Origin of the sequence: Qipengyuania gelatinilytica (genome assembly GCF_019711315.1) — a bacterium.
GTDB lineage: Bacteria > Pseudomonadota > Alphaproteobacteria > Sphingomonadales > Sphingomonadaceae > Qipengyuania > Qipengyuania gelatinilytica.
In genome coordinates this window covers 54805-281941 of the sequence record NZ_CP081294.1, presented here as the reverse complement: position 1 = coordinate 281941, position 227137 = coordinate 54805, and the positions used below count along the sequence as shown (strand labels likewise).

218 protein-coding genes, 2 tRNA genes and 2 pseudogenes (2 of these 222 running past the window's edge) are annotated in these 227137 nt (G+C 62.1%); 83 read left to right on the top strand and 139 right to left on the bottom strand.

All coding sequences use genetic code 11. The annotated features are described in order from the left end of the window. Window positions 1–257: the start of a two-component system sensor histidine kinase NtrB gene (locus K3136_RS01410; protein WP_221431154.1), read on the bottom strand. It extends 814 nt beyond the left edge of the window; only the first 257 of its 1071 coding nucleotides appear in the window; it begins with the start codon at window positions 255–257; the stop codon falls past the left edge of the window. Further along, window positions 254–1273: a tRNA dihydrouridine synthase DusB gene (dusB, locus tag K3136_RS01405; protein WP_221431153.1), complete on the bottom strand. Its 1020-nt coding sequence runs from the start codon at window positions 1271–1273 to the stop codon at window positions 254–256. The genes K3136_RS01410 and dusB overlap by 4 nt, the downstream gene beginning before the upstream one ends. An 81-nt stretch (window positions 1274–1354) precedes the next feature. On the opposite strand from dusB, the gene K3136_RS01400 reads away from it, so the two are divergent. The 3 genes from K3136_RS01400 to K3136_RS01390 are packed head-to-tail and all read left to right on the top strand — an operon-like array spanning window position 1355 to window position 3552. Beyond that, a complete protein-coding gene (locus tag K3136_RS01400; protein ID WP_221431152.1) occupies window positions 1355–2500 on the top strand; it encodes a bifunctional 2-C-methyl-D-erythritol 4-phosphate cytidylyltransferase/2-C-methyl-D-erythritol 2,4-cyclodiphosphate synthase in 1146 nt (381 codons plus the stop codon). 12 nt (window positions 2501–2512) lie between these two features. Next, window positions 2513–3049, top strand: a complete 537-nt coding sequence (locus K3136_RS01395) for a hypothetical protein (protein ID WP_221431151.1) — start codon at window positions 2513–2515, stop codon at window positions 3047–3049. Further along, window positions 3046–3552 (top strand): CinA family protein, encoded by a 507-nt coding sequence (locus tag K3136_RS01390; protein WP_221431150.1) that lies wholly within the window; start codon window positions 3046–3048, stop codon window positions 3550–3552. Before K3136_RS01395 ends, K3136_RS01390 begins: the two co-directional genes overlap by 4 nt. Here the strand turns inward: K3136_RS01390 and K3136_RS01385 are convergent. Beyond that, window positions 3549–4004: a type II toxin-antitoxin system RatA family toxin gene (locus K3136_RS01385; protein WP_221431149.1), complete on the bottom strand. Its 456-nt coding sequence runs from the start codon at window positions 4002–4004 to the stop codon at window positions 3549–3551. The genes K3136_RS01390 and K3136_RS01385 overlap by 4 nt on opposite strands. Next, window positions 4004–4957 carry a lipoyl synthase gene (gene lipA / locus K3136_RS01380; RefSeq protein WP_221431148.1) on the bottom strand — a complete coding sequence of 318 codons (954 nt, stop codon included), beginning with the start codon at window positions 4955–4957 and terminating at the stop codon, window positions 4004–4006. The genes K3136_RS01385 and lipA overlap by 1 nt, the downstream gene beginning before the upstream one ends. Before the next feature lie 112 nt (window positions 4958–5069). Here lipA and K3136_RS01375 point away from each other — a divergent pair, with 112 nt between their 5' ends. Both K3136_RS01375 and K3136_RS01370 read left to right on the top strand, forming a co-directional pair. Next, window positions 5070–5708, top strand: coding sequence for a carbonic anhydrase (locus K3136_RS01375; protein ID WP_221431147.1), 639 nt, complete (start codon window positions 5070–5072; stop codon window positions 5706–5708). 37 nt (window positions 5709–5745) lie between these two features. Then, entirely contained in the window at window positions 5746–6471 is a 726-nt protein-coding gene (locus tag K3136_RS01370; protein ID WP_221431146.1) for an NYN domain-containing protein, read from the top strand. Between the two features lie 62 nt (window positions 6472–6533). On the opposite strand, the gene K3136_RS01365 is transcribed toward K3136_RS01370, so the two are convergent. Continuing rightward, window positions 6534–7874, bottom strand: a complete 1341-nt coding sequence (locus K3136_RS01365) for a tetratricopeptide repeat protein (RefSeq protein WP_221431145.1) — start codon at window positions 7872–7874, stop codon at window positions 6534–6536. A gap of 304 nt (window positions 7875–8178) precedes the next feature. Here K3136_RS01365 and gyrA point away from each other — a divergent pair, with 304 nt between their 5' ends. Both gyrA and K3136_RS01355 read left to right on the top strand, forming a co-directional pair. Then, window positions 8179–11019, top strand: a complete 2841-nt coding sequence (gyrA, locus tag K3136_RS01360) for a DNA gyrase subunit A (protein WP_221431144.1) — start codon at window positions 8179–8181, stop codon at window positions 11017–11019. Beyond that, window positions 11016–11858: a TauD/TfdA dioxygenase family protein gene (locus tag K3136_RS01355; protein ID WP_221431143.1), complete on the top strand. Its 843-nt coding sequence runs from the start codon at window positions 11016–11018 to the stop codon at window positions 11856–11858. Before gyrA ends, K3136_RS01355 begins: the two co-directional genes overlap by 4 nt. On the opposite strand, the gene K3136_RS01350 is transcribed toward K3136_RS01355, so the two are convergent. After that, on the bottom strand, window positions 11855–12103 hold the full coding sequence (locus K3136_RS01350; protein WP_221431142.1) for a hypothetical protein: 249 nt from the start codon (window positions 12101–12103) through the stop codon (window positions 11855–11857). The genes K3136_RS01355 and K3136_RS01350 overlap by 4 nt on opposite strands. Window positions 12104–12167: 64 nt before the next feature. Next, window positions 12168–12842 carry a lysoplasmalogenase family protein gene (locus K3136_RS01345; RefSeq protein WP_221431141.1) on the bottom strand — a complete coding sequence of 225 codons (675 nt, stop codon included), beginning with the start codon at window positions 12840–12842 and terminating at the stop codon, window positions 12168–12170. A gap of 86 nt (window positions 12843–12928) precedes the next feature. Here K3136_RS01345 and trmFO point away from each other — a divergent pair, with 86 nt between their 5' ends. After that, window positions 12929–14296: a methylenetetrahydrofolate--tRNA-(uracil(54)-C(5))-methyltransferase (FADH(2)-oxidizing) TrmFO gene (gene trmFO, locus K3136_RS01340; RefSeq protein WP_221431140.1), complete on the top strand. Its 1368-nt coding sequence runs from the start codon at window positions 12929–12931 to the stop codon at window positions 14294–14296. On the opposite strand, the gene K3136_RS01335 is transcribed toward trmFO, so the two are convergent. Together K3136_RS01335 and K3136_RS01330 are read right to left on the bottom strand one after the other, a co-directional pair. After that, window positions 14297–14764 (bottom strand): EF-hand domain-containing protein, encoded by a 468-nt coding sequence (locus K3136_RS01335; RefSeq protein WP_221431139.1) that lies wholly within the window; start codon window positions 14762–14764, stop codon window positions 14297–14299. Window positions 14765–14801: 37 nt separating this feature from the next. Next, on the bottom strand, window positions 14802–15464 hold the full coding sequence (locus K3136_RS01330) for a squalene/phytoene synthase family protein (RefSeq protein ID WP_221431138.1): 663 nt from the start codon (window positions 15462–15464) through the stop codon (window positions 14802–14804). 152 nt (window positions 15465–15616) lie between these two features. On the opposite strand from K3136_RS01330, the gene K3136_RS01325 reads away from it, so the two are divergent. The 3 genes from K3136_RS01325 to K3136_RS01315 are packed head-to-tail and all read left to right on the top strand — an operon-like array spanning window position 15617 to window position 18098. After that, window positions 15617–17212, top strand: a complete 1596-nt coding sequence (locus tag K3136_RS01325) for a TadE/TadG family type IV pilus assembly protein (RefSeq protein WP_221431137.1) — start codon at window positions 15617–15619, stop codon at window positions 17210–17212. Next, a complete protein-coding gene (locus K3136_RS01320) occupies window positions 17209–17670 on the top strand; it encodes a TadE/TadG family type IV pilus assembly protein (protein ID WP_221431136.1) in 462 nt (153 codons plus the stop codon). The genes K3136_RS01325 and K3136_RS01320 overlap by 4 nt, the downstream gene beginning before the upstream one ends. Then, a complete protein-coding gene (locus K3136_RS01315) occupies window positions 17667–18098 on the top strand; it encodes a TadE/TadG family type IV pilus assembly protein (protein WP_221431135.1) in 432 nt (143 codons plus the stop codon). Before K3136_RS01320 ends, K3136_RS01315 begins: the two co-directional genes overlap by 4 nt. A gap of 77 nt (window positions 18099–18175) precedes the next feature. Here the strand turns inward: K3136_RS01315 and K3136_RS01310 are convergent, their stop codons facing one another. From K3136_RS01310 to K3136_RS01300, 3 genes are all read right to left on the bottom strand, one after another. After that, a complete protein-coding gene (locus K3136_RS01310) occupies window positions 18176–19567 on the bottom strand; it encodes a pyruvate dehydrogenase complex E1 component subunit beta (RefSeq protein WP_221431134.1) in 1392 nt (463 codons plus the stop codon). A 3-nt stretch (window positions 19568–19570) separates the two neighbouring features. Continuing rightward, window positions 19571–20641 carry a pyruvate dehydrogenase (acetyl-transferring) E1 component subunit alpha gene (pdhA, locus tag K3136_RS01305; RefSeq protein WP_221431133.1) on the bottom strand — a complete coding sequence of 357 codons (1071 nt, stop codon included), beginning with the start codon at window positions 20639–20641 and terminating at the stop codon, window positions 19571–19573. Between the two features lie 129 nt (window positions 20642–20770). Further along, window positions 20771–21085, bottom strand: a complete 315-nt coding sequence (locus K3136_RS01300) for an FtsB family cell division protein (RefSeq protein ID WP_221431132.1) — start codon at window positions 21083–21085, stop codon at window positions 20771–20773. 162 nt (window positions 21086–21247) lie between these two features. Between K3136_RS01300 and hppD the strand changes: the two genes are divergently transcribed. The 5 genes from hppD to K3136_RS01275 all read left to right on the top strand — a co-directional run bounded on the left by hppD (window position 21248) and on the right by K3136_RS01275 (window position 26037). Continuing rightward, complete coding sequence (gene hppD, locus K3136_RS01295) at window positions 21248–22354, top strand: 4-hydroxyphenylpyruvate dioxygenase (protein WP_221431131.1); 1107 nt, start codon at window positions 21248–21250, stop codon at window positions 22352–22354. Beyond that, on the top strand, window positions 22351–22923 hold the full coding sequence (locus tag K3136_RS01290) for a VOC family protein (RefSeq protein ID WP_221431130.1): 573 nt from the start codon (window positions 22351–22353) through the stop codon (window positions 22921–22923). Before hppD ends, K3136_RS01290 begins: the two co-directional genes overlap by 4 nt. A 76-nt stretch (window positions 22924–22999) precedes the next feature. Further along, a complete protein-coding gene (locus tag K3136_RS01285) occupies window positions 23000–23878 on the top strand; it encodes a mechanosensitive ion channel family protein (RefSeq protein WP_247711394.1) in 879 nt (292 codons plus the stop codon). Between the two features lie 72 nt (window positions 23879–23950). Further along, window positions 23951–24865, top strand: a complete 915-nt coding sequence (locus tag K3136_RS01280) for a haloalkane dehalogenase (RefSeq protein WP_221431129.1) — start codon at window positions 23951–23953, stop codon at window positions 24863–24865. Beyond that, complete coding sequence (locus tag K3136_RS01275; RefSeq protein WP_221431128.1) at window positions 24862–26037, top strand: MFS transporter; 1176 nt, start codon at window positions 24862–24864, stop codon at window positions 26035–26037. Before K3136_RS01280 ends, K3136_RS01275 begins: the two co-directional genes overlap by 4 nt. Before the next feature lie 6 nt (window positions 26038–26043). Here K3136_RS01275 and K3136_RS01270 read toward each other — a convergent pair. The 4 genes from K3136_RS01270 to grxC form a co-directional block, all read right to left on the bottom strand. Beyond that, window positions 26044–26120: transfer RNA gene (locus K3136_RS01270), tRNA-Arg, on the bottom strand. 39 nt (window positions 26121–26159) lie between these two features. Then, window positions 26160–26624, bottom strand: a complete 465-nt coding sequence (locus K3136_RS01265; protein WP_221431127.1) for a DUF1178 family protein — start codon at window positions 26622–26624, stop codon at window positions 26160–26162. 6 nt (window positions 26625–26630) lie between these two features. Next, the gene (locus K3136_RS01260) at window positions 26631–27449 is read right to left on the bottom strand and encodes a carbon-nitrogen hydrolase family protein (RefSeq protein ID WP_221431126.1); all 819 of its coding nucleotides are present in this window, start codon (window positions 27447–27449) and stop codon (window positions 26631–26633) included. Further along, the gene (grxC, locus tag K3136_RS01255) at window positions 27450–27713 is read right to left on the bottom strand and encodes a glutaredoxin 3 (RefSeq protein WP_221431125.1); all 264 of its coding nucleotides are present in this window, start codon (window positions 27711–27713) and stop codon (window positions 27450–27452) included. A 153-nt stretch (window positions 27714–27866) separates the two neighbouring features. Here grxC and K3136_RS01250 point away from each other — a divergent pair, with 153 nt between their 5' ends. Then, window positions 27867–28343 carry an Hsp20 family protein gene (locus K3136_RS01250; protein ID WP_221431124.1) on the top strand — a complete coding sequence of 159 codons (477 nt, stop codon included), beginning with the start codon at window positions 27867–27869 and terminating at the stop codon, window positions 28341–28343. A 343-nt stretch (window positions 28344–28686) separates the two neighbouring features. On the opposite strand, the gene pyrG is transcribed toward K3136_RS01250, so the two are convergent. The 3 genes from pyrG to tpiA all read right to left on the bottom strand — a co-directional run bounded on the left by pyrG (window position 28687) and on the right by tpiA (window position 31621). Continuing rightward, window positions 28687–30321 (bottom strand): CTP synthase, encoded by a 1635-nt coding sequence (gene pyrG, locus K3136_RS01245; protein ID WP_221431123.1) that lies wholly within the window; start codon window positions 30319–30321, stop codon window positions 28687–28689. A gap of 104 nt (window positions 30322–30425) precedes the next feature. After that, the gene (gene secG, locus K3136_RS01240; protein WP_221431122.1) at window positions 30426–30791 is read right to left on the bottom strand and encodes a preprotein translocase subunit SecG; all 366 of its coding nucleotides are present in this window, start codon (window positions 30789–30791) and stop codon (window positions 30426–30428) included. Window positions 30792–30859: 68 nt separating this feature from the next. Further along, the gene (gene tpiA, locus K3136_RS01235) at window positions 30860–31621 is read right to left on the bottom strand and encodes a triose-phosphate isomerase (RefSeq protein WP_221431121.1); all 762 of its coding nucleotides are present in this window, start codon (window positions 31619–31621) and stop codon (window positions 30860–30862) included. 216 nt (window positions 31622–31837) lie between these two features. Between tpiA and K3136_RS01230 the strand changes: the two genes are divergently transcribed. The 9 genes from K3136_RS01230 to lexA all read left to right on the top strand — a co-directional run bounded on the left by K3136_RS01230 (window position 31838) and on the right by lexA (window position 40834). Further along, window positions 31838–33781, top strand: a complete 1944-nt coding sequence (locus K3136_RS01230) for a SurA N-terminal domain-containing protein (protein WP_221431120.1) — start codon at window positions 31838–31840, stop codon at window positions 33779–33781. 98 nt (window positions 33782–33879) lie between these two features. Continuing rightward, entirely contained in the window at window positions 33880–35304 is a 1425-nt protein-coding gene (trpE, locus tag K3136_RS01225; protein WP_247711496.1) for an anthranilate synthase component I, read from the top strand. Further along, window positions 35301–36149 (top strand): phosphodiester glycosidase family protein, encoded by an 849-nt coding sequence (locus K3136_RS01220; protein ID WP_221431118.1) that lies wholly within the window; start codon window positions 35301–35303, stop codon window positions 36147–36149. The genes trpE and K3136_RS01220 overlap by 4 nt, the downstream gene beginning before the upstream one ends. Then, complete coding sequence (gene pip, locus K3136_RS01215) at window positions 36142–37104, top strand: prolyl aminopeptidase (protein WP_221431117.1); 963 nt, start codon at window positions 36142–36144, stop codon at window positions 37102–37104. The genes K3136_RS01220 and pip overlap by 8 nt, the downstream gene beginning before the upstream one ends. Before the next feature lie 60 nt (window positions 37105–37164). After that, entirely contained in the window at window positions 37165–37779 is a 615-nt protein-coding gene (locus K3136_RS01210) for an anthranilate synthase component II (protein ID WP_221431116.1), read from the top strand. Next, entirely contained in the window at window positions 37776–38768 is a 993-nt protein-coding gene (trpD, locus tag K3136_RS01205) for an anthranilate phosphoribosyltransferase (protein ID WP_221431115.1), read from the top strand. Before K3136_RS01210 ends, trpD begins: the two co-directional genes overlap by 4 nt. Continuing rightward, window positions 38765–39550, top strand: a complete 786-nt coding sequence (trpC, locus tag K3136_RS01200) for an indole-3-glycerol phosphate synthase TrpC (protein ID WP_221431114.1) — start codon at window positions 38765–38767, stop codon at window positions 39548–39550. Before trpD ends, trpC begins: the two co-directional genes overlap by 4 nt. Continuing rightward, window positions 39543–40016, top strand: a complete 474-nt coding sequence (gene moaC, locus K3136_RS01195) for a cyclic pyranopterin monophosphate synthase MoaC (RefSeq protein ID WP_221431113.1) — start codon at window positions 39543–39545, stop codon at window positions 40014–40016. The genes trpC and moaC overlap by 8 nt, the downstream gene beginning before the upstream one ends. A 125-nt stretch (window positions 40017–40141) precedes the next feature. Beyond that, window positions 40142–40834 carry a transcriptional repressor LexA gene (lexA, locus tag K3136_RS01190; RefSeq protein ID WP_221431112.1) on the top strand — a complete coding sequence of 231 codons (693 nt, stop codon included), beginning with the start codon at window positions 40142–40144 and terminating at the stop codon, window positions 40832–40834. A 68-nt stretch (window positions 40835–40902) separates the two neighbouring features. Here the strand turns inward: lexA and K3136_RS01185 are convergent, their stop codons facing one another. Next, complete coding sequence (locus K3136_RS01185; RefSeq protein WP_221431111.1) at window positions 40903–43089, bottom strand: ComEC/Rec2 family competence protein; 2187 nt, start codon at window positions 43087–43089, stop codon at window positions 40903–40905. A 28-nt stretch (window positions 43090–43117) separates the two neighbouring features. On the opposite strand from K3136_RS01185, the gene gltX reads away from it, so the two are divergent. Then, window positions 43118–44548, top strand: a complete 1431-nt coding sequence (gene gltX, locus K3136_RS01180; protein WP_221431110.1) for a glutamate--tRNA ligase — start codon at window positions 43118–43120, stop codon at window positions 44546–44548. A gap of 20 nt (window positions 44549–44568) precedes the next feature. Continuing rightward, window positions 44569–45855 (top strand): citrate synthase, encoded by a 1287-nt coding sequence (locus tag K3136_RS01175; RefSeq protein WP_221431109.1) that lies wholly within the window; start codon window positions 44569–44571, stop codon window positions 45853–45855. A 48-nt stretch (window positions 45856–45903) separates the two neighbouring features. Here K3136_RS01175 and K3136_RS01170 read toward each other — a convergent pair whose 3' ends face one another. Genes K3136_RS01170 through K3136_RS01160 form a run of 3 tightly spaced genes read right to left on the bottom strand, consistent with a single transcriptional unit; the run spans window position 45904 to window position 49450 of the window. Continuing rightward, window positions 45904–47286: a sensor histidine kinase gene (locus K3136_RS01170; protein ID WP_221431108.1), complete on the bottom strand. Its 1383-nt coding sequence runs from the start codon at window positions 47284–47286 to the stop codon at window positions 45904–45906. After that, window positions 47283–48248: a hypothetical protein gene (locus K3136_RS01165; protein ID WP_221431107.1), complete on the bottom strand. Its 966-nt coding sequence runs from the start codon at window positions 48246–48248 to the stop codon at window positions 47283–47285. The genes K3136_RS01170 and K3136_RS01165 overlap by 4 nt, the downstream gene beginning before the upstream one ends. A gap of 35 nt (window positions 48249–48283) precedes the next feature. Next, entirely contained in the window at window positions 48284–49450 is a 1167-nt protein-coding gene (locus K3136_RS01160) for a hypothetical protein (protein ID WP_221431106.1), read from the bottom strand. A gap of 193 nt (window positions 49451–49643) precedes the next feature. Between K3136_RS01160 and K3136_RS01155 the strand changes: the two genes are divergently transcribed. After that, complete coding sequence (locus tag K3136_RS01155) at window positions 49644–52262, top strand: coiled-coil domain-containing protein (protein ID WP_221431105.1); 2619 nt, start codon at window positions 49644–49646, stop codon at window positions 52260–52262. 4 nt (window positions 52263–52266) lie between these two features. Here K3136_RS01155 and K3136_RS01150 read toward each other — a convergent pair whose 3' ends face one another. From K3136_RS01150 to ndhC, 23 genes are read right to left on the bottom strand one after another with little or no spacing between them, the layout of a single operon-like run. Continuing rightward, window positions 52267–52539, bottom strand: coding sequence for a DUF1467 family protein (locus tag K3136_RS01150; RefSeq protein ID WP_221431104.1), 273 nt, complete (start codon window positions 52537–52539; stop codon window positions 52267–52269). 17 nt (window positions 52540–52556) lie between these two features. After that, the gene (locus K3136_RS01145) at window positions 52557–54212 is read right to left on the bottom strand and encodes a ribonuclease J (RefSeq protein ID WP_221431103.1); all 1656 of its coding nucleotides are present in this window, start codon (window positions 54210–54212) and stop codon (window positions 52557–52559) included. Continuing rightward, window positions 54209–54985, bottom strand: a complete 777-nt coding sequence (locus tag K3136_RS01140; RefSeq protein WP_221431102.1) for a type III pantothenate kinase — start codon at window positions 54983–54985, stop codon at window positions 54209–54211. The genes K3136_RS01145 and K3136_RS01140 overlap by 4 nt, the downstream gene beginning before the upstream one ends. A 3-nt stretch (window positions 54986–54988) precedes the next feature. Beyond that, entirely contained in the window at window positions 54989–55711 is a 723-nt protein-coding gene (locus K3136_RS01135; protein WP_221431101.1) for a biotin--[acetyl-CoA-carboxylase] ligase, read from the bottom strand. Further along, window positions 55708–57162, bottom strand: a complete 1455-nt coding sequence (gene nuoN, locus K3136_RS01130; protein WP_221431100.1) for an NADH-quinone oxidoreductase subunit NuoN — start codon at window positions 57160–57162, stop codon at window positions 55708–55710. The genes K3136_RS01135 and nuoN overlap by 4 nt, the downstream gene beginning before the upstream one ends. Further along, window positions 57162–58706 carry an NADH-quinone oxidoreductase subunit M gene (locus K3136_RS01125; protein ID WP_221431099.1) on the bottom strand — a complete coding sequence of 515 codons (1545 nt, stop codon included), beginning with the start codon at window positions 58704–58706 and terminating at the stop codon, window positions 57162–57164. Before K3136_RS01125 ends, nuoN begins: the two co-directional genes overlap by 1 nt. Beyond that, window positions 58706–60700 (bottom strand): NADH-quinone oxidoreductase subunit L, encoded by a 1995-nt coding sequence (nuoL, locus tag K3136_RS01120; protein ID WP_221431098.1) that lies wholly within the window; start codon window positions 60698–60700, stop codon window positions 58706–58708. Before nuoL ends, K3136_RS01125 begins: the two co-directional genes overlap by 1 nt. A gap of 6 nt (window positions 60701–60706) precedes the next feature. Further along, window positions 60707–61012: an NADH-quinone oxidoreductase subunit NuoK gene (gene nuoK / locus K3136_RS01115; RefSeq protein ID WP_221431097.1), complete on the bottom strand. Its 306-nt coding sequence runs from the start codon at window positions 61010–61012 to the stop codon at window positions 60707–60709. Beyond that, window positions 61009–61629: an NADH-quinone oxidoreductase subunit J gene (locus tag K3136_RS01110; RefSeq protein ID WP_221431096.1), complete on the bottom strand. Its 621-nt coding sequence runs from the start codon at window positions 61627–61629 to the stop codon at window positions 61009–61011. The genes nuoK and K3136_RS01110 overlap by 4 nt, the downstream gene beginning before the upstream one ends. A 27-nt stretch (window positions 61630–61656) precedes the next feature. Continuing rightward, window positions 61657–62142 carry an NADH-quinone oxidoreductase subunit NuoI gene (nuoI, locus tag K3136_RS01105; protein WP_221428374.1) on the bottom strand — a complete coding sequence of 162 codons (486 nt, stop codon included), beginning with the start codon at window positions 62140–62142 and terminating at the stop codon, window positions 61657–61659. After that, window positions 62139–63194, bottom strand: a complete 1056-nt coding sequence (gene nuoH, locus K3136_RS01100) for an NADH-quinone oxidoreductase subunit NuoH (protein ID WP_221431095.1) — start codon at window positions 63192–63194, stop codon at window positions 62139–62141. The genes nuoI and nuoH overlap by 4 nt, the downstream gene beginning before the upstream one ends. Further along, complete coding sequence (gene nuoG, locus K3136_RS01095; RefSeq protein WP_221431094.1) at window positions 63191–65179, bottom strand: NADH-quinone oxidoreductase subunit NuoG; 1989 nt, start codon at window positions 65177–65179, stop codon at window positions 63191–63193. Before nuoG ends, nuoH begins: the two co-directional genes overlap by 4 nt. Then, the gene (locus K3136_RS01090) at window positions 65172–65954 is read right to left on the bottom strand and encodes a hypothetical protein (RefSeq protein WP_221431093.1); all 783 of its coding nucleotides are present in this window, start codon (window positions 65952–65954) and stop codon (window positions 65172–65174) included. The genes nuoG and K3136_RS01090 overlap by 8 nt, the downstream gene beginning before the upstream one ends. Beyond that, window positions 65951–66589: a hypothetical protein gene (locus tag K3136_RS01085; RefSeq protein WP_221431092.1), complete on the bottom strand. Its 639-nt coding sequence runs from the start codon at window positions 66587–66589 to the stop codon at window positions 65951–65953. The genes K3136_RS01090 and K3136_RS01085 overlap by 4 nt, the downstream gene beginning before the upstream one ends. Continuing rightward, window positions 66586–67878, bottom strand: a complete 1293-nt coding sequence (gene nuoF / locus K3136_RS01080) for an NADH-quinone oxidoreductase subunit NuoF (protein ID WP_221431091.1) — start codon at window positions 67876–67878, stop codon at window positions 66586–66588. The genes K3136_RS01085 and nuoF overlap by 4 nt, the downstream gene beginning before the upstream one ends. Continuing rightward, entirely contained in the window at window positions 67868–68044 is a 177-nt protein-coding gene (locus K3136_RS01075; protein ID WP_221431090.1) for a hypothetical protein, read from the bottom strand. The genes nuoF and K3136_RS01075 overlap by 11 nt, the downstream gene beginning before the upstream one ends. Before the next feature lie 20 nt (window positions 68045–68064). Continuing rightward, the gene (locus tag K3136_RS01070; protein ID WP_221431089.1) at window positions 68065–68208 is read right to left on the bottom strand and encodes a hypothetical protein; all 144 of its coding nucleotides are present in this window, start codon (window positions 68206–68208) and stop codon (window positions 68065–68067) included. Next, window positions 68208–68876, bottom strand: coding sequence for a complex I 24 kDa subunit family protein (locus K3136_RS01065; RefSeq protein WP_221431088.1), 669 nt, complete (start codon window positions 68874–68876; stop codon window positions 68208–68210). Before K3136_RS01065 ends, K3136_RS01070 begins: the two co-directional genes overlap by 1 nt. Then, a complete protein-coding gene (locus tag K3136_RS01060) occupies window positions 68876–70093 on the bottom strand; it encodes an NADH-quinone oxidoreductase subunit D (protein WP_221431087.1) in 1218 nt (405 codons plus the stop codon). Before K3136_RS01060 ends, K3136_RS01065 begins: the two co-directional genes overlap by 1 nt. Next, on the bottom strand, window positions 70090–70641 hold the full coding sequence (locus tag K3136_RS01055) for a hypothetical protein (protein ID WP_221431086.1): 552 nt from the start codon (window positions 70639–70641) through the stop codon (window positions 70090–70092). Before K3136_RS01055 ends, K3136_RS01060 begins: the two co-directional genes overlap by 4 nt. Next, complete coding sequence (locus K3136_RS01050; protein ID WP_221431085.1) at window positions 70638–71486, bottom strand: NADH-quinone oxidoreductase subunit C; 849 nt, start codon at window positions 71484–71486, stop codon at window positions 70638–70640. Before K3136_RS01050 ends, K3136_RS01055 begins: the two co-directional genes overlap by 4 nt. 10 nt (window positions 71487–71496) lie before the next feature. Then, entirely contained in the window at window positions 71497–72063 is a 567-nt protein-coding gene (locus tag K3136_RS01045; RefSeq protein ID WP_247711393.1) for a NuoB/complex I 20 kDa subunit family protein, read from the bottom strand. Between the two features lie 13 nt (window positions 72064–72076). Further along, window positions 72077–72451 (bottom strand): NADH-quinone oxidoreductase subunit A, encoded by a 375-nt coding sequence (ndhC, locus tag K3136_RS01040; RefSeq protein ID WP_221431084.1) that lies wholly within the window; start codon window positions 72449–72451, stop codon window positions 72077–72079. A 171-nt stretch (window positions 72452–72622) separates the two neighbouring features. On the opposite strand from ndhC, the gene K3136_RS01035 reads away from it, so the two are divergent. Further along, complete coding sequence (locus K3136_RS01035; RefSeq protein ID WP_221431083.1) at window positions 72623–73105, top strand: YbjN domain-containing protein; 483 nt, start codon at window positions 72623–72625, stop codon at window positions 73103–73105. 6 nt (window positions 73106–73111) lie between these two features. Here the strand turns inward: K3136_RS01035 and K3136_RS01030 are convergent, their stop codons facing one another. Both K3136_RS01030 and K3136_RS01025 read right to left on the bottom strand, forming a co-directional pair. Next, window positions 73112–74374, bottom strand: coding sequence for an SMP-30/gluconolactonase/LRE family protein (locus K3136_RS01030; RefSeq protein ID WP_221431082.1), 1263 nt, complete (start codon window positions 74372–74374; stop codon window positions 73112–73114). Next, window positions 74374–75897 (bottom strand): coniferyl aldehyde dehydrogenase, encoded by a 1524-nt coding sequence (locus K3136_RS01025; protein WP_486659990.1) that lies wholly within the window; start codon window positions 75895–75897, stop codon window positions 74374–74376. The genes K3136_RS01030 and K3136_RS01025 overlap by 1 nt, the downstream gene beginning before the upstream one ends. On the opposite strand from K3136_RS01025, the gene K3136_RS01020 reads away from it, so the two are divergent. Together K3136_RS01020 and K3136_RS01015 are read left to right on the top strand one after the other, a co-directional pair. Continuing rightward, window positions 75896–77092: a thiolase family protein gene (locus K3136_RS01020; protein WP_221431080.1), complete on the top strand. Its 1197-nt coding sequence runs from the start codon at window positions 75896–75898 to the stop codon at window positions 77090–77092. The two genes, K3136_RS01025 and K3136_RS01020, sit on opposite strands and share 2 nt — an antisense overlap. Before the next feature lie 56 nt (window positions 77093–77148). Further along, window positions 77149–77544 carry a hypothetical protein gene (locus tag K3136_RS01015; protein WP_221431079.1) on the top strand — a complete coding sequence of 132 codons (396 nt, stop codon included), beginning with the start codon at window positions 77149–77151 and terminating at the stop codon, window positions 77542–77544. 56 nt (window positions 77545–77600) lie between these two features. Here the strand turns inward: K3136_RS01015 and K3136_RS01010 are convergent, their stop codons facing one another. Next, window positions 77601–78068: an SH3 domain-containing protein gene (locus K3136_RS01010; RefSeq protein WP_221431078.1), complete on the bottom strand. Its 468-nt coding sequence runs from the start codon at window positions 78066–78068 to the stop codon at window positions 77601–77603. A gap of 85 nt (window positions 78069–78153) precedes the next feature. Here K3136_RS01010 and K3136_RS01005 point away from each other — a divergent pair, with 85 nt between their 5' ends. Continuing rightward, window positions 78154–79179, top strand: coding sequence for a 2-hydroxyacid dehydrogenase (locus K3136_RS01005; protein ID WP_221431077.1), 1026 nt, complete (start codon window positions 78154–78156; stop codon window positions 79177–79179). Between the two features lie 43 nt (window positions 79180–79222). Then, window positions 79223–79651 carry a nuclear transport factor 2 family protein gene (locus K3136_RS01000; RefSeq protein ID WP_221431076.1) on the top strand — a complete coding sequence of 143 codons (429 nt, stop codon included), beginning with the start codon at window positions 79223–79225 and terminating at the stop codon, window positions 79649–79651. On the opposite strand, the gene K3136_RS00995 is transcribed toward K3136_RS01000, so the two are convergent. The 6 genes from K3136_RS00995 to K3136_RS00970 form a co-directional block, all read right to left on the bottom strand. Continuing rightward, complete coding sequence (locus tag K3136_RS00995; protein ID WP_247711392.1) at window positions 79648–80211, bottom strand: esterase/lipase family protein; 564 nt, start codon at window positions 80209–80211, stop codon at window positions 79648–79650. The genes K3136_RS01000 and K3136_RS00995 overlap by 4 nt on opposite strands. Window positions 80212–80371: 160 nt before the next feature. Beyond that, entirely contained in the window at window positions 80372–81778 is a 1407-nt protein-coding gene (locus K3136_RS00990; RefSeq protein ID WP_221431074.1) for an NAD(P)H-dependent flavin oxidoreductase, read from the bottom strand. 37 nt (window positions 81779–81815) lie between these two features. Then, window positions 81816–82538: a class I SAM-dependent methyltransferase gene (locus tag K3136_RS00985; protein WP_221431073.1), complete on the bottom strand. Its 723-nt coding sequence runs from the start codon at window positions 82536–82538 to the stop codon at window positions 81816–81818. After that, window positions 82535–83662, bottom strand: a complete 1128-nt coding sequence (gene prfB / locus K3136_RS00980; protein WP_221431072.1) for a peptide chain release factor 2 — start codon at window positions 83660–83662, stop codon at window positions 82535–82537. The genes K3136_RS00985 and prfB overlap by 4 nt, the downstream gene beginning before the upstream one ends. A 68-nt stretch (window positions 83663–83730) precedes the next feature. Further along, window positions 83731–86256, bottom strand: coding sequence for a penicillin-binding protein 1A (locus K3136_RS00975; protein ID WP_425594356.1), 2526 nt, complete (start codon window positions 86254–86256; stop codon window positions 83731–83733). Between the two features lie 64 nt (window positions 86257–86320). Further along, a complete protein-coding gene (locus K3136_RS00970) occupies window positions 86321–87184 on the bottom strand; it encodes an N-acetylmuramoyl-L-alanine amidase family protein (RefSeq protein WP_221431071.1) in 864 nt (287 codons plus the stop codon). 435 nt (window positions 87185–87619) lie between these two features. Between K3136_RS00970 and K3136_RS00965 the strand changes: the two genes are divergently transcribed. Further along, window positions 87620–90340, top strand: a complete 2721-nt coding sequence (locus tag K3136_RS00965; RefSeq protein WP_221431070.1) for an Rne/Rng family ribonuclease — start codon at window positions 87620–87622, stop codon at window positions 90338–90340. 51 nt (window positions 90341–90391) lie between these two features. Here the strand turns inward: K3136_RS00965 and K3136_RS00960 are convergent, their stop codons facing one another. The 3 genes from K3136_RS00960 to K3136_RS00950 are packed head-to-tail and all read right to left on the bottom strand — an operon-like array spanning window position 90392 to window position 93188. Next, complete coding sequence (locus tag K3136_RS00960; RefSeq protein WP_221431069.1) at window positions 90392–91027, bottom strand: class I SAM-dependent methyltransferase; 636 nt, start codon at window positions 91025–91027, stop codon at window positions 90392–90394. Window positions 91028–91065: 38 nt separating this feature from the next. Continuing rightward, the gene (locus K3136_RS00955) at window positions 91066–91860 is read right to left on the bottom strand and encodes a nucleotidyltransferase family protein (protein ID WP_247711391.1); all 795 of its coding nucleotides are present in this window, start codon (window positions 91858–91860) and stop codon (window positions 91066–91068) included. Next, window positions 91857–93188, bottom strand: a complete 1332-nt coding sequence (locus K3136_RS00950) for a lipopolysaccharide biosynthesis protein (RefSeq protein WP_221431068.1) — start codon at window positions 93186–93188, stop codon at window positions 91857–91859. Before K3136_RS00950 ends, K3136_RS00955 begins: the two co-directional genes overlap by 4 nt. Window positions 93189–93347: 159 nt before the next feature. Here K3136_RS00950 and K3136_RS00945 point away from each other — a divergent pair, with 159 nt between their 5' ends. Further along, a complete protein-coding gene (locus tag K3136_RS00945; protein WP_221431067.1) occupies window positions 93348–94520 on the top strand; it encodes a hypothetical protein in 1173 nt (390 codons plus the stop codon). A gap of 4 nt (window positions 94521–94524) precedes the next feature. Then, a complete protein-coding gene (locus K3136_RS00940; RefSeq protein ID WP_221431066.1) occupies window positions 94525–95607 on the top strand; it encodes a glycosyltransferase family 4 protein in 1083 nt (360 codons plus the stop codon). Here the strand turns inward: K3136_RS00940 and K3136_RS00935 are convergent. Further along, entirely contained in the window at window positions 95604–96281 is a 678-nt protein-coding gene (locus K3136_RS00935; RefSeq protein ID WP_221431065.1) for an HAD-IB family phosphatase, read from the bottom strand. The genes K3136_RS00940 and K3136_RS00935 overlap by 4 nt on opposite strands. An 88-nt stretch (window positions 96282–96369) precedes the next feature. On the opposite strand from K3136_RS00935, the gene K3136_RS00930 reads away from it, so the two are divergent. The 3 genes from K3136_RS00930 to zapE are packed head-to-tail and all read left to right on the top strand — an operon-like array spanning window position 96370 to window position 98729. Further along, window positions 96370–97152: a succinate dehydrogenase iron-sulfur subunit gene (locus tag K3136_RS00930; RefSeq protein WP_221431064.1), complete on the top strand. Its 783-nt coding sequence runs from the start codon at window positions 96370–96372 to the stop codon at window positions 97150–97152. A 3-nt stretch (window positions 97153–97155) separates the two neighbouring features. Further along, window positions 97156–97617 (top strand): PaaI family thioesterase, encoded by a 462-nt coding sequence (locus tag K3136_RS00925; protein WP_221431063.1) that lies wholly within the window; start codon window positions 97156–97158, stop codon window positions 97615–97617. Beyond that, on the top strand, window positions 97614–98729 hold the full coding sequence (gene zapE / locus K3136_RS00920) for a cell division protein ZapE (RefSeq protein ID WP_221431062.1): 1116 nt from the start codon (window positions 97614–97616) through the stop codon (window positions 98727–98729). Before K3136_RS00925 ends, zapE begins: the two co-directional genes overlap by 4 nt. Here zapE and K3136_RS00915 read toward each other — a convergent pair. From K3136_RS00915 to K3136_RS00905, 3 genes are all read right to left on the bottom strand, one after another. Beyond that, window positions 98726–99910 carry an ExeA family protein gene (locus K3136_RS00915; RefSeq protein ID WP_221431061.1) on the bottom strand — a complete coding sequence of 395 codons (1185 nt, stop codon included), beginning with the start codon at window positions 99908–99910 and terminating at the stop codon, window positions 98726–98728. The genes zapE and K3136_RS00915 overlap by 4 nt on opposite strands. 83 nt (window positions 99911–99993) lie before the next feature. Beyond that, window positions 99994–101220, bottom strand: a complete 1227-nt coding sequence (locus tag K3136_RS00910) for a pyridoxal-dependent decarboxylase, exosortase A system-associated (RefSeq protein ID WP_221431060.1) — start codon at window positions 101218–101220, stop codon at window positions 99994–99996. Then, window positions 101217–102749: an acyl-CoA ligase (AMP-forming), exosortase A system-associated gene (locus K3136_RS00905; protein ID WP_221431059.1), complete on the bottom strand. Its 1533-nt coding sequence runs from the start codon at window positions 102747–102749 to the stop codon at window positions 101217–101219. Before K3136_RS00905 ends, K3136_RS00910 begins: the two co-directional genes overlap by 4 nt. 177 nt (window positions 102750–102926) lie before the next feature. On the opposite strand from K3136_RS00905, the gene K3136_RS00900 reads away from it, so the two are divergent. After that, window positions 102927–103184, top strand: a complete 258-nt coding sequence (locus tag K3136_RS00900) for an acyl carrier protein (RefSeq protein WP_247711495.1) — start codon at window positions 102927–102929, stop codon at window positions 103182–103184. Window positions 103185–103187: 3 nt separating this feature from the next. On the opposite strand, the gene K3136_RS00895 is transcribed toward K3136_RS00900, so the two are convergent. The 6 genes from K3136_RS00895 to K3136_RS00870 all read right to left on the bottom strand — a co-directional run bounded on the left by K3136_RS00895 (window position 103188) and on the right by K3136_RS00870 (window position 110964). Further along, entirely contained in the window at window positions 103188–104381 is a 1194-nt protein-coding gene (locus K3136_RS00895; RefSeq protein ID WP_221431057.1) for a class I SAM-dependent RNA methyltransferase, read from the bottom strand. Further along, a complete protein-coding gene (locus tag K3136_RS00890) occupies window positions 104378–105787 on the bottom strand; it encodes an NAD(P)H-hydrate epimerase (RefSeq protein ID WP_221431056.1) in 1410 nt (469 codons plus the stop codon). Before K3136_RS00890 ends, K3136_RS00895 begins: the two co-directional genes overlap by 4 nt. A 38-nt stretch (window positions 105788–105825) precedes the next feature. Next, window positions 105826–107682, bottom strand: coding sequence for a dihydroxy-acid dehydratase (ilvD, locus tag K3136_RS00885; RefSeq protein WP_221431055.1), 1857 nt, complete (start codon window positions 107680–107682; stop codon window positions 105826–105828). Between the two features lie 88 nt (window positions 107683–107770). After that, window positions 107771–108496, bottom strand: a complete 726-nt coding sequence (locus K3136_RS00880) for an N-formylglutamate amidohydrolase (RefSeq protein WP_221432168.1) — start codon at window positions 108494–108496, stop codon at window positions 107771–107773. Then, entirely contained in the window at window positions 108496–109308 is an 813-nt protein-coding gene (locus K3136_RS00875; RefSeq protein ID WP_221431054.1) for a 4-(cytidine 5'-diphospho)-2-C-methyl-D-erythritol kinase, read from the bottom strand. The genes K3136_RS00880 and K3136_RS00875 overlap by 1 nt, the downstream gene beginning before the upstream one ends. A 9-nt stretch (window positions 109309–109317) precedes the next feature. After that, the gene (locus tag K3136_RS00870) at window positions 109318–110964 is read right to left on the bottom strand and encodes an electron transfer flavoprotein-ubiquinone oxidoreductase (protein ID WP_221431053.1); all 1647 of its coding nucleotides are present in this window, start codon (window positions 110962–110964) and stop codon (window positions 109318–109320) included. On the opposite strand from K3136_RS00870, the gene K3136_RS00865 reads away from it, so the two are divergent. From K3136_RS00865 to K3136_RS00845, 5 genes are read left to right on the top strand one after another with little or no spacing between them, the layout of a single operon-like run. Continuing rightward, window positions 110924–111832, top strand: coding sequence for a hypothetical protein (locus K3136_RS00865; RefSeq protein WP_221431052.1), 909 nt, complete (start codon window positions 110924–110926; stop codon window positions 111830–111832). The two genes, K3136_RS00870 and K3136_RS00865, sit on opposite strands and share 41 nt — an antisense overlap. After that, window positions 111829–113541: a lytic transglycosylase domain-containing protein gene (locus K3136_RS00860; RefSeq protein ID WP_221431051.1), complete on the top strand. Its 1713-nt coding sequence runs from the start codon at window positions 111829–111831 to the stop codon at window positions 113539–113541. Before K3136_RS00865 ends, K3136_RS00860 begins: the two co-directional genes overlap by 4 nt. Before the next feature lie 10 nt (window positions 113542–113551). Continuing rightward, window positions 113552–114079: a molybdenum cofactor biosynthesis protein B gene (gene moaB / locus K3136_RS00855; protein WP_221431050.1), complete on the top strand. Its 528-nt coding sequence runs from the start codon at window positions 113552–113554 to the stop codon at window positions 114077–114079. 42 nt (window positions 114080–114121) lie between these two features. Then, entirely contained in the window at window positions 114122–115207 is a 1086-nt protein-coding gene (locus K3136_RS00850) for a PA0069 family radical SAM protein (RefSeq protein ID WP_221431049.1), read from the top strand. Window positions 115208–115256: 49 nt separating this feature from the next. Further along, entirely contained in the window at window positions 115257–115568 is a 312-nt protein-coding gene (locus K3136_RS00845; RefSeq protein ID WP_247711390.1) for a hypothetical protein, read from the top strand. A 16-nt stretch (window positions 115569–115584) separates the two neighbouring features. Here the strand turns inward: K3136_RS00845 and K3136_RS00840 are convergent, their stop codons facing one another. The 10 genes from K3136_RS00840 to K3136_RS00795 form a co-directional block, all read right to left on the bottom strand. After that, complete coding sequence (locus tag K3136_RS00840; RefSeq protein WP_221431048.1) at window positions 115585–116019, bottom strand: DUF1330 domain-containing protein; 435 nt, start codon at window positions 116017–116019, stop codon at window positions 115585–115587. A 10-nt stretch (window positions 116020–116029) separates the two neighbouring features. After that, window positions 116030–116575 (bottom strand): pseudouridine synthase, encoded by a 546-nt coding sequence (locus tag K3136_RS00835; protein ID WP_221431047.1) that lies wholly within the window; start codon window positions 116573–116575, stop codon window positions 116030–116032. A 3-nt stretch (window positions 116576–116578) separates the two neighbouring features. Beyond that, complete coding sequence (locus K3136_RS00830; protein WP_221431046.1) at window positions 116579–118183, bottom strand: long-chain fatty acid--CoA ligase; 1605 nt, start codon at window positions 118181–118183, stop codon at window positions 116579–116581. Between the two features lie 45 nt (window positions 118184–118228). Continuing rightward, window positions 118229–121702 carry a DNA polymerase III subunit alpha gene (dnaE, locus tag K3136_RS00825; RefSeq protein ID WP_221431045.1) on the bottom strand — a complete coding sequence of 1158 codons (3474 nt, stop codon included), beginning with the start codon at window positions 121700–121702 and terminating at the stop codon, window positions 118229–118231. A 76-nt stretch (window positions 121703–121778) separates the two neighbouring features. Then, window positions 121779–122108 carry a hypothetical protein gene (locus K3136_RS00820; protein WP_221431044.1) on the bottom strand — a complete coding sequence of 110 codons (330 nt, stop codon included), beginning with the start codon at window positions 122106–122108 and terminating at the stop codon, window positions 121779–121781. Window positions 122109–122139: 31 nt separating this feature from the next. Next, window positions 122140–122619 carry a glutathione peroxidase gene (locus tag K3136_RS00815; RefSeq protein ID WP_221431043.1) on the bottom strand — a complete coding sequence of 160 codons (480 nt, stop codon included), beginning with the start codon at window positions 122617–122619 and terminating at the stop codon, window positions 122140–122142. Further along, window positions 122616–123149: a hypothetical protein gene (locus tag K3136_RS00810; RefSeq protein WP_247711389.1), complete on the bottom strand. Its 534-nt coding sequence runs from the start codon at window positions 123147–123149 to the stop codon at window positions 122616–122618. The genes K3136_RS00815 and K3136_RS00810 overlap by 4 nt, the downstream gene beginning before the upstream one ends. 77 nt (window positions 123150–123226) lie before the next feature. Continuing rightward, window positions 123227–123505, bottom strand: a complete 279-nt coding sequence (locus K3136_RS00805; protein ID WP_221431042.1) for a hypothetical protein — start codon at window positions 123503–123505, stop codon at window positions 123227–123229. Between the two features lie 50 nt (window positions 123506–123555). Beyond that, window positions 123556–124242 carry an ABC transporter ATP-binding protein gene (locus tag K3136_RS00800; protein WP_221431041.1) on the bottom strand — a complete coding sequence of 229 codons (687 nt, stop codon included), beginning with the start codon at window positions 124240–124242 and terminating at the stop codon, window positions 123556–123558. Continuing rightward, window positions 124235–125476, bottom strand: a complete 1242-nt coding sequence (locus K3136_RS00795) for a lipoprotein-releasing ABC transporter permease subunit (RefSeq protein WP_221431040.1) — start codon at window positions 125474–125476, stop codon at window positions 124235–124237. Before K3136_RS00795 ends, K3136_RS00800 begins: the two co-directional genes overlap by 8 nt. A gap of 170 nt (window positions 125477–125646) precedes the next feature. On the opposite strand from K3136_RS00795, the gene purF reads away from it, so the two are divergent. From purF to K3136_RS00780, 3 genes are all read left to right on the top strand, one after another. After that, window positions 125647–127134: an amidophosphoribosyltransferase gene (gene purF, locus K3136_RS00790; RefSeq protein ID WP_221431039.1), complete on the top strand. Its 1488-nt coding sequence runs from the start codon at window positions 125647–125649 to the stop codon at window positions 127132–127134. A gap of 1 nt (window position 127135) precedes the next feature. Beyond that, window positions 127136–127846 (top strand): SDR family NAD(P)-dependent oxidoreductase, encoded by a 711-nt coding sequence (locus K3136_RS00785; RefSeq protein WP_221431038.1) that lies wholly within the window; start codon window positions 127136–127138, stop codon window positions 127844–127846. A gap of 117 nt (window positions 127847–127963) precedes the next feature. Then, entirely contained in the window at window positions 127964–128311 is a 348-nt protein-coding gene (locus tag K3136_RS00780) for a PilZ domain-containing protein (protein ID WP_221431037.1), read from the top strand. Window positions 128312–128446: 135 nt separating this feature from the next. Here K3136_RS00780 and K3136_RS00775 read toward each other — a convergent pair whose 3' ends face one another. Genes K3136_RS00775 through K3136_RS00765 form a run of 3 tightly spaced genes read right to left on the bottom strand, consistent with a single transcriptional unit; the run spans window position 128447 to window position 132320 of the window. Continuing rightward, window positions 128447–129637, bottom strand: a complete 1191-nt coding sequence (locus tag K3136_RS00775; protein WP_221431036.1) for a serine hydrolase domain-containing protein — start codon at window positions 129635–129637, stop codon at window positions 128447–128449. A 5-nt stretch (window positions 129638–129642) separates the two neighbouring features. Continuing rightward, a complete protein-coding gene (locus K3136_RS00770) occupies window positions 129643–130884 on the bottom strand; it encodes an SAM-dependent methyltransferase (protein WP_221431035.1) in 1242 nt (413 codons plus the stop codon). 41 nt (window positions 130885–130925) lie between these two features. Continuing rightward, window positions 130926–132320 (bottom strand): cryptochrome/photolyase family protein, encoded by a 1395-nt coding sequence (locus K3136_RS00765; RefSeq protein WP_221431034.1) that lies wholly within the window; start codon window positions 132318–132320, stop codon window positions 130926–130928. Window positions 132321–132361: 41 nt separating this feature from the next. Between K3136_RS00765 and K3136_RS14025 the strand changes: the two are divergent. Next, window positions 132362–133006, top strand: a pseudogene (locus K3136_RS14025) (phosphatase PAP2 family protein); the annotation flags it as partial. A 4-nt stretch (window positions 133007–133010) separates the two neighbouring features. Here the strand turns inward: K3136_RS14025 and K3136_RS14165 are convergent. Beyond that, window positions 133011–134078, bottom strand: coding sequence for a metal-dependent hydrolase (locus K3136_RS14165; RefSeq protein ID WP_221431033.1), 1068 nt, complete (start codon window positions 134076–134078; stop codon window positions 133011–133013). A gap of 50 nt (window positions 134079–134128) precedes the next feature. Between K3136_RS14165 and K3136_RS00755 the strand changes: the two genes are divergently transcribed. Next, on the top strand, window positions 134129–134881 hold the full coding sequence (locus K3136_RS00755) for a phosphatase PAP2 family protein (protein WP_221431032.1): 753 nt from the start codon (window positions 134129–134131) through the stop codon (window positions 134879–134881). Here K3136_RS00755 and K3136_RS00750 read toward each other — a convergent pair. Beyond that, on the bottom strand, window positions 134878–135912 hold the full coding sequence (locus K3136_RS00750) for a 2-oxoacid:ferredoxin oxidoreductase subunit beta (RefSeq protein ID WP_221431031.1): 1035 nt from the start codon (window positions 135910–135912) through the stop codon (window positions 134878–134880). The genes K3136_RS00755 and K3136_RS00750 overlap by 4 nt on opposite strands. Further along, a complete protein-coding gene (locus K3136_RS00745) occupies window positions 135909–137843 on the bottom strand; it encodes a 2-oxoacid:acceptor oxidoreductase subunit alpha (RefSeq protein ID WP_221431030.1) in 1935 nt (644 codons plus the stop codon). Before K3136_RS00745 ends, K3136_RS00750 begins: the two co-directional genes overlap by 4 nt. A 168-nt stretch (window positions 137844–138011) precedes the next feature. On the opposite strand from K3136_RS00745, the gene K3136_RS00740 reads away from it, so the two are divergent. Together K3136_RS00740 and K3136_RS00735 are read left to right on the top strand one after the other, a co-directional pair. Further along, a complete protein-coding gene (locus K3136_RS00740) occupies window positions 138012–138962 on the top strand; it encodes an alpha/beta hydrolase (protein WP_221431029.1) in 951 nt (316 codons plus the stop codon). Next, on the top strand, window positions 138959–139432 hold the full coding sequence (locus tag K3136_RS00735; RefSeq protein WP_221431028.1) for an RNA pyrophosphohydrolase: 474 nt from the start codon (window positions 138959–138961) through the stop codon (window positions 139430–139432). Before K3136_RS00740 ends, K3136_RS00735 begins: the two co-directional genes overlap by 4 nt. Window positions 139433–139438: 6 nt before the next feature. Here the strand turns inward: K3136_RS00735 and K3136_RS00730 are convergent, their stop codons facing one another. From K3136_RS00730 to K3136_RS00715, 4 genes are all read right to left on the bottom strand, one after another. Next, a complete protein-coding gene (locus K3136_RS00730) occupies window positions 139439–139945 on the bottom strand; it encodes a tetratricopeptide repeat protein (protein WP_221431027.1) in 507 nt (168 codons plus the stop codon). 61 nt (window positions 139946–140006) lie between these two features. Then, complete coding sequence (locus K3136_RS00725; protein ID WP_221431026.1) at window positions 140007–141185, bottom strand: RsmB/NOP family class I SAM-dependent RNA methyltransferase; 1179 nt, start codon at window positions 141183–141185, stop codon at window positions 140007–140009. Window positions 141186–141200: 15 nt separating this feature from the next. After that, entirely contained in the window at window positions 141201–142703 is a 1503-nt protein-coding gene (gene guaB, locus K3136_RS00720; RefSeq protein WP_221431025.1) for an IMP dehydrogenase, read from the bottom strand. Window positions 142704–142758: 55 nt separating this feature from the next. Beyond that, a complete protein-coding gene (locus tag K3136_RS00715; protein WP_221431024.1) occupies window positions 142759–143514 on the bottom strand; it encodes a 3-hydroxybutyrate dehydrogenase in 756 nt (251 codons plus the stop codon). An 88-nt stretch (window positions 143515–143602) separates the two neighbouring features. On the opposite strand from K3136_RS00715, the gene ypfJ reads away from it, so the two are divergent. Then, window positions 143603–144463, top strand: coding sequence for a KPN_02809 family neutral zinc metallopeptidase (gene ypfJ / locus K3136_RS00710; protein WP_221431023.1), 861 nt, complete (start codon window positions 143603–143605; stop codon window positions 144461–144463). 69 nt (window positions 144464–144532) lie between these two features. Here the strand turns inward: ypfJ and creD are convergent, their stop codons facing one another. The 3 genes from creD to K3136_RS00695 all read right to left on the bottom strand — a co-directional run bounded on the left by creD (window position 144533) and on the right by K3136_RS00695 (window position 148118). Then, window positions 144533–145921: a cell envelope integrity protein CreD gene (creD, locus tag K3136_RS00705; RefSeq protein ID WP_221431022.1), complete on the bottom strand. Its 1389-nt coding sequence runs from the start codon at window positions 145919–145921 to the stop codon at window positions 144533–144535. Between the two features lie 146 nt (window positions 145922–146067). Further along, entirely contained in the window at window positions 146068–147732 is a 1665-nt protein-coding gene (locus K3136_RS00700; RefSeq protein ID WP_221431021.1) for a M56 family metallopeptidase, read from the bottom strand. Next, on the bottom strand, window positions 147729–148118 hold the full coding sequence (locus K3136_RS00695) for a BlaI/MecI/CopY family transcriptional regulator (RefSeq protein ID WP_221431020.1): 390 nt from the start codon (window positions 148116–148118) through the stop codon (window positions 147729–147731). Before K3136_RS00695 ends, K3136_RS00700 begins: the two co-directional genes overlap by 4 nt. Before the next feature lie 188 nt (window positions 148119–148306). Between K3136_RS00695 and K3136_RS00690 the strand changes: the two genes are divergently transcribed. Then, window positions 148307–148957, top strand: coding sequence for a peptidylprolyl isomerase (locus K3136_RS00690; RefSeq protein ID WP_221431019.1), 651 nt, complete (start codon window positions 148307–148309; stop codon window positions 148955–148957). Here the strand turns inward: K3136_RS00690 and K3136_RS00685 are convergent. From K3136_RS00685 to sdhC, 5 genes are all read right to left on the bottom strand, one after another. Further along, window positions 148954–149559 (bottom strand): hypothetical protein, encoded by a 606-nt coding sequence (locus K3136_RS00685; RefSeq protein WP_221431018.1) that lies wholly within the window; start codon window positions 149557–149559, stop codon window positions 148954–148956. The genes K3136_RS00690 and K3136_RS00685 overlap by 4 nt on opposite strands. 73 nt (window positions 149560–149632) lie before the next feature. Further along, window positions 149633–150349 (bottom strand): glycoside hydrolase, encoded by a 717-nt coding sequence (locus tag K3136_RS00680; RefSeq protein WP_247711387.1) that lies wholly within the window; start codon window positions 150347–150349, stop codon window positions 149633–149635. Between the two features lie 149 nt (window positions 150350–150498). Further along, window positions 150499–152340: a succinate dehydrogenase flavoprotein subunit gene (sdhA, locus tag K3136_RS00675; RefSeq protein WP_221431016.1), complete on the bottom strand. Its 1842-nt coding sequence runs from the start codon at window positions 152338–152340 to the stop codon at window positions 150499–150501. Next, on the bottom strand, window positions 152340–152726 hold the full coding sequence (sdhD, locus tag K3136_RS00670; protein WP_221431015.1) for a succinate dehydrogenase, hydrophobic membrane anchor protein: 387 nt from the start codon (window positions 152724–152726) through the stop codon (window positions 152340–152342). Before sdhD ends, sdhA begins: the two co-directional genes overlap by 1 nt. Window positions 152727–152738: 12 nt before the next feature. Beyond that, complete coding sequence (sdhC, locus tag K3136_RS00665; protein ID WP_221431014.1) at window positions 152739–153119, bottom strand: succinate dehydrogenase, cytochrome b556 subunit; 381 nt, start codon at window positions 153117–153119, stop codon at window positions 152739–152741. Between the two features lie 109 nt (window positions 153120–153228). Between sdhC and K3136_RS00660 the strand changes: the two genes are divergently transcribed. From K3136_RS00660 to K3136_RS00645, 4 genes are read left to right on the top strand one after another with little or no spacing between them, the layout of a single operon-like run. After that, window positions 153229–153939, top strand: a complete 711-nt coding sequence (locus K3136_RS00660) for an SDR family NAD(P)-dependent oxidoreductase (protein WP_221431013.1) — start codon at window positions 153229–153231, stop codon at window positions 153937–153939. Beyond that, window positions 153929–154864, top strand: a complete 936-nt coding sequence (bla, locus tag K3136_RS00655; protein WP_221431012.1) for a subclass B3 metallo-beta-lactamase — start codon at window positions 153929–153931, stop codon at window positions 154862–154864. Before K3136_RS00660 ends, bla begins: the two co-directional genes overlap by 11 nt. Continuing rightward, entirely contained in the window at window positions 154861–155763 is a 903-nt protein-coding gene (locus tag K3136_RS00650; RefSeq protein ID WP_247711386.1) for a 50S ribosomal protein L11 methyltransferase, read from the top strand. Before bla ends, K3136_RS00650 begins: the two co-directional genes overlap by 4 nt. A 35-nt stretch (window positions 155764–155798) precedes the next feature. Further along, the gene (locus K3136_RS00645) at window positions 155799–156458 is read left to right on the top strand and encodes a DUF2459 domain-containing protein (protein WP_247711385.1); all 660 of its coding nucleotides are present in this window, start codon (window positions 155799–155801) and stop codon (window positions 156456–156458) included. Here the strand turns inward: K3136_RS00645 and K3136_RS00640 are convergent. From K3136_RS00640 to proB, 10 genes are all read right to left on the bottom strand, one after another. Continuing rightward, window positions 156455–157561, bottom strand: coding sequence for a serine hydrolase (locus K3136_RS00640; RefSeq protein ID WP_221431010.1), 1107 nt, complete (start codon window positions 157559–157561; stop codon window positions 156455–156457). The two genes, K3136_RS00645 and K3136_RS00640, sit on opposite strands and share 4 nt — an antisense overlap. A gap of 41 nt (window positions 157562–157602) precedes the next feature. After that, a complete protein-coding gene (locus tag K3136_RS00635) occupies window positions 157603–157770 on the bottom strand; it encodes a glycine zipper domain-containing protein (protein ID WP_221431009.1) in 168 nt (55 codons plus the stop codon). A 6-nt stretch (window positions 157771–157776) separates the two neighbouring features. Further along, window positions 157777–159795, bottom strand: a complete 2019-nt coding sequence (gene ligA, locus K3136_RS00630; RefSeq protein ID WP_221432164.1) for an NAD-dependent DNA ligase LigA — start codon at window positions 159793–159795, stop codon at window positions 157777–157779. 38 nt (window positions 159796–159833) lie between these two features. Further along, entirely contained in the window at window positions 159834–160163 is a 330-nt protein-coding gene (locus K3136_RS00625; protein ID WP_221431008.1) for a hypothetical protein, read from the bottom strand. Beyond that, a complete protein-coding gene (gene recN / locus K3136_RS00620; protein ID WP_221431007.1) occupies window positions 160163–161827 on the bottom strand; it encodes a DNA repair protein RecN in 1665 nt (554 codons plus the stop codon). The genes K3136_RS00625 and recN overlap by 1 nt, the downstream gene beginning before the upstream one ends. A 54-nt stretch (window positions 161828–161881) precedes the next feature. Beyond that, the gene (locus tag K3136_RS00615; RefSeq protein ID WP_221432163.1) at window positions 161882–162904 is read right to left on the bottom strand and encodes a TerC family protein; all 1023 of its coding nucleotides are present in this window, start codon (window positions 162902–162904) and stop codon (window positions 161882–161884) included. After that, the gene (gene nhaA / locus K3136_RS00610) at window positions 162904–164100 is read right to left on the bottom strand and encodes a Na+/H+ antiporter NhaA (RefSeq protein WP_221431006.1); all 1197 of its coding nucleotides are present in this window, start codon (window positions 164098–164100) and stop codon (window positions 162904–162906) included. The genes K3136_RS00615 and nhaA overlap by 1 nt, the downstream gene beginning before the upstream one ends. Before the next feature lie 43 nt (window positions 164101–164143). Then, complete coding sequence (locus K3136_RS00605) at window positions 164144–164317, bottom strand: DUF465 domain-containing protein (protein WP_221431005.1); 174 nt, start codon at window positions 164315–164317, stop codon at window positions 164144–164146. 239 nt (window positions 164318–164556) lie between these two features. Beyond that, complete coding sequence (locus tag K3136_RS00600; protein ID WP_221431004.1) at window positions 164557–165357, bottom strand: outer membrane protein assembly factor BamD; 801 nt, start codon at window positions 165355–165357, stop codon at window positions 164557–164559. Window positions 165358–165426: 69 nt separating this feature from the next. Beyond that, window positions 165427–166575, bottom strand: coding sequence for a glutamate 5-kinase (gene proB, locus K3136_RS00595; RefSeq protein WP_221431003.1), 1149 nt, complete (start codon window positions 166573–166575; stop codon window positions 165427–165429). 51 nt (window positions 166576–166626) lie between these two features. Between proB and K3136_RS00590 the strand changes: the two genes are divergently transcribed. From K3136_RS00590 to K3136_RS00565, 6 genes are all read left to right on the top strand, one after another. Continuing rightward, window positions 166627–167571: a pyrroline-5-carboxylate reductase family protein gene (locus K3136_RS00590; RefSeq protein WP_221431002.1), complete on the top strand. Its 945-nt coding sequence runs from the start codon at window positions 166627–166629 to the stop codon at window positions 167569–167571. A gap of 46 nt (window positions 167572–167617) precedes the next feature. Next, on the top strand, window positions 167618–168883 hold the full coding sequence (locus K3136_RS00585) for a glutamate-5-semialdehyde dehydrogenase (RefSeq protein WP_221431001.1): 1266 nt from the start codon (window positions 167618–167620) through the stop codon (window positions 168881–168883). A gap of 82 nt (window positions 168884–168965) precedes the next feature. After that, window positions 168966–170303 carry a methyl-accepting chemotaxis protein gene (locus K3136_RS00580; protein WP_221431000.1) on the top strand — a complete coding sequence of 446 codons (1338 nt, stop codon included), beginning with the start codon at window positions 168966–168968 and terminating at the stop codon, window positions 170301–170303. A 37-nt stretch (window positions 170304–170340) separates the two neighbouring features. Further along, window positions 170341–171183, top strand: coding sequence for a hypothetical protein (locus K3136_RS00575; RefSeq protein ID WP_221430999.1), 843 nt, complete (start codon window positions 170341–170343; stop codon window positions 171181–171183). 378 nt (window positions 171184–171561) lie between these two features. Further along, window positions 171562–172785 carry an adenine-specific methyltransferase EcoRI family protein gene (locus K3136_RS00570; RefSeq protein WP_221430998.1) on the top strand — a complete coding sequence of 408 codons (1224 nt, stop codon included), beginning with the start codon at window positions 171562–171564 and terminating at the stop codon, window positions 172783–172785. Beyond that, a complete protein-coding gene (locus K3136_RS00565; RefSeq protein ID WP_221430997.1) occupies window positions 172775–173881 on the top strand; it encodes a GmrSD restriction endonuclease domain-containing protein in 1107 nt (368 codons plus the stop codon). Before K3136_RS00570 ends, K3136_RS00565 begins: the two co-directional genes overlap by 11 nt. Before the next feature lie 164 nt (window positions 173882–174045). Here the strand turns inward: K3136_RS00565 and lepA are convergent, their stop codons facing one another. The 3 genes from lepA to K3136_RS00550 form a co-directional block, all read right to left on the bottom strand. Beyond that, complete coding sequence (lepA, locus tag K3136_RS00560) at window positions 174046–175863, bottom strand: translation elongation factor 4 (protein ID WP_221430996.1); 1818 nt, start codon at window positions 175861–175863, stop codon at window positions 174046–174048. A 55-nt stretch (window positions 175864–175918) separates the two neighbouring features. Further along, window positions 175919–178060, bottom strand: a complete 2142-nt coding sequence (locus tag K3136_RS00555; protein ID WP_247711383.1) for a putative bifunctional diguanylate cyclase/phosphodiesterase — start codon at window positions 178058–178060, stop codon at window positions 175919–175921. Window positions 178061–178239: 179 nt separating this feature from the next. Beyond that, complete coding sequence (locus K3136_RS00550) at window positions 178240–180453, bottom strand: putative bifunctional diguanylate cyclase/phosphodiesterase (protein ID WP_247711382.1); 2214 nt, start codon at window positions 180451–180453, stop codon at window positions 178240–178242. Window positions 180454–180631: 178 nt separating this feature from the next. On the opposite strand from K3136_RS00550, the gene K3136_RS00545 reads away from it, so the two are divergent. The 6 genes from K3136_RS00545 to K3136_RS00520 all read left to right on the top strand — a co-directional run bounded on the left by K3136_RS00545 (window position 180632) and on the right by K3136_RS00520 (window position 188899). Then, window positions 180632–181939 (top strand): FAD-dependent oxidoreductase, encoded by a 1308-nt coding sequence (locus K3136_RS00545; RefSeq protein ID WP_221430994.1) that lies wholly within the window; start codon window positions 180632–180634, stop codon window positions 181937–181939. A gap of 70 nt (window positions 181940–182009) precedes the next feature. Continuing rightward, the gene (locus K3136_RS00540) at window positions 182010–183698 is read left to right on the top strand and encodes a PHA/PHB synthase family protein (protein ID WP_221430993.1); all 1689 of its coding nucleotides are present in this window, start codon (window positions 182010–182012) and stop codon (window positions 183696–183698) included. A 63-nt stretch (window positions 183699–183761) separates the two neighbouring features. Further along, window positions 183762–184580, top strand: coding sequence for an alpha/beta fold hydrolase (locus K3136_RS00535; RefSeq protein ID WP_221432161.1), 819 nt, complete (start codon window positions 183762–183764; stop codon window positions 184578–184580). Window positions 184581–184598: 18 nt separating this feature from the next. Beyond that, window positions 184599–186080 carry an MFS transporter gene (locus tag K3136_RS00530; protein WP_221430992.1) on the top strand — a complete coding sequence of 494 codons (1482 nt, stop codon included), beginning with the start codon at window positions 184599–184601 and terminating at the stop codon, window positions 186078–186080. Between the two features lie 60 nt (window positions 186081–186140). Next, a complete protein-coding gene (locus tag K3136_RS00525; protein WP_221430991.1) occupies window positions 186141–187892 on the top strand; it encodes an N-acyl-D-amino-acid deacylase family protein in 1752 nt (583 codons plus the stop codon). After that, window positions 187889–188899 carry a zinc-dependent alcohol dehydrogenase family protein gene (locus K3136_RS00520; RefSeq protein WP_221430990.1) on the top strand — a complete coding sequence of 337 codons (1011 nt, stop codon included), beginning with the start codon at window positions 187889–187891 and terminating at the stop codon, window positions 188897–188899. Before K3136_RS00525 ends, K3136_RS00520 begins: the two co-directional genes overlap by 4 nt. On the opposite strand, the gene K3136_RS00515 is transcribed toward K3136_RS00520, so the two are convergent. The 7 genes from K3136_RS00515 to K3136_RS00485 form a co-directional block, all read right to left on the bottom strand. Further along, window positions 188896–189987: a DUF2855 family protein gene (locus K3136_RS00515; protein WP_221430989.1), complete on the bottom strand. Its 1092-nt coding sequence runs from the start codon at window positions 189985–189987 to the stop codon at window positions 188896–188898. The genes K3136_RS00520 and K3136_RS00515 overlap by 4 nt on opposite strands. 66 nt (window positions 189988–190053) lie before the next feature. Beyond that, complete coding sequence (locus K3136_RS00510; protein WP_221430988.1) at window positions 190054–190461, bottom strand: hypothetical protein; 408 nt, start codon at window positions 190459–190461, stop codon at window positions 190054–190056. 5 nt (window positions 190462–190466) lie between these two features. After that, window positions 190467–191591, bottom strand: coding sequence for a DNA polymerase III subunit beta (gene dnaN, locus K3136_RS00505; protein WP_221430987.1), 1125 nt, complete (start codon window positions 191589–191591; stop codon window positions 190467–190469). Between the two features lie 157 nt (window positions 191592–191748). Continuing rightward, window positions 191749–192273, bottom strand: coding sequence for a hypothetical protein (locus K3136_RS00500; protein ID WP_221430986.1), 525 nt, complete (start codon window positions 192271–192273; stop codon window positions 191749–191751). Between the two features lie 9 nt (window positions 192274–192282). Continuing rightward, window positions 192283–193035, bottom strand: a complete 753-nt coding sequence (gene fabG / locus K3136_RS00495) for a 3-oxoacyl-[acyl-carrier-protein] reductase (RefSeq protein ID WP_221430985.1) — start codon at window positions 193033–193035, stop codon at window positions 192283–192285. Next, window positions 193035–193973, bottom strand: coding sequence for an ACP S-malonyltransferase (gene fabD, locus K3136_RS00490; RefSeq protein ID WP_221430984.1), 939 nt, complete (start codon window positions 193971–193973; stop codon window positions 193035–193037). The genes fabG and fabD overlap by 1 nt, the downstream gene beginning before the upstream one ends. A gap of 40 nt (window positions 193974–194013) precedes the next feature. After that, window positions 194014–194850 (bottom strand): LD-carboxypeptidase, encoded by an 837-nt coding sequence (locus K3136_RS00485; protein WP_247711381.1) that lies wholly within the window; start codon window positions 194848–194850, stop codon window positions 194014–194016. A 42-nt stretch (window positions 194851–194892) separates the two neighbouring features. Between K3136_RS00485 and K3136_RS00480 the strand changes: the two genes are divergently transcribed. Then, window positions 194893–196320: a glutamate ligase domain-containing protein gene (locus K3136_RS00480; protein WP_221430983.1), complete on the top strand. Its 1428-nt coding sequence runs from the start codon at window positions 194893–194895 to the stop codon at window positions 196318–196320. On the opposite strand, the gene K3136_RS00475 is transcribed toward K3136_RS00480, so the two are convergent. From K3136_RS00475 to K3136_RS00465, 3 genes are all read right to left on the bottom strand, one after another. Further along, window positions 196312–197982 carry a sensor domain-containing diguanylate cyclase gene (locus K3136_RS00475; protein WP_221430982.1) on the bottom strand — a complete coding sequence of 557 codons (1671 nt, stop codon included), beginning with the start codon at window positions 197980–197982 and terminating at the stop codon, window positions 196312–196314. The two genes, K3136_RS00480 and K3136_RS00475, sit on opposite strands and share 9 nt — an antisense overlap. 121 nt (window positions 197983–198103) lie before the next feature. After that, the gene (locus K3136_RS00470; RefSeq protein ID WP_221430981.1) at window positions 198104–199048 is read right to left on the bottom strand and encodes a DUF808 domain-containing protein; all 945 of its coding nucleotides are present in this window, start codon (window positions 199046–199048) and stop codon (window positions 198104–198106) included. Window positions 199049–199165: 117 nt separating this feature from the next. Beyond that, a complete protein-coding gene (locus K3136_RS00465) occupies window positions 199166–200359 on the bottom strand; it encodes a peroxidase family protein (RefSeq protein ID WP_221430980.1) in 1194 nt (397 codons plus the stop codon). A 655-nt stretch (window positions 200360–201014) separates the two neighbouring features. Here K3136_RS00465 and rpsF point away from each other — a divergent pair. The 5 genes and pseudogenes from rpsF (at window position 201015) to K3136_RS00440 (ending at window position 204573) form a co-directional block, all read left to right on the top strand. Continuing rightward, on the top strand, window positions 201015–201380 hold the full coding sequence (rpsF, locus tag K3136_RS00460; protein ID WP_221430979.1) for a 30S ribosomal protein S6: 366 nt from the start codon (window positions 201015–201017) through the stop codon (window positions 201378–201380). Continuing rightward, the gene (gene rpsR, locus K3136_RS00455; RefSeq protein WP_006832330.1) at window positions 201380–201604 is read left to right on the top strand and encodes a 30S ribosomal protein S18; all 225 of its coding nucleotides are present in this window, start codon (window positions 201380–201382) and stop codon (window positions 201602–201604) included. The genes rpsF and rpsR overlap by 1 nt, the downstream gene beginning before the upstream one ends. A 12-nt stretch (window positions 201605–201616) precedes the next feature. Then, on the top strand, window positions 201617–202285 hold the full coding sequence (rplI, locus tag K3136_RS00450) for a 50S ribosomal protein L9 (RefSeq protein WP_221430978.1): 669 nt from the start codon (window positions 201617–201619) through the stop codon (window positions 202283–202285). An 88-nt stretch (window positions 202286–202373) separates the two neighbouring features. Continuing rightward, window positions 202374–203849, top strand: a pseudogene (locus tag K3136_RS00445) (AMP nucleosidase); the annotation flags it as partial. Window positions 203850–203913: 64 nt separating this feature from the next. Further along, on the top strand, window positions 203914–204573 hold the full coding sequence (locus K3136_RS00440) for a tetratricopeptide repeat protein (RefSeq protein WP_221430976.1): 660 nt from the start codon (window positions 203914–203916) through the stop codon (window positions 204571–204573). Between the two features lie 3 nt (window positions 204574–204576). Here K3136_RS00440 and rimK read toward each other — a convergent pair whose 3' ends face one another. The 15 genes from rimK to K3136_RS00365 form a co-directional block, all read right to left on the bottom strand. Beyond that, window positions 204577–205482, bottom strand: coding sequence for a 30S ribosomal protein S6--L-glutamate ligase (rimK, locus tag K3136_RS00435; RefSeq protein WP_221430975.1), 906 nt, complete (start codon window positions 205480–205482; stop codon window positions 204577–204579). Beyond that, window positions 205479–205943, bottom strand: coding sequence for an ATP-dependent zinc protease family protein (locus tag K3136_RS00430; RefSeq protein ID WP_221430974.1), 465 nt, complete (start codon window positions 205941–205943; stop codon window positions 205479–205481). The genes rimK and K3136_RS00430 overlap by 4 nt, the downstream gene beginning before the upstream one ends. Continuing rightward, complete coding sequence (locus tag K3136_RS00425; RefSeq protein WP_221430973.1) at window positions 205940–206953, bottom strand: beta-propeller fold lactonase family protein; 1014 nt, start codon at window positions 206951–206953, stop codon at window positions 205940–205942. Before K3136_RS00425 ends, K3136_RS00430 begins: the two co-directional genes overlap by 4 nt. After that, entirely contained in the window at window positions 206947–208809 is a 1863-nt protein-coding gene (locus tag K3136_RS00420) for a M2 family metallopeptidase (RefSeq protein WP_221430972.1), read from the bottom strand. Before K3136_RS00420 ends, K3136_RS00425 begins: the two co-directional genes overlap by 7 nt. Window positions 208810–208876: 67 nt before the next feature. Then, entirely contained in the window at window positions 208877–209395 is a 519-nt protein-coding gene (locus K3136_RS00415) for a hypothetical protein (protein WP_221430971.1), read from the bottom strand. Then, window positions 209392–210147 (bottom strand): alpha/beta fold hydrolase, encoded by a 756-nt coding sequence (locus tag K3136_RS00410; RefSeq protein WP_221430970.1) that lies wholly within the window; start codon window positions 210145–210147, stop codon window positions 209392–209394. The genes K3136_RS00415 and K3136_RS00410 overlap by 4 nt, the downstream gene beginning before the upstream one ends. Beyond that, window positions 210144–210593 (bottom strand): GFA family protein, encoded by a 450-nt coding sequence (locus K3136_RS00405; RefSeq protein WP_221430969.1) that lies wholly within the window; start codon window positions 210591–210593, stop codon window positions 210144–210146. Before K3136_RS00405 ends, K3136_RS00410 begins: the two co-directional genes overlap by 4 nt. Next, entirely contained in the window at window positions 210590–211237 is a 648-nt protein-coding gene (locus K3136_RS00400) for a 2-hydroxychromene-2-carboxylate isomerase (protein ID WP_221430968.1), read from the bottom strand. Before K3136_RS00400 ends, K3136_RS00405 begins: the two co-directional genes overlap by 4 nt. A gap of 26 nt (window positions 211238–211263) precedes the next feature. After that, complete coding sequence (locus tag K3136_RS00395; protein WP_221430967.1) at window positions 211264–211827, bottom strand: hypothetical protein; 564 nt, start codon at window positions 211825–211827, stop codon at window positions 211264–211266. After that, entirely contained in the window at window positions 211824–212849 is a 1026-nt protein-coding gene (locus tag K3136_RS00390; protein ID WP_221430966.1) for an aspartate-semialdehyde dehydrogenase, read from the bottom strand. The genes K3136_RS00395 and K3136_RS00390 overlap by 4 nt, the downstream gene beginning before the upstream one ends. Before the next feature lie 84 nt (window positions 212850–212933). Beyond that, complete coding sequence (locus K3136_RS00385) at window positions 212934–215183, bottom strand: S9 family peptidase (protein ID WP_221430965.1); 2250 nt, start codon at window positions 215181–215183, stop codon at window positions 212934–212936. Window positions 215184–215559: 376 nt separating this feature from the next. Beyond that, entirely contained in the window at window positions 215560–215928 is a 369-nt protein-coding gene (rplS, locus tag K3136_RS00380; RefSeq protein WP_247713840.1) for a 50S ribosomal protein L19, read from the bottom strand. A gap of 13 nt (window positions 215929–215941) precedes the next feature. Then, window positions 215942–216667 (bottom strand): tRNA (guanosine(37)-N1)-methyltransferase TrmD, encoded by a 726-nt coding sequence (trmD, locus tag K3136_RS00375; RefSeq protein WP_221430964.1) that lies wholly within the window; start codon window positions 216665–216667, stop codon window positions 215942–215944. 205 nt (window positions 216668–216872) lie between these two features. After that, window positions 216873–217859: a carbon-nitrogen hydrolase family protein gene (locus K3136_RS00370; RefSeq protein ID WP_221430963.1), complete on the bottom strand. Its 987-nt coding sequence runs from the start codon at window positions 217857–217859 to the stop codon at window positions 216873–216875. A gap of 57 nt (window positions 217860–217916) precedes the next feature. Next, window positions 217917–218219 (bottom strand): hypothetical protein, encoded by a 303-nt coding sequence (locus K3136_RS00365; RefSeq protein ID WP_221430962.1) that lies wholly within the window; start codon window positions 218217–218219, stop codon window positions 217917–217919. A 150-nt stretch (window positions 218220–218369) separates the two neighbouring features. On the opposite strand from K3136_RS00365, the gene K3136_RS00360 reads away from it, so the two are divergent. Further along, on the top strand, window positions 218370–219284 hold the full coding sequence (locus tag K3136_RS00360) for an NAD(P)/FAD-dependent oxidoreductase (protein ID WP_221430961.1): 915 nt from the start codon (window positions 218370–218372) through the stop codon (window positions 219282–219284). Here K3136_RS00360 and rimM read toward each other — a convergent pair. The 5 genes from rimM to K3136_RS00335 form a co-directional block, all read right to left on the bottom strand. Beyond that, window positions 219281–219766 carry a ribosome maturation factor RimM gene (rimM, locus tag K3136_RS00355; RefSeq protein ID WP_221430960.1) on the bottom strand — a complete coding sequence of 162 codons (486 nt, stop codon included), beginning with the start codon at window positions 219764–219766 and terminating at the stop codon, window positions 219281–219283. The two genes, K3136_RS00360 and rimM, sit on opposite strands and share 4 nt — an antisense overlap. 8 nt (window positions 219767–219774) lie before the next feature. Further along, a complete protein-coding gene (gene rpsP / locus K3136_RS00350) occupies window positions 219775–220248 on the bottom strand; it encodes a 30S ribosomal protein S16 (RefSeq protein ID WP_221430959.1) in 474 nt (157 codons plus the stop codon). Window positions 220249–220287: 39 nt separating this feature from the next. After that, entirely contained in the window at window positions 220288–221784 is a 1497-nt protein-coding gene (gene ffh / locus K3136_RS00345) for a signal recognition particle protein (protein ID WP_221430958.1), read from the bottom strand. A 240-nt stretch (window positions 221785–222024) separates the two neighbouring features. Then, window positions 222025–222100 (bottom strand) — tRNA-Ala (locus tag K3136_RS00340). Window positions 222101–222203: 103 nt separating this feature from the next. Further along, window positions 222204–222548 (bottom strand): FYDLN acid domain-containing protein, encoded by a 345-nt coding sequence (locus K3136_RS00335; RefSeq protein ID WP_221430957.1) that lies wholly within the window; start codon window positions 222546–222548, stop codon window positions 222204–222206. Window positions 222549–222670: 122 nt separating this feature from the next. Between K3136_RS00335 and aroA the strand changes: the two genes are divergently transcribed. From aroA to rpsA, 5 genes are all read left to right on the top strand, one after another. Beyond that, entirely contained in the window at window positions 222671–224020 is a 1350-nt protein-coding gene (gene aroA / locus K3136_RS00330) for a 3-phosphoshikimate 1-carboxyvinyltransferase (RefSeq protein WP_221430956.1), read from the top strand. A gap of 20 nt (window positions 224021–224040) precedes the next feature. Continuing rightward, entirely contained in the window at window positions 224041–224274 is a 234-nt protein-coding gene (locus tag K3136_RS00325; RefSeq protein ID WP_221432159.1) for a CBU_0592 family membrane protein, read from the top strand. Then, the gene (locus tag K3136_RS00320; protein WP_221430955.1) at window positions 224271–224897 is read left to right on the top strand and encodes a (d)CMP kinase; all 627 of its coding nucleotides are present in this window, start codon (window positions 224271–224273) and stop codon (window positions 224895–224897) included. Before K3136_RS00325 ends, K3136_RS00320 begins: the two co-directional genes overlap by 4 nt. An 86-nt stretch (window positions 224898–224983) precedes the next feature. Continuing rightward, the gene (locus K3136_RS00315; protein ID WP_221430954.1) at window positions 224984–225595 is read left to right on the top strand and encodes a YSC84-related protein; all 612 of its coding nucleotides are present in this window, start codon (window positions 224984–224986) and stop codon (window positions 225593–225595) included. 390 nt (window positions 225596–225985) lie between these two features. Then, window positions 225986–227137, top strand: the 5' portion of a protein-coding gene (gene rpsA, locus K3136_RS00310) for a 30S ribosomal protein S1 (RefSeq protein ID WP_221430953.1). It continues 552 nt past the right edge of the window; only the first 1152 of its 1704 coding nucleotides appear in the window; its start codon is at window positions 225986–225988; its stop codon lies off the right edge, out of view.

The window sequence follows — 227137 nt, the reverse complement described above, 5'->3', positions numbered from 1 at the left end:
TGTCCCGTATCGACGGCAATCCCACGAGCGATGACCTGCACTTCGCATTGCTGGATGCTGTCGCGCAGCCGATCATTTTCGAAATCGATAATCTCGCCCAGTGCCTTGCCGAGCAATCGGCGGGCACTGCGACCCAGCAATTCCTCCGCAGCGGCATTGGCTTCGACAATCCGGTCTTCCTGGTCGAGCAGGAGCACGGCAAAAATCAGCCCGGATATCTGGGCCGCCGCATCAGGCGCGGCAGACGGCTCATTCACGCCGCACGCCGATGGAGGAAGGGCTCGTAGAAACGCTCAAGTTCCTCAAGAACTTCAGGAGCATTGTCGACGAAGTTCACCCGGTTCCGAAACTCGGCCGAGCCGTGCATGCCCTTCGTATACCAGCCAAGGTGCTTGCGAGCGATCTTGACGCCGACCTGCTCGCCATAAAGTTCGAGCATGTCGCGGTAGTGTTCGACAACAACCTCGTACTGTTCATCGAAGCTCGGGCTCTCAAGCTTTTCGCCCGTGCGCCACCAGTGCATTACCTGCGCGAGCAGCCAGGGCTTGCCATAGGCACCGCGTCCGATCATCAGGCCGTCCGCACCCGATTGCTCCAGCGCCTTGCCGGCATCCTCGATCGTGCAGATATCGCCATTGACGATGACGGGTATGGAGACTGCGTCCTTCACCTTGCGGATGAATTCCCAATCCGCGCTGCCCTTGTACATCTGGTTGCGCGTGCGGCCGTGCACGGTGACCATCTTGACGCCAAGGTCCTCGGCAATCCGGGCGAGTTCGGGCGCGTTGAGATCGGCGTGATCCCAGCCCATGCGCATCTTGACCGTCACGGGCACGTCGACGGCCTTGACCGTCGCTTCCATCAGTTTGGTGGCGAGACCGACTTCCTTCATAAGCGCCGACCCGGCAAGCTGGCCGACGACCTTGCGCACCGGGCAGCCGAAGTTGATGTCGATGATGTCGGCACCATTACCCTGCTGGAGTTTGGCGGCTTCGGCCATGCTGTGCGGGTCGCAGCCGACCAACTGCATCGAGACCGGTTCTTCGATCGGGTCCCACGCGGCCTTCTGCACCGATTGGCGCGTCTCGCGAATGGCCGCTTCGCTGGCGATCATCTCGGTGACATTGAGGCCCGAGCCGTATTTGCGCACCAGCTTGCGGAAGGGCAGATCGGTCACGCCCGTCATCGGCGCCAGGATGACCGGCGTGTCGATGGCCACATTGCCGATGTGGATGGGCTGCGGCGGGGCCGGAGGGGATGCTTGCTCGATCATGACTTGAGGTGTGCCTAAATATTGGGCAGGCACATAGTGCGTTGCAGCGCAAACGGCAAGCGGCTAGCGGGCGGCATAGCTATGCAGGACTCCTCCCCCCTCCCCCCGTTTTCTGCGGTCGTAGTCGCTGCCGGCAAGGGTATGCGGGCAGGCCAGCCACTTCCCAAGCAATTCGCGACCTGGCGCGGCAAGCCAGTCCTGCGCCATTCGGTCGAGGCACTGCTGGATGCCGGTGCTGCTCCATTAGTCGTCGTTATTCCCAAAAACGGCGAGGAAGCCACTGCCGAGGCGCTGTCCGGCCTCCACGGGTGGACAAGCGTCGTCGGTGGCGAGGCACGGCAGCAATCGGTTGCCAACGGTCTTGAAGCGCTCGGCTCTTCCGATCGTGTCCTGATCCACGACGCGGCGCGCCCCATATTGCCGCGCGCCGTAGTTTCCCGGCTTTTGCATGCGCTGGACGATCACCCCGGCGCAATTCCGGTCCTGCCTGTCGTCGATAGCCTCGCGCTCGACGAGGGAGGAATAATGGCCGGCAGCGCGCAGCGGGACGCGCTCCGGCGCGTGCAGACCCCACAAGCGTTTCGCTTCGCGGATATCACGACCGCCCATCGCGCATGGCAAGGTGATGCGCTCGCCGGGGACGATGCACAGGTGCTGGCCGCCGCAGGCGGAAGCATCGCCCTTGTCGAAGGTGACGAGCGCCTCAAGAAACTCACTTATGCGGAGGACTTCGTGTCGGAACTGCCCCCTGTCCGGATCGGGTCCGGCTATGACGTTCACAAGCTGGTCGCTGGCGAGGAGCTTTGGCTGGGTGGTATCAGGATCGAGCATGACAAGGGGCTCTCGGGCCACAGCGATGCCGACGTCGCCCTGCACGCCATTGTCGATGCGCTGCTAGGTGCGATCGGCAATGGAGACATTGGCAGCCACTTCCCGCCGTCGGACCCGCAATGGAAGGGAGCGAGCAGCGACCGGTTCTTGGTGCATGCTGCGAAACTGGTCGGCGAGGCCGGGTATCGCACGGGCAATGTCGACCTCACGATCATCTGTGAAGCGCCCAAGATCGGCCCTCACCGCGAGGCCATGAGGCAGCGGGTTGCCGAACTGCTCGGCGTTGACTCGGGCGCGATATCGGTGAAGGCGACGACCACTGAAAGGCTTGGCTTTACCGGCCGAGGCGAAGGTATAGCCGCACAGGCCGCAGCGACTGTCATTCGCAACGATTGAAGGGGAATCGCAATGAAGAAATTCGCGGTATTTCTGGGTGCTTTGGCCTTGGGCAGCAGCGCAATGGCGATCGCGCAGGAAACGGCACCTTCGCCGAAGCCTGACCAGGAAGTCATCGTTGGCGGTGTTCGCTACTTTATGCCGATTTTCGTCGAAACAATTTCGAAAAAATGCGCCGGCTCGCTTGCTCCCGACGGCTATCTCGCGACCAACATGAACGCACTGACGGCCAAGTTCGCCGAAGGGGCAGAAGCAAATTGGCCGCATGCGCGGGCCTTGGTTGCCGCGATCGTGAACGATGGAAAGAACGGTCCGAGAGGCAGCAACGAGTTCGACGACCTGCCCGATGAGGTTATCAAGCCGATGATCGAGATCATGCTTCCCGAAAAGCTCGCTGAGGATATCGAGGAAAAGCACTGCGCCCCCATCGAAGAGGTCATGGAATCGCTCGACCCCTTGCCCGCAGATAACTTTGCGACCTTCGTCGGGACGGTTATCAAGCTGGCTTGGGACGACAAGGGCCGTAAACGCGAGAATACCGAGGGATGACCACTCCAGGCGAGCTTCTTCCGCATGAAATCGATGACCTCGCGGCCAAGGTCATCGAGGCCAACAGATCTGCGGGACGCAAGGTGGTGCTCGCCGAAAGCTGCACCGGCGGTCTCGTCTCGGCTGCCCTTACCGAAATTCCCGGTTCCTCTGCCGTGTTCGACCGTGGTTACGTGACCTATTCGAACGAGGCCAAGATGGAAGCACTCGATGTGCCGCTCGACATCATCGAAACCTTCGGCGCGGTGTCGATTGCCTGCGCCTGGGCCATGGCAAAAGGTGCCCTCGCCAAGAGTAAGGCGGATGTGGCCGTGGCGATCAGCGGTGTCGCAGGTCCGGATGGCGGCACCAAGCTCAAACCCGTAGGCACGGTGGTCTTCGCGCGCGTCGTACGCGGACAGGAGGGCGAACCGGAAGGCGAACTTAAGAAGTTCGAGCCGACGTCGCGCGCCGATATCCGGCGGCAGGCGACTGTCTGCGCACTCGAGCTGTTGCTGCCCTAGAGGTTGGCGGCGGCGTTCTCGCGGCCGTAGAGTTCGTCGGCGCGCTTTTCGAAAGCCTCGACCATTTTCCTGAAGGCCCGGTCGAAATACTGGCCGGCAAGCGCTTCGAAGACAGCGTTGCGGAAACTGAATTCGACGCAGAAGTCGATCTCGCACCCGCCGTCGGGAAGGCAGGTAAAGTTCCAGTTGTTGTCGAGGTCCTTCAATGGTCCGTCGATATAGGAGACCTCGATGCGCTCGGGCTTGCGTTTGATGACCTTGGAGGTGAATTTTTCGCGGATCGCTTTAAAACCGACCAGCATGTCTGCGGTCATTTCGGTCTCGCTGTCACTGCGGACCCGGGTTGCGACGACCCAGGGAAGGAACTTGGGATAGCTGTCCACGTCCGCAACGAGGTCAAACATCTGCTCGCAGCTATAGGGAAGCCGCCGTGTTTCGCGGATGCCGGGCATCAGGCGTTACGCCTCGCCTGCTCCTTCGCCAGCTTTTCTTCGCGGGCAGCTTTCATCACCGCGAAATCGTCACCTGCGTGATAGCTTGACCGCGTGAGCGGACTTGAGGCGACCTGCAGGAAGCCCTTGGCGCGCGCGATCGAACCATAGGCCGCGAAGGCCTTGGGCGTCACGAAATCCTCGACCTTGGCGTGCTTCGGCGTCGGCTGGAGATACTGACCCATGGTGATGAAATCGACATCGGCGCTGCGCATGTCGTCCATGACCTGGTGCACTTCGAGCCGCTGTTCACCGAGGCCGAGCATGATGCCCGACTTGGTGAAGATCAGCGGATCGTGTGCCTTCACTTCCTCGAGCAGGCGCAGCGAGGCGTAATAGCGCGCGCCCGGACGGATCGTGGGATAGAGACGCGGCACGGTCTCGAGGTTGTGGTTGTAGACGTCGGGACCCGCTTCGCAGATCTTCTCGACCGCGGCGCGCATCTTGCCGCGAAAATCGGGCGTGAGGATTTCGATGGTGGTCTCGGGCGTCTCGCGGCGGAGGGCCTTGATGACTTTCACGAACTGGTCGGCACCGCCATCGGGAAGATCGTCACGGTCGACGCTGGTGATGACGATGTGGTTGAGGCCCATCTGTCCTGCCGCAATGGCGACGTTTTCCGGCTCCATCGGATCGACCATGCGCGGCATGCCGGTCTTCACGTTGCAGAATGCACAAGCGCGGGTGCAGACATCGCCGAGGATCATCACCGTCGCGTGCTTCTTGTCCCAGCATTCGCCGATATTGGGGCAAGCCGCTTCCTCGCACACCGTGTTGAGCGAGAGATCGCGCATCAGCTTGCGTGTCTCGTGATAGCCCTTGCTGACCGGCGCCTTGACGCGAATCCAGTCGGGCTTGCGCTGCCGCTTGGGCTGTTCGCCTTCGGGCTTCGGAGGGGAGGAAAGGTCGTTCATCGCGCGGCCCATCTAGGCGCGAAGGACGCAAGTCGCAACCTCGCATCGCGATGACGCGCGTCGGCGATTCGAGGGCTTGCGTCCTTGTCCTTTTCGGGGCAGCAGCGGCGCCATGAAGACATTCGAACAGATGATCGACGGCTACCGCAACTTCCGTGCAGGCGACTGGCACGAGGAGCGCGAGCGCTGGGCAGAGCTTGCCGAGGGCCAATCGCCACAGGTCATGGTGATTTCCTGTTCGGACAGCCGAGTCGATCCGGCACAAATTCTCGATGTTGCCCCGGGCGAGATTTTCGTCGTGCGCAATGTCGCCGCTCTGGTTCCGCCCTTCGAGACCACGCCCGGTCGCCACGGTGTGTCGGCCGCGGTGGAGTTCGCCGTCCAATTCCTCAAGGTGAAGGAAATCCTGGTCATGGGTCACGGCCTGTGCGGCGGTTGCAAGGCTGCGCTAACGCAAGACCTCCATGGCAACGAGATCGGCGAAGGTGGCTTCGTTGCGCATTGGGTCGACATGCTCGACGAAGCGCGCGAGCCGATTGCTGCCCAGCTTGGTACCGATGGCCGCGAGGCGGAATTGGCGATGGAACTCGAGGCAGTGAAGGTCAGCCTCGCGAATCTGATGACCTTCCCCTACGTGGCGGATAAGGTCGAAAGCGGCGAGCTATCGCTGCACGGAGGGCATTTCGCCATCGCCGACGGAATTTTGCGGGTGCTTGACGAGACAAGCGGCGAGTTCAAACCGGCAGACTGACTTGCGCTCCTGACGCGCGCAGCCCATGTGAGCGCGCATGTCTGATAAAGAACTGAAAAACATCGCCCTGCTGATCGACGCGGACAACACCACGCCGCGCGGCATTGATCCCGTGCTGACCGTCATGGCCGAGCTGGGTCAGGTCAATATCAAGCGGGCCTACGGAAACTTCACCAAGAAGAACCTGTCCGGTTGGGACCAGTATAGCCACAAGTTCGGTATCCTGCCCTATCAGCAATTCGACATGACGACGGGCAAGAACGCCACCGACATGGCGATGACGATCGATGCGATCGACCTGCTCTATCAAGGTAAGGTGGACGGCTTCGGCATCATGAGCTCCGACAGCGATTTCACCCCCCTCGCTACGCGGCTGAGGCAGGATGGCCTGATCGTTTATGGCTTCGGAAGCAAAAGCAAGACACCGGAGGCCTTCAAGAGCGCCTGCACGCGGTTCATCGACATCGATGCCCTGATCGCAGGAGCATCCGATGATTCCACGCCTTCCAAGGATAAGAAATCCAAGGGCAACGGCCAGGTCGACGAAGAACTCGTCGAACTTCTGGGTACAGCCTGGAAGGCTGCCAACCGTGATGAAGATGGGTACGCCCAGCTGGGTGAAGTCGGCAGCCTGGCCGGCAACCGGTCAAGCTTCGATGTCCGAAATTACGGCTACAAGCGCCTTTCGGACCTCTTTCAGGCCATGGACCAATTCAAGGTCGAGCGCCGCGACAACACGCTTTACGTGAAGCGCCTGCGCTAAAGACAAGAACGGCGCGGTTCCCGAAGGAGCCGCGCCGTCTTGTTGTCCGAAATCCTCAGAGCTTACATCGCGCCCTTCTGAGCTGCGTGGATCGCCCAGAGGTTGGCGAGGTCACGACGCGCACCTTCGACCTTGCCGAAGGTTTCGACAGCTTCGGCGTACTTGCCCTGATCATACTGGGCGATGCCGAGACGGGTCAGAACCATCGGAGTTTCGACACCCGTCATGGTCAGCGCCTTGGTGTAGAACTCTTCCGCTTCGGCCGGCTGGTCGTAGCTGAGGAAGGTGTCACCGGCGACCACGAGGGTCTTGACGTCCGCGCTCGGCGAACGCGCTTCGCGTGCAAGGTTGGGCAGGTCGGCCTTGTCACCCGCGATACGGCCAGCAGCTTCGCTACGCGTCTCGATCAGGTAAGGATCGGTCTTGTCGGCAACGCCACTGGCGAAACCTTCGTCGATGACGGCAACGACTTCACCCGGATAACGGCGAGGGTCGAGGACCTCGACATATTCCGAAAGCACGCGCTGGTCGTTGTAGACACCGGTACGGCGCGAAAGGCGCAGCAGGTCGAGCACCTCGGGGTTCTGGTAGTTGTTGCCGTTGAGCGTGATGATAACGGCATCACCCCAGGCGACATCGGTCGGGTATGATTCAACGAGGAAAGCCGCGTACTTGATGGCGTCCCTGGTCAGGTTGTTTTCATACGCCTGTCCCAGTCCCTGGCGCACCCACATCTCGGGAACCACGCCGCCTTCAGCCTTGCGGGCCTCGATCAGGTCCGAAAGGTAGTTGAGGCCTTCGGCATAGTTGCCCTGATCGAAATACAGGTCCGAGATCAGCCAGCGCATGCGGTCGGGGCCGAACTGCTGGGTGCTGCCATCGGTCATAGTCGCGGTGAAGCTGTAGTTCGCAGCGATCGCGTTCTCGAGCGATGCGCGCGCGTTGGCGACATCGTTCATGTCCCGATAGGTCTGGTAAGCCGCGAAGGACAGCTGGCCCTGCGTTGCCGCATCCAGCTTGCCGCTCTCGATCATCATCGCGATGCCCTGCAGCTGCAGTTCGTCATCGCCCATGTCGTTGGCGAGGTTGAACATCAGGCCGCCGGCAGCATTCTTCTCATCATCAGACTTGACGGTCGCGAGCATAGCGGGAATGAGCGACTTCGCCTGGGCGTAGTCCGGCGCCTCTGCCTTCTGGATTTCGCTGATCGGCGTGTAGGCAGCGAGAAACTCCTTCGAGTACTCGGCCTTCTGTTCCTTTTCCTTCTTCTTTTTCTTGTCGCGCTGTGCATGGGCAGGCGCTTCGATTGCGGTCGCGGTCAGCATGCCACCTGCGGCAAGCGCGATGGCCATTGCGAGGGCGGACGTGGGGCGCGAAGCCCTGTTGAGACGGGTGAAAATCATTTATGAAGCTCCCAAGAGTGGATGGGGTAAAAAACGCATGAGACGTTCGAAAACGGCATAAACGGCGCCATTGCCGTGTCTGCGTTCTCATTGCAAATTCTTGTAGCCGAAAGCCGCTGAATGGCGATTGAATGCGGGTCTTTCCCGCGGTTCAGGCTTGGTAGCCGGAAAAGAGCCATCGACATGTGGAAAAAGCGCATGAAAGGGGCCTGTGGTTCCCGCTTCGAGTGGCGCGACACCTGCCTTTCGCCTAGGGTGCATCCCTTGAAAACCAGAAAACACCAACAGACGGGAATACCGCGTTTTGGCTGACGAAACCGACCTGATCGACACCCCTCCCCCCGGCGGCGAAGAACATACTCGCATCGACATCGTCGACGAGATGAAAACGAGCTATCTCGATTACGCGATGAGCGTGATCGTCAGCCGCGCGCTGCCCGATGTACGTGACGGCCTCAAGCCCGTTCACCGGCGTATTCTTTTCGCGAGTAACGAGGGCGGCTTCGTCGCCGGACGTCCGTTCCGCAAGAGCGCCAAGATCGTCGGTGACGTGATGGGTAACTACCATCCCCACGGCGACGCCGCGATTTACGATGCACTTGCCCGCATGACGCAGGACTGGTCGCTCCGTGTTCCGCTCATCGATGGTCAGGGTAACTTCGGTTCGATGGATCCCGATCCGCCGGCATCGATGCGTTACACCGAAGCGCGTCTTGCCCGCGTTGCGAACTCGCTGCTCGACGACCTCGACAAGGATACTGTCGATTTCGCCGACAACTATGACGGTTCGCGTCGTGAACCGACGGTCCTGCCTGCCCGCTTCCCTAACCTGCTGGTCAATGGTGCCGGCGGCATCGCGGTGGGTATGGCAACAAACATCCCGCCGCATAACCTGGGCGAAGTGATCGACGGTTGCTTCGCTTATATGGATAACCCGGCGATCACGAGCGAGGAATTGTTCGAGATCATCCCGGGGCCCGACTTCCCCACTGCGCCGCTGATCCTGGGCAAATCGGGTGCACGCGCCGCCTATACCACAGGTCGCGGCTCGATCCTGATGCGCGCCCGCCACGAGATCGAAGAGAGGCGCGGTGATCGCAAGTCGATCGTCCTGACCTCGATCCCGTTCCAGGTCGGCAAGAGCGGTCTCGTCGAAAAGATTGCCGAAGCGGCCAAGGACAAGCGGATCGAGGGAATTTCCGATATCCGCGACGAATCCAGTCGTCAGGGTGTCCGTGTCGTCGTCGATCTCAAGCGCGATGCCTCGCCAGAAGTCGTTCTCAACCAGATCTGGCGTTACACCCCCGCCCAGTCGAGCTTCCCGGCCAACATGCTGGCAATCAGCGGCGGGCGCCCCGAAGTCCTGACCCTGCGCGAATTCATCCAGGCCTTCATCACCTTCCGCGAGGAAGTGATCACCCGGCGCACCAAGTACGAGCTCAACAAGGCCCGCGACCGTGCGCATATCTTGCTCGGCCTCGTCGTAGCTGTTTCCAACCTCGACGAAGTGGTCGCCATGATCCGCAGCGCTCCGACGCCTTCAGAAGCACGCGCGCGCCTGCTCGCCAAGGAATGGCCGATCGGCGATATCGCGAAATATATCGCGCTCGTCGAAGCGATCGAGCCGAACGCGGAACAGGAAGGCGGCACCTACCGCCTGTCGGAACGGCAGGTGAAAGCCATTCTCGACCTGCGCCTGCACCGCCTCACGGCGCTCGGCCGCGACGAGATCGGTGACGAGCTGAAGGAGCTGTCGCTCTCGATCGAGGAATATCTCTCGATCCTCGCGGACCGGGTAAAGCTCTATGGCGTGATGCGCGGCGAGCTGGAAGAAATCCGCGCGGCCTATGCCACCCCTCGTGTCTCCGAAATTGCGCCCGCATGGGACGGTATCGAAGACGAGGACCTGATCGAGCGCGAGGAAATGGTCGTGACTGTCACCCATGGCGGTTACATCAAGCGCACTCCGCTCGACACTTTCCGCGCCCAGGCGCGCGGCGGCAAGGGCCGCAGCGGCATGGCGACGAAGGACGAAGATGCCGTCGTCGAAATGTTCGTAACTTCGACCCATAACCCGGTGTTGTTCTTCACCAATACGGGTCGCGTGTATCGCATGAAGGTATGGAAGCTGCCCGAAGGTGGCCCGCAGACCAAGGGCCGCCCGATGGTCAACCTCCTGCCGCTCGGCGACGATGAGCGGGTCACCAATGTCCTTGCCCTCCCCGAGGACGAGAACGAGTGGGCCAACCTCAACATCGTTTTCGCGACCGAACAGGGCATGGTGCGCCGCAACTCGATGGACGCATTCACGAATGTGCCCAGCAACGGCAAATACGCCATGGGTTTCGTGGAAGGCAGCGGCGACCGTCTGATCGGCGTCGAATTGCTGAACGAACAGCAGGAAATCTTCCTCGCGTCGGATTCCGGCAAGGCCATCCGCTTCTCGGCAACCGATGCGCGTGAGACCAAGAGCCGTACCGGCATCGGTGTTCGCGGCATGAAGCTGAAAGATGGCCAGAAGGTCGTTTCGATGGCGGTCCTCGATGCGGGCGAGCGCGATACCGAAGTCCGCGACGCATACCTGCGTGCCGCTGATTGGAAGAACAACGAAAACGAGCACACTCTCGATGCCGAGAAGGTCGCCGAAATGGAGGAAGGCGAGGAGTTCATCCTGACCCTCACCGCGAACGGCTACGGCAAGATTTCCTCGGCCTATGAATACCGGACCATCGGGCGTGGCGGCATGGGTCTCACCAACATCGGTGAGCCGTCGAGCAATCCCGACCGCAACGGTCCCGTCGTTGCCAGCTTCCCCGTGAAGCATGGTTCGCAGCTCATGCTCGTGACGGACCAGGCAAAGCTCATTCGCTTGCCGATCCACTTCCGCCATATGGTCGAAGGTGGGTTCGAAAACCACGAGGGCTATTCGATCTCCGGTCGCGGTTCTTCCGGTGTTCGTATCTTCAATGTGGCGAAGGGCGAACAGATCGTCGGCGCCGCATTGATCGACGAGACCGAAGAACCGGAGAACGAAGCCGAAGAGCTTGTTCAGGACGAAATCGCCGCGCGCGGTGGTCTCAATCAGACCACTCCGCACACCACGGCTCATTCGGACAAGAACATCGACGGCGAGCCCGGCGGATGACGCTGAGGGTCGAGCCTAGCGATCAGGCGTGCGGCGCACGCGTGACCGGGCTCGACCTTTCGCAAGCTATCTCGGCAGGACTGGCGGCAGAAATCCGCAAGGCCTGGCTGGAGAACAAGGTTCTGGCCTTTCCCGACCAGCACCTGGATGATGATGCGCTCGAGCGCTTCACCCTGTCCATGGGCGGGTTCGGTGAAGATCCGTTTTTCGCCCCCATCGCAGGTCGTCGGCACATTGCTGCAATCCTGCGGGAGGCGGAGGAGACCAGCCCGCTCTTTGCAGAGAACTGGCACAGCGACTGGAGTTTCCTCGAGCGCCCGCCTGCAGGCACCTGCCTGATAGCGATCGATATCCCTCCGCACGGCGGGGACACGCTGTTTGCAGATCAGCAAGCGGCCTTTGCGGCCCTTCCCGATCACCGCAAGGAAGAGCTTCGCCAACTCACGGCCATCCACAGCGCGCAACTCGCTTACGCCCCCGAAGGGACCTATGGCGAGAAGGACGAGGGACGCTCAATGGCGATCCGCCCGAGCGAAGCCGCCCGAGATTGCCGCACCCACCCCTTGATTAGCAAGCACCCCGAAACCGGGATCGAAGGCTTCTTTTCGACGCTCGGTTATATCATCGGGATCGAGGGCATGGAGCAGGCAGAGGCTATCGCCCTCCTATCGGAACTGGCTCAATGGCAGTCGCGTGACGAGTTCGTCTATCGCCACCAGTGGGCAGACGGCATGCTGGTCATGTGGGACAATCGTGCGGTCCTGCACAAGGCGACCGGCGGCTACGAAGGCCACAGGCGCGAGTTGCACAGGACCACGATTGCTGCCTGGAATGGCTAGCCGCGGCAGAATTCGCCGGGGTTGAACCACCTGGGTTGCAGACCGAACAGGCGGAAGACCGCAGCGAAGGTCTGCGTAAAGCCGAGACCATCGCTGTAATCCTCGTTCAATCCGGAATAGGAGCATTCGGACGCTCCGTTCGCGCCGCCCGGGACATAATTGCCATTACCGCCGACTTCGCCTGCCGAAAGCGGGGAAGCGGCCAGTACTGCTGCACCGGCGAGAGCGATTGCTACCTTTTTCATGATCATCTCCTTCGTGTGTTCAAAGAACGCGGCCCGAAGGATGGCTGGTGGCAGCGTAATTACACTAGTCAGCCGAGTTCGACAAATGTGCCCTGTGACGGATTGTCTGCACGACACCCGTCGCGATCAGGAATTGTCCGCCATAATACATCGGCCAGACCAGCCATTCGGCTATGTCGCGGGACAGGTGACCTGCCTCGCGCGCGAAGATGACAAGGTCGCTCACCACGAAAAGGATGGCGCCGATCCCGACGCGATACCTCGGGAAGCTGCTGGTCCAGGCCGATGCCCCCATCGCCCCCACGACCAGCGCGTAGATTGCCACAAGATGCCAGTTGTCCAGCGGATAGGTGAGCATCGCGGCAATCAATGGCGTTCCCACCAGGAGGGCGAAACCCGCCGCCTTCTGGCTTCCCGTTGTCCTTTCCCGGCGGTTACCCAGGTAGAGTGCTATGGCCACGAGATGGGCGACGGCAAACAGGGCGCCTCCCAACAGGAAGCTGAATTCCAGCACAACATCGGCTAGCGCGCAGAGAAGCAGGAAAACCGCGATCAGCAGGCCGTCACGCCCGACCCCGCGATGGGCTGCATAGATTGCGAGAAACCCGACCCCCGCCCCCTTCCAGATCGACAGGAAGGCACCGCCGACTTTTCCGTCCATCGCGAAGAAATAGGTCACCGCGAAAAGCAGGCTGAGCAGCAGATAAGGTCGGTGCTCGACAAGAGCGCGCTTGGGCATTTCGGATTTCCCTCCTGATCCGCTTCGCATTGCGCAATTGCGCCAGCGTTGCAAGCTGCCTGCCTCGGGACTAGATGGCGCCCCTAATGACACATGACATCCAGATCATCGGTGGCGGCCTTGCCGGAAGCGAGGCTGCTTGGCAGCTTGCGCGGCGCGGCTTCAAGGTCCGCCTGTCCGAAATGCGTGGCAGCGGCGAAACCACCCCTGCCCACCAGACCGACGGCTTGGCCGAACTCGTCTGCTCGAACAGTTTCCGTTCGGACGATAGCGACAAGAACGCCGTGGGCTTGCTGCACGATGAAATGCGGCGGCTGGACAGCATCGTTATGCGGGCGGGCGAAGTCGCGAGGGTTCCGGCCGGAAGCGCAATGGCCGTCGACCGCGATGTCTTCTCGGCCGAAGTTCAGCGAATGCTAGAAGAGCATCCGAACGTTACCGTGGTTCGCGAGAAGGTGGATGCCCTTCCCGCCTCCGGGCCCACCATCGTCGCCACCGGTCCGCTGACTGCCCAATCGCTTGCGGAAAGCATCGTGAGCGCGACCGGGCAGGACCGCCTTGCGTTTTTCGACGCCATTGCGCCCATCGTGCACCGCGACAGCATCGACATGTCGAAGTGCTGGATCCAGAGCCGCTGGAACAAGCGTACCGAGGCATCCAACGAAGACGGCGACTACATCAATTGCCCCATGACGAAGGAACAGTACCTCGCCTTCCACCAGGGATTGATGGACGGAGAGAAAACCGAGTTCCGCGAATGGGAAGCCGACACCCCCTATTTCGACGGCTGCATGCCGATCGAGGTGATGGCATCGCGTGGTGTCGAAACGCTTCGATACGGCCCGATGAAGGGGGTCGGTCTCGACAATCCCTACGACACGACCGAGGAACATCCACAGGGCCGCTGGCCCTATGCCGTCGTCCAGCTGCGGCAGGACAACAAGCTCGGCACGCTGTGGAACATGGTCGGCTTCCAGACGAAGCTGAAATACGCCGCGCAGATCGAGCTTTTCCGGACCATCCCGGGCTTGGAGAATGCCGAATTCGCGCGACTGGGCGGCCTGCACCGGAATACATTCATTAACTCGCCGCTCGTCCTCGATCGCCAGCTGCGTTTGCGCGGCGGCGAGCATATCCGCTTTGCCGGTCAGATCACCGGGTGCGAAGGCTATGTGGAGAGCTCGGCTGTCGGGCTGATGGCCGGCATGATGGCAGCCAGCGAACTGGCAGGTCGCGACTGGACAGCTCCGCCGCGCACCACCGCTTTCGGCGCCCTCCTCTCACACATCACTGGCGATGCCGAAGCCGACACGTTCCAGCCCATGAACGTCAATTTCGGCCTGTTCCCGCCGCTTCACGACGTGAAGAAGAAGCAGCGCAAGGAAGCCTATACCTCGCGCGCCAAGCAGGAATTCGGCGACTGGCTGGAGCAGCTCGAACCGGTGCCTGCCTGATCAGCAGGCGCAGCGCCGGGACTTGGATGGCTTGGGTTTCGTGGTGGCAAATTCGCCGGGCGAAAGCTCACGGTCGCCATTCGCATCCGCGCCTTCGAACTTTTCGACCGTAGTGACAGCCCACTCTTCGAAGGTGAGCAGGTTGTTACCGTCCTTGTCGAGCTTGCGGAAAGCGTCGCTACGTGTGGACAGCATCTCGCTGCGTGTAATGCGCCAGTCGCGATTGCGATCATAGCGGAAGAAACGACGCTGCTCCTTGGTTAGCTCGCTTGCTTCGGGTGGTGCCGGGCCTTCCATGTCGCCGGGATCCGTAATCGGCAGCGATGCCGGATCTGGTGCGTCCGCCGCAAGAGCAAGGACCGAGGGTGGCGGCGCTGCCGCTTCCACCTCGGCCGGCCCCTGCCACCAGAACATGCCGACCCCGGCAAAAAGCAGCGCGATAACGGCACCCAGAACGATACGGCTCATCGGCAAGTTCCCCTCTTGCTGGACGCAAGCAGTAGAACTAACTTCCTATTATTCCAAGCCTTAGCGCAGCGAAGGGACTGAAGCGATCGCCGAACAGCGGCTTTCCGCCTCTTAAAAGGGCCCGTCTGGACAGCCCCCCGATGACGGCGAGCGCACGCAAATCGCGCGGCAAGGACGGTAGCGAAGATGTTGTCTCAAGCCCTTGCTCAAGCGCTTGCGGTCCTTGCCCACCTGACAATTGTGCGAGCTCCGCATAGGCCCATGCAGCGCCGTGCGTTGCAGCCGGCGCTGCTGATTTCCCTTGGCCAGCCAGCGTCGCCAGTTTCGAGAACACCTCGCCGCGACCCTTGGCCAGAGCGCCGGGAGCGCCTGACGGATCCTCGTCCGACGGCAGCTGTGCTTCCCAGCCATCGATCAGGAGATTCAGCTGTTCGCCATCCTCGCCCCATGTCTGCGCAAGTGCGGCCAACAGCGGGTCGGGCGGATTGTTCTGATTACCGCTGGCAACCTTTGCGAGCTCTTCGCGCCACCAGGCCAATTTGAGCTGCCCCAGCGCGGGTTCGGTCGCGGTAAGGACAATTCTCGATAGCCGGCGGTCGAGCAACAGCGCATCGCGCAGCGGAGCACGCAACTTTTCGCCGGCATGGCTGAGTGCCAGGTCCTGCCAATCGGCCAGCCTCTCCTGATTGCCGTTATCCATGGTATCCCTGTTTTCTGCTGGCCTTGGCGTTCCTCAAGCGGTGGACGCTTTAAGGGTGGATGGAAACCCGAAGTTAACTCTTCACCGCCATGTTGTGGAAGGTTCTCCGTATTAATTGCGGAGGATACGACTGAGTTTACCTCGGGGGCAATATGGCACTGAAGCAGTTTTCCAAGATGATGCGTCGGCTCAAGGCCGATACCAGCGGCAATGCAATGCTGCTGGTAGCATTGGGCACGCCCGTCCTGTTCGGATCGGCAGGGCTTGGTGTCGATATGGCGCAGTACTACCTTTGGAAGCGTGAAGCGCAGTACGCGGTCGACCAGGGCGCCCTCGCCGGCGCATGGGCACGCGGAAACGGTGACACTGGTACCGCATACAAGACGCGCGCCCGGCAGGAATTCTACATCAACCTGTCGGCCACCAAGGACTACCTCCTGACCCACAACATCGAACTTGAGGATTGGGACGGCACGAACAACAACAGCGTCTACATGGAAGCGACCGTCTCGGCCCAGCTTCCTTTTACCAAGATCGTCATCGACGAGGGCATGACCATCGCCGTCGAAGCACAGGCGACCTGGGAAACGACCCAGCAGTTCACCGCCTGCCTCTACTCGCTCGATCCGAGCTCCTATCGCACGATGTGGTTCAACGGTGGTCCGACGGTTGACGCTGCATGCGGCGTCGGAGCACGGTCGACCCATTCCGAAGCGATTGTCACGAACGGCAGCAGTGGCCCCCAGAACATTAACTGGGTCGTAGCGGGTGGCGGCATCACCGACGGCATGGACGCCTTCGACAATGCCCTGATGGTCGAAAACTACGAGGATATGATCGATCCCTGGGAAGGACTGACCCCGCCTGATAACCCCACCCCGCGGACCGTAAGCTGCGGCGATGCGACGGCGAACTGGCAGGCCGACGAACGGCAGATCGACGCCATCACTTTCAAATACTATCGCGGGAAGAACAGGAACGAAGCAGAAGCTGCGGGCGAAATCGCGTATAACGGCGCGGGGTCGGAGTCGCCCTTCGACATCGAATTCGCCATCAACCAAGGTGCGCTGTTCACCGCCGAGCCGGTGGACTACACGCAGTCGCCAGTTAAGGACAATCTGACCCAGATTGCAGGTAGTGGCCCTGACAAGATCTATATCGAGCGCATCACGACGTCTCGTTTCAGTTACAGCAATAAGGTCCAGCTTTCCGGGAATAACGATCTGCAGCCGGGCACCTACACCAGCTTCGACATCGCTTGCGACGTCAACCTGGCTGGTGGTGTCTATGTGATCGATGGCGGCACCCTCAAGATCAACGGCGGCGTGAACATCACCGGCACCGGTGTTATGTTCGTCCTGAAGAACGGCGCATCCGTGGATATCAATGGCGGTGGCGGAGTTTACCTCACCCCGATGACCAAGACCGAACTGATCGCGGTTGGCGTGTCTGCCGATGATGCCGACAAAATGGAGAATATGCTGATCTTCGAAGATCCCAATTCTCCGGGTTCCACGGGAAGCAAGATCACCGGAAACGCTAACTTCGACCTCAACGGCGTCGTCTACATGCCGAACAGCGATTTGACGATGGCCGGCACCATGAGTGCATCGGCAGAATGCCTGATGGTCGCATCAAAGACGCTGCAGATCAGCGGTACCGCCGATCTCACGACCCTGTGCCCTGCCGGCAAGACCCATGACATCGTCGTCGGTGAAGGCCGGACCCGCGTGAGGCTCGTCCTGTGAGCGGTCTCCTTCGCAAACTCGGATCGTTCCGCGAGAACGAGGCTGGCTCGGTCGTCATCGAGACCGCGATCGTGGTGCCGGTGCTCGCGGTCATGGCTTTCGGCAGTTTCGAAGCGAGCCGTATCGTCTCGCGCCATAATGAATTGCAGGTCGCCGTGGCAGAAGCAGCTGCAATCGTGCTTGCAAGCACGCCCGACGAGCAGAGCGAAATCGATACCGTCGAACAGGTCATCGAAACCTCGACCGGCCTGCCTGCGGGTAAGGTGCGCCTCGAACTTCGCTACCGCTGCAATTCCGACGCTTCGCTCGTGACCGATATCACGCTGTGCCCGACCGGCGCCGTTATTTCCGAGTTTATTCATATCAATATCTGGGATACCTACGATCCGATCTGGAAGGATTTCGGGATCGGAGACACGGTTTCCTACGATATTCGTCGAAGGGTCCAGATCTCATGAGCGCCCTGCTGAAACAGCTCCGCCGTGACGACCAGGGTTCGACGATCATCGAATTCGCCCTGCTCGCACCTGTCATCATCGGCATGTTCATCGGCGTGATCCAGGTCGGGATCAGCATGCAGGCCTACAACTCCATGCGAGGCATCGCATCGGACACTGCGCGCTATGCGGTCGTTGAATATATGAACGAGCGAACCGTGACCGATGACGCGATCAAGACCAAGGCTCTCGATATCGCTAAATCGGCGCCATACAGCCTGCAGGATACCGTCCAGGTGACCGTCGTCCCCGTTGCTACGCCTCGCGTACACGGCACTTTCGAGAAGACGATCACGATCACCTACACGCCGCCCGACATCCTTCCGCTGGTGGATTTCGCCAGCAAGCAATTGACCTTCTCGCGGCCGATCTTCGTTATCGACGAATAGGATCGGGAAGCAGGAATAGAAAAAGGGCCGGGGCTGCGATTGCAACTCCGGCCCTTTTTTTAGCGTATGCCCGCGTCTCAGTCGCGGTAGCACACCTTCTTGACCGCCTTCACGATCTTCGGCGTATCGATCAGCGCGAGCTTCTCGAGGTTCGCTGCATAAGGCAGGGGCACGTCCTCGTCACACACGCGGGTGACCGGCGCATCGAGGTGGTCGAAACCTTCCTCCATGCAGATCGCGACGATTTCCGACGCGATCGAGCAAGTCGGCCAGCCTTCTTCGGCGATAACCATGCGGTTGGTCTTCTTGAGGCTTTCGAGCACCGCTTCTTTGTCGAGCGGACGCAAGGTGCGCAGGTCGATGACTTCTGCATCGATGCCTTCTTCGGCAAGCTGCTCCGCCGCTTCGAGCGCAAGGCCCACCGCGATCGAATAGGCAACGATGGTCACGTCCGAGCCTTCGCGCATGATCCGCGCCTTGCCGATCGGCAGGACATGGTCGTCGAGTTCGGGTAGTTCGAAGCTGCGACCGTAGACCAGTTCGTTCTCGAGGAAGACGACGGGGTCCTCGCACCGGATAGCGGCCTTCATAAGACCCTTGGCATCCGAAGCGTCGTACGGCGCGATCACGATCAGGCCGGGGACGCTGGCGTACCATGGACCGTAGTTCTGGCTGTGCTGCGCGCCGACGCGGCTTGCTGCAGCATTGGGGCCGCGGAACACGACCGGGCAGCGCATCTGGCCGCCCGACATGTAGTTCGTCTTGGCAGCCGAGTTGATGATGTGGTCGATCGCCTGCATGGCGAAGTTGAAGGTCATGAACTCGACGATCGGGCGAAGACCGCCCATCGCCGCGCCCGTACCGATGCCGGCAAAACCGTATTCGGTGATCGGCGTGTCGATCACGCGCTTGGGACCGAATTCGTCTAGCAGGCCCTGCGTGACCTTGTAGGCGCCCTGGTATTGGGCGACTTCCTCGCCCATCACGAAGACGCGTTCGTCGCGGCGCATTTCCTCGGCCATGCCGTCGCGAAGAGCTTCGCGGACGGTGACGGTGGCCATGTTGGTGCCGTGCGGGATTTCGGGGTCTTTCACGCCCGACTTCTTGGCCGGCTTGGCGATTTCCGCCTCGCTGCCCTCGCCCGAAGTGTCGGGACGGCCAACATCCTTGCCTTCTCCCGGAACGGGGTCTGCAGGAGCGGCGTCGGCCATGTTGGCAACGTCTTCACCCTCGCCCGCCAGCATGGCGATAACCGTGCCGACTGCAACGTTCTCGGTGCCTTCTGCGACAAGGATTTTTCCGAGCGTGCCTTCATCGACCGCCTCGAATTCCATCGTCGCCTTGTCGGTCTCGATCTCGGCGATGATGTCGCCGATCTCGATAGCGTCACCTTCCTGCTTCAGCCACTTGGCGAGCGTGCCCTCTTCCATGGTGGGGGACAGCGCGGGCATCTTGAGTTCGATAGCCATGGCTCAATACTCCTCCACCAGAACATCGGTGTAGAGTTCGCGCGGATCCGGCTCGGGCGAGTTTTCGGCGAAGTCCGCCGCTTCGCTCACCACCTTGCGGATGTCCTTGTCGATGGCTTTCAAGTCTTCCTCGCTGCTGCCCTGTTCGATGAGGGCCTTCTTCAGGCCCTCGATGGGATCCTTGTGTTCCTTGACGTCCTGCACTTCCTCGCGCGTGCGGTATTTGGCGGGGTCGGACATCGAGTGGCCGCGGTAGCGGTAGGTCTCGCATTCCATCAGCACCGGTCCCCTGCCCTCGCGCACATGCTTGAACGCGATTTCAGCGGCCTGGCGCACTTCGAGTACGTCCATGCCGTTGACCTTCATTCCCGGAATGCGGAAGGCGGTGCCGCGGCGGTAGAATTCGGTTTCCGCGCTGGAGCGGCCGACAGCGGTACCCATTGCGTACTGGTTGTTCTCGACCACGAAAACGATGGGCAGCTTCCAGAGCGACGCCATGTTGAAGGTCTCGTAGACCTGGCCCTGGTTGGCAGCACCGTCCCCAAAGTAAGCAAGGCAAAGCCCACCATCGTCATTGTACTGATGCGCGAGCGCCAGACCGCCGCCAAGCGCGACCTGCGCGCCGACGATGCCGTGACCGCCGTAGAACTTATGCTCGGTCGAGAACATGTGCATCGACCCGCCCTTGCCCTTGGAGATGCCAGCTTCGCGGCCCGTGAGCTCGGCCATGATGACCTTGGGATCGATACCATAGGCGAGCATGTGTCCGTGGTCGCGATAGCCGGTGATCACGCTGTCGAGACCTTCGCTCAAGGCAGACTGCAGACCGACGGCAACTGCTTCCTGGCCAATGTAGAGGTGGCAAAAGCCGCCGATGAGGCCGAGACCATACAATTGGCCGGCGCGTTCCTCGAAACGGCGGATGAGCAGCATCTGTTCGTAGAACGACTGCATCTGTTCGGTAGAGGCGTCGAACCGCTTGTTCTTCTCGAACTCCTCCTGGAGCGAGTGGAGCGCGAATTCGGGGTTTTCTGCGGGGCTGCGAGGAGCCTTCTTGTTCGGGGCCTTGGCCAAGATGTCTTGTCCCTTTTCCTTACGGGGAATTCTCTCTGACCGCGCCTATAGGCACAGCCTAGCAGGCAGCGCAACGGGGCGTGCCATCTGCATACGAAAACCTTACGGAAAAGCGGGGGTTCCGCCCGATTAGTCGTCGAGCCTGATGACGACTTCGTCGGGGTGGACGACATTGAGCTGGCTGCGAAGCAGTTCGCCTACCATGTCCGGATCGGCATGGTCGGGATGCAGCAGCTTAACCTTGTTTTTCAGCGCAGCCTCTTCCTTCTGCAGCGCCGCCAGCTGGGCCTCACGCTGGTCGAGCAACCTCAGGTTCTCGCTCCATGCGAGCAATCCCGAGGGGCCGGCAATGCCAAACCCGCCAAGAAAGAGCAGCACGACGAGCGCAGCATTCTGCGTCGTCTTCGCTTTCCGTCCGAGATCGAGTCTGCCCCTGCGCGCCATAAACCCTACAGAATCACAGTTAACTCCCGTGCGCAAGGGGAAAACTCCGGCCTGGCGTGCGTGCGGGACCGCTTGCCCTTCCCGCCCGTTGAAACCTTGACACAGCGCGACCCTTCCCATATTTGGTTTCTATTGAAACTATATTGAACCCAGAGGAACCCAATGCCTGATCTCTTCGAAAACCCCATCGGTCTCGACGGCTTTGAATTCGTCGAATTTTGTGCCCCCGAAAAAGGCAAGATCGAACCGGTATTCGAAGCCATGGGCTTCACGCATGTTGCCACGCATCGCTCGAAAGACGTCCACCTCTGGCGCCAGGGCGGCATCAACCTGATCCTCAACTACGAACCGCGCAGCGCCGCATGGTTCTTCGCCCGCGAGCATGGTCCCTCTGCCTGCGGAATGGGCTTCCGGGTGCGTGACGCGAAACAGGCTTACGAAGAGCTTCTCAGGCGCGGTGCAGAACCCGTGTCGGTGGAAACCGGCCCGATGGAACTGCGCATCCCGGCCATCCGCGGCATCGGCGGCGCAATCGTCTACCTCATCGATCGTTATGCCGAGAAGGGCGAGGACAACCTGTCGATCTACGACATTGACTTCGAATATCTCGATGGCGTCGAAAAATGGCCAAAGGGTGCCGGCTTCAACGTGATCGATCACCTGACCCACAACGTCTACAACGGCCGCATGAAGTATTGGGCGGATTACTACGAGACGCTTTTCAACTTCCGCGAAATCCGCTTCTTCGACATCAAGGGCGAATATACCGGCCTCACCTCGAAGGCGCTGACCGCGCCCGACGGCAAGATCCGCATCCCGCTCAACGAGGAAGGCGATGGCGGCAAGGGCCAGATCGAGGAGTTCCTGCGCGAATTCAACGGCGAAGGCATCCAGCATATCGCGCTGATCTGTGATGACCTCGTGCAGTGCTGGGACAACCTCAAGCAGCTGGGCGTCCCGTTCATGACCGCCCCGCCCGAAACCTATTACGAGATGCTCGACGAGCGCCTGCCCGACCACGGCGAACCTGTTGACGAGCTCAAGATGCGCGGCATCCTGCTCGACGGCACCACCGAAGGCGGCCACCCCCGCCTTCTCCTGCAGATCTTCGCAGAAGCGCAGGTCGGCCCGGTCTTCTTCGAATTCATCCAGCGCAAGGGTGACGAAGGCTTCGGCGAAGGCAACTTCAAGGCACTGTTCGAAAGCATGGAACGCGACCAGATCAAGCGCGGCGTGCTCGAAGTCGCAGAGAAGGAACCTGCCGAATGAGCAAAGTTGCCGAACACCCCGTGAAACTGGGCGGCGTCCACCACGCCGCCTACCGCTGCAAGGACGCCAAGGAGACCGTCGAATGGTACGGCAAGGTCCTTGGCATGGAATACACGACCGCCTTTGCAGAGGACCACGTGCCTTCGACCGGGGAGTACGATCCCTACATGCACGTCTTCCTCGACGCGGGTAACGGCAACATCCTCGCCTTCTTCGAGCTGCCCAACCAAAAGGACATGGGCCGCGACGAGAACACGCCCGCATGGGTCCAGCACCTCGCTTTCAAGGTCGGCAGCGAAGAGGAACTGGTCGCAGCCAAGGAGCATATCGAAAGCCTCGGCATCGATGTGCTCGGCCCGACGCACCACGGCATCTTCAAGTCGATCTATTTCTTCGACCCGAACGGCCACCGTGTCGAGCTCGCCGCCGACATCGGCACTGACGAACAGTATGCCGAACTCAAGCGCGTTGCACCGGTGATGCTCGAGGAATGGAGCGAGACCAAGACGGCCCCGCGCCACGCCGATTGGCTGCACGAACTCGCCCGTAAGGAACACGGTCTCGGTTAATCCCCGCTAGGGGTGTTTTTCAGCGCTTAAGGAACCTGCTGCGGTGCACAACGTTGCCCCGCAAAGGGAGTTTTGCGTGAATTACATCGATACACTGCGCGGCCAGCTGCAGGAAATGGGTGAAGGGTTTGTCGAGACCCTGCCCAGCCTCGCCATCGCACTGTTCATCGTCCTGATCACCTGGATTGCAGCGCGCTTTGCCGTGCGCATTTCGGATATGATCGTCGGGCGGACAGAAATCCGGACCAGCCTGAAGCATTTGGTCGACACACTCGTACGGCTGACGATATGGATCATCGGCCTGTTCGTTGCAGCCATCGTGGTCATGCCCGACCTCACGCTGGCAAGCCTCCTGGCCGGCCTCGGTATCGGTGCCGTCGCGATCGGGTTCGCCTTCCAGGATATCTTCGAGAATTTCTTCGCCGGCATCCTCATCATGCTGCGCGAGAAAATGCGCATTGGTGACATCATCGAATGCGAGGGGATCACCGGCAAGGTGGAGCATATCACCCTGCGCGAAACGCATGTCCGCAAGCTTTCCGGCGAATTGACCGTCGTGCCCAACTCGATCCTCTTCAAGAACCCGGTCGAAATCCTGACCGATGTGGACCAGCGCCGTCACGACGTGGTGATCGGCGTATCCTACGATACGAACCTCGATCATGCCGCCGACGTCATTCGCCGCGCGGTCGAAAATTGCGAAGGCGTCCTCGCCACCAAGGGCATCGATATCTTCGCGCAGGAGTTCAATTCCAGCTCGGTCGATTTCATGGTCCGCTGGTGGGCCGGTTCAACGCCTCGCGCCAAGTGGGAAACACGCGACAAGGTCGTGCGTGCAATCAAGGCCGCACTCGATGAAGCAGGGATCGAAATCCCGTTCCCCTATGTCACGCACACGTTCAAGGAAACGGTGCCTGTCAGCACCCTAGGTGACAGCAGCAAGCCTACGCCCTAAAGGTTGCAAACAGAAACGGAGGCACAGGGGCTTGCCCCTGCCCTTCCCGATCTGCGCAGAGGGAGAGAAGGCATGGAAATTCTGCAGACACCACCGGAACGCTTCAAGGACATTCCGGACTATCCCTTTGCTGAAAACTGGATCGAGATCGATCTTGGCAACGGGCAGACGGCGCGCCAGCACTACGTCGACGAGGGGGACAAATCCGCGCCGCCGGTCTTGCTCTTCCATGGCGAACCGAGCTGGTCGTTTCTCTACCGCAAGATGATCCCGATCCTTGCCGATGCCGGTTTCCGCGTCCTCGCCCCGGACCTCATCGGCTTTGGCAAGAGCGACAAGCCCGACGACATCGAGTTCTTTACCTATGCCCGCCATGTCGACTGGCTGAAACAATGGCGAACAGCGGTCGAACCGCGTCCGGCAGCACTGTTTTGCCAGGACTGGGGCGGTTTGCTGGGCTTGCGCATGGTCGCCCATGATCCAGACCTCTTCGCGTGCGTGGTGGCGAGCAATACCTTCCTCCCTGCTGGCGGAGCGCCCTCGCCCGCTTTTCTCGCTTGGCGCGAATTCGCCAAGACATCTCCCGACTTCAAGATCGGCCCCCTCCTCGACCGCGCAACCCAGACGCCTCTGACCGAGGCAGAGATTGCCGCCTATGACGCCCCCTTCCCGGATGAGCCTTCCAAAGCCGCCGCACGGGCCTTTCCGGCTCTTGTGCCGGCGGAAGACGGAATGCCCGGTGTCGAGGACAACAAGGCCGCCTGGCCCGCGCTGGCAGCCTATGACAAGCCGTTCCTGACACTGTTCGGCGACGAGGATCCTATCACCAGGGGCAGCGAGAAATTCCTGATCGATCGGATTGCCGGAGCAGCAGGCCTCGATCACAGGACGCTGAGCCCGTGCGGCCACTTCTGCCAGGAAGACCAGGCCCAAACGCTCTCGCAAGGCGTGATCGACCTGGCCCGCAAGGCCGGTCACCTGAAGTGATCGAGCACGGGCGGCTGAGCCGCACACAGGAATATCTCCTTGCTGTTGCGGCCGCGGTCGTCACCGCGAATGCCTATTACATCCATCCGATCATCGGAGATGTTGCCGAGCATTTCGGCGTGAGCGACACCCGGATCGGCCTCGTCCCTGCCCTCAACCAGCTGGCACTCGCGGTGGGCATCCTGCTGCTCCTGCCCTTGGGCGATCGCTATTCCAACAAGCGGCTGACCATAATTTTCGCGACCGGGCAGACAGCGTCGCTGGCCCTGATGACGGTGGCTCCGGGCTTTGCGGGATTTACCGCCGGCTCGACCCTGCTCGGCTTCTTCACCATCGCGCCATACCTGTTGCCTGCTTACGCGTCGAAACGCGTCGCGCCCGAGAGGCTTGGACAAGTCACGGCACTCCTCACCGCCGGGGTCATCCTCGGCATCCTTGTTGCCCGTGTCGGGGCAGGATGGATCGCAGAGCACTACGGCTGGCGAACCGTCTACTGGATTGCGACCAGCCTGATGATTGCCGTTACCCTGGCGCTGCCACGGCTGATGGAAGGCGGTGAACGCGAATCCGCCCGCGTACCCTATTGGCCACTGGTCTTTTCCGTGTTCGGCATCGCAAGGAAGCACCCGGAGGTGCTCCTTTCGGGAGCGATCCAGGCATTGAATTTCGCCCAATTCATCGCGCTGTGGCTCGCCCTCGCCCTCTACCTGACTGCGCCGCCGATGAATTATGGGACCGATGTAGTGGGCTATCTGGCCGCCCTTGCCGCGGTCAGTATCCTTTCGACCCCGAGGTTGGGCCGCTGGGCCGACAAGGTCGGGCCGCGAAGGGCTCGCTTCATTCTCGCCTTGGTGCAGCTCGCAGGAATTTCACTGTTCTATCCGCTCGGGGGTTCCCTCTGGGGACTCGTGGTCCCGCTGGTCCTCGTCAATCTCGTCGGGCCGGGCGTCGACGTTACCGGCAGGATGACGTTCCTGTTGCTGGCCCCCGATCTCAGGACCCGTCTGACGACCGCCTACGTCGTGATCATGTTTATCGGCGGGGGCATCGGGAGCTTCCTCGGCACAGCGGTGTACGACATGGCCGGATGGGCCGGCGTCTGTGCCCTGCTCGTGATGTCCACAACGGTCCTTTCCAGCCTCTGCTGGCTGGGGACAAGGCTCGGCAAATAGGGAAAATGGTGCGCCCGACAGGATTCGAACCTGTGGCCCCCAGATTAGGAATCTGGTGCTCTATCCGACTGAGCTACGGGCGCCCCGGTCGCACGCTATAACGGCTCGCGCCGCAGAAACAATCAGTTGAGTTTGTCAGGCTCTGCAATGGGGAAAAGGATCGGCGCCACCGAAATTCCCTCGGAGGCCAGTTCCTCGGCTTCCTTCTTGGTCGCCTTGCCGTGGATCGGAGCCTCTTCCTTCTCGCCATAGTGTTGCGAGCGGGCTTCGTCGGCGAACTTTTCGCCTACCCATGTGCTGCTCTCGAGCGCTTTTGCCTGCGCCTTGGCGAGCTGCTTCAATGCCTCTTCGACCTGCGGCGGCATCGGGGCGTTTGAAAGCTGCGCTTCCTTACCGGCTTTCGGCGTTTCCTGCGTATTGCCTTTCGCACCCACGGCAGGGGCCATAGGCGCCTTGCCTACCGTCTTGCTGCCGCATTCCGGGCAATCGACCAGCCCCCGTTCGCGCTGGCTTTCATAGTCAGCGGACGAGCCGAACCAGCCTTCGAATCGATGGCCATTGTCGCAGTGGAGGTCGAACACGATCATGACGGGCTATTTGGCGATTTTCCGGCGGTTCGCAAGGCTCGGCACCTGGCTGCGCACCTCCGAAATCCGGGAAAGATCTATATCCGCAAATGCCAATCCGGGCTCATCCCCGCCCATATCGAGGAAAACGTCTCCCCAAGGGTCGATGACGAGGCTGTGGCCGTAGGTTCGACGTCCATCTTCATGCTCGCCCACCTGAGCCGCCGCGACCACGAAAGCGCTCGCCTCAATTGCGCGGGCACGCAACAAGGTATGCCAATGCGCCTTACCTGTCGGCACGGTGAAAGCGGCAGGGATGGCGATCGTATCGCAGCGCCTCGCGCCCAATTCTTCGAACAGGGCCGGGAAACGCATGTCGTAACAGATGGCGAGGCCAAGTCTGCCGACAGGGGTGTCCTCTAGCGTCACGGCGCCATTGCCAGCCTCGTAAGCGTTCGATTCACGCCAGCTTTCGCCCGTATCCAGATCGACATCGAACATGTGGATCTTGTCATATGTCGTCGGCCTTGCACCCTCTTGAGGTGGAAAGACGAATGAGCGGTTGGCCCATTTCCCGTTCGACAGTGCGACGGCCATTGAACCGATGGCCAGATGCAACCGCGTGTCGATCGCAAGCCTGGCAAGACGGCCGGCAAAATCCGCTTCGGTATGCTCCACCTTTGGAGCAGCGCGCTTTCGATCGCGATCGAGGAGGAGGGACATTTCGGGGGTAAAGAGCATGTGCGCCCCGCCCTCGCTCGCCCGCCTTGCGGCATCTTCGATGGTCGCGAAATTCTGCTCGGGATCAATGCCCGATGTCATTTGCAGAACGGCAATGCGGGTCATTCAGCCCTCGAGGAGCGGGTCGAGCTTGCCCTCTCGCTCCAGTGCGGCAAGCTCATCCGAGCCACCCACATAGGTGTCCCCGATGAAGATCTGCGGAACGGTGCGGGCATTGGGCGCGCGCTCGAGCATTTCATCACGCTTGGGGCCGCCCATGGTGATGTCATGTTCTTCGTAAAGCGCGCCCTTCTGGTCGAGCAGCGCCTTGGCACGATAGCAAAATCCGCAGCCGAACTTGGTGTAGATGTCGATGTGCGGTTGGCTCATGGAATTCCCTTTGGTCTGGACCGTGTCTGGAGCGCTTGAATGCCTATGGCAAGCGCCTATCTTGGTTCTGTCGCCGCATGGTGCGGTGATGCGGGAGCGCCGCTTACGGGCTCCCATTACATACTCAAATTGCTCACAGGAGGATTTGTTTCGATGAACCGTTTTGACACTACCCCCTATCGTCGTTCGACCGTCGGCTTCGATCGCCTTTTCGACCTGATGGAACGCCAGGCGCGCAACGCCGGCGGCGACAATTACCCCCCTTTCAACATCGAGCGTCGTGACGAAGACCAGTACCGCATCACGCTTGCGGTTGCCGGTTTCCGTGCGGAAGACCTCGATATCACCGCGCAGCAGAACCTGCTGACGATCCAGGGCCGCAAGCGCGACGACCAGCCCGATGGCGAGATGCTGCATGTCGGCATCGCCAATCGCGGGTTCGAGCGCCGCTTCGACCTTGCGGATTATGTCCGCGTCGAGAACGCAGACTTGCGCGATGGCATGCTGGTGATCGACCTCGTCCGCGAAGTCCCCGATGCCATGAAGCCCAAGAAGATCATGATCGGCGACCAGAAGCCGCTCGAAGTGATCGAGGGCGACAAGAAGGATGGGGAAAGCGCCGTCGCCTAAGCAGGCCCGACGCCAACCACAGCTGACAACGTAAAGAGGGCGGACCTCCAAGGAGATCCGCCCTCGCGACGACTAGCGCCGCCAAGCCCCGAATTCGGTCGTCCGGGTCGCAGAAGACAACCGGGTTCGAGACAAGCCCCACCGCTGGCGTGCGCAGCGAAAAATATTACGCGACTCAAGGACTTCGGTGTCCCCGAGCCAGTTGCGTTCTGCAACAGATATAACAAAAGATAAAGGGACGGCGCGGGTGGGTGCGCGCCGGTCCTGTCGCACCATTACAAAGTGCGAAAAACCGATGTAACAATTACAATCGTTTACGGTCCGGCGCTTTGTCGAAATTTTTTTAGACGAGACGCGCCTGCTCGAGTGCAGCACCGATGAATCCGGCAAAAAGCGGGTGCGGATCAAAGGGTTTGGACTTCAGTTCCGGGTGGAACTGCACGCCGACGAACCAGGGGTGATCCGGACGCTCCACGATCTCGGGCAGCAGGCCGTCCGGCGACATGCCGGAGAAGATCAGGCCCTGCTTTTCGAGCGGTTCGATGTATTTGCCGTTCACCTCGTAGCGATGGCGATGGCGCTCCTCGATCTCGGTCACGCCGCCATAGATCTGCGAAACATGGCTGTTGGCAGCCAGCTTCGCATCATAGGCACCAAGACGCATCGTACCGCCAAGGTCACCGCCAGCTTCGCGCTTCTGCAGGCCTTCTTCGGTCATCCATTCGGTGATGATGCCGACGACCGGCTCGCTTGTAGCTCCGAACTCGGTCGAGCTTGCCTTGTCGAAACCGGCATTCCTGGCACCCTCGATGCAGGCCATCTGCATACCGAGACAGATACCCAGGAACGGGACCTTGCGTTCACGGGCAAAGCGGACGCTGGCGATCTTGCCTTCGCTGCCGCGCTCGCCGAAACCGCCGGGCACGAGGATACCATGCATCGGTTCGAGCTGGGCGGCGATATCGCTATCGTCCTGCTCGAATACCTCGGCGTCGATCCACTTGATGTTGACCTTCACACGATGCGCCATGCCGCCATGGACAAGCGCTTCGTTGAGCGACTTGTAGGCGTCCTGCAGGCCGACATACTTGCCCACCACGCCGATCGTGACTTCGCCTTCCGGATTGGAGTGGCGATCCACGACATCGTACCAGCGTGACAGGTCGGGCTCGGGTGCATCGGTGATGCCGAAACCGCGAAGCACCTCGGTATCGAGTCCTTCCGCGTGATACTGGAGCGGGACCGAATAGATCGAAGGCGCATCGAGTGCCGGAATGACGGCTTCCTTGCGCACGTTGCAGAAGTTGGCGATCTTCTGGCGCTCGCCATCGGGAATGGGATGCTCGGCGCGGCACAGCAGCACATCGGGCTTGATACCAAGGCTCGCGAGTTCGCGGACCGAGTGCTGGGTCGGCTTCGTCTTCAGCTCGCCCGCGGCAGCGATATAAGGCACCAGCGTCACGTGGACGCTGAGCGACTGCATCGGCTCGAGCTCGTTACGCAGCTGGCGGATTGCTTCCATGAACGGAAGGCTTTCGATGTCGCCGACAGTGCCGCCGATCTCGCACAGGATGAAATCGTGATCGTCCTGACCTGCGAGCGCGAATTCCTTGATCGCGTCGGTGACGTGCGGAACGACCTGCACAGTCGCACCGAGATAGTCGCCGCGGCGCTCCTTGGCGATGATCTGCTGGTAGACGCGGCCGCTGGTGATGTTGTCGCCCTGATGCGCCGAGACGCCGGTGAAGCGCTCGTAGTGGCCGAGATCGAGGTCGGTTTCCGCCCCGTCATCAGTCACATAGACCTCGCCATGCTGATACGGGGACATCGTACCCGGATCGACATTGAGGTAGGGATCGAACTTACGAATGCGGACCTTGTAGCCACGCGCCTGGAGGAGGGCAGCAAGCGATGCTGCCATGAGACCTTTGCCAAGCGAGGAGACCACGCCGCCGGTGATGAAAATATACCGCGCCATGGGAGTCGGGCCTTAAGCGTGGGGGTTGAGTCGGCGCAAGGGAAAAGGCGCGCAAAAAAGCACGCCATCCACAGGGCGCTTGCGAATGTGTCTGTCCGGGAGGCCTAGTTGGCCAGCGGATCGTCCGACGGAGTGGCCGGTTCTGCGCCGCCAGCAGGTGCAGCAGGCGCGCCGCCAAGCGGATCGTAATCCGCAGCCGGAGCAGCTTCCGTGTCACCCCCGAGCGTGGTCTCGACCGTACCGCCGGCACCTTCGACTGCCATCGCGGCGAGTACGATCGAAAGCACTACGAATGCCACGGCCAGCCACTTGGTCGAACGGGTCAGGAAATCGGCCGCACCACGTGCGCTCATCATGCCGTTGGGGCTGCCACCGATGCCAAGGCCACCGCCTTCGCTACGCTGCATCAGGATTACCGCCACGAGTGCGGCAGCGACGATCGCCTGGAGGACGGTGAAAAAGAGGAACATGGGTGCAAACTCAATCGTGTTACTGTGTGCACCGCGCATCTAGGCGCGATGTGTCAAAACGGCAAGGTTCAGGCCTCTTCGGTTTCCGAGGCTGCGACCACGATGCCGAGGAAGCTTTCCGCGCTGAGGCTGGCACCGCCCACGAGGGCTCCGCCAACTTCTTCGGTCGAGAGGATTTCGCGGGCGTTCTCGGGATTGACCGAACCGCCGTAAAGGATGCGAACCTGGGCTGATGCCTCTTCACCGTAGGTCTCGTCGAGCAGGCCGCGGATGGCTTTGTGCATCGCCGCGATATCCTTGGTCGTGGCGGTGCGGCCCGTACCGATCGCCCAGATCGGCTCGTACGCAACCGTGAGGCGCTCTGCGGCATCGTCGATCTTCGGCAGGCTTGCCTTGAGCTGCTTGAGAACGAAGGCCTCGGCCTCGCCTGCATCACGCGTCTCGAGGCTTTCACCGCAGCACAGGATGATGCGCAGGCCGGCTTCGAGGGCGCTTTCGATCTTCTCGTTGATCAGCTTGTTAGTTTCGCGGTGGTCTCCGCGACGCTCGCTATGCCCGAGGATCACGAACTTCGCGCCGGCGTCGGCCAGCATCGCTGCCGAAATGTCGCCGGTGTGCGGTCCGTCTGCACCCGGATGACAATCCTGCGCGCCGACCCCGATCTGCTCCGCCTCGCGGTGCACGGCGTGGATAAGCGTATAGGGCGGCGCCACGGCAACTTCTGCCTTCATGTAGCGCTGGGCGGCGCGATCGATCGCGCGCGCTTCGGACAGCATTGCCCGCGTTCCGTGCATTTTCCAATTGCCTACGATGTAGGGCCGGTCGGACATAAAGCTTCCTGTTCGTGAATCTCAATTCGGCGGAGGGCGCTATATAGGGGCTAAGAGCGCGACCGCCAGTCGTGTTTGTTTCTGCACCAAAACCGGACGGGACCTGTTGCGGGGAGGTCGCAGGGCGGATAAAGCGCGCTGCTCAATCGCAAACGTGCAGCCTTCCATCCGGAAAGTCGTGCGCCCCTAAGCACCGAAAAGGCCTCTCCGCAAGCCATGCTCACATTCTTCCGCAATTTCTTCAAATCGAAGATCGGCCTCGCCATCACTCTGGCTTTTCTCGGCCTGATCGGATTCGCTTTTGCCAGCATGGACGTTTCCAATACCGGGGCGTTCGGCGGTGTGGCAGGCGGTGACAGTGTGGCCGTGGTCGGTGACAAGAAAATCGGCACTGCCGAGTTCCAGCAGGCGGTGAACGACGCGCTTGCAGAAGCACGCCGCGAAAATCCCGAAATCACGATGGAGCAGCTCCTCGCGAACGGCGGCATCGACCGAATCCTCGACGACCTCATCGATCGCTACACCCTGATTGCTTGGGGCGAGGAAAACGGGTTCAGCGCAGGTGACAACCTGGTGAACTACCTCATCCGCGATCTCCCGGGCGTGCGCGGACCGGAGGGCGAATTCGACCAGGCAGCCTACGCTGCCCTCCTCCAGCAGGCTCAGCTGACAGACGCGGAAGTTCGCAGCCAGATCCGCACCAGCCTTTTCGAACAGCAGGCAATCGGCGCTTCGGTCTCGGGTGCGAAACTGCCCGAGAAACTCGCACTCGCCTATGCGCGCACATTCAAGGAGCGCCGCAGCGGGGCAATCGCGACCATTCCGGCCGGTCTCTTCATCCCGACCGAGACACCGAGCGACGAAGTCCTCGCAGAATTCTACAATGACCAGAAGTCGCGATTCGTGCGGCCCGAACGCCGCGTGCTGCGCTATGCCACTTTCGGCAGCGAGGCGCTCGGCGACAGCATTCTCCCCACGGACGAAGAGATCGCTGCCTATTATGAAAGCAATCAGGACCAGTACGCGGCGGGCGAAGATCGCACATTCACCCAGTTGATCGTTGCCACCCGTGAGGGTGCCGAAGCGATTGCAGCCCGCGTGAATGCTGGCGAGACCATTGCACAGGCCGCCGCAAGCGCCGGCTTCGCCACCACGCAAATCGAAGGCGTGACGCGCGAGGCACTTCTTGAACAGGTTGCCGGTTCGGGCAATGTGGTCGAAGCCTATTTCAGCGCGCCCCAGGGATCGCTGACCACGCCGGCGCGCAGCTCGCTCGGCTGGCATATTGCCCGCGTCGACAACGTTACCCAGATCCCGGCACGCAGCCTGGCGCAAGCCCGTGACGAAATCGCCGAAACCCTTGGCCAGGAGAAGCGCGAACGCGGCATCGCCGAGCTGGCCGTTTCGACCGAAGACCGCCTTGCCGATGGTGCCTCGCTGGTATCGATCGCGGAAGAGTTCGGGCTCGATCTCCAGACCACCGCTCCGATCACGGCTCGCGGTGTAGTCTACGGGACGCCGCAGCGCGTCGATCCGGTCCTCGCGCCAGCCCTGACCCTCGCCTTCCAGATTGGCGAAGGTCAGCCGGAAATCGGTGCCCTGCCCGACGGTGAGACATTCATCCTTTACGAGGTGGCCGATATCGCCCCGTCTGCGGCAGCCCCGCTTTCCGAAATCCGCGACGAAGTGACGGCGGAATGGCGCCGTGTCCGCGGCAACGAACTGGCAGAAGCAGCAGCAGCTCGCATCGTGAAGCGCGTCGAAGAAGGACGTACCCTCGCGCAAGCCGTGGCAGCCGAGGAGGCAGCAATCCCTGCTCCCGATCAGGTCGAGTACACGCGCGAGCAGCTGGCACGCCTGCAGGGACAGAACGTGCCCACGCCGGTGGCTTTGATGTTCGGCATGGCAGAAGGCTCAACCAAGAAGCTGGACGGCACCAACGACCAGGGTTGGTTTGTGGTCGATCTGGAATCGATCAGCTTCGATGAACTGGTGGAAGACGATCCGCTTATCGAAATCGCCAGGGCGCAGGTTGGCCAGAACTGGAGCGGTGAATATGCCGCCCAGCTTCGTACGGCGATGCGCGAATCGATCGGTGTCGAACGCAATCCGGATGCAATCGCAGCCGTTCGCCGCCAGCTCCTCGGCGAAAACAACTGAGGCCGCGCTTGGCTGGCCAACTCGAAGGCCGCGCAAGGGCGCTAGAGGCACTCGCTAGCGGGCGCCCCGCCCTCGTATGGCGGCGGCTGGTTGCAGATATGGTGACCCCGGTCGGCACCGCCGCGCAGCTGATAGAAGAGGGTCGTGGCGACTTCCTGCTCGAATCCGTCGAGGGCGGCGAAGTCCGCGGGCGGTACAGCCTGCTCGGTCTCGATCCCGACCTCGTCTTTCGCGCGCAGGGCGACACGGCTGAAGTCAATCGCCAGTGGCAATACGATCGGGATGCGTTCGAAACGCAGGAGTATCCAACCCTCCAGGCGTTACGCTCCTTGCTTGCGGACTGCCGGATCGATGTCCCAGAAGGTCTCCCGCCTGCACTTGCCTGCCTGGTGGGATATTTCGGCTACGAAACGATCGGGCTGGTCGAGAAACTGCCGCGTGCAGGGACACAGGCACTCGACGTGCCCGACATGCTCTTCACGCGCCCGACGGTTCTTCTCGTCTTCGATAGCCTGAGCGACGAACTATATTGCATCGCGCCTGTATGGGCAGGCCGTGAGGATGCCGAAGCGCAGCTGACCCGTGCCGAGGAAAGGATCGACAGCACCCTATCGCGCCTGACTTCCCATCAGGCGGCACTGTCTGCGCATGACGAAAACTACAGTGATCCCGACCCGCAGCCGGTCATGGCCTCTGAAGACTATGCCGCGATGGTTATGCGGGCCAAGGAATATATCGCTGCGGGCGACATCTTCCAGGTCGTTCTGTCGCAGCGTTTCACTGCCCCCTTCGCCCTGCCTCCGATCGAGCTGTATCGCGCCCTTCGCCGCGTGAACCCCTCGCCGTTTCTCTATTTCCTCGACCTACTTGGATTTGCCGTGGTGGGTTCAAGCCCGGAAATCCTCGTTCGCGTTCGCGATGGTGAAGTCACCGTCCGGCCGATTGCCGGCACCCGTCCCCGTGGTCAATCGCCCGAAGAGGACAGGGCTGCGGAAGCCTCGCTTCTCGCAGACCCGAAGGAACGGGCCGAGCACCTCATGCTGCTCGATCTGGGACGCAACGATGTGGGCCGTGTTGCGAAGAGCGGAACGGTCACCGTCACGGACAGCTTCACCGTGGAAAGATACAGCCATGTCATGCACATCGTGAGCAATGTGGTGGGCAAGCTCGATCCTTCCCACGACGCGCTTGATGCACTGTTCGCAGGATTTCCCGCCGGAACTGTCAGCGGTGCCCCCAAAGTGCGGGCGTGCGAAATCGTTGCCGAGCTGGAGCCTGCAACGCGCGGCCCCTATGCGGGCGGCGTCGGTTACTTCGCACCGGACGGTTCGCTCGATAGCTGCATCGTCCTGCGCACCGCTGTCGTGAAGGACGGGACCATGCATGTGCAGGCCGGCGCGGGGATCGTCGCCGACAGCGATCCTGCCTATGAACAAAGAGAATGCGAAGCCAAGGCCGGTGCGCTATTCGCCGCAGCACGCGAGGCCGTCCGCCTCGCAAGGGAACCCGGTTACGGACAATGAAATACGCTTTTCTGGCATTGCCACTTCTTGCACTTACGGCATGCGAACCCGCTCCCGAAGGCGAGCCGGTTACCCGGACCCGTATCGACGGCAAAGCAGATCCTGCGCCTATGGCGACACCCTCGCCCGAAGCGACACAGGGCGGGAACATGCAGGTCGAAAGTGCCTGCCGCTCGATCATCTTCGAGGACACGCCGCTTACCCACTGCCTCGCGGTTCCCTCTCGTCACACGATCGCGACCGATCTGTCCCCTCCCGACGGGTCGCCCTACCGCAGCCTGTCCGCCTTCTCGCGCAATGAAGATGGCAAGACCATCGCCTTCGCGATGAATGCAGGCATGTATGACGACGAAGGCAATCCGATCGGCTATTTCGTCGAGAATTCGCAGCGCCTGCAGACGCTCAACACGAACGAGGGCTCGGGCAATTTCCACATGGATCCGAACGGTGTCTTCTACGGGTCGGACGGCGAGTGGGAGGTGCGCACGACTGCGGACTTCCTCGCCAATGTGACGGAACGCCCGCAATTCGGAACCCAGTCGGGTCCGATGCTGGTCATCGACGGAAAGCTGCACCCTGAATTTTCGCAGGATGGCGAATCGCGCCTGATCCGCAATGGCGTCGGCGTCGATGATCGCGGCCGTGCTCACTTCGTGATTTCGAACGGGCCGATCAGCTTCGGCAAGCTTGCCCGGTTCTTCCGCGACGTGCTCGAGGTGCAGAACGCACTCTACCTCGACGGAAACGTATCGGCCTTGTGGAACCCCGCCACCGAACGCCTCGATACCGGCGCACCGATCGGCCCCATCCTGGTGGTCAGGAAAAAGGACACGCCCGATGATTGATTACGAGCGCAGTTTGTACCCCGAGATAGAGCCTTACGAAACAGGCATGCTCGACGTGGGCGAAGGACATTCGCTCTATTACGAGCGCGTTGGCACTCCCGGAGCCAAGCCCGCGGTCTTCATGCATGGCGGCCCCGGTGGCGGCATGTCGCCCGCCCATCGCCGCCAATGGGATCCCGAACTTTACGACGTCCTGCTGTTCGACCAGCGGGGCTGCGGCAAGTCGCTCCCCTTCGCGGAGATCGAACATAACGATACCTGGCGCATCGTCGAGGACGTGGAAAAGCTGCGCGAGATGTGTGGCCACGAGAAATGGCAGGCCTTCGGTGGCAGCTGGGGCGCGACACTCGCCCTCGCCTACGCGCAGGCGCATCCCGATCGCGTTTCCGAAATCGTATTGCGCGGTGTGTTCCTCGCTCGGCAAAAGGAAAAGGACTGGCTCTACACCTATGGTGCGAGCGAGATCATGGCCGAACAATGGGACGATTTCTCGGGCCTGATCCCCGAGGACGAACGGGGCAACCTCGTGAAAGCTTATTACGAAAGGCTCACGAGCGACGACGAGCAGATCAGGCTCGCGGCAGCCAGGGAATGGTCCCTGTGGGAAGGCAATGTGGCCACCTTGCTACCCGACGAAGATCTGCTGGACAGCTTTGCCGATCCATCCAAGGCTGTCCCTTTTGCCCGGATTTGCGCGAAATTTTTCCTGGAAGACTTCTTCCTCGAGGAAGCGCAGCTGCTCAAGAACGTCGATCGCATCAAGCACATCCCGGGCATCATCGTTCAGGGTCGTCACGACATCTGCACCCCGCCGACCTCGGCCTGGGAACTGAAGAAGGCATGGCCCGAAGCGGAGCTGTGGATCGTCCACGATGCAGGTCATTCCGCGGGAGAGCCCGGCATCATCGACGGCCTTGTCCGGGCGACCGACAAGCTAGCCGGCAAGCAGGCGTGACCAGACTGGCAGCAATCCTTGCTTGAACCCTGCCGATACTGACGCCACACAGCCGCTCGAATGACTGACAGCCGATCCATCCTCGTAATCGACAATTACGACAGCTTTACCTTCAACCTCGTCCACTACCTGATGGAACTGGGGGCAGAGGTCGAGGTCGTGCGCAATGACGCCATTACGGCGCAAGAGGCGATCGACCGCGATGTGGCTGGCTACCTCATTTCACCCGGCCCCTGCACACCCAACGAGGCCGGGGTCAGCCTCGATCTGGTCGCTGCCTGTGAAGCGGCGAACAAACCGCTCCTCGGTGTCTGCCTCGGACATCAGGCGATTGGCCAGCATTTCGGTGGCAGCGTGGTGCGTGGCGGCCTGATGCATGGCAAGACCAGCGCCCTCGTACATGATGGAACAGGTGTGTTCGCCGGGCTGCCATCGCCTTACGAAGCCACGCGGTATCATTCGCTCGTTGTAGAGAATATTCCGGACTGCCTCGTCGTCAACGCGACCAGCGAGACGCCGGGTCTGGACGGCGCCAGCGTCATGGGCTTTCGCCACGCGGAACTTCCTATCCACGGCGTGCAATTCCATCCCGAGAGCATCGCGACCGAACACGGTCACGCCCTGCTCGCCAACTTCCTGAAAATCTGCGGTATCGAAGCCAAGGAGCCTGCGTGAAGACATTACCCTCTGCCGACACCCATCTTTCCGAGAGTGACGCGCATGAAGTCTTCGGCTGGATTCTCGATGGTGAAACCAGCGACGAGGCAATCGGTCGCTTTCTCGTCGAGATGTCCGCGCGTAGCGAAACCTCCGAGGAAATCGCCGGCGCCGCACGCGCCCTTCGCGAACGCCTTATCCCGATCGAGGCCCCAGAGGGGACTGTCGATTGCTGCGGTACGGGCGGTGACGGGCATCATACGCTCAATGTCTCGACGGCAGTCAGTCTCGTGGTGGCTGCCTGCGGTGTGCCTGTAGCAAAGCACGGCAATCGCGCCGCGAGCAGCAAATCGGGTGCGGCCGACACGCTCGAGGCGCTCGGGCTGGACATGGAAGCTGTAGGAAGAACCGCCGAAAAGACCTTGGCAGAGCTGGGAATTTGCTTTCTCTTCGCGAAGAATCACCATCCTGCAATGGGGCGGATCCAGCCAATTCGCCAGAAGCTCGGCGTCCGCACCATTTTCAACCTTATGGGCCCACTCTCGAACCCTGCGGGCGTGCAGCGGCAACTGATCGGGATCGCCCGTCCGGCCTATGTGCCGATCTATGCCGCAGCCAAAGCCAAGCTCGGAACCGAACGGACCTTCATTGCATCGGGAGACGAAGGGCTGGACGAGTTGAGCCTTGCCGGCGGCAACGAGCTCGCCGATGTGGCCGGTAACGATTTCGAGATGCGCCGCGTCAATGCGGTGCAGGCCAACCTTCCGCATTCCCCCGTCGAAGCGATCCGGGGCGGTGACCCGGCGCATAACGCAAAGGCCCTCGAGGCCCTGCTTTCGGGAACCCCCGGTCCCTATCGTGAAGCAGTCCAGTTCAACGCAGCGGCGACCTTGATCGTTGCCGGCAAGACCGACGATTGGGCCATCGGCGCCGAAATGGCAGGAGAAGCCATAGATTCCGGCAAGGCAAGGCAGCTGCTTGCCGACTGGATTGCGCTGGCGAAATGAACAAGCTCGAACAGATCTGCGCAACCAAGCGCGATGAAATTAAGTCGCGAAAGGCCGAACGCTCCCTTGCCGATCTCGAGGCACTTGCCGCAGAGCAAAGTGCACCGCGCGGCTTCAAGGCTGCCTTGGCCAAGGCGCAGGCAGAGGGCTTCGGCCTGATCGCCGAGATCAAGAAGGCCTCGCCCTCGAAAGGCCTGATCCGCGAGGATTTTCAACCCGCCGATCACGCACGGGCCTATGAGGCCGGCGGCGCGTCGTGCCTTTCCGTCCTGACCGATGCGCCATATTTCCAGGGCCACGAAGATTACCTGGTGAAGGCACGGGCAGCTTGCGCCCTGCCGGTCCTTCGGAAGGACTTCATGGTCGATCCGTGGCAGGTCGCCGAAGCACGGGCCATCGGTGCAGATGCAATCCTCATCATCGTCGCTGCTCTTGAAGACGGGGCAATGCGGGACATCGAAGCGGCCGCGCTCGAGTTCGGCATGGACGTCCTGGTCGAAGTGCACGATCGGAGCGAACTTGACCGGGTTCAGGCACTGACGTCACGGCTGATCGGTGTAAACAACCGCAATCTCAAGACCTTCGAAACCGATCTTGCCACGACGGAGGAGCTTGCGCAGCACGCTCCGGACGATGCCTTGCTGGTCGGAGAAAGCGGGATTTTCACCCATGCCGACTGTGTCCGCTTGAGCCAATCGGGCGTGCGTACTTTCCTCGTCGGCGAAAGCCTGATGCGCCAGGATGACGTCGCAGCGGCAACCCGGAGATTGCTCCATGGCTAAGCTCACCCATCTCGACGACAAGGGGGCAGCCCGCATGGTGGATGTCGGGGCGAAAGCAGTCACTGCCCGCACCGCGCTGGCGGAGGGCTACATCCGCATGAACGCGAAGGCGCTCAAGGCTCTCACCGACGGAACCCACCCGAAGGGCGACGCCATCGCCGCCGCCCGCATTGCCGGAATCATGGCCGCGAAGAAGACCGGCGAGCTTATTCCGCTCTGTCACCCCCTCGCCCTGGAAAGCGTAACCGTCGATTTCACAACCGAATCGGACGGGATCAGGGTTCGCAGCGAAGCTTCCCTGACCGGCAAGACTGGTGTCGAAATGGAGGCTATGACGGCAACGAGCATGGCACTCCTCACGCTATACGATATGGGCAAGTCGCTGGATAAAGGGATGCGCATCGAGGCCATCCGCCTCCTTGAGAAGACCGGAGGCAAGTCCGGAACCTGGCGAGCAGCGGACTGAAACGGGAACACCTGTTCTCCCGAACTGCCTCGAAAATGGCGGGATTGCTTGACTTACGAAAATTGGTTGCCTAATTGTTCCACATTCGTTCACAACTTTGTGAACAGGAACATGGGAGTGACCAGATGCTGACTGCCAAGCAGCACGAACTGATCCGCTTTATCCAGGAAAAGCTCGAGGAAACCGGAATCTCACCCTCCTTCGAGGAGATGAAGGAAGCGCTCGACCTCAAGAGCAAGTCGGGCGTCCACCGCCTCATCTCGGCGCTCGAGGAGCGAGGCTTTATTCGCCGGCTTCCCAACAGGGCTCGTGCGCTGGAAATCATCAAGCTTCCCGAAGATTCGGTCACAAGTGCATCGAAGCCCGCACCTGCTGCCAACGATGCAGTTGTCGCCGCCCATTCCGCCAGGCCGACAGCACCGGCACCGGCCAACGATATCATCGATGTTCCGCTGCATGGCCGCATCGCCGCAGGTGCCCCGATCGAAGCAATCGAGGGTCAATCGAGCATGCCGGTTCCGGCTGCCTTGCTCGGCCCCGGCGATCACTACGCGCTCGAGGTTTCCGGCGACTCCATGATCGAGGCGGGTATCTTCGACGGTGACTTCGCCCTTGTGAAACGCGCGGAAACCGCCCGTGACGGCGAGATTGTCGTCGCTCTCGTCGATAACGAGGAAGCGACACTCAAATACCTTCGCAAGGATGGTCCGATGGTCAGGCTCGACCCTGCCAACGGCGCTTACGAGCCGCAGGTTTACGAGGCTGGGCGCGTGAAGGTTCAGGGCAAGTTGGCCGGCTTGCTCCGTCGCTATCACTGATTGTCCGCGACAAAGTTTCACGAGTAATCGGGGCGTCTTGCACAACGCAGGGCGCCCCTTTTTCATATCTAACGGTCGGTGGTCGGCCGCCACCAACCATGTCGCCCCTGACTGTCGACGACTGCATCGAAGCGTTCGTCGGATAGATGGATCGCGAGCCCCCCGCTTTTCTCAAGAAAGCGGCCGTCGGCCTTCATCCACTTCGGCCTGCAGCTACGGGGGAGCCATCTGTCGGCGATGACTATGTCAGCCCTTTCGCAAGCGGCGGCCAGTTGCCGCTCGTCGATGCGGTTGCGCGTCTTTGCCACCAGGACGTGCCAGGTCCGCTCATTGCGCGTGATAGGCAGGCTGCAGAAATCTGCGCTGCAACGCGCGCCTTCCCATTCCGACAGAAGAATCGGGCTGGCCTCGGTACCCGCAAGTTCGACGATATTGTCCCGTGCATAGGACCCTTTGCTTTCGCGCAGCACATGCACCAGGCCGTCTTCGTCGACCACGCCGATGTCGCGTCCGTCCCGCGTCACCAGGATATCTGGCGTGGGTGTGGATAGGAGCATGCCGACGCCAATCAGGGCCGGCACAAATCCCCACAACCGCGACCTTCCCCGCCATAAGGCTATCCAGAGGGCGCCCGCCAGGAACATGAGCAAAGTTGCCAAGCGGATATTCGCCACCAGTTTCACCGCCCCTGGCTGAGCGGCCGTGGTGCGAGCTATCTCGAGCAGGAGGTCGAGCGACACCCCCGCCAGCCACCAGAAGGGCGCACCCGCCCCGATCAGGTCGAAGACCAGAGCAACCGCTATCAATGGCATGGAAATGAAAGTGACGAGCGGGATCGCGATCACATTGGCGAAGGCCCCGTAAAGGCCAGCCCGGTGAAAATGAAACAAGACGATCGGCATGAGTGCGATCTCGATGACCATGCCGGTTGCGAAGAGCATCAGGATGCGGCGCCCAAACCAGCGCGCGCCGCTCTCCTCGCGCGGAGCCAGGAAATCCCGGACGGGTCGTGAATTATGGAGTGCCACAATCCCGATTACGGCGGCAAAGCTCATCTGGAAGCTCGGTCCGACCAGCGATTCCGGCCAGAGGAACAGGACGACCACCGCCGCTACGGCCACCATTCGCATCGAGAGCGGCTCGCGTCCCAATGCCAGCGCAATCAGGACCAGCATCGCACCGACGCAGCTTCTCACTGTCGGGACCTGCGCCCCGGTCAGCAGTGTGTAAGCGATCCCCGCAAGTGCAGCGATGGCTGCCGCCACCAGCGGGATGCGTATCCGCAGGGTCAACCAGGGGAATAACGCGATGAGTTTCGAAGCGAGGAAATAGGCCGCCGCGATCACCGCGCTCACATGCAGTCCACTGATCGACAAGAGGTGCGTCAGGCCTGCATCGCGCATGGCGACCTCGTCGGCTTCGGAAATCGACCCCCTGTCACCACTGGCAAAAGCCGCGGCGATTGTCCCCGACGGCCCATCGAGGTGTTCACGTACGTGTCCGGAAAGACTGCGCTGGATACTCGCGATCAATCCGCTGGCAGGTGGAGCAGGCTCAACCAGCTCGACGTCGCCAACCAGGGATCCGGTGGCGGCATATCCCTTGAACCAGGCAGAGCGCGCGAAATCATAGGCCCCCGGAAGCAGGGGTGGCGAAGGTGGCATCAATCGGGCCCGCAATCTCACGCGGGCACCTTCCCGGAAGCTCGCATCGTCCCTTGCAGCCGGCACATTCACGCGCAACTTGAGCGGTCTGGCATTTTCCGCGTCACGAACCGCCAGTACGAGACGAACGCGTCCCTCGGCCGGCTGCTCCTCGCGATCCAGGATGCGTGCGTCCAATTGCATCAGGGCCGGCCGGGCAATCGGTTCTGCGCCAACCATTTCGGAGCGAACCCAGATCAGCGCCATCCCGAGCGCAAACGCGATTCCAAGTGCCGAACCGGCGAGCCTGAGCCCTGCCCGTTCATCTCTTCGCGAAAATGATGCCTGCGATGCAATCGACACCAGAAGCGCGAGGCCAATCGCGCCCATCCATTGCCAAGGTTCGCCCAGGACAAACCAGCTGCCGATGCCGGCAGCCAGGGCAACCACCAGCCACGGGCCACGATCGAACCCGGAATTGCCGAGAAATGCCTCGATTCCGTCCCCAAATCTGGACAAGAGCGCACGCATGCGCCAAGGGCGCTGCACTGCAACATCGGCGGTATCATCCGCATCGCCGAACGGAACCCGCGATGCCCCCTGCGTCGCCATGCAAGTAGTTGAAAGGATTGAAGAGGGAATGGCAAGCGAAACCGGCAAACAGGTTGTCACACGGTTCGCCCCCTCGCCTACGGGCTTCCTCCATATCGGCGGGGCACGTACGGCGCTGTTCAACTGGCTCTACGCACGCCATCACGGCGGCCGCGCGCTGCTGCGGATCGAGGATACCGATCGCAAGCGCAGCACACAGGACGCGATCGACAAGATCATCGAAGGTCTCGACTGGCTGGGCCTCGACTTCGACGAACCGCCCGTGTTCCAGTCCGATCGCGCCGGTCGCCATGCCGAAGTCGCGATGAAGCTGCTCGAGGCAGGCCAGGCGTACAAGTGCTTCGCCACCCTCGAAGAGCTCGAGGAAATGCGTGCCCAGCAGCGCGCGAACAAGCAGCCCATGCGCTATGACCGCCGTTGGCGGGATCGCGACGAGAGCGAAGCACCCGAGGGTGCGCCCTACGTCATTCGCCTTAAGGTCCCGACCGAAGGCGAAACGGTCATCAACGACGAAGTCCAGGGCAAGGTTAAGGTCAAGAATGCCGAGATCGACGATTACGTCCTTCTCCGCGCAGACGGGACCCCGACCTACATGCTTGCGGTTGTCGTCGACGACCATGACATGGGCGTGACGCATATCATCCGCGGCGACGATCATCTCAACAACGCCTTCCGCCAGCTTCCCATTATCCGGGCAATGGATACGATCGAGGGCGGTTGGCCGGACCCGGTCTACGCCCATGTCCCGCTGATCCACGGCGCGGACGGCGCCAAGCTGTCGAAGCGGCACGGCGCGGTCGGTGTCGAAGCCTATCGCGACGAGGAAGGCGTGCTTCCCGAGGCCCTCTTCAACTACCTGCTGCGCCTGGGATGGGGCCATGGCGACCGCGAGGAAATCACGCGTGAAGAGGCCATCGAACTGTTCGATCTCGACGGTGTGGGCAAAAGCCCTTCGCGCTTCGACATCAAAAAGCTCCAAAACCTCAACGGTCACTATATCCGCGAGGCTGACGACGCGCGCCTGGCAGGCCTTGTCGCAGCCAAGATCGGAACGGATGCCGACGAAAAGCTGCTGACGGAAGCCATGCCGGTTCTCAAGACCCGTGCCCGCAGCATCGATGAACTCGCAGAGGGCGCTGCATTCCTGTTCAAGAGCCGCCCGCTCGAAATGACCGAAAAGGCGGCCGGTTTGCTCGACGACGAGGCAAAGTCGCGGCTTGGCGGCCTTTCGGAGCGCCTGCACGCGCAAAATGACTGGACAATCGAGGCTCTCGAAGCCACTACGAAATCGTATGCCGAACAGCTCGAACTGGGCCTCGGCAAGCTGGCGCAGCCCATGCGGGCCGCGCTGACGGGCACCACCACATCGCCCGGAATTTTCGACGTACTGGTCCTGCTGGGCAAGGAAGAGTCACTCGCGCGTATCGACGCGCAGGCTCTGCCCGCAGGCAAGGAATAAGACGGACCAAGGAGACACGCGTGGCCGACAAGCAGGCAACTCTCAACATCGGCGATCAGGCCCAGGACTTCCCCGTTCTCGAGGGAAGCGTCGGACCCGACGTCATCGACATTCGCAAGCTGTACGGCACGACCGGCAAGTTCACCTACGATCCGGGCTACAAGTCGACGGCCAGCTGCGAAAGCGCCCTGACCTACATCGACGGCGAAGAAGGCGTCCTGCTCCACCGCGGTTACCCGATCGGCCAGTTGGCCGAGCATTCCAGCTTCATGGAAGTCGCCTACCTGCTGCTCAACGGCGAACTGCCGAGCGCCGATGAACTCGCGACTTTCGATGACACGATTACGCGTCACACCATGGTCCACGACCAGCTGCGCCAGTTCTACCAGGGCTTCCGCCGCGACGCGCACCCCATGGCGATCATGTGCGGCGTCGTCGGCGCCCTTTCGGCCTTCTACCACGACAGCACCGACATTTCGGACCCCGAGCATCGCAAGATCTCGAGCCACCGCCTGATCGCGAAGATGCCGACCATCGCTGCGATGGCTTACAAGTACGCTGTGGGCCAGCCCTTCCTGCAGCCGAAGAACGACCTCAGCTACACCGGCAACTTCCTGCGCATGACCTTCGGTGTCCCTGCCGAGGAATATGAAGTGCACCCCGCCATCGAAAAGGCGATGGACCGCATCTTCATCCTCCACGCAGACCACGAACAGAACGCGTCGACCTCGACCGTCCGCCTTGCCGGTTCCTCGGGTGCGAACCCGTTCGCCTGTATCGCTGCGGGCATCGCCTGCCTGTGGGGCCCGGCACATGGCGGCGCCAACGAAGCGGCGCTCAACATGCTGCAGGAGATCGGTTCGCCCGATCGCATCCCGCACTACATCGAGCGTGCGAAGGACAAGAACGACCCGTTCCGCCTGATGGGCTTCGGTCACCGCGTTTACAAGAACTACGATCCGCGTGCGACCGTGATGCAGCAGACGCTGCGCGAAGTCTTCGAAGCGCTGAACGTGAACGATCCGGTTTTCGAAACCGCTCTCCAGCTGGAAGAACTCGCGCTCAACGACGATTACTTCAGGGAAAAGAAGCTTTTCCCGAACGTCGACTTCTACTCGGGCATCATCCTGAACTCGATCGGATTCCCGACCACGATGTTCACCGCACTCTTCGCCCTCGCCCGCACCGTAGGCTGGGTCGCACAGTGGAACGAGATGATCTCCGATCCCGGCCAGGTCATCGGCCGTCCGCGCCAGCTCTACACCGGTCCGACCCAGCGCGATTACGTGCCGATCGGCCAGCGCTAAGCGGCCAGAAATATCTGATGGATCAGGGGCGCTTCGGCGCCCCTTTTTCTATGCATCCGGTTCGCCAGCCCCGGTTTCGGCCACCGGAACGGACAGGGTGAAGCGAGCGCCCTGCCCCCTGGCACTTTCGACGGTGAGGTCACCGCCCATCGCGCGCGCAATCCGGCGCGAGATATAGAGGCCGAGGCCCGAGCCTCCATCGCCATGCTTGCCGAGCCGTTCGAATTTCTCGAACACCTTGGCCTGCTGCTCCTCGTCGAGACCGTGCCCCTGATCGGCCACGGTTACCATCGCCCTGTTGCCCACTCGATCGAGCCTGACCCAGACCCTGCTCTCTTCGGGCGCATAACGAATGGCGTTGCCGATCAGATTGAGGAGAACCTGGAGCACGCGCCGGAATTCGGCGGTCGCCATTTGCATTTCGCCCTCGGCTGGCGGATCGAGCTGGATTCGCCGCTCACTGGCCCTGACACCGAGAATTCCGCAAGCCCGCCGCGCCACGTCGGCAAGGTCGATAAGGTCGGGTGCGGTGGAAAAATCGTCAGCCTCGACCACTTCGAGATCCGACAAGTCGTCGATCAGCGCGAGGAGATGCTGGCCAGCACTGGCAATATCGCCGGCGTAATCGCTGTATTGCTCGTCAAGAGGGCCCGCCAGCTTTGTCCGGATCGTCTCCGCATTGGCAATGATGCGATTGATCGGTTGGCGAAGGACCGGTGTAAGTTCACGGCCAAGCGACGGCGTCCTGCTTGCGACAGACGCATTTGTTGCCGCAAGTGGCTGTGAAGCACTGAGATAGAGCACGAATCCCGCACTGCCCGGATCGACCTTGCCCAGAGGCTCGAGATGGGCCGACCAGCTCCGGCGCGAACCTTCGATCCGGCATGCCGCGCCATCGAGCATACGCCAATGCATCGGCTGGGGATGTGCATTGCCGGGAAACTCGACGAAATCGGTCCAGGGCTTGCCGATGGCATTCCGGATCCTCTCGGCGAACTGCTCGAGGTCTTCGGCATCGGTCTCGATGGAGAGTATTCTTTGCTGCGGATCGAGGCGCGCCGAGCACTCTGCCAGATGGCGGTTGATTTCGGTGCGACGGCGGATTTCGTCCTCCGCGCTTTCCTGCGGAGCATCATCGACATGCCAATTGGCAATCGAGATGTCGCAACCGGGGTTGTCAGCGAGCGATGGCGTGATCTCGGCCCAGGCAGTGACTTGCTCGTCGCCATCGACGGCCTTGAACTGGCGGGCCAGCTTCAAGCCATACTGACGAGCCTTCACGACCAACGAGAGAAGTTCAGGGATTGCGAGCGTTTTCCCAATCTCACCGCCGCATGCCCGGTTCAAATCGGCCAGCTGCTCTCCGGCCTCGATCAGGCGGTCCTCTCCATCAGTGCGGGCTTGGGTCAATGTCTGGATCGTTTCACTCATCTTGCGCCGAACCCTTCGCTAGAGCTGGCGAGCAGCGTCCGCGCTTCACGCTCACCGATGTCGGCAAGTCCGGCAACCGGTGCGCCGCTGGGATGCAACATCAGGAGAGTTTCGTCGATCTGGGCGGCCTGCATGCCGGCAGCGCGCAGGCCAAGCGCAAAACGGACCGCCTGTCGGGCATGGCTTGAAAGCACGGCCAGCCCCCGCGGCTGGGACGAAAGATTGGCAAGTGCGGTAAAGAACAGTCCCGATCCTGCTTCCTCGATCGCCAGTGCACCTTGCGCTCGCTCGCCCAGGGCGGACACGAGCCGTGAGAGCAATGCGAGCCTCCCCGCCCCTTCGTCGAAACCTGCCCGCAACTTGGTTTCTGCCCGGGTCACGGCTTCCGATTGCCCCTCGCCGCAGTATTCCCGCCAGTTGAGGAGAGTGCGGTGGAACAGGTCGCCGGGCAACTCCGCGATCGGCAGCTCCATCCGGCGCTGCGACTGGACGAAGCGCGCCTGCGCCGCGAGTGCCGCCATTGCGCCGGAAGATACCCACCCGTCGGCGTCGGCGATCATTCGCTGCATGAGAGGTGACAGGACTGGATCCAGCCCGAATTCCGCCTCCAGCCTTTCGGTCACCTGCCACTCGACAGCCAGGGCATGGCAATGGGAAAGGAGTTCGCAAGAGGCTTGCAGATGTTCGCCCAGGGCTTCGGCGTGACGGACCGCAAAGGCGTCGCGACCGTTCTCACCGGTGCTTTCGGCCTGGGCGCGAAGGATCTGGTTGGCGAGGTCAGCGATCATTCCCCTGACCCGGGCGACTATCTCGTCGCTGAAGAGCGAATGGTCAGGCGCGGATAGCAAGTGGGACAGGATTGGCTGGATTCCTGCAAGCGCAGCATCCCCTCGCGCCAATGCGTCGCGAAGGCTGCTGCCGCGCTTTTTCTCGGCATCATCCATGGGAGAAATCCCGTCCATCGGATGCCCTTAACACAGGCATGGTTAAGCCGCCGTTATCCCTCGCCAACCGGCTGGAAGAAACGGCTCACGAGGATCAGCAAGGCGAGAACCGCGGAGACTTCGCTTGAAAATCCGAAGAACGCGGCAACAGAAAGGATGCCGGCAAGCAGGATGCGATCTGCATAGGCGGATCGCCATGGTTCGCTGGCGAAACGCTCCGCCAGGCGCAGGAGGCCGACCAGCATGACCGGCACGAACCACCTCAGATATCCGAACTCCTCTGGCGATCCCAGGTAGAGCAGGAATACGATTATCGGGTCGAGGGCCCATTCGAGAACGCGGTGCAGCAGGCTTGGCTTTGTCTCGGGCTTGCCCATGCGAGCGACCCGTTCGACCACCCGGCCCATTCTTGCGAGCATTGCGGAGCAGGCGGCGAGGCCCAGCCCCAGCCACGCTCCGAAGTAACTCCCAAGGCCCAATGCGAGAATTGCAAAGACCGCCGATGCGACGGTAGCGCTCCGCTCTGCTCCTCGCCCGACCACGTCCCTGGCCAGTCGAGCACCGGCACGCTCTGCCACGGCCAGTCCCGGAGCGGTGAAGGCGATCGGTTCACGTTGGGCGTCGATCCACTTGCGCTCCCTTTCGGCCAAGGCCTTGGGATTGGGGTCTATATGCCACTCTTGCTCGTCGATCAGCTTGCGATCGAGCTGAACGATGCGTGTGCCGTTTTGCAGGGCTATCCGCATCAGTGCGGAAGGTGCATCGACATCCTCCGGGAGATTCCCAAGCGTTTTTATGAGCTTGCCCGGCACCAGCATCACGCCCGCCCAGGCCAGTTCAAGATCGATCCGTTCGAACCCAAGCGGCACCGCGAGGTCGGCCGGCAACGCCAGAACGCCATGGCCTTTCAGCGACCTTTCGACGGTATCGGGTTCCGGAAGCACGCCTGACGCAACCGCGAAAATCTCGTCGTTTTCACCCACGAGGGAGAAAAGTCGCGCCGTTTCCCGTACGGGGACGAACTTCAGGCCCGCTTCCTCTGCCCGGCGCTGCAATTCGATGACTTCGCGCTCGATCCGGTCGACGAAGCAAGCGACAATTTCGCAGCCCATCTGCAAAGCGAGATCCAGCTGTCGCTCGACCACCATCGCACCGGCATAACTCCGGAATGCCGGACGCAGCAGCCCGGGCTCGGGATTTCTCTCGAGCGTAGACAGCAATGCGATGCGCAATCGACGAACTCCCGTGGTTTTCCTGTCCGGTCATAGGGATGGAGACCACCTGCTGCCAAGCCGTCTCACCGCGCAAATTGCCCATAATCACGACATTCCCGGGGCCTGCCTCCATTCGAAGCGCATCTGTTTATGGTTAAACAGGGGTTTAAGCCCGTCCCGATTGTGGTAAATCCTCCAAATGGCTAAGCGCTCGCACATTACCGTCGTCGAAGGTGAGGAAACCTCGCCGGAAGCTCCCGAAACCGCGGAAACGTTGGAACAGGAACAGACCGAAGAAGTCGAATACGAAGACGCGGAATGGTTTGAGGAGGAAGCCGTCCTCCCGAAACGCCGATGGATCGTGCCCACTCTCGCGCTGCTGGCAATAGCCGGATGGACCGGATTTTTCCTCTGGGCCAATCGCGCCGAAATGCTTGCCGGAGCCACTGCCCAGCAGGGTATTGCCTGGACCACTTCCTGGGCAATACCGGTGCTCCTGATCGTGGGCCTCTGGATGCTGGCGACGCGCAATTCCGCTCGCGAAGCCAAGCGGTTCGGGGAGATTGCTTACAGTCTTTCCGAAGAATCGCGGAGGCTTGAAGAGCGCTTGGTGGTCGTCAACCGCGAGCTTAGCCTGGCCCGCGAATTTCTCGGCAGCCAGACCCGCGACCTCGAATATCTCGGTCGCAGCGCTACCGAACGGATTTCCGAAAATGCCGATCGTTTGCAGGGCCTGATCCGCGACAATGGCGAGCAGGTCGATGCAATTGCCACTGTCAGCCAGACGGCGCTCGAGAATATGGGCAAGTTGCGGGACGATCTGCCGGTCATCGCGAGCTCGGCAAAGGACGTTACCAATCGCATCGGCGCTGTGGGCCGCACCGCACAGGAACAGCTCGATGCGCTGGTCGAAGGTTTTGCGACCCTCGAGGAGCATGGCAGCCAAAGCGAGCGCCGCATCGCAGACGTGCGGACGAGCGTCGACGACGCGATGACGGCATTCGGCGAGCAGGCCAAGGAGCTCGAAGCCATTGCCGAACAACGATTTGCTGCCTTGCGGGCAGAAAGCGAAGAGTTCCGCAACGAACTGAACGGCCATGAAATCGAAGCGCTGGCCGCGCTCAATGCACGTTCGATATCCCTGCGCAGCGAAATTGCTGAAGTACACAAACAGGCGAGCGCGGACGAGGAACTCGCCCTATCGACCATGCGTGAACGCATCGGCTCCCTGCGCGATGAGGCGATGGCAATCGCCCGTTCGGTTCGCGAAGGTGAAGATGCGGCTATGGGAGCCTGGTCGAACCAGATCGAGAATATGCGCGCCCGCCTCGCCGAGGCGGTGAGCGAGATCAAGGAAATCGACGAAGCGGCCATCGAAGCGGCAAATGCTAAGCTCCGCGCGCTTTCCGAAGAGGCAGCGCGGGTCGATCAGCGGATCGCCGAACGCAACAAGGCTTTCGAGAACGAAACCCGCGAGCGCACGCGCTCCCTCGCCGCCGCTCAGGACGAAATCGCCGGTCAACTCGAAGAGAAGTTCACTCTCCTCGACGCCGCTATTGCGGAGCGCCGCGAGGCTCAGCTCGCGCAGATCGCGGCCCTCACCCAAGAAGGAGAGGCCCTGACCGAACGTGTTTCGGCCCTGGGTGAGACTTTCTCCAATATCGCCGCGCACGGGTATGAGGCGCGCGAAGCTGTTGCCGGCGGCATCGACGCGCTCGATGCGCAATTGCGCGACAGCCGCGAGGCCCTTGAAGGGACCGATCGCGATATCGCCCGCCTGACCGATGCCAGCGTTCGCCTGCTCGAACTCATCCAAGCAAGCGCCAAGCACAGCAGTGACGAACTGCCCGTAGCGATGGAAGCGTCCGAGAACCGGCTTGCCGAGATCGAACGCCGGGCCGGCGAAGTCCAGAACCTCCTCGGGCAGGCACGCGCCACCGGTGATACCCTCACCGAGAGCATGGCCGCCATCGAACGTCGAACACGAGAGGCGATGGACGGTTTCGACGCGTTCCAGGCGAACTTCGGCGAGACAGCAACAGCGCAAATCGACAGCGTCGAACGCCTGCGCGCCGGACTTGCTGCACTTTCGAACGAAAGCAACGAACTGGCAGCCCATGTCCAGGGCGAGCTGCGTGAAGCGATAGCTACACTGGAGAACCGCGCCCGCGCTGCGCTCTCCTCCATCGAGGAGGAACAGGCGCACCGCATCGGCCAGATTTCGACCAAGGTCGGCCAGCAGAGCGTGGAAGCCATCGACAAGGCCTTGGCCGACAAGACACAGTCCACGCTTGCCGATCTGGAAGCAGCCCGCGAACGTTCAGAAGAAGCGGCGCGCGCCATGACGCAGCAGCTGCGCGATCAACTGGGCAGGCTCAACGAACTGACCACCAATCTGGAATCGCGCATCGCCCAGGCGCGCGAGAAGGCAACCGACACGGTTGATGGCGATTTCGCCCGCCGCGTTGCGCTGATTACGGAAAGCCTCAACTCCAATGCGATCGACATCGCGAAGGCGCTTTCCAGCGAGGTCACCGACACCGCTTGGGCAAGCTACTTGCGCGGCGACCGCGGTATCTTCACGCGCCGCGCGGTGCGCCTGATCGACAACAGCGAAGCGAGGGAAATCGCAGAACTATACGATGCAGACAGCGATTTCCGCGAACACGTCAATCGCTACATCCATGATTTCGAAGCGATGCTGCGTACGCTGCTTTCGACCCGTGACGGTAATGCGGTCAGCGTCACCCTGCTGTCGAGCGATATGGGCAAGCTCTACGTGGTACTGGCACAGGCCCTGGAACGCCTGCGCCAGTGAGCGATCACTCGGCGCCCGGGCCCCACAGGATAAGGTCTTCGGCCTCGATCCAGCCATAGGCATAGTTCAGGACGTAAAGCGTACAGAGCACGGCAGCGAGGATCGTCGCCCGCTTTGCCAAAAGACCCGGCCGGAAGTTGACCGGAGCGCTGTCGGCCTGTCCCGGCACTTTTGCAACGCCTTCTTCGTCTGGCGTACGCACTCCGAATGGAAGCAACACAAACGCGCTGACGACCCAGAAAAGCGCGTAAATCGCGACGATCGAAGTCCATTCCATCGGTAATGACATGAAGCTTATCCAAGTCTCGTGGGAAGCATGACGCGAACCTGCGGACGCTTGCCCGACCAGCGCTGGGCAGCCCGGCGTGCAGCCAGTCGAGCAGCCTCGTGCACGGCCGCAGCCGATCTTCCGTCCTTACCCTTCAGCCGCTTGATCGCAGTGACGATATCCTGCCGCGCCTCCGCGACGAAATCCTCGTAATCCTCATCCAGGGGCAAACCAAGGCTGTCGATCAGGGGGTTGAGCTGGTCATCGAGGGCAACGATCACCACGCCTTCGTGCATGATCCGGCGGCGCATAACGATGCTGTCGCCATCTGCCGGCGCGATAATGTCACCGTCGAGAACGAGGCGCCCCGCCCTGATCTCGGCAATCTTTCCCGGTGCGCCGGGAGCAAGACGAACGATGTCTCCGTTCTGCTGGAAGACCGCGTCAGGGATGCCATTCGCAATCCCGAGCCTTGCCTGTTCCTGCATATGGCGGACTTCGCCATGGACAGGGACAAGGATTTCCGGTCGCAGCCAGCCATAGAGCGCTTCCAGTTCGGGGCGGCCGGGGTGGCCGCTGACGTGGATCATGCTCTGGCGGTCGGTCACCATGGTGACGCCTTTTGCGGCAAGGCGATTCTGGACGGCGCCGATTGCCAGTTCATTGCCGGGAATCTGGCGGCTGGAGAACAGGACGACGTCTCCTGCCACCAGTTCGATCGGGTGATTGTCTTCCGATACCCGGGACAGCGCCGCCCTAGGCTCGCCCTGCCCCCCGGTTGCAATGATCAGCACCTCACCGCGGGGCAAACCCATAGCCGTGTCGAAATCGATAGTTTCGGGGAAGTCCTCGAGATATCCATTATGCCGGGCGACATCGATGATGCGGTCGAGTGAACGCCCCGCAACGCACAATTGCCTGCCGGTCTCCCGAGCGACTTCACCCAGGGTGTGAAGCCGGGCAACATTGCTCGCGAAGGTCGTCACGAGGACGCGCTTGCCAACATGGCGTTGCACTTCTTCCAGCAGGCCCTTGAACACCGCGCCCTCGGATCCGCTCGGCGACGGGTTGAAGACGTTGGTGCTGTCGCAAACGAGCGCGAGAATACCCTCGTCACCAATCTCGGTAAGCTCTTCCTCGGTTGTCGGCTCGCCGATGATCGGGTCCTCGTCGAGCTTCCAGTCTCCGGTGTGAAAGATGCGACCATGCGGCGTATCGATCAGTAGCGCATTGCCCTCCGCAATCGAATGGGCGAGCGGGATGTAGGTGATCTCGAAGGGACCGATTTTTAAGCTGCCATGGTCTTCCTCGATGATGTTGAGTTCGACCTCGCCTTCGAGATCGGCCTCTTCCAGCTTCCGGCGCACCAGTTCTGCCGTGAACGGCGTCGCGTAGATCGGGACGCCGAGATCGGCGGCGAAATAGGGCACCGCGCCGATATGGTCCTCATGCGCATGGGTGAGGACGATTGCCTCGAGATCCTTCGAACGATCCTCGATGAATTCGAGATCGGCGAAAACGAGATCGACGCCGGGATACTGCCCGCCGGAAAAGGTCATTCCGAGGTCGACCATGAGCCATCGGCCCTGGCAACCGTAGAGGTTGACGTTCATGCCGATCTCGCCGGAGCCGCCCAGGGCCAGGAACAGGAGTTCGTCTTCGGGGGTGAAATTCTTCTTCAAGAGGATGCGCGCTCCGCAAGCATGGCGAGGCCGTCCAGCGTCAGGTCGCTGTCCACCTCGTCGAATAGGTCTGTAATTTCGTCAAACAGGAGGGCGAGGCCACCGGTGGCAACTACCTTTGCAGGTCGGCCGATTTCCGTTTTCATACGGTCTACCAAGCCCTCGATCAGGGCCACATAGCCCCAGAATACGCCGATCAGCATCTGGTCTTCGGTGTTTCGGCCAATGACGCTCGTGCTAGACGGTTTCTCGATCGCGATGCGGGGAAGCTTGGCCGTGTTGCCCACCAGCGCATCGAGCGAGAGATTGATACCGGGCGCGATAATGCCGCCCTTGTAGGCACCGTTGAAGTCGACCGCATCGATGGTGGTCGCCGTTCCGAAGTCGATCACGACGAGATCGCCCTCGTATTTCGCATGAGCTGCAATCGCGTTGAGCGCACGATCTGCCCCCAGCGAACGGGGCTCGTCGACGTCGACTTCGATGCCCCAGTCGGCCTCCCCTGCCCCTGCGATCATCGGTTCGACGTCAAAGTACTTCCGCGAAAGGACGCTGAGATTGTGGATCGAACGCGGTACCACCGACCCGATAATGATCTGGTCGATATCCTCACGCTTGTAGCCCTCGATTTCGAGCAGCTGGAGAAGCCAGACAGCGTATTCGTCGCCGGTGCGCCGAGCGTCGGTGGCGATCCGCCAGCGCGCCTTGATCTCACGCCCCTCGAACAGGGCGAAGACCACGTTTGTGTTTCCGACATCGGCAGCAAGCAACATGGCTCAACCCTCCTCGTTCGCGAGCATTACATCGCCCGCATGGATGACACGCTCTTCTCCGCCCGCCAAGCGGAGCCGCAAGGCTCCATCCTTCGTCAAGCCAGCGAATGCACCGTCGATCGGTTCCTCACCCGGCGGATGAACATGGAGCGGCGTTCCACCGCGATGCGCGACGCTTTCCCAGCGCCGGACCAATGGTTCAAGTCCGTAGCTGCGCCAGCGCTCGATCTCTCGGTCGAAAATCGAAGCGAGCGACTGGGCGAAGGTATCCCGATCCGGAGCAGGCCCGTAAGCCGACAGGGCCACCGTTCTTCGATCGGGCAAATCGGGGGCATCTGCCAGGTTCACACCGATACCGACGACAATAGCGTCCTTCTCCCGTTCGAGCAGGATGCCGGCGAGTTTGGCTCCGCCAAGCATGAGATCGTTGGGCCATTTCAGCGACAAATCGGTCGGAGCGGAAATGAGCGGCAAAACGGCCTCATAGACCGCCAAACCGGCGACCAGGGCAAGGCTGGAAGGCGCAGGATCGCGCTCGTGCGGGCGAACGATCGTCGACCCCATGAAATTGCCGAAGCCGTCGAACCATGTCCGCCCCTGTCGGCCGCGGCCGGAAGTCTGCCGGTCGGCAACCAGCCAATAGCCCTCCGCCAGCGCTTCTCCGTCGCGCAGGCGGGCGGTCAGGTCGGTATTGGTGCTCCCGGTTTCTGGGACCGTGTCGATCAAGCCGCGTAGAACAGCGCTTGCGCCGCTGCATCGGCGGCGCTGCCGAGCCACGGTCCGAGAAGGTAGCCAAGCGGCGAGACGACGAGGACACACAGGCCAAGCACGGCCCAGTGCGATACCGGTGCCTTGGCGGGTGCCGCGCCCTTCGGCTCATCGAAGAACATCACCTTGATGAACTTGATGTAGTAGAATGCACCGATCACGCTGGCGGCGATACCGATTGCCGCAAGGGCGATCATGTCGGCTTGCACCGCGGCCTGGAAGACCACGAACTTGCCCCAGAAACCGAACAGTGGCGGGATACCGGCAAGGCTGAACATCAGCGCGAGAAGGCACCAAGCCAGCACCGGGCTTGTGGTCGAGAGGCCCGAGATATCGTCGAACGTCGTCAGCGCCTTGCCATCGGCATCGCGCAGCATGAGCAGTGCGACGAAGCTGCCGATCGTCATGAAGACGTAGATGAACAGGTAGACCATCACACCCGAGACGCCCTCTGCCGTCGCAGCAGCGAGGCCGATGAGGATGAAGCCGACGTTGTTGATGGACGAGTATGCCAGCAGTCGCTTCAGGTTGTTCTGGCCGATCGCCCCCAGCGCGCCGACCACGATCGAGGCGAGAGCGGCGAAGATGACGATCTGCTGCCAGGCTTCGACCTGGCCGCCGAAGGGACCCGTAGCCATGCGGACCAGCATTGCCACGGCAGCCACCTTGGGTGCGCTGGCAAAGAATGCGGTGACCGGCGTAGGTGCGCCTTCGTAGACGTCAGGCGTCCACATATGGAACGGGACGGCGGCAATCTTGAAGGCAAGGCCGGCGAGGACGAACACCACGCCGAACATCGCACCGGTCGAGAAGTCGGCGGTGAACGCGGCGCGGATGCCGTCGTAGCTGGTGGTACCCGAAAAGCCGTATACGAGGCTCATGCCGTAGAGGATGATGCCGGAGGCAAGACCGCCCAGGATGAAGTACTTCAGGCCTGCTTCGCTCGACTTTTCGTCCTTGCGGGCGAAGCTGGCGAGCACGTAGCTCGAAAGGCTCGACAGCTCGAGGCCGACATACAGCGCCATCAGGTCAACAGCGGACACCATGATGCCCATGCCGACCGCGTTGAAGACCATCAGGACCGCATATTCACCACGGAAACCACCACGGGTTTCGAAGTAGCGCGGCGCAACGATCAGGCAGGCGATCGTCGCGAGATAGATCAGCGACTTCGCAAACATGGCAAAGCCGTCGGCGCGGATGAGGCCACCGAATGCATCTGCCGGAACGCCGCTATTGGGAAGAGATACCGTGAAGATCAGCGCGCCGAACAGAGCCGCGACTGCCGCGATGGTAATACCGCGAGCCGCCTTGGCGCCCGTCCATGCGGTTACCAGCAGAAGGATGAGCGCGATTGCCGAGAGGCCGACTTCGGTCGCCGTCAGGTGAAGGGAAGTTGCGTAGTCCATTAGTGGGCTCCCTCCCCATCGTGGCTTGCTTCGACATGGTTCGCCGCGTGTTCACGCGGCGTGCCTACGGCAAGTTCGCTGTCATAATGCGGAGCAACACTGGCGAGGCGGGCCTCGAGAGCGGCAATATCTTGGCGCATGGGTGCGAGGAAGCTTTCCGGATAGACGCCCATCCACAGCACGGCGGCTGCGATCGGAGCTAGCATGGCCCATTCGCGGGCATTGAGGTCGGGCATCGCAGCGGCATCGGCGTTCTTCTGCTCACCGAACGCCACCCGGCGATAGAGGTAAAGCATGTAGGCCGCACCGAGGATGATGCCCGTGGTGCAAACCAGCGTCACGAAGGTGGAAACTTCATAGATGCCGGCCAGCGCAAGGAATTCGCCGATAAAGTTGCTGGTTCCCGGAAGGCCGATCGAGGCCATGGTGAACAACAGGAAGAACAGCGCATACTTGGGCATGTTGATGCTGAGGCCGCCATAGCTTGCGATCTCGCGGGTATGCAGGCGGTCGTAAATCACGCCGACGCACAGGAACAGCGCGCCCGAGACGAGGCCGTGGCCGAGCATGACCATCATCGCACCTTCGAGACCCTGCACGTTGAAAGCGAACAGGCCTACGGTCACGATCGCCATATGGGCAACCGAGGAGTAGGCGATCAGTTTCTTCATGTCTTCCTGCACCAGCGCGACGAGCGAGGTGTAGATCACCGCCACCATCGAGAGGCCGAACACCAGCCACGCGAGATCGGCGCTGGCTTCGGGGAACATGGGCAGGCTGAAGCGGATGAAACCGTATCCGCCGAGCTTCAACAGGACGCCTGCAAGGATGACCGAACCGGCGGTAGGCGCCTGGACGTGGGCATCGGGCAGCCAGGTGTGAACCGGCCACATCGGCATCTTCACTGCAAAGCTGGCGAAGAAGGCAAGCCACAACCACAGCTGGGCATCGACCGGGAAGTCGTACTGCATCAGGGTCGGGATGTCGGTGGTACCGGCCTCGTTCACCATCCACAGCATCGCGATCAGCATCAGGACCGAACCGAGCAGCGTGTAGAGGAAGAACTTATACGAGGCGTAGATGCGGTTATCGCCGCCCCAGACACCGATGATCAGGTACATCGGGATGAGGCCTGCTTCGAAGAAGATGTAAAACAGGAACAGGTCCTGTGCTGCGAACACGCCGATCATCAGCACTTCCATAAGCAGGAAGGCGCTCATGTATTCGCCGACGCGCTTCGTGATCGCATCCCAGCTGGCAAGGATGCAGATCGGCATCAGGAAGACGCTGAGCATGATCAGCATCAGGGCGATGCCGTCGATCCCGAGCGCATAGCTGAAGCCTGCGAAGAGTTCGGCCCGTTCGGTGAACTGCCACTGCGCCCCGCCGATATCGTAGTTGATCCACAGTAGCACGCCGAGCGCAAGGTTGATGAGCGTTGCGAACAACGCCGTCATCCGGGCAGCCGAAGCGCTGAGGAACAGGCAGGCGATGGCCGCGATGAGCGGCACGGCGAGCATGAGCGAGAGGATGGGGAACTCCATCAGAACAGCACCCAGGTGATGGCGGCGACAAGTCCGAGGAGCATCACCAACGCATAGCTATAGAGATATCCGGTCTGGAAGCGCTTGGCACCGACGGCACCCTTGTCGACGAGCCAGGCCACGCCATTGGGGCCGAAGCGATCGATCGTGCCGATGTCGCCCAGTTTCCAGAACTGGCGGCCCAGCCAGAAGGCGGGGACCACGAAGAGATAGTGGTAGAGCTCGTCGAAATACCACTTGTTGTAGAAGAAGCGGTAGATCGGGCCGAGCTGTTCGGCGGCCTTGCCGGGAATCGTGGTGTCCTTGATGTAGGCGAGCCACGCCACAAATAGGCCGGTTAGCATCACGATGAACGCGGCGTACTTCACCGGCTTCGGCACCGCATGCATCGCGTGGATCAGATCCTGATTGTAATAGATCGAATTCGCCCAGAAGGCCGCGTCGTCGAGGAAAGTCGGTGCGAAGACCTGGCCGGCGAGAATCGCGCCCACGGACAGGATGCCCAACGGAATGAGCATGGTCAGCGGGCTTTCGTGCGGGTGATAGCCGCCGGTTGTGTCTTCACCTGCCTCTTCGGGCGTCTTGTGGACCGAATGCTGGATGTGTTCGCTCTCGATCCAGCGGGGCTTGCCCCAGAAGGTGAGGAACATCAGGCGCCAGCTGTAGAAGCTGGTCAGTAGTGCGGCGACGACACCCATCCAGAAGGCGAAATTACCGAGTTCCGTGCCGCGTGCGTATGCGACCTCGATAATCGCATCCTTCGACCAGAAACCGGCGAAACCGACATGCACGTCGTAGATGCCAAGGCCGGTGATCGCTAGCGTGCCAGCCATCATCGCCCAGAAGGTGAGCGGGATTTTCTTACGCAGACCGCCGTAATACCGCATGTCCTGTTCGTGGTGCATCGCGTGGATGACCGAGCCTGCACCGAGGAACAGCAGCGCCTTGAAGAAGGCGTGCGTGAACAGGTGGAACATGGCCGCGCCATAAGCGCCGACACCTGCTGCAAAGAACATGTATCCCAGCTGCGAACAGGTCGAATAGGCGATGACGCGCTTGATGTCCCACTGCGTCGTGCCGACGGTGGCGGCGAAGATACAGGTGGCGGCACCGATGAAAGTCACGAGGCCGAGCGCGACGGGCGCGGTCTCGAACATGGGGCTCAGGCGGCAGACCATGAATACGCCTGCGGTCACCATGGTAGCGGCGTGGATCAGGGCGGACACCGGGGTCGGGCCTTCCATCGCGTCGGGCAGCCAGGTGTGCAGGCCGAGCTGGGCCGACTTACCCATCGCGCCGATGAACAGCAGGATGCACAGGAGGTCCATCGTGTGCACGCGCATGCCGAGGAAGCCGATGGTCGCACCGCTCATGGCGGGGGCGGCTTCGAGGATCTCGGGGATCGAGACCGTGCCGAATACCAGGAAGGTGCCGAAGATACCCATCATGAAACCGAGGTCGCCCACGCGGTTGACCACGAAGGCCTTGATCGCGGCGGCGTTCGCGCTCGGCTTCTTGAACCAGAAACCGATCAGCAGGTAGCTGGCGAGGCCAACGCCTTCCCAACCGAAGAACATCTGCACGAGGTTATCTGCGGTCACCAGCATCAGCATGGCGAAGGTGAAGAGCGAGAGATATGCGAAGAAGCGCGGCTGATCCGGGTCTTCCTCCATATAGCCCCAGCTATAGAGGTGGACGAGCGCCGAGACGGTGTTGATGACCACCAGCATGACGGCGGTGAGCGTATCGACACGCAGCGCCCAGTCGAAGGCGAGATCGCCCGACTGCACCCAGGTGAGAACCGGAACGACGGTCGCTTGCGCGCTGCCGGTTACGAAGCCGAGGAAGATCGGCCAGCTGAGGATCGCGCTGACGAACAATGCGCCGGTCGTGATCGACTTTGCAAAGACGCTGGGCGCGCTCTTGTTGACGAGGCCTGCAATGATGCTGGCGAGCAGCGGCAGGAAAACGATGGCGAGGATGGAGGTCTGCACTGGTGCTTATCCCTTCATCTGGTTGGCATCGTCGACCGCAATGGTGCCGCGGCCACGGAAGTAGATCATGAGGATGGCGAGCCCGATGGCCGCCTCTGCCGCCGCAACGGTCAGGATGAACATCGCGAAGACCTGTCCGACGAGATCGCCGAGGAAGGCGCTGAAGGCGACCATGTTGATGTTCACCGCGAGCAGGATGAGTTCGATGGCCATCAAGATGATGATGATGTTCTTGCGGTTCAGGAAGATGCCGAGAACGCCGAGCACGAATAGCACCGTGCTCACGACGATATAGTGTTCGATGCCGATCACAGCTCGACCCCCTTGCCCACTTCGGGCTGTTTCATGACGGTTGCCTCGTCCGGATTGCGGCGGACCTGCTTGCCGATGTCCTGCTGCCCGCGCTTCGACTTGGAAGGACGGTGGGTGAGGACGATCGCGCCGATCATGGCGACCAGCAGGATGATGCCCGCGATTTCGAACAGGAAGACGTATTTCGAATAGAGCATCGCGCCGATTGCAGCGGTGTTGTTCTCGACCATGGCCGGAGCCTCGCTTGCCATGGGCGTGCCGAGCTCGATCGCACCGACGCGGTATGCACCGATGCCGAGCACCAGTTCGGCCAGCAGGATCAGGGCGATCGCAATGCCCAGCGGGAAGTTCTTCATGAAGCCGGCACGCATGGCGGCAACGTCGATGTCGAGCATCATTACCACGAACAGGAACAGCACGGCGACTGCCCCGACGTAGACGATGACGAGAAGCATCGCGATGAACTCGGCGCCAACAAGCACCATCAGTCCTGCCGCGTTGAAAAACGCGAGAATGAGCCACAGCACCGAGTGCACCGGATTGCGCGCCGTGATCACCATCACGGCCGATGCAATCATGAGCACCGCGAAGAGATAGAAGGCGAAGGTCTGGATCATAATGCCCCGGATTCGGTTGCGGCGCGGTTAGCGATAGGGTGCGTCGGCTTCAAGGTTCGCGGCGATTGCCCGCTCCCACTTGTCACCATTCGCGAGCAGCTTGGCCTTGTCATAAAGCAGCTCCTCGCGGGTTTCGGTTGCGTATTCGAAGTTCGGACCCTCGACGATGGCGTCCACCGGGCATGCTTCCTGGCAGAAGCCGCAGTAGATGCACTTCGTCATGTCGATGTCGTAACGCGTGGTCCGGCGGCTGCCGTCCTCGCGCGGTTCGCTCTCGATCGTGATCGCCTGTGCGGGGCAGACAGCCTCGCACAGCTTGCAGGCGATGCAGCGTTCTTCCCCATTGGGATAGCGGCGCAGCGCATGCTCACCGCGGAAGCGCGGGCTGAGCGGGTTCTTCTCGAACGGGTAGTTGATCGTCACCTTGGGCTTGAAGAAGTACTTCAGCGTGAGGGCGTGCGCCTTCACGAACTCCCACAGGGTGAACGATTTGATGTAGTGAGCGACGCTCATGCGGCGGCTCCGTAGTGGCCGGTTGCCATGAGGTAACCGGAAATGAGGACAACGAAGATGAGGCTGATCGGCAGGAAGACCTTCCAGCCCAGGCGCATCAGCTGGTCGTAGCGATAACGCGGAACGGTGGCCATGACCCAGCTGAACATGAAGAAGAAGAAGAATGTCTTCAGCAGCAGCCAGATGATACCCGGCACGTAATACAGCGGCGCCCAATCGATCGGGGGCAGCCAGCCACCGAAGAACAGGATCGCGTTGAGCATGCACATCAGCAGGATGTTTGCATACTCACCCAGCCAAAAGAGCGCGAAGCTCATCGAGCTGTATTCGGTCTGGTAACCGGCGACGAGCTCGCTCTCCGCCTCGGTAAGGTCGAAAGGAACGCGCTGCGTTTCGGCAAGGCAGGAGATGAAGAACATCACCCACATCGGGAAGAGCAGCAGGTTGAAGACATAGCCGTTGACGATGCCGAGGCCGTGGCCCTTCTGCGCCATCACGATGTCGCTGAGATTGAAGGTGCCGGCGTAAAGCACGACGCAGACGAGGATGAAGCCGATCGAGACTTCATAGCTGATCATCTGTGCCGATGCGCGCATGGCCGAGAAGAAGGGATACTTCGAATTCGAAGCCCAGCCCGCCATGATCACGCCATAGACCGACAGCGAACTGATCGCGAGGATGTAGAGCAGGCCGACATTGATGTCCGCCAGCACGACGCCTGCATCGAAGGGGATCACCGCCCAGGCGGCCAGTGCGACGGTGAACGTCACGATCGGCGCGAGGATGAAGATGCCCTTGTTGGCAGCGCTCGGGATGATGGTTTCCTGCAGGAAGACCTTCAGACCGTCGGCGAACGACTGCAGCAGGCCGAAAGGCCCGACCACGTTCGGACCACGGCGGAGGTTGATCGCCGCCCAGACCTTGCGGTCGACATAGATGATCATGGCCACTGCCAGCATCAGCGGCAGTGCGATGAGCAGGATGCCCGCCAGCGTGGCGACGGCCCAGGCCCATTCGTAGCTCATGCCGAGGGATTGGAAGAATTCGGTCATTCCGCGGCCTCCGCCAGTTCACCGCCGTGGAGCAGTTCGCTCGAGCAACGCTGCATCACCTCGCTCGCGCGGGCGATCGGATTGGTCAGGTAGAAATCCTTGATGGGATAGGCGTTCATCGTGCCCTCGGCCTTCGCTTTGGCATCGGGTTTGGGCAGCGCGCCGTAATCGGCCAGCCCTTCTTCGCCCAGCGCCGGTACTTCGGCAATCATGGCCGACTGGAGTTCGGCAAAGCTGTCGAAACCGACTTCGACCTTCAGCACATCGGCAAGAGCACGCAGGATGGTCCAGTCTTCGCGGGCGTCGCCCGGAGCGAAGACGGCCTTCTCGGCAAACTGCACGCGGCCTTCAGTGTTGACGTAGGTCCCATCCTTTTCCGCATAGCTTGCACCCGGCAGGATGATATCCGCCGCATGCGCACCGCGGTCGCCGTGGTGGCCGATGTAGACCTTCAGCGCATCGGCGAAGGGTTCGAAATCCATTTCGTCCGCGCCGAGGCTGAAGACGACCTTGGGCTTGGCAGCGACGATATCCGCCATGCCGCCCTTTTGCGCGAAGCCGAGCATCAGGCCGCCCATTCGCGCGGCGGAGAAGTGCAGCACGTTGAAGTCCGCGCCCCAATCGCTCGCAAGCGCCAGCGCCTTGGCATGAGCACCCTTGAGGGCACCGCCGCCGACGATCACGGCGCCGCGCTCGGCAGCCTTGAACGCCTCTGCGACATCACCCGGCAAGTCGTTGAGAACAGACAAGTCATTGCCGAGGAAGGTGGCGGGATAGGTCGTATCCCACTCGGGTCCGACGACAAAAACTTTGGCGCCGCGCTTGACCGCCTTGCGGATGCGCACGTTCACCAACGGGGCTTCCCAGCGGATGTGGCTGCCCACGATCAGGATCGCGCCAGCCTGCTCCAGGCCTTCGAAAGTCGAGTTGAAGTTGACTGCCGCAAGGTTCGAAACGTCGTAGTCCATGCCGGTCTGGCGGCCTTCGATCAGGTTCGAACCGCAGGCCTTGAGCAGCGCCTTGGCCGCGAACATCGTCTCGCAATCGACCATGTCACCGGCGATGGCAGCAATCGACTTGCCCGGCTTGGCCTTGGCGATCGCCTTGAACGCCTCGTCCCAGCTGGCAGCCTGAAGCTTGCCGCGCTTGCGCATAAAGACCTTGTCGAGACGGCGCTTGGACAGGCCGTCGACCATGTAGCGGCCCTTGTCGGACAACCATTCCTCGTTCACCGCATCATTGACGCGCGGAAGCGCACGCATGACTTCACGGCCACGGCTGTCGAGGCGAATGTTCGCGCCGACGGCGTCCGACACGTCGATGCTGAGCGTCTTCTTGAGCTCCCAAGGACGCGCCTCGAAAGCATAGGGGCGCGAGGTGAGCGCACCGACCGGGCAGAGGTCGATCACATTGGCCGACAGCTCGTGTTCGGCCGCCTGCTCGAGATAGGTCGTGATCTGCATGTCCTCGCCGCGGCCGACCGCGCCGATTTCGTCCACGCCCGCGATTTCCTCGCTGAAGCGCACGCAGCGGGTGCAGTGGATGCAGCGGGTCATGACCGTCTTGATCAGCGGGCCCATGTATTTTTCGGTGACGGCGCGCTTGTTTTCCTCGTAACGCGTCGCACCGCGGCCGTAGGCGACCGACTGGTCTTGCAGGTCGCATTCGCCGCCCTGGTCGCAGATCGGGCAATCGAGCGGGTGGTTGATCAGCAGGAATTCCATCACGCCTTCGCGCGCGGTCTTCACCATTTCGCTGTCGGTGCGGATTTCCTGGCCTTCGGTAGCCGGAAGCGCGCAGCTTGCCTGCGGCTTGGGCGGCCCGGGCTTCACCTCGACGAGGCACATGCGGCAGTTGCCGGCGATCGACAGCCGCTCATGATAACAGAAGCGCGGGATCTCCTTACCCGCGAGCTCGCAGGCCTGGAGGACGGTTGCGCCCTCAGGTACTTCGAGTTCCTGGCCGTCTACTGTGACCTTAGGCATCGTCGTCCTTCGTTTCTTCGTCAACGGCAGCGACCGGCGCGGTCGGGCCGTAATGCATGCGCGCCCACAAGCCGTCTGCAACGACTGTGCGCACCATGGAGGTAGAGATTTCTGCGTCGGCGATGCCTTCACCCGCACATTTCACAAGCGCGGGGGAAAGCGCATCGATCGCTTCATTTTCGTCGTCTGAACCGGGGCGGCTGCGGAGCAGCGCGTCCGCGCTCGCCGTGCCATGCCTGACAATGCAATCCGAAAGCTTCGCCGTGGATACTGCGCCCGGATGGCGACCGGTCGCATAGTACCGGTTCTCGAGATATTCGGGCGCATCAGCCGTCAGCGCCAACGGATCTTCCTGGTCCATCAGGTAGACTTCTTCCGCCATAAGGTTGCGCAGGGTGCGCAGCGGTATGGTCATCCTGATCGACAGGGTACGAAACTTTGCCGCTCGCCCAAGGCAATCGGCCACGTCGAGTTCGTCGAACATGCCGTCGGCATCAAGATCTTCCACCTTGTAGAAGTCGATTCCCATAGTGTCGCTGTTGGCGAGCAGATCGCGCGACAGGTCCTTATTACGGTAAACCACGCAGCGCGCGACCGACTTCTGCATGAGCCGCGTTTCGGTCACGCTGGGCGTTTCCGCCTTCCGCTTGAAGCGCGTGCCGATTTGCTGCTCGTCACCGCGCTCGGTGCGCTCCTGCGACTGTGCCGATGCCGGCGTCGCCATCGGCGCCGCCAGTGCCATCGAACCGAATATCAGGGCTGCGACCCTCATCATACTTCCTTCCCCTCCTCGTTCGCTGCCACCAGCAGCCTGTAACTGGCAGTGGCCAGCATCGAGCGCATACCGAACGGCGATGCTTCAAGAGCAGCGCCGCGCGTGCATGCGGCCGAAACCGGCTGCAATTCTGCCAGAGCTTCGATTTCCTCGCCCGAGTTGATCTCGGTGTCGAAGAGGATTGCGACCAGATGCGGTGCACCGCGTGCCATGCACTGGGCAATGGCGTCAGTACGGGAATAGGTGGGGACATCGCCTGCCAGTGCCGCCATCGAAAGGCGCTGCAGCAGCGGTTCGTCATCCATTTCGATGACCTGCTCTGCCAGACCGCCGGCAAACGGGAGCCCGCCGAGCTCGATCTTGCGGTAGGAACGCGGCATCGCATTGAAGCACTCCGAAGACACGCGGGCCTTCGCCAGCGCCTTCATCTTGTTGCGATACTCATCCGAACGGAAGTCGAGTGCGAGAACTTCGCGCACTTCGTCGGTACGTTCGTTCGCGATGCATGCAGTCCATGCCTCGACCGCCGCGCGCTGTTTCGAGACATCGGTCTCGTTTTCGCGCGAACGTGTCTGTGCCGTCGCAGACGTCGCTGCAACTGCCGCCAACGCAATCGAGGCTACGAGGCGCTTCATTCGGCGGCCTCCGCGAACTTGGCATTGTGCTCTTCGATCCGGCGCTCAAGCTCGGGGCGGAAGTGGCGGATGAGACCCTGGATCGGCCACGCTGCTGCATCGCCCAGCGCGCAGATGGTGTGGCCTTCGACCTGCTTGGTGACCTGCTGCAGCATGTCGATTTCCTCGATTGCAGCATCGCCGGTGCGCAGGCGTTCCATCATGCGCCACATCCAGCCCGTGCCTTCGCGGCAGGGGGTGCACTGGCCGCAGCTCTCGTGCTTGTAGAAATAGCTGAGGCGCGAAATCGCGCGGACGATGTCGGTCGACTTGTCCATCACGATGACACCTGCCGTGCCGAGGCCCGAGCCGAGGTCCTTGAGACCATCGAAATCCATCGGAGCGTCCCAGATCTGCTCTGCCGGAACGAGCGGGACCGACGAACCACCCGGGATGACGGCGAGGAGGTTGTCCTTTCCGCCGATAATGCCGCCGCAGTGTTTTTCGATGAGCTCGCTGAACGGGATACTGAGGGCTTCTTCGACCACGCAAGGCTTGTTCACATGGCCGCTGATCTGGAAGAGCTTGGTGCCCTTGTTGTTCTCGCGGCCGAAGCTTGCGAACCACGATGCGCCGCGCCGCAGGATGGTCGGGACGACGGCGATCGATTCCACGTTGTTAACTGTGGTCGGGCAGCCATAGAGGCCCGCGCCTGCCGGGAACGGCGGCTTGAGGCGGGGCTGGCCCTTCTTGCCTTCGAGGCTCTCGATCATCGCGGTTTCTTCGCCGCAGATGTATGCGCCCGCGCCGCGGTGCAGGAAGACGTCGAAATCATAGCCCGACTTCGAGGCGTTCTTGCCGATCAGGCCAGCGTCATAGGCCTCGTCGATGGCGGCCTGCAGCGTTTCGGCTTCGCGGATATATTCGCCGCGAATGTAGATGTAGGCCGCCCTTGCCCGCATGGCGTAACCGGCAACCAGCGCGCCTTCGATCAGCTTGTGCGGATCGTGGCGGATGATCTCGCGGTCCTTGCACGAACCGGGCTCGGATTCGTCGGCGTTGATGACGAGGAAGCTGGGACGACCGTCCTTCGATTCCTTCGGCATGAACGACCATTTCAGGCCCGTCGGGAAGCCCGCACCACCGCGCCCGCGAAGGCCCGAGGCCTTTACTTCCTCGATGATATTCTCGTGGCCGCGGGCGATCAGCGACTTGGTATCGTCCCAGTCGCCGCGCCCTTGCGCTGCCTTCAGGCCCCAGTCCTGGAAGCCATACAGGTTGGTGAAGATGCGATCCTTGTCAGCGAGCATCTTTATCTCCGGTGGGGGTAGCGGCGAGAACGCCTGCCCCGATGCAAAACATAACCAGCCCGACGATCATGAACCCGTCGCCGAGTTGCGCCGTACCCTGGTAAATCAGAATTCCGCCAGCGATGACCAAAACGCTTGCCACTGCAAGCGTCAGGCGCGCAGCCATGCGGACTTTCGGCGAGTGGATCATCCAAGCCCCCCGAACACGAAAAGTGCAGCCGCGACCAGAATCACCACCAAGGCGATCGTCTTGACGATGCCCTTGAATACCTTCCACGCGATCACGACAGCGATCAGCGCAAGGATGATGGTGAGCCAGTCGTAACCCATTACCATTCACCCCGATAATCGTGGTTTTCCTCGGTCATTTTCTCGAGCGAACTCAGCGCGTTCGCAGGCTCACTTGTGTGACGACCGGGCTCCTGCGTTCCAGCCTTGGGCTGCTCACCCTTGGCCAGAGCATCGAGGATGGTGTCGAGCCGCTCGGGCGTGAGGTCTTCGTAATTGTCGTCGTTGATCTGGACCATCGGCGCGGTGGCGCAATTGCCCATGCATTCGACTTCGGTGAGGGTCCACAGGCCGTCTTCCGACACGTGACCCTTCTTCATGCCGCGCTTCTTGCAAGTTTCGAACAGGCCGTCCGAGCCACGCAGCATGCAGGGCGTCGTGCCGCAGACCTGCACGTGGTACTTACCCACCGGCTTCATATTGTACATGAAGTAGAAGCTGGCGACTTCGAGCACGCGGATGACCGGCATGTCGAGATAGTCGGCGACATATTCGATCACCGGCAGCGGCAGCCAGCCCTGCGTATCGGTTTCCTCGCCGACCTGGCGCTGGGCAAGGTCGAGCAGAGGCATCACGGCAGAGCGCTGACGCCCCTCGGGATAGCGCGCAATCGCCTTGTCCGCGCGCTCGCGGTAGCTTTCGGTAAACTCGAAAGCCCCCCAGCGCTCGCGCAGCTCGGGAGTATCGGGTGCGGGATTACGGTCAGCCATTAGCGGTCACACTCCCCGAACACGACGTCGATAGCGCCGAGGATGGCGGTGGCATCGGGCAGCATGTGGCCTTTGCTCATGAAATCCATAGCTTGAAGGTGGCTGAAGGCCGTCGGGCGGATCTTGCAGCGATAGGGTTTGTTCGACCCATCACTGACGAGGTAGACGCCGAATTCGCCCTTGGGGCTTTCGGTGGCGACGTATACTTCGCCGGCGGGCACGTGGAAGCCCTCGGTGTAGAGCTTGAAGTGGTGGATCAGCGCTTCCATCGACTGCTTCATCTCGGCGCGCTTGGGCGGCGAGACCTTGCGATCGGTGCTTGCGACCGGGCCGGTCGGCATATCACGAAGGCACTGCTTGATGATCTTCGCGCTCTCATAAACTTCCTTCACGCGCACCACGAAGCGATCGTAGCAGTCCGAATTGGTACCGACGGGAATGTCGAACTCCATCCGGTCGTAGACGTCGTAGGGCTGCGACTTGCGCAGGTCCCACGGGATACCGGCAGCGCGGATCATCGGGCCGGAGAAGCCCCACGCCAGCGCGTCTTCCTTGGAAACGACCGCGATATCGACGTTGCGCTGCTTGAAAATGCGGTTGTCGAGCACGAGACTCATCGCATCGCCGAACAGTTCGGGCAGGCGCGTATCGATCCACTCGCCGATGTCGACCAGCAGTTTTTCGGGCACGTCCTGGTGAACGCCGCCCGGACGCAGCCATGCGTGGTGCATACGCGCCCCGCTCATGCGCTCGAAGAAGTTCATGCAGTCTTCGCGCAGCTCGAACACCCACAAGTTCGGCGTCATCGCGCCAACGTCCATGACGTGCGCGCCGATATTGAGCATGTGGTTGCAGATGCGGGTCAGCTCGGCAAACAGCACGCGCAGGTACTGGCCGCGCTCGGGCACTTCGACATTGAGCAGCTTCTCGATCGCGAGGATGTAGCTGTATTCCTGCGCCAGCGGCGAACAGTAGTCGAGGCGGTCGAAATACGGCAGCGCCTGCAAGTAGGTCTTGTGCTCGATCAGCTTCTCGGTGCCGCGGTGCAGCAGTCCGACATGCGGATCGATACGCTCGATGATCTCGCCGTCGAGCTCCATGACCATGCGCAGCACGCCGTGCGCAGCAGGGTGCTGGGGCCCGAAGTTGATCGTGTAATTGGTGATCGTTTCATCGCCGGTAGTCGGCGATTCTTCGATTTGAAGACCCGTACTCATGCGCAGATCCAATTGCCGGAATAGTTTTGCGAATTGCCGCCTGCCTGGCTGACGACGACATTGGCGGCGCGGCTCTGGGCCTCGCCAGCTGCAGGAGCGACCTGGACGGTGAATCCTTCACCGGTAAAGGTCGTGCCCGACTTGATCGATGCGAGGCCGCCAGGACCCGCATCGGCAACCACCAGGCTACCGCCCAGACGAACCACTGCCTTGCCGGGAACGGTAGGCTCTTTCATGCCTGCGGCCATGATCAGCTCGTTGCCATCGGCCATGAAGGTACAGCTTCCTTCGCGCGGGCCGAGGTTCACGCCGCCGATATCGCCAAGCTTCTGGAGCTGGGTCAGGTCGGCATTCTGGGGCGGAACCGCGACAGCGACGCTCGGCGCGTTGGGATCGGGCTGAGCCGGATCGAGCGCGCCCGGAGCTGCCTGACCGCCCTGCCCGCCGATACGGTTGGCAAAATCGTCAGCGCTTTCCTGCTGCGCAGGTTCGCCCGAACACGCAGCAAGCGCGATCAGCGAGAAAGAAAGGACGGCGGCGCGGATCATTCGTCACCCTTCTTCGGTTCGGTAGCCTTGGCCGTATCGGTGGTCTTGCCCTTGCGCTTGGCGCGCTTGGGCTGGTCTTCGGTCGGCTCGGGTGCGGGTGCATCGACATCCGCGTCCTTTTCCGCCGGAGCCGCCTTGCTCACCTTTTCGGCCGCATGCTTGTCGGTCTTGGCGCCGGCACCCGTGTCCGAGGTCTTCTCGGTGGTCTTGGGCTCGTCGATCGGCGGCATATCCGCCTTCTCGTCACCCGGAAGCACGTAATCGGCACCTTCCCACGGGCTCATGAAGTCGAACTGGCGCAGGTCCTGTGCAAGTTCGACCGGCTCGTAGACAACGCGCTTCTGGTCTTCCGAATAGCGCAGCTCGACATAGCCGGTGAGCGGGAAGTCCTTGCGGAAGGGATGCCCTTCAAAACCGTAGTCGGTAAGGATGCGGCGCAGGTCCGGATTGCCATCGAACAGCACGCCGTACATGTCGAACACTTCGCGCTCGAGCCAGCCTGCATTGGGCCACAGGGTCGTGACGGTCGGCACCGGCGTATCTTCCGACGCGGAGCATTTCACCATGATACGGCTGTTCTTGGTGACCGACAGCAGCATGTAGACGACTTCGAAACGCTCTGCGCGGCTCGGGTAGTCGACCCCTGCGATTTCCATCATCTGCTGGTAGTCGAAATCGTCACGCAGGATGCGCAGCGCATCCTCGATGCTGGCACGGTGCACGGTGAACAGCAGTTCGCCATGTTCCTCGTGCGCTTCGACAAGGTGATCACCGAGGGCAGACGAGACGCTGCCCTTGAGCCCTTCGATCAGCGTGAAGCGGGGTGCGGAATGAAGCGTTGCCATGTCTTCGCCCTTACCTCTCGATCGTGCCCGAACGGCGGATCTTACGCTGCAGCTGCATCACGCCGTAAAGCAGCGCTTCGGCTGTCGGCGGGCACCCCGGCACGTAGATGTCGACCGGTACGATGCGGTCGCAACCGCGAACGACGCTGTAGCTGTAATGGTAGTAGCCGCCGCCATTGGCGCAGCTGCCCATCGAGATGACGTATTTCGGCTCCGACATCTGGTCGTAGACCTTGCGCAGCGCCGGGGCCATCTTGTTGCACAGCGTACCGGCAACGATCATCACGTCCGACTGGCGCGGAGAAGCGCGCGGAGCGACACCGAAACGCTCCATATCGTAGCGCGGCATGTTGACGTGGATCATCTCCACCGCGCAGCATGCGAGGCCGAAGGTCATCCACCACAGCGAACCCGTGCGGGCCCACTGGAACAGGTCCTCGGTCGAAGTGACAAGGAAGCCCTTGTCGTTCACTTCCGTCTGGAGAGCGTTGAAATAGTCCTGGTCGGGCTGACGCACGTCGCCGGCCTGCGCGGTCGGCTGGATCAGCGCATCACGGCCATGGGGGGAGGAAGTCATCTGCTGGCTCATATCAATCCCACTCCAGCGCGCCCATCTTCCATTCGTAGGCAAGGCCGATGGCCAGGATGCCGAGGAAGATCACCATGGAGATCCATCCGGCCCATCCGGTCACATCGAGACTGACTGCCCACGGGAAGAGGAAGGAGGCTTCGAGGTCGAAAAGGAGAAACGAAATCGCGACAAGGTAAAAGCGCACGTCGAACTGGCTGCGGGAGTCGTCGAATGCAGGGAAGCCGCATTCGTACTCGCTGAGCTTCTCTGCATCGGGTGCATGCGCACCGGTCAGCCGCGATACGCCCATCGGCAGGAACACGAAGAGCGCCGAAAGACCTGCAGCAATGAACAGGAAGATCAGGATCGGAAGATATTGTTCGAGGTCGACCACGTATGATTCCGTCTGGGTAAGGTTCGCGGCCCGCCTCTAGGCCCGTAGCGTGACAGGTGCAAGGGCAAGGACGCGCCGATTTCCCGCGAATTTTTCAATACAGGTTGAACTTGCTTTAACACCTTGCCAGCAAGAACCTTCGGAAATCGTTCCAGGGGGATTATCAATACCATGCTGAAGAATGCCATCATGGGCTTTGTTGGCGCCGCCGCCTTTCTGTCCGCAGCTCCCGTAGCTGCACAGAACATCACCGCCGACCTCGACCAGATCGCCGATGTCCTGCAGGACGAAGGATACAAGGCGAAGATCGACGAAGGCGACGGCCAGCGCTGGATCGAAAGCGCGATGTCGGGATACACCTACATCATCCTGCCCTTCGGCTGCGATGATGCAGGCAACAACTGCAAGTCGATCCAGTTCTATGTGGCATTCGTTCCGACCAACAAGCCGACGCTGGAAGAAATGAATACCTACGCCGCCGAAAACCGCTTCGGCCGCGTCTATCTCGACGATGAAGGCGATCCGATCATCGAGATGGATCTTGACCTCGAAGCGGGCGGCATGTCGCGCGAACTGTTCCTCGACAATCTTGCCTATTGGGACACGATCATGGTCGCGTTCGGCGACTTCGCGTTCAGCAAGGACCCCGAGTAAGGCTCTCTAATCCGCGAGGGGGAGCCGCCTGATCTGCGTAGGAACAGGCTCCTTCCCCTCGCCGAGAACTCCGGCGACATATTTGTCCCACTGGCCATTGCCGACATAGTATAGCGCGCTTTCACCAAGATAGCCGCCGAGTGGCTCGGTCCATTCACCATGCGCCATCTCCAGGATGCGATGGCCGACTACCCTCGTCCCGTCATCGGACAGATCGAATTGCGAAATCCGCATCGGGCTGGTGCCGTTCTGGATGGCGATCAACGAGTTGCCACGCCGGAAAAGCGCGTCGGTGCCGTCGAGGATTACGGCAATATCGGCGCGCAGGCGTGAAACCTGGCGCTTTGCGAGTTCGATGATCGCGATCCCGTAGCGATAATCGCTGACGTAAAGCCGCTTGCCGTCTTCGCTGGTTACAAGGCCTTGCGGAGAGCGAAGGGTCCCCGGCTCAAGCAACGCCTCGATGGCATCGCGTTCGGGGCCGAGGAAATAGACCCCGCCGTTGAGCGGATCGCTGGCATACAGCGTCCCGTCCTCTGCGCGATGGAGATCGGACAGGACGACATTGTCCGGTGCCTCTACCCGTGGCCCTTGCGGACCCTTGAGCCCTGACATCAAGCCCGAGAAGTATTCTTCCTCGTCATCTGACTGATCGACATTTCCGGAAGCGACCCAGATATCGCCCGTTGCCCGATCATAGACGATGCCGGTCAGATTATCCGCGCCATCGAGTTCGACCTGGGTCCACGAACCATCAGGCATGATCCCCCAGAGCGAACGCGTGGCGATCGAGGTGACGGCGACCCGCCACTCCTCGACATCGACCAGCACGCTTTCGACAAGGCCGGCCTCGGCGGGCACGGTCCAGGCGACTTCGCTGTTCTCGACGGGCTCGGGCGGAGAAAGAAGCAACGCCGCCGCATCCTCGGCCAGTTCCTCGCCGATCAGCTTGGGAATTTGCACCCGCGCAACTTCGCTGAACACATAGCCGCGCTCGTTGAGCCACACGAGCGTTTCGATCATCGCACCGCCCTCGCCCGCCTGCAGCTGGGCGTTGAGCAGGCGCAGCTTCACACTGCTGCTATCCGGGAAAGCCTCGGACAAAGCTGTCAGGCCAGCAATGTCTCCAATCTTGCCGGTCTCGGCATCGACCGGTCGCCAATCTGCTCCCGTATGTGCCGGTTCTGAAACGGATGCGATTTCGCCATCGTCCACCGCGCACCCGCTCACGACGAGCGAGAACGCAAGCGCGGCGAGCGAAGCCCGCATCACTTCATCATCGTTTTGACGGCTTTCTCGGTCGCGGCGCCATAGGGAGGCTTGAAGCCACCCAGCTTGGCAACGTCGATCTTGGGCTGGGTATAGACGCTGCGCGCGTGGCTGAACTCGCGGAAGCCTTCGACACCGTGATAGCTGCCCATGCCGCTCGGACCCACGCCGCCGAACGGCAAGTCTTCCATCGATACGTGGAAGATTACGTCGTTCACCGTGACGCCGCCGCTGATGGTCTTGCTCAGAACCTGCTTACGCTCGTCGCTGTCCTCGCCGAAGTAATAGAGGCCGAGCGGGCGGTCGTTCTCGTTCACATAGTCGATCGCCTCTTCGATGCGGCTGTAAGTCTTAACCGGCAGGACAGGCCCGAAGATCTCTTCCTGCATTGCCTTCATGTCGTCGGTCACGCCCTTGAGGATCGTGAGCGGCATCTTGCGCGCGTTGCTGGACCCAAAGTCTTCGTTGCCGGGATTGACCTCGATCACCTCGGCGCCCTTGTCGCGCGCATCAGCCACCATGTCCTGGAGACGGTCGAAGTGGCGATCGCTGACGAGGCTGGCGTAATCCTCGTTCTCGAGCATCGTGGGATACATATTTGCAGTGCCCTGCCAGACACCGTGGATCGCCTCGTCCTGCTTGCTTTCAGGCACATAGAGATAATCGGGCGCAAGGCAGATCTGCCCCGCATTCATCATCTTGCCGAGCGCGACCCGTTCGCCTGCCTTGGCGAAGTCGGCGCTCTCGCCCATGAACACAGGGCTCTTGCCGCCGAGTTCGAGCGTGACGGGCACGAGGTTCTTCGATGCAGCTTCCATGACCTTGCGGCCAGTCGCCGTGGAGCCGGTGAAGACGAGGTGGTCGAAAGGCAGCTCGGAGAATGCCGCAGCAACTTCCGGACCGCCGGTGAAGACGGCGCATTCGTCGGGAGTGAAATATTCCTCCACCAGTTCCTCCATCAGGAGGCTGGTTTTCTCCGTGAATTCGCTCGGCTTGATCATCGCGCGATTACCGGCGGCGAAAATCTGCATGAGCGGGCCGAAGGTGAGGTTCACGGGGAAATTCCACGGGCTGAGAATGCCGACCACGCCCTTGGGCTCGTAACGCACCTCTGCCTTGGCCCCCAGCAGGCCGAGCGGGAACTGGACGCTCCGCTTGCTCGGCTTGGACCAGCCATCCATCTTCTTCAGGCAGTATTTCCCGAAATTCACCGTTCCCGCGATATCGGTGATCATCGACTGGTGCGGCGACCGGTTGCCGAAGTCGGCGCTCATGACCTTGCACAAGTCCTCGCTGTGTTCGGTCAGCAGGCGCATCGCCCGCTTGATGCGATCCTTGCGCAAGTCCATCGGCTCGGGACGCATCTGGGTGTGAGCGGAACGCTGCTTGCGGAGCACATCCTGCATTTCGATGGTCTTGTTATCTGCCATTGCCCACTCTCCAATTCGTCTTTGTTGCGCTGCAGCAGTGCAGGGCCTATCTGGGCGGGAGATATTCCAGACAACAAGGACCAGCACAAGCATGTCTCAGTTCAGCGCAACCGACCCCGTCGTAATCCTGTCCTACGCCCGTACTCCGATGGGCAGCATGCAGGGTGCCCTCGCCGATGTTTCCGCGACGGACCTTGGCGCGACGGCCGTCAAAGCAGCGGTCGAGCGTTCGGGCGTGCCGGTCGACAAGTTCGATCGCACCTACATGGGCTGCGTCCTGCCGGCCGGCCTCGGCCAGGCCCCTGCCCGCCAGGCCTCGATCAAGGCAGGCCTGCCCAAGTCGGTCCAGGCGACCACGGTCAACAAGGTCTGCGGCAGCGGCATGCAGACGGTCATCATGGGCGCCGAAGCGCTCGCCAGCGGCACCATCGACTATGTCGTTGCAGGCGGCATGGAGAGCATGACCAACGCGCCTTACCTGCTCAAGAAGCACCGCAGCGGCGCGCGCATCGGCCATGACACGGCCTATGACCACATGTTCCTCGACGGGCTGGAGGACGCCTATGAGGAAGGCCGCGCAATGGGCACTTTCGCGCAGGACACGGCGAACGAATACCAGCTCACGCGCGAGCAGATGGACGATTACTCCATCGAGTCGCTGCGCCGCGCCAATGCCGCGATCGAAAGCGGTGCATTCGCCGACGAAGTTGCCGCCGTCACCTTCTCCACCCGCAAGGGCGATGTTACCGTCGACACGGACGAGGCACCGGGCCGCGGAAATCCGGACAAGATCCCGCAGCTGCGCCCGGCATTCGCCAAGGACGGCACCATCACCGCAGCGACCTCCTCGTCGATCTCGGATGGCGCTGCTGCCGTTGTCCTGACGCGCGAGAGCGTCGCGAAGGAAAACGGCCAGGAGCCGGTCGCCAGAATCGTCGCCATGGCCGCGCACGCGCAGGAGCCGAGCGAGTTCACCGTCGCTCCGGTCGGCGCGATCAACAAGGTCCTCGAAAAGGCCGGTTGGTCGGCTGACGACGTCGACCTGTGGGAAGTGAACGAAGCCTTCGCTTGCGTCGCCATGTTCGCCATGCGCGACATCGGCATCCCGCACGAGAAGATCAATGTGAACGGCGGCGGCACCGCGCTGGGTCACCCCATCGGTGCGAGCGGAACGCGTATCATCGTGACGCTCCTTGGCGCGCTCAAGGCGCAGGGCAAGAAGCGCGGCGTGGCTTCGCTGTGCATCGGCGGTGGCGAAGCGACCGCGGTCGCAGTCGAACTCGTCTAATTTTCTCAGGACCCTTCGCCGCCCTCATTGCGTTGGTGCGGCGAAGGGAGACAAAAATGAAGAAATTCCTGATCCTTGCCGCTTGCGGCGCTCTCGCTGCTTGCGGGTCGAACGATGCCGACGAGGCAACCGAGACAATCGAAACCGATGTAGCCGTGACGGATACGGCTTCCGCCGATCAGATGGCGGGCACCTATGAAGTCACGAAGGAAGACGGCTCGGTCACGCGTCAGCGTGTCAATGCCGACGGCACCTATGTCGACACCGATCTCGAAGGCAATGAAACCGAACGTGGCACCTGGCGCCAGAACGGTGAACAGCTTTGCTACGATCCCGAAGGCGCCGAAGGCGAGACCTGCTGGACCGGCGGCGTACAGAGCGCCGATGGCACTTTCTCGGCCTCGACAACCGATGGCAGCGTGACCACCACGGTCCGCAAGATCGAAGACTGACCAGCTTTCAAATCGGAATCAGGAAAAGGGCGGCCGTGAGGTCGCCTTTTTTTTCGTCAGGGTTCGCCCGCGCCCCACAAGCGGTTTCGCAGGACCCAGCCACCGCGATTGCCCACGCTGAATTCGCACCAGGTCGAATCGCAATCTCCAAGCTCGCCGACGACACCTGGCTCGAGCCGCCATTTGATTGCGGCAGCCGCCTCAGGTTCCGCGCGCAAGGCAGTCTCGCCGTCACCGATGACGATCGCGCCCCGGGCCGGATTAAGCTGGCGCTGCGCCACCCAGCCCTGCGTACCGTCGGGCTCCTGGATTAGCCGCCAGCCTTCCATGACGCGGATGACCTTCACCGGAAGACCCTTGCGCCGGTAGACCCAGTCGATCTTGTATTCCTGGCTCGGTCCGACGCGCATGTTCGTCTCGTCATATCGGATCGTCGCCCAATAAGGCACCTCCCGGTCCTGCGCCTGGGCAGGAACGGCGGCAGCGAGAAACGCTGCGATTACAAGACCTAAACGAAGCAACATTATCCCCTCACCCTAATGCCGACGCGAATCCCCATCAAGCATCGCTTGACCCGTCCAATGCGAAAAGCGTAGCGCGAGTGATTGCATGGAAACGACAAACAACGCCTCAGCAGTGCCTAACAGGCGCCTCGATCGCAAACCACGCGTCGTGGTCACCCGCCGCCTTGGACCGGCCGTGGAAGATCGCATGGGCGAATTATACGATGTCACCCTGAACGCCAGCGATATGCCACTCACGCGTGACCAGCTGGTGGAAGCGATCCAGGATTGCGACGTGCTGGTGCCGACCGTGACCGACACCATCGATGCAGAGCTGATCGAGGCGGCTGGCAAGGATCTGGGCCTAATCGCCAACTTCGGCGCAGGCACAGAGCATATCGACCTCAAGGCCGCGGCAAGCCAAAAGATTATCGTCACCAATACGCCGGGCGTCTTCACCGACGATACGGCCGACATCACCATGGCCGGCATTATCGGTGTTCCCCGCCGAGTGCGCGAGGGCGTGGAACTTATCCGGAGCGGTGAATGGACCGGCTGGGCACCAACGGCCATGCTAGGCCGCAAGCTCGGCGGGAAGGTTCTCGGCATCGTCGGCATGGGCCGGATCGGCCAGGCAGTGGCGCACCGTGCGCGCGCTTTCGGGCTCGAAATCCTCTATCACAACCGCAAACCGCTGCCGGTGGCGATCGAGCGCATGTTCGGGGCGACCTATGTCGACAATCTCGACGATCTGGTGGCCCAGGCGGATATCCTGACGCTGCACTGCCCTTCGAGCCCGGACACGCGCAGGATTATCGACCAGCGGCGCATCGAACTGATGAAAGAGGGCTCGAGCATCATCAACACGGCGCGCGGCGATCTGATCGACCAGGAAGCCTTGATCGCCGCCCTCGAAAGCGGCCATCTGGCCGGCGCTGGCCTCGACGTCTATCCGGACGAGCCCAATGTCGACCGCCGCCTGATCGGCCACCCGAATGTCATGACCCTGCCGCATATCGGCAGTGCCACGCGTGAAGGACGCGAGGAATCGGGCATGAAGGTCATCGCCAATATCCGCATGTGGGCCGATGGTCATCGCCCGCCCGACCAGGTTTTGAGCGGGCTGGACTGACAGCCCTTGCCCGTGCCGGCGCATGCTGTAAGCGATGCCCACCATGGATGAATTCACTTCCCAGATCGAAGCGCTCGAGCATCTCTGGATGCGCAGCTGGGTCCAGCGTGACCGCAACCAGATGAAGGCGCTTGCCACCCGCGATTTCATCTTCCTGCTGGGCTCCAAGAGCCCCGCCATCCTCGACCGCGCAAGCTGGCTGGAAGCTTCGACCACGCGCTTCCGCTGCAATGGCTATCGCTTCGACGAGGTCTATGTGCGCCGCCACGGAAATGTCGCCGTCTTCGCCACGCGCATGACGCTCGATGCGACCATGGGTGACCATGAATGGTCGGGAGACACCTGGCTCATGGACCTCTGGCAGAAGGGCAAGGTCAGGCGGAAATGGCGCATGGTCGAACGCACGATTTCGCGTCCCGACGCCGACGACAAGATGCCCGAAGCAATCCGCTCGATGCAGCTCTGGCGCTAGGCGCTATCGATTGCGGACAGCCGGTCGCCCAAGGTCTCGACGATCTTCCTGACCGACCGCCTCGAACAGCCGAGTTCGAAATGGCGAAATGGCAGTTCGACCGCCTCATCACGTTCCGTTTCTACGCCTCGTGCGCTCGCGGGAGCGACAATGCCGTCGACCGGAGACCAGAACGCGATGGTATATGCCTCGGGCTTGACCGCAGGATCGTCGGGCAGCGGCGAAGAATCCACGCCGTGATCGGCGATCATCTCGTAGAGGCGCCACGCATTGTTTGCCCTTCGATCACCCGAGAACGGTGTGCCAAGCGTCGCCACCAGTTTCACTTTTGAAGGATGGCTCTGCGCAAGCACGCGTGCGTAGAAACCGCCAAGGCTCCATCCGACAAGGACGGCCCTCTTCCCGTCTGCCTGCACCATGCGATCGAGCACGGTCTCGAGCGACGCGAATTTGGCCGGCGAAATCGTCAGGTTCCGACCGAGCGAAGAGCGGTAGGTATGGAAGCCGGCTTCGGACAGGGAATTGCGCAGGAGCGCGGTCGAGCCGTCACCCGATGCCATTCCCGGCAGGACCAATGCTGGACGACCGTTTCCGATAGGCTCTGAAGGCTCAGGCTTTCGAAAGGGAGCGACGGCAATTTTCGGCAAGGCCAGCGGTTCCGCAAGCCAGCGGATGAGAGGGGGCGCCTTGCTGTCGTCGCTGCCGCCCCCACCCATCTGATCAGTCGCCCGTGAGAATGCGGTCCACGAGTTCCTTCACCGTCGGGGTGAAGTTGTTCGAATAGAACGGATCCTGCTTGAAGCGGTAAGCCGCGTGGCCCGCGAAGGCGAGGTTCTCATCCGGGTCGCCGCCATGGGCGATGTCTTGAAGCGTCTTCTGGATGCAGAAGCTGCGCGGATCGGCGAGCCGACCGGTGGTGTGGTTGTCGTGGTCCTTCCAGCTCGAGAACTGGCAGTGCGACAGGCAGCCCATGCACCCCTGCTGGTCGGCGCGGATCTGCTCGGCACTTTCAGGCGTCACGAAGACGACCGTGTCGTCCGGCGTCTTGAGCGCTTCGGTGAAACCTTCGTGCATCCAGGCCTGCGCCTTGCGCTGGTCGCCCGGGTGGACGAAGAAATACTTCGCCTTGCCGTGGTCCATCAGCGGGATGGTGCCCTCTTCCTCGTCACGCTTGAAGATCGGGATCTGGCGTTCGGACCGGTGCATGAGATCATACAGGAACGGCGTCTTCACGGCGCTGGAGTAGAAACCCGTCGGGCTGAACTTGTGAAGCAGCACGTCGCCCGGCTCGACCGTGCGCAGCATGTCCTTCCAGACCTGCGGGATCGGGCTTTCGTGCGTGAGCAGCGGGCGCGTCCCGAACTGGAAAGCGATCTTGCCGAGCTCGGGATTGTCGATCCAGTCGTTCCATTCGCGCAGGAACCAGACGCCGCCGGCCATGACGATGGCGGTTTCCTCGCTGACGCCTTCCTTGCGCATGGTTTCGCGCAGCGCCTTCACGCGCGGATAGGGATCTTCCGGCTTGGTCGGGTCTTCCGCGTTGGAAAGGCCGTTATGACCACCGGCCAGCCACGGGTCTTCATAGACAACTGCAGCCAGGAGGTCCGGCACCTTGGAATAGCTGCGCTTCCACAAGGCGCGGAAAGCACGGGCCGATGACACGATGGGCAGGTAATAGACGTTATAGCGCTGGGCGATTTCGGCCAGCTTGTACGGCATGCCTGCGCCGCAGGTAACGCCGGTGATCTTGTCGGCGCAATTGTCCAGAACGCCTTCCAGCACCTGCTGCGCGCCGCCCTGCTCCCACAGGACGTTGATGTTGATGGCGCCCTTGCCGTCTGCGATCTCATAGGCGCGGTTCACCTGCTCGGTGGCGCCATCGATGGCGTAGCGCACCAGCTGTTCGAAACGCTCCTTGCGGGTGGCCTGCGGATAGACCTGGGGGATCGGGTTACCGTCCTCGTCATAGCTGTCGGCATTCACCGCGCTGACCGTGCCGATACCGCCTGCAGCGGCCCACGCACCCGAACTCATATGATTCGTGGCGGACACGCCCTTACCGCCTTCGATAAGCGGCCAAACCTCGCGGCCGCCGTAACTTATTGGGCTCAGACCCTTGAAACTCATGAATTATCTCTCTTTTCCGTCGCCGGTCTTACGGCGCTCAGCCCTGCGTCACATTATCGCTGCGGCAGGGTTTGATCTCTCCAGGCTCTGGCCTGTTAGCCGCTGCCTTGAACGCTGCATAGTACCCCGACAATTCAGGCGCGTCCTTGAAGGCCACCAGTTCGTAGCCGACACGCTCCAACTCGCACGACAGCAGCAGCGGATCGATGCCGTGCTGGTCGGTGGGCCGGTCACGGTCGACGATCACGATCTGACCGTCCTGTTTCAGTGCCGGCCACATGCGCCACAGGAACTCGTAGGGCTGTTCGATCTCGTGATACATGTGGACCATGAATATCCGATCGAAGCTGTCCGCCGGTAGTCGGGGATCGGCAAACTCCCCTCGCTGGATCGAGACATTGTCGAGCCGGTAGCGCTCTACCCGGCGCGCGAGGCGGTCGAGCGCCTGCTGGTCGATATCCTGCGCGAGCACGCGGCCTTGCGCACCGACGCGCTCTGCAAGGCGGACCGTGTAATAGCCATTGCCCGCGCCGATATCGGCCACGGTCATGCCTGGCTCTATCTCGGCAAGGTCCATGACCTTCTGGGCTTCGCCGACGCTGTCGCGCTGGTCTTCCGTCGAGAATTGGCTCGAAGTAACCTCCGAGACAGGTCGATCGGGCTTGGGGAACCGCTGACCGCTCTCGCCCGCACCGCCGAACCCGTCGCAGCCGGCTAGCGCCAGCGGCAAGGTGAGAAGGAGGAACGGGCGGAGCCTCATTCGGCGTCTTCCACCTCGACCGTCTCACCGGTCACACGCTGCGCAAGCGCGGCCGAGATGAACGGGTCGAGCGCGCCGTCGAGAACGTCGTCCGGCGTCGGTGACTGCACGCCGGTCCGCAGGTCCTTGACCATCTGGTAGGGCTGCAGGACGTAGCTGCGGATCTGGTGTCCCCACCCGATATCGCTCTTTTCCTGATACTCGCCCGAAGCAGCAGCCTCACGTTCGGCCATCTCGCGTTCGAACAGGCGCGCCTTGAGCATGTTCATCGCGGTAGCCTTGTTCTTGTGCTGGCTGCGATCGTTCTGGCTGGCGACCACGATGCCGGTAGGCTGGTGGGTGATGCGCACGGCACTGTCGGTCGTGTTGACGTGCTGACCACCCGCGCCGCTCGCACGGTAGGTATCGATCTTGAGGTCGGACGGATTGATCTCGATGTCGATATCGTCGTCGATGACCGGATAGACCCAGACCGAGCTGAAGCTGGTGTGGCGCCGCGCCGAACTGTCGTAAGGGCTGATGCGGACGAGGCGGTGCACACCACTTTCGGTCTTGGCATAGCCATAGGCATTCTCGCCCTTCACCAGCAGCGTCGCGCCCTTGATCCCGGCCTGTTCGCCAGCCTGGTATTCCACGGTTTCGATCTTGTAGCCGCGGCGCTCTGCCCAGCGCGAATACATGCGGAAGAGCATCTCGGCCCAGTCCTGGCTTTCCGTGCCACCGGCACCCGCATGGATCTCGATGTAGGTGTCGTTACCGTCGGCCTCGCCCGAGAGGAGGGCCTGGACCTTGTCGCGATCGGCGCGTTCGGCAAGCTTTTCGAGGGAATCGAGACCCTCGCGTTCGATATCTGCGTCACCCTCGGCCTCTCCCATCTCGACGAACTCAATGGCATCGGCCATTTCGCTCTCGATCTCGCGAACCGTGTTGATCGCGGTTTCGAGGCGTTTCTGTTCCTGCGTTATCGCCTGGGCCTGCTTGGGATCGTCCCACAAGGTCGGATCCTGGACACGGGCGTCCAGCTCGTCGAGCTGGCGCAGCGCGCGTTCCCAATCCAGCGATTGGCGCACCAGCGCGAGCGCTGCTTCGATACGGTCGATATGGGCCTGCCCCTCGGCACGCATAACTCAAAGTCCTCAATTGGTTTGCAGGTCCACCTAGCGCGCAGGTGGCGATTGTAAAGGAAAGCGGATCAGTAGATCCCGCCCTGATCCTCGACGAAGTCCGTGGGCTGGTCGTCCCTGCCCTCTGTCCTGTCGCCGGTAATGCCCTGGCGGGCGCGGCGGATCAGTTCGAGGATTTCGCTGCGTTCCGCCGCAAGCTGGTCGGACCGGGTCGAACGTGATGGCTCGGTGTCCGGCTTGAAAGCTTCCCAGATTACCGCGGCCTTGGGATCATCCGAGGGCTCCCCGTCGAACACGCGCTTGCCGGTGCGGCGATCGATCTTGACCATGCGGATACCCGGAGGCGCGATGAAATCGTCTGTGGTCCACCGGTCTCGGGTCGCTTCGATGAAGCGTTTCATGATCGGCGCGGCGGTATTGCCGCCCTGCACCCATCCGCCAAGGTTACGCGGCTGGTCGAAACCGACATACATGCCTGCGATGATGTCTGGCGTCCCGCCGACGAACCATGCGTTGGTCGGGCCATTGGTCGTCCCGGTCTTGCCGAACAGCGGCAGGCCAAGGCTGCGCAGTCGGACGGCGGTTCCGCGCGTTACAACGCCCTGGAGCATGTGAACGGTCTGGAAGGCCGTACGCGGGTCGAGCACCTGCCGCCCGCCCGGCTCGAAGCGCGGCATCGGTTGTCCGTCCCACTCGTCCATATTGCAGCCGGTGCAATCGCGCTTGTCGCTGCGGTATATGACCTTGCCGCGGCGGTCCTGCACGTAATCGATCACGCTGCCTTCATACTGGCGTCCCCAGTTGGCCAGAGCCGCATAGGCATTGACCATCTTGGCGACGGTCGTGTCGCCGGCGCCCAGGGCGAAGGAGTAATAGGGCTCGTAATCACCAATGCCGACGCGGCTGATCGTTTCGGTGACGTTCTCCATGCCGGTGTCATCGGCAATGTGCACGGTCATGAGGTTGCGGCTCTGCTCGAGGCCCCAACGCATCGTGTGTTCGCCGCCGCCGCCGCCACCGAAGTTGCGGAAGCATTTTTCACCGAGCTGCGCACCCTGCCACACGCAGAACGTCTGGTCGGGCACCATCGATGCAGGCGTCATCCCGTGATCGAGAGCCGACGCATAGACGAAAGGCTTGATTGTTGATCCAGGTTGGCGGAGGGCCTGTGTCGCACGGTTGAAGCTGCCCAGGCGGCTGTCGAACCCACCCTGCATTGCCAGCACGCGGCCCGTGCGCGGCGATGCGGCGAGGAAAGCACCAGAAACTTCGGGCACGGCGCGCAAGCGGTAACCAGATCCCGACTTCTCGACCGCAACGACATCGCCGACCTTGATCGACGAGGGTGCCCCCGACAGCGCGTAGTCTTCGCCGTCGGTCAGTCCGACCTTCGGGTCGCTCCCGCCCGCGGTTATGACGCCGATGCGCCAGTCTTCGTAATTGATGGACAGGTTGGAAGACCGCAGCTGTGCATGCAGGTCTCCGTTCTCCGGGTTCAGCGTCGCGATCGCTCCGGTGTAGCCACGGTTGCCGTGATAGCTCAGCAGCTGCGCACGCAGGGCATCGCGTGCCGCGTCCTGGAGTTCGACATCAAGCGAAGTGCGCACCCAGAGGCCGCCGGCATAGACACTGTTGCCAGTTTCGCCGCTTTCGCCGGTATCTTCGGCCGTTTCGCCGAATTGTTCGATCAGCTGGCGTCGTACTTCCTCGAGGAAGTAGCCCGCATCGGCCGAGCGTTCGCTGCGCTGCTGGACGAGACCGAGAGGCTCCCGCTTTGCCGCCTCGGCCTCCGCTGCCGTCACGAAATCATTGGCGACCATCTGGTCGAGCACGAAATTGCGGCGGGTGATCGCCAGATCTTCGTAGCGCGCGCGGCCATAACGCTCGGGAGCCTTGGGGAGGATGGCGAGGAATGCTGTCTCGTGAAGGTCGAGGTCGCCCACATCCTTGTCGAAATAGGCGCGTGCCGCTGCCTGGACACCGAAACTGCGGCGACCGAGCGGGATCTCGTTGAGATAAAGCTCGAGAATTTCTTCCTTCGTCAGCACCTGCTCGATGCGCTGGGCGAGGATCATTTCCTTCAATTTGCGGGTGACCGAGTATTCATCACCAAGCAGCAGGTTCTTGGCCACCTGCTGCGTAATCGTCGAACCGCCGACGGCACGTTCGCCGGAACCGTACTTTGTCGCATAATCGACTACGGCATTCAGAGTACCGGTCAGGTCGACGCCGCTGTGGCTGAAGAAGGTCTTGTCCTCGGCCGAAAGGAAAGCCTCGATCATCTGCTGCGGGAAATCGACATATTGCAGCTGCACTCGGCGTTCGCGCGCGTAGCTATGGACGATTTCCCCGTCGACGCCGCGCACCACGGTCGGCAGCGGCGTTTCGTAATCGAGCAGCGAATCGGCTTCGGGCAGGTTGCGGGCGAGCGAGGCCCAGGCCAGCACCAGCAGGACGAGGCCGATCCCGACCAGATAGGTCAGGACCCGCAGTCGGCGGCTGTCGTGCCAATTATCGCGCATCCACGCGAAAAACCGCGCAGGATCGCCTGTCAGGCGCTGGCGAACATAGTCGAGGCTGGGAATTGCAACCATAATTGGCGACGGCCTCTAGCACGCTCATTCTTGCAAGCGCCAGAACAAGAATCGCAGTGTGAGATTACTCGCCTGTTTCCCGCGCGAAATAGAGGCGAATGGCATTTGCCATCACCTCGGCAAAAACCGCCCGCCCTTCCTCCGAGGCAAGCCTGCGTGCATCGTCTTCATTCGAAATGAACCCGCTCTCGAACAGGACCGATGGAGTGTCGGGCGCACGAAGGACGCGTAGTGCAGCCGAGCGCCTTGGCTGCGGGTGGAATTCGAGCCGCCCCTCCCCGACCCTTTCGATGAGCGCCGCGAATTCGGCCGATTGCTCCTGTGTGCGGCGCTGCGAAAGTTCGATCAGGATATCCCCGACACTTTCGCTCTCGCTCGCGAGATTGACGCCGTTGAGCGTGTCGGAAGCATTCTCGCGGGCGGCATAGATTGCCGCTGCCTGGCTCGAAGCTTTCTCGGACAAGGTGTAGATGCTGGCGCCCGCGACCTCCCCGATGTCACCGGCACTGTCCGCATGGATCGACAGGAAGAGGTCTGCACCCAGCCTGCGCGCAATTTCGTAGCGCTCTGCATGCAATAGGTATCGATCATCGTCACGCGTCAGCGCAACCCGCGCGATGCCCCGCTCGCGAAGCCGATCGCGTAGGGCCAATGCGAGATCCAATACGAGCCGCTTCTCGACATATCCTTGCGAAGACGCCCCCGGGTCGTGCCCCCCGTGGCCCGGATCGATCACCACCAATGGCAACCCTTCCTCACCCTCGATTTCCGGAAGGTCCAGAGGCGAATTTTCGGTGGGCAATTCAGCCCTCAGCACGAAACCCGGCCCCTTGCCGACCAGACCCGTCGCATTCGCCAAGAGCACCAGCCCGGCGACGATTGCGGCCGGCATCAGCACCAGGGCAAGGATTTGCGTTCTTCGTGACATTGCCCAGTTCGTTAGGGGCTTTTCTCTGCCGGGCGCAATATAGTTGCCGAGCGATACCCACGGTGCTAGCGAATATTCAGCCGGGCAAGCGGTGCCTCCGATCGGCGCGTTGAATTCGCGACGAAGAGGGTCACTCTCCCGGCCCGCCGAAACCATCCCGGTCTCGGCACCGAATGAACAGGTTGATGCAGGAAACTTCCCTTTCCCTCCGGATCGAATCGCAGCAGGCGCATTTCCGCCGTGCTGCATTTGCCGGTCGGTTCGCGCATGTGTTGCGCCGGGAAACCCTCGCAGACACGAACTCCCGGCCCTTCGCAGAGGAAGAGAGCCGGCCTACGAATGCCGCAAGCCCTTATTGGGCAAGCGGATTTCCCACAATGAAGCGCGGCAGGAACGGCGGGCATGCCCCGCCCCGCCGCGCATGGAGAATTATCAATGGCAACGCGCATGCTCATCGACGCGCGCCACCAGGAAGAGACCCGGGTGGCAGTCCTCAAGGGAAACCGGATTGAGGAATTCGATTTCGAATCTGCAGACAAGCGGCAGATCAAGGGCAATATCTACCTCGCCAAGGTAACCCGGGTAGAACCTTCGCTTCAGGCGGCCTTCGTCGATTTCGGCGGCAACCGCCACGGCTTCCTCGCCTTCAGCGAAATCCACCCCGATTATTACCAGATCCCCAAGGAAGATCGCGAAGCGCTGCTCGCGGCCGAAGCCGAAGTTGCCGAAGAAGAGCAACGCCTGCGCGCCGAAGAGGAAGAGCGCGGCGAAATGCCCGGCGACGAGTATGACGCCGAGGACGAAAGTGCCGAAGCTCTCGCCGAAGACCTCGCCGAAGACGGCCTCGAGGAAGTCGACACCTCCGACAAGGACGAGGTCGCCACGATCGAGGAAGGCCAGCTCGACGGTGACGAAGACGAGGAAGACGACGACAGCGACGATTCCGAGGAGGATGACGCTGACTCCAAGCCGCAAGGCCGCGGCCGCCGTGGTCGCGGACGTCGCCAGGGCAAGGGCCGCACCCGCGCCAAGGAAGTCGACGAAGCGCGCGCCAAGCGCATGGCGCTGCGTCGCAAGTACAAGATCCAGGACGTCATCCAGCGCCGCCAAGTGCTGCTGGTGCAGGTCGTCAAGGAAGAGCGCGGCAACAAGGGCGCTGCCCTCACGACCTATCTCAGCCTCGCCGGTCGCTATACGGTCCTCATGCCGAACAGCAGCCACGGCGGTGGCATCAGCCGCAAGATCAACTCGGCGAGCGACCGCAAGCGCCTCAAGCAAGTGGTGTCCGACCTCAGCCTGCCCAAAACCATGGGCCTGATCGTCCGCACCGCGGGCCTCAGCCGCACCAAGACCGAAATCAAGCGTGACTTCGACTATCTCGCTCGCCTGTGGGACGAGATCCGCGAGAAAACGCTGGGCTCTGCAGCGCCTGCGCTGATCCATTCCGACAGCGACCTGATCAAGCGAGCCATCCGCGACATCTACAATCGCGATATCGAGGAAGTCGTCGTCGAGGGCGAGGAAGGCTACAAGTCTGCCAAGGCCTTCATGAAGATGCTCATGCCCAGCCACGCGCGCCGGGTGAAGCAATATGCCGATCCGGTGCCGCTGTTCCAGCGTTACGGCGCCGAAGACCAGCTGAAGGCGATGTACGATCCGGTGGTGCAGCTCAAATCGGGCGGCTACCTCGTGATCAATCCGACCGAGGCACTTGTCTCGATCGACATCAACTCGGGCCGCTCCACCAAGGAGCACAATATCGAGCAGACCGCGCTCCACACCAATCTGGAGGCGGCAAAGGAAATCGCCCGCCAGCTGCGCCTGCGCGACATGGCCGGCCTGGTCGTGATCGACTTCATCGACCAGGAGCATCACTCGAACACCCGCAAGGTCGAGCGCGCCATGAAGGATGCTCTCAAGAGCGACCGCGCGCGCATCCAGGTGGGCCGTATCTCGAGCTTCGGCCTGATGGAAATGAGCCGCCAGCGCCTGCGCACCGGCGTGCTCGAAGCAACCACCCGCGAATGCCCGCACTGCGACGGTACGGGCCTCGTCCGCACCGCCAGCTCGGCGGGCCTGTCGGCGCTGCGCCTCATCGAAGAGGAAGCAGCCAAGGGCAAGGGGACGCGTATTCGCCTCGCGGCAAGCACCGAAGCTGCGGTCTATCTCCTGAACGAGAAGCGCCAGGAACTCATGGAAATCGAGAGCCTGTACGGTGTCTCGGTGGAAGTGGTGCCGGAAGGCGAGGACGAAGGCGCCAAGATGGCCGTCTCGAGCCATGGGCCCAAGCCCAAGGACGCACCCAAGTTCGAAACGCTCGTCGACGATAGCGACGACGAGGAAGAAGACGACGACATCGAAACCTCTGAAGAGGATGAGGACGACGATCGTCCGCGCAAGAAGCGTCGCCGTCGCCGTGGTGGCCGCGGTCGCAACAAGAACCGCGAAGGTGGCGACGACCAGGACGATGCATCGGACGATGCCGACGAGGAAACTTCCGACGAAGAGGACGATGGTGAGGACAAGCCGAAGAAGCGTCGTCGCCGGGGCGGACGCCGTCGCGGAGGTCGCGGTCGCGGTCGCGGCAATGGCGGCGAAGTAACGGCAGAAGACGCCGAGAAGCTCGAGGAAGTTTCACAACAGGTCGAGGAAGACATGGCCGTCGTGGCCGGTCCGGACGACTCGCCCGAAACTGCCGAAGCCGCAGCCGAGGAAAAGCCCAAGAAGCGCGCACCACGTCGCAAGAAGAAGGCTGACGAGGCTCCCGCCGACGACAAGGCGACCGATGAAGCTGAAGAGGGTCCCAAGCCCAAGCGGACGCGCAAAAAGAAGGCCGATACCGAGGCTACGCCTGAAGAGGCAACCGAGGAAGCTCCCAAGCCCAAGCGCACGCGCAAGAAGAAGGTAGAAGCCGAACCGGCTGAGGCTGAGACTGAGACTGAGACTACCGAAGAAGCGCCCAAGCCCAAGCGGACCCGCAAGAAGAAGGCTCCGGCAGCGGACAGTGCGGAAGTCGCAGAACAGGTGAAAGAGGACATGGCTGTCGTAGCCGGTCCCGACAAAGCGGCTCAGACCGCGGAAGCGGAGACGACCTCCGAAGATGGCGCCGCCGGCAAGGCCAAGCGCGGCTGGTGGCAGCGCACCTTCGGCGAATAATCAGGACTACCCCCTCCCCGCTCAGCCAATGGCGAGCGGGGAGCGGTTTTTTCAGGCGCCGGCTCTGCGGGCCACACCCCATTCCATCCAACCCATGATCTTCGGCGCTTTGTCGAGATAGGCCTGCCCCATCGGTTCGACCTCGAACCCGGCCGCACGTAGCGATGAGCCAATCGGACGTGTCAGGTGGCAGCCCCCAGCCATTGGCTTCCAGACAGGCTCGATCCGCTCCTGCCATCGGGCAACCGATGCTTCGGGAGATTTCCCGTGCTCGAGAAACAGCAACCTGCCGCGCGGCTTCAATACACGGCGAAGTTCTTCCAGTACCTTGGCGGGATCTTCTACCGAGCACAGCGTGTAGGTGCAGACGGCGGTGTCGAAGCTGCTGTCGGGGAAAGGGATATTCTCGCCATATCCCTGACGAATATCATGTTCCCATCCACGCGCCTCCGCGCGCTCACGGGCGCCGCTGAGCAATTTCTCGTGCGGATCGATACCGGCGAAGGAGGTTACTTTCTCGCCATCGTAAAGCGGCTGATTGAGCCCCCCGCCGCAACCAAGTTCAAAGACCTTGCCTTGTGCCAAAGGGACCACGGCGCGCCGCCGCTCCTCGATGCCCTTCTGGCCGCACGCGAGGGTGATGAGGCGCGGCATGACATGCGCATCGTAGAATCGCTTGATTCCCATCCTGCTCTCCGGCCGCGACCCGAAAGAGCAGCTTAGCGTCAAACCGGATTTGCGGAAGACCCTTCCTTCTCGCGTGCTATCAATGCCCTGACGGCATCGAGATCCGCCTGCTTGTCGACGTCGACCGCTGCAAGCCCGTTGCTAGCGGATACCAGCGCTGCCTGGACACCGATCTTGTCACCGAGGCGCGCAAGCCCTTCCGCAATGGTGAGGCGTCCCAGAAGCATCGAGAGGAGCGTCCCCACACCGAGCCGCGCAGCGATACGCCACGGCCGCTTGCGGTCGGCCTCGACCATCGACCAGGTATCGATCGCACGGCGCGCTTCAGGTGATTGCAGGTAGAACAGATTGCATCCCGACCAATGTCCGTCGGCAAAGCGCAGATATGTACGTTTGCTCTCCGGCATAGCCCTTTGAACGGTTGCCCGCTCGGCGAGCATGACAGACAGGTCGGCATCCTCCGGAGTCCCGTCGACCAGCTCGCCAATCCAGCCTGGCTGGAGCAGGGCGTGGTCGCTGGTGGTGACTATCAGCGGAGCCCCAAGGACTTCGAATCCCGATAGGACACTGGCGCTGGGCCCCCTTCCCGTCGGGATCACCTGTGCGCCCAGTCCGCGTGCGAGGTCCGCGACCGGCCCCTCGTCGCAGCTCACACCGATGCGCGAAACGCCGGCCTCCCGCAAAGCGAGCATGACCCGTTCCAGCAAGGTTTTACCGTCGATCTTGATTAGCGACTTGTGCGCCACGCCCTGGGCAGCGGCGAAGGGATCTCCGCCGGGACGCGTGCCCGCAAGAACTAATGCCGCCGCTTCCAGCGTCCCTCGCGAGCTCACTGAGCCGATTCCGTGCGGACGAAATTCTTCATCACCCGGCGAACCGTAATGCTCATCACAATCCACAGGACGGCAAGCCCGCAAGCCACTGCAATACCGACCCCGATCGGGCCGAGATGCACCAGCGCGAGGATACCGACAGTCAGGACCACGAGGGCCAGCGCCCGTATGATCAGCGGATAGATCGCATGTCCGGTCGAATAGAGCAGCGGCTCATAGGTCACCGATGCCAGCTCGAACGAGGCACCGATCGCCAGCGGGATGAGGATTGCGGCACCGCGCACATAGGCTTCACCGCCGATCAGCAACAACAGGGGTTCGCCGAGGAATACTGCAAGTAGCGTAACCACAGCACCGCCCCCTGCAGCGATTAGCGTGGTCTGGCGCACGAGCCTGCGGAACAGGTCCGCCGAGTGAGTCGTCCTCGCCACGGCAAATTCCGGGAAGATCGCCCGGGCCATGAGCCCGGAAAGCTTGCCGATACCCTGTGCCAGCTGGTCGGCCAAACGGTAGAGGCCGGCAGCGCTGGTGCCGAGGAAATAGCCGACCGCCAGCAATGGCCCTTGTTTGTACAAGGCATCCAGTGTCGACGAAAAATAGGTCACAGCGAAGAACTGCGGTAATCGTTCATTGACTACCAGAGTATCGCGGCCAAAGCCGAAGTGGCGGTGGTGGAGCGCTTCGGGCACAAGACGCCACGCTACGATCCAGTAAAGCAGCCCTACCAGCAGGTCGAAGAACGCCCATGCGAAAAGGAAACGCTCGACCGTAGGCCCCACGATCACGATGACGAGCGAAGCCAGCAGTCGCCCGGCAGGGACCACCGCCTCCACGTAAATACCCAGGTCGAAGCGGTCCAGAACGCGTACGATCCCATTCGGAGTCGTCATTCGCGACCACAGGAGCGCGCAGGCGAACCAGAAGGCGACATCGATATAGCGGGGATTGAGCTCCAGCATGCCACCAAAGCCGTAGAATACCGCTGCTGCCACGAGGCAGCCGACGATCGCGCCTGCAACGTCGATACCGCCGCACAGCCAGATCAATCGCCCGAAACGGGTCCAGTCCTTCTCGTGGACTGGCTCCGCGCCAAACTTCACGACCGTCTGCCATGTCTGGAAGCTGGCCAGCGCCACGAGCGCCAGCGCAGTCGCGAAGATCAGCGAAAAGTGGCCGAAATCCTTGAGGCCGAGCGAACGTGACAGGATCGCGAGATAGGCAATCGAACAGACAGCACCGAAGCCCTTGCCGCCCAGCAGCCATGCGACATTTTTTAGGATATTTGCCAAGCCGTTACGCCGGGGGCGGATCGTCTTGTCCGTCTCCATGGCAAAGGGTCCTCGCAAATGTTGCTTCGATTGGTCCGGGGACTTGCCGCCGGCGTACTGCTTGGCCGGACCCCTAGTCGATAGTAGGCAAATGGCAAATAGCTTCGCGCGCGAAAGCCCTTGCATGGCGCGTCGCAATGCCTATCCGGTGGCCGCGCGATGCAGCGCGCCCTGTTCCTCTTCAACCACGATGCCGCTCACCAGGTTGCCCATCTGGCGCCGGTCGCCGCCGCAATGGCGCGCGAGCACGAAGACATAGAAACAGTCGTGGCGTTTGCAGGAGATGCGATCAGGCAGAGGATACTGGTGCTGATCGATCCTGCCGATGCTGCCAAGCTTACGTGGACCGAGCTGGACCTCCCCCCCGTGCTGGGCGGCGCGGCCCGGGTATTCGACCGGATCCTTCCGGCATCGCGGCTCGCGCGGCTTCGCGTGCACGAGAAGCTCTTTGAAGAGAGCGATGCGGTCATTTCCACCGAACGGACCTGCCTCCGGGTAAAGGAGAGGCTCGGCCCCTCCCGCGCCCCTCTCTTCGTCCGGGTCCCGCACGGAACCGGCGATCGAAGCGTCACATTCCATCCCGATCATCGCAAGTTCGACCTGAGCCTCGTTGCCGGTCCGAAAATGGCCGCGCAGCTTGCCGCCAACGGTGTCGAACCCGCGCGTATCGAGGTTACCGGCTATTCCAAGTTCGAACGGATAGACCTGACCGCACGCCCGCGCTTCTTCGACAATGATCGCCCCACCTTCGTCTACAACCCGCATTTCGACCCCTACCTGTCGAGCTGGTATGAGGCGGGGCCGCAGCTGCTCGAGTGGTTTGCCAGCGAGGAGGGCCAGGCCTACAACCTGATCTTCGCTCCGCATGTCATGCTGTTCCGCAAGACCATGCATGTCTCGCCCGAGTACAAGCTGGCCAAGCGTCGTCCTGACGTGCCGGAGTCCGCTCTTGCGGCGCCAAACGTGCTGGTAGACGTCGATGGACCGCGCCTGTTCGACATGAGCTACATGCTTGGTGCAGATGCCTATATCGGCGACGCGTCGAGCCAATTGTACGAATTTCTTGTCCGGCCCCGCGCTGTATTCCTGCTCGACCCCAACGGAGCGCTGGCCGACCAAGGTCGCGAAACCCTTCCCTTCCTTGGCACTGGACCAAGCGTCGGATCGATCGAGGAGCTTGCAAAGGAACTGCCGGACTGGGCTCAAACCGCCGCCCGGTTCAAACCTGCGCAGGAAGACCTCATCTCCCAGACATTCGCGCTGTCGGACACTCCGGCCTCGACGCGCGCGGCACAGGCTATCGCGACGGCCATCCGGTCGAAAGGCGCCTGAGGCGATGCGGATCGCCTATTTCATCAATTCGGTGGAAGGCGGAGGCGCCCAGTCCCCCCTGCCCATTATCGTCCACGCCTTGCAGAAGGCAGGCGCCGAGGTGCGTGTATTCGCGCTCACCCGGCGCAACGGCAAGGCGATCCCGCGCCTGGCTGCACAGGGCGTCGAACCTGTCGTGCGCGACGGCGGGCAAACAGACCACTTTGCGGCACTGGGATGGATCAAGGAACAGGCGCACGAGTGGAAGGCTGACGCGATCTGGACCTCGCTGACGAGGGCCACATTGCTCGGCCAGATCGCCGGCGCCAAACTCAGGCTCCCCGTCGTAAGCTGGCAGCATAACGCCTTCCTCAAGCCGTGGAACGAGCGCCTGCTGAAGTGGCGTGCCGGCAAGTCGGTCTTCTGGGTGGCGGACAGCGCACAGGTGGCCGACCTCACGCGCGAACGTCTCGGCGTGGCTCCGGAAGACCTCGTGACCTGGCCGATCTTTGCCGCCGACCTGCAGGCACCGCAATCATCGGCGTGGAAGCAGGGCGAAGTCTTGCGTTTGGGCAGTCTCGGCCGGCTCCACCCGGCCAAGGGCTACGATATCCTGATCGATGCCCTCGCAACGCTCAAGGCGCGTGGCTTCGTGCCCCCTACCCCCTATCGGATCGAGATTGCAGGTAGCGGCCAAGACGAGACAGCCTTGCGGCAGAGGGCGCAGGAGTTCGGGATCGACAACCTGGAATTTACCGGCTTTGCAGATGATCCGGCGCAGTTCCTGGCCGGACTGCACCTCTATCTCCAGCCATCACGACGCGAAGGCTTTTGCATCGCCGCGCACGAGGCCATGCAGGCGGGCCTGCCGGTCATTGTCTCACGCACCGGCGAGATGCCCTACACGGTCGACAATCCCGCATATGGACGCACCTTCGCCGTAGGAAGTGCCACCAGTCTTGCGGACGCGCTACAGGACCTGCTGTCGCGCCCCGACCAGCTGCACGCGATGGGCATCGCCGTGCGAGACCGGGTGCGGGAGCGTTTTTCAAAGGAGCGCTTCGACGAGATCGGCGCACATTGTGTAGAACGGCTCCGCGCGCTCTAGCCTTCGCCGTCGATCACCTTCCAGCCCTTGGCTAGTGCCCGGTCACGCTTTGCGCCGCTCGTGGTCACGAAAACCGGGTCTTGCGCCAGATCGAGCAGCGGTTCGTCGGCGAAGCTGTCGCTGACGAAGCGCATCCGGGTGTCGCTTGCAGGCGCTCCCAGCCATTCCTCGACCCGGCGCCGCTTGGCATCGCCATAGCAATTGCCTCCGGGTATGCTCATCCCGTCCCAACGGGTTGCGATGAGCGTCTCCACTCCAAGCCTCTCCGCAAAGGCCTGCGCATAGAATTCGAAGGCTGCGGTAGCGATGGCGACCCTTGCTCCTGCCGACTGGTCTTCGCGCAGCATCGACGTTACGCATTCCAGCCAACCGGCGCGCTCGATATGTGCATCGGCGAATTGCCTGCCTGTCTCGCGCAAAAGGGCAAGGTCCTGCCTGCCCAGCATCAGACGCATACCCATGATCTTCAACCGTGTGCGGCTGTAAAGCCCCAGCTTGTAGCCGATCATCAACAGGACCCACACAGGGGTGAAGGTCAGCCGGACCGGCGCCAGCCTGCGCGCTGCAAAAACCAGGAACGGCGTGAAGGTCGCCCTTCTCACCAGGGTCTTGTCGAGATCGTAAATCGCCACTTTCATCACGCGACCAGTGGCAGGCGTGCGCCAACGGTTCAAGAACCGGCTGACGGTGCATCCGCCCCCTTGCTTCATGCGTACCTTTCTCTAGATAGGCCCGTGAAAGCAGACAGGATCGATAGAACCGATGGCAACCTTCACTCTTCCGAAGAATTCCAAGATCAACGGCAAGGGACGTACGCACAGCGCCAGCGGCGGTGCGCGCGTGAAGAAATTCAAGATCTATCGCTATGATCCTGACACGGGCGAGAACCCGCGCTACGACACTTTCGAGATCGACCTCGACGAATGCGGCCCGATGGTTCTCGACGCTCTGTTCAAGATCAAGAACGAGATCGACCCGACGCTGACCTTCCGCCGTTCGTGCCGCGAAGGCATCTGCGGTTCGTGCTCGATGAACCTCAACGGCAAGAACGGTCTCGCCTGCACCACCGCGATCGACGATCTCAAGGGCGAAATCCGCATCACGCCGCTGCCGCATATGGAAGTCATCAAGGACCTCGTCCCCGACTTCACCCATTTCTACGCGCAATACGCCAGCATCCGTCCCTGGCTGCAGACCGTCTCGCCCACGCCCAGCGGCAAGGAACGCCTCCAGTCGTCCGAACAGCGCGAAAAATTGGACGGCCTTTACGAGTGCATCCTGTGCGCCTGCTGCTCCACCTCCTGCCCGAGCTATTGGTGGAACGGCGACAAGTTCCTCGGCCCGGCAATCCTTCTGCAGGCCTATCGCTGGCTGGCTGACAGCCGCGACGAGATGACCGGCGAGCGTCTCGACGATCTGGAAGATCCGTTCCGCCTGTATCGCTGCCACACGATCATGAACTGCGCGAACGTCTGCCCCAAGGGTCTCAGCCCGGCAAAGGCGATCGCCGAAACCAAGAAAATGATGGCCGAACGCGCCATCTGATCCGTGGCTCTTCCAGACGACGTATTCGAACACGGCCCCGATCCGGACAATCCGGGCTGGCGCCACTGGAACCTGAAAGACGAGACGCTGTTCAACGGCGCCGTGATGGGCAAGCTCATCACGCGCGTCGATGACGACGGCCGCCACGCCCGCCTGCGCATGTTCCCCGAACGCAAGCACGAGAACCTGCAGGGCATCATCCACGGTGCCGTCACGCTGTCGCTGATCGACATCTCGCTGTTCACCACCATGCACACGATCGGCAGCGGAAACGCTGGCCCCTCGGTCACGCTCGAGCTTTCGACGCAATTCGTCGGCGGAGGCAAGCCCGATCAGCCGCTCGATGCGGTCACCGAAATCGTCCGCGAAACCGGCAGCATGGTTTTCGTACGCGGTAAGGTCGAACAGGCCGACCACATCGTCGCGTCCTTCTCCGGTATCGTGAAGAAGATGCGCCCGAAATGACGGGCATGCAGGCGAGGTATGAAAAGCTCGTCTCTGCGGGCGAACTGCGCAGCGATAGCGACCAGCGGCGTGCGGTAGAGCGGCTTGATCGCCTGCAGAAAGACCTGGAGGCCGAGACCTCGGGAGGCCTGCTGAGCCAGCTTTTCCGCCCGAAGAAAACCCGACCGCAGGGCGTCTACATGTGGGGCGGCGTCGGGCGCGGAAAGTCGATGTTGATGGACCTCTTCATCGAGACGCTGGGCATCGACGAGAAGCGACGCGTCCACTTCCACGAATTCATGCTCGAGGTCGATCGCCTGATCCGCGACGAACGCAAGAAGGAGGCCGGCGACCCGATTGCCCCGGTCGCGGCCCGGCTCGCAGCGGACATCCGCTGCCTCGCGTTCGACGAGATGGTGGTGAACAACACCGCCGATGCTGCAATCATGGCGCGGCTGTTCACGGCGCTGATCTGCGATGAAGGTGTGACCATCGTCACGACCAGTAACCGGCCGCCCAGCGATCTCTACAAGGACGGTCTCAACCGTTCGCTCTTCCTGCCTTTCATAGACCTCGTGCAGGCGGAACTGGACGTTATGCCGCTCAATGGGCCGACAGATTACCGTCTGTACCGGCTGGGCGATATCGAGACCTGGCACACACCGCTTGGCGATGAAGCGACCGCTCAGGTCCGCGAGGCCTTCTTCCGCCTGACCGACTACAAGCCCGAAGATGCCGACAACGTGCCCAGCGGCGAGCTGGACCTTGGCGGCGGCCGCACACTCCACGTGCCCAAGAGCCTCAAGGGCGTCGGCGTCTTCAGCTTCAAGCGGCTGTGCGGGGAAAATCGCGGTGCGGCGGACTATCTGGCCATTGCCCACGCCTATCATTCGGTGATCGTCGTCGGCATCCCGCAGCTTTCGCCGGAAAACCGCAACGAGGCGATCCGCTTCACCAAGCTGATCGATGCGCTCTACGAAAACAGCGTGAAGCTATTCGCAACCGCTGCTGCAGAACCCGAAGACCTTTACCGTGCAGGTGACGGGGCCTTCGAATTCGAACGGACGGTCAGCCGCCTCAAGGAAATGCAGAGCGCGGACTACATGGCCCGCGGACACGGCCTGTCGGCCTAGGCCGCGTCGCGCGTAGCGCTGCTTTCAAAATAATCGATCATCATGCTGAGGACGTGGCGGAGCGAACGCTCCTGCTCGTCGAGACGCGCCTCGATCTTTTCCAGGCGGGCATCGACATCGCCGTCAGGCACGCCCGAGTGCCGGCTTTCGCCTAGGTCGGCAATTTCGCGGCGCAGGGCCGAAATCGCCTTGTCGCGTTCCCCAAAGGCGCTTTCGATGGCTTCGATCTGTGCTTCGAGAAGGCCGCTACCGCCATTCTGGTCGTCGGTCATCGGTTCTGCCTCCTTCGGGACTTGCGGCGCCGGTTGGTCCCCTGCAAAGCTTGTCGGCTCTACCACGGGGGTCGGAGACTTGCGCTGCTGACCGGCGCTGCGCCCGTGCATCTCGGCCACGACCGCATCGAACAGATCGACATCGATACGACTACGCGACTGGGCAGCCGCCCGCATCAGCAGCCGTGACATCAGGCGATTGACGAGGCGCGGAATTCCGCGACTTTCCTCGTGGATGCGCGCCCATATCGCGGGATCGAATGCAGGATTATCCGTCCATCCCACATGGGCCAGGCGATGTGTGACATACTGCTCGACTTCCTCGGGCTGCATAGCGTCAAGGTGGTGAGCGGCGATAACGCGCTGGCGGATCTGTTCCAGCTCGTCCCATTCTTCCAGCAACTGGCGAAATTCGGGCTGTCCCAGCAGCAGCATCTGGAGAAGCGATTGCGACCCGAGGTGGAAATTGGAGAGCATGCGCAGTTCTTCGAGCGCGCCGACAGAAAGGTTCTGCGCCTCGTCGACGATCAGCATGACCTTGCGGCCTGCGCGCGCCTCTTCGTGAAGGAAACTTTCGATAGCGGTAAGCGCTGCCGCCTTGTCGCCCGACGGCACGGAGAAGCCGAAACTGTGCGCGGCCATGGTTATCATGGCGTCGCCGTCGAGACCGCTGGTCACGACCTCGCCGATCGTGACACGTTCGGGATCGAGCTTGTTGCGCAGGTGACCGACCAGCGTGGACTTGCCCGCCCCCACCTCACCGGTGATGACGATGAACCCTTCGCCCTGGTTCAGGCCGTAACCCAGATAGCTCAGCGCCTTCTTGTGCGTCACGCTCTCGAAAAAGAACGCCGGATCCGGCGTCAGCTGGAATGGCCGCTCTGAGAAATCGTAAAATTGCTCGTACATGGTCCGGTCCTGTCGGTCCTGTGTGTCGCCTGTCGTTTACGCCCGTTTACGCCCTAATTATGGTTAAAACGTTGATGAGTTTCTCATATTAGCATCTCGGCAGCCGGTCCCTGCCCGAGGAAGGCACTGGGTGACGCGCTGGCGCCATAGGCTCCAGCGCAGAAAACGGCGACGATATCATGGACTTCCGCATGCGGGAGGTGCGCCTTGTCGGCAAGCCGGTCGAGAGGCGTACACAGGCAGCCGACGACATTTGTCGTTTCGACAGGATCGGCTTCGAAACGCGTGGCAATCGCCAGCGGATAATTGCGCCGCACCACCGTGCCGAAATTTCCCGAGGCGGCAAGCTGGTGATGCAGGCCGCCATCGGTCACGAGATAGGTCTCGCCGTGGCTTTCCTTCCGATCGACGATCCGTGTGAGGTAGACCCCGGCCTCGCCGACAAGATAGCGGCCCAACTCTATGAAAAACTCTGTCTGGGCAATGTCTTGCTCATGTCTCTTGAAAAGCTTTCCAAGAGCATCACCGACCGAACCAATGTCCAGAGGCTCATCCCCGTTGAAATAGGGAATGCCGAAACCGCCGCCCATATTGAGCTTGGGCAGGCCTACGCCGGCTTCGTTCGCAAGTCGCAGGGCAAGCTCGAGGACATTCGCCTGCGTCTCGATCACCGCTTCGGCCGACAGGGCCTGGCTACCGGTGAAAATGTGCAATCCGCGCCATTCGCAGCCCGCTTCGATAATGGTTCGCGCCAGTTCGGGAACGCGCTCTGCATCAACGCCGAAAGGCTTCGCGCCGCCCCCCATCTTCATTCCCGAGCCCTTGAGCTCGAAATCCGGGTTTACGCGGATCGCAAGGCGAGGCTGCACGCCAGTTCGTTCGGCGATGTCCAGCGCGCGACGAGCCTCGTTCTCGCTTTCGAGATTAAGCGTAACGCCGGCCCTGATCGCCGCTTCGAGTTCTTCGTTCCGTTTGCCCGGTCCCGCAAAGCTGACACGCGAGCCATCGATGCCAGCATTGCGGATAAGCTCAAGCTCGCCGCCTGAGGCGATGTCCAGCCCGTCGACCAGGGGGGCGATGAAATCCAGCAGCGCGGGAAAGGGATTCGCCTTGATCGCGTAATTGATCTTGATGCGATCGGGCATGGCACTACGCAGCGAGACGATCCGGCTGGCGATCCTGTCTTTCGAATAGACGAAAAGCGGCGTGCGACCGGCCGTTTCAACGAGCTCGCTGGTCTTCCTGCCTCCGATAGCGAGTTCGCCATCGATTGCTTTGTAACCTTCGGGAATGGGTCCGAGAGGCTTCACGCCGCGATCTCCTTGGCGAGCGCCGTGCGATCGATCTTTCCGTTGGGGTTGAGCGGCATGGCATCGCGCCAATGAATCACGTGGGGCTGCATGAAATTCGGCAAATCGCGCGCGAGGGCTTTTTGCAAGTCTTTCCCGACCTCCTCAGTGCCCGAGGCGGCCCGCACGACCAGGTGGATAGCGTGGCCCAGCCTTTCATCGGGAACACCCAAAGCCACGGCTTCCGCCACAAGGCCTGTCGCCAAGGCGGCGCTTTCGATCTCTTGCGGGCTGATGCGGTTACCCGACGACTTGATCATCGCATCCCGGCGCCCGACGAAATAGAGCAAGCCGTTCTCGGCACGCATTACGCGATCGCCCGACCAGACGGCCGTGCCTCCGTAATGCGAGGCAGCAGGCGCGGGTTTGAAACGCTCGGCCGTGCGCCTCGGGTCGTTCCAATAGCCTTGTGCGACCAGCGGTCCGCAGTGGACCAGTTCCCCTTCCTGTTCCGGACCACAGACTTCTCCATTGTCGTCGATCACTAGGATTTCGGCAAAGGGAATGGCGCGTCCCATCGAGGTCGGGAACTCGTCCACCAACGCGGGGTCGAGGTAAGTCGAGCGAAACGCCTCGGTAAGACCGTACATGGGAAAAATATCCGATTGCGGTAACTTATCCTGCAAACCCGATACGATTTCGATGGTTAGCGCACCGCCCGAATTGGTCAATCGGCGCATTGACGCCACCGCTTCTGCCGGCCAGTCGACTTCGAGCAATTGCACCCAGAGCGGCGGCACAGCGGCAAGCGTTGTCACCGAGTGCTTCGCGCAAGCCTTGGCGACATCCTTCGCGAAGAGGTAATCGAGCGGGACGACCGAACCTCCGGCATACCAAGTGCTCAACAGCTGGTTCTGACCGTAGTCGAAGCTGAGGGGCAGGACAGCAAGCGTCACATCGTCTGCCCCAAGTCCGAGGTAGTGGGCGACCGACGCGGCACCCAGCCAGAGATTGGCGTGGTTCAGCATCACTCCCTTGGGGCTGCCGGTTGAACCGCTTGTGTAGAGGATTGCGACCAGGTCCTCTGGATCGTGGGAGGACGGACCGAGGTTCTCCTTAACCTCCTCGACCGAAGACCACGCCTCTTCCTCGGTAAGCAGCACGCAATCTTCCGGAGTATCGCCGTCTTCCAGCGAAGCCATTCGCGCCATTGTCGCGATCAGCATCCGGGCGCCGCAGTCGGCTAGGATATGCGCGACCTGCGCCCGCTTCAGGAGAGGGTTGATCGGAACATGCACAACCCCTGCCCGCGCGGCGGCAAGCGGCATGAAGCAGGCGAGTTCGGTCTTGGCGACCCAGCTCGCAACACGGTCGCCCTTGGACAGGTTTTGACAAAGCCAGCCCGCCAAAGCGCCGACACGGTCCCTCGCCTCTTGGAAAGTCAGGATCTTGTCCCGCAGGATGAGCGCAGGAGCATCGGCCTCCCCCCCTTCGATCAACCAGTCCAATGGACGAGGATCTGGATCGGGTACACTGCGCGCGCTGGTCATGATCATCGCTATCGTGCCTTGGTGGCCCTAGCGCAAGGCCGCTAGCCGCCTTGCGCCCCGCCAGAGGCGCCGCTAAGGGCAAGCCGCTTTGTCAGCAGGGGAAACCATTCTCGCATGAACGGCCAGACTGAAACCACCGGCCAGGACGAACCGGAGAACGCACTCGGCCTTAGCCGTATGGCGATCGACGAGAAGCTGCGCGCGATCCTCAGCGACGTCCTGTCGCTGGAAGCTGATCGCGTGGAAGAATTCGACGCCGACACCGGACTTTTCGGTCATCTGCCCGAACTGGACTCCATGGCTGTTGCAACGCTGTTCACAGAGATGGAAGACCGGCTCGACATCATCATCGAGGACGAAGACGTCGATGGCGAAATGCTGGAGACCTATGGCGGACTGCTGGCATTTGCCGAAGCGAAGTGCATCGGCCCCTGATCGTCAGCGCGTGAAGTAGCTGGTCAGCTCGACATGCGTTGACCAGCGGAACTGGCCCACAGGCCGCAGTTTCTCCAGTTTGAAGCCTGCATCGACCAGCACCTTGGCATCGCGCGCCCAGCTCGATGGATTGCAGCTGATATAGACGACCCGTGTGGCAGTACTCTGCGCGATCTGGGCGATCTGTTCGCGAGCTCCGGCGCGCGGTGGATCGAGGACGATAGCGCCGAAGCGACCGCATTCGTCAGCCGTGAGAGGGTTGCGAAACAGGTCGCGATGGAGAGTGTGGACCGGGACTCCCCTGCTGTTCGCAGCGCTCTTGCAGGACAGGTGCGCATCGCGGGCTGCTTCCACCGCCAGCGTCTTGGCAGGTCCGGCAAGCGAGAATGCGAAGGTACCGAGACCTGCAAACAGGTCGGCAATTGTCGCCGCGCCGTCTGCAAACGCCTTGGCATCCTCGACGAGAACTGCCTCGCCGTCACGGGTGGGCTGGAGGAAGGAATTTTGCGGGAACCCGACCGGAACCTGCCCCAGCGTCACAGTCACCGGATCCGGCTCCCACACCGTTTCCGCTCCGAATCCCCGATCAAGCGATAGGCGCGCAAGGCCGTGACCGCGCGCAAAGTCGAGAAGCGCCTCGGTTGCCGCGAGCCCGTCTGCACTGAAGCCCTTCAGGGAGCAGTCCACACCCTGATCGGCCAGCGTGAGCGAGACATCGATCGGACCTTTGCCTGCGTGATCGCCCAACAGAGAGCGCAATGGCTCGACCAAGGCGAAGAGCGCGGGCTCCAGGATGAGGCATTCCCGCATATCGACCACGCGGTTGCTGCGTGCCTCGCGGAAACCCAGAACCGCTCCCTTCCCTGCCTTCAGGCCATGCAAAGTCGCCCGCCGCCTCGTTCTTGGAGGCGAAAGATGGGTGGGCAGCATCTCGCCCACAGGGATTTCCTGCGATTGGGCGGCGAACGCCACTCTCTCGGTCACGAACTGGCGCAGCGCGGCTTCGTCGGCCTGCTGCAACTGGCAACCACCGCATGTGCCGAAATGGCGGCAGGGAGGCTCAACATGGTGCTCGCCCGGGACGATGGAGCCGTCCGAAGTGATGGTATCGCCTGTGACCGCGCCCGCGACGTGGCGACCGCTCTCGGTAACGCCATCGCCCTTCGCTGCGATGCGAAGGATCGTTTCTTCGCTCATAGAAAGCATTCCAGTGCCTGGTTGACGGTCCGCGCGAGTTCGCCGGCAGTGAATGCCGGCCCCGCGATATGCGCAGCTTCGCTATGAAGCCAGACGGCTTCCTCCAGTGCGCGCTGCGGGTCGCCATGCACGGCAATGCGCGACGCCGCAATCCCGGCCAGAACATCGCCCGTTCCCGCTGCGGACAGCCAGCTTGGCCCGCGGTTGAAGAACCGGACGCCTTTGCTGCCGACAAGGATACTGTCTGGGCCCTTGGCGAGGACGGTGATACCGGTTTTCTCATGCAAAGCGCGCGCGCGCTCGATCTTGCTTTCGCCTTCGATCGAGAATGCCGCGCAGAGCTGCGCCAGTTCTCCCTCATGCGGTGTCACGGCAAGCTGCGAGGTATCACCGCCTTCGATCAAGGCAGGATCAAGCAGGTGAAGGGCATCGGCGTCGAAAAGGATTGGTTTTCCCGCATCGAGCGCAGCGGAAAGCTTGCCGCGTGCCTTTGCATCGCGGCCGAGCCCCGGACCGACAAGGACCGCTGCAATCCGCTCGTCAGAAAGCGTAGCCGCAAGATCACCACCCTCGACAACAAGTTCCGCCGGCGCATCGGGATGCGAATGCTCGCTCAACAGTTTGACGTAGCCAGCCCCGCTCCGCATCGCCGCCTCTGCTGCCAGGAGCGGGGCTCCGGGCATTTCGCCGGCGACCACGGCGAGCAAGCCGCGACGATATTTGTGCGAGTCGGGCGCGGGCGGCTCGATCTGTGGCGCGGCGCTCAGCACCGGCGCGTCCTCCGCAATGTCGAGGCCGATATCCACGAGCCGCTTTACGCCCATCCCGGCCATGGCGGGCATGATGAAATGTGCCCGCTTCCATGCGCCAAGCGCAATCGTGAGATCGTAATAGAGCGAGGGGCCCAGATTTTCACCCGTGTCGCTCGCTATGCTGCTCGGGACGTCGATCGCGATCTTGTAGCCAGTGGTATCGCGCAAGTGCTCCAGCAAGGTGGCAAAAGCGCCCTCGACCTGCCGCGACAGGCCATAGCCGAAGAGGCAATCGACGTAGACTTCTGCTGCCGGGAAACCGTCGCTCGAAATCGGGGCGACGCAAGTCTCGCGCGCTTTCTTGGCCGTATCGGTTGCAGGCGGCTTTGGTGCCACGACCGAAACCGGAATGCCCGATCTGTAAAGGAAATCGGCGATGACATATCCGTCGCCGCCGTTGTTTCCGGGGCCGCACAAGACGCTGACCGTCCGACCGCCAGACATGCGAGCGACCCAGCGGGCGGCACCCTCGCCTGCGCGTTGCATCAGCTCCCATTCGGAGACACCGGAGACCATGGCTGCGTGCTCTGCCGCGGCCATCTGTTCAACGGTCAGGACCGCACCGGCGCTGCGAGAGTTCGAACTAGGGGCCATGGGAAGCGGCTGCCATGCCGCGCGCTCCCTAGCAAGAGCTACCGACGCTTGATCTGGGAAGCATCGCGAATTGCGCCGCGTGCAGCAGAGGTAGTCATCGCGGCATAGGCTTCCAGCGCCTGGCTGACCTTGCGCGGGCGCGGAGCCGATGGGGACCATGCCTTTTCACCCCTCGCGTCCATCGCAGCGCGGCGGCGTGCAAGCTCTTCGTCGCTGACCGCGAGATTGATCGTGCGCTCGGGGATCGAAATTTCGATCATGTCGCCAGTCTCTACGAGGCCGATCTCGCCGCCTTCGGCCGCTTCGGGGGAAACATGGCCGATCGATAGGCCCGAGGTACCGCCTGAAAAACGGCCGTCGGTCAGCAGGGCGCAGGCAGCACCAAGCCCCTTCGACTTGAGGTAGCTGGTGGGATAGAGCATTTCCTGCATGCCCGGTCCGCCCCGCGGTCCCTCGTAGCGGATGACCACGACATCGCCTTCTTTCACCTGCTCGGTGAGGATGGCGGTCACGGCATCGTCCTGGCTCTCGTAGACCTTGGCCGGTCCTGAGAAGGTCAGGATGCTCTCGTCGACACCAGCGGTCTTCACGATGCACCCGTCGCGGGCGATATTGCCATAAAGGACCGCTAGGCCGCCGTCCTGGCTGAAGGCGTGCTCTGCGCTGCGGATCACCCCGCTTGACCGGTCAAGATCGAGCGATTCCCAACGCGCCGACTGGCTGAAGGCGGTTTGCGTCGGCACGCCGCCGGGCGCAGCCGAGTAGAATTCGCGCACCTTGTTGTTCTGCGTGCGCCCGATATCCCAATCGTCCAGCGCATCGCCCATTGTCGGACTGTGCACGGTGGGAAGCGCCGTATGGAGCAGGCCTGCCTTCTCCAGTTCGCCGAGGATCGACATGATCCCGCCTGCGCGGTGGACGTCCTCCATGTGGACGTCGCTCTTCGCCGGGGCGACTTTCGAAAGGCACGGCACCTTGCGGCTCAGCCGGTCGATATCGGCCATGGTGAAGTCGACACCCGCCTCATGCGCGGCGGCGAGCAAATGGAGCACGGTGTTGGTCGAGCCGCCCATGGCAATATCGAGGCTCATCGCGTTCTCGAAGGCCTCGAACGTGGCGATCGAGCGCGGCAGCACGCCCTCTTCGTCCTCTTCGTAATAGCGGCGCGCCAGTGTTACCGCGAGGCGGCCAGCCCGCTCGAACAAGCCGCGACGGTCGGCGTGGGTGGCGAGCGTCGAGCCATTGCCCGGCAGCGAAAGCCCCAAGGCCTCGGTCAGGCAGTTCATCGAATTGGCCGTGAACATTCCCGAGCAACTGCCGCAGGTCGGGCAGGCGGAACGCTCGATGGCGGTCACCTCCTCGTCACTGTAGCTTTCGTCCGCCGCGGCCACCATGGCATCGACAAGGTCGAGCGCGACTTCCTTCCCCTTCATCACGACCTTGCCCGCTTCCATCGGGCCGCCGGAGACGAAAACCACCGGGATATTCAGCCGCATCGCCGCCATCAGCATGCCGGGGGTAATCTTGTCGCAGTTGGAGATGCACACCATCGCATCGGCGCAGTGCGCGTTGACCATGTATTCGACGCTGTCGGCAATGAGGTCGCGGCTGGGCAGCGAATAGAGCATCCCGTCATGACCCATGGCGATGCCGTCATCGACTGCGATTGTGTTGAATTCCTTGGCAACTCCGCCTGCTGCTTCGATTTCACGGGCGACCAGCTGTCCGAGGTCCTTCAGATGGACATGCCCCGGCACAAACTGGGTGAAGCTGTTCACCACGGCGATAATCGGCTTGCCGAAATCCTCGTCCTTCATGCCTGTGGCGCGCCACAGGCCGCGCGCGCCCGCCATGTTGCGGCCGTGGGTTGTTGTGCGTGAACGGTATTGCGGCATCGACAGTCTCTCTTTGCAGGCCTCAGGCCTAGCAGAGAGAAACGCTGGTGCTAACGTAAGATTGCTGCAGGGCCTGCCAAGGCGGGCTTTAGACCTCGAGCGCTACACGCCCCAGCACATCGGCCAGCATCACAGCCCAGCGCGCCTGGCCTGCCTTGGTATCGATCTGGTCCTGCCGGATTTCGACCGTGCAATAGGGGATGCCATTGGCCTCCGCGTGCCGGTCCATCGTGGCGTTCAGTTCCTTGCCCGAATAGGGCTGGTTGTCGCCGACATTGAGCCCCTGCTCGCCGAAAAGGCGGATAGCGTGGCGGGCCGCGCGATCGTCCTTGTTGTAGAGCAGCGAGACTTCCCAAGGACGCTCCTCGTCGCTCGTATCGAGGCTGGGCGTGAAGCTGTGCAGCGCGATCAGCATGCGCGGCTTCAGGCGCTCGATCAGCTTGCCAAGTTCGTAGTGGTAGGGGCGGTGAAAGAGGTTCAGCCGCGCCTCGACATCGGCACCGATGTTACCGGGGATGAGCTTGCCGTCGCTTTCCGTCGGCACCACGGAGCGGTCGTCCTCATTGCGATGAAGATCGCACACAAGGCGGCTGACGCAGGCGATATGCGCCGGGATGCCGTGTCGGCGCGCGAGCCGATCGGCGATGCCCTCTACCCCGATATCGACCGCGATGTGTTCGTTCAGCAGCTTGGGATCGATGCCGAGATCGATCCCGTCGGGCACGTAATTGGATGCATGATCGGCCACGCATAGCAGCCCCCCGGGACGGACTTCATCTACGGCGACCTGTCGATAGGGCAGGTTGTCGATCATCATCTCAGATTACCCTTTAACTGCCACCATCCCGGTTGGTCTGAGGCGATGCGCGCGGCGGCTTCGTCACGCGCTGAATTGCTGTCATAGAGCGCAAAGCACGTCGCGCCCGAACCGGACATACGGGCGAGAAACGGCGAAGTTCCGCGCATCATCGCCAGCACGTCGGCAATTTCGGGGCACAGCGAAATGGCCGGAGCCTCGAGGTCGTTGCGGCCCTCGATGGCGATGGTCCGTGAATTGCCATGCGGGAGAGCGCCGCGATCCTCACCGTCCCAAGCCCCAAACACGGGACCCGTTGAAAGCGGCACCCGGGGATTGACCAACAGGACCGCCATGCCCCCAAGGCTGTCATCCGCCCGCTCAAGGTCGGTCCCGGTGCCACGTCCGACGCAGGTCCGGCTTTCCACGCAGGCCGGCACATCCGCGCCCAATTTGCTTGCCCGCTCGTGCCAGTCGTCCGGCAGCCCGTAGGCTTCGCGCACAATCCGGAACACCGCACCTGCATCTGCGGACCCGCCACCCAGCCCTGCCGCGACGGGCAGGTTCTTTTCAAGTGTGAGTGCCAGCCCGTCAGCACGGGGGAGCTTGCCGAGCGCCCTCATCACGAGGTTGTCGAACGGATCGTCGAGCGCCCCTGCAAACTCGCCAACGGCCTGCAGCGTGTCCTGCTCGGCGATCCGTGCCGTCAGGACATCGCCGGCATCGACGAATGCGAAGAGCGTCTCGAGTTCATGATACCCATCCTCGCGCCGCCTGCGGACATGCAGCGCGAGGTTTATCTTGGCGTAGGCTGTCTCGCTGATGACCAAGCGGGAGGATCACATATTCGGATAGTTAGGACCGCCGCCGCCTTCGGGCGTGGTCCATTCGATGTTCTGGTTCGGGTCCTTGATGTCGCAGGTCTTGCAGTGGACGCAATTCTGCGAGTTGATCTGGAACTTGGGCTCCGCGCCCTCCTCGATGATCCATTCGTAAACGCCAGCCGGGCAATAGCGCGTCGAGGGGCCGCCGTAGACCTCCAGCTCGCTTTCGCGCTGCAGTTCGCGGTCGCAGACCTTGAGGTGGACCGGCTGATCTTCGGCATGGTTGGTGTAGCTGTACGCCACGTTGGTCAGGCGGTCGAAGCTCAGCGTGCCATCGGGCTTGGGATATTTGATCGGCGCAAAAAGGTCCGCGCGTTCGAGCATTTCGTGGTCGCGGTGGTGCTTCATGGTAATGGGCAGGCCGATTTTCAGCGTGCGCATCCACATGTCGATGCCGGCGAGAACGGTGCCGAGATCCTCGCCATATTTGGCGACGGCGGGCTGCGCGTTCTTCACCTTCTTGAGCTCGGTCGCAATCCAGCTGTCGCGCACGGCAGCATCGTATTCCATCAGCTCGGTATGCTCATGGCCAGCGGCGATGGCAGCCGCGATGCTTTCGGCAGCCAGCATGCCGCTCTTCATCGCGGTGTGCGTGCCCTTGATGCGCGGGACGTTCACGAAGCCTGCCGAACAACCGATCAGCGCGCCGCCCGGGAAGGCCAGCTTGGGCACGGACTGCCAGCCGCCTTCGTTGATGACGCGCGCGCCATAGGCCACGCGCTTGCCGCCCTTGAGGATGGCCGCGACCTCGGGGTGGTGCTTCCAGCGCTGGAATTCCTGATAGGGCGAGACGTAGGGGTTCTTGTAATCGAGCGCGGTCACGAAACCGAGCGCGACCTGTCCGTTCGCCTGGTGGTAAATGAAGCCGCCGCCCCAGGTGCCGGTCTCGCTCAGCGGCCAGCCCTGCGTGTGGATGACCTTGCCCTGTTCGTAAACCGAAGGATCGACGTCCCACAATTCCTTGATGCCAAGGCCATAGACCTGCGGCTCGCAATCGGCCTCGAGGTCGAACTTGGCTTTCATCTTCTTGGTGAGGTTACCGCGCGCGCCCTCTGCAAAGAGCGTGTATTTCGCGTGGATTTCCATGCCGGGCTGGTAATCGCCCTTGTGGCTGCCATCCTCGGCAATGCCCATATCCTGCGTCACCACGCCGGTGATCGCTCCCGCATCATTGAACAGCACTTCGGCGGCGGGGAAGCCGGGGAAGACCATCACGCCCAGCGCTTCGGCCTGTTCGGCCAGCCAGCGACAGGTGTTGCCGAGCGAGGCGGTGTAATTGCCGTCATTGCTCATGAAAGGCGGCAGGAGGAATTCGGGCAGGTCCGACTTGCCAGCTTCAGACAATACCCAGTGGTGGTTCTCGGTCACCGGCGTTTCCGCGAGCGGGCAGTCCATGTCGCGCCAGTCGGGGAAGAGCTCGTTCATCGCCTTCGGGTCGACCACGGCGCCCGACAGGATATGCGCGCCGATTTCGCTGCCCTTTTCCAGCACGACGACTTCGAGGTCCTCGTTGATTTGCTTCAACCGGATGGCCGCCGAAAGGCCGGCCGGGCCGCCGCCGATGATGACGACGTCGCAGGGCATCGATTCGCGTTCGCTCATATCTCTCTCTTTTCGTCGCTTAAGCGTTGGGATTGCCTTGATTGCTGGGCGGTTTGAGGTCAAGACCCAGGGCGGACGGAATATGATCGCAGACAAGCCGGAAACCCGCGAATTATCGCCTGCAGACGCGCTGGAAGCAGCGCTCGACTGGTGGCGCGAGGCGGGGGTCGAGGACGATTATCGCGATGAAACGACAAGCTGGCTGGCCGAGCCTGAAGAAGAGCAGGCCGTAGCGTCGCCAAAGCCGCGAAAGCTTCCCGAAGAACCCAAGCAGACACCGCTCGAACGTGCTTTCGAAGGTACTGCACAAACCGCGCAAATCGGCGGTGCACCAGCAAATTACCCCGCCACCTTGGAAAAATTTCGCGAATGGTGGATGGCGGAAAGTTCACTCTCGCTGGCCGGTGTACCACATCGTCTGCCGCCACGGGGCGTCGCAGGCGCCAAGCTGATGGTCATCGTCCCAGAACCGATGGAGGGCGACACCGAAACGCTTCTCTCCGGCGCCCCGGGTCGCTTCCTCGAAGCCGTCACCGGATCCATGGGGTTGCAGCCCCACGAGCTCTATCTCGCAAGCGCCTTGCCCGCACCTGTGTCGCTCCCAGATTGGGCCGCCATTGCCGGACAGGGAATGTCGGAAGTGACCAAGCATCATATCACGGTGGCCGCACCCCACCGCGTGCTCGTTTTCGGGCGAGCTCTCGCGCCCCTTTTCGACATCTCGCCCGACATGGCGCGCGAACCGGCCGTCGTTAAGGCAGGGGAAAACACCCTTCCCCTTATGCTCGCACCGCAATTGGCGGAGCTCGCCCGCTCCGCGCCGAGACGCCGTAATTTCTGGAACCGCTGGCTGGAATGGACTGCATGACGAAACCCCTGTTCTGGATTGTCGCAGCCGGTACCGCTCTGTGCGCGACCCCGGCCCTCGCCCAGTCCGACAGCGTCGCCTATTTTACCGCATCGCATTCCTCTGCGCTGCCCACGCTGCTTTCGACCGAAGATCGCGGCTATTACGCCTCCTTGTTCGATGCGATCGATGCGCAGAACTGGGACCGCGTCGAGGTGCTCCTTTCGCAGCGCAGCGAAGGTCCGCTGCATGGCGCTGCTCTCGCAACCTATTATCTCGACCCGAACAGCCCGCGGATCGATCTGGGTCGGATCGAGGATTGGCTACGGCGCTATCCGGACGGGTCGAGGGTCGAAGACATCGTCCGGCTTGGCGAGACTCGCGGTCTTTCCTGGCGTCCGGACCTGCCGCGCGAAAACTCGCTGACACGCCAGCAAGGTATCACCCGGCGTGTACGGCCTGCGACGGTGCGCGACGGCACCATGCCCGACAGCGTTCGCGAGGCAATCCTCGAACGGATTACCAATGACGATCCCGACGGCGCACGCCTGCTGCTTGACGGGGTGGATGCCTCATTGTCCGGCCAGGCCCGCGCAGAATGGCGCCAGCGCGTCGCCTGGAGCTACTACATCGAAAACCGCGACGCGGAGGCGTACGGCATGGCGCAGCTCGTGGGTCAGGGGAGTGGCCCCTGGGTGGCTGAAGGCCATTGGGTCGCGGGCCTGTCGGCATGGCGCCTTGGCGATTGCTCACGTGCGGCTCAGTATTTCTCCGCAAGTGCATCGGAAGCCGACAATGTCGAGTTGCGGACTGCCGCGCACTATTGGGCCGCCCGCAGCCTGATCCGGTGTCGCCAGCCACAGACGGCCGATGCTCACCTGCGTAGCGCAGCACGCTATGACGAAACGCTCTACGGCATGCTGGCAAACGAACAGTTGGGCCGCGACCTGCCGCGCAACCATACCGCTCCCGACCTGACAGCCGAGGACTGGCGCAAGCTCTCCGGACAAACCGCGGTGCGAGAAGCGGTCATGCTGGCAGAAATCGGGCGCCGCGATATCGCTGACGAAATCCTGCGCTGGCAGGTGCGCTACGGAAGTTCGCGCGATTTCGCAGCGCTGACGCGCCTTGCCCGTGCACTCGGTCTTGCCGGTGCACAGACCTTCATGGCCTACAACGCGCCGCGCGGAGAGCGATCGCCCGCCAACCTGCGCTGGCCTGTCGCCTATCATACGCCGCATGGCGGATGGCGGGTCGACCCTGCGCTCGCCTTTGCCCATGCCCTGCAGGAATCGAATTTCCGGGAACGCGTGGTCAGTCCGGCCAACGCGATCGGCCTGATGCAGATCCGCCCGATCGCGGCGCGCGAATATGCCGCCTCGATCAATATGAGCGCCAGTGCCGACCTGAAGGATCCGCGCACGAACCTCGCATTCGGACAACGCACGCTCGAGGCGCTTGCGCAGGCTGGCTACACCCGCGGTCACCTGCCCAAGGTCATGGCTGCGTATAATGCAGGCCCCACCCCGGTCGCCCGCTGGAACGACGAGATCAACGACCAGGGCGATCCGCTGCTCTGGATGGAATCGATCCCCTATTGGGAAACCCGCGGTTATGTCGCCATCGTGATGCGCAATTACTGGATGTACTTGCGCCAGGCCGATGCCGAGGCGCCCAGCCGCACCGACCTGGCCGAGAACGACTGGCCGCAATTCCCCCGTACCCGCTGAGAGGAAACCGATGGCTATCGACCAAAGCCTGACCTTCAAACCGGTCAATATCGCGCTGCTCACGATCTCCGATACCCGCAAGGCGAGCGATGATACCTCGGGTGACATCCTGGCTGAAAGGATCGTGGATGCCGGCCACACGCTGGCTGCTCGAGAAATCAGCCGCGACGACAAGAACGAGATCGCAGCCCACCTCCACCGCTGGATCGACGACGAGCAGATCGATGCGATCATCACCACCGGGGGCACGGGCCTGACCGGCCGCGATGTGACGCCCGAAGCGCTCGACCGGGTGAAGGACAAGGACATCCCCGGCTTTGGCGAACTGTTCCGCTGGCTGAGTTTCGAGACGATCGGCACCAGCACCCTCCAGAGCCGCGCCTGCGCGGTGATTGCGCGCGGGACCTATATCTTCGCTTTGCCCGGCTCGAACGGCGCGGTGAAGGATGGCTGGGACAAGATCCTCGCCCTGCAACTCGACAGCCGCCACAAGCCCTGCAACTTCGTGGAATTGATGCCGCGTTTGCGCGAGCGATAAACCCTCTGTTCCCTCCTATATGTTCCGTGTATGTTCTCATGCATGGAAAAAAGCTGTGAGTCGCCTGTCGCCGGACGGGGAGCGCAATCGCGCGCGGCCCCGACGCGCTTCGGCCTTGCCACGCGCGAGGCCGATGGCGACTGGCGCGATCATATGGAAGCTTTGGATGGCCCACCGGTAAAGCTGCGCACCCATGTGACCGAGGAAAACCCCCGGACGATCCTCAGCTTCAACCAGTCGCCCGACATCTTCTTCGACCGCTCGATCAATGCCTATCGCGGGTGCGAGCATGGGTGTGTCTACTGCTTTGCGCGCCCTACCCACGCCTATCACGATCTTTCGCCCGGGCTCGATTTCGAAACGCAGCTGTTCGCCAAACCCAACGCCGCCGAATTGCTGCGGGCAACTCTATCGAAGCCCAAATACCGGCCAAAGCCGATTGCGATGGGGACGAACACCGATCCCTACCAGCCCATCGAACGCGATTACCGGATCACCCGCTCGGTGCTGGAAGTGTGCCTCGACGCGCGGCACCCGGTTACGATCACAACCAAGTCCGACCGCGTGCTCGACGATCTCGACTTGCTCAGCGACATGGCGGAACGGCGGCTGGTGGCTGTTGCGATTTCGGTGACGAGCCTTGATCCCAAGCTGTCTGGCAAGCTCGAACCGCGCGCAGCTTCGCCCGCCAAGCGACTCGCGGCATTGCAGAAATTGGCCGACGCGGGCGTGCCGACGCATTGCTCGGTCGCGCCTGTCATCCCGGCCATCACCGACGAATTCATGGAAGAAATCGTCCAGCGCGCCGCGGCTATAGGGGTGGACAGCGTCGGCTGGATTCCGCTGCGCCTGCCGCACGAAGTCGCCCCGCTGTTCCGCGAATGGCTATCGGTCCACTACCCCGAGCGCGGCGACAAGGTGATGAGCATCGTCCAGTCGATCCGGGGCGGGAAGGACAACGACCCGAGCTTTTTCTCCCGCCTGAGGCCAACCGGCGTGTGGGCCGACCTTTTCCGCGCAAGGTTCAGACTGGCCTGCAAGCGTGCGGGACTGGGCAAGGGGAAGTTCGAACTGGATTGCACACAGTTCAGACCGCCAGCGGTGGGCGGTCAGTTGCGCTTGCTTTGATAATTCGAAAATGGATGGAAAGCGGACGTTGTGCTGGTAACATCGTGCAATGGTCGATGCGTCGAAATTACCTTCTCCTGAAGAGATGATCGCAAGATTCAAAGAGATTCGAAGCTCAAAGCGAACTGATGGATATGGCCGGTGGCTACTGCTCATCAAAGAACTTCGAGTGCGCCACAATGTCAGTATTCTCTGCGCCGAACGTATGGCCCTTGAGAACCGGCATCGACGCCGGTGGGTCGAAAAGCAAATCAACACCAATCAGCGCTGTCGAAAGTATGCCCTCGCCCACATACGCCATAATGGTGACGCAGCATTGATCGAGCGAGAAGGTGAAACTTTCAACTTCAGAGTCCGCTAACAGGTCGGTAGAGGATCTAACCAAACCCCTCACCAGCGGCGCCCGGCTTGAACCGCACCAAACGGCTGTCCGCCAGCGCCGCCGTACGGTTCACCACCGCCAGCTGGTAATCCGGATCCTTGATCATCTCGAAGAAGGCGCCGGCATTCGGATATTGGGCGACGAAACCGTCGTGCCACATCATCGCTTCCGGGCCCGTCACCACCGTTTCGAATGCGCCGCGCCAGACTATGCTGCCGCCGACACGGCGAAAGATCGGGCCGCTCGTCTTGCCGTATTCTTCATAGGCGCGGCGGCCGCTCCAGCCCTTGCCGCTGTGTTCGTGACCTTCGGGATACTCTGCCTCATCCCGGTACTGGAGGAGGTTGAGCATGTGGATCGGCTCTTCACGCGGGAGGTTCTTGAACGCCTCGAAATTGGCGCGGCTCGGATCGATATAGGTGTCGGTCACGGGTCTCTCCTCAGACTTGGATTTCACGGTAGGTGCCGGGGGCAATGCCGTCCACGCTCCAATCGCCGATACGCCAGCGGATCAGGCGCAGCGTGGGCAGGCCCACGGCGGCGGTCATGCGGCGGACCTGGCGATTGCGGCCTTCCGTAATTTCGAGTGCGATCCAGCTATCAGGCACGCTCTTGCGATAGCGCACGGGCGGATCGCGATCCCATACAGGCGGCGGATCAATGCGTTTCGCGCGCGCCGGACGGGTCATGCCGTCTTTGAGCTCGACACCGCGTGCGAGCTTCTCCAGCGCATCGTCGCCCGCCTCGCCTTCAACCTGCACGAGGTAGGTCTTCGCCATCTTGTAGCGGGGCTCGGCAATGCGCGACTGCAGCCGCCCGTCATCGGTCAGCAGCAACAGCCCTTCGCTATCCTTGTCGAGACGGCCAGCCGGATAGACACCCGGCACATCTACCAGATGCGCCAGCGTGTCTTCCTCCCCTTCCTTGCCCCCGGTGAATTGCGAGAGCACGCCGAAGGGCTTATTGAGCAGGATCAGCCGGCTCACGCCCTATGACGCTTCGGGGAGCTTGTAGTCGGCGAACCGGTCGCGCAGGTCTTTCTTGCTGATCTTGCCGGTGGCGGTGTGCGGGATGTCGTCGACGAATTCCACCGCATCGGGCAGCCACCACTTGGCGACCTTGTCGGAGAGGAAATTGGTCACCTCCTCGGCGCTGACGTCCTGACCTTCCTTCTTCACGACGAAGAGCACCGGGCGCTCGTCCCACTTGGGGTGGAACATGCCGATACAGGCCGCCTCGGCGACCGCCGGGTGTCCCACTGCCGCGTTTTCGAGTTCGACCGAGGAAATCCACTCGCCGCCCGACTTGATCACGTCCTTGGTGCGGTCGGTAAGCTGCAGCGTGCCGTCGGGATGCAGCATGCCGACGTCGCCGGTGTCGAACCAGCCATCCTCGGTGACCGCATCCTCTTCGGCCTTGAAATAGCGCTTCACGACCCAAGGGCCGCGGATTTGCAGTGCGCCCGAGGTCTCGCCATCGCGCGGCAGGACCTTGGTCGGATCGTCGAGATCGACTGTGCGCAGTTCCACGCCGAAGATCGGGCGGCCCTGCTTCATGGTCTTGGTAACCTTTTCCTCGAAGCTGAGCTGGTCCCAGTCATGCGTCGGGCCGCCGACCGTGCCGATCGGCGAGGTTTCGGTCATGCCCCAGGCGTGCTGGACGCGGGTGCCGTTCTTCATCAGGCGCTCGATCATGAACCTGGGCGCAGCCGAACCGCCGATGGTGGCGGCTTTGAGCGGCGGCAGGTCGATGCCCTCGGCGTCGCAATACTGGAAATGCGCGAGCCATACGGTCGGCACGCCCGCACTATCGGTCACGCCTTCCTTGAGCATCATTTCGTGCAGCACAGCCGGATCGTTCACCGCGCTGAAGACGAATTTGATGCCCGCCATCGCGCCCGCATAGGGAAGCCCCCAGCTGGCCGCATGGAACATCGGCACGACCGGCAGCATCACCGAAGATGCGCTGAAATTGAAGGTCGATGGCTGCAGCCCGGAGATCGCATGCAGGACAGTGCTGCGATGCTCGTACTGGACGCCCTTCGGATTGCCTGTCGTGCCGCTGGTATAGCAGATCATGCAGGGATCGCGTTCTTCGCCCTCGACCCATTCGAAATCGCCGTCTTCCGCGCCGATCCAGTCTTCGAACGAGGTCGTGTTTTCGCCGCTGTCGAAGCAGATGTAATGTTCGACGTTCGGCCAGCGGTCGCGCATCTTGTCGACGATGGGCTGGAAGGCTGCGTCATAGATTACCACGCGATCGTCCGCGTGGTTGACGATGTACTCGAGCTGGTCCTCGAACAGGCGCGGGTTCACCGTGTGGAGCACGCCGCCCATACCCGCCACGCCGTACCAGCTGACGAGGTGACGCGAATGGTTCATCGCGATGCTGGCGACCTTGTCGCCCGGCTTGAGGCCGAGCCTTTGCAGCGCCTGCGCCATCTTCAGCGCGTCGCGGCGGATGCCTGCCCAGTTCGTACGGGTCTCTGTTCCATCCGCCCAGCGGGTGACGATTTCGCGGGTCGGTGCCTCACGTGCCGCGTGGTCGATCACATGCGTCACGCGCATGGTCCAGTCCTGCATCGCTCCGAGCATTCAGCCTCTCTCCTTGCCTCGTGCGCCTCTCCCGGCGCTTGTCGGTCAGGCGACGAGGCGAAGGTGCGAGCCGCCGCGCCGCTTGTCGAGCTGCACCTTGGCAAGGCCGGGCACGCTTGCCAAGCGTTCTGCAAGCTCGCCATCAAGGGCGAATTGGCGGCCGAGATGCATGATGGGCTCGTAATCCCCACCGATCCGTAGCGTCGCCATGACCTCATCCTTGCCCGGGCCGGCTTCGACCAATTCACGACAAAGTAGCTGAACGGCGGCTTCATCGAGGATGTCGAGCGTGAGGATCATCGGCGTCGAGCCCTTCACATCCGCGAGCGGAGTGCCGCCGCGCACGGTAATGCGGGGCGGTTCGTCGGGGCTCGGCGAATCGAGTTCGACCTGCAGCAGGACGCAGGTCTGCTCCTCGGCCCATTTCATGAAGCGCTCGACCATGCCTTCCTCGAAACAGGCGGCGCTGAACTGGCCGGTGGCATCGGAGAAATCGGCGCGGATGAAGGGCTTTCCGCGGCGAGTGGTTCCCTTGTTCACCTTCTCGACCATGGCGGCCATCACCGCATTGGAACGGCCACCCGCCGGCGCGCCGCCCGACATCAGCGAGGCATAGGTACGCGCGCCGTTCGCCGAGGCGATGTCCTTCCACGCGGCGACCGGATGGGCGGAGAAATAGAAACCGAAGTTCTCGCGTTCGCGCGCCATGCGCTCTGCGCGCGGCCAGTCCTCGACTTCGCGCAAGCGCAGCGTTTCGCCGGGCGCGTCCTCACCGCCGAACATGCTCGCCTGTCCGCTCGTGCGCTCGCGGTCCGCCGCATCGGCGACTGCGAGCAGCATGTCGGCGTTCTCGAAGACCTTGGCGCGATTGGGTTCAAGGTCGTCAAGCGCCCCTGCACAGGCCAGCGCCTCAAGCTGGCGCGAATTCATCGAACCCTTGGGGATGCGCTCGAACAAATCCTGCAAGCTGTCGAACTTGCCCGAAACCTCGCGCTCGGCAACGATGTTTTCCATCGCCTTTTCGCCGACGTTTCGGATGCCGGCGAGCGCATAGCGCACCGCATAGCCGGTGTCGGTCTGCTCGACGGTGAATTCGGCTTCTGATTTGTTGAGGCACGGCGGCTCGACGGCGATGCCCTGCCTGCGCGCGTCGTCGACGAAGATGGTGAGCTTTTCGGACTGGTGCATGTCGAAACACATGGACGCGGCGAAAAACTCCTCGGGGTAATGCGCTTTCAGCCACGCGGTCTGGTACGCGAGCAGAGCGTACGCGGCAGCGTGCGACTTGTTGAAGCCGTAGCCTGCGAACTTGTCGATCAAGTCGAATAGCTCGTTGGCCTTGGCCTTCTCGATGCCGCTGACTTCCTTGCACCCGACGACGAAGCGTTCGCGCTGGATGTCCATTTCCGCCTGGACCTTCTTACCCATCGCGCGGCGCAGCAAGTCTGCATCGCCGAGCGAGTATCCGGCGAGGATCTGCGCGGCCTGCATGACCTGTTCCTGGTAGACGAAGATGCCGTAGGTTTCGGACAATATGCCTTCGAGCTTCTCATGCGGATACTCGATGGGCACCTCGCCCGCCTTGCGCTTGCCGAACAGCGGGATGTTGTCCATCGGACCCGGACGATAGAGCGAGACGAGCGCGATGATGTCGCCGAAATTGGTCGGCTTCACCGCAGTCAGCGTGCGGCGCATGCCTTCCGATTCCAGCTGGAACACGCCGACCGTGTTACCCGCCTTCATCAATTCGTAGACCGCCGGGTCATCGAGTTCGAGCTGCGACAAATCGATGGTAATGTCGCGCTTTTTCAGGAGGTCGGTCGCCTTCTTGAGCACCGACAGCGTCTTGAGACCAAGAAAGTCGAATTTGACGAGGCCGCTGCTCTCGACATTCTTCATGTCGTACTGCGTCACCGGCATGTCCGAGCGCGGATCGCGGTAGAGAGGGACCAGCTGCGCCAGGGGACGGTCGCCGATCACAACGCCCGCCGCGTGGGTCGAGCTGTTGCGCGGGAAGCCTTCCAGCTGCATCGCGAGGTCGATCAGGCGTTTGACCTCATTGTCGTTGTCGTATTCCGCTTTGAAATCCGCCGCACCGTTGAGCGCGCGCGGCAGGGTCCACGGGTCGGTCGGATGGTTCGGCACCATCTTGCAGATCCGATCGACATGGCCGTAGCTCATCTGGAGGATGCGGCCCGTATCGCGCAGCACGGCGCGCGCTTTCAGCTTACCGAAGGTGATGATCTGCGCGACGTGGTCGTGGCCGTATTTCTGCTGGACGTAGCGGATGACCTCGCCGCGGCGCGTTTCGCAGAAGTCGATGTCGAAGTCGGGCATGGAAACGCGTTCCGGATTGAGGAAGCGCTCGAACAGCAGGCCCAGCTGGATCGGGTCGAGGTCGGTAATCGTCAGCGCCCACGCCACAAGGCTGCCAGCACCCGAACCACGACCCGGACCCACCGGAATATCGTGGTCCTTCGCCCATTTGATGAAGTCAGCCACGATGAGGAAGTAGCCGGGGAAGCCCATCTGGTTGATGATGCCGACTTCGTAATCGAGTCTATCGACATAGACCTTGAGCTGCTCGTCCGACATTTCGCCATAAGGCTCGAGGCGTTTGGCGAGACCCTTCCGCGCATCCTCTTCCAGCATGCGCGCCTCGCCCTCGAGGTCGCCGGCGAGGCTGGGCAGGATCGGATCTCGATACGGCGGCGCAAAGGCGCAGCGCTGCGCGATCACGAGCGTGTTGGCGATGGCTTCCGGAAGATCGTCGAAGGCCTCTTCCATCATATGGGCGGTCTTGACGTAGCCCTCCGGATTGGACTTGGGCCGCTCTTCCGCATCGATATGGGTCGAATTGGCAATGCACAGCATGGCGTCATGCGCCTTGTACATGTGCGGCTCTGCGAAGTTGGCAGGATTGGTCGCGACGAGCGGCAGGTCGCGTTCATAGGCGAGGTCGATCAATGCCGCTTCGGCAGCTTCCTCGACCGGATTACCGCGTCTTGCGAGTTCTACATAGAGCCGCCCGGGAAACAGCGCCTGAAGCTTGTCGAGCATGGGTAGCGCATGGCTCACCTGGCCCTCTGCAAGCAGGCGCGTCACCCCGCCCTCGCTCGCGCCGGTCAGCGCAATCAGCCCCTCGGTACGTCCTTCGAGGTCTTCCATCCGGATATGCGGCTCGAACTCGAGCGGGCGATCGAGATGCGCTTTCGACACGAGGTGGCAGAGATTGTCGTAGCCAGCCTCGTCCTGCGCATACAGCGGGAGGTAGTCGACCGTGCGGCCTTCCTCGTCACGCGCAACGCCCAGCAATGTCCCGGTAATCGGCTGCACGCCTTCCGCCTTGCAGGCATTGGCGAACATGACCGCGCCATAAAGCCCGTTGCGGTCTGCCATGGCGATTGCGGGAAAGCCGCGTTCCTTCGCCAGCTTGGCCATCGCCTTGGGATCAATGGCCCCTTCGAGCATCGAGTAGGCAGACAATACGCGCAGGGGGACGAAGGGCTTGTAAGGCATCCCCGCAAGGTAGGATTTCGCGCGCGAAACTCAAAGCGCCGACACGAGGTTATTCTCCACAGACAGTGGAGAAAATTCACTCCTCGGCAGGCGCCGCAATCTTCCGGCGGGTGTCGCGGATTGTCGACCAGGCTCCGTAGACGATCAGCGCGCCAAGGAAGACCCAGACCCAGACGGGAATATTCTCTCCCGCAATCGCGAGATAGATATAGGCCGACACGAAGAAGAAGCCCGCTAGCATGGTAGGCAGCACGGTCGACTGCCCGGCCCTCGCCCGCTTCACCAGCCATGCGATGGACGCAAGGAAAAACGGGATGGCACCGATGTAGATGCCCCCGAAGATATAAGGGTTCACGCCATATTCGGCGCCGAGCGAGAGGAACCAGTGGTTGAATTCGGAAAGCATGCCCGATCTTTCGTTTGCTGCACGCGGAAGGTTACAGCAGTTTCTCGATATCCTTGGCGATCGTCGCCGGCGCGTCAGCCGGGCCGTAGCGCTTCACGACATTGCCCTCACGGTCAATCAGGAATTTCGTAAAGTTCCACTTGATCGATTTCGACCCCATCAGGCCCGGCGCTTCGGCTTTCATCCAGTCGAACAGCGGGCTAGCCCCGTCGCCATTGACCTCGACCTTCTGCATCAGCGGGAAGGTCAGGCCGAAATTCACCTTGCAGAACTGTTCGATCTCGCTCGCATCACCCGGCTCCTGTCCGCCGAACTGGTTGCAGGGGAAGGCCAGCACTTCGAAGCCTTGATCCTTGTAGTCCTGAAACAGTTTCTCCAGCCCGTCATACTGCGGGGTGAACCCGCATTTGCTGGCGGTGTTGACCACCAGCAGCACCTTGCCGAGCTTCTCTTTCAGGTCGAGCTCGTCGCCCTTGTTCGTGGCGACGGTGAAATCGGCGATGCTGGTCATTCGGTGGCGTCCTTGGGGCGGTATATGAGATCGAAATAGTCGGCCCAGCTCAAGCCCTGGTCCTTGCTGGCCTGGCCGTGTTGGCGCACACTGCCATCCTCGCGCAAGCTATATGTCATTCGCACCAGCAAAGGCGTTCCATCCTGCGCTTTGCCCCAATAGCCTGTGAGGATCATGCTTCCTTCGACCGCACCGCCGTCGAAGAAGACGCGACCCGGCTGTCCGCCGACCCATAGCTGGTGCCAGCCCTCGGTTTTGGGATCATAAGCCGAAAGGCTTGTCCCGCCGCGCCCCTGTAGAGGCATCCATGTCTCGCGGATTGCGCAACCGGCGCTGACCTTCTCGATCCGGCTTTCGGCCACCTTGTCGGGCGCTCCCTCAGCATTGGGATAGACGTCCCATTCACCGACCCAGAAATCGAAGGCCTCGTAACTCGCTCCCTCGCACGAGGGTGGCGGCGCTGGCGGCGTGGCCGGTGCCTCTGCAGCCACGGTTTGCGCGATGAGCAGTGCGATTGATGCTAGCGACATGAAAAATCCTCCCGCAGCCTGCCTAAACCGGCCACGGGAGGATCGCCAATGTCATTCTGCGGGCAGCAGACACCAGACTACGAGCGGGGGAAATCGTCTCTCTTCGAAAGCGTTGTCACTTCATCGGCGCGATATTCGCGGTCGCCGAGTTTCTCGATGTAATAGTCCTTCCGCTCGTGCTCGGGCATCAGCATCATATGCTTTACCAGGTCCGCAAAAGTGCCCGAACGCAGGCCCTTGGCCCCGTCGAGAACCCCGTCTCCATCGCCCACGCGATGAAGCTCGGCACGGTCGTCCCACTGGATACCGGGGCGATGGCAATCTTCGCCTCTGTAGGTGCTGGGATGGTCGGTCATGCAAAATCCTCCTTTTGCCTGACCAACGGTCGAAACTGCATCCGGGTCCGCTATTCGAGCACACCTTCGTGCAACCTGACCACGCGGTCCATCCGCGCGGCAAGGCGCTCGTTATGCGTGGCGATCAATGCGGCACTGCCCTCGCCCCTGACGAGCGCTAGGAATTGCTCAAGGACCTTGTCCGAAGTCGCCTCGTCGAGATTGCCCGTAGGTTCGTCGGCAAGCACGAGGTCGGGACGATTGGCAAGGCCACGAGCCACAGCAACGCGCTGCTGCTCGCCACCGGATAGCTGGCTGGGCCGGTGATCGAGCCTGTGCCCCAGCCCCAGCGCGGTGAGCAGTTCCTCCGCCCGCTCTTCCGCTTCCTTGCGCGGAGTGCCGGCAACCAGCTGCGGCAACACGACATTTTCGCGGGCGTCGAAGTCGGGGAGGAGATGGTGGAACTGGTAGACGAAGCCGAGATGGTCGCGGCGCAGCGTAGTACGCGCATTGGCGTCGCTCTTCTCGGCAGAATGCCCCGCAATCACGATTTCACCTCCGAAACCGCCCTCAAGGAGGCCTACCGCCTGCAGAAGGGTCGATTTACCCGAACCGGAAGGGCCGAGCAGCGCGACGATTTCACCGGGCATGATGTCGAGATCGACACCGCGCAGGACGTCGATCCGCACGCCGCCCTGCTCGAAGCTGCGGGTCAGCCCGCGCAGTTCGACGACGGGGTTGAGATGGGCGTTACTCATAGCGCAGAACCTGTACCGGATCGGTGCTCGCCGCCTTGAGTGCCGGATAAAGCGTCGCAAGGAAGCTCATCACAAGTGCGAGGCCCACGATCATGGCGATCTCGACCGGATCGGCCTTGGCGGGAATGGTGCTCAGGAAACGCACCTGCGGATCCCAAAGCTCTGCGCCCGTCAGCCAACCGATGCCCTTCACGATCTGCTCGCGGAAGCCGAGGACCAGCGCGCCGAGTATAAGCCCAGCGATCGTCCCGAGCGCCCCGACGGTGAAACCGGTCGTCACGAAAATCTTCGTCAGGCTCCGCCTTGTTGCCCCCATCGTTCTCATGATCGCGATGTCCCGCGTCTTTGCGCGGACCAGCATGACAAGGCTCGACAGAATATTGAATGCAGCAACCAGAACCATGAAACTAAGGGCGAAGGCCATCGCTGCACGTTCTACCTCGAGCGCTTCGAAAAGGGTCGCGTTGATCGTCTTCCAGTCGCGAACGACTGCCCTGCCCGCCAGCCTTTGCTGTACCGGCGCGAGGATTTCTCCGACCTCGTCAGGATCGGTCACCTGCACTTCGATCATACCGATGGTGTCGCCAGTCAGCAGCAAGGTCTGCGCATCCTGCATCGGCATGACCACGAAAGCGTTGTCGTAGTCGTATACGCCAACCTCGAAAATCGCGGCCACTTCGTAGCCGACCTGTCGCGGGACCGTGCCGAAAGGGGTCGTCCGGCCTTGCGGATTGATGATCGTGATCGTGTCGCCCACCCTCGCCCCGATGTTTTCCGCGAGGCGTATCGCGATCGCGACCTTGTTGGCGCCCGGCTGCAGGGCATCCATGTTGCCGCTCTTCACCTTCTCGCCCAGCTCGCGAATGTCCTGCTGGGTGTTGCCGCGTAGAAGGATCCCCTCGACGCGGCCGTTGAAGGTGGTGAGCAGCGGCTGTTCGATCAGCGGTGAGGCCTCGGTGACGCCCGGCGTCTGCCTGACCTCCTCAAGGACGTTTTCCCAATCATCGAGACGACCGCCATAGGCCTGCACGATCGCATGGCCGTTGAGCCCCACGATCTTGTCGAGCAATTCGGCGCGGAAACCGTTCATCACGCTCATCACGATGACAAGCATCGCAACCGAGAGCATCACGACGGTGATGGATATACCGGCAACCAGCGCGATAAATGCCTCGCTCCTGCCCGGAAGCAGGTAGCGTTTCGCGATGGTCCGTTCGAAAGGTGAAAGCAGCAAGGCGACCCTTGGGTGAGAGTGTCCGTTCGGCCAAGCGTTTAGGCACGGAATTCTGGCGGCGCAATGAATGGCTGAGAAATCTCCCCCGCGGCGCACCGCACAAGCCTTGTAATCGGACCGTAATATCGCCATTGGGGCGCCATTCGGCTGGCAGCGCGGACACCACCACTGTGAATAGCGACCTCGGGAATTGCACCCACCCCTTCCTCGATGAAGATGGCGACAAGCTGCGCGAAGAGTGCGGCGTCTTCGGTGCGATCAACGCAGCCGATGCAACCGCCGTCACGGCATTGGGGCTCCACGCCCTCCAGCACCGCGGACAGGAAGCCGCGGGAATTATCGCTTGGGATGGCGCCGAATTTCGCGCCCGCCGCGGTCTCGGCCATGTCGCGGAGAACTTCTCGTCGTCCGAAGCGATTGCCGAACTGCCCGGGCACATGGCAGCAGGCCACGTGCGCTATTCGACCACCGGCGGCGCCGGCCTGCGCAACGTGCAGCCGCTCTATGCGGACCTTGCGAGTGGCGGTTTCGCAGTCGCGCACAATGGCAATATCTCGAACGCCGGCACACTGCGCGCGGAACTGGTCCAGCGCGGCGCGATCTTCCAGTCGACCTCGGATACCGAAGTCATCATCCATCTCGTCGCGACGAGCCGGTACCCGACTATCATGGACCGCCTGATCGACGCGCTGCGCCTCCTCGAAGGTGCCTATGCGCTGATCGTGATGACGCCCGAAGGCATGATTGCCTGCCGCGACCCGCTCGGCATCCGCCCGCTGGTCATGGGCAAGATCGGAGATGCGACCCTCTTCGCCAGTGAGAGCGTCGCCTTCGACGTCGTCGGTGCGGAAATGGTCCGCGAAGTGGAACCGGGCGAGCTGATCCGCGTCGATTTCGACGGTAATGTCGACTCGCTCCACCCCTTCGGCAACCATTCACCCCGCCCCTGCATCTTCGAGCATGTCTATTTCAGCCGTCCGGACAGCTTTTTCGCCGGACGCAGCGTTTACGAAGCACGCAAGGCAATCGGCGTCGAACTCGCCCGCGAAAATCCGATCAAGGCCGACCTCGTGGTGCCGGTTCCCGACAGCGGCGTGCCTGCCGCCATCGGCTACGCGCAGGAAGCGGGTATCCCCTTTGAACTCGGCATCATCCGCTCGCACTATGTCGGGCGCACCTTCATCCAGCCATCCGACGGTGCACGCCACGCCGGTGTGAAGCGCAAGCACAACGCCAACCGCAGCCTCGTCGAAGGCAAGCGTATCGTCCTGATCGACGATTCGATCGTGCGCGGCACCACCTCGATGCAAATCGTGGAGATGATGCGCGATGCAGGCGCGAAGGAAGTGCACTTCCGCGTCGCCAGCCCGCCGACCGCCCACAGCTGCTTCTACGGCGTCGACACGCCCGAACGCTCCAAGCTGCTTGCGGCGCGGATGGACGTCGAACCCATGCGCGAATTCATCAAGGCCGACAGCCTTGCTTTCGTGTCGATCGACGGCCTTTACCGAGCAGTCGGCGAGGGGCCCCGCAACGCATCTTGCCCCCAGTTCTGCGACGCCTGTTTCACGGGCGACTATCCCACGTCCCTGACCGATCTTTCGCGGCGCGAAGACAAGCAGAAGCAACTTGCGCTGCCGGTCGACAAGGTAGCCTGAAATGACCAAACCACTCGACGGTAAGCTCGCCCTAGTCACCGGCGCGAGCAAGGGCATCGGCGCCGCTACGGCCAAGGCTCTGGCCGAAGCCGGCGCGCATGTCGTGCTGACCGGCCGCGATGTGCGCTCGCTCGAAAAGGTCGAGGACGCGATCCACGAAGTCGGCGGCGCCTCCACCATCGCACCTGTCGATCTCGGCGAAAGCGACGGCATTGCCCGCCTCGCCTCCGCAATCGCGGGGCGTTGGGACAAGCTGGATTACCTGGTTATTTCCGCGGCATACCTGCCGACGCTGAGCCCCGTCACCCAGATCGACGGCAAGCAGTTCAGCCAGGCGGTTACCACGAACCTGCTCGCCACGCAGGCGCTGCTGGCGAATTTCGATCCGCTCCTGAAGCGTGCCGAGGCTGGCCGTGTCATCGGCCTTACCAGCAGCGTAGGTAATGAACCGAGGGCGTATTGGTCGGCCTACGGTGCTACCAAGGCTGCATTCGACAATTTGCTCGATTCATACGCGCAGGAAGTCGAGAAAATCGGCAACGTTCGCGTTGCCAATATCGACCCCGGCGCCACGCGCACCGCAATGCGTGCCAAGGCCTATCCCGGCGAAGACCCGCAGACGGTCAAACCGCCGGAAGATGTCGCAGCCCGCATCGTCGAGCTGTTCGTTAACGATTTCCCCACCCGCCACCGAGAGCGGGTCGAAGGGTAGGTTAACCCTACATCGTGACCAATTCTTAATCCCGAACCGCGACATTCACCCGATATCGCGCGCCCGTTTCCTTGGTGCGTGAACCGATGGATCGGATCAGGGCAGAGGTCTCGAAATATGAACTACCAGACGCAGGATCGCTATCTGACGGCAGCGCAGGAAGACCGTTGCGCGCCGCGGACCAAGCTCACTATTCCCGGACAGCTGCGTGCCAGTGGCGGACGCGCTTTCCAGACCGTGGTTCACGACCTTTCCATCTCGGGTTTCTCCGCAGCGGCCATCAACCGCATGCATGAAGGCCAGATGTGCTGGCTGACCCTGCCGGGCCTCGAATCGCTTCAGGCGCAGGTCGTGTGGTGGGAAAACTGCCTCGTCGGCTGTGCCTTCAGCGAACTTCTCTCGCCGATCGTGCACGACAACATTCTCGCCCGTTACAGCGGCGAAGGCGCTTACCGCCCCTACTGATCTCGCGAGTTAAGGCGGCGACACCGACAGTCTTGGCGGCGGCCTGATGGGCCTGGCCTGAACCTTGTCCGGATGGCTCGTCGTCGGTGGCGGTGCGCCCTCGCGGCCTCCGCCACCACTCGTATCCGGTCCTGACTACTCCGCGTTCATCGCGATCTGGCGCACCAGCGCCTGAAACGCTGCGCGGTTGTTCGAGCTGGTCGCGGTAGGCCAGTTGCTGACAGCGGCAACGACGAGGTTCTTGCGCGGAACGATGGTAATCGCCTGACCGAAGATTCCCTGCGCGCCGTAAGTACCGCCCGGATAGGTCCACCACTGGTATCCATATCCGTAGCCGGGTGCCTGTGGGCCGAAATCGACAAGCGGCGAACCTGCCTTTGCGAACCATCCCTCAGGCACGACGCCGTCGCCACCTTCGAGCACGAACTGCCCGAAACGGGCATAGTCAGACAAGCGCAACGAGAGGCAGCAACCGCCGATATTGCCGCCAGTGAGGTCCTGCATCCAGAACAGCCCGCCCTCGAAACCCGCAGGCTCGACGATCTTCTCTGCTGCATAGGCCGCCAGGGACTTGCCCGTCGCTTCTTCGACGATCAGGCCGAGCAGGTTCGTTTCGAGCGTTTTATAGACCCACTTCTCTCCGGCGGGTGCTTCGCGTTTCAGTGTCCGGGCGTAGGTGACGGCCTGCGATTCTCCTTCCACTGGCGTGATAGCCAGCATCTTGGCAACGTCGCTGTCGGGATCGGTATAATCCTCGTTCCACGCCACGCCCGATGTCATCGATGCGATCTGACCGACGCTGACACCGTCATAGGCAGTACCGGCAAGGGCGGGAATGATCTCGGTCACGGGCTGGTCGACGCCGGCGATGTAGCCATCGGCAATTGCCGCACCGAGAAGCGTCGAGGTGAAGCTCTTGGCGACAGAAAAGCTCGTCCAGCGCTGATCGGCATCGAAGCCGAGGCCGTATTCTTCGAAGACGACCTTCCCGTCTTTCAGGACCATCAGCCCGGCGACCGCCGTGTTCGCCATGAACTGGCGAGCCTGCTCTGCGCTGGCGGTATCGAGCGCAGCGCCGTCATCCATCGCGCGCGGCTCGTTCGCTGCGGCGACTTCGAGCCCGGGAAAGAGCGATTCCATGTCGCGGAATGCGGCCGATCGGCGATCATCGGACCAAAACAGGACAGAATCGGAAGGATCGAGGCTGGCCGGTGTTTCCGGCATGCTCTGGGTCACGGCGGGCGGAGGAAGTGCTGCCGTCTCTGCGTAGCTGCCTGCACAACCGGCGAGCGCCAATGCCAGCGTAGAAACCAGAATCGCACGCATCCTCATTATCCCTCTTTCACCAAAGTGACCTGGTGGACATCTATGCCGCCACCGCGGAAACCGCCTTCGCAATACATCAGGTAATAGCGCCACAGGTCGCAAAACCGCGCATCGAAGCCGGGCGGCAAACGCCCGCCCTTTTCCGCCGCATCGAAGCTCTCGCGCCAGATGCGCAGGGTTTCCGCGTAATCGAGACCGAAATCCTGCTGATCCTGCCATGCAAGGCCGCGTTCTTCCGCCAGTTTGCGGAATTCGCTGGTGCGGATCAGCAGTCCGCCGGGGAAGATGTAGGCCTGGATGAAATCGGCACTTTTCGCATATTCGTCGAACAGCTCGTCGCGCATCGAGATGTACTGGATGGCAGCGCGGCCACCCGGGCGCAGGTTGCGCGCGATGCAGTCCATGAAGGTGGGCCAGTATTCACGGCCCAGGGCCTCGACCATCTCGACACTGACAATCGCATCATAGCGCCCTGCCGTGTCGCGATAGTCCTGCTTGCGGAAATCGATCTCGCCCGACTGGTGCGACCTTGCCCATGCCAGTTGCTCGTCGGACAGGCTGATGGCGGTCACATGGCTGCCCCGACCTGCCAGATAGCCGGCTAGTGCGCCCCAACCGCAGCCGATCTCGAGGATGGTGTCAGGGTCACCGATCCGCTCGCCGAGCGCTTCCCACTTCCGCTTCTGCGCCGCTTCCAGGGGATCATCGCTGACCGCTAGTCCAGAGGAATAGCTCATCGTGGGATCGAGCCATGCCTGGTAGAAATCGTTGCCGAGGTCGTAATGCGCGGAAATGTTCTTCTGCGCGCCCTTGTGCGTATTGCGGTTGAACAGGTGGGCCAGCTTCAGCGTTCGGCGGAACGGCCCCTTGGCGCGCGCCGTGTCGCCCAGGCGCTCCGCGTGCTGCATGAACAGGGCAAAGAGCGGCACCGGATCGGGGCTCGACCATTCGCCCGCTTCCCAACCTTGGTAAAGACCCACGGATCCGTTTGTCGCGATACGGACGAGCGCCTTGTAGCTGTGCAACTCGAAAGTGCATTCGAAACCGGGAGCCCGCCCGCCGAGAATGCGCGGAGTACCGTCTGGAAGAACGCCGTGGATCGTGCCGCTGACCAGTCCATCGTCGATGCGGGCCAGCATCTTCTCAACGCTCGGCGCGAACAGCCGCGCAAGCACGCCTGGCTTGCGTGCAAAGGGTTTCGAACCTTCAACAAGATCGCGTCCGCGCTGGCTGGTCTGCATGTCCATGCGACTGCCTATGCCGCGCGCAAGTGGGCGCGACAAGTCCGCTACGGCTTGCTTGCCCGATAGGCTTCAAGCGCCCGTTCGCGTGCTTCCTTGTGGCCGATTATCTTCACCGGATAGTCACCGCGCCTGGCGTCGGGCGGATCGTGGATGCAGTCGTCGGACAGATCGGTGAGTTCGGGCACGTATTCGCGAATGTAGTCGGCAGCATCGAACTTCTCGCTCTGGGTGAGCGGCGCCATGATACGGCTGAACATGTTGCTGTCGACGCCCGTTCCGGAGATCCACTGCCAGTTCACCCCGTTATTGCCGTAATCGGCATCGACGAGGCAGTCCCAATACCACTGCTCTCCGAAGCGCCAGTCGATCAGCAGGTGCTTCACAAGGAAGCTTGCCGCGATCATCCGCACGCGGTTGTGCATCCAGCCCGTCTGCCACAGCTGGCGCATGCCGGCATCGACGATCGGGTAGCCGGTCATGCCCTTCTGCCAACACTCGAGATCCTGCTGGATCAGGTGCCCGGCATTCGGGTTCCGCCAGAGCGTGCGCTCGTCATAGTCGCGGTAGCTGTCGCGCGGGTAATCGGGAAACTGGTCGATGACGTTCTGGGCGTAGTCGCGCCAGATGATTTCCTTGGCATAGGTCTTCCAGCCGTCCGAGCGCTTGTCCTTGAGCTTGTGCCAGACCTGCGCCGGACTGATCTCGCCCCAGTGGAGATGCGGCGAGAGGCGCGAGGTTATGTCGTCGGAAGGAAGGTTCCTCCCCTCGTCATACTCGGCCACGCGGTCGGTCCACCAATCAAGCCGGTCATGCGCTGCCGCTTCGCCGAACTCCCAGAAGTCGCGGATGCCCCCTGCCCAGTCGGGCTTGGTCGGGAGAAGGTCCCAGTCGTCGAGGCTATCACTCTCCGGCCAGCTGTCGGGCGAGGAGATCGTCTCAGGCTCGCCCAGCACATCGCGCGGCGGCATCACCTCGAGCATCGATTTCGAGAAGGGCGTGTAGATCTTGTACGGATCGCCAGATCCGGTGGTCACCGAACCGGGCGGCAGCAGGTAGTTGCCGTCATACAGGCACAGCTTGCGATCTTCGCCCAGCGCGTCCTTCAGTTCGTCCTCGGCTTCCTTCCACCACGGCTCGTAATGACGCATTGCGTGGATGCAGGTCGCACCGACCTCATCGGCAATTGCGGCGAGGATTTGCGGTGCATCCCCCTTGCGCAGGACGATCTTCGAACGCCGGCTGCCAAGGCTCTTGCCCAAGCTTTCGAGCGAATAGTGCAACCAAACCAGCGAGGCGCCACCATAGGCGTGATCGCCTGCGCGATCCTGGTCGAGGACATAGACCGGGATGACGGGGCCGGCTTGGGCTGCGGCATGGAGGGCGGGCTGGTCGGCCATGCGCAAGTCGCGCCTCAGCCAGACTATCTGCGGGGAACTCATGCCAGCGGAACGGAAATGCGCGGGCAAATGTTCCTCCCCTCATGGAAAGAACGAAAGCCGCCACGGTTAAACAGGGCGAAGCCCCCATTCCCGCCGAGACCATGGTGGTTCCCGAGCGCGGCTTCACCATCAACCGCAAGAAGGCGCTGATCGCGGCGGCGATCTGCTGGACCGGCTTCGCGATGATGGTCTGGCTGGTCCTCAACGGGAGGACCGGCGCGTTCGACGAATGGGGGCTTTTGTCCTATCGCACGGGCGCGGATTTGCATCCCGCAGGCCCGGAAGTGATCTTCGAAAGCGTGCGCGATGTGACCGCGCTGGGCGGTGTGTTCCTGCGCAACCTCTTCGCGCTTGTGGCGGTGGTGGCGCTGCTGTTCCTCAAGCTGCGGCGCGAGGCATTCCTCTACGCTGCCACGGTCATCACCGGCTGGCTCGCCAACACCGGTGTCAAGCTGCTGGTCGGACGCGAGCGCCCGCAAATCGTGCCCCATTTGACCGAGGCTGGCGGCGAGAGTTTCCCCTCCGGCCACAGCTTTTCGGCCGCGGTAGTCTACATCGGCATGGCCATCGCCTTTGCCGCGCTGAGCAGGAACCACACGGTCCGCTACACCATCATCGGTTTCGCCATGGTGTTATCCGCCATGGTCGCCTGGAGCCGCGTGATGCTCGGCGTACACTTCCCCAGCGATGTCACGGCCGGCTGGCTGGGCGGCGCAGGCTGGGCGTTTCTGGCGGCGGCGGTGCTGTATCGCCCGGCGAAGGCGGCGGCGGATAGTCCGGCGGCGAGGCGCCTCGATCCTGCCGCCAGTTGAAATACTCGGAACAGCTATCGCTCGGCAGGGGTACGGAGAACCGGTCGCCCACCATCGGGTCGGCAAAGCGCGCATCACGCAGCCATAGACTTCCATCCCCGCGTCGCTCGACCATCGGCACGCGCGACCAGAACAGAAAAGCATCGACCTGGCTGTTGGTGCGCCGCAGCTCGGCAAGATCGCACGAGGGGATAAAGCCATCGCCCAAACGGATGGACCGTGTGCCTGCGCGCGAGAAATCGCTGTAACCCGGCAGGACGAGATACCGTCCGTTGCGATCGGAAAAGATCAGGTCGCGCCGCCAGAAGGCTAGAGGCACAGGCGCAGGTATCGGCTTCTCGAAGGACACGTCGAGAGAGCCGAATTGCGCCATATCTCGCGAAAAGGCGTAATTGCCACCGATATAGGCAAGAACGAAAAGGATCGCGATCCGCGCAGGGCGCGTCCAGTTCCCGCCCCGCCTCTCGCGCCGGAGCGAGAACCATACGGCAAACCCCATCAGCGCCCACAGCCATATGTCGATGATGAACAGCGTGTCGCCGTAGAACCACTGGCTCGAGAAAGGCTCGAGCAGGCGGATGCCGTAGACGTTGAGCCAGTCTAGCGCCGGGTGGGTCAGGCAGCCGATGAAGCTCAGGAGGAACAGCCATTTGAAGCTGACCGGTAGCCGGCCTTCAGGCCTCTTGCCGCGCTTCGCCTGCCAGCGGTCGAAGCCGTAGAGCAGCCCCGCCAGTATCAGCGGCAGGATAACCAGCGCCGGCGGGCCATGCGTGATGCCGCGGCGGAAGCCAAGGTGCTCGACGCCCTCCAGCCAGAAGAAGCAGGCCGCATCCACATCGGGCAGGTTCGCCCCGATGATGAGCGCGGGCATCGCGAGGCCCGTTTTCCTCTTCAGCCCCGCCTGCCCCAGCAATGCGCCCACAAGGCTGTGCGTCAGATTGTCCAAGCATTTCCTCCTGCCGATGCCCGATTGCCCGCCTTGTGGGTTAGGCTGTCATGACCACTCCGCAATTGCTTCGCATCGCGCAAGGCCTTTGGCAGAAAATCCAGGACGAATACCGGCTCCTGCTGGGCTTCGTCGCCGCAATCGGCCTCGCCGTCACCTTCGGCGCGCTGGCGGGAGAAATGATGGAGGGCGACTTCGGCGCCTTCGACAAGAATTTCCTCCTGGCCCTGCGCCATTCCGATGATCTCGCCACCCCCATCGGGCCGCACTTCATCCAGACCGCCATGGTGGACATCACCGCCATGGGAAGCGAGACGATCCTTACGCTCGTCACCCTGGTTGCCTTGAGCTTCCTGCTTCTGCGCAAGCGCTATCGGCAGGCCTTGCTGGTAGCGGCGGCGGTCGGCGGCGGGGCGATCCTCAGCGGTATCCTGAAATCGCTCTTCTCCCGCGCGCGCCCGGATGTCGTGCCGCATCTTGCGGAGGTCAGTTCGGGCAGCTTTCCCAGCGGACACGCGATGAACAGTGCGATCATCTACCTCACGCTCGCCGTGCTGATTGCGCGCAGTTACGAAGACCCGCGCACGCGCAGTTTCATCGTCGGGCTCGCCGCGCTTGCGACCCTGACCATCGGGTTCTCGCGCCTGTATCTAGGCGTCCACTGGCCGACCGACGTCGCGGCAGGCTGGCTGGTCGGACTCGCCTGGGCGCTGCTGATGGGGATGATTGCCATCACCATGCAGAGGCGCCACCAGATCGAACAGCCCGCGGGTGACACGACCGAAAGCGAGGAAAGCCTTTAAATCGGGTCCTGCGCCGTGCCGCTGACAGTCCAGGTCTGCCCCTTGCCGAGCAGTTTCGCGAGATTGGCTTCCTTGCCCTCGCTCGCCTTCTTCCGTTCCTCGATGACCGCATCCTCGAAGGTCGGGCGCGGGTCGTCGTAGAGGACGCCGAGCGCCATCGGGAATTCGCCGAAGGGCATCTCGATCAGCATATGGGCGACCGAGCGGTTGGTGACATCGTGGACGATCACGCCAGCCGCTTCCCAATCGCCATCGCTCACGTCGACGACTTCAAGGCTGAGCGTTTCGCGGTTCAGCGCGATACCCTTGGTATCATTGGCGAACAGCATGGGTTTGCCTTCTTCCAGCCACAGCTGGCGATCCTCGGCACCCTTGGGCGCGGCGAAGTCGTTGAAGACGTCCTTGTTGTAGACGATGCAGTTCTGGAAGATCTCGATAAAGGCCGCGCCCTTGTGGGCGTGCGCAGCCTTGAGAACATCGGGCAGGTTCTTCGACACGTCGAACCCGCGCCCGATGAAGCGCGCACCGCTGCCCAGAGCGAATGCTGCCGGGCGGGCGGGATGGTCGTAGCTGCCGATCGGGGTCGAAGGCGACTTGGTCCCTTCGCGGCTGGTCGGGGACGCCTGCCCCTTGGTGAGGCCGTAAATCTCGTTGTTGAACAGCATGATCTGCATGTTCACGTTGCGGCGCAGCACATGCATCAGATGGTTGCCGCCGATGGAAAGCCCGTCGCCATCGCCCGTCACCAGCCACACGTCGAGGTCCGGATTGGCAAGCTTCGCGCCAGTCGCAAATGCCGGCGCGCGGCCGTGGATCGTGTGGAAGCCGTAGCTCTCGATGTAATAGGGGAAACGGCTCGAACAGCCGATACCGCTGATAAAGACCGTGTTCGCAGGGTCCGCGCCCAGCTGCGGCAGCGTGCGCTGCACGGCCTTGAGGATCGCATAGTCCCCGCAGCCCGGGCACCAGCGAACCTCCTGGTCGGTTTCCCAGTCCTTGAGGGTGGTTTCGATCTTGGCGGGAGCGTTCATTTCGCGCCTCCTTCCGTGCTGGGAAGCTGCTGGTCGTTAGCGGGCACCTGCCCGCCCTCGTTGCCGGGAATACCGTCGAAGAACTTGCCGATCTCCGCTTCGAGTTCGGCGATCTGGAACGGTTGGCCGCTGGTTTTCGTCAGCGGCTGCGCATCGACGAGGAACTGGTCGCGCAGCACGGTCTTGAACTGGCCAGTATTCATTTCGGGCACGAGCACGTGGTCGAAGCTCCTGAGCAGGTCGCCCATGTTGGCGGGCATCGGCCAGATGTGGCGCACGTGGATGTGGCTCACATCCATGCCCTTGGCGCGGCAGTTGTCGACCGCGCGGTGGATCGGCCCGAAGGTCGAGCCCCAGCCAACCACGGCCAGCTTGCCCGAAGTCTCGCCAAGGCAGACTTCCTGATCCGGCACTTCGATATTGTCGACCTTCGACTTGCGCAGGTCGGTCATGCGCTGATGGTTGTCGGGCGAATAGTCGATATTGCCCGTCAGCTCGTGCTTCTCGATGCCCCCGATGCGGTGCATCATGCCGGGCGTGCCGGGCTTGATCCACGGACGCGCGCCCTTCTCGTTGCGCTTGTACGGGAGAAGCTGTTCGCCGCGCGGTTCGGTGAGGAACTGCGCAGGGAAAGGCTCGAAATCGGCCGGGTTCGGCACCTTCCACGGCTCGGCAGCATTGGCGATATAGCCGTCGGTCAGCAGCATCACCGGGGTCATGTATTCGACCGCGATGCGGCAGGCCTCGATGGCCACCTCGAACGCATCCGAAGGGCTGCGCGCCGCGATCACCGGCATGGGCGCATCGCCATTGCGGCCGTAGACCGCCTGGTAAAGATCGCTCTGTTCGGTCTTGGTCGGAAGGCCGGTCGACGGGCCTCCGCGCTGCGAGTTCACGATTACCAGCGGAAGTTCCGTCATGATGCCAAGGCCGATCGCCTCGGTCTTGAGCGCGATACCGGGACCCGACGAGCTGGTGACACCCAGCTGCCCGGCATAGCTCGCACCGATAGCGGCGCAGATCGCGGCGATCTCGTCCTCCGCCTGGAAGGTGGTGACGCCGAATTCCTTCAGCCTCGCGAGGTGGTGAAGGATCGCCGAGGCAGGCGTAATCGGATAGCCGCCGAAGAACATCGGCAGTTCGGCAAGCTGCGAACCTGCCACAAGGCCGAGGCTGACTGCCTCTGCCCCGGTGACTGTGCGGTAGAGACCCGGCGCGCTGGGAACGGGGTCGACATGGACCTGCTTGAGTGGCCCCGCGAGTTCCGCCGTCTCGCCATAGGCATGGCCGGCATCGAGAGCCGCAATATTCGCGTCCGCGATCTCGGGCTTGGACTTGAACTTCTGCTTCAGCCAGTCGTGGATCGGTTCGCGAGGACGGTCGAACATCCATAGCGCGAGGCCCAGCGTCCACATGTTCTTCGAACGCAGCGCATCCTTGTTGCCGAGACCGAAGGGCTTCACCGCCTCGATGGTCTTCTCGCTGATGTCGAAGGCCAGCACATCGAACTTGGCGAGGCTGCCGTCTTCCAGCGGATTGGCTTCGTAATGCGCCTTGTCGAGGTTGCGCTTGGTGAAGGCGCCGGTGTCGGCAATGATGAGGCCGCCCGGCTTCAGGGCGGCGAGGTTCACCTTGAGCGCCGCCGGGTTCATCGCCACGAGTACGTCGGGCGCGTCGCCTGCGGTGTTGATCTCGCGGCTGCCGAAATTGATCTGGAACGCCGAGACACCGAACAGCGTGCCCTGCGGCGCGCGGATTTCGGCAGGGAAATCTGGGAATGTCGCAAGATCGTTGCCCGCCAAGGCGGTGGAGAGTGTGAATTGCCCCCCGGTTAGCTGCATGCCGTCACCCGAGTCGCCGGCAAATCGCACAACGATCGCTTCGGGGGATGCGGGGAGGCCGTCTTGCGGCAGGCTGGCGGCTGTTGCCATCCGGTCAATTCCTTGTCGCGCGCCAATGCGGCGCTGTCTCTCGGGGAGCGCCACCTAGGACCCGCCCCTCTCTCTCGCAATGAAGTTTCTCTGCTAGCGGTAAAAAGCGCAGTGGAAAAGCGCGAGCGAGAAGGTTAGTCCCTTTTTGCAACGAAAGGGAGAGAGACCATGGCCGATACCGAACACTTCGTGCGGGACGATGTACGCGCCTTCCTCGATATGCTGGAGGCCATGGGAGGCCAGGGCGTCGAGGAAGTCGGCGCCGAGGAAGGCCGCACCCAGATGAAGACGCTTGGTGCGCTTGCGGAAGCACCTGCCCGTGATCTTGCTGTGGTGAAGGACCTCACCTGCCCCGGCCCTGCAGGCGAGATCCCGCTGCGCTTCTACGATGCGAAGGAAACCCGCGAGGCGGGGCCCTGCGTGGTCTTCATCCACGGCGGCGGCTTCGTGATCGGCGATGTCGAGGTCTACAACTCGCTCTGCACCGAAATCGCCTACCGGCTCGACCTTCCGGTGGTGTCGGTCGAATACCGGCTCGCACCCGAGCACCCCTTCCCCGCCGCGCCCGACGATTGCGAGGCTGCGGCGCGCTGGATTGCCTCCTCGCCCGAAGCGCTGGGCCGCGAGATCAGCGGGCTGGTCATCACAGGCGACAGCGCGGGCGGCAATCTCACGATCGTTACCACGAACCAGCTGGTCAACGAGCCTGCCGATGTTCCCGTCATCGTGCAGGCACCGATCTATCCGGTCGCCAGCGATGTCAGCCAGCATTCCAGCCTCAAGCACTTTGCAGAGGGCTTCCTGCTAACCGCGGCCAGCATGGCGTGGTTCACCGACCAATATGGCGGCGATGCCAGCGATCCGCGCCATACACCGATGGTCGGCGACTGCTCGAACACACCGCCCACGGTCGTGTGTACGGCAGGGCTCGATCCGCTGCGCGATTCAGGCCGGGAATATGCAGCCCACCTCATCCAGCAGGGCACCGAGGTGGTTTATCTGGAATTTCCCGGTATCATTCATGGCTTTACGACGCTTAGGAAGGCAATGCCCAGCGGGCAGAAGGATCTCGACGCCTTCCTCGATGCAGTTGAATTGATGGTGGAGCGCTATAAGTGAATGATCTCGGATACCGGCCCTGTGTCGGCGTAATGCTGGTCAACAACGAGGGCCGCGTCTTCGTCGGTCGCAGGATCGACAATCGCGAAGGCGACTGGTGGCAGATGCCCCAGGGCGGAGTGGACGAGGGCGAAGACCTGAAGGAAGCCGCGCTACGCGAACTCGCGGAGGAAACCGGTGCAAAGGCCGAGCATGTCTCGCTGGTCGGCCAGACCCGCGAACCGATCCGTTACGACCTGCCCGAAGAACTCATGGGCAAGCTATGGGGCGGGAAATACCGGGGGCAGGAGCAGATCTGGTTCCTCGCGCGGTTTTCCGGCACGGATGCGGATATCGATCTCGAAGCGCACGATCCGCCCGAATTCTGCGACTGGAAATGGGTCGATGCCGAGCAGCTGCCCGAGCTGATCGTACCGTTCAAGAAGCGCGTCTACCGCGCGGTTCTGGAAGAGTTTCGGGAGCTGGTTTGAACGACCTTAGTTCGACTGCGGCGTCGCAGCGTCAGGTACATTCGCCTCGGCAGTGACGACCTGGGCGCGCGCACTTGTTGCAATCGCGTTGGCAAGACCGCGCGTTTCCGGGCAGCTGTCGCCACACAGCGACTGGACCTTGGCAAGGCTCAGGCGAGCCTTCTCCAAGGCGCCCTTTTCCGCCAGCGCTTCGCCCTCGCCCGCAATGGCGGCAAGGTTGTCGGGATCGCGTTCCAGCGCCTCGCGGTAAAAGCGGATCGCCTTGCCCTGAAGCTTCTCTTGGCGGGCAGCCTCGGCCAGGTTGAGGAAGATCGGGGTGTAGCCCGGATCGACCGTCAGCGCGGCTTCGAATGCGTCGATCGCGCCTTGCGTATCTCCGGAAGCAAGAGCCGTCTTGCCGTCGGCAATCAGCATCGCCGCGCGCGGTGCCGGATCGCGTTCCTGTCCGACACTCACGCTTGCGGTCATGGCAAGGGCCAGTGAAAGGGCAGCGGCGGCAGGTGCAAAACGCATTATCGTCTCCGGTAGCGATCTCTTCGCGGAAGGCTGATCTTTAGCCATAAGCAAAAAGCTATCACGATCTACCTGCACGGGCGATGAAAAATCCGTCCGTGCCGTCATGGTACGGTGTCAGCCGGATCCCGTTCCCGCGCGGTGAACCGACCGGAAGATCGAATTGCTGCGCGGTAAAATCCTGATGACGCTGGAGAAATGCGTCGAACTGGCCCGCGCCTTCTTCGTCCAGGAGCGAGCATGTGACGTAGATCAGGCGACCGCCGGGTTTCACCAGACGCGCCGCGAGATCGAAGATTTCGGCCTGGAGCGCGGTTAATCTTGAAAGTTCACCCTCATCCAGACGCCAGCGGGCCTCCGGATTGCGGCGCCACGTACCGGTGCCCGAACAGGGCGCGTCGACCATGACCGCATCGGCCTGCCCCTCGAGATCGGAAAGCGCCTCGAACTCGCGCTTCGGATTAAGCAGGCGCGTTTCGATATTCGTGGCTCCCGCACGCTCTGCACGCGGAGAAAGACGCGAGAGGCGGTTGCGGTCGGTATCGGAGGCGACGAGCTTGCCGAGATTGTCCATCGCAGCTGCCAGCGCGAGCGTCTTGCCCCCTCCCCCTGCGCACAGGTCGATCACGGTCTCGCCCGGCTGTGCATCGACGGCGAGGCAAGCGAGCTGTGAGCCGGTGTCCTGCACCTCGAACTTGCCTTCGCGCCACTCGGGCCATTGCTCGACCTGCGTTCCGGGTTCGAGACGAAGACCATTGGGGGCATCGGTGTTGGCGGTTTCAGCAGGCAGCGTCAGCGTTGCACGGTCGGCCTTGAGGGTGTTGACCCGCAGATCGAGCGGAGCGCGGCCCAGCAGGGCTTCCGCCTCCTGACCCTCGACAGCGGATTTCGCCAAGCGGGCACTCAGCCATTGGGGCGCAACGCCGCCGTTTGCCACAGCCTCGGTCTCGCCGACTTGGGCCGGACCATAGTTCGATCCGTCGAACAGCGGGGCAATGGCATCGTCCGTCTCGGCAAGGCGCAGCATGGCGGCCCGACCGCTCTCAGGAATGGGCCCGCAGGCACGAATTGCCGAGAACACCAGTTCGCGGATCGCTCGGCGATCCTTGGAGCCAGCGAAGCGGTTGTTGCGGAACCAGTCGGCCAGGATCCGGTCGGCAGGCGCGCCTTTCGACTTTGCTGCCTCGATGATCGCATCGAGCAGCTCGATCGAGGTCTGGACGCGTGCAGCGGGTGTCATCGGCCCCGGCTCCGATCAACGCGTCGGATAGTTCGGTGCCTCGCGGGTGATCGACACATCGTGGACGTGGCTCTCAGTGAGGCCCGCGTTGGTGATGCGAACGAACTGGGCGCGCTTGCGCAGGTCTTCGATCGTGGCGCTGCCGGTGTAGCCCATGGCCGCCTTGATGCCGCCGACGAGCTGGTGGACCACAGCTGCTGCCGGGCCCTTGTAGGGCACTTGGCCTTCGATGCCTTCGGGCACGAGCTTCTGCTGCGACACGTCGGCCTGGAAGTAGCGATCGGCACTGCCGCGCGCCATTGCGCCCACGCTGCCCATGCCGCGATAGCTCTTGTAGCTGCGGCCCTGGTAGATGAAGGTTTCGCCCGGAGCTTCCTCGGTACCTGCAAGCATCGAGCCGACCATGATCGAGGAGGCACCCGCAGCCAGCGCCTTGGCCGCATCGCCGCTGGTGCGAAGGCCGCCATCGCCGATGACCGGCACGCCCTGCTTTTCGGCTGCTTCGACGCTGTCCATGATCGCGGTGAGCTGCGGCACGCCGACACCGGCAACGACGCGCGTGGTGCAGATCGAGCCCGGGCCGATGCCGACCTTCACTGCGTCCGCACCTGCTCCGCACAGCGCCCTGGTGGCTTCGCCGGTCGCGACATTACCCGCAATGACCTGCACCGAGTTGGAGAGCTTCTTGACCCGCTCGACAGCCTTGGAGACTTCCTTGTTGTGGCCATGAGCCGTGTCGATCACGACCACGTCCACGCCCGCATCGATCAGCGCCTCGGTGCGCTCGAAGCCCTTGTCACCGACGGTGCTGGCGGCGGCAACGCGCAGGCGGCCCTGCTCGTCCTTGGTGGCATGCGGATAGGCGACGGCCTTCTCGATATCCTTGACGGTGATGAGGCCGACACAGCGGCCGCCATCGTCCACGACCAGCAGCTTCTCGATCCGGCGCTGGTGCAGCAGGCGGCGCGCCTCTTCCTGGCCGGTACCGAGCGGCACGGTGGCGAGGTTTTCGGTCGTCATCAGTTCGCTGACGGGCTGGTTCGGGTTTTCGGCAAAGCGCACGTCGCGATTGGTCAGGATGCCGACCAGCTTGCCGCTGCGATCGGTCACCGGAATGCCGCTGATACGGTTGGCGGTCATGATCTGCTGCGCATCGCCCAGCGTGGCAGTGGGCAGGATGGTGATGGGATTGACCACCATGCCGCTCTCGTAGCGCTTCACCGCACGCACCGCGGCGGCCTGCTCATCGACCTCGAAATTGCGGTGGAGCACGCCAATGCCGCCCAGCTGCGCCATGGCGATGGCCATATCGGCCTCGGTCACCGTGTCCATGGCAGACGAGATGACGGGAATGTTGAGCTCGATCTCGCGCGTCAGCCGCGTGGCGGTATTCGCCATCGAGGGAAGGATATCGCTCTCGGCCGGACGCAGGAGAACGTCGTCGAATGTAAGACCGAGGGGAATGTCGAGATGTGCCACGTGAAGAATCGCCTGCCGGGGGTCAATGTGGCGGCCCATGTAACGACGGTTTGTGAAACTAGCTAGTGCCTCTCGGAATTCCGCCGAAAGCTGTTTACTCCGCCGTCCAACCGCCATCGACGCTCCAGTTGGCGCCGTTCACATTCTGGGCCTCGTCGCGGCAGAGGAAGACCGCCAGCGCGCCGATTTCCTCGGGCTGGACGAACTTCTTGGTAGCCTGCTTCACCAGCAGCACGTCGTTGATGACCTGCTCGCGGGTGAGACCACGAGCCTTCATCGTGTCGGGGATCTGGTTTTCGACCAGCGGGGTCCAGACATAGCCGGGGCTGATGCAATTAGCGGTCACGCCATGTTCGGCCAGTTCCAGCGCGATGGTCTTGGTGAAACCGTCGAGGCCGTGCTTGGCGGAGTTGTAAGCGCTCTTGAAGGGCGAGGCGACCTTCGAGTGTGCGCTGGCAGTGTTGATGATGCGGCCCCAGCCCTTCTCTTTCATCCCCGGCACCGCAAGCCGTGTGGTGTGGAAGGCGGCGGTGAGGTTGAGCGCAATGATGGTGTCCCACTTGGCGACCGGAAAATCCTCAACCGGCGAGACGTGCTGCATGCCTGCATTGTTGACGAGGATGTCGATGGAGCCTGCCTCGGACATCATCTGCTCGATCTGGGCCACATCCGTAAGGTCTGCGCCGCTATGGGTTGCCCCAAGTTCCTCGCAAAGCTGAGCGATCTCCGCCTCGTCGCCAAAGCCGTTGAGCACGACCTTCGCCCCCTCGCCTGCAAGCGACCTTGCGATGGCCAGGCCGATGCCGCTGGTCGATCCGGTGACAAGTGCGCGCTTTCCTTCGAGAAACATTTGGCTCTCCGAGCGTTAGGGATACAATCGACAACGGCCATCGCGCACATGCGCGGCTCTGTAAAGCGGCCAATGATGGGGGATTACGATGCGTCTCAATCCGTTCAATAGCGATAACATCAAGGTCCGTTCGAGCGGCGGCGGAGGCGGCGTCGGCAAGGCCGGCGGGATCGGCTGCGGCACGATCGTCCTTGCTGCCATCGGATATTTCGCCTTCGGCCTCGACCCGATGCAGACGATCTCGACCGTCGAAAGCGTACAACAGACCGGCCAGCAATCCGGCCCGGCAAGTACCAACGAGCAGGAAATCTGCAATTCGAGCGAATATGCGCTCGAGGCCTGCAACGGCCTGCAGTCGCTCAACCAGACATGGGCGCGCGTTTTCCAGGAACAGGGCCTTGGCGACCGCTTCCAGCAACCCACGCTCGACCTTTTCCGCAATGGCCGCGTCACCACCGACGGCTGCGGCAGCGCGACCTCCGCCTCGGGTCCGTTCTACTGCCCTGCCGACCAGACGATCTACATAGACACCAGCTTCTATGACCAGCTGGCTCGCATGGCGGGCAATCGCGGTGACTTCGCGCGCTATTACGTCCTCGCGCATGAATACGGTCATCACATCCAGACGATCACCGGAATTTCCGGCCAGATCCGCAGCGCCCAGCAGCGCGCCAGCAGGGCCCAGGCCAACCAGCTCCAGGTCCGCATGGAATTGCAGGCCGATTGCTATGCCGGTGTCTGGGCGGGCCGGAATCGCAACCTGATCGAACCAGGCGATATCGAGGAAGGCATGCAGGCAGCCGCCGCCATCGGCGATGACCGGCTGACCGGCGGGCGCGTCTCGTCCGAGAACTTTACACACGGCACGAGTGCCCAGCGCAGCCAGGCCTTGCGCCTCGGACTTCAGGGCAATGACGCGGCCTGCGACGAGATTACCGTGGTCCGCTAGACCCACTACACAAACAAAAAAGGGGCGCGACCAGCGATGGCCGCGCCCCTTCTTTTTGCGCCCGAAAGATCAGGCTTCCGGCGCTTCCTCGTTCTGGCCGACCCGCGACCATTCGACGTTGCGCGTCGCGTACATGACGCCTGCGAGGGCGAAGAACATCGTCACCGATCCGACGATCAGCGATGCCGCCTCGAGGCTGAGCAGCACGTAGAGCCCTGCGTAAAGGATCGAGAGCAACACGCCGATAAAGCCAGCGCGCTTCCACCCGCCCAACACCGCCGCGCTGTAAGCCGTCAGCAATCCGATGATCGCAGCACTCGCGACGACATAGGCCAGAGCGAAGCCGACCACCTCCGCAAAGGCGAGCAGCAGCACGAAGAAAAGCACCAGCCCTGCGCCGGTCAGCAGATACTCTGCCGCCGCGACCCTCGCACCGCCGACCACATCGAACAGCAGGAAGGCAAGGAAGGTGAAGCCGATGAACAGGAAGCCGTACTTCACGCTGCGATCCACCTGCGAGTAAATGTCGGCAGGTTCGACCATGCTGATCGTGGCGGACTTGCTGGTGCCTACCTGCCGGTCCTCCATGCGGTCATAGGCCGGATCACCGCCTGTACCGAGGTCGCGCACCGGAGGCAGGTCTTCCTGCGTGACCATGGACTGGCCAAGTGCGAGATTGCCGATCGACCAGCTTGCGGCAAAACCTTCCGAAGAGATGTCGCTGCTATCGGGCAGGAAGCTCCCGCCAAATCCGGGATGCTGCCAGGTCGACGATACGTTCCAGTCGGTCTGCCCGCCGCGCGGTACGAGAGTAAGCGAGCGGCTGCCACGGATCGTATAGGCATATTCGACCGGGAGCGGCCCGCCGTCCGACCAGTCGATCGTACCGCTGAAACCGGCACCGCCGCTGGAGCGTACGCCTTCACCCGGCTCGAGCTCGATGCGCTTTCCGCCGACCCGCACATCCGCCACGGCGCGCAGCCCCCGCGGGTCGGAGGTGCCGAAGCGGATCTGCGTCTCGTCCAGCAGCAGCTGCTCGCGCGTCACGCCGAAGCGCGAGAGATCGGAAGGCAGCACGAAGCGTGCCTCACCGTCCATCTTCGCGAGGTAAATGACCGTCTCGTAGAGCGCCTTCTTCTTGCGCTCTGGCTGTAGCTCTGTCTCGATCGAGTGCCTGTCCGGCGACAGGAAAAGCTGCTTGCGGATCGTCTGCGTGCGGGTGGCAGCAATGCCGTTGACCGTCTCATTGGTCACGCGCTGCTCTTCATAGGGAATGACGAGAACCGGCCCGGAAACGACCTGCGCCCCGCCCGACCCTGCGGTGATTGCATCCTGCGCCACTCGGGCCTGGTGCTGCCTGTCGGACACCAGGCCGTAAACCATCAGCAGGGGTATCATCAGGACGAACCCGACCAGTCCGGTCAGGAGAAGTTTGAAACCGGGGGATCTTTCTTGCATCGCTCACCTCCATCGTTAGTGCGATGAAACGTGCTTTGTGAGCGATGAACTGAATGCGCATTGAATTGCGCGCATATGAACAGAAACGGCCGGCGCATCGCTGCACCGGCCGTCGGGGTACGCAGGACCCGCAGTCCCTGCGCCAGTTATTTCTTCTTGTTGAGCTCGGCGATTTCCGCATCGAGCGAGCGCAGGGCCTCTGCACGCTCTTCGGCGCTCAGGGACTTTTCAGCCGCAATCGCAGCACGGGCCGATTTCATTGCGCTCAGTGCGAGCTTGTCGGCAGCCGTTTCGCACACGAACAGCGTCGTCTTGCCGTTGGCGTCGGTTTCCGACGTGACCGGCGAGTTCTCTTCCTTGCAGCTCACAACGACTTCCGGAGCCATCTTGCCGGCTTCCTGGGTCTCGGCAACAGCGAGGCGGATTTCGCGGCGCAGCTCGCCCTTCTCGCCAAACTGTTCGCGGACCTTGTCCATCTCGACGCGGAATTCGCCGCCTTCGGCAAACTGCTCGCGCAGCTTGGCCATCTCTGCGCGGAGCTCTGCCTTGTCGGCATCGCTCAACTCGTTCCATTCCTTGCCGTTGACGACGATGCGGCGCTTCTCGATGCGGCGTTCCTTGCCGTCTTCCTCCATCTCGCGCTCGATCTCGATGATTTCCTGCCGAGCTTCTTCCATCTCGACTTCGGCTTCGGCGAGTTCGCGCTCGGCCTCATCGAGTTCGCGCTCGATCTCCACCATTTCCTCGGTGGTTTCCTCGCGGTCCTGCCACTCCTCGGCGACTTCGGCAGCGGACACGGAAGCGATCAGCGAAGGTGCGACGCTGTCGGCGTAGCAAACAGATGCGGTGAGCGGCACGGCCAGGAAAGCCCCCGCGATTGCGGCGCGCCCGGTAAGGCGACGACGCGGTGAAATATCGGACATTGATAAGCTCCTCAAACGATGGATTATCGACTTGTCCCCCAGAACCGGACAGGCCATCGGCGCGGCCAGCGCAGGGCGCGGCGCGATCGCCGGAAGGCGCGCGAAATCGGCGATGACACTTGCGTAGGTGGCACGTTCCTCGTGGGAACGGGCGGCGACGACGCGCGTGTCGCAGAAAGCTTCCTGGTCGCGACGCAGCGCGTTCCAGCCAAGATAGCCAAGCGGATTGAACCAGTGGATCGCGAACAGCGGCTGCACCGCCATGTTGACGATCAGATCGCCTCCGCGATGGTGTGCAAGCTCGTGCGCGATGGCAAGATCGCGGGCCTGGCGGGCGCGGCTCGTCATGAAACCTTCGGGCAGAGCGATGACCCGGTCGAGCACACCGAAGGCCATAGGGCCGGAAATGGCCGGGGTCTCGATGAGGCGGATCGAACCGACCTCTCCCACTGCACGCGCTTCGGCGAGCAATTCGCGGCGCAGCGCGAAATACAGCCAGAAGCGGCGGACCAGCATCACGAGGGCGCCACCCAGCCACAGCAGGAGCAGCGGGGTGAGGAAGTCGACCGGTTCGGCCGCGGCGGCAACGACCGCAGGAGCGCCAGCACCCGGCTCTGCAATCGGCATGACGATCGTTTCGGCGGTCATCGCGAAGCTCGCCTCGCCCTCGCTTGCGGTCTCGGCCAGCGGGCGAATCCACGCCGGTAGCGTAAATGGCGGCACAAACAGGCGGGCCAGCGGCAGGAACCACAGGGCATAGGCAGCGCCTGCACCGAAATGGCGCGCGACGGGGCGGCGCAGCAACATGACGAGTGCGATCAGCGCACCGGTCCACAGCAGCGTGTCGAACAGGAACCAGTCCCAGTATTCCCTCAGGAGGTCGGTCATTTCCGCATCTCCTTCAGCAGGGCCTCGATCTCTTCGAGATCGGCGTCCGTCAGCGCTTCGTTCTCTGCCAGATGGGCAAAGAGCGGTGCTGCGCGTCCGCCGAACAGGCGGTCGACCAGGCGGCGGCTTTCACCACCAACATAGTCGGAGCGTTCCACGAGCGGATGATAGAGGAACTTGCGGCCCTGCGGCTCGGTGCCAACGGCGTTCTTCGCGACGAGCCGGCTGAGGAGGGTCTTCACCGTGGGGATGGACCAGTCGTTGGCGGTGCACACGCGCTCGCACACTTCGGCAGCAGAAAGCGGGCTCGTGTCCCACAGCGCTTCCATGACCGCGTGCTCGGCTTCGCTGATGCGGTCTCCCGCTCCCTGCTTGCGCTTCGCCATCTCGAATCACTCCCCACCTGAAACACGTTCGACTACGTCTGTAGCCGTCACGATTACGAATGTAAACATGAAGCGTGGATGAACGCCTGTTCAGGAAGCGTGAGGGGCAGCGATCGTGCAAGCTGCGATCTGTGCGCAAGCGCCAGAATTCGATGGACGACAGGTAGCAGGCCGTTATCCTCGGCCTCATGTTTGCACGCCTCCTCGCTCCCCTCGCCCTGCTTGCGACCCCGTTATCGGCGCAGGAGGAGGCACCGCCACCGCCCGAAACAGCAGAAGAATTCCAAACGGTGCTCGTCGTGCTCGAGACAACGATGGGCGAAATTACCGTGGCGTTGGAGACCGAGCGCGCGCCGATTACGGCGGGCAATTTCCTGCGCTATGCCGAAGAAGACCGTTTCGACGGGACGGTCTTCTACCGCGCGATGCACCTCGACTGGGGTGAGCCGCCGAACGGGTTGCTGCAGGGCGGCACCCAGAACAACCCCGACCGAATTCTCGACGGCATTGCTCATGAACCCACTAACGAGACGGGTCTGAGCCACACAGACGGCGCGCTCTCCATGGCGCGGCTCGATCCTGGTACCGCGACAGGCGATTTCTCGATCATGATCAAGGACCAGAAGGGTCTCGACGCCCAGCCCGAAAGCGACGATCCCAATCTCAAGGCCGGTTACGCAGTGTTCGGCTACGTGGTCGACGGCATGGACGTGGTCCTCGCAATCCACGACAGCCCGCGCGATCCCGAAGCAGGCGAAGGCTGGATGAAGGGCCAGATGCTGGCCGAGCCGGTAACGATCGTCGACGTCAGGCGTGTGGAGCCGGCTGCGGAGGATTAACGCCCGGCTGCCGCCATCCGCTCATTGAGCAGGTCGAGGAACTCCTCGAATTCGCCAATCGCATTGAAGTTCTGCGATGGCGCGACGATCTTTTCCCCTCCGCGACCGACGATCTTGAGGCTGAACTTGCCCTCATACTCGTCCATGCTGATGTCCTTGATGAGGCCATACTGGATACGCACCGGGGTGCGCGACCAGACACCCGTGGTTCCCTCGATCGCATTCGCGTCGAGCGTCAGATAGCTTTTCCCGCTCAGGCTGGTGATGAAGCCAGCACCGCCGATGAATGCGCCCGCTGCTGCCGATAGCGCCAGGACGCCAAAGAAAATGTCGGCACCGAGCGGACCGAATTCGATCAAGCCGTTGAGTATCAATCCGCGTGGATCGGCCATTTCATATGCCATGAAGGCGGCGACTGCTCCGAAGAACAGCAGGCAGGCGAGCATGACGAGCGGATTGGGCGTTACGTCAAACCGTCGCACGTCGGCTCCCGATGGCGCGGAGGCGAGGCTTTGCACAGGCGATTGCCCGAAACCCTGCCGCATGCCCGCAGCGCCCATCGCTTCCTCACCCGATGTGATACCCTTGCGCCCGAAACTCATTTTGACCCCGTCTTTCAAACACTTGAACGCACAGGGTAGGCTGCGGACGTAAAGATACCGTTGCCGCGGTTCTTCAGCAGACCTCCGCGGTATTCTCGGGGATCGGTCCGGGCGGCACCCGTGCGGGGCTCATCCAGAACGGATCGGATTTGAGCCGGTGGCTCGAACCATAGGCCTTGGCGAGGGCCGCGAAGAGTTGAGGGTCGTAGGCTTCGAGATCGGTATGGTTGAGGATGCGCCGACCGTCGAAAGACTGGATCCGGTTAGAATTGAACCAGAATTGCGTGCCTTCCGCCCAGTATTCCTGGATCGTCGTGGTGTTGTATTCCTCGAACCACAGTCCGGTGGCCAGCGCATTGGCGTAGGCAGCCTCGACTTCGGAATAAAGCTCCGGATCGGTCGCCTGGATCGCATCGAGCACGAGATGCGCCAGCTCATGCACATAGATGGTTCCACCGTAATAGCGGCTCGACGGCAGCCCCAGCACATCTTCCGCCCCGTCGGCCATGCGCTTGCCGCCGATGGCGCGCGCACGCTCGTCCCAATACTGGCGGTCGGTCTTGGCCCCGATGCGCACGTCATAGTGCTTGATCTCGCACCGCGTCAGCCGCGGATCGTCGCGCGCAGGCTTGGTCCAATGCGCCTTGTCGGGGAGGTCGAGCAACGCCTCGTCCTCGGCGATGATGGCGATGCGGTAGTCATTGGCAGCAAGCCATTCGGCCAGCTCGGGACGGTAAGCGAACATGCCGCGTGTCATGTCGCGGGCGGCGAGAAGTGCTTCGTCGGGCACTTGCCGGGACGACAGAATAGGAATGCCGCTGGCGTCTATGTGCTTTGCATAGAACGCTTCGGCGCCCAGGCCTGTGGGAGGCGCGCCGGGAAGTGTCGTACAGGCCGAAAGCGAAATGGCGGCGAGAACGAGGCCTCGCCGCCATCGCATCAGTAAACGCGCTTCTTCGGCTCGATGTACTTCACATCGTCCGTCAGCGTGTATTCGTGAACCGGGCGATAGTCGATCTTCACGCCGCCGCCATTTCCGCCCCAGCCATCGAACCAGGCGATGGTGTGCTTCATCCAGTTCTTGTCGTCGCGATCGGGGAAGTCCTCGTGCGCGTGGGCGCCGCGGCTTTCCTTGCGGTTTTCGGCCGATGCCATGGTGACATTGGCCTGCGCCATGAGGTTGTCGAGCTCGAGGGTTTCGATGAGGTCGCTGTTCCAGATCAGCGAGCGGTCATGGACCTTCACGTCGGCCATACGCTTGTTGACGTCCTTGAGGACCTCGACACCTTCGGCCAGCAGCTTGCTGTCGCGGAACACGGCAGCGTGCTTCTGCATGCCCTTCTGCATGTCGGCACGCAGCGCCGCAGTCGGGGTGGAGCCGTCGGCGTAGCGGAAGTGGTCGAGACGCGTGAGCGCGAGGTCTGCGCTGTCCTTGGGCAGTTCGTCCTGGCTGATGCCGGGTTTCACGATTTCCTTGAGGCGATGACCGGTCGCACGGCCAAAGACCACGAGGTCGATCAGCGAGTTCGAGCCGAGCCGGTTTGCGCCGTGGACCGAAACGCAGGCCGCTTCGCCGACTGCGAACAGGCCGGGGACGATCTTTTCCGGATCCTTCGGATCGCCCGCCATCACTTCGCCGTGATAGTTACAGGGGATGCCGCCCATATTGTAATGCACTGTCGGAGTGACCGGCAGCGGCTGCTTGGTCAGGTCGACGCCTGCGAAGATCTTGCCGCTTTCGGTGATGCCCGGAAGGCGCTCGCCCAGCACCTTGGGATCGATATGATCGAGGTGCAGGTAGATGTGGTCGCCATCCGGGCCCACGCCGCGGCCTTCGCGCATTTCCAGCGCCATCGAACGGCTTACGACGTCGCGCGAGGCGAGGTCCTTGGCGCTAGGGGCATAGCGTTCCATGAAACGCTCGCCTTCGGAGTTGGTGAGGTATCCGCCCTCGCCGCGCGCGCCTTCGGTAATGAGCACGCCCGCGCCGTAGATGCCGGTCGGGTGGAACTGGACGAATTCCATGTCCTGCAGCGGCAGGCCAGCGCGCAGCACCATGCCGCCACCGTCACCCGTGCAGGTGTGGGCGCTGGTCGCGGTGAAGTAGCAGCGGCCATAACCGCCGGTCGCAAGGACGACTGCCTGGCTGCGGAAGCGGTGGATGGTGCCGTCGTCGAGGCACATGGCGATGACGCCGCGGCAGACCTTGCCGTCGGGACCGTCTTCCATGATCAGGTCGAGCGCGAAATATTCGATGAAGAAGTCCGCATCGTACTTCAGGCTCTGCTGGTACAGCGCGTGGAGCATGGCGTGACCGGTACGGTCGGCCGCGGCGCAGGTGCGCTGCACCGGCGGGCCTTCGCCCATGTTCTGCATGTGACCGCCGAAGGGCCGCTGGTAGATCGTGCCGTCATCATTGCGGCTGAAAGGCACGCCCGCATGCTCCAGCTCGTAAACCGCCTGCGGGGCTTCACGGACCATATATTCGATCGCGTCCTGGTCGCCGAGCCAGTCGGAGCCTTTCACCGTATCGTACATGTGCCACGACCAATGGTCGGGCGTGTTGTTGCCGAGCGAAGCGGCGATGCCGCCCTGCGCCGCAACGGTGTGCGAACGGGTCGGGAAGACCTTGGTGATGCAGGCCGTGCGCAGGCCGCCCTCGGCGCTGCCCATGGTGGCGCGCAGGCCGGAGCCACCGGCCCCGACGACGACGGTGTCATAGGTGTGGTCGACGATGGGATAGCTGCGACCGTTGATTTCGAAAGTGTCGTTGCGGGCCATCAGGCGGCTCCTCCAAGAGCGATACGGGCGATCGAAACAAGGCCGAAGGCGCCGCCGCCGATGGTTGCAAGGTTGAGAAGGGCAAGCGTGGCAAACTTGGTGCCGGCGTCATGGACATAGTCCTCCACCAGCACCTGCAGGCCAAGGCGTGCGTGCCAGAAAACGCTGACGATCAGCAGTGCCAGCGCAGTAGCGGGCAGCGTCTGCGAGGCCCAGCCGGACATCGTCGCATAGTCGTAGGCCGGCAGCAGGGCGAGGCTGGTCACGAGGAACAGCATCAGCACAAGATTGCCGATGGCAGTGAAGCGCTGGACCAGCCAGTGGTGTGCACCTTCATGCGCCGAGCCCAGCCCGCGCACGCGTTTGATGGGGGTGTCGTGTGCCATGATTGCGGCCCCTTAGCGAAGCAGGACGACGGCCCAGAAGCCCGCCGTCAGAAGGATTGCGATGATGGGCGACAGGATCGACCAGGTCTTGTTGAGATCGAGCTCGTAGCCCGCGCCGATATCCAGCACGAAGTGCCGCAGGCCGCTCATCATGTGGGTAAAGAACGCCCAGCTGAGACCGACCAGCACGATCATCCCGATGGGCGAGCCCATGAATTCGGCAAAGGTCGCATAAGAGCCGGCACCGCCAGCCATCGCACCCAGCCACCAGAGCAGGACGCCGAGGCCAACGATGGCCATTCCGTCCCCGGTTACGCGGTGGAGGATCGAGACCAGCATGTGCGGGCCCCATTTCCAGATTTGCAGATGCGGTGAAAGCGGGCGGTTTGCCATGCGTTTACGTCCGTTGCCGTGAATTTCTGGCGCCTACTTAGCGAAGCTGGCGTCCCACGCAAGGCGCGCGGCCTCGACATTTGTCGCAAAGTTTCGAATAGCGTCATGCATGACACGCATTCTACTCACCGGCTCGTCGCGCGGGATCGGCGCAGCGGCGAAGACTTCGCTCGAAGCCCGCGGCGCCACCGTGATCGGCCAGGCGACCTCCAGCGACACCACCGACACGGTTCCCGCCAACTTCTGCGAGCCTTTTGCACCGCAGGAATTGTGGCAGGCTGCCCTCGCCCGCGCCGGCGGCAAGATCGACGTTCTCGTCAACAATGCGGGCCTGTTCGACCCCAACCCGATCGATCGTTCGGACATCGAGTGGCTCGATGCGTGGGAAGACACCATGCGCATCAACCTGACCGCTTCGGCCCAATTGAGCCGCTTCGCGATCAAGCACTGGCGTGCGCGCGGTTGTGAAGGCCGGATCGTCCATGTCGCCAGCCGCGCCGGGCATCGCGGCGATTCGCCCGCACACTGGCACTATGCCGCCAGCAAGGGCGGGATGCTGGCGATGCACAAGAGCATTGCGCGAGCATACGCTCACGAAGGCATCTACAGCTTCGCAATCACGCCGGGTTTCACCGACACTGCGATGGCAGGCGACTATCTGGAAAGCCGCGGCGGGGACGGCTTACTTGCCGACATCCCGCTGGGCCGCGTTGCCGAGCCGGAAGAAATCGCGAAGATCATCGAATTCTGTGCATTGGACGCCCCGCCGAGCATGACGGGCGCGACGCTGGATGCGAACGGGGCGAGCTATGTACGCTAGATACCTGCTCCCCCTCGCCTTTACGCTGACCGCTTGCGCCGGTGCGCAGGTCGACGCGCCTGTTCTGGACAAGCTTGCTGGCGCGACAGCCCCGCTTCCGGAGGTCCCGTCGGAACGTTTTGTAGATGCCTGCGAGAAATGGGACGAATGGGCCAAGCCGGCGCAGCCGTTCCGGCTCATGGGCAATAGCTGGTATGTCGGCACCTGCGGGATTTCCGCCATTCTGGTGACCGGCGAAAAAGGGCACATCCTCATCGACAGCGGCGTGGACGCGGCTGCTCCGCATGTGCTTGCCAGCATCCGATCGCTCGGTTTCGATCCGGCCGACATCCGCTACATCCTGATGAGCCACGAACATTTCGATCACGTGGGCGGTCATGCCGAATTGCTGAAGGCAACCGGCGCACAGATCGTGGCATCCGAGCGAGCCGCACCGGTGCTGGAAAGCGGCAAGGTCGCAGCCGACGATCCGCAGGCAGCTTCGGGGCATCCGGACATGGTGCCGGTCGAGGTCGGCAAGATCGTATCCGATGGCGAGACTGTCGAGCTGGGGAACCTCACCATTACCGCACACGAGACTCCGGGTCACACGCCGGGTGCGCTAAGCTGGAGTTGGTGGTCCTGCACCCCGCCAGACCAACCGCCGGTCTGTAGCCGGATCGTCTATGCCGACAGTCTTTCCGCTGTTTCCGCGGACGAGTACCGCTTTACCGATCACCCCGAGATGGTGCGTGCCTTCCGCACGAGCATCGACAAGGTACGGTTCCTGCAGTGCGACATCCTGACCACCCCGCACCCATCATCGAGCAACATGATCGAGCGTTGGCGCGAAGGCACCTATGGCAAGCCGGGAGAATGCCAGCGCTACGCCGACGCCCTGACCAAGCGTCTCGACGAACGCCTTGCGAAGGAAGCGGCACAGTGAGCGCGTGGAAGCTTTCCGGCGAGGCGGACAAGAAGACCGTCCAGGCAGCGCTGCTGGCGCATGAAGACGCGTGGGACTTCCCCGATGAACTCGTCGTCTCCGGTCGCGAGATAGCGGAGGACAAGCCCGACGACTGGATCCTAGAGGTATGGCTGGACCACAAGCCGACCGCCGCGGACAAGCGTGCCGTATCGTCGCTCTTCGCCGGGAAAGCACCGGCCTTCTCAACCGAGAAGCTTCCCGAAGAAGACTGGGTGACGCTGAGCCAGCTGGGCGTCGATCCGATCCGCGCAGGCCGATTCCACGTGCGCACACCCGAACATCCGGCCGATGACACCCGCGTCGATTTCGTCATTCCCGCCAGCCAGGCCTTCGGCACCGGCCAGCACGAAACGACTGCGGCCTGCCTCTCCATGCTCGACCTGATGAAGCGCGAAGGGCTGGTGGTTCGCAATCATGCCGATATCGGGACAGGGACCGGCCTGCTGGCCTTTGCGGCCATGCATCTCTGGCCGGACGCGAAGGCTACAGCTTCGGACATCGACCATGTCTGCGCAGGCGTGGTCGAGGACAATTGCAAACTCAACGGCATTGCCATGGGGGCTGGCTCGGGTGAACTCACCATGGTCATCGCTCCGGGGACCGACGACGCGCTGATACAGGCGCGCGCTCCCTATGACCTGCTGATCGCCAATATCCTTGCCGGACCGCTGGTCGAACTCGCGCCCGATTTCGCCGACGTAACTTCGCCAGGCGGCAGCCTGCTGCTGGCGGGGCTTCTGCAGACGCAAGAGGCAGAGGTAAGGACCGCTTACCGCAAGCAGGGTTTCCGGCTTGCACGCCGCGTCACCAACGGTGACTGGTCGATCCTCTGGATGCGCAAGAGCCGTATCCGGTGACCCGAAGCCGGGCTATCAAATGGGCGGGCGGTATCTTGGCCGTTCCTGCCCTGATCGTCGCCCTGTTCTTCCTTGCGGCGTGGGTCGGCAGCTCGATACCGCGCAATTCGGACTGGACCGAACCGGATGACGGCATTCGCATCATGGTCGAAAGCAATGGCGTGCACACCGGTATCGTCATGCCCATCGTCAGCTCGGAAAAGGACTGGCGCGAAACCTTCCCGTCGGCGGGAATGCCGCGCGAACAGGATGGCTGGCTGCCGACGCATGTCGCTATCGGCTGGGGGGAGAAAGAGGTCTTCCTCAACACGCCGACATGGGGTGATCTGGAAGCCGCGACCGCGCTAAGGATAGTATTTTCCGGTGGCGACGGGCTGATGCGGGTGGCGCATTACGTCAATCCGCAGCCGTCGGAATATTATCGCGAGCTCAGGCTACGCCCGGAGGAATACCGCCAACTGGTGCAACAGATCGAGGCTTCTCTGCCGCCTGCGCCCGAACATGGCGAGCGGCAAATCTACCGCAGCTACGAGATCGGCGCGGTCCATTACGACGCGCGCGGCCGCTACACGCTTGGCAACACCTGCAACCAGTGGGTCGGCGATGTGCTCGCGCGGTCCGGTGTCCGCATGGGATACTGGACGCCCCTGGCAGGCGGCGTGATGAAGTGGGTGGACGATCCCGGCGCGGACTAGGCGACGGCCGCGTCCAGGCCCTCGTGATAGCCAACCACCGCACGGGTAACCGACTGCATCATCTCGAACCGCGCTGCATAGGATGTGGTTGTTCGTCCGATGAGGACGGCGATCGTGTAAACAGTGCCATCGGGCGCGGTCAGAATGCCTACGTCATTATATCCCGATTGCACGCCGTCGAAGTACTGGCCGGTCCCGGTCTTGTGACCAAAGCTCCAGCCATCGGGAACGCCACCCTTGAGGCGTTTCGGCCCGCTCCTGGTTTCTTCGAGAGTTGCCAGCAGGAGTTCAGTCGATGCGGGTGACAAAAGGTCACCACGCGCAAGCCTCGCCAGCGCCACGGCGATACCCTCTGCGGTCGCGCCGTCGATCGGGTCGGAGAGGTAGGAATTGAAGGCCTGCCTGCGCTCGTCCTCCGGCACCCGGTCGCGCGCCTCGTAGAATGCGTTACCGGTCGAATAGGCCTGCCGCCACTCGAGCCCCGCGATGGCGCTTTGCTTGTTGCGTTCGTCGGTGCCGAATTGCACCCCTTCGATGCGATTGCGCCTGAGGAACCCCTCGACCGCCTGCGGACCGCCAATACGGCGCAACAGCCGGTCGTTGGCGGTATTATCGCTCTGTGTGATGGCGCGATCGAGCAGGTCGCGATAGTCGCTGGTGAAGGCCCCGCGTCGCTTAACGATATCGCGGATCGGCTGGTAGAATACGGTCAGGTCCTGCTCGCGGATGGTGACCATCTCATCGAGCGAAAGAGCGTCTTCGTCGGCAAGGTCCAGCGCGGTCATCGCAACCCACAGCTTGCTCACGCTTTGCTGCGGAAATGGCGTCTCGCCCTGATAGGACATGGTGACGAGATCGCCTGCCTTGGTCACGGCGATACCGGCAGCGCCTTCGAACCCTTCGCCTATGGCCCTCAGATCATCCTGCAATGCGAGCTGGGCATCGGTCAGCTGCGGCGGTTCGGGCGCGTCTTCAACCACTTGCGGCATCACCCGCTTTTCGAAATCCTCCGGCGTTTCGGCAGGCGTACTGACGGCAGTTGCGAGAACGAGGAAAGCGCCGACAATCAGCACGGTCAGGATCAGGATCGGGGAACGGTTCACATCACCCTAACGGGAGATAAGACAATGGTTTCCCGAAGATTTCACACGTCCTTCGGTTCGTCGTCATCCTCGTCTTCGGACTCGGCGTAGGACGCGCTGAAGGCGGCTGCGAAAGCGACGCCGAGCGCCAGGCCGATACCGACATTCTTGAAGATGATCCCGAACAGGACGCCAAAAACAAGACCGAGGGAAATGCCTTGCGCATTCATACTCGCTTACTCCGCTGCCGCCACGATGGCAGCCCAGCCCGCCTCGTCGATCACCTCGATCCCGAGATCCGCAGCCTTCTTGAGCTTGCTGCCCGCACCCGGCCCGGCAACGAGCAGGTCGGTCTTGGCGCTGACCGAACCGCTGGCCTTGGCGCCAAGGCGTTCGGCCTGCGCTTTCGCCTCGTCGCGGCTCATGGTTTCGAGCTTGCCCGTGAACACCACCGTCTTGCCGCTTACGGGGCTTTCCTTTGTTTCCACGACATAAGGCGGAGGAGAAACCTCGGAGAGCAAGTCGTCCCACACGGCCTTATTGTGATCTTCGTGGAAGAAATCCCCCAGTGCTTCGACGACCGCGCCGCCGATGCCGTCGATCGAGGTCAGCGCCTGTGCGGCCTCCTCATCTCCGGCACGCGCTGCCTCGGCCACCTCGCGCAAGGCGGGCAACTCGTGGAAATGCTTCATCAAGTCGCGTGACGTCACCGCGCCCACGTGGCGAATGCCGAGGCCGAACAGCAGCCGCGCCGCATCGGGCGCGCGCCGGGCTTCGATGCTGTCCACAAGTTTATCCACAGAACGCTCCTGCCAGCCTTCGAGCGCCAGAATGGCGTCACGGCGCTCGTGCAGGCGGAAGATATCTGCAGGGCTTTCGAGCCATCCCAGCGCGAAGAACTGATCGATTGTCTTCTCGCCCAGCCCGTCGATATCTAGCGCGCCTCGGCTGACAAAATGTTTCAGCCTTTCAGTGCGTTGTGCGGGACATATAAGGCCGCCTGTGCAGCGCACATCGACCTCGCCTTCTTCCGCCACGGCCTCGCTGCCGCATTCGGGGCAGTGATCGGGAAAGATGAAGGGCTCGCGCTCGACCTCGCGGGTGAGGTTATCCACAAGCTGTGGAATAACGTCGCCCGCCCGCTGGACCACCACCCGGTCTCCCGGCCTGACGCCAAGCCGCGCGATCTCGTCGCGGTTGTGGAGCGTGACGTTGGTGACCGTGACGCCGCCCACCAGAACCGGCGCGAGGCGGCCGACAGGTGTCAGCTTGCCCGTGCGGCCGACCTGGATGTCGATCGCCTCGAGAGTAGTCTCGGCCTGCTCGGCCGGGAATTTATGCGCCAGAGCCCAGCGTGGCGCCTTGGCGACGAAGCCGAGGCGTTGCTGGTAGTCGAGGCGGTCGACCTTATAGACCACGCCGTCGATTTCGTAAGGCAGATCAGCTCGTTCCCGCCCGATCCTGTCATAATGTGCGAGCATTCCCTCGACGTCATCTACGCGGGTAAACAGCGGCGAGACGGGGACACCCCACGCTTCGATCTTGCGCACGACTTCTTCCTGCGTCGCACCGGGAACATCCGATGCCGCGCCCCAGCCATGCACCCAGAATTTGAGCGGACGCTTCGCCGTCACGCTGGCATCTTTCTGGCGCAGCGATCCCGCAGCGGCATTGCGCGGGTTGGCGAAAAGCTTGCCTCCAGCTTCTTCCTGCGCCGCATTGAGCGCGAGGAAGTCGGCCTTGGACATGTAGACCTCGCCGCGGATCTCGAAGACCTCGGGCACATCGCCGGAGAGCTGCTGCGGAATGTCGGAGATGTGCGCGACATTGGGCGTGACGTCCTCGCCCACCTGTCCGTCCCCACGAGTGGCAGCGCGGACCAGCTTGCCGTTCTCGTAACGCAGCGAGCAGGACAGGCCGTCGATCTTGTCCTCGGCGGTGATCGCCACCGGCTCACCCTCGTCCAGCGAAAGGAAGCGCCGCACGCGCGCCACCCATTCCTCGACCTCATCTGCAGAAAAGGCGTTGTCGAGGCTCATCATGCGAACCTCGTGCGTCACCTTGGACAGCGGCGAAGCGGCGATCTCGTGACCGACGACCTTCGAGGGCGAGTCTTCGCGCACCAGATGCGGGAAAGCTGCTTCCAACTCGGCATTGCGGCGTACCAACGCGTCGAATTCCGGATCGGTAATCTCCGGCGCATCCTTGGCATGATAGAGCTTGTTGTGCTTGGCGATCTCGCGCGCGAGACGCATCAGCTCGTTGGCTGCTTCTGCTTCCGAAATATTCAGCTTCACGGCCTTGACCAAAAATAAACAGAGATGACTGCCAAGAGGATTGCACCTGCCACCAGCGCCACTCGGCCCGCCTTCAGGGAATTGAGTTTTACGAACGCGACAAGACCGCCGGCAAGAACCAGTGGCGCGCAATAGAGCGCCGCAGTGCGAAGATAGGCAGCCTCGTCATAGCTATCACGGAAGTAGGTGTTGTTAATCGCCCAGCCGAGCCAAGATAAGAAGAGGAGTGGGGCCGGTATGGCGATACCCAAAACGACCCTGAAAACCTTGAGCTTAATGGGAGCCCTGTCTTCGCCCGCGGCGACTGGGTCAGTTGATGCGATCATCAAACCCCCTCCAACAGCCTGTCCGCTTGCGCCCGCGCCTCCGGCGTGACCTCTGCACCCGAAAGCATGCGCGCGATCTCTTCCTGGCGGCCGGCTTCGTCGAGCAGCGCCACGCTGGTGCGTGTCACCGTGCCGTCCGAACTCTTGGCGATCATGTAATGCGTGCGGCCACGAGCCGCGACTTGCGGGCTGTGCGTGACGGCGAGCAATTGTCCGTTCGCCGCCAGCCTTGCGAGGCGCTCGCCGATGGCGCTGGCCACAGCCCCGCCCACGCCGCGGTCGATTTCGTCGAAGATCACGGTCGCCGCCCCGCCCTGTTCGGCTAGCGCGACCTTCAGTGCGAGGATGAAGCGTGACAGCTCGCCGCCGCTGGCGATCTTGTTGAGCGGTGCAAAGTCGGCGCCCGGATTGGTCGCGATGAGGAATTCGACGGTATCCATGCCGTGCGGACCCCAGCGCTCTTCCGGCAGTTCGGCAACGGCAGTCTTGAAACGGGCTGCGTCCAGCTTGAGCGGCGCCAGTTCGCGCGCCACCGCCTCGTCCAGCCGCATCGCAGCTGCCACGCGATTGGCATGGAGCGCCTCTGCCTCGGCCCGGTAGCGATTGCCCGCTTCCTCCGCCGCCGCCTCCAGCGCATCGAGTTCAGCCTCTCCGCCTTCGATGGAATCAAGCTGGCTGCGCATTGTGCGCATGACCTCGGGCAGTTCATCGACCTCGCAGCGATGCTTGCGGGCGAGCGCGCGTAATTCGAACAGGCGCGTCTCAGCCTGCTCCAGCGCGGCGGGATCATGGACCAGCGCCTCTGCGGCCGCTTCGAGCTTTTCCTCCGCTTCGCCAGCCTCGATCACTGCGCGGTCCAGCGCAGCAAGAGCCTCTGCCAGAAGCGCGTGTTCGGGGGCGATCCTGTCGAGCTTGCGGGCCGCAGCACGAAGCGAGGCCAGCGGGGAATCCGATCCCTCCCACAGGTGGCGCAGTTCTTCCAGATCGCCCGAAAGCCGCTCGCCCTTCTGCATGTCGGCGCGCGCTTCGGCGAGCCGCGCCTCCTCGCCCGCCTGCGGTTCGAGGGTGGTCAGTTCGGCCAGATGCGCCAGCAGCAGGTCCTGGTCGAGCTTTGCCTGTTCGAGCGCATCGCGCGCTTCGCCCAGCCGCGCTTCGGCCTCGCGCCACTTGGAATGCGCCTGTTCGACACGCGCCGTGTCGGCACCTGCGAAGCGATCGAGCAGCGCGCGATGGCCACGCGGGTTCACGAGACCGCGATCGTCGTGCTGGCCGTGAAGTTCGACCAATGCCCCAGCGATTTCGCGCAGCAGCGCCACGCCCACGCCTTGGTCGTTGATGAAGGCCTTGCTGCCGCCGTCCCCCTTGAGCTGGCGGCGAATGATGAGCGGTTCACCCTTCTCGATCTCGATATCGGCATCGTCGAGCGCTTCGGCCACCGCCTTGGGAAGCTGGGCGAACTCGAAGCTGGCGGAGACGCTGGCCTTTTCCTCGCCGCCGCGAACCAGGCCGCTATCGGCGCGATTGCCCAGCACGAGGCCGAGCGAATCGAGCAGGATCGACTTGCCCGCCCCTGTCTCACCGGTCAGCACGCCCAGACCGCGCCCGAAATCGAGGTCGAGCGCCTCGATCAGCACGATATTGCGGATGGACAGGCGGGTCAGCATTGCAGGCTTTTCCTAGCCCAGCCGCGCCCGCCCGTCATCCTCTCGTGTGCAGTTTCAAACAGGCGGGCGCGCGTCGCCTTCCTTTGGCTGCGCGGGCCAGTCTTCCTCTTCCTGTCCCTTGGTCTTCCAGAGCGAATAAAGGATGCCGCCAAGGATCAGGCCGAAGGTCACGCCAAGGCTGATCCACGCGGGCATCTTTCCTCCGTCCAGCAGGAAGTCGGTCACGAAGATCTTGCTGCCGATGAAGACCAGTACCGCTGCGAGCGCATACTTCAGGTAATGGAAGCGGTGTACCATCGCGGCCAGCGCGAAATAGAGCGCGCGCAGGCCGAGGATCGCGAAGATGTTCGACGTGTAGACGATGAAGGTATCGGTGGTGATCGCGAAGATCGCCGGTACGCTGTCGAGCGCGAAGACGAGGTCGGCAAGGTTGATGACCACCAGCGCGAGGAACAGCGGGGTTGCCGCGCGGACCGGCCTGCCGGTCTTTTCGTCCGGCACCTTCACGAAAAAGTGCTGGCCATGCAGTTCCTTCTTCACCCGCATATGCGTGCTGATCCAGCGGATCACCGGGTTCTTGCCCACGTCCATGGGCTCGTCGCCGGCGAAGAACATCTTGATGCCGGTCACGATCAGGAAGGCCGCGAAGAAGTACAGCACCCAGTATGCTTGCGCGAGCAAGGCCGCCCCGCCCGCGATCATCAGGCCGCGCAGCACGATCACCGCCATGATGCCCCACAGGAGCGCGCGGTACTGGTATTTCGCCGGTATCGCGAAATAGGTGAAGATCAGGCTGATCACGAAGACATTGTCGATCGACAGCGCCTTCTCGATGAAGAAGCCGGTGAAATATTCCATCCCCGACTGTTCGCCGCGCGCGAACCAGACCCAGGCACCGAAGAGCATGGCGACACCGATGTAGAAAGCGCTCAGCTTGAGGCTTTCGGCGATGCCCATCTCGCGATCTTCCTTGTGCAATATGCCGAGGTCGAATGCGGTCAGCGCGATGACGATGACGAGGAAGGCGGCCCAGAACCACACAGGGGTTCCGAGCCAGTCCTGCGTAAGAAGCTCCATCATTCTTCGTAGCTTTCAATCGGCGCGGCCGTTTCGGGCAGCGTGATCTTGAGAAGGAAGTATCCGGCCAGCGCGGCGACCGTCGATCCCGACAGCACGCCCAGCTTGACGGCGTCGATCTGCCCGGGCGTCGCAAAGGCGAGATTGCCGATGAAGAGGCTCATGGTGAAACCGATTGCCGCGAGCAGCGACAGTGCGTGGATCTGACGCCAGTTCACCTCGTCCGGCAGCTTCGCCAGCCCCGTTTTCACGGCCACCCAGGCAAAGCCGAAGATGCCCAGCTGCTTGCCGACCAGAAGGCCGAGTGCGATGCCCAGCGGAAGCGGGTCCAGCAGAGCCGATGCGTCGATGCCAACCAGCGTAACGCCAGCATTGGCGAAGCCGAAAATGGGGATGACGAGGAAGGCGACCCACGGGTGGAGTGCGTGCTCCATCCGCTCGAGCGGGCCATGGTCGCTGTTCGGGTCGAGCGGGATGGTCATTGCCGCTGCAACACCGGCCAGTGTCGCATGGACACCCGATTTGAGGACGAAAGCCCACATCAGGATCGCCAGCAGGACATAGGGAATAGTCGACTGCACTTTTGCCCGGCCCACCGCGAGCATCAGCACGAAGACTACAGCGGCAGCGCCGAGCATGCCTGTGTCGAGCTCGCCCGAATAGAACAGCGCGATGATCGCGATGGCTCCGATGTCGTCGATCACCGCAATAGCGAGCAGCAATGCCTTGAGCGCCACCGGCACGCGCGGGCCCAGCAGCGACAGTATGCCGAGCGCAAATGCGATATCGGTCGCAGCCGGGATAGCCCAGCCCTGGATATTGTCCGGGCTGTCCAGGTTGAGACCGATGAACACGAGGGCCGGAATGGCCATGCCGCCGATCGCAGCGATCAGCGGCAGTGAGGCCTTGTTCCAGCTGGACAGCTGTCCTTCGAGCACCTCTCGTTTCACTTCGAGGCCGACGAGGAAGAAAAACACAGCCATCAGGCCATCGTTGATCCACAGCAGCAGCGGCTTGTCGATCACGAAGCTCCCGATCGCCGCGACGACCGGGATTTCGAGAAAGCCGGTATAGGCGGAGGCCAGCGGCGAATTCGCCACAGCCAGCGCCAGTGCCGCTGCGAAGATAAGGACGATGCCGCCGGCCGATTCCTTTTGCAGGAAGTCGCGCAGCAGGGGAGCGATGGCTCTAACCATTAAGTTTTTCCCTCATGTTTCCGGTAGGAGCGCGCAGCCGCGATTATGCAGCGGCAGGGCGCAAGAACAGCCGATACAGCGCGTCTTTCGCGCGCATTTTCATCAGCTTGAGACGCGACACTTCCCGCGGATCGGGTGCGCGTTTCTTCATCTCCAGGCGCAAACGCTCGTCGATGCGCTGGTGGATTTGGGTCAGTCTGAAAATTCGGGCCGTCATCTCGGTCTCCTTGTTCGAAAAGAAAAGGATCGAACAACCGATGGGCCGTCAGGCTGGGAGGGGGATGGGGAAGAGGGCCCGCCAGCGCGCATCGGTTGTCCGATGCGGTCCGACATCACGTGGGCTAGAAAGCGCACGCCAGAGGGGCCCGGTCCGCATTGACTAAATGCGACAGGATCGATCCGGTTTCAAGGATTCTAAGAGAATTTTTTCCGGGCCGGTTGGCCCACGCCGGCAAATCAGCTGGCGGAAACGCCCGCTGCGTGGTCTTCGATCAGCTCGTAAGCTTTTTCGTACCATTCGTTGCCCGGATAGTTTGCACCGAGAACGGCGGCGTATTTCACAGCTTCCTGCGGAATGCCGAGCGCAAGGCTGCTTTCCGTGAGGCGATAGAGTGCCTCGGGAGCGTGGCTGGTCGTCTGGTAATCGTCGACCACGTTCTGGAACCGGATCTGGGCAGCGATCCACTTGCCCGAGCGCTGGTAATAGCGACCGATTTCCATTTCCTTGCCGGCAAGGTGATCCTGGACGAGGTCAATCTTGAGGCGCGCATCGGCCGCATATTCGGTCTGCGGGAAACGGCGCACCACTTCGCGCAATGCAAGCAGCGCCTGTTCGGTGATCTTCTGGTCGCGCTGTACGTCGCTGATCTGCTCGTAATAGCTCAGGGCGATCAGGTAGTAGGCGTAAGGCGCGTCCTTATTACCCGGGTGGATCGACAGGAAGCGCTGGGCCGCCTGGATGGACTTGTTGTAATCGCGCGCGACGTAATAGCTGAAGGAGCTCATCAGCTGGGCGCGGCGGGCCCACGGCGAATAGGGATGCTGACGCTCCACTTCGTCGAACAGGGCCGCGGCGAGCGGGGCGTTGCCGCGATCGAGCCGCTCCTTTGCTTCAGCGTAAAGCGTCTCCACATCGCGCGCCACATAGGCGGTGTCCTTCGGCGCGTTGCCGGTACCGGCACAGGCCGCAGTCAGGACGGTTGCGGCGACAAGGGTGCCGAAGGCGGGCAGGCGGCGAAAGCGCGAAGTGGTCGTCATAGGGGGGAGCCTATAGCCAGCACCCTGCTGAACGCCAAGTGAAGTTCTGCGCGATTTCCCCGTGTGCGATCATGCCTCGGTAATGGCAGGGGGCGCATCCCATAGCAGGTGACGCGTCTCGAGCATGACGAGATTGTTCGAGCGAATAATTTCGCCGCGGGTCTTATAGCCCAGCAATTGCTCCGCATCGGTGTCGGGATTGTTGATCAGGACCCGCAGTTCCTCCGAGGTGAAGTCGCTAAGCCCCCTCGCCCGTTCGATGCCCTTGCTGTCATAGATATGCAGGACATCGCCGCGGGTGAAATCGCCATCCATCGATACGACGTCGGCGCGCCGGATCGGCCGGTCGTCATTGGCGATCGCCTTGGCGGTGTCTTCGCTGATGACGAGGCTTCCCGCCATCTGCAGGCGGTTGGCAATCCAGCTATCCCAGCCGGACAGCGGATTGGGGTTCGGGATGATCTTCGTTGCACGGCGGCTCCCGTCGAGCACGGTGGACAGCGGACGATCGACCTCGCCCTGCGCGATCCAGGTCGTGACGCCGGCTTCCTGCGCCATATTGGCGGCCTGAAGCTTGGTTTCCATGCCGCCGGTACCCAGCGTGCTCTTGCCCTTGGTCGCCTCCATATAGGGACCGACATCGGACACTTCCGGAATAAACACGGCATCCGGATCATCCGGGTTGCGATCGTAGAGCCCGTCCACGCCAGTCAGGATGATGAAATCGGTCGCGCCGACCATCTGGGCGACCTTCGCCGCGAGACGATCGTTGTCCCCGACACGGATTTCCTCCGTCGTGATCGTGTCGTTCTCGTTCACGATCGGCATGACCCCTGCTTCGAGCAAGCGGGCGACGGTGTTACGGGTATTGAGGAAGCGGCGATGGTCTTCGAAATCGCCGAGCGTCAGCAGCACCTGCGCGATATCGAAACCGAATTCGTGACCGACCTGCTTATAGGCATTGAGCAGCAGCGGCATGCCACATGCTGCGGCAGCCTGCTTATCGGATATTCCAGCACTTTCGGGCGTTTCACCGATGATGCGCAGTCCGAGCGCGACCGATCCGGACGAGCACAGGATCACATCGTTTCCCTCTGACCGCAGCTGGGCGATATCCTCAAGTAGGCGCTGGAGGAAACCGTAACGCGGAGTCAGCAGTTCCTGGTTGGCGAGGAGCGCCGAACCGATTTTGACAACAATATTGCGTTTCTTGGTCATAAAATGAAAATCTGTCTACCTTGAAATTTCTAGAACACAATGTAGATAGGGATGGTGCACTGCACAACCGCCTTTTTCAAAATATCGAATGCGAAAGTATTTCGAAGTATTAAGTCAAGTATACATGAGAACCACAAATTCGCTTATTTCGATTTAACCATATTTGAAGAATTACATACAGCGCGTGGAGCGCGGAAACGGAATTCTAAGATCGTAAATTCAATTCTTATTGTCGGATGCGGAAAAATGGGCTCCGCATTACTTTCCCAGTGGGTCAGCGGACACGAAACCATAACGGTCGTCGATCCCATGGCAAGCGACCTGCCGGAAGGCGTCACGCTCGTCAGCGAACGCAGCCAGGTCTCGGACCAGCGCTTCGATTGCATCGTAGCTGCCATAAAGCCGCAAATGATCGACGACATCATGCCCGAGTACGCGGCCAACCTCGCACCCGGCGGATATGTCCTCTCGATTGCGGCAGGCTATTCCGCGACGCGCCTGTCGAAACTGATGGGCGACGCTCCCGTGGTCCGCACCATGCCCAACCTGCCCGCGGCAATCGGTCGCGGCGTGAGCGGCATCTGCCCCGGCCCTCATGCTTCTGCCGATCACATGACCCATGCCGAAGCCTTCATGCGCCGCGCTGGATCGACGATCACTGTCGACAGCGAGGAAAAGCTCGATCGCGTCACAGCGGTCGCCGGGTCCGGCCCCGGCTATGTTTTCGAGATCGCACGCGCCTATGCCGAAGCTGCAATCGCGCAAGGCTTCGACGAGGACGAGGCACGCGAAATGGTCCTCGGCACCATTGGCGGCGCAATCGCCATGGCCAGCGAGCCCGGCGCACCGGACCTGGAGGAATTGCGCAACTCGGTGACCAGCAAGGGCGGCACGACCGCCGCCGGCCTCGATGCCCTCAATGGCGACGATGGCCTTTCCACCCGCCTGCATGCTACATTGCAGGCTGCCTATGACCGGGCGGTGGAGCTGCGCTGACGACAGTCGCGCCTCCCGCCCCCAAAGAAAGCACAAGAGAGATTTCATGAACGACCAGACACTTGACCCGCAGATCCACGTAGCAACGCTCGGCCGCAATGCCCGCGATGCAGCACGTGGGCTCCTGTCCGCCAGCACGGACGCCAAGAACACTGCCCTGCGCGAGGCCGCCAAGGCCCTGCGCAATGCAACGCCCGAGCTGCTCGAGGCCAATGCCGAAGACGTGAAGAGCGTCGAGGGCAAGAAGCCCGAGAGCTTCATCGACCGCCTGCGCCTTACCGAAGACCGCATCGAAGGCATGGCAGGCGCGCTTGAAGAAATCGCCGAGCTTCCCGACCCCGTCGGCCGCGAGCTCGCGACCTTCGAGCGCCCGAATGGCCTCACTATCCAGCGTGTCGCGGTTCCCATCGGCGTCATCGGCATGATCTATGAAAGCCGCCCCAATGTCGGCGCGGATGCGAGTGCACTGTGCCTCAAGAGCGGCAACGCCGTGATCCTGCGCGGCGGCAGCGAAAGCCGCCATTCCACCCGCGTGATCGTCGATTGTATGCGCGCGGGCCTCAAGGCAGCCGGTCTTCTGGAAAATGCCGTCCAGACCGTCGGCACGACCGACCGTGCCGCAGTCGCCGCCCTGCTCAAGGCGGATGAGTTTGTCGATCTGGTCATCCCGCGTGGTGGCCGTGGCCTCGTCGAGCTCGTGCGGGACCAGGCAAGTGTCCCCACCCTCCTCCACCTCGACGGCAACTGCCATAGCTACGTCCACGAGGCAGCCGATCTCGACAAGGCTACCGATGTGATCCGCAACGCCAAGCTGCGCCGCACCGGAGTCTGCGGCGCGACCGAAAGCATCGTGGTTGACCGGGCCGTGGCGAAGGATTTCATCCCGCGCCTCACCGCGATCATGGGCAGCGATTGCGAATTGCGCGGTGACGAGGAAGCCGTGGCGATCGACGGCAGCATCAAGCCTGCCACCGATGCCGACTGGAACACCGAATATCTCGATCCTATCGCCAGCGTGAAGGTCGTGGATGGCCTCGATGAAGCCATCCACTGGGTCGACACGCACTCTTCGCATCACACCGATGCGATCATGACCGAAGACGATGATGCCGCACGCCGGTTCATGACCTCGATCGACAGCGCGATCGTCATGCGCAACGCCAGCACGCAGTTTGCCGATGGCGGCGAGTTCGGCATGGGCGCAGAGATCGGTATTGCGACCGGCAAGATGCACGCCCGCGGCCCGGTCGGGCTCGAACAGCTGTGCAGCTTCAAATACCTCGTGCACGGGAATGGCCAGACGCGCCCGTAAGTGAGCGCAAATTCTCGTTAACCATAAGGTAAATCCCTCGCGCTAGAGCCCCCGCATGAACGAATTTGGGGGCTCTGGCCGCATGGCTGCGAATACTGGCAAGAACCGTATCGAAGTGAACGGTCGTCTCGACGCTTTCGGGATCGGTCAGGCCGAGCAGGAATTGCTCGCACGGATCGGCGAAGAGATCGTCGGCGAGGTCGACTGGATTCTCGAGCCGCTCAAGCCCGCCCTGCTGGACATGCGCGACAGCAACCAGCTTTCCGCCAGCTGCGACATCGAAGGCACCTGCGCGACTTTCCGCGAATGGACGGTGAACCGCCTCACGCAGCCGGTCGACGAAATGTGGATGAAAGCCGCTTCCACCGTGGGCAACTGGACGCATGAGAACGATGCCGTGCCCTATCGCGTGGTGGCCGTGCTCCACCACGTTTTCTCGCGAGCATCTGAACTTGCCAGCGCACATGCTGCCGACAAGGAAGACCGCGAGGCGCGCATGCTCGTCCTCGGCGCGACCGACCGGATGACGGTCGAACTCATGGTGGCCCGCCTCAACCGCATCACCCGGAATATCGAGGAAACGCGCCGCGCAGAGATCGCCGCGCAGTTCCAGTCCTCCATCGCCGAACTCGTCGCACAGACGACCCGCCGCTCCGCCGCTATCGGCAAGCTCGCCAGCCGCGCCAAGACCGCCACGCAGGGTCTCGTCGACAACGCCGTCGAGATCGCCGCCGCCGCCGAACAGTCGGCGCAGGTCATGGGCAATGCCGCACGCGAAAGCGGCGACCTCGTCCAGAGCATCGAGAACGTGCGCGGTTCGGTCGGCGAGATCAGCCGCGCAAGCCGCGATGCCGCCGGACAGGCCCAGCACGCCAGCGAAGTCATCGACGCGCTGGGCAAGGACACCCGCGAAGTCGCCCACGTGGTCGACGTTATCCGCGAAGTCGCCGACCTCACCCGCATGCTCGCCCTCAACGCCACCATCGAGGCCGCCCACGCAGGCGATGCCGGCCGGGGGTTCGCCGTGGTGGCAGATGAAGTCAAAGCCCTCGCCCGCCAGACCGAAAGCGCGACCGACGACATCGTTCGCCGCATCGCCGAGATCCGGGCCTCGGGCGACCGCACGATCAAGGCCAACCGCTCGATCACCGATCACATCGGCGCCGTCAGCTCCTCGAGTGACGCCTTCGAGCGCACGATGCAGGAACAGACCGGCCAGGTCACCACGATCGCCAGCATGATCGACGAAACCGCCATGACCGCCCGCGCGATGGCCGACACGGTCAACGTCATCAAGAGCAATGCCGAGGCCGTGGATGAACAGGCGAGCCTCGTCGACAAGGCCTTCGGCAACGTCAACGAACACCTCATCGACCTCGACAAGGCCGTAGCCAACTTCCTCCGCGACATCGCGGCCTGACTTTCCTACTCGCGCCCGTTCTGCTCCACCCTCGCGGATGGACGACGACGCACCCGACACCGCCCGCACCCCGAAACACCTTGGCACCCTGCCCGCCTTTACCCCCGTTCCGCGCCTCAGAGACCGCAGCAACGGGTGGAAGCCCCACGTCCAGCAAGCCTTTATCGAGGCGCTGGCCGATACCGGCAGCGTCGCTTCTGCCTGCCGCGCGGTGAACCGCTCCACCCACGGTGCCTACCAACTGCGCCGCCAACCGGGCGCGGAGGAATTCGCCGCCGCCTGGGAAGCCGCGCTCGATTTCGGGATGCGCCGGATCGAGGACGTGGCCATGGACCGCGCATTGAACGGGGTGGAGGTGCCCGTGTACTCCTACGGCCAGCTCGTCGGCACGCGCATATCCTATAACGACCGCCTGCTGATGTTCATGCTGAGGAACCGCGCGCCCGAGCGGTTCGCAGAAGGGCGCGCAAAGGGCCTGAACGCGGTCGGCACGATGGAGCTGGAGCGCAAGAAGAAGGAATGGCGTAAGGAATGGGAGGCAGAGCGCAATAGCGTCTCGGTCGCCGATATCCGCGCCAGCATCGACCGCAAGGTGGAGGCGCTGCGCCAGAAGATCCTCGAACGCGAACGCCGCCAAAGCCCCCGCGTGAAGCGCCTGCGCGAGGAACTGGAGCAAGCCGTGGAAGCCGACCGCGCAGCAGGCTATTGCCCCGAACGCGACCCGGAGCATGAACTTTATGATCCCCATCACGGCACACGAGGGCGCGTGGGGCCGAGCTTGCCCCTTCTCACGTCAAGTAAGGGCGAGAGCGAGGTTGAGGAGGACAGCGAGGAGGAGAACCCCCGCTGGCGGTCGATCAAGGATGAGGGGTGGGATTGAGCGCAGGCGCCTAGCGCCGGAGCTTGCGCATCAAGCGACTAGCTAGAAGCCGGTGCGCGCAGCGCATCGCGAAGTTCGGCCGGCGGGTCCGCGCCGCGGAACCAATTCGACGTCACTTAACGCATGAAGCGATTGCACAAGCAATCGCGGAACGGCGCGTGGCGGTGCGGCTGTGACCGAGCTTGCGGTGAATGCCCTGTTCGCTGCTTAGCGCTCACATGGGGAAGAGTAATCGCGAATATCGCTAGATATGTTGACCGTCAAAAACTTACCCGACCTAAGCACTAAATGGATGCACGCTGCGAATCTATCCAAATCGGATGAGCGTTGGGTTTTCCCATGGACCGACCGGCGAGAGATCGCTAAGGCGAACAGATCGTGTACAAGAAACTGGAAGATATTAATATGGCCGGATCGTCTGCCATTAGCCGGACTGGAAATAAAGCCCTAGCCAATGCAAAAACTGCAAAACAGGATGAGTTTTACACTCAGTTATCCGATATTGAAAACGAACTGCGCCATTACCGCGAAAAGTTCCGTGACAAAGTAGTCCTCTGCAATTGTGATGATCCTTACGAAAGCAATTTCTTCCGTTACTTCGCGCTTAATTTTAACGCACTCGGCCTCAACAAGTTAATCGCGACTTGCTATGACGGGTCGAGCGTTGCGGGAGGGAGGTTGCCGCTCCTCGATATTGAGGGGCTAAAGCCTGAGGGCAAGCAACCTTATGCCGTTGAGATCACCAATGTACCTGACATCAATGGGGACGGCGCAATTGACCTCTCTGATGTCGAGCAACTGCTCAAGAGCGATGGTAATGTCTGCCGCACATTGAAAGGCGATGCCGAATATGGTGCCGGAGATTTTCGAAGCACTGAATGCGTCGCTTATCTGGAACAAGCCGATATCGTTGTCACAAACCCGCCTTTTTCGCTCTTTCGCGAATATATTAAGTTATTAGTAGCGCATAATAAGAGATTTGTAATTTTGGGAAATCAAAACGCGGTCACAACTAAAGAGATTTTTGAACTTATTTATCGCGGCGAAATTTGGCTCGGCAGCAATAATGGCGACATGTCATTTCAGGTTCCTCCAGATTACCCTCCAAAAGAAACACGCTATTGGGTTGACGATAAAGGACAGAAATGGCGTAGTTTTGGAACAATGTGCTGGGTGACAAATCTTGATTTGCGAAAACGTCACGAGAAATTGCCCCTATTTAAGAAATACAACGAGGATGACTACCCAAAATACGATAATTTTGATGCAATTGAAGTTTCTGCCTTCAAAAACATACCCTGCGACTACAATGGCGTAATGGGGGTCCCACTCGGATTTTTGGCGAAACACAACCCTGACCAATTTGAGATTGTCGGAATCACGAAAACCTGGTTTGGCCTCGCATCGAAGAAATATCCAACACAAGTCCAAGTAAGCGCGAGCGGAAAAACGTCGAACGTAAAGAAACTTAACGATGGCGCTGCAATCAAAATAGGGAAAACACCAGTAAAAAAAACCTACTATAGAGTTGAAAATGAAGTCTTTATCCAGACATATCCTCGCATTTTGATTCGCAAACGGACAGAGACCAATGAAAATTGAGCCGAAAAGGGTAAAGGTATCTGACCTCGTTGAGGGCTTCGCCGACGACGGCGAGGAAGGCGCGACTGGGTTTGGTGGAAAGCTCAATATCCGTCCCGCTTATCAACGTGAGTTTGTTTATGGGCCGAAGGAACGCAACGCAGTCATCGATACGGTTCGCAAAAGCTTTCCACTTAATACCATGTACTGGGCCGTAGCGGGTGAGGGCTATGAATTGATGGACGGGCAGCAACGCACGATTAGCCTGTGCCAATACGTGAATGGCGAGTTTTCAATCGAGATTGACGGCAACCCATTTTCGTTTCTCAACCTACCGAAGGAACGCCAGCAGCAAATTCTCGATTACGAGTTGTCGATCTATGTGTGCGACGGAGGCGACGACGACAAGCTCGATTGGTTTAAGGTAATTAATATCGCGGGCAAGCCATTGAGTCCTCAGGAATTGCGCAATGCCATTTATACTGGCCCGTGGCTCGCCGACGCCAAACGCTGGTTCTCACGAAGAAATCCGCCCGCAGTCCAAGATGGGCGAGACAAGCTGATATCAGCAGATCCGAATCGGCAAGAAGTTTTAGAAACCGCGCTCGATTGGCTTTCTGGCGGAAAGATCGAGAATTACATGGACATCCATCGTTCGGATGCTGATGCGCAGGAACTGTGGGATTATTGGCAGGCGGTTTTTGATTGGGTGAAGCGTGTATTTCCTAATCAAGACAGCGCGCGGGCTCGACTTATGAAGGGCTTGCCTTGGGGGCGCTTCTACAATGAGCATAAGGACGACAAACTAAACGCCGCCGAGCTTGAAAAGCTTATTGCTGCACTTATCGATGACGACGAGGTCGAAAGCAAAAAAGGCATTTACGCCTACCTGCTGACCGGTAACCCAAAAACGTTGAACCTGCGCGCCTTTGACGAAAAGACGAAGCATGCGGTCTATGCGCGACAAAAGGGCATCTGCCCGGCTTGTAAGAAGCATTTTGAGTTTCATGAAATGGAGGCTGATCACCGCATCCCATGGCACAAGGGAGGAAAGACGACGCCGGAAAACTGCGACATGCTTTGCATGCCGGACAATCGCTCTAAGAGTGGAAAATAGCTGTTACGCGCCGCCACGCGGCATTCCGCGATTGTTGGCACAATCGCTCCATGCGGCGCGTGACGTCAGACGGGTTCCGCTGCGCGGCCCCGCTGGCCGGAGTTTCAGCCTCTCGCTTCTACCTTGCCGTCTGCTCCGCAAACAACTGCGCTCGGCGCGGGGCTTCACTCCTCACCCATCCGCAGCGCAGCAATAAACGCCTCTTGCGGAATGCTCACGTTCCCGTACTCGCGCATCCTTGCCTTGCCCTTCTTCTGCTTTTCCAGCAGCTTTTTCTTGCGGGTGATGTCGCCGCCGTAGCATTTGGCGGTGACATCCTTGCGCAAGGCGGCGATGGTTTCGCGGGCGATGATCTTGCCGCCGATCGCGGCCTGGATCGGGATCTTGAACAAATGGCGCGGGATGAGGTCTTTCAGGCGCTCGCACATGCCGCGGCCGCGCTCTTCCGCCACACTGCGGTGGACGATCAGCGATAGCGCATCGACCGGCTCGTTATTGACCATGATGTTCATCTTTACCAGATCGCCTTCGCGCAGGCCGATCTGCTCGTAATCGAAGCTGGCGTAGCCGCGGCTGATGCTCTTCAAGCGGTCATAGAAGTCGAACACCACTTCGTTCAGCGGCAGCTCGTAGCTCACCTGCGCGCGGCCGCCGACATAGGTCAGGTCGGTCTGGATGCCGCGGCGGTCCTGGCACAGCTTGAGGATGGAGCCGAGGTATTCGTCGGGCGTGTAGATCACCGCCTTGATCCACGGTTCCTCGATCATGTCGATGCGATTCACGTCCGGCCAGTCGGCGGGGTTGTGGATGTCGATGACCTTGGCGTCTTCCGTCTTCGTGTGGGCGAGGTGGACGCGGTAGACCACGGAGGGGGCCGTGGTGATGAGGTCGAGGTCGTATTCGCGGGAGAGGCGTTCCTGGATGATCTCCAGGTGCAGCAGGCCGAGGAAGCCGGCGCGGAAGCCGAAGCCCAGCGCGGCGCTGCTTTCCATCTCGTAGCTGAAGCTGGCGTCGTTGAGGCGCAGCTTGCCGATGCTTTCGCGCAGTTTCTCGAAATCCGCGGCGTCGACCGGGAAGAGGCCGCAGAAGACCACGGGCTGGACTTCCTTGTAGCCGGCCAGCGCCTTTTCCGCCCCGCCCTTCACCGTGGTGATGGTGTCGCCGACGCGGGCCTGTTCGACTTCCTTGATCTGCGCGGTGATGAAGCCGATCTCGCCGGGGCCGAGCTCGGGCAGGTCGGTGCGCTTGGGGGTGAAGCAGCCGACGCGGTCGATCAGGTGCTGCGTGCCGCCCTGCATGAACTTGACGTTGAGGCCCTTCTTGATGACCCCGTCCATCACGCGCACGAGGATGACGACGCCGAGGTAGGGGTCGTACCATGAATCGACGAGCATGGCCTTGAGCGGTGCCTCGCGGTCGCCGGTGGGGGCGGGAATGCGCTGCACGAGGGCTTCGAGGGTTTCCTCGATGCCGATGCCGGATTTGGCGGATGTGAGGACGGCGTCGGAGGCGTCGAGGCCGATGATGTCCTCGATCTCCGCCTTTACCTTGTCGGGTTCGGCGGCGGGAAGGTCGATCTTGTTGATCACGGGGACGATCTCGTGATCGTGCTCGATCGACTGGTAGACATTGGCCAGCGTCTGGGCTTCGACGCCCTGCGCCGCGTCGACGACCAGCAGCGCGCCTTCGCAAGCGGCTAGGCTGCGGGAGACTTCATAGGCGAAGTCGACATGGCCGGGCGTGTCCATGAGGTTCAGCTCATAGGTCTCGCCATCCTTGGCGGTGTAATTGAGGCGCACGGTCTGCGCCTTGATGGTGATGCCGCGCTCCTTCTCGATGTCCATGTTGTCAAGGACCTGCTCGGACATCTCGCGATCGGTCAGCCCGCCGCAGAACTGGATCAACCGGTCGGCCAGCGTGGACTTGCCGTGGTCGATATGCGCGATAATCGAAAAGTTACGGATCTTGGAAAGGTCGGTCATTGCGACCGCCCTTTAGCCGTGCGTTTGCGCCCTGTCAGCAGCAAAGCGCGTGTGTTCAGCCTTCTTGCGGACCGCCGCCCTGCTGGGGGGCATTCGACGACAGTTTGAACTGCGCATAGCTGCCCGGTGCTGCCTCGGGCGCCTGACTGTACTTGCCCGGCGGAAGCGCGGTGAGCGGCGCACCGGCAGCGGCCAGTTCGTAGGGGCTGACACGGTGGCGTGTGCATAGCCCCCCTGCCCCATCGTCCACCAGTTCCTGTTCGAATTCGACGCCCTGCGTATCGTCCATCGTGCGGCGCACGGTGCAGACGGCCAGCTGGCCCTGACCGAAGTCGAGCACGAATTGCGTTCCGACGGGCACGTCCTCGAGGCCCTGGATCATGGCACCCGAGCGAGAGAGGTTGCGCAGCGTCACGTCGTAATAGTGATCTTCGTGGATCAGGCCGATCTTGCGGAAAACCGTGCGGCGGCTTGCGCGCTGGCTGCCCTGGTCGGTCGGCTCCAACGTCCAGTCGCCGCTGGCGATGTCTTCGAGGACTGCCTCGTGGCTGATCGCTTCGGAGAAAACGTAGCCCTGGACATGGCTCACGCCGATCTTCTTCAGTTCGGCCATCAGGTCCATCGCATGGACGCCGTTGGCAACCGTCTCCATGCCCATGGCGCCGGCAAGTGCGACCACTGCGCGGACCAGTTCCATGTCACCGAGATCATTGCCCATGACGGGCTCGAAGAAGTTCGCCCCGATCTTGAGCGAGTTGAACGGTGCGCGGCGCAGATAGCTGAGTGACGAAAGCCCCGTGCCGTACTGGTCGAGCGTCAGGCGAACGCCGAGCTTGAACAGGGCGCCGAGGGCCGCATCGACCTTGCTGGCATCGCCGAGCAGGACGGATTCGTTCAGTTCCAGGTCGAGGCGCGCCGGGTCCATACCGGTTTCCTCGAGCACGCTCTCGACCATCTCGACGAAGCCGTTGGCCTCGAACTGGACCGGAGAGATGTTCATCGACAGGCGCAGGCTTTCGGGCCAGTCCCTGGCCTGCTCGCACGCCTTGCGCAGGGCCCATTCGCCGATGGGAATGATCAGGCGGCTGCCCTCTGCCACCGGAAGGAAGGTTTCCGGCTGCACGCGGCCCCGATCTTCGTCTTCCCAGCAGAACTGCGCTTCGAGCGCGACGACCCGGTTGGATTCGAGCGAAACGCATGGCTGGTATTCAAGCTTGAAGTCACCCGCCTCGATAGCCTGGGCGAGGTCTTCTTCCATGCGCTTGCGAAGGTTCGCCTCGTGTTCGAGGTCGGCAGCATAGAAGCGGAACTGGCCGCGGCCACCGTTCTTCGAGGCGTAAAGAGCCAGGTCGGCAGCACGCGTCAGGTCTTCGCGTTCAAGGCCGTCATAAGGCGCAATCGCAACACCGACCGAACATCCGATGGAACAGCGCCCCTCTTCGACCGAATAGGGTTGCGAGAGCATCTGGATGATCTTTTTCGCAATCTCGCCCAGCTCGCCGCGGTCATCCATGTCGGGAATGAGTATCTGGAATTCGTCACCGCCGAGGCGACCGATCTCGCCGCGACCCGCGACGACCGAATTCAGGCGTTCGGCGACCTGCTGCAGAAGCTGGTCGCCAGCCGCATGGCCGAGCGTGTCGTTGACCTGCTTGAACCGGTCGAGGTCGAGCATCATCAGCGCAGCTGCGCGCTTGGCGCTGCGGAAGGTCTGCAGCGTGGAATCGATCCGCTGCTCCATCCGGTGACGATTGGCGAGGCCGGTCAGGGAATCGAACTTGGCGAGGCGGCTTGCTTCTTCCTCGGCACGAAACTCTTCGGTGACGTCGCTGGCGGTGCCGCGGAAGCCGAGGAAGTCACCCGCCTTGTCATACATCGGGCGGCCCGAAAGACGCACCACGAGGTCCGAGGTGCTGTCACCGGTTTCAACCGTTAGGCCGGAAAAGCTCTTTCGCGTGCCGAGCTTGAGGCCCAGCGAACGCGCGTCTCCATCACCTGCCACGGGTGCAAAGACGTGCTGGAAAGGAATTTCGAAGGCATTGGCAGCCTGACGGCCCATCGCCTCGAAGATGGCGGGGCTGAGATAAGTAAGCACGCCCTTGGCATCGGTCGCCCAGAAACAGGCGACACCCGAGCTTTCGAGCTGTTCGACAATGGCCAGCTTCTCGTCACCCGAAAACTGGGGTGCAAGAGGCATGTCTCCATCCGGTCCATGCGAGGAATCGGACGTTTTTCGGCCTTTGAAGAATTCGGTGAAGGGCATGGCCCCCATGTTCGCTAGACCTCGTCAAAGCCAGTTTGGTTCACCTGACCTAGCGAGAAATGGTTATTTTTAGACTAACGCGGCGCCTTTTCGGGCACTTGGCGGAGGCACTATCAGGGCTTCACGACCTTCGCTTCGGCGAATGCCGGGATGGAGCGGCCGCCGCTGTCGCCGGTAAGCATGCCATAGGCGTCCTGCGGCAGCGCCGTAAGCGGCCTCCCGGCGGCCTCGATCGCATATGGCGAGACGCGGTGGCGCGTACAAAAGCCATCGGCACCGTCGCTGATAAGCGGGGTTTCGAACTCGACTCCCTGCGTCTGCTTTGACGAGCGGCGAACGATTGCGACCGCAAGCTGGCCGGAGCCGAAGTCGAGCACGAAATGCGTGCCGACCGGGACGTCGAGCAGACCTTCGATACGCGCGCCTGTCTTGGAAATATTGCGCAATACGACCTGGTACCGGTGATCGTCGTGGATCGCTCCGATTGTCCGGAAGACCGTCTTGCGTTCCGAACGCGAACGTTCCGGACCGCGCGGCTCGTATTTGAGATCGCCCTTGGAGAGGCTTTCGATGGCCTCCTCGTGTGGGATCGGGCGCGAGAAAAGGTAGCCCTGGATATGCGTCGCGCCGCGCGCGGTCACGAGCTTGAGCTCGTCCTTCGTCTCGACGCCTTCGCAGACGGTTTCCATGCCCAGCGCATCGGCAAGGCCCACGATCGCGCTCATGATCGCGGCATTGTTGTTGTCCGGATCGGTGGCGCCGCGCACAAAGCTCTGGTCGATCTTGATCTTGTCGAACGGCGCGTGCTGCAAATAGCTGAGCGACGAATAACCCGTCCCGAAATCGTCCAGCGCCAGCCGAACGCCAAGCTCTTTCAGTTCGAGGAAGGTCTTCTGGGTTTGCGCGGCATCGCCGATGAAGACGCTTTCGGTAATCTCGAGCTCCAGCCGTTCGGGCTTGAGCTTCGATGCCTGCAGCGCGCTCTTGACCTGGTCGACGAAACCGTCCTGCACAAACTGCGTGGCCGAAACATTGATGGCGACGCGAAGATCGACCGGCCATTCGACGGCCTGCATGCAAGCCTTGCGCAGCGCCCATTCACCGATCTGGTTGATGATGCCGAGATCTTCGGCAACTGCGATGAATTCCTCGGGCGAAACGAAACCGCGTTCCGGATGCTCCCAGCGGATCAGCGATTCAAAGGCAGCAACGTTGTAAGTGTCCGATTTGACGATCGGCTGGTAATACATCGACAACTCGTCGCGATCGAGCGCATCGCGCAGGTCTTCCTCGAGCAGGCGGCGCAATTTGGCGCCTTCCTCGAGGTCACTGGAATAGAAGCGATACTGGCCGCGCCCCCCGCCCTTCGCGGCATAGAGCGCAAGGTCGGCCGCCTTTACGAGATCGTCGGATTCGAGCCCGTCGTAAGGTGCGATCGCAATGCCCAGCGAAACGCCGATAATCGCGCGCGAACCATTGATCGAATAGGGCTGTGCCAGCATCTGGATCACACGGGCGGCGATATCGCCAAGCTCGCCGCGGTCGTCGATGTCGGGCAGGATCACCTGGAATTCGTCACCGCCGAGACGGCCGATTTCACCCCGGTGTTCGAGAATGGCGTTGAGACGGGCAGCAACCTGCTTGAGCAGTTCGTCCCCCGCCGGATGGCCGAGCGTATCGTTGACCTGCTTGAAGCGGTCGAGGTCGAGCATCAGGAGCGCGCAAACGCGTTTCGAGCTGCGATAGGCCTTGAGCTTGGCAGTCAGCTCTTTCTTCATGCGGTGGCGGTTCGAAAGGCCGGTCAGCGAGTCATATTGGGACAGCCTTTCGGCGTCCTTCTGCGATTCCCGGCTGATCGTGACGTCCTTTGCACTGCCGCGGTAGCCAGTGAACTGGTTGCGATCGTCGAACTGGGGCTTACCGGCAATCTCCCACCATACCTCTTGATCGGGAAGCGCAAGGCGGACTTGGAGCTGCGAGATCGAATTGCGCGCGGCAAGGTAGAAGGTGAGAGGCCTGTCCTGTTTTTCCGCCTTCTCGTCACGGGTCATGCGGCAAGGGACGAAGAGGTCGGTCAGCGGCTTGCCCAGCGTCTCGCCCACGTCGAGGCCAAGCTTGTCGATGGCGTTCTGCGAAAGATAGATAAGCCGACCTTGTGCGTCGGTAGCCCAGAACCAGCCGAGGCCCGCGTTCTCGAAACTGTCGAGCAATTCCACGCGGCGTTCGTGGTCGGTTGGCAAGATCGGGACGAGCGGCGCTTCGCGCTTGAGTTCGCCGTCGCGTGCGGAGCGTGCACCCCTGTTGAAGAAACCGCCCATCGCTCCCATTCGACCCGTCCTGCAAACCCCTACTATGATCGCACGCCTTTTGACGTCTGCGGACCGTCTAGGGGCAAACCCTTACCAAACGCATAACCATAGCTTTACAGCATCGAAGCGGGTCACGGAGCTTGCCTCGCACAGCGGGTCGCTGCATTGTGCACCCGAGAGTGGGGAGACGCCATCAATGCGCCATATCGCAATCGTGGGATCGGGACCGGCCGGCTACTACACGGCCGAGGCTGCGGCAAAGCACTGGGGCGATGATGTAAGGGTCGATGTGTTCGATACCCTGCCCGTGCCATATGGACTGATCCGTACCGGCGTTGCGCCCGATCACCAGTCAATCAAGAAGGTCTCGATGCGGTATGAGAAGACCGCGCTCACCGATAACGTGCGATTTGTCGGGAATGTCGAGATCGGTAGGGACATTTCGGTCGGTGACCTGCAGGAACTCTACGACGCCGTGATCTTCGCGACCGGCGCACCGCATGACCGGCAGCTCGGGCTCGACGGAGAAGAGCTTGGCAACGTCATCGGCAGTGCCGCCTTTGTCGGCTGGTATAACGGGCATCCGCAATTTGCCTCGCTCGCGCCAGACCTGAGCGGAAAGCATGCGGTGGTCGTGGGAATGGGTAATGTCGCGCTGGATGTCGCACGTATCCTCTCCAAGACCGAGGCCGAGTTCGCCGGGTCGGACATCGTGAGCCATGCACTCGACGCCCTCAAGAACTCCAATATCGAGACCATCACCATCCTCGGCCGGCGCGGCCCGCACCAGATCATGATGACGCCCAAGGAACTGGGCGAGCTCATGCATCTCGAGCGTGCAAGCCCGCAGGTCGAGAAGGACGACCTGCCGCCCGAAGGGGACGATGCGATCCTCGAACCGGGCCTGCGCAAATCGGTGACCCTGCTGCGCGATTTCGCGGCCATCCCCGAAAGCATCCACGGTGAGACGCCGATCACGATCGGGTTCGATTTCTTCGCCAATCCCAAGGCGTTCCTCGGCGATGACGGCAAGGTAAAGGCGGTCGAGGTCGAGCGCACGACCATCGAGAAAGGCCGCGCCATCGGCACCGGCGAGACTTACGAAATTCCCGCCGACATCGTTATCACCTGCATCGGCTATCGATCTTCGCCGATCGAAGGCGTGCCTTTCGACGAGCGCGCCGGACGCTTCGCCAATGACGAGGGCCGCATCCTGCCCGGCCTCTATTGCGTCGGATGGGCCAAGCGCGGTCCGACCGGCACGATCGGCACCAACCGCCCCGATGGCTATGGCGTGATCGATCTCGTCGCGCAGGACATCGGCAACGGCTCGCGAAAGCGGGGCCGTGACGGCTTCGATGAACTGGCAGAGCAGCGCGGCCTCGACATCGTCACCTTCCGCGACTGGCAGAAGATCGAGGAGGCGGAAGCCGCCGCCGCACGCGATGGCTCGCCAAGAGAGAAATTCGTCGATATCGAAAGCATGATTGCCGCAAGAAACTGACACGGAACGGCTGGGTCGCACCGCCCGTTGATTTGAAACAAAACAGATCAAACAAGGACAAGCCTGCCAAATGCCCAAGCTCGAAGATGAAGCCGCCCAGCACACCAGCGCTCTTGGCCCCCTGATCGGCCTGACCCGGGAGGATATCTTCGGCGCAGTTGCCGTCATGCTCCGCGAGACCGCATCCGATCCGCAGCGCCTGATGAAGCACAGCCAGGCGATGGGCGAGGACATGATCAAGATCATGACCGGCAAGAGCGACCTTGCGCCCGACCCCAAGGACCGCCGGTTCCAGGACCCGACCTGGCAGTACAATCCCTTCATGCGCGCCGGGATGCAGTATTACCTCGCCGTGCAGAAAGGCGCCTCGCGCTGGCTGGAAGACCTCGAGCTCGACGAGCTGGAAAAGGACCGCGCGCGGTTCATCTCGAACATCATCATCGACAGCCTCGCGCCGACCAATACGCTGGTGGGTAACCCCAGCGCGCAGAAGATGGCCATCACCAGCGGCGGCCTCTCGCTCGTGAAGGGCCTCAAGAACGCCTATGACGACATGGTCAACAACAAGGGCATGGTCAGCCAGGTCGACAAGAAGCCCTTCAAGCTGGGCGAGAATATCGCGACCTCGAAGGGCGACGTCGTCCTGCGCACCGAAATGATGGAGCTGGTGCATTACGCCCCCACGACCGACGAGGTCTACGAGGTCCCGCAGCTCACCATCCCGCCGCAGATCAACAAGATGTACATCAACGACCTCTCGCCGGAGAAGTCGGTGGTGAAATACCAGCTCGACAACGGTATCCAGACCTTCGTCATCAGCTGGAAGAACCCGACCAAGGAACAGGGCAGCTGGGACATGGCCGACTATGTCCGCTCCTGCCGCGAGGCGATGGAGGCTGTCAGCAAGATTACCGGCAGCAAGAAGGTCAATGTCTCGGCCGGCTGTTCGGGCGGCCAGACCGCCTCGATGCTGGCGAGCAAGATGGCCGCAGACGGCGACGACTTGCTCGGCACGCTCACGCTGATGGTCTGCGTGCTGCACCCCAAGCAGAACGACATCGAGGCAGGATCGCTGGTGAGCGAGAACGGTCTCGAACTGGCCCGCCGCCGCGCGTCCAAGAAGGGCGTCATCAAGGGGGACGATCTTGCCCGCGGCTTTGCATGGCTGCGCCCGAACGACCTCATCTGGAACTACGTCATCAACAATTACCTGCTCGGGCAAGACCCGCCGGCATTCGACGTATTGTTCTGGAATGCCGATGCGACCAATCTTTCTGGCGCGCTCATGGGCGACTTCCTGACCGTATTCGAGACGCTCGCCTTCACCAAGCAGGGCGAGGTCGAAATGGTCGACCACAAGATCGACCTGTCGAAGGTGACCAGCGACCTCTTCATCCTCGGCGGCGTGACCGACCATATCACCCCGTGGAAGGCGACCTATCGCTCCACCCGCCTCTTCGGATCGAAGGACATCACCTACGTCCTGTCGCATTCCGGGCACATGCAGGCGATTCTGAACCCTCCAGGTAACCCCAAGGCAAAATATTACATCCAGAAGGACCCGAAGAAGAAGCTGCCCGAGACCGCCGACCAATGGCTCGAGGGCACCGAAGAAGTCGCGGGCTCCTGGTGGCCTTACTGGATGAACTGGGTGCAGGAACGCTCGGGCGACAAGAAGAAGGCTCCGGCAAAAACGGGGAACAAGGCATACCAGCCTCTGGACCCCGCCCCGGGACTGTACGTTATGGAAGCCTGCTAAGGGCCATTCGGGACAAATCGCGTGAATGCAAAAACGAAGAACGACATGACCGCCACGGTCGAGATGATGGACGTCGGCGGCCGGACACTGCGGGTGGCCCACTGGCGGCTCGACGAACCGAGCGACCATCCGCCGCTCCTGTTCTTCAACGGCATCGGCGCGAATATCGAAGCGGTGGCTCCGCTTGCGGAAATGCTCACCGAACGCGCTTTCGTCATGTTCGATATGCCGGGCACCGGTGAAAGCCCTGATCCGACGATCCCCTACAACCCCTTCACCATGACCTGGACGGCGACGCAGATCCTCGATCGCCTCGGGCTGGAAGAGGTCGATGTGATGGGCGTGAGCTGGGGCGGCGCGATGGCGCAGCATTATGCACTGCAGTATCCGGGCCGCACCCGCCGCCTGGTGCTTGTCGCCACTACGGCGGGCATGCTGATGGTGCCGGGCAATCCGGCCGCGCTCACCAAGATGGCGAACCCGCGCCGCTACATCGACCCCAAGTTCATGAACGAGCACTTCCAGACGCTTTATGGCGGCGTCGACAAGGATGGGGCGAGCCACCAGAAGGACAGCCACATCGGCCGCCTCAAGCCGCCCTCCCCGCGCGGATATTTCTACCAGCTGATCGCCATGCTCGGCTGGACCAGCCTTCCCGCCCTGCCTTTCATGAGCAAGGAAGTGCTGATCATGATGGGCGACGACGATCAGATCGTCCCGCTCATCAACGGCAAGATCCTCAACACCGCCATCCGCAATTCGCGCCTCGAGGTGATCGAGGGCGGCGGTCACCTGTTCCTGCTGACCCACGCAGACGAAAGTGTCGCTGCGCTGCGCGAATTCCTCGACGCACCGGATGGCGAGGACCGTGCAGCAGCCTGATCACGGGATAAGCGGCTGATGGAAAGCGCCGCACCCGACCCGCTCGTCCGTCCGCTGGCGGCGAGACCGGCTCACGGGGATGGCGGCGCGCTGGGAAAAACGGGATTTGCATGGGCGGTCTTCGAATGGGCCCGCAATCCCTATTACATCCTGATCGTCATCTACATTTTCGCCCCCTATTTCGCGCGCGACATCATCGGTGCGGACCTTCTTGCCAGCGGTGAGCTTGACGGGTTGGAACCCGATGCAGCGCTGGCCGCGGCCAATGCGCAGGGTCAGGCGACCATAGCCTCGGTAACGAAGTGGGCAGGTTTCATTGCCGCGCTTACTGCCCCATTCCTCGGGGCTGCACTGGACCGCGGCGGACGGCTGAAACCCATCCTTGCCGTGTTCCTCGCTGCGATCGTGATCTGCTCGGGCATGCTTTGGTTTGCCATGCCCGGCGGCGAGGGTCTTTCCGTACCGGCGATCATGGCGCTGCTCGTCATCGCTTACGTCGGCTATACCTATTCCGAGGTCACTCACAACGCGATGCTCAGCGTTGCAGGCAAACCCAGCCGGCTCGCGATGATCTCGGGGCTTGGACTGGGGTTGGGCAATCTGGCCGCCTCGCTGATATTCGTCGCAATCGCCATCCTCTTCGTCCTACCCGCCCTCATCGGCTGGCCCTTTGCGCAACCACAGTTCGGGGTGGACCTTGCCAGGTTCGAGCACGCCCGCCTGGCCGGCCCTGTTTGCGCGGTCTGGCTGGCGGGCTTCTCGATTCCCTTTTTCCTCAACGCGAAGGACCCCGGAACGCCCGGGGCCAGCTGGATCAGGGCCTTCCGGGAGGGCGCGCGGAGCGTGTTCCAGACCATCCGTGCGGCGAGCCAATACCGCGAGCTCATGAAATTCCTGGTCGCCCGCATGTTCTATGCCGACGGGATGGCGGCTCTTCTCGCGCTGGGCGCGGTCTATGTCGCGCTGTTCCTCGGCTGGAACTTCCTCGAGATGCTCTGCTACGCAATCTTTGCCAGTGTCTGCGCCTTTGCCGGCGGGATTTTCGGGGGCTGGCTCGAAGGCAAGGTGGGCGTCAAGCGTGCCCTCGCACTCGAGATCTTCGCGATGGTCGTCGTCGGCCTGCTCCAGCTATCCATCACCCGCGACAGCCTGCTCCTGGGCTTGATCCCGAACTACCAGGTCTGGGACGGGCTCGTGTTCAAGACCCTTTCCGACCTCACCTACCTTGCCCTCATCAGTGTGATCGCAGTCACCGCGACGGCCAGCATTTCGTCGAGCCGGACAATGCTCGTCACCCTTGCCCCGCCAGGCCGTAGCGGGGAGTTTTTTGGCCTTTACGCCATCGCCGGGACGATAACGGTGTGGATGGGGCCGCTACTCGTCGAGCAGTTCACTCTGTGGTCGGGGAACCAGCGTATCGGCATGCTTTCGATCAATCTCCTCTTTCTCATCGGCCTCGCCATCCTGCTGACCGTCCGGATGACGCAACGCTCCGACTAGTCCGCGCTGGACTCATAGGTTGCAATGTGGAACCTTCTCCTTCGAGAGAGGAGCCACATCATGCCAGCATTCGACCTTATCATCCGGGGCGGTACCATCGTCGACGGAACCGGGGAGCCGCGTTTCACCGGGGACATCGCGGTGAAAGACGGACTTGTCGCACAGGTCGGCAACGTCTCGGGCGATGCGGCTGAGGAGATCGACGCGAGCGGCCTGCTGGTAACGCCCGGCTTCGTCGATATCCACACGCATTACGACGGGCAGGCAACCTGGGACCAAGAGATGGCTCCGAGCAGCTGGCACGGCGTGACCACGGTCGTCATGGGCAATTGCGGCGTGGGCTTTGCCCCTGCCAGGCCCGACAAGCACGAATGGCTGATCGGCCTGATGGAAGGCGTCGAGGATATTCCCGGCACCGCGCTTGCCGAAGGCATGAGCTGGGACTGGGAGACCTTCCCCGAATATCTCGACGCGCTCGAAAAGCTGCCGCGCACAGTCGACGTCGGAACGCACGTCCCGCATGGTTCCGTCCGCGCGTATGTGCTCGGCGACCGTGAACGCCCCGGCGCCGTGCCGACCGACGAGGACATCAGGCAGATGTCGGCAATCGTCGAGGAAGGCGTACGCGCCGGCGCGCTTGGCTTCTCGACCTCGCGCACGGTCCTCCACCGCGATGTCGACGGCGAAGTGGTGCCGGGGACCACGGCAACCAAGGAAGAGCTCATCGAGATCGGCCGTGCCATGGGCCGCGCGGGCCACGGCGTGTTCGAGATGGCCAGCGACATGAAGCGCGAATGGGACGAGTTCGGCTGGATGGGCGCGCTGAGCCGCGAAACCGGCCTGCCCTGCACTTATGCCGCGTTGCAATCGATCGCCAAGGAAATGCCGCTCGACGAGCAGATCTCCTCCATGCGGGCGGAAAACGACAACGGCGCGAACATCGTCGCCCAGATCGCGCTGCGCGGAAATGGCATCGTCATGGCCTGGCAAGGCACTGTGCATCCCTTCCGCCTCAAGCCGAGCTGGAAGGAGATCGAGGACCTGCCGTGGGAACAGCAGAAAGCGAAGCTGTTCGATCCCGAATTCAAGGCGAAGATGCTCGCCGAGCAGCATGACTTCTCCGAGGTCAATCAGGACATTATCGGCCTGATCATGGTGGTCTGCGGCGGCTGGAACATGCAGTTCGAGATGGACCCGGATTTCAACTACGAACCGACAGCTGCGGAAAGCATCCTCGAACGCGCAAAGGCCGCAGGCGTATCGGGCGACGAATACGCCTACGACCTGCTCTGCAGCGACGATGGCAAGGGGTTCATCTACCTGCCGATCCTCAACTACGCCGACGGCAATCTCGATTTCCTCAAGGATCTCCAGCAGTCGGATGATACGGTAAACTCGCTGTCCGACGGCGGCGCGCATTGCGGTACGATCTGCGACGCGGCCTCGCCCACATTCATGCTCCAGCACTGGGTGCGCGACCGTTCGCGTGGCACGATCAGCCTCGAAAATGCCATCAAGCGCCAATGCGCCGATACCGCGCGCCTCTACGGTCTCGAGGATCGCGGCGTGCTTGCGCCGGGTTATCTGGCCGACATCAACATCATCGATATGGAACGCCTCAAGCTCGGCAAGCCCTGGCTCGCCTTCGACCTACCGGCGGGCGGCAAGCGCTTGCTGCAGAAGGCAGAGGGATATGTCGCAACCATCAAAAACGGCGCGGTCACCTTCCGCGAGGGAGAATGGACGGGTGAGACGCCCGGCGGGCTGATCCGCGGGCCGCAGCGTGCCGAGCTTGCGGAGGCGGCCGAATGAAGGCGATCCGCACCGGCGCGACGCCTTCCACCCTCGACGCCCTGGCCTATGTCGATGTCGACGATGCCGCCGCTCCCGCAGCGGGAGAGATCACGGTAGATATCAAGGCCAGTTCGCTGAATTATCACGACTATGCGGTCGTGAAAGGCATGATCCCTACCGCAGAGGGGCGCATTCCCATGTCCGATGGCGCGGGCGTCGTGACCGCCGTCGGCGACGGGGTGACTGAGTTTGCAGTCGGCGATCATGTCGTCAGCACCTTCTTTCCCGACTGGCTCGACGGCCAGCCTCCGCAGTCCGCCTTCACGCGTGTACCGGGCGACGGGATCGATGGTTACGCGCGTGAAGCGATCACCGCTCCGACGCACTGGTTCACCCGCGCACCTGCCGGTTTCAGCCATGCCGAGGCCGCCACGCTGACCTGCGCCGGCCTGACCGCGTGGCGGGCGCTCTTTGTCGACTACACGCTGAAGCCCGGCGACACGGTGCTCGTGCAGGGCACCGGAGGCGTTTCGATCTTCGCGCTGCAACTCGCCAAGGCAGCAGGTGCGACGGTAATCGCCACCAGCTCGTCCGACGAGAAGCTGGAGCGTGTGAAGGCGCTCGGTGCCGATCACCTGATCAATTACAAGAAAGTCGAAGCCTGGGGGCCGAAGGCTCTCGAAATTACCGGCGGCCGCGGGGTCGATTGTGTGGTTGAGATCGGCGGGGCCGGAACGCTCGACCAGTCCATGCTGGCAACCCGCGTCGGCGGCCATGTTGCCCTGATCGGCGTGCTTGCCGGGTTTGCAGGACCCGTGCAGACCGCGCTCCTGTTCTCGAAGAACCTTACGGTCCAGGGCCTCACGGTCGGAAGCCGGAAGATGCAGCAGGACATGATCGCAGCGATCGAGGCAAACGGTATTCGTCCAGAGATCAGCGATACCTTCGCGCTCGAGAACCTGGCCGATGCCTTCCGCCACCAGGAAAGCGGCGGTCATTTCGGCAAGATCGCTATCGAAATCTAGGGCTCGATCGAGGGTTCGATCACGATCCCCTTGGCGGGATCGATCTTGCCGCCGAGCATTTCCACGAAGACGGAACGTGCCGCTTCGAGGCCGCTGTGGCGCTCGATTTCGATCGAACCGCCTGCATCCTCGAGGAAGCCGTGCCAGCTCTCGGCGACCATTGCGCCCGCCTTCTCAGGCCCCTGCTCCTTGAACAGAGCCACCGCGTGATCGGGCGCGAAGAACAGCGTGGGCGTCGGTCCGGGAAGGTCGCGGCCCGCACCCAGCCCTGCGCCGCGCTCCTCGATATGCGTCGCGCCGACGAGGCAGGAATATTTCAGATTGTCGCCAAGGTGATGGTGCAGCTGGCCCAGCAGCTTGGCATTGCCCGCGAAATCCACCGTAACGCTGCGCTCGCCCGCGATGTCGCCCACAGCGTCATAGGCAAGCACCTCGTCATAGAGGCCGCTGTCTTTCACGAACTGGACATTGCCGGCCGAAGTCAGGCCGATGCGCTTCACTTGCGGCGAGCGGCGCTTGGCGACGCTGGCGAGACCCATGGCGGTCTTGGACGATGCGCTGGTGAGGATCACCTGCCCTGCCCCGAACCAGTCCTCGCTGCGCATGAAGTACTCGATCAGGAAGCCCGTCTTGAACAGCGGGCCGAAGATCATCCGCTCGCCCTCGCGTGCGGGATCATGTTCGGGATCGGCGGCCAGGCGCGAATACTGGTTGTAGATCGGGCTCATCGGCTGGCGATGTTCCGCCATGTCGACAAAGCCGCCCTTGCTGACCTTGCCCGGAAGCACATCGAGATGGCTCGCCATGGGGAGATAGCCGTAGACGCGCTCACCAAGCGCAAATTCAGGGTGGTTGCTTTCGACCACTTTCGCGTGCCCCCACATCGGGACGATGCCCTTGCCCTCGGGCGCGGGGAAGAAATTCCAGTAGCCAAAGCCGTCACCGACGACAGCATAGGTCACATTATTGGCGGTGACCGAAAAGCTTTCGATGGCGAGACGCACCGCACCGTCGGCGAGTACACCCTCGTCAACCTCGACCAGTTCGGCATTGGTCAGCTTCGCTTTTTCGACATGAACCTGCTGCATCGCGTCTCTCCTCTTGGAAGGGACACTAAGTGCGCAAGCCAGCGAAAGCGAGGGCCAAATTCAGGCTTACCGTCCGGTCTTGGCCCGGCGCTTCTCGATCTGGGTGATGGCGTCCCCAGCCTCAATGAGGCGCTGACCCATGCTTTCCATTCGCGCAGCGCAAGGCATCCGGAGACGCTCGATATCGCTCTCTACGAAGGTTTCGAAGCGTTCCACCATGGCCCCTTCGATATCCGAGCCACCAGCGCCCTCGTAGCGACCGATGAAGTAGATCATGCCGACCATCACGCCGGTCTTTTCCTGTTCGGAAGCCTGCGCATCTTCCATCGTGCCAAGGACATAGGAGAGGAAGATCGCGCAATCGAGATCGTCCTGCATCGTCGGCCCGGCAGGAGCCGGCGCAGTTTCCTGCGCCTGCATCGGAGTGCCCGCCAGCATGATGCCGGTAGCTGCTGCGAGTATCGCCTTCTTCATTGCAATCAGACGCGCATCGGCATCAGGACGTAGAGCGCCGGGCTGTCGTCATTCTTACGGATCAGCGTCGGTGCACCTGCGTCGGCGAGATGGATTTCGACCTCGTCGGCATCGATCTGGCTGAGGATGTCCTTGAGGTAGCCGGCGTTGAAGCCGATCTCGAAGCCGTCCGAGCCGTATTCGGCGGCCAGTTCTTCCGATGCAGTGCCGTTGTCGGGCGAGGTCACGGTCAGCGTGACCTTGTCCTTGTCGAGGCCCATCTTGACCGCACGGGTCTTTTCGGTGGCGATGGTCGCCACGCGGTCGACACCCGCGAAGAAGCTCTTCGGGTCGATCTTGAGCAGCTTGTCATTGCCAGTGGGAATGACGCGCGAGTAATCTGGGAAGGTACCGTCGATCAGCTTGCTGGTGAGCACCACGCCACCTTCGCCGCCAAGCGTGAAGCGGATCTTGCTGGCCGACAGGTCGATCTGGACGTCGCCGTCCATCTTCTCGTCGAGCAGCTTGCGCAGTTCGGCAACGGCTTTGCGCGGGACGATCACGTCGGGCATGCCCTCGGCGCCTTCGGGACGCGCAAGCGTGAAGCGTGCGAGGCGATGTCCGTCCGTAGCGGCAGCCTTCAGCACGGGCTGGTCTTCATCCGAAACGTGCAAGAAGATGCCGTTGAGGTAATAGCGGGTTTCCTCGGTCGAGATCGCGAACCGCGTACGGTCGATCATCTCGGCGAGTGTCTTTGCCGGAAGCGAGAAGCTGGTCGGAAGGTCGCCTTCCACGATTACCGGGAAATCGTCGCGCGGCAGCGTGGGCAGCTTGAAGCGGCTGCGGCCGGCTTTTACGTCCATGCGGTTTTCGGCGGTTTCGAGGCTGACCTGGCTGCCTTCCGGCAGCTTGCGGGCGATGTCGAACAGAAGGTGCGCGGAAACGGTAATCGATCCCTCGCTCTCGACGCTGGCGGCAGCCATGTGCTCGACCACCTGCAGGTCGAGATCGGTCGCCATCACACGCAGCCCGTCACCTTCGGCCTCGATCAAGACGTTCGAGAGGATGGGAATGGTGTTGCGGCGTTCGACCACCGACTGAACATGAGAGAGACAGCGCAGCAGCGTCGCGCGTTCGATTGTGGCCTTCATGGTCCTTCTTTCGTCCCTTTTGGGCGTTGTGAAGGCCGGAATCGCCCCACAAGCGCCGGAATACGGATAACGACCTTAGCTATGCTGTGATGACGGGCAAGGTTCACCCGCCAAAGCGCGGATTTCCCTTGGGGATAACCATCACTTTTGCAAAAGTTCAGGGCTCGGAGCGAAGCCTCTCGACGGCCATCACGGCGGAGGAATGGATTGCGAGCAGCTCGGCCGCGACTTCTTCGGCTTCTGCGCTGAGTTTACCCTGCCGGAATTCACTCAGGTAGAGATCCATGAGCGCTTCCGAGCGGGCTTCACCTTCGACCCCGCTCCGTTCCAGCTCGAGGACTCCTTCAACGAACTCATCGCTCACACCGCTGGTCTTCAGCCTGAGCCGGCTGGAGCGGGCTATGAGGGAGTGCAGCACCAGTTCGCGGTAATGCATATCCTGATCTTCGCTGAGTTCCAGACCAGCCGAGCACTGCGAATAGTGTTCCGAGAAGAGGTCGCTGGCATCACCTTCCTTCGTCCCCTTCCCCATCTCGGCGAGAAACGCATCCAGCATCTTCTCGCCAGCTTCTGCGCCCTCAGGGGTCTCGATGCAGATTTCCTCAATCGGCACGTCTTGCGCCTGTGCGGGCACTGCCAGCGCCATCAACGGCGCCATCGAGGCGAGGAGTTTGCGTCCCATGATCTGGGCTTACCCCTGCATCGCCATGCCGCCATTCACGTGGATCGTCTGCCCCGTGACGTAAGCGGCCTCGTCGCTGGCGAGATAGGCAACGGCAGCGCCGATCTCGTCGCCCTCGCCCATGCGGCCCATCGGGATGCGGCTGTTGATCGCGGCCTTCTGGTCGTCGTTCAGCGCATCGGTCATCGCGGTGCGGATGAAGCCCGGAGCGACGCAGTTTACGGTGATATTGCGGCTGGCGAGTTCCTGCGCGAGGCTCTTCGACATGCCGGTGAGGCCTGCCTTGGCCGCAACATAGTTCATCTGGCCCGGATTGCCGGTGTGGCCGACGACGCTGGTGATCGAGATGATGCGGCCACCCTTGGCCTTCATCATCGGGCGCGCGCTGGCGCGCATGAGGCGGAAGCTGGCCTCGAGGTTGATGCGGATCACCTCGTCCCATTCCTCGTCCTTCATGCGCATCGCGAGATTGTCACGCGTGATCCCTGCGTTGTTGACGAGGATGTTCATGCTGCCGAGCGTGTCGACGGTGGCCGGGATCAGTTCCTCGACCTGCGTCGTATCGGACAGGTTGCAGGTGATCTCGACATGGTCGCCGCCGGTGTCCGCATTCAGCTGTTCGCGGAAGGCACGCAGCTTGTCGCCATTGGAACCCGAAAGCGCCAGGCGCGCACCCTGGCGCGCCAGCGCATAGGCGATCGAACTGCCGATACCGCCGCTGGCGCCGGTTACGAGAGCGGTTTTACCTTCGAGGCTGAACATTATCCGTTTTCCTTCGCAAAAGTTTCAAGGTCTTCCATCGTGACGAGGCTGACCGTGGCAGCGTCCTTGTCGATCCGGCCGACCATGGGGCCGAGCACCTTGCCGCCGAGTTCGACGAAGCGTTCGACGCCGGCTTCGCGCATGGCGAGCACGCTTTCGCGCCAGCGTACGCGACCGGTGACCTGGTCGACGAGCAGGGCCTGCTCATCGGCCGGATCGATCACGCGGGCTGCAGTCACATTGGCGAAGAGCGGTACGGTGAACGCACCGGGCGACGTCTCGTCGAGCGCGATCTTCATGCGCTGGGCCGCAGGCTCCATGAGCGAGCAATGGAAGGGCGCGGAAACGGGCAGCTTGATGCCGCGCTTGATACCGTGTTCCTTGGCCAGCTCGATGGCGCGGTCGATCGCTTCTGCGTGACCCGAGATGACGACCTGTGTCGGGTCGTTGTCGTTCGCCACTTCGCACACCTGGCCCTCGGCGGCTGCTTCTGCGAGCGCCGTTGCCTTCTCGATATCGGCACCGAGCAGCGCGGCCATGGCGCCGACACCGATGGGAACGGCGTCCTGCATCGCGATACCGCGCAGGCGCAGCAGCTTGGCGGTTTCGGCAAGACCGAAAGCACCAGCGGCACACAGCGCGCTATATTCGCCGAGCGAGTGGCCCGCGACACAATCGGCCTTGTCGGCCAGTGCGATGCCGAATTCCTTCTCCAGCACGCGCAGGGTGGCGATCGAATTCGCCATGATTGCAGGCTGGGCGTTGGAGGTCAGCGTGAGTTCGCTTTCCGGGCCGTCCTTCATCACCGAGGACAGCTTCTGCTTCAGCGCCTCGTCGACTTCCTCGAAGACCTCGCGTGCGTGGACGCTGGCTTCGGCGAGCTCGACGCCCATGCCGACTTTCTGGCTGCCCTGGCCGGGGAAGATGAATGCAGTCATGTAACTCTCCTTGTCGGCAGCGCGCTTAGGCGCGAGCAGCTCAAGCCTCAAGACCGAAGGGCACGATCCTGTTGGCAGAGCTATGTCCGATGGCGGCGCGGCCGAGGTAGGTAATGCCGCTCTTCTCGCACCAATATTGCACGATCTGTTCGGCGTCGGCCCCGAAGGGTCGGTCGTTTTCCGGCACTGCGGTCACCTCGCCCAGCCGGATGCCGGCGACATCGTGCAAATGCTCCACGAGGTGGAACATTAGCCGGTCGATGGCATATTCGTATTCGCCGACTTCCTCGATCAGGAGCTCGTGACCGTCGAGCGCGGGCATTAGCCGCGTGCCGACCAGCATGGCGAGCGTATAGAGATTGAATGCGGCCGCCGGCCTGCCCGTCAGCCCCTGCTCCAGCCCTTCTGCATCGCCGCCCATCCAGCCAAGAACGCGGCGGACCGCCTCGTCTCCGCCATCGCGCTTGATATCGACCGGCATGGGCGCGTGGACGGGATGGCCGATACGGGCGCGGTAGAGACCGCCGAGAAGCGTGCCGCAATCGGAATATCCAAGATAGGTTTTCCGGCCCGCCTCGGCCGACGCCTTGCCAAGGAAATCGGTTGCGATCCGATTGGAGCCATAGCCACCCTTGGCAAACCACACGGCATCGAATTCCGGCGCATTGGCGCATTCGAGCAGGGCATCGAGCCGCACCTTGTCCGACCCGGCAAAGTGCCCCTCCTCCACGAAGCATTGGTCGTGGAAATACAGCTCGATTTCGGGAAAATCTTTCGCAGCGAGAGCTGTGACGGCCTCTGCATATTCGCGCTTGAGCGGCGTGGCAGGTGCGCAAACGGCTACTTTTCGGATGGGTCGGTGCACGCGTGGGATCATGCCCGCTTGTCATCGCGCTTACAACTGCATAGCGAGGCCGCAATGACCGACTTCCCCAGCCCCGATGAACTTTTCACCCGCCCGTTCTTCTTCGTCGGCATCGGCGGGTCCGGAATGCTGCCCCTCGCACAGATCCTGAAAGGACGCGGGGCGACCGTTGCAGGTTCGGATCGAAGCTTCGACCAGGGCCGCACGCCGGAGAAATTCGCAGCGCTCGAGAAGCAAGGCTTCGAGCTTCATCCGCAGGACGGCAGCGGCATCATTTCGGGCGACCAGATCGTGGTCGCCTCGGCCGCGATCGAGGACACCGTGCCGGAAATCGGCAAGGCGAACGATCTTGGATGCCTGCGCCTGACGCGTGCCGAACTGAACTCCATCCTGTTCAACACCAGCGGTGCCGGGATCGCGGTGGCCGGGACCAGCGGCAAGTCGACCGTGACCGGAATGCTCGGCTGGATCATGGAAGCCACCGGACGCGCCCCGACCATCATGAACGGCGCGGTGATGAAGAACTTCGTCTCGCCCGAGCGTCCCTTTGCCAGCGCGGTGGTCGGCGGGCAGAGCCTCTATGTCAGCGAGGTCGACGAAAGCGACGGTTCGATTGCGCTGTATCGCCCGGCGGTGGGCGTGCTGCTCAACGTCAGCCTCGACCACAAGAGCATGGAAGAGCTGCGCCAGCTGTTCGGCGACTATCTCTCGCGCAGCCGGATCTCGGTCATCAATGCCGACGACGCCGAAGCGCTTGCCCTCCTGCCCCAAGCGAAGGAAACGATCACCTTCGGTGTCGAGCAGGAAAAGGCGCAGATCGGCATCATGCCCGGCAGTATCGCGGAAGGGCCGGTGCGCCAGGCTGCGATGGTCGTCGACCGGCATGACGCAAGCCAGCACGCCCTGCGCCTCAATATGCCCGGGCGGCACAATCTCTCGAATGCGCTCGCCGCCATTGCGGGTGCGGCTGCGGCAGGCGTGCCCGTATCGGCGTCGGTGGAAGCGCTGGCCTCTTTCGAGGGGCTCGCACGCCGCTTCGATATCGTGGGCACAAACCACGCCGCCATAACCGTCATCGACGACTTCGGACACAATCCGGAGAAATGCGGTGCGACCCTGCGCACATTGCGCTCCCATCCCGGCCGCGTGCTCGCCTTCTTCCAGCCGCACGGTTACGGTCCCCTTCGCCAGATGGGTACCGAGCTGGCAGAGGTATTTGCCAGCGAACTCGCCGAAGAAGACATCGTGCTGATGTGCGATCCGGTCTATTTCGGAGGCACCGTCGATCGCAGCGAAGGCAGCGAACGGATCGTGCGCCTGATCGAAGATGCCGGGCAGGCCGCGGAATACATCCCGGAGCGCAAGTCGATCGAGGACCGGCTCGTCAACCTGGCCCGCCCCGGTGATAGGATCGTCATCATGGGCGCTCGCGACGATACGCTGTCCGAATTCGCGCGCAGGCTGTTCTCGCGACTAGCCTGAGATGACCACGCGGTTACGACCCGACTGCTTGGCGCGGTAGAGAGCCTTGTCGGCCTCCTCGTAGACGCGGGCCAGCGAACGGCCGCGCCCCAGCGTTCCACCGATGCTGATCGTCACGTTCGGCAAGTCGCCTTCGCGGCGCCTCTTGACGCCATCGACCTTGCGGCGGACCGCTTCGGCAGTATCGCGCAGCGTCTGCTGGTCCCAGCAATCGAACACGACCGCGAATTCCTCGCCGCCGAGGCGGTATATCCGCGCCGACTTGTCATCGCTGAAGGCCCTCCTGAATGTACCCGCGGTATCGGCGAGGACCGCGTCACCCACCGCATGGCCCATCGCATCGTTGATGGCCTTGAAGTGGTCGATATCGGCCATGATCAGTGCCTGGCCGTCTTCGATCCGTTCGAGCGCATCGAAGGCGCGGCGGTTGGCAACACCGGTCAGGGCGTCGCTATGCGCCATGCGCTGCATCTTGAGGGCATTGATCCTTGCACGGTCACGCTCGACACGCAGGACCATGAAGCGGTCGCCCACCGCCGCGGAGGTTCCGAGGACCAGCAGCACCATCGCCAAGAAGAGCAGGTCGTCGATGGGAAATTCCTTCGAAACGAAGGTGAACTCCATCAGCAGGCGGATTACCCCGCCGACCAGGATCGGGAAGAATGCCGCCAGCAGGTAGATCGCGACGCGGCTGCCCCGCTTGAAGGCGCAGAAGATCGCCGCGATGAGAGCAATCGAAACCGGCAGGATGCTGAACAGGTAGAGATTGTAATCGTTCATGCGCCAGATTTCGAGATCCAGCATCATGGCAAAGCGGATCACCAGCATGAACGTGACGAGCGCAATGAGCACCTTCCGTATGCCCGCGGCCACGAAGCCCTCTTCGGTAATATCGAGCGCGAACATCACCGCACAGGCGGTCGCGAAGGCAAGCGTCAGCGTGTTGAGCTGGTAACGCGCATCGAGCGGGAAATCGGGGAAGGAGGCAAACACCAGTCCGGAGTTGAAATAGACGAAGCCTAGCAGTCCGAAGGTAAGTCCCATGTGCCACAGGATGAAACGCGATCGCAGCATGCGCAGGAAAAGCAGGTCGAATATCAGCGGAGCGATCAGCAAGCCGCAAACCAGTGCGTAGACGAGCGATCTCGAGTAATGTTGCTTCATCGCCTCGACCACCGCGACGAGGCGGACATCACGAGCGGTTGCATAGGTCCGCGGTCGTTCGATGACCGCGTCGATGGCGACCAGTTCAGCGTCCACTTCGGGCACCGGCACGCTGAACCGCGTACGCACGAACCAGTTTCGGGCCGCCATCTGGGGATCGACATCGACCAGTCGCTGTTCGCCATTGTCGTAGGTGAAGAGCAACAGCATGCTGTCGAAACTCGAGGGGTCGGTCTGCCAGAACAGCGCGCCCTCGCCCGAAGGGACCAGTCCGACGACATCGGCATGGGTACGCAGGAACGGGCTTCGATTGGCAAATCTTGTTGTGCTGCAATCGAGAGCGTGGGCGGGCAGGTCGAACGCTTCGCTGGCGCTAACCGCGCCGCCGACACACAGCAGGTCTCCGAGATGGTAATCGCGCGCAGAGGCGGGAGTGGCGATGCCGCACAACACGACAGCCAGCATGCCCCACAGCCATGCGAACGCTCTTTGGCCCACGTCTCCCCCTGGTGACAGCCATTGCTATTGCTGCAACGGCTTATCCGCGCAAGCGACATGGCAAACCAGCACGCAAGAGCCAGTGGTCCCGTTTCGGGACGAGAAGCCGAAAGTGCGGAACCTAGTGGGCTTCGCGGTCCTCGGGCATGAACTTGTGGATCACCACCGCAAGGATCGCGCCCAGCACGAGGCCGATGATTGCCGAAATGGCCGCATAGGTGACCCAACCGAGCAAGCCCGAAAGCGCACCGGTTGCCGATTTCACCGCATATTCGGCGCCATGCGCGATATCATAGAGCAGGTCGAAGCCCAGCTCGTGCGTGCCGTGGACGATGATCCCGCCGCCGACCCATAGCATCGCGATCGTACCGATGAACGACAAGGCCACCAGCAAGAGCGGGACCGATTTAAGCAGGAAGCGCCCGATCGATTTCGCGAAGGCGGAGTTCTTCTCGACCATGTGGTAACCGATATCATCCAGCTTCACGATGACCGCGACCGCGCCGTAAACGAACAGCGTGACTGCAAGGCCGACGATGGCAAGCACGCCCGCCCGCACGATAAAGCTCTCGTCCGCGACTTCGCTGAGGGTGATCGCCATGATTTCGGCCGAAAGGATCAGGTCGGTACGGATTGCGCCGGACACGCGCTGCTCTTCGAACTTGACCGGATCGACGATCTCGTCCTCCAGCGTCTTGCCGTGCTTCTTGCCGCCGAGCTTCTCCATCACCTTTTCGGCGCCTTCATATGACAGGTAGGCACCGCCCATCATGAGGATGAAGATGATCGCCTGCGGCAGGAACCAGCTCAGCAGAAGGGCGCCGGGCAGCAGGATGAGGAACTTGTTCTTCAGGCTGCCGACGGTGATCTTGCCGATGATCGGCAGTTCGCGACTGGGATCGAGCCCAGTGACATAGCTCGGCGTCACGGCCGCATCGTCAATGACAACGCCGGCCGTCTTGCTTCCGGCCCTGCTGGCAGCAACGGTGATGTCATCGACCGATGAAGCGGCGGTCCGCGCAATCACCGATACGTCGTCGAGAAGGGCTACAAGTCCGCCGGGCATTCGCTACTCCCAAAAATGAGCGCGCTATCTGACCCTTACGCAGACCTATGGCAAGTCCCGGCTTCCTTTTGCGACCCGGCAAAGCCCGCCGCTTGAGGGGGCTTTGCCGGCCGGTCATCACGCAAAGCCGATGCCGTCCGCTTTCAAACCTGCAAGGCGGATGATCGATGCAAGGGTCCAATTGCTATCATCGCGGTTGTCGCCATTTGTCCCCGACTCCAGAAGCGGATCGTCATCCGGCTCCCAGCAAGGCGCGACATTGACGTAGCTCATGGGGTCGCCCTTCAGGAGCCCTGCGAACACCGAGCAAACGATATTGGAACCGACGCGGCCAAGACCGTTCCCTCCGGTACCCTGTGCCTCGCGCAGGATGTAATACCAGAGCGCATCCGGCTCGTCGTCACGAAGCTTGACCGGCTTGAGGCACATCTTGCGCGCGACGCTGGTGCCCGAAGGCAGGTCGAAATCGATGCCGCGCTGCAGATTGCGGAACGCGAGGACGTTCAGGGGATCGCCGCTCGGCCCTTCGTGGAGGAAAGCCAGGGCATTGGCGAGCTTGGTGTCGATCTTCCTCGCCATTTGCGGGAAGGGCCCGCGCGAAGTCTGCATCTGGAGGAACCAGTCCCACTGAATGCAATTCTCGGGCTTGATGTTGTTGAAGCCGCGCAAATCGTCCGGATCGCTGGGACCGCTGTTGTCGAAGATCGGAACGTGATTGCCGAAGCCTCGAACCGGATTATTCGTCTGGTAATCGTTGCGGACCATCGAGTGACCGAAACGATAGGCAGCGACCGAGAACTCTACCGGCATGAAGGGCTGGTTGCTCCAGTGGTAGAGGTCGCTCAGCCCGCAACTCCAGCCTTTTCGGCCACCACACAGCTTTTCCAGTTTGAGAGCGCAATTCATCACCTCGTCGATGGCGATACGCCGGACGAAGTCGTTCCAGACGATATACTGGTAGAGCCACCGCAGCGTCTGCCGAGCCATTTCGAATGCGGCGGGACCGGAAATATCGGGATTGGCGGCGCGGGCGCGGTCTACCAGCGTGTTGTGGGCAAGCAGGAAGGCCAACTGCAGCTGCGAAACTATCGAGTTCTCGTCATTGCGCATGTCGCCGATGAGTGCCGTTCCGTTGAAACGCGGCAGATCGGGGAGATCCGGTCGTCCGTCGACCGTGCCAATTGCCATCTTGGCCTTGTCTGACTTGTCGTAGAGATAGGGTTGGTCGTCTGGGCCAGCGCCGTAGACGTTGTCGAGGTCGAACCTCGGAGTGCGGAAATTGAGCAGGCCGTTGGGGTCGGCCCGGCGCATTAGCGTCGAGGCAGGATCAAACGTGATATCATGGTCTACAAATTGCCCGAAATATGTGTAGCCGGCCGGTATGTTCGAAGCGAAATCGCTCTCAAGACGCTCCCTCAGAGCGGGGTCCTGAACAATCTCGCCTGGGGTCTTGTCAGGTTCCTCGATCATGAGGCCATTCGCGATTCCCAGGAGATATTCCTCGAGGTCGCAAGCTTCGACAGGAGCAATCCAAGGCTCGAGGTCGGGACAGATTCTGCCGAAAGGTCCTTGATAGAACCTCGAGCGGGGGGCGAGCGCTTCGTATTGTTTCTTGCCGTGGGGCATGACCGTTCTCCGAATTCACAAAAGGTGATCGCGACACGGTGCGCCGGTTAATCGACTGCTTTCATTGGGACATGACGGGCAATCAGGGCCCGAACCTGGCAAAAATGCCAAGGGTCGACGTCCACGGACATGCTCTGCCTCGTCCGGGTCAGATACTTGGAAGGAATCGGCAAACCCTCTCGGCTCGTCGCGTGAAGGCCTCTAGTTGCCCTTGCATTCCTCCCGATTCCCGCTATGTGCGCGCATCCCTCGCTTCGGCGTGGGATATGAAGAAAGCCGGAGGGGCCCCGTAATCCCGCGGACAAGCCAGCGATCGGCCAGCAGTTGAAAGGACAAGAGCATGGCTCTCTACGAGCATGTTTTCTTGGCGCGACAGGACCTGAGCCAGGCTCAGGTTGACCAGCTCGCAGCCACGGCGACCGAAATCGTCGAAGCGAACGAAGGCAAGGTCGTCAAGACCGAGACCTGGGGTCTCAAGAACCTCGCCTACAAGATCGACCGTAACCGCAAGGCACACTTCGTGATGCTCAACATCGAGGGCCCCGGCTCCGTTGTTTCCGAGCTCGAGCGCCAGACGCGCATCAACGAAGATGTCATCCGTTACATGACCATCCGTGTCGAAGAGCACGAAGAAGGTCCCAGCGTAATGATGCGCAAGAACGAGCGCGACTCGAAGAAGCGCCGTGACCGTGAGGAGCGTGACTGATGGCCCGCCCGTTTTTCCGCCGCCGCAAGACCTGCCCGTTCTCCGCGAAGAACGCGCCGGCTATCGACTACAAGGACGTTCGTCTGCTGCAGGGCTTCATGTCCGAGCGTGGCAAGATCGTCCCCAGCCGCATCACCGCCGTAAGTGCGAAGAAGCAGCGTGAACTGGCCAAGGCCATCAAGCGCGCTCGCCACATCGGCCTGCTGCCGTACATCGTGAAGTAAGGGGAAGACATCATGGATATCATTCTCCTCCAGCGTATCGAAAAGCTCGGCACGATCGGTGATGTTGTCACCGTGAAGGACGGCTACGCACGCAACTTCCTGCTCCCGCAGAAGAAGGCCCTGCGCGCCAACGAAGCCAACAAGAAGGTCTTCGAAGCCAACCGCGAGCGTCTCGAGAAGGAAAACGCCGAACGTCGCGCCGAAGCCGAAAAGAACGGCGAAAAGGTCGATGGCGTCGAAGTCATCCTGATCCGCGCAGCATCGAACACCGGCCAGCTTTACGGTTCGGTGAACGTTCGCGACATCGTCAACGGCCTCGCCGACAAGGGTCACGAGATCGACAAGAAGCAGGTCATCATGGGTAACCCGATCAAGACGATCGGCATGCATGACGTGCGTATCGACCTCCACCCCGAGGTTTCGGTCACCGTGAAGGCAAACGTTGCCCGCTCGGACGACGAAGCAGAACTGCAGACGCAGGGCGTCGACGTTCTTGCCCAGATGTTCGAAGAAGAGCAGGCCGAGATCGAGGAAATGGCTGCTGCCAATGCCATCGATCCGACCCTCGAGCCGGGTGAAATCCCCGAGGACATGCTCGAAGACGGCGTCAGCACCGAAGAAGGCACCACCGAAACGGAAGCCCTCATCGAAGCGACCAAGCCGGAAGGCGACGAAGCCTAAGGCTTCTCGCACACCAGACATCAAGGGCGCGGCGACTTCGGTCCCCGCGCCCTTTTTGTAACAGGCGCCCTCCTGTGGCAGAGGGGGTCACGAAAACGAAAAGAGCCAGGAGAAAAAGGCCCATATGGATACAATCGAACAGATTCTCGACAAGCTTCAGTCCGTCTATGATGCCGCGACCGCGCGGCTGCGCGACGATGTCATCGCCTTCGGACGCGACCGCACCCTTCCCCCCGCCGAACGCCGCAAGGATGGTAGCTATGCCTATCCCGAATTGCGGATCCTGTTTCGCGGCGGGGAAATGCCCGAAGGCGCGAGCCGGGCATTCGGCCGACTGAATACGCCGGGTCTCTATTCGACGACCATTACCAAGCCGAGCCTGTTCAGCGACTATATCCGCGAGCAGATCGAGCTGATCGAAAGCAATTACGAGATCGAGGTCGAGGTCGGTTCCTCGCGCCAGGAAATCCCCTTCCCCTACGTGCTCGACGGACAGGCCGGTGCCGAACTGGCAGGGATCGATCCCAACGAGATTGCCCGTCATTTCCCCTCGACAGACCTCGCCGATATCGGTGACGAGCTCGCCGACGGTATCGAACTGGAAAACCCCGACGATCCCATCCCGCTGTCGCTATTCGATGGCCTGCGCACCGATTTCAGCCTTGCGCGCCTTGCCCACTACACCGGCACCGACGTCCAGCACTTCCAGCGCTTTATCCTGTTCACGAACTACCACCGCTATGTCGACGAGTTCGTGGACTGGGCAGGCGCCCAGCTCGGCAAGAACGGTTTCACCGCACTGGCAGGCGCCGGCGGCATGATGTTGACCGAATCCACCGAAAACGCACGCGGCCAGCTGTCGGACACGGCATGGCGCCGCCACCAGATGCCAGCCTATCATCTCGTCGGTGAAAACCGCGGCGGCATCACGCTCGTTAACATCGGTGTCGGCCCGTCCAACGCCAAGACGATCTGCGACCACCTCGCGGTGCTGCGACCCGAAGCGTGGCTGATGATCGGCCACTGCGGCGGCCTGCGCCCGAGCCAGAAGATCGGCGACTACGTGCTCGCCCATGCATATCTGCGCGACGACCACGTACTCGACCCGGTCCTTCCGCCCGAAATCCCCCTCCCCGCCATTGCCGAGGTCCAGCAAGCCCTCGCCGGTGCCGCCGAGGCAGTTTCGGGTGAACACGGCAGCGACCTCAAGAAGCGCATGCGCACCGGCACGGTCGTCACCACCGACGATCGCAACTGGGAGCTTCGCTACACCAGCTCGGCCCGCCGCCTTTCGCTCTCCCGCGCAGTCGGCATCGACATGGAGAGCGCGACCATCGCCGCGCAAGGCTATCGCTTCCGCGTCCCTTACGGCACGCTGCTATGCGTGTCGGACAAGCCGCTGCACGGCGAGATCAAGCTGCCCGGCCAGGCCAACAAGTTCTACGAGGAAGCCATTGCGGCCCACTTGCAGATCGGTGTCACCGCTTGCGACTTACTGAGGCAGGAAGGCCCGAAGCTCCACAGCCGGAAATTGCGGGCGTTTAACGAACCGCCGTTTAGGTAGTCGGTTCTGGGCGAAGCCAAGACCTTGCCGAGCTTCGATAGCTGAAGTCTGCTAGGGTAAGCTTATGGGCTGTATATTCTGTCGCGAACACCGCGAGCAATTTTGGGACGACGTTGATCGTTGGGATCGTCAACACTCTCGCTATTGGGAGTTCTTCGATCGAGAGCCTGACGGCGATGCACTGCTTGATGCGAACAAGAAGAGTTGGGCTGGCTGCGAAGAGGCAAACCGCATCTATTCCAAACTGATTGAGCAAGGCTCCATACTCGCCCTTCAGCACCTCGCTGAGTGTTACGCCTACGGACGAGGCGTTGGGAAAGATGAAAACCGCGCGCACGAACTTTTTGCCTCAGCGATCGAGCGTGGATCGGCTTCAGCGTCGCTGGAGTATTCGCGATACCTTTTTACAACTGGCTACAAGCAACAGGCAGTCCGAATTCTCGAAGACGCTGTGTCAGATGGACTTGTAGTTGCCAATTTCTGGCTAGCGTGGCGAATGCATGCGCTCGGCACCGACCGTGCTGGCTACGAGAGGATCGAGCTGCTGCTCCGCGAAGCTAGCAAGGAAGGGCATCCTGCCGCTGCCATGTATCTCTCCCGGTTTCTGGTCCGTGGCCGCATGGGGCTGGCGAGGATTCCGGAAGGACTAAAAGGCCTAATTCATTTCCTTCGAGATCGCCTCAACCAATCCACCGGGAACCGCTCGTCCGAGGTTGCGAAATAGCGCTCACCCTTTCCCCTTGGTTTTCGTCTTCCCGACCTTCGCATTGGCAGCCATGTAATCGATGATCATGCCTGCGATGTCCTTGCCTGTCGCTTTCTCGATGCCTTCAAGGCCGGGGGAGGAGTTCACCTCCATGATGACCGGTCCATGATTTGACCGCAGCATGTCGACGCCGCACACGTTCAGGCCCATGTGCTTTGCCGCGCGGACGGCGGTCGAGCGTTCTTCCGGGGTAATCTTGATGAGTTGGGCGCTGCCACCGCGGTGGAGGTTGCTGCGGAAATCGTCAGGAGCGCCGGTCCGCTTCATCGCCGCGACGACCTTGCCGCCGACCACGAGAGCACGGATGTCGGTGCCGCCCGCTTCCTTGATGAATTCCTGCACGAGGATGTTGACGTTGGCCCCGCGGAAGGCCTCGATCACCGACTTGGCCGAGGACATGGTCTCGGCAAGCACCACGCCGATGCCCTGCGTGCCTTCGAGCAGCTTGATAACCACCGGCGGCCCCTTCACCGCCTTGATGATCTCCTCGGCCTGCTTGGGATCGTTGGCATAGGCCGTCAGCGGCAGGCCGAGGCCATGCTTGGCGAGGATCTGCATGCTGCGCAGCTTGTCGCGGCTGCGCCCGATGGCGACGCTTTCGTTCAGCGGCCAGCAGCCGCGCATCTCGAACTGGCGCAGGATGGCGAGGCCGTAATTGGTAATCGAAGCCCCGATACGCGGGATGACCGCATCATAACCGACGCAGGGTTCGCCGTTGTAATAGACTTCGGGGCGGTGGCTCGCGATGTGAACGGTGCAACGCGTGGTGTTGAGGATATCGAGCGTATGCCCGCGCTCTTCCGCAGCCTCTACCAGACGCTTGTGCGAATAGAGATTAGGGTTGCGGGCAAGCATGGCGATTTTCATGGTTTGTGGCCTTTCTTGACCTTCATTTCCGGCGTCTGCAGCCAGGAATATCCCGAGTCCACGACAAATCTGCGACGCAGCGAAGAACGGCCGATGAGCATGGGAAACTTCATGTCGCGACGATTGGCGAGGCTGATCTCGGCGCGAAATTCGACGTCGCCAATCTTGAGCGGCGTCTTGATGACATAACGGTATTGCGTTTCGCCGTTCGAGCTGGTGATGCCGCGCACGTCGACATGCACGGCCTCGCAGACCTGCCGCACATGCTGCTGTTCGAAATCGACCGCGAAACGGACGTATTTCTGCCCGTCACGCTCGAATTCCTCGATCACCTCGCCGTGGAGCGAAGAGGTACGCGCGCCGGTGTCGATCTTGGCAGGGATGGCGTGCAGACCGAGCTCCGGCAAGTGCACGAGCTCGCGCCAGCCTACGGCGGGCAGGACTTTGGGTTCCTTGCTCATTCGATGATCGCGATGCCGTCGCCCCCGCCTTCGCCCGGCAGGCGGCGCAGCACCTCGCCGGTCTCGAAATCGACTTCGGCGATGGTGTTGGCCATGGTTTCGGCAACATAGATACGCTCGCCATCGGGCGAGAACAGGATCGTGACCTGCGTCTTGGCCTCCGCTTCCTCAGGGCTCGACACTGCGATCGAACGGACCTTGGCGCCGGTGGCGGTGTCGATCACCGACAAGCCACCATCAGCAAGGTCGGAGGTGACCGCATAGTCGCCTTGCGGCCGCAGCACGATCCGCAGCGGGAAATCACCGACAGGCACGTCCTTGATGCGTTTGAGGCTCTGCGGATCGAGCGCATAGGCCATGTCCGAACCCCGCGCGGAGACCCACAGCGTTTCGCCGTCAGGCGTCAGCGCGATACCCTCGGGCTCCTCGCCGACAGTCGCCGAGAACGGTGCGCGGCGGGTCACGAGGTCGATCCGGGTGACAGTCTTGTCGCCGAGGTCCGTCGTCCAGGCATGCTGCGCGTCGGGTGATACGGCAAGCATGTGGCTGCCGCGCTTTCCGGTCGAATATTCGAAGGTTTCGGTCTCGCCTAGCGGATCGCGGATCACGAAGACCGACTGGCGGCCTTCCGCAGTCGAATAGAGATTGCCATTCGGATGCCAGACGACGCCATGCGGGCGCGCATTCTCGCCCAGCTCGATGCTCTTGATCTTCGCCAGCGTATCGGTGCGGAAAATATCGACGCTGGTCCCGCCGTAGCACGCCAGCGCGACGTGCTTGTCATCGGGCGAGGTCGCCAGTTCATGCGGATTGGCGCAGCTATCGACGCGCAGCACCTCCTCGCCCGTCGACAGGTCGACCTTGGCGAGCGTGTTGCCGAACTTGCCGGCGACGAAGAGCGCTCCCGACACCTTGTCCGGTGTCGGTTGCACCGATGCATCCTCGGACACAGGGGCGCAGGCCGCCAGCAGCGGTAGCGCCAGCCAGCCTGCGCGCAATGGCTTCACCATCCCTGCTCCATGCCTTCGTTCTGCTCGTCGAGCCATTCCTTGAGCGGTGCGAAGTATTCGGCCATCGCCTTGCCGCTCATCTGGCGTTCGCCGGTGAAGGCTTCGAGTGCGTCGGGCCACGGCTTGCTGGCGCCCATTTCGAGCATGGCGTTGAGGTTCTTGCCGACTTCCTTGTTGCCGTAGAACGAGCAGCGATGCAGCGGCCCTTCCCAGCCCGCCTGGTCGCAGGCGGCCTTGTAGAACTGGAACTGCAGGATGCGTGCGAGGAAGTAGCGCGTGTACGGCACGTTGCCGGGAATGTGGTACTTCGCGCCCGCATCGAACTGGCTCTCGTCACGCGCGACCGGCGGGGTGATGCCCTGGTATTCGAGGCGCAGGTCGTTCCAGCCCTGGTTTAGCCCGTCAGCCGGGATCGAGCCGTCGAACAGGCCCCAGCGATAGCGGTCGACCATCAGGCCGAAGGGCAGGAAGGCGATCTTGTCCATCGCCTGGCGCAGGAGCAGGCCGATGTCCTTGTCCGCGCTCGGCACTTCGCTTTCGTCGAGCATGTCGATCTGGACGAGATATTCGGGCGTGATCGACAGCGCGATCATGTCGCCAATGGCTTCGTGGAAACCGTCGTTCGCGCCGTTGAGGTACAGGTAGTCCTGCTTGTTGTAGGCGCGCTGGTAATAGTTGTGGCCCAGCTCGTGGTGGATGGTGATGAAATCATCCCCGTTGCGCTTGATGCACATCTTGATGCGCAAGTCGTCGACATTGTCCACATCCCATGCGCTCGCGTGGCAGATCACTTCGCGATCGGCGGGCTTGGTGAACAGGCTGCGCTCCCAGAATGTGTCGGGCAGCGGTGCGAAGCCGAGCGAGGAGAAGAAGTCTTCGCCCACGCGGACCATCTGCTTCTCGTCGTAACCCTTCTGCTCGATCAGCTCGGTAAGGTCATAGCCGATATCGCCGGCACCCTCGGGCGCGACGAGCGGGTAGATATTGCCCCATTCTTGCGCCCACATATTGCCCAGCAGGTCGGCACGGATCGGACCGGTCGCAGGCTGCACGTCGTCGCCATACTTCTCGTTGAGCTTGCCGCGGACATAGGTGTGTAGCGCCATGTAGAGCGGCTTCACTTCCTGCCACATGCGCTCGGTCTCGGCGGCGAACTGGTCGGGGTCCATGTCGTAGTTCGAACGCCACATCGCGCCGAGATCGTCGAAGCCCAGCTCCTGTGCGCCTTCGTTGGCAAGGGCGATCATGCGCTGGTAATCGCTACGCATCGGGGCGCCGACGTTGTTGTGCCAGCTCTCCCACATTTCCGCCTTCTGCGCGGGCGTGAGGTCAAGGTCACCCATCGCCGCCTCGATGTCCGAACCGTTGATTTCCTCGCCGTTCAGCGTGCCGCGGCCCTGCCCGTACTGCGAGCCAAGCTCGGTCGAAATGATCGCGAGTTCCGCCGCCGCCCCATCGCGGACCGGAGCGGGCATCACGATGCCGTTGCGCAGGATGTCGAGCTTGCGAGCGACGTCGGGATCGAGGCCGTCGACGCGGGCGTATTCCGCAGCCTTGTTCGCATAGGCGACCGATTTCTCGGTCGAGACCTCGCCGTATTTCGCGGCCAGCATGTTGCTGTCGTGGACGATATAGGTCGCATTCAGCCACTGCACCCTGGCGGATTCGACAGAGAAGCCGAACAGGTCCTTCTCGACCATCGCGACCCAGTCGGCAGCGCCCTGCGGCGTCATCGGATAGGAATCTTCCGCTGCGGCAGGCGCTACAGGCGTGCTGGCTACGGTCTGCGAATTGGCAGGCGAGCACGCGGCGAGCGAGATGGCGAGCGCAGACAGTGCGACTGGGGCAAATTTCATGATGTTTCCTCTTCCCGTACGGGGTTGTCCGACAATGGGGATGGATTGCACCTGCTGGGGCGCGGAATCAAGCGCTGCGACGCGCCTTCCACTCCCCCATCAGGCAGGCGATGATCGCCAGCGTCGCCAGAATCCAGCTGGCGATCTTCCATGGCCGCACCGTAGCGGCGAGGCCAGCAAGCCCATCGTCGCCTTCGAAACGCCACAGCTGCACGATCTGGCTGATCGTTTCGGCATAATCGGTGACCAAGAATACCGCCCCGCTGGCAAGAGCGACGGTACCCGCGAATGCAATCCACCGCTGCGCCGACCGCCTAAAATACAGACCGCCGAGAACGCAGCCGATGCCGTAGATACCGATGAACAGGAGATCGCCCATCATCGCCAGCGCGGCCTGGTTCCACAGCCCTGCGGAGCGCCATGCAGACTGGATACGGTCCACCTCGGCCCCAGTAGCAGCTGCCTGGTGATCGAGAATGCCTCCCGGGACCTGCGTTAGGACCAGCGGCATTCCGAGCGCGATGACGATGGCGAACAGCACCAGTCCGCCGACCCACGTCCAGATGAACGCCCTGCGCAAGCTCACTTATGCGCCGCCAGCCATTCGGCCATGGCGATACCGAGATCCGGCTTCGTCACGCTGCCCATATGCGTGCCGGGCACTTCGACGAAGTCGGAGTTTGCAATCAGTGCCGCGAGTTCGGATGCAGAACCATTGTCGCGATCCTCGTCGCCGCACACGACCAGCGTCGGCATAGTGATGTTCGAAAGCATGGCGAGATCGAGGTCGGGCATCGTGTCCAGCAGCAGGCGCGCCGCCACGCGGTCGACACCCTGCGACTTCAGGAACTGCATGGAGAAATAGGCGGGATCACCGCGTGGGATGTTCTCGAATTCGTCGATCACGCGCTTGAAATAGGCCGAGCGCTTGGCCCATTCGCCAAGGCCCGCCGTGCCCATCCCGCCGATCACAAGATTTTTCGGCTCCAGCACACCATGCGCCACGGCATGAAGCGAGGTCCGCGCGCCCAGCGAGAAACCGCCAAGGTCATAGTCGTCGAGCGCCAGATGCTCGACCAGCGCCGCGACATCGCGCACCAGAACATTCTGCGGATAGGCCTCCGGCTCGCGCGGTGACTCGCTCTGGCCGTGGACGCGGAAGTCGAGCATCAGGACCTCGAAGCCTTCCTCGGCGATCCGCTGGTCATGGCCCCACTTGACCCAGTTCATTTCGGCGCTGGAAAACAGGCCGTGCAGCAGGACGAGCGGACGCCCCTCGCCCACACGGTGCAAGGCCAGCTTCGTGCCGTCGAAGCTTTCGAAAGTTTCTGTATTCATTCGGGCATCCCGCCGTTCGACTCCCGCCATTTGGCAAGAAGGGTCTCATCCTCGTCGGCGCGCTTGCGGGGAAGATGGGTGGTGTCGAGCCAGGCCTCGTGCATGCGCTCGACCCCGAAGTGCCACTGCGGTTCGATCCCATACGGATCGTCGAGCGTGCCGATGGCGAGGTCCATGTTGCGGCCTTCGTCGAACTGGAAGCCCAGCGGCGTGCCGCATTCCTGGCAGAACGGGCGCTTGGCGAAGCTCGAGCTGGCGTACCACTCAGGCTCGGACTTCCATGTGAAGTTGTCTTTCGCAAGGCTCAGGAAGGCAATCGAAACCCCGCCGGTTGCACGCTGGCACATGCGGCAGTGGCACAGATAGGCATTCTCGGGATCGTAGGTCGCCTCATAGCGAACGCGGCCGCACTGGCAGCCCCCCTCTTGCGTGGTCCTGTCTTTCATCGCTTCGTGAGCCCCTGTTGCTCCATCCGCCACTTGGCCATGTCGATGCGATCCTGCCCGAAGAACGGCTCGCCGTCGAACACGAGCGTGGGCACGCCCCAGTGGCCCGCCTTTTCCAGCGCATCCTGGTTGGCCGCGATTTCCGCGTCGAGCGCCTCGGCCTCGCCCTGAACCTCGGCAATGATCTCCTCGACACCAAGCCCCGCCGCCTCGAGAGCGCGATCGAGATGGCCGCCTTCGTGCCATCCCTCCTGCCCGCCCCAGATCATGCGGCCCGCCTCGGCTGCGAAAACAAGGCCCGCACCGCGTCGGGCGGCTGCCTGTCCCATACGGGTGACGCGGCGGATATAGGGCTGGTCCTGGGCGATCTTGCGGGTCGTCATGTCCTGGATGATCGGATCGGGCCGCGGCGCGCCGAAAGGAATTTCATGGAACTGCGCCACGCGGATCATGTCGCGCATGGTGTAGCCGAGCCAGTTGGGATGATTGCGTTCGAAGAAATCGGGCTGGCGGATCGCCAGAGGGTAGACCGGCCTCAGCGCGATATTGAGATCGTACTCCTCCGTCATGGCGCGATAGCGGCCGACCGACAGATAGCTGTAGGGCGAGCGGAAGCTGAAATAGAGCTCTGCGGTCAGGGTCATGCCCGTTCTTATACAGCCGCCAAGCCCTAGCGAAAGAAGCAGTTCATTCCCGCGTGAAGCGAGCTGATTTTCCCGTCCTTGCTGAAGCCGCCAATCGTGCCGTAGTCGGCGCTGGTGTATTCGAACTCCCCGGTAAGGGTGGATTCGATGTCGCGCACCGGCCGCTTATCCTTGAGCATCGCAAGAGTCGTGGTGCCAGGCTGGACCCCGTCGCTGGTTGCCACATCGGTTCCCTCACCGAGATTCCAGCCCACGAACTTTCCGTCCTGAAAGGCCAGCTGGAGCGCGCCGTAGCTGCTGAATTGCGTGGGCCCTGCGCCGCACTCGCCATTCTCGCCCAGCTCCGGCTCGCTGCCGTAAGCTTGCGACAGAGAGCTATCGACCTCTTCGCGCGCGGTGCCGAAGCGCATGACCGGCTGCCCGACCGCGCCTGCACCATTGGCATCGACCACCAGCACGATATCGTCGAGCCGCTGGACGACGGGCGAAGTAGCTTCCGGCTCCGGCGCCGTTTCTTGCGAGGTTTCGTTGCCGCTCCCGCAGGCGGCGAGCGCAAACGGAAGGGCGAACAGGAGTGCCTTTTTCATCATCCCTTCTTAAGGCATTCGCGACCGAGGAGTTCCGCGATCTGCACGGCATTGAGCGCTGCGCCCTTGCGAAGATTGTCCGACACGCACCACAGCGCGATGCCGTTGTCGACCGTGGGATCGTCGCGCACGCGGCTGATGTAGGTGGCGCTGTCGCCGGCGCTTTCGACCGGGGTGACGTATCCCTCGTCCTCGCGCTTGTCGATCAGCATGATGCCGGGCGCCTCCCGCAGGATTTCCTGTGCAGCTTCCGCCGAAAGTTCGTTCTCGAATTCGATGTTCACGCTTTCGGAATGGCCGACGAAGACCGGCACGCGCACGCAGGTGGCATTGAGTTTGATCTTCGGGTCGAGGATCTTCTTGGTCTCCACGACCATCTTCCACTCTTCCTTGGTCGAGCCGTCATCCATGAAGACATCGATGTGCGGAATGACGTTGAAGGCAATCTGCTTGGTGAACTTCACCGGCTCGATCGGGTCACCGACGAAGATCGCGCGGCTCTGCTGGAACAGCTCATCCATCCCCGCCTTGCCCGCGCCGGAGACCGACTGATACGTCGAGACAACGACGCGCTTGATCGTCGCCGCATCGTGCAGCGGCTTCAGCGCGACAACCAGCTGCGCGGTCGAGCAGTTGGGGTTCGCGATGATGTTGCGCTTCTTGTAGTCGTGGATCGCCTCCGGGTTCACCTCGGGCACGATCAGCGGCACATCGGGGTCCATGCGATAGAGCGAGCTGTTGTCGATCACCACGCAGCCGGCAGCCGCTGCCTTGGGCGCATATTCCTTTGCCGGACCGCTCCCTGCGGCGAACAGGGCGATGTCCCAGCCGGACCAGTCGAAATGCTCGATATTCTTGCACTTGAGCATCTTGCCCGTGTCGCCGAACTCGACCTCGGTACCGTGCGAACGGCTGCTGGCTACGGCAGCGACTTCGTCACAGGGAAACTCGCGCTCGGCGAGGACCTGCATCATTTCGCGCCCGACATTCCCGGTCGCGCCGACTACGGCAACACGATAACCCAATGCACTTCTCCAATATGAATTGCCGCCGAGATAGCGATTGGTTTCGCGCCCGCAAGCGCACATTCGATTGCGGGTGCTAAAGCATCACTCCGGCGGGGTCACACCGTGGCTTTCGAGGAAGCGGAACACGGTGTTGTATCGGTGGGGCGAAATCTGCTCGCCCGAAACGCGGTGCGTGTAGCCGGGATAGAGCATCATCTCGAAGGGCACGTTGGCTTCCTGCATGACCGAAATAATCTCGGTCGCGTTCTCGAACACCACATTGTCGTCGGCCATGCCGTGGATCAGCAGCAGCGGATCGACGATCTTGGTCGCGTCGGGAATGGCGGAAGCCGTCTCATAGGCTGCCGCATCATCCTGCGGTGTACCCATGTAGCGTTCGGTATAATGCGTGTCGTAAAGCTCCCACTTCGTCACTGGCGCGCCCGAGATGCCGGCCGCATACAAACCGGGATCGGCCTGCAGCTGCTTCAGCGTCATGTATCCGCCATAAGACCAGCCATCGATAGCGATCTTGTCCGGATCGACGAAATCGAGCGTCTTGAGATATTCGGCGCCCGCCTTCTGGTCGCGTACCTCGACCCCGCCCATGGCGCGGTAGATCGGCTGTTCGAAAGCCACGCCACGATTGGCGCTGCCGCGATTGTCGAGCGCGAACCAGATGTAGCCCTTGTCGACGATCGCTTGCCTGAGGCCGCCATTCCAGCCCCTGTTGACGACCTGCGGACCGGGGCCGCCATAGTGGTAGAAATAGACCGGATACTTCTTGCCCGGTTCCATCTCGGGAGTGATCATTTCCCAGTACAGCGGCGTGCCATCCTCTGCGGGAATGGTGCCGTATTTCGTCGGGCGATGGCTGGCGAGGAACGGTGCATAGGGATGATCGCCGTCGAGTGCGTTTTCCTCGATCCAAGCGAGGCGCTTGCCGGTCGCATCGGCGATATAGCTCTGCGGCGGGTTATCGTCGTTGGAACGGCTGATGAGCAGGGTCTGGCCCTTTCCGTCCATGCTGGCAGAGTGGGTGTAGCCCGGTTCGGTCAGGCGGGTGATTGCGCCCGGATTGGCAAGGTCCACGGAGTAGACGTGCTGCTCGAGCACATCGTCCTTCGTGCCGGTGAAGAACACGCGACCCGCCTGCTGGTCGACACCGACGAGCTTGGTGACGACCCAGTCGCCGCTGGTCAGCTGCGTCCAGCCGGTCTTCCCTGCTTCGTCGAGGAGGTAAAGATGACCAAAGCCATCGCGCTCGGACCACCAGACAAGGTTGCCGTTATCGAGCCACTTGTAGTCGCTGCCAAGGTTGATCCAGTAATCCTCGACCGCCGCGTTCTCGGTGAAGAGGACCTGGCTCTCGCCAGTCGCCGGATCGACGCGCAGGATGTCCATGACGGTCTGCTCGCGGTTCTGGCGGGTGACGTAGAGATCGTTGCCCGCCCAGTCGACGCGGGCGAGATAGATATCGATATTATCGCCCAGATCGACCTTCACGCGGTTCTGGCCGTCGGGGTCCATCGCGTAGAGTTCGACCACGGCATTGTCGCTGCCGGCCACCGGATAGCGCTGGTCGAAAACCTTGGTCCCCGTCGCGCCGATCGCCGCGCGGGTTACGATGCCGACGCCGCTTTCGTCGAAACGCTCGACCGCGATGCGCTTTTCGTCCGGGCTCCACCAATAACCGTCGATGCGCGCCATCTCTTCCTGCGCGACGAATTCGGCCTCGCCCCAGCGAATGTCCGCACCTTCCTTGGGCGTGATCGGCGCGGCGTCGCCCGTGACCTCGCCGACCCACAGCTGGCGGTCGCGCACGAAGCTGATGAAATTGCCATGCGGGCTGAGCGCGGGATTGAGCTCGCTTTCCTCGGTATCGGTGACCTTCACCACCTCCCCGTCTAGGCTGGCGAGGTAAAGGTCGCCGTCAAGCGGGACGAGGATCGCCTCGCCGTTGGAGGTCCAGGAATAGCTGATGATGCCGGACAGCCCACCGACGCGCGCACGCTCGCGCTGCATCTTCTCGTCTTCGGACAGCTCGCGGCCCGAACCGACCTTTTCGCTGTCGACCAGCATCGACCATTCTTCGGTCTCGCGGTCGAACGCCCACAGGTCGTAGCGGGTCAAATCATCCTCGCGATTGCGCAGGACGGTGAGATAGCGGCCATCGGGCGAAAGCTTGGCCTGACGCGGGCTCGGCCCGTCGAGATCGGGCGATGCGAAGACGCGCTCGAAAGTGAGGTCCATGGCGGCAGTCTCCTGCGAATGGGCGTGATTGTCTGCCATGGCCGGCGAGACGAGGCTGGTGCCGAGCGCGAGGGCTGCGGCGAGGCGAAGCGACTTCATGTTCTCTCCCGAAAATCGTGTCGCCGTCTCCTCGCAATGCGGCCGCCTGAATGCAAGCACCGGCGTACCGCACGAAAATCTTATGCCTAATTTCGGGTTAAGTGCGCTTCCTTAAACCCCCTTAAGAACCTGCTGCCAGAACCTGTCTTGTCAACGGGAGGCCATTTTCCGGCTCACAGGTTTCCCGGAGGCATCAAGACCGGGCCAATTTCGGCTCATCATGATCCCCACGTGACAAGGGCAGTGCGTTCAGGCGCACTGCCCTTTTTACTTTTGCTGGGTCTGGCCCTCTTACGTACCGCGGATTCTACCGACGAAGCACAAAGAAAAAGGGCGGCCCGTGAGGACCGCCCTTCCCTTGTCTCTGCTAAGAAGCTTACGCCTTCGGCGCGTTGTCGCGGCGTTCCGCGATACGCGCGCGCTTGCCGGTGCGGCCGCGCAGGTAGTAAAGCTTCGCACGACGCACGATACCGCGGCGGACCACGGTGATGCTGTCGACGATCGGCGAGTAGAGCGGGAACACACGCTCCACGCCTTCACCGAACGAAAGCTTGCGGACGGTGAAGTTGCTGCCCATGCCGCGGTTCGAGCGGGCAATGACAACGCCTTCGAAATTCTGGACACGCTCGCGGGTGCCTTCGACAACCTTCACGCCGACGCGGACGGTGTCGCCTGCGCGGAATTCGGGAATGTCCTTGCCGAGGTTTTCAATGGCTTCGGCTTCGAGCTGCTGGATCAGGTTCATTTGCCTGGTCTTCCTACTTCTTTTGCCGCGCATCAGAGGCAGACTGGTCCCGATCGCCACTATAGCGATCCCAAAGGTCCGGCCTGCGTAACCGTGTGTCTTCCTCGCTCCTTGCCTTGCGCCAAGCAGCGATCTTCGCATGATCCCCCGATCGCAGCACTTCAGGGATCGTGCGCCCTTCCCATTCCTGAGGTCGGGTGTATTGCGGATATTCGATGAGCCCGTTCTCGTAGGACTCCTCGACTCCGCTATCGGGCGCGCCCATTACTCCGGGAAGCAACCGAATGCAAGCGTCGAGTATCGCGATTGCGGCCGTCTCTCCGCCCGACAGGACGATATCGGCAAGGCTGACCTGTTCGATCTCAGGGTAATGGTCGAAAATCCGCTCGTCGAAGCCTTCGAAACGACCGCAAAGGATGGAGACGCCAGGACCCTGCGCAATCTCGCGAATACGCGCCTGCGTGATGGGCTTCCCGCGCGGCGTCATGGCGAGGATCGGACGCCCCTCGCCCACGCTCTCGATTGCCGGTCCCAGCACATCCGCCTTGAGCACCATACCCGCCCCGCCGCCTGCCGGCGTGTCATCGACAGTGCGGTGCTTGTCGGTGGCGAAATCGCGCATCTGGACAGTCTCACACGACCAGTCCCCCCGCTCGAGCGCCCTGCCCGCAAGCGACACGCCCAGCGGCCCGGGAAACATCTCTGGGTAGAGAGTAAGGATGGTGGCGGCGAAGGTCATTCCAAACCGTCCTGACTACGCCTGCGATTTGCCTTTAGTTTCTCGCGCAATAGCTGGAACGCCCGGAAGGCAATGAATGCAGCAAAGAGCAAGACAGACCCAACCAGCATAAGATCGACTAGCGAGTCACGGACTGGCGTGCCGTCCAAAAGACCGCAATCGTAGCAGCCATGCTCCATCGAAGGTGCTTCAACCATTTTAGTAGCTACCGCCAACTTACGCCGTCCTTTGCACCGGTATCGATCCTCAATTCGAACACATCAGGTCGCGAGTAGTGACCGTCCGTATCGAGGCTCGCCAGCCCCTGCCCAATCTCGCCGAGATCGAGATCGGCCAATAGTGTTTCCTCGCCCTCACCCGCCTGCGCCACTATCCGCGCGTCGGGCGCGATAATCATCGATCCGCCGCGGTTGAGCGCATCGCCCTCGATTGCCTCGATGAGCTCCTTCGCCGCCGCGTCGATTTTTGGTGCGCTACCGCCTTCGGCTGCTTGAGCGCGGGCAGCCCGCTCCAGCCCGTCAAACAGGTCGTCCTTCTTCTGCACCAGCCCTGCCGCCAGCACGAAGCACCGCCCCTCCATCGCATAGTGGCGCGAGGCGAGCGCATATTCCTCGCGCACGGTGGGCCATGCCGCCACATGCACTCTCTCGCCGAGATTGTGCATCGCCGCGCGGGCGAGCGGCATCCAGTGCTCCCAGCAGATGAGAGAGCCAACCTTGCCCCATTCCGCCTGGTGCACGCCGAGCGTCGAGCCGTCGCCGCGCATCCAGATAAGCCGCTCGCCATGTGTCGGCACCAGCTTGCGATGGTCGAGCACCGGCATGCCGGGCCGGAAGGTCATCTGGTTGTTGTAGAGGCTTGAACGCACCCGCTCATGCGCGCCGATGCTGATTACCGCGCCACTCTCGTCGCATAGCTCCTGCAAAGGCAGCAGCCGCTCGTCATTCGCAACCACCGCCTGTTCGAGCAGGATGCGGTGCAGCGCCTTGGTGCCGGGATGATCCCACAGCGCCGCGCCGGGTGCCTCGTCCAGCCACAGCGGATAGCCACCGAGGAAGGTCTCGCCGAAAGCGACCAGCTGTGCCCCGCCCTCGATCGCCTCGCGGGCAAGGCGCACGGCCTTGTCGATCCCGTCGCCGATTGCGAGCGGAACGGGCGCGGCTTGCGCGATGGCTACCTTGAGCGTCGTCATGCCGACGCGGTTAGCGCGGGCGGCACCGGTTGGCTATCCCGCGCAGCAAATCATGCCTCAGCGCGAGGTGAGCTTTGTCCTGTCCGAAGTCGCGGTGGGAATGACCTTCCCGACCACGCTCGACGTCACGATGCCCAACGCCACGAGCCCGCCGGCCGAGAACAGGTCCATGCCGTCGAGCGTGGTGCTCGGCCCGCCTTCGAGGCGCACGGCGAGGAGCACTGCGAGCGGCGAGGCGCCCGCAAACAGGTGGCGCAGGCGCGGACCGATGGTCGGGGACACCTTGGCCACGAATGCGCTCATGCTGGCGCTCATGGCGGCATAGGACCCGATTACGAGTGCGGCGGTGCCGATCATCATGTGGCCCCTTTTAATCCAGCGAGTTCTTTCTCGAATGTCGCCCGGAACGTGGCCGACACGTCCGGTCCGGGCAAGAGGCGTTCTATATGTGCAACACAGCGCTCTGCAAGCGACTTTGGCACCCTTCCCACCCTTGCGCGTATCAATGCCATGAAACCGGATGACTGCATCATCGTGGGCGCAGGCCCCGCAGGCCTGACCGCCGCAATATATCTCGCGCGCTACCATCTCGACATCCGTCTGTTCGACTGCGGAACGAGCCGCGCCAGCTGGATCCCGATGAGCCACAATCACGCCGGCTTTCCCGACGGTATCAAGGGCGAGGAACTGCTCGAGAGGATGCGCGAGCAGGCCGCTAAGTATGGCGCCTTGCGAGAACCGAAGCGGGTCACGAACTTGGCAAAGCCGGACGAGTGCTTCACGGTTACGTGCGGCGACGAGGAATATCGCGCGCGAACGGTCCTGCTGGCAACGGGCGTGGTGAACAACCGCCCCGAAGGCATCGACGACCAGCTCCATGACGAGGCCTTGTCACGCGGGCTGATCCGCTATTGCCCGGTGTGCGACGGCTATGAGGTCACCGACAAGACAGTCGCGGTGATCGGCACAGGCGACCACGGCACCGCCGAAGCGCAGTTCATCCGCACATTCACCGACGACATTACGCTGGTTTCGCCGGGGGGAGACCATGATCTGTCCGATGCATGCAGCAAGGTTCTGGACGGCGCTGGCATCAAACGGGTTGCAGGACCCTGCGGGGATTTCGCGATCGAGGAAGGACGCATCGCGTTCGATACCGCCGAGGGGCGGATGCGGTTCGATTCCATGTACCCCGCGCTCGGCAGCGTCATCCGTTCCGGCCTCGCGCAGAAATGCGGCGCGAAGGTCAGCGAGGAAGGCTGTATCGAGGTCAGCGATCACCTGGAAACCAGTGTGAACGGGCTGTTTGCGGCGGGGGATGTCGTTGTGGGGCTAGACCAGATCAGCCATGCCATGGGCCAGGCCGGGGTCGCTTCGACAGCGATCCGCAACCGCTTGGCGGAAAAGATGCCGCTGCGTCGTTAGTCGACGAAGTCGGCGTTGACGGTCAGTTTCTCGCTGTCCCAGTCGGGAACGGCCTGCTCGGTCAGCGGGACCATGAATTTCTTGCCGTCGGGCTTTTCGATCTCGACGATCTCGGTCGCGCCGAAATTCTCCACCGCACAGACATGGCCGACCTCGTCTCCCTTGTCGGTCACGACAGGTAGGTCGAGCAGGTCGGAATAGTAGAATTCGCCCTCTTCCAGCGAGGGAAGTGCCTCGCGCGGGACAGTCAGCACGGTGCCGCGCAGGGCCTCGGCTTCGTTGCGGCCCGTGACTTCGGCGAAGCGTGCGATAGCGCCGCCCTTGTTGTCGCTGCGGACCTTGGAAAGGGTGAGTTTACCCTCGTTGAAGCTCTTGTGCGGCTTGAGGCCTTCCAGCCCCTCGCCAAACAGCTTCAGGCGGACTTCGCCCGCCACGCCATGTGCACCGGTGACGGCGGCCAGCGTGACGGGCTTGTCCTGCATGGGAGAGATTACTCGCCCTTGTCTTCGGTAGCTTCTTCGGCAGCGGCTTCTTCAGCCGGTGCTTCTTCAGCAGCTGCTTCTTCAGCCGGAGCTTCGGCAGCGGCCTTGGCTTCTTCTTCAGCAGCCTTGGCAGCTTCTTCAGCTTCAGCAGCCTTGGCAGCCTTTTCTTCAGCGCGTTCCTTGGCGGCTTCGCCCGGCTCACCCTTCTTGGGGTTGTTGCGCGGTGCACGCTCGAGGATGCCGGCGGCGTCGAGGAAGCGAAGGACGCGGTCCGACGGGGTCGCGCCAACCGACAGCCAGTGACGTGCACGGTCTTCGTCGAGCTTCACGCGCTCGCCCGAATCCTTCGGCAGCATCGGGTTGTAGGTGCCGATCTGCTCGAGGTACTTGCCGTCACGCGGGCTGCGCGAGTCCGACACGACGATGCGGTAGTAAGGACGCTTCTTCGCGCCACCGCGCGACAGACGAATTGCAACTGCCATTTTACTTCACCTTTCGAATGTAAATTTCTGTAATTTCGGTTATTTCTTGTTCAACATGTCACGCAGGTCGGCAGGCAGCGTGTCGGGATCGACCGAAGGCCCCTTACCTCCGCCGCCGAGACCCGGCAGGCCGCCCATGCCGCCGCCCGGTCCGCCAAGTCCGGGCATCGCGGCACCCATGCCGCCCTTGCCGAACAGCGCGCCGAGACCCTTGAGGCCGCCCATCTTCTTGATCTGCTTCATGGCCTTGGCCATTTCCTGGTGCATCTTGAGCACCTTGTTCACGTCCTGCACCTGGGTGCCCGAACCGGCCGCCACGCGCTTCTTGCGCTTGGCATTCAGCAGCTTGGGCAGCTTGCGCTCCTTGGGCGTCATCGATCCGATGATGGCGTCCATATGGAGCAGGACCTTGTCGTCCATGCCCGAAGCCTGCATCGCGGCCTTGGCCTTCTTCATGCCCGGCATCATGCCCGCGAGCGCGCCGAGGCCGCCCATGCTTTGCATCTGCCTAAGTTGCATGCGCAGGTCGTCGAGGTCGAACTCGCCCTTCGCCATCTTCTTGGCGAGCGCTTCGGCCTCTTCTTCCTTGATCGTGGCGGCCGCCTTCTCGACGAGGCTGACCACGTCGCCCATGCCGAGGATGCGGCCGGCAACACGGCTGGGATCGAATGCCTCGATCGCGTCGAGCTTCTCGCCCGTACCGGCAAACTTGACCGGCTTGCCGGTGACATAGCGCATCGAGAGCGCCGCACCGCCGCGTGCATCGCCGTCCATCCGCGTCAGGACCACGCCGGTCAGCGGCACTTCGCCGGTAAAGCTCTGCGCAACGTTGACCGCGTCCTGACCGGTCAGGCTGTCGACGACCAGCAGCACTTCGGTCGGCGCGGAAACGGCGTTGATCGCCTTCATCTCGGCCATCAGCGCTTCATCGACATGGAGGCGGCCCGCGGTATCGAGCAGCAGCACGTCGGCAGCCTGCAGCTTGGCAGCTTCCATCGCGCGGCGTGCGATATCGACCGGCTGCTGGCCCGGGACGATCGGCAGGGTCGCGACATCGACCTGCTCGCCCAGCACCTTGAGCTGTTCCTGCGCGGCCGGACGATTGACGTCGAGCGAGGCCATCATCGACTTCTTGCCGTGCTTCTCCTTGAGGAGCTTGCCCAGCTTGGCGGTCGTGGTCGTCTTACCCGAGCCCTGGAGGCCGACCATCATGATGACGACCGGGGGCTTGGCGTTGAGGTTCAGTTCGCGCGGTTCGGCATCGTCGCCCGTGCCGCCGAGCATTTCGACCAGCTCGTCATTGACGATCTTGACGACCTGCTGGCCGGGGGTGACCGACTTCAGGACTTCCGAACCGATCGCCTTTTCGGTGACCGCATCGATGAAACGGCGAACGACGGGCAGCGCGACATCGGCTTCGAGCAGCGCGATGCGCACTTCGCGCATGGCCTCGCGCACGTCGTTTTCGGATAGCGCGCCGCGGCCCTTGAGCTTGTCAAAGACATTACCGAGCCGGTCGGACAGATTGTCGAACATGTGTGTTCTACTCCTTGCCGAACCTCGAAAGGCCCGAAATTATTGTCTGGTCGCTTCCCGAACCGAAAAAGTGGGAGCCACTTTTTCTGGGAAACTCCCGAAAACGCGAAAAACGCCGGCGGACGAGAACTCGTCGGCCAGCGTGGGGCGTACCCCTATGGAAACCCAAGCTTTATCCCGGGTGTGGTGGAAGCAGACCGCAGCCGTCGCCACGGCCTGCTACCATCAAATCCGGGAAAATGGTGGAGCCTAGCGGGATCGAACCGCTGACCTCTACAATGCCATTGTAGCGCTCTCCCAGCTGAGCTAAGGCCCCGTGCCATTTTCGATACAGCGCATCCTGGGATGGTGCACTGCCCTTGCGGGAGGCGCCCAATATAAGGGGTCCTCCCGCAATGCAACAGCTATTTTAAGCTAAATCAGCTTTCGTCCGCGCCGTCGTCGTCGCCCTTGGACTTGGTCTCGACACCGAGGTCGTCGTCGCCGCCAAGGTCGACTTCATTGTCGGGGGAATCATCGTCTTCGTCGATGTCGATATCCAGATCGTCATCATCGTCGCCGCCCAGATCGCTATCGGCTTCGGCGTCCTTCTTCTTCTTGGCTTCGTCCTCTGCAAGGATCGGCTGCTTGGACTTGAGCACGGGTTCGGGCGTCCACTCTTCACCGCATTCGATGCAGGTGACGGGATTTTCCTTGTTCAGATCGTAGAAGCGGGTGCCGCAGTTAGGGCAGGTGCGCTTGGTGCCCCATTCAGGTTTGACCATGTGTAATCCTTGGATGCTGGCCCCGCCGGACGGGCGAGGCTGGAATTCTCGAATAAAGATGGACTCCATCGCCCTAAAGTAAAGGGGGAGGAATCGATAGCGCGCGCGCCTTGCCAGAGTGCATGGGCGCTGTCAAAGCGCAGGCCATATATGGATACGCTTTCGTGACATCGCACCGATTTTCTTCCCGTGGCCCGCTGACCGGACGCATCCGCGTGCCGGGAGACAAGTCGATCAGCCACCGATCGCTCATGTTCGGCGCCCTGGCAGTGGGCCGCAGCCGCATCTCGGGCCTGCTGGAAGGCGAGGACGTGCTCGCCACGGCCGCCGCGCTGCGGGCGATGGGCGCGAGGATCGAGAAGGATGGCGACGACTGGATCGTCGACGGCGTGGGTGTCGGCACGCTGCTCCAGCCGCAACAGGCGCTCGACATGGGCAATTCGGGCACTTCGACCCGGCTGCTCATGGGCCTGGTCGCGAGCCATGGCATCACCGCGACCTTCACGGGCGACGCCAGCCTGTCCAAGCGCCCGATGGGCCGCGTCATCGACCCGCTGTCGGCCATGGGCGCCAGCTTCACCTCCTCCCCCGGCGGTACGCTGCCGCTGGTCATGCAAGGCCTCCAGCCCGCCGTCCCGATCAGCTACCGGCTGCCTGTGGCATCGGCACAGGTGAAGAGCGCCGTGCTGCTCGCCGGTCTCAATACGCCCGGCACGACCAAGGTGATCGAACCGGTGCCCACGCGCGACCATACCGAGCGGATGCTGCGCGGCTTCGGCGTCGACGTGCAGGTCGAAGAGCGCGACGGCGAACGGATCATCAAACTGACCGGTCCCTGCGACCTCGAACCTTGCGACATCACCGTTCCGGGCGACCCCTCGTCAGCAGCATTCTTTGCCGTTGCGGCCAGCATCGTGCCGGGCAGCGATCTCGTGATCGAGAATGTCGGCCTAAACCCGACCCGCGACGGCATTTTCCGCGTGCTTGGCCAGATGGGCGCAAGCATCGACTATCTCGAAGAGCGCGAAGTCGGCGGGGAGCCGGTGGCTGACCTTCGCGTGCGCCATGCGCAGCTCAAGGGCATCGAGGTCGACCCTTCAATCGCGCCGAGCATGATCGACGAGTTTCCCGTGCTGTTCGTCGCCGCCGCGCTTGCGCAAGGAACGACGGTTACGACCGGCCTAGAGGAACTGCGCGTGAAGGAAAGCGACCGCCTCGCTGCGATGGCAGCAGCCCTCAAACTGGCAGGCGCCGATGTCGAAGAACGTGACGACGGCCTCGTCATTCGCGGTAGCGGCGGCAAGGCCCTGCCCGGTGGCGGCGTGATCACCACGCACCTCGATCACCGTATCGCGATGAGCATGGCCGTCGCCGGTCTTGCCAGCAAGGCCGGAGTAGAAGTCGACAGCACCGAACCGATCGCCACCAGCTTCCCGAACTTCACTGCTCTGCTCGACGAGGCTGCCTCGTGACCGGTCTCGACTGGGCGAGCATGGTCGGCTTCGTCGGCACGGCCTGCATCATCGGCGCCTACGCCTATCTGACCTACAAGGACGAGCCGAACCCCTTCATCCTGCATGGCACCAATTTGACGGGTGCCGCCTTGCTGACCGTCTCGCTGGTCGTTCATACCAATTGGCCGAGCCTCGTTCTCGAAGGCTTCTGGGCAGCGATTGCCATCTGGGGCTTGGCGAAGGGACTGAAAAGCCGCAGGAGTCGCACATGATCATCGCCGTCGACGGACCGACCGCCTCGGGAAAGGGCACCATTGCCAAGGCGCTGGCCGAGCACTTCGGCTTGCCGCATCTCGACACGGGGCTGCTCTATCGCGCAGTCGGTCGGCAGGTGTTCCTTGACGGTGGCGATCCAGATGACGGCGGCGACGCGCTGGCCGCCACGAGCTTCCCGGACAGCCTGCTCGACGATCCGCACTTGCGCGACGAGGATACCGGCGGTCTGGCAAGCCGCGTCTCGGTCCATCCCGCCGTGCGTCAGGCGCTCTACGAACGCCAGCGCGGTTTCGCCACGCAGGAAGGCGGTGCCGTGCTCGACGGAAGGGACATCGGGACGGTGATCGCGCCCGAAGCCGAAGCCAAGCTCTTCATCACGGCCAGCGTCGAGGCCCGCGCACAGCGCCGCTTTCTCGAAATGCGCGGACGGGGCGTGAAAGTGACGCTCCTGGAAATCCAGGACGACCTGCGCCGCCGCGACGAGCGCGACCGCAACCGCGATGTCGCCCCCCTCGTGCCCGCAGCGGACGCCATGGTCATCGACACCAGCGCGCTGGGCAAGGAGGAAGCGATTTCCGCTGCGATCGAGGCGGTCGCGGATGCTCTCGGCAAGGCCTAGGAAAACTTTCTGGAACATGAATTGTGGCAAAAGGTTGTCTCGGCAGGGGCAGCTGGAGCTGTGCCATAATTGGGAAAGGGAAACCTATGAGATTTCTGTCGATTATCGCCCTCGCGGGCGCACTTGCCGCGTGCGGCTCGAACCCTTCGGACGAAGCGGAAACGACCCCTGAGGAACAGGGTCAGATGACCGAAAACGCCACTCTTGATGACAAGGCCCTCGCCGCTCTGCAACAGTGCGAGCAGGTTGAGCCGACTTGCGGCAATGATGGCTACAGCTACCTCGTCTTCCCCGATGTAACCTCGGTTGCGCTGGGTGTTGGCGGTGAAGGCGGCGAAGGTGCATTGATCCGCAACGGCCAGGTCGTCGACTATTACAACATGGGTGAAGCCAGCATCGGCCTGCAGGCAGGTGTCTCGGCAGCGTCCTATGTCTTCAAGATGCCCAACCAGGAATCGTTGGCCCAATTCGAAGATGACGGTGAATGGAGCATCGGCGCCGAAAGCTCGGTGGTCATCGCCAATGCTGATGCCAATGCCGCAGCCGAAACCGCCGGCGGCAAGACGGTGCTTTACGTCTTCAACGCAGAAGGCCTCATGGCCGATGTCAGCGTCGATGCCATGCGCATCTGGAAGGACACGAATTCCGCATCGGACGAAAACATGGAAGCCGGTATGACGGAAACTACCGACAGCTGATCGCCAAATCACTGTTCTGAGATGAGACCGGGGGCCGGATGGCTTCCCGGTCTTTTCTTTTGGCCACCGCCCTGCCCTTCAAGCCTCGGATTGGCGCGCCTTTAGAGGCCATCACGCGGGATCGCTTTCTTCTCCCTGAACCGTGCTCCATGTGCTCAAACCTATCGGACTTGCCCGCCATTTACCTTGCTTTTGCGCGGCGTTTGGCCTAGGCGCGCGGCCGTTCACCCAATCTATCGGATTCGATGAACCTTCGCGGCGGCATCCGGCCTCGCGGAGAACTCGGCCCTCTTGCCCCGTACGGCCCGCGCAATGGTGTGCAGGCAGACGGAGAAAGACCCCGGTAAAACCGGTGGCCGGTAGCAAACGTTAGTTAGGACTACACAACTCATGGCAACCTCAGCCAATCCGACCCGCGACGATTTCGCGGCAATGCTCGACGAGCAGCTCGGCGGCGCAGATGACGGCGGTTTCGAAGGCCGCGTCGTCAAGGGCACCGTCACCTCCATCGAAAACGGCATGGCCCACATCGATGTCGGCCTGAAGAGCGAAGGCCGCGTCGATCTCAAGGAATTCATGCGCGGCGAAGACGAGCACGGCCTCGAAGTCGGCTCGGAAGTCGAAGTATTCGTCGACCGCATCGAAAACGCAGACGGCGAAGCAATGCTGTCGCGCGACCGTGCACGCCGCGAAGCTGCATGGGACAAGCTTGAAAGCGAATTCGGCGAAGGCAAGCGGGTCGACGGCCGCATCTTCGGCCGCGTCAAGGGTGGCTTCACCGTCGACCTCGACGGCGCAGTGGCCTTCCTCCCCGGCTCGCAGGTCGACATCCGCCCCGTGCGCGACGTCACCCCGCTGATGGACATGCCGCAGCCCTTCCAGATCCTGAAGATGGACCGTCGCCGCGGTAACATCGTCGTTTCGCGTCGCGCGGTCCTCGAAGAGACCCGTGCAGAACAGCGCAGCGAACTGATCGACAAGCTGGCTGAAGGCCAGGTGATCGACGGCGTCGTCAAGAACATCACCGACTACGGCGCATTCGTCGACCTCGGCGGTATCGACGGCCTGCTCCACGTCACCGACATGAGCTACAAGCGCGTCAACCACCCCAGCGAAATGATCGAGATCGGCCAGACCGTGACCGTCCAGATCATCCGCATCAACGAAGACACCCAGCGCATCAGCCTCGGCATGAAGCAGCTGGAATCGGATCCGTGGGATGGCGTTTCGGCCAAGTACCCGGTCGGCATGAAGCTGACGGGCACCGTCACCAACATCACCGAATACGGCGCATTCGTCGAAATCGAGCCGGGCATCGAAGGTCTGGTCCACGTTTCGGAAATGAGCTGGACCAAGAAGAACGTCCACCCGGGCAAGATCGTCTCGACCTCGCAGGAAGTCGAAGTCATGGTCCTGGAAGTGGACAGCGAGAAGCGCCGCATTTCGCTCGGCCTCAAGCAGGCCCAGCGCAATCCGTGGGAAGAGTTCGCCGAGAAGCATCCGGTGGGCACCAAGGTCGAAGGCGAAGTCAAGAACGCCACC

Bases quoted from the DNA above. Each gene is read 5' to 3' on its own strand.
- K3136_RS00900 (WP_247711495.1), top strand. From the start codon at position 102,927: ATGGCGATCGACGAGAAGCTGCGCGCGATCCTCAGCGACGTCCTGTCG.
- K3136_RS01165 (WP_221431107.1), bottom strand. From the start codon at position 48,248: ATGGACGGGATTTCTCCCATGGATGATGCCGAGAAAAAGCGCGGCAGC.
- K3136_RS01375 (WP_221431147.1), top strand. From the start codon at position 5,070: ATGAAGACATTCGAACAGATGATCGACGGCTACCGCAACTTCCGTGCA.
- rplI (WP_221430978.1), top strand. From the start codon at position 201,617: ATGGATATCATTCTCCTCCAGCGTATCGAAAAGCTCGGCACGATCGGT.
- aroA (WP_221430956.1), top strand. From the start codon at position 222,671: ATGGGCGCTGTCAAAGCGCAGGCCATATATGGATACGCTTTCGTGACA.
- K3136_RS00395 (WP_221430967.1), bottom strand. From the start codon at position 211,827: ATGATGAAAAAGGCACTCCTGTTCGCCCTTCCGTTTGCGCTCGCCGCC.
- K3136_RS01125 (WP_221431099.1), bottom strand. From the start codon at position 58,706: ATGGAGTTCCCCATCCTCTCGCTCATGCTCGCCGTGCCGCTCATCGCG.
- rimK (WP_221430975.1), bottom strand. From the start codon at position 205,482: ATGAAAATCGCCATGCTTGCCCGCAACCCTAATCTCTATTCGCACAAG.
- K3136_RS00440 (WP_221430976.1), top strand. From the start codon at position 203,914: ATGGGCTGTATATTCTGTCGCGAACACCGCGAGCAATTTTGGGACGAC.
- K3136_RS00410 (WP_221430970.1), bottom strand. From the start codon at position 210,147: ATGAATACAGAAACTTTCGAAAGCTTCGACGGCACGAAGCTGGCCTTG.
- K3136_RS01140 (WP_221431102.1), bottom strand. From the start codon at position 54,985: ATGTTGCTTGCTGCCGATGTCGGAAACACAAACGTGGTCTTCGCCCTG.
- sdhC (WP_221431014.1), bottom strand. From the start codon at position 153,119: ATGGCAAACCGCCCGCTTTCACCGCATCTGCAAATCTGGAAATGGGGC.
- K3136_RS00850 (WP_221431049.1), top strand. From the start codon at position 114,122: ATGGAAAAAAGCTGTGAGTCGCCTGTCGCCGGACGGGGAGCGCAATCG.
- zapE (WP_221431062.1), top strand. From the start codon at position 97,614: ATGACGGGCATGCAGGCGAGGTATGAAAAGCTCGTCTCTGCGGGCGAA.
- K3136_RS00565 (WP_221430997.1), top strand. From the start codon at position 172,775: ATGAAAATTGAGCCGAAAAGGGTAAAGGTATCTGACCTCGTTGAGGGC.
- K3136_RS01090 (WP_221431093.1), bottom strand. From the start codon at position 65,954: ATGATGAGGGTCGCAGCCCTGATATTCGGTTCGATGGCACTGGCGGCG.
- K3136_RS00770 (WP_221431035.1), bottom strand. From the start codon at position 130,884: ATGGACATGCAGACCAGCCAGCGCGGACGCGATCTTGTTGAAGGTTCG.
- K3136_RS00785 (WP_221431038.1), top strand. From the start codon at position 127,136: ATGACCAAACCACTCGACGGTAAGCTCGCCCTAGTCACCGGCGCGAGC.
- K3136_RS00580 (WP_221431000.1), top strand. From the start codon at position 168,966: ATGGCTGCGAATACTGGCAAGAACCGTATCGAAGTGAACGGTCGTCTC.
- ilvD (WP_221431055.1), bottom strand. From the start codon at position 107,682: ATGCCGCAATACCGTTCACGCACAACAACCCACGGCCGCAACATGGCG.
- gltX (WP_221431110.1), top strand. From the start codon at position 43,118: ATGGCAAGCGAAACCGGCAAACAGGTTGTCACACGGTTCGCCCCCTCG.
- K3136_RS00965 (WP_221431070.1), top strand. From the start codon at position 87,620: ATGGCAACGCGCATGCTCATCGACGCGCGCCACCAGGAAGAGACCCGG.
- K3136_RS00695 (WP_221431020.1), bottom strand. From the start codon at position 148,118: ATGGCGAAGCGCAAGCAGGGAGCGGGAGACCGCATCAGCGAAGCCGAG.
- K3136_RS01045 (WP_247711393.1), bottom strand. From the start codon at position 72,063: ATGACTTCCTCCCCCCATGGCCGTGATGCGCTGATCCAGCCGACCGCG.
- dnaE (WP_221431045.1), bottom strand. From the start codon at position 121,702: ATGCCTTACAAGCCCTTCGTCCCCCTGCGCGTATTGTCTGCCTACTCG.
- lexA (WP_221431112.1), top strand. From the start codon at position 40,142: ATGCTGACTGCCAAGCAGCACGAACTGATCCGCTTTATCCAGGAAAAG.
- K3136_RS01050 (WP_221431085.1), bottom strand. From the start codon at position 71,486: ATGGCAACGCTTCATTCCGCACCCCGCTTCACGCTGATCGAAGGGCTC.
- K3136_RS01030 (WP_221431082.1), bottom strand. From the start codon at position 74,374: ATGCGGGCTTCGCTCGCCGCGCTTGCGTTCTCGCTCGTCGTGAGCGGG.
- K3136_RS00870 (WP_221431053.1), bottom strand. From the start codon at position 110,964: ATGAGCGAACGCGAATCGATGCCCTGCGACGTCGTCATCATCGGCGGC.
- K3136_RS00815 (WP_221431043.1), bottom strand. From the start codon at position 122,619: ATGACCAGCATCGCCGATTTCACCGTCGCCACGAACAAGGGCGACGAG.
- K3136_RS01265 (WP_221431127.1), bottom strand. From the start codon at position 26,624: ATGATCGTGTTCGACCTCCACTGCGACAATGGCCATCGATTCGAAGGC.
- fabD (WP_221430984.1), bottom strand. From the start codon at position 193,973: ATGACTGCATTCATCTTCCCCGGCCAGGGCAGCCAGAAAGTCGGCATG.
- K3136_RS01400 (WP_221431152.1), top strand. From the start codon at position 1,355: ATGCAGGACTCCTCCCCCCTCCCCCCGTTTTCTGCGGTCGTAGTCGCT.
- K3136_RS00430 (WP_221430974.1), bottom strand. From the start codon at position 205,943: ATGAGCAAGGAACCCAAAGTCCTGCCCGCCGTAGGCTGGCGCGAGCTC.
- K3136_RS01005 (WP_221431077.1), top strand. From the start codon at position 78,154: ATGGAAACGACAAACAACGCCTCAGCAGTGCCTAACAGGCGCCTCGAT.
- K3136_RS01110 (WP_221431096.1), bottom strand. From the start codon at position 61,629: ATGATCCAGACCTTCGCCTTCTATCTCTTCGCGGTGCTCATGATTGCA.
- guaB (WP_221431025.1), bottom strand. From the start codon at position 142,703: ATGGGCCGCCACATTGACCCCCGGCAGGCGATTCTTCACGTGGCACAT.
- K3136_RS01310 (WP_221431134.1), bottom strand. From the start codon at position 19,567: ATGGCTATCGAACTCAAGATGCCCGCGCTGTCCCCCACCATGGAAGAG.
- trmFO (WP_221431140.1), top strand. From the start codon at position 12,929: ATGACACATGACATCCAGATCATCGGTGGCGGCCTTGCCGGAAGCGAG.
- K3136_RS00950 (WP_221431068.1), bottom strand. From the start codon at position 93,188: ATGGAGACGGACAAGACGATCCGCCCCCGGCGTAACGGCTTGGCAAAT.
- proB (WP_221431003.1), bottom strand. From the start codon at position 166,575: ATGACCAAGAAACGCAATATTGTTGTCAAAATCGGTTCGGCGCTCCTC.
- K3136_RS00510 (WP_221430988.1), bottom strand. From the start codon at position 190,461: ATGAAGAAGGCGATACTCGCAGCAGCTACCGGCATCATGCTGGCGGGC.
- K3136_RS00895 (WP_221431057.1), bottom strand. From the start codon at position 104,381: ATGAGCGAAGAAACGATCCTTCGCATCGCAGCGAAGGGCGATGGCGTT.
- K3136_RS01035 (WP_221431083.1), top strand. From the start codon at position 72,623: ATGCTGAAGAATGCCATCATGGGCTTTGTTGGCGCCGCCGCCTTTCTG.
- rpsR (WP_006832330.1), top strand. From the start codon at position 201,380: ATGGCCCGCCCGTTTTTCCGCCGCCGCAAGACCTGCCCGTTCTCCGCG.
- K3136_RS01210 (WP_221431116.1), top strand. From the start codon at position 37,165: ATGACTGACAGCCGATCCATCCTCGTAATCGACAATTACGACAGCTTT.
- K3136_RS01365 (WP_221431145.1), bottom strand. From the start codon at position 7,874: ATGATTTTCACCCGTCTCAACAGGGCTTCGCGCCCCACGTCCGCCCTC.
- K3136_RS01015 (WP_221431079.1), top strand. From the start codon at position 77,149: ATGAAGAAATTCCTGATCCTTGCCGCTTGCGGCGCTCTCGCTGCTTGC.
- grxC (WP_221431125.1), bottom strand. From the start codon at position 27,713: ATGAGCCAACCGCACATCGACATCTACACCAAGTTCGGCTGCGGATTT.
- K3136_RS00385 (WP_221430965.1), bottom strand. From the start codon at position 215,183: ATGAAGTCGCTTCGCCTCGCCGCAGCCCTCGCGCTCGGCACCAGCCTC.
- nuoF (WP_221431091.1), bottom strand. From the start codon at position 67,878: ATGCTCGCTGACAAGGATCGCATCTTCACCAACCTGTATGGCTTCCAG.
- dnaN (WP_221430987.1), bottom strand. From the start codon at position 191,591: ATGAAGGCCACAATCGAACGCGCGACGCTGCTGCGCTGTCTCTCTCAT.
- K3136_RS00990 (WP_221431074.1), bottom strand. From the start codon at position 81,778: ATGAGTTTCAAGGGTCTGAGCCCAATAAGTTACGGCGGCCGCGAGGTT.
- K3136_RS00575 (WP_221430999.1), top strand. From the start codon at position 170,341: ATGGACGACGACGCACCCGACACCGCCCGCACCCCGAAACACCTTGGC.
- K3136_RS00905 (WP_221431059.1), bottom strand. From the start codon at position 102,749: ATGACCAGCGCGCGCAGTGTACCCGATCCAGATCCTCGTCCATTGGAC.
- K3136_RS00740 (WP_221431029.1), top strand. From the start codon at position 138,012: ATGGCCGATACCGAACACTTCGTGCGGGACGATGTACGCGCCTTCCTC.
- K3136_RS00745 (WP_221431030.1), bottom strand. From the start codon at position 137,843: ATGGCAACAGCCGCCAGCCTGCCGCAAGACGGCCTCCCCGCATCCCCC.
- K3136_RS00765 (WP_221431034.1), bottom strand. From the start codon at position 132,320: ATGAGTTCCCCGCAGATAGTCTGGCTGAGGCGCGACTTGCGCATGGCC.
- K3136_RS00335 (WP_221430957.1), bottom strand. From the start codon at position 222,548: ATGGTCAAACCTGAATGGGGCACCAAGCGCACCTGCCCTAACTGCGGC.
- nuoG (WP_221431094.1), bottom strand. From the start codon at position 65,179: ATGCCTAAGGTCACAGTAGACGGCCAGGAACTCGAAGTACCTGAGGGC.
- K3136_RS01230 (WP_221431120.1), top strand. From the start codon at position 31,838: ATGCTCACATTCTTCCGCAATTTCTTCAAATCGAAGATCGGCCTCGCC.
- K3136_RS00360 (WP_221430961.1), top strand. From the start codon at position 218,370: ATGAAACCGGATGACTGCATCATCGTGGGCGCAGGCCCCGCAGGCCTG.
- rpsP (WP_221430959.1), bottom strand. From the start codon at position 220,248: ATGGCAGTTGCAATTCGTCTGTCGCGCGGTGGCGCGAAGAAGCGTCCT.
- nuoN (WP_221431100.1), bottom strand. From the start codon at position 57,162: ATGGACTACGCAACTTCCCTTCACCTGACGGCGACCGAAGTCGGCCTC.
- K3136_RS01315 (WP_221431135.1), top strand. From the start codon at position 17,667: ATGAGCGCCCTGCTGAAACAGCTCCGCCGTGACGACCAGGGTTCGACG.
- rimM (WP_221430960.1), bottom strand. From the start codon at position 219,766: ATGCAGGACAAGCCCGTCACGCTGGCCGCCGTCACCGGTGCACATGGC.
- K3136_RS01025 (WP_486659990.1), bottom strand. From the start codon at position 75,897: ATGCTTGTGCTGGTCCTTGTTGTCTGGAATATCTCCCGCCCAGATAGG.
- sdhD (WP_221431015.1), bottom strand. From the start codon at position 152,726: ATGGCACACGACACCCCCATCAAACGCGTGCGCGGGCTGGGCTCGGCG.
- K3136_RS00370 (WP_221430963.1), bottom strand. From the start codon at position 217,859: ATGACGACGCTCAAGGTAGCCATCGCGCAAGCCGCGCCCGTTCCGCTC.
- K3136_RS01300 (WP_221431132.1), bottom strand. From the start codon at position 21,085: ATGGCGCGCAGGGGCAGACTCGATCTCGGACGGAAAGCGAAGACGACG.
- K3136_RS01290 (WP_221431130.1), top strand. From the start codon at position 22,351: ATGAGCAAAGTTGCCGAACACCCCGTGAAACTGGGCGGCGTCCACCAC.
- K3136_RS00810 (WP_247711389.1), bottom strand. From the start codon at position 123,149: ATGTCGCTAGCATCAATCGCACTGCTCATCGCGCAAACCGTGGCTGCA.
- K3136_RS00515 (WP_221430989.1), bottom strand. From the start codon at position 189,987: ATGCAGCAGGTTCATGTCGAAAAAGCGAAGCTGACCAATGCCGAACTG.
- K3136_RS01060 (WP_221431087.1), bottom strand. From the start codon at position 70,093: ATGAGTACGGGTCTTCAAATCGAAGAATCGCCGACTACCGGCGATGAA.
- pyrG (WP_221431123.1), bottom strand. From the start codon at position 30,321: ATGGCGCGGTATATTTTCATCACCGGCGGCGTGGTCTCCTCGCTTGGC.
- K3136_RS00365 (WP_221430962.1), bottom strand. From the start codon at position 218,219: ATGATGATCGGCACCGCCGCACTCGTAATCGGGTCCTATGCCGCCATG.
- K3136_RS00600 (WP_221431004.1), bottom strand. From the start codon at position 165,357: ATGACGACCACTTCGCGCTTTCGCCGCCTGCCCGCCTTCGGCACCCTT.
- ligA (WP_221432164.1), bottom strand. From the start codon at position 159,795: ATGCGTCTCGCGCGCGAGATCGCCAAGCACAACAAGCTCTATCATGCC.
- K3136_RS00805 (WP_221431042.1), bottom strand. From the start codon at position 123,505: ATGACCGACCATCCCAGCACCTACAGAGGCGAAGATTGCCATCGCCCC.
- K3136_RS00525 (WP_221430991.1), top strand. From the start codon at position 186,141: ATGCCAGCATTCGACCTTATCATCCGGGGCGGTACCATCGTCGACGGA.
- K3136_RS00425 (WP_221430973.1), bottom strand. From the start codon at position 206,953: ATGGTGAAGCCATTGCGCGCAGGCTGGCTGGCGCTACCGCTGCTGGCG.
- nuoH (WP_221431095.1), bottom strand. From the start codon at position 63,194: ATGACCGAATTCTTCCAATCCCTCGGCATGAGCTACGAATGGGCCTGG.
- K3136_RS01335 (WP_221431139.1), bottom strand. From the start codon at position 14,764: ATGAGCCGTATCGTTCTGGGTGCCGTTATCGCGCTGCTTTTTGCCGGG.
- K3136_RS00420 (WP_221430972.1), bottom strand. From the start codon at position 208,809: ATGAAATTTGCCCCAGTCGCACTGTCTGCGCTCGCCATCTCGCTCGCC.
- K3136_RS00315 (WP_221430954.1), top strand. From the start codon at position 224,984: ATGAGATTTCTGTCGATTATCGCCCTCGCGGGCGCACTTGCCGCGTGC.
- K3136_RS00520 (WP_221430990.1), top strand. From the start codon at position 187,889: ATGAAGGCGATCCGCACCGGCGCGACGCCTTCCACCCTCGACGCCCTG.
- tpiA (WP_221431121.1), bottom strand. From the start codon at position 31,621: ATGTCCGACCGGCCCTACATCGTAGGCAATTGGAAAATGCACGGAACG.
- K3136_RS00715 (WP_221431024.1), bottom strand. From the start codon at position 143,514: ATGTTTCTCGAAGGAAAGCGCGCACTTGTCACCGGATCGACCAGCGGC.
- K3136_RS01280 (WP_221431129.1), top strand. From the start codon at position 23,951: ATGGAAATTCTGCAGACACCACCGGAACGCTTCAAGGACATTCCGGAC.
- K3136_RS00985 (WP_221431073.1), bottom strand. From the start codon at position 82,538: ATGAGGCTCCGCCCGTTCCTCCTTCTCACCTTGCCGCTGGCGCTAGCC.
- recN (WP_221431007.1), bottom strand. From the start codon at position 161,827: ATGCTGACCCGCCTGTCCATCCGCAATATCGTGCTGATCGAGGCGCTC.
- K3136_RS00400 (WP_221430968.1), bottom strand. From the start codon at position 211,237: ATGACCCTGACCGCAGAGCTCTATTTCAGCTTCCGCTCGCCCTACAGC.
- K3136_RS00535 (WP_221432161.1), top strand. From the start codon at position 183,762: ATGATGGACGTCGGCGGCCGGACACTGCGGGTGGCCCACTGGCGGCTC.
- K3136_RS00945 (WP_221431067.1), top strand. From the start codon at position 93,348: ATGCAGCGCGCCCTGTTCCTCTTCAACCACGATGCCGCTCACCAGGTT.
- K3136_RS00480 (WP_221430983.1), top strand. From the start codon at position 194,893: ATGACCGACTTCCCCAGCCCCGATGAACTTTTCACCCGCCCGTTCTTC.
- K3136_RS01055 (WP_221431086.1), bottom strand. From the start codon at position 70,641: ATGATCCGCGCCGCCGTCCTTTCTTTCTCGCTGATCGCGCTTGCTGCG.
- K3136_RS01185 (WP_221431111.1), bottom strand. From the start codon at position 43,089: ATGGCGACGCAGGGGGCATCGCGGGTTCCGTTCGGCGATGCGGATGAT.
- K3136_RS01075 (WP_221431090.1), bottom strand. From the start codon at position 68,044: ATGGCTGCGCGCCTGACGCTTGCAGTGGCAAGCGTTTTGGTCATCGCT.
- K3136_RS00880 (WP_221432168.1), bottom strand. From the start codon at position 108,496: ATGATCGACAACCTGCCCTATCGACAGGTCGCCGTAGATGAAGTCCGT.
- K3136_RS01155 (WP_221431105.1), top strand. From the start codon at position 49,644: ATGGCTAAGCGCTCGCACATTACCGTCGTCGAAGGTGAGGAAACCTCG.
- lepA (WP_221430996.1), bottom strand. From the start codon at position 175,863: ATGACCGACCTTTCCAAGATCCGTAACTTTTCGATTATCGCGCATATC.
- K3136_RS00470 (WP_221430981.1), bottom strand. From the start codon at position 199,048: ATGCCCGGCGGACTTGTAGCCCTTCTCGACGACGTATCGGTGATTGCG.
- pip (WP_221431117.1), top strand. From the start codon at position 36,142: ATGATTGATTACGAGCGCAGTTTGTACCCCGAGATAGAGCCTTACGAA.
- K3136_RS00820 (WP_221431044.1), bottom strand. From the start codon at position 122,108: ATGCTTTCCGAATTCAACCACTGGTTCCTCTCGCTCGGCGCCGAATAT.
- K3136_RS01170 (WP_221431108.1), bottom strand. From the start codon at position 47,286: ATGAGTGAAACGATCCAGACATTGACCCAAGCCCGCACTGATGGAGAG.
- K3136_RS00890 (WP_221431056.1), bottom strand. From the start codon at position 105,787: ATGGCCCCTAGTTCGAACTCTCGCAGCGCCGGTGCGGTCCTGACCGTT.
- K3136_RS00405 (WP_221430969.1), bottom strand. From the start codon at position 210,593: ATGAAAGACAGGACCACGCAAGAGGGGGGCTGCCAGTGCGGCCGCGTT.
- dusB (WP_221431153.1), bottom strand. From the start codon at position 1,273: ATGATCGAGCAAGCATCCCCTCCGGCCCCGCCGCAGCCCATCCACATC.
- hppD (WP_221431131.1), top strand. From the start codon at position 21,248: ATGCCTGATCTCTTCGAAAACCCCATCGGTCTCGACGGCTTTGAATTC.
- K3136_RS00975 (WP_425594356.1), bottom strand. From the start codon at position 86,256: ATGGTTGCAATTCCCAGCCTCGACTATGTTCGCCAGCGCCTGACAGGC.
- K3136_RS01250 (WP_221431124.1), top strand. From the start codon at position 27,867: ATGAACCGTTTTGACACTACCCCCTATCGTCGTTCGACCGTCGGCTTC.
- K3136_RS00915 (WP_221431061.1), bottom strand. From the start codon at position 99,910: ATGTACGAGCAATTTTACGATTTCTCAGAGCGGCCATTCCAGCTGACG.
- K3136_RS00625 (WP_221431008.1), bottom strand. From the start codon at position 160,163: ATGATCGCATCAACTGACCCAGTCGCCGCGGGCGAAGACAGGGCTCCC.
- nuoI (WP_221428374.1), bottom strand. From the start codon at position 62,142: ATGAGCGTCGCTCACTACATCAAATCGTTCACCCTGTGGGAGTTCGTG.
- K3136_RS00590 (WP_221431002.1), top strand. From the start codon at position 166,627: ATGGTGCACTGCACAACCGCCTTTTTCAAAATATCGAATGCGAAAGTA.
- secG (WP_221431122.1), bottom strand. From the start codon at position 30,791: ATGTTCCTCTTTTTCACCGTCCTCCAGGCGATCGTCGCTGCCGCACTC.
- rpsF (WP_221430979.1), top strand. From the start codon at position 201,015: ATGGCTCTCTACGAGCATGTTTTCTTGGCGCGACAGGACCTGAGCCAG.
- K3136_RS00865 (WP_221431052.1), top strand. From the start codon at position 110,924: ATGATGACGACGTCGCAGGGCATCGATTCGCGTTCGCTCATATCTCTC.
- K3136_RS00540 (WP_221430993.1), top strand. From the start codon at position 182,010: ATGCCCAAGCTCGAAGATGAAGCCGCCCAGCACACCAGCGCTCTTGGC.
- K3136_RS00775 (WP_221431036.1), bottom strand. From the start codon at position 129,637: ATGCGTGCGATTCTGGTTTCTACGCTGGCATTGGCGCTCGCCGGTTGT.
- trpE (WP_247711496.1), top strand. From the start codon at position 33,880: ATGGTGACCCCGGTCGGCACCGCCGCGCAGCTGATAGAAGAGGGTCGT.
- K3136_RS01220 (WP_221431118.1), top strand. From the start codon at position 35,301: ATGAAATACGCTTTTCTGGCATTGCCACTTCTTGCACTTACGGCATGC.
- K3136_RS00690 (WP_221431019.1), top strand. From the start codon at position 148,307: ATGTTTGCACGCCTCCTCGCTCCCCTCGCCCTGCTTGCGACCCCGTTA.
- K3136_RS00800 (WP_221431041.1), bottom strand. From the start codon at position 124,242: ATGAGTAACGCCCATCTCAACCCCGTCGTCGAACTGCGCGGGCTGACC.
- K3136_RS00730 (WP_221431027.1), bottom strand. From the start codon at position 139,945: ATGCGTTTTGCACCTGCCGCCGCTGCCCTTTCACTGGCCCTTGCCATG.
- K3136_RS00320 (WP_221430955.1), top strand. From the start codon at position 224,271: ATGATCATCGCCGTCGACGGACCGACCGCCTCGGGAAAGGGCACCATT.
- K3136_RS00500 (WP_221430986.1), bottom strand. From the start codon at position 192,273: ATGGGACGCAAACTCCTCGCCTCGATGGCGCCGTTGATGGCGCTGGCA.
- ffh (WP_221430958.1), bottom strand. From the start codon at position 221,784: ATGTTCGACAATCTGTCCGACCGGCTCGGTAATGTCTTTGACAAGCTC.
- K3136_RS00635 (WP_221431009.1), bottom strand. From the start codon at position 157,770: ATGAATGCGCAAGGCATTTCCCTCGGTCTTGTTTTTGGCGTCCTGTTC.
- creD (WP_221431022.1), bottom strand. From the start codon at position 145,921: ATGCAAGAAAGATCCCCCGGTTTCAAACTTCTCCTGACCGGACTGGTC.
- K3136_RS00845 (WP_247711390.1), top strand. From the start codon at position 115,257: ATGGTCGATGCGTCGAAATTACCTTCTCCTGAAGAGATGATCGCAAGA.
- K3136_RS01390 (WP_221431150.1), top strand. From the start codon at position 3,046: ATGACCACTCCAGGCGAGCTTCTTCCGCATGAAATCGATGACCTCGCG.
- K3136_RS01085 (WP_221431092.1), bottom strand. From the start codon at position 66,589: ATGAAGCGCCTCGTAGCCTCGATTGCGTTGGCGGCAGTTGCAGCGACG.
- K3136_RS00550 (WP_247711382.1), bottom strand. From the start codon at position 180,453: ATGGGAGCGATGGGCGGTTTCTTCAACAGGGGTGCACGCTCCGCACGC.
- K3136_RS00755 (WP_221431032.1), top strand. From the start codon at position 134,129: ATGACCACTCCGCAATTGCTTCGCATCGCGCAAGGCCTTTGGCAGAAA.
- K3136_RS01355 (WP_221431143.1), top strand. From the start codon at position 11,016: ATGACGCTGAGGGTCGAGCCTAGCGATCAGGCGTGCGGCGCACGCGTG.
- K3136_RS01020 (WP_221431080.1), top strand. From the start codon at position 75,896: ATGTCTCAGTTCAGCGCAACCGACCCCGTCGTAATCCTGTCCTACGCC.
- K3136_RS01330 (WP_221431138.1), bottom strand. From the start codon at position 15,464: ATGGATAACGGCAATCAGGAGAGGCTGGCCGATTGGCAGGACCTGGCA.
- K3136_RS01065 (WP_221431088.1), bottom strand. From the start codon at position 68,876: ATGGCTGACCGTAATCCCGCACCCGATACTCCCGAGCTGCGCGAGCGC.
- K3136_RS00940 (WP_221431066.1), top strand. From the start codon at position 94,525: ATGCGGATCGCCTATTTCATCAATTCGGTGGAAGGCGGAGGCGCCCAG.
- K3136_RS00960 (WP_221431069.1), bottom strand. From the start codon at position 91,027: ATGGGAATCAAGCGATTCTACGATGCGCATGTCATGCCGCGCCTCATC.
- K3136_RS01000 (WP_221431076.1), top strand. From the start codon at position 79,223: ATGGATGAATTCACTTCCCAGATCGAAGCGCTCGAGCATCTCTGGATG.
- K3136_RS00995 (WP_247711392.1), bottom strand. From the start codon at position 80,211: ATGGCATCGGGTGACGGCTCGACCGCGCTCCTGCGCAATTCCCTGTCC.
- K3136_RS00325 (WP_221432159.1), top strand. From the start codon at position 224,041: ATGGTCGGCTTCGTCGGCACGGCCTGCATCATCGGCGCCTACGCCTAT.
- fabG (WP_221430985.1), bottom strand. From the start codon at position 193,035: ATGTTCAGCCTCGAAGGTAAAACCGCTCTCGTAACCGGCGCCAGCGGC.
- K3136_RS01325 (WP_221431137.1), top strand. From the start codon at position 15,617: ATGGCACTGAAGCAGTTTTCCAAGATGATGCGTCGGCTCAAGGCCGAT.
- trmD (WP_221430964.1), bottom strand. From the start codon at position 216,667: ATGACCTTCGCCGCCACCATCCTTACTCTCTACCCAGAGATGTTTCCC.
- K3136_RS01345 (WP_221431141.1), bottom strand. From the start codon at position 12,842: ATGCCCAAGCGCGCTCTTGTCGAGCACCGACCTTATCTGCTGCTCAGC.
- K3136_RS01260 (WP_221431126.1), bottom strand. From the start codon at position 27,449: ATGACCCGCATTGCCGTTCTGCAAATGACATCGGGCATTGATCCCGAG.
- K3136_RS00725 (WP_221431026.1), bottom strand. From the start codon at position 141,185: ATGACACCCGCTGCACGCGTCCAGACCTCGATCGAGCTGCTCGATGCG.
- K3136_RS01395 (WP_221431151.1), top strand. From the start codon at position 2,513: ATGAAGAAATTCGCGGTATTTCTGGGTGCTTTGGCCTTGGGCAGCAGC.
- moaB (WP_221431050.1), top strand. From the start codon at position 113,552: ATGGCTATCGACCAAAGCCTGACCTTCAAACCGGTCAATATCGCGCTG.
- K3136_RS01150 (WP_221431104.1), bottom strand. From the start codon at position 52,539: ATGGAATGGACTTCGATCGTCGCGATTTACGCGCTTTTCTGGGTCGTC.
- K3136_RS01010 (WP_221431078.1), bottom strand. From the start codon at position 78,068: ATGTTGCTTCGTTTAGGTCTTGTAATCGCAGCGTTTCTCGCTGCCGCC.
- K3136_RS00465 (WP_221430980.1), bottom strand. From the start codon at position 200,359: ATGCGCCGGGCCGACCCCAACGGCCTGCTCAATTTCCGCACTCCGAGG.
- K3136_RS00780 (WP_221431037.1), top strand. From the start codon at position 127,964: ATGAACTACCAGACGCAGGATCGCTATCTGACGGCAGCGCAGGAAGAC.
- K3136_RS01350 (WP_221431142.1), bottom strand. From the start codon at position 12,103: ATGAAAAAGGTAGCAATCGCTCTCGCCGGTGCAGCAGTACTGGCCGCT.
- K3136_RS01370 (WP_221431146.1), top strand. From the start codon at position 5,746: ATGTCTGATAAAGAACTGAAAAACATCGCCCTGCTGATCGACGCGGAC.
- K3136_RS00685 (WP_221431018.1), bottom strand. From the start codon at position 149,559: ATGAGTTTCGGGCGCAAGGGTATCACATCGGGTGAGGAAGCGATGGGC.
- bla (WP_221431012.1), top strand. From the start codon at position 153,929: ATGTACGCTAGATACCTGCTCCCCCTCGCCTTTACGCTGACCGCTTGC.
- K3136_RS00530 (WP_221430992.1), top strand. From the start codon at position 184,599: ATGGAAAGCGCCGCACCCGACCCGCTCGTCCGTCCGCTGGCGGCGAGA.
- K3136_RS00615 (WP_221432163.1), bottom strand. From the start codon at position 162,904: ATGGAGCTTCTTACGCAGGACTGGCTCGGAACCCCTGTGTGGTTCTGG.
- moaC (WP_221431113.1), top strand. From the start codon at position 39,543: ATGGCTAAGCTCACCCATCTCGACGACAAGGGGGCAGCCCGCATGGTG.
- nhaA (WP_221431006.1), bottom strand. From the start codon at position 164,100: ATGGTTAGAGCCATCGCTCCCCTGCTGCGCGACTTCCTGCAAAAGGAA.
- sdhA (WP_221431016.1), bottom strand. From the start codon at position 152,340: ATGGCCCGCAACGACACTTTCGAAATCAACGGTCGCAGCTATCCCATC.
- K3136_RS00660 (WP_221431013.1), top strand. From the start codon at position 153,229: ATGACACGCATTCTACTCACCGGCTCGTCGCGCGGGATCGGCGCAGCG.
- K3136_RS00700 (WP_221431021.1), bottom strand. From the start codon at position 147,732: ATGACCGACCTCCTGAGGGAATACTGGGACTGGTTCCTGTTCGACACG.
- K3136_RS01070 (WP_221431089.1), bottom strand. From the start codon at position 68,208: ATGGGTTACGACTGGCTCACCATCATCCTTGCGCTGATCGCTGTCGTG.
- prfB (WP_221431072.1), bottom strand. From the start codon at position 83,662: ATGCGTGCCGAGGGGCAGGCCCATATCGACCGTATCGAAGCAGCGCTC.
- K3136_RS00485 (WP_247711381.1), bottom strand. From the start codon at position 194,850: ATGATCCCACGCGTGCACCGACCCATCCGAAAAGTAGCCGTTTGCGCA.
- trpC (WP_221431114.1), top strand. From the start codon at position 38,765: ATGAACAAGCTCGAACAGATCTGCGCAACCAAGCGCGATGAAATTAAG.
- K3136_RS00545 (WP_221430994.1), top strand. From the start codon at position 180,632: ATGCGCCATATCGCAATCGTGGGATCGGGACCGGCCGGCTACTACACG.
- K3136_RS00750 (WP_221431031.1), bottom strand. From the start codon at position 135,912: ATGAACGCTCCCGCCAAGATCGAAACCACCCTCAAGGACTGGGAAACC.
- K3136_RS00860 (WP_221431051.1), top strand. From the start codon at position 111,829: ATGACGAAACCCCTGTTCTGGATTGTCGCAGCCGGTACCGCTCTGTGC.
- K3136_RS00930 (WP_221431064.1), top strand. From the start codon at position 96,370: ATGGCAACCTTCACTCTTCCGAAGAATTCCAAGATCAACGGCAAGGGA.
- K3136_RS00585 (WP_221431001.1), top strand. From the start codon at position 167,618: ATGAACGACCAGACACTTGACCCGCAGATCCACGTAGCAACGCTCGGC.
- K3136_RS00555 (WP_247711383.1), bottom strand. From the start codon at position 178,060: ATGCCTCTTGCACCCCAGTTTTCGGGTGACGAGAAGCTGGCCATTGTC.
- K3136_RS00830 (WP_221431046.1), bottom strand. From the start codon at position 118,183: ATGCTCGGAGCGATGCAGGACTGGACCATGCGCGTGACGCATGTGATC.
- K3136_RS01385 (WP_221431149.1), bottom strand. From the start codon at position 4,004: ATGCCCGGCATCCGCGAAACACGGCGGCTTCCCTATAGCTGCGAGCAG.
- lipA (WP_221431148.1), bottom strand. From the start codon at position 4,957: ATGAACGACCTTTCCTCCCCTCCGAAGCCCGAAGGCGAACAGCCCAAG.
- rplS (WP_247713840.1), bottom strand. From the start codon at position 215,928: ATGAACCTGATCCAGCAGCTCGAAGCCGAAGCCATTGAAAACCTCGGC.
- K3136_RS00970 (WP_221431071.1), bottom strand. From the start codon at position 87,184: ATGTCACGAAGAACGCAAATCCTTGCCCTGGTGCTGATGCCGGCCGCA.
- K3136_RS00605 (WP_221431005.1), bottom strand. From the start codon at position 164,317: ATGACGGCCCGAATTTTCAGACTGACCCAAATCCACCAGCGCATCGAC.
- ypfJ (WP_221431023.1), top strand. From the start codon at position 143,603: ATGCGTCTCAATCCGTTCAATAGCGATAACATCAAGGTCCGTTCGAGC.